General features: G+C 59.3%; 218 protein-coding genes, 4 tRNA genes and 1 riboswitch (2 of these 223 only partly in view). Of the genes, 114 read left to right on the top strand and 108 right to left on the bottom strand.

Going from position 1 to position 227,189, the window contains the following annotated elements; all coding sequences use genetic code 11:
* Positions 1-927: the 5' portion of an MFS transporter gene (locus tag J0G10_RS08300; protein ID WP_034153180.1), read on the bottom strand. 360 nt of this gene lie to the left of the window's left edge; only the first 927 of its 1,287 coding nucleotides appear in the window; its start codon is at positions 925-927; its stop codon lies beyond the left edge, outside the window.
* Between the two features lie 159 nt (positions 928-1,086).
* On the opposite strand from J0G10_RS08300, the gene J0G10_RS08295 reads away from it, so the two are divergent.
* Entirely contained in the window at positions 1,087-1,998 is a 912-nt protein-coding gene (locus J0G10_RS08295; RefSeq protein ID WP_220558279.1) for a LysR family transcriptional regulator, read from the top strand.
* 109 nt (positions 1,999-2,107) lie between these two features.
* On the opposite strand, the gene J0G10_RS08290 is transcribed toward J0G10_RS08295, so the two are convergent.
* From J0G10_RS08290 to J0G10_RS08280, 3 genes are read right to left on the bottom strand one after another with little or no spacing between them, the layout of a single operon-like run.
* Entirely contained in the window at positions 2,108-2,650 is a 543-nt protein-coding gene (locus J0G10_RS08290) for a DUF2937 family protein (protein WP_220558278.1), read from the bottom strand.
* A 12-nt stretch (positions 2,651-2,662) separates the two neighbouring features.
* On the bottom strand, positions 2,663-3,439 hold the full coding sequence (locus J0G10_RS08285) for a class II glutamine amidotransferase (RefSeq protein WP_220558277.1): 777 nt from the start codon (positions 3,437-3,439) through the stop codon (positions 2,663-2,665).
* A 15-nt stretch (positions 3,440-3,454) separates the two neighbouring features.
* On the bottom strand, positions 3,455-3,952 hold the full coding sequence (locus J0G10_RS08280) for a hypothetical protein (protein ID WP_038358408.1): 498 nt from the start codon (positions 3,950-3,952) through the stop codon (positions 3,455-3,457).
* A 226-nt stretch (positions 3,953-4,178) separates the two neighbouring features.
* Here J0G10_RS08280 and J0G10_RS08275 point away from each other — a divergent pair, with 226 nt between their 5' ends.
* Positions 4,179-6,233 carry a S9 family peptidase gene (locus J0G10_RS08275; protein ID WP_095049257.1) on the top strand — a complete coding sequence of 685 codons (2,055 nt, stop codon included), beginning with the start codon at positions 4,179-4,181 and terminating at the stop codon, positions 6,231-6,233.
* Between the two features lie 200 nt (positions 6,234-6,433).
* Positions 6,434-6,907, top strand: a complete 474-nt coding sequence (locus J0G10_RS08270; protein ID WP_034153174.1) for a cyclic nucleotide-binding domain-containing protein — start codon at positions 6,434-6,436, stop codon at positions 6,905-6,907.
* On the opposite strand, the gene J0G10_RS08265 is transcribed toward J0G10_RS08270, so the two are convergent.
* On the bottom strand, positions 6,904-7,188 hold the full coding sequence (locus tag J0G10_RS08265) for a hypothetical protein (RefSeq protein ID WP_095049256.1): 285 nt from the start codon (positions 7,186-7,188) through the stop codon (positions 6,904-6,906). The two genes, J0G10_RS08270 and J0G10_RS08265, sit on opposite strands and share 4 nt — an antisense overlap.
* A gap of 79 nt (positions 7,189-7,267) precedes the next feature.
* Here J0G10_RS08265 and J0G10_RS08260 point away from each other — a divergent pair, with 79 nt between their 5' ends.
* From J0G10_RS08260 to J0G10_RS08245, 4 genes are all read left to right on the top strand, one after another.
* Entirely contained in the window at positions 7,268-7,954 is a 687-nt protein-coding gene (locus J0G10_RS08260) for a spermidine synthase (RefSeq protein WP_095049255.1), read from the top strand.
* A gap of 48 nt (positions 7,955-8,002) precedes the next feature.
* Positions 8,003-8,374, top strand: a complete 372-nt coding sequence (locus tag J0G10_RS08255) for a YajD family HNH nuclease (protein WP_095049254.1) — start codon at positions 8,003-8,005, stop codon at positions 8,372-8,374.
* A 180-nt stretch (positions 8,375-8,554) separates the two neighbouring features.
* Complete coding sequence (locus J0G10_RS08250) at positions 8,555-9,025, top strand: RNA methyltransferase (RefSeq protein WP_007911337.1); 471 nt, start codon at positions 8,555-8,557, stop codon at positions 9,023-9,025.
* Between the two features lie 81 nt (positions 9,026-9,106).
* Positions 9,107-9,484 carry a YgaP family membrane protein gene (locus J0G10_RS08245; RefSeq protein WP_095049253.1) on the top strand — a complete coding sequence of 126 codons (378 nt, stop codon included), beginning with the start codon at positions 9,107-9,109 and terminating at the stop codon, positions 9,482-9,484.
* A 169-nt stretch (positions 9,485-9,653) separates the two neighbouring features.
* Here the strand turns inward: J0G10_RS08245 and J0G10_RS08240 are convergent, their stop codons facing one another.
* The gene (locus J0G10_RS08240) at positions 9,654-10,883 is read right to left on the bottom strand and encodes a hypothetical protein (protein WP_220558276.1); all 1,230 of its coding nucleotides are present in this window, start codon (positions 10,881-10,883) and stop codon (positions 9,654-9,656) included.
* Positions 10,884-10,917: 34 nt separating this feature from the next.
* Positions 10,918-11,367, bottom strand: coding sequence for a YcgN family cysteine cluster protein (locus J0G10_RS08235; protein ID WP_093438229.1), 450 nt, complete (start codon positions 11,365-11,367; stop codon positions 10,918-10,920).
* A 279-nt stretch (positions 11,368-11,646) separates the two neighbouring features.
* Here J0G10_RS08235 and J0G10_RS08230 point away from each other — a divergent pair, with 279 nt between their 5' ends.
* Positions 11,647-12,240 carry a nitroreductase family protein gene (locus J0G10_RS08230; RefSeq protein WP_116028869.1) on the top strand — a complete coding sequence of 198 codons (594 nt, stop codon included), beginning with the start codon at positions 11,647-11,649 and terminating at the stop codon, positions 12,238-12,240.
* A 132-nt stretch (positions 12,241-12,372) separates the two neighbouring features.
* On the opposite strand, the gene J0G10_RS08225 is transcribed toward J0G10_RS08230, so the two are convergent.
* From J0G10_RS08225 to J0G10_RS08210, 4 genes are all read right to left on the bottom strand, one after another.
* Positions 12,373-13,305, bottom strand: a complete 933-nt coding sequence (locus J0G10_RS08225; protein ID WP_095049250.1) for a D-2-hydroxyacid dehydrogenase — start codon at positions 13,303-13,305, stop codon at positions 12,373-12,375.
* Between the two features lie 104 nt (positions 13,306-13,409).
* The gene (locus J0G10_RS08220) at positions 13,410-13,703 is read right to left on the bottom strand and encodes a YcgL domain-containing protein (RefSeq protein WP_093438239.1); all 294 of its coding nucleotides are present in this window, start codon (positions 13,701-13,703) and stop codon (positions 13,410-13,412) included.
* Complete coding sequence (gene rnd, locus J0G10_RS08215; protein WP_093438244.1) at positions 13,700-14,833, bottom strand: ribonuclease D; 1,134 nt, start codon at positions 14,831-14,833, stop codon at positions 13,700-13,702. Before rnd ends, J0G10_RS08220 begins: the two co-directional genes overlap by 4 nt.
* Positions 14,834-14,996: 163 nt before the next feature.
* A complete protein-coding gene (locus J0G10_RS08210) occupies positions 14,997-16,646 on the bottom strand; it encodes a phosphoethanolamine transferase (protein WP_095125575.1) in 1,650 nt (549 codons plus the stop codon).
* Between the two features lie 323 nt (positions 16,647-16,969).
* Between J0G10_RS08210 and J0G10_RS08205 the strand changes: the two genes are divergently transcribed.
* Both J0G10_RS08205 and J0G10_RS08200 read left to right on the top strand, forming a co-directional pair.
* A complete protein-coding gene (locus tag J0G10_RS08205; protein WP_220558275.1) occupies positions 16,970-18,154 on the top strand; it encodes a cyanate transporter in 1,185 nt (394 codons plus the stop codon).
* Between the two features lie 184 nt (positions 18,155-18,338).
* Entirely contained in the window at positions 18,339-19,274 is a 936-nt protein-coding gene (locus J0G10_RS08200; RefSeq protein WP_095049246.1) for a LysR family transcriptional regulator, read from the top strand.
* 3 nt (positions 19,275-19,277) lie between these two features.
* Here the strand turns inward: J0G10_RS08200 and J0G10_RS08195 are convergent, their stop codons facing one another.
* The 6 genes from J0G10_RS08195 to J0G10_RS08170 all read right to left on the bottom strand — a co-directional run bounded on the left by J0G10_RS08195 (position 19,278) and on the right by J0G10_RS08170 (position 24,961).
* Complete coding sequence (locus J0G10_RS08195) at positions 19,278-19,643, bottom strand: 5-carboxymethyl-2-hydroxymuconate Delta-isomerase (protein ID WP_220558274.1); 366 nt, start codon at positions 19,641-19,643, stop codon at positions 19,278-19,280.
* A 168-nt stretch (positions 19,644-19,811) separates the two neighbouring features.
* Positions 19,812-20,732: a LysR substrate-binding domain-containing protein gene (locus tag J0G10_RS08190; protein ID WP_007911372.1), complete on the bottom strand. Its 921-nt coding sequence runs from the start codon at positions 20,730-20,732 to the stop codon at positions 19,812-19,814.
* Positions 20,733-20,805: 73 nt separating this feature from the next.
* On the bottom strand, positions 20,806-22,902 hold the full coding sequence (locus J0G10_RS08185; RefSeq protein WP_095049245.1) for a DUF6311 domain-containing protein: 2,097 nt from the start codon (positions 22,900-22,902) through the stop codon (positions 20,806-20,808).
* Positions 22,899-23,285 (bottom strand): GtrA family protein, encoded by a 387-nt coding sequence (locus J0G10_RS08180; RefSeq protein ID WP_220558273.1) that lies wholly within the window; start codon positions 23,283-23,285, stop codon positions 22,899-22,901. Before J0G10_RS08180 ends, J0G10_RS08185 begins: the two co-directional genes overlap by 4 nt.
* Positions 23,282-23,992: a class I SAM-dependent methyltransferase gene (locus tag J0G10_RS08175; RefSeq protein ID WP_095049243.1), complete on the bottom strand. Its 711-nt coding sequence runs from the start codon at positions 23,990-23,992 to the stop codon at positions 23,282-23,284. Before J0G10_RS08175 ends, J0G10_RS08180 begins: the two co-directional genes overlap by 4 nt.
* Positions 23,993-23,995: 3 nt before the next feature.
* The gene (locus tag J0G10_RS08170) at positions 23,996-24,961 is read right to left on the bottom strand and encodes a glycosyltransferase family 2 protein (RefSeq protein ID WP_095125579.1); all 966 of its coding nucleotides are present in this window, start codon (positions 24,959-24,961) and stop codon (positions 23,996-23,998) included.
* 276 nt (positions 24,962-25,237) lie between these two features.
* Between J0G10_RS08170 and J0G10_RS08165 the strand changes: the two genes are divergently transcribed.
* Entirely contained in the window at positions 25,238-25,429 is a 192-nt protein-coding gene (locus J0G10_RS08165) for a YegP family protein (protein ID WP_095125580.1), read from the top strand.
* A gap of 116 nt (positions 25,430-25,545) precedes the next feature.
* Here the strand turns inward: J0G10_RS08165 and J0G10_RS08160 are convergent, their stop codons facing one another.
* The 6 genes from J0G10_RS08160 to dapA form a co-directional block, all read right to left on the bottom strand.
* Entirely contained in the window at positions 25,546-29,046 is a 3,501-nt protein-coding gene (locus tag J0G10_RS08160) for a glycosyltransferase (RefSeq protein ID WP_220558272.1), read from the bottom strand.
* Between the two features lie 377 nt (positions 29,047-29,423).
* Positions 29,424-29,513: transfer RNA gene (locus tag J0G10_RS08155), tRNA-Ser, on the bottom strand.
* An 83-nt stretch (positions 29,514-29,596) separates the two neighbouring features.
* Positions 29,597-30,310, bottom strand: coding sequence for a phosphoribosylaminoimidazolesuccinocarboxamide synthase (gene purC / locus J0G10_RS08150; protein WP_007911389.1), 714 nt, complete (start codon positions 30,308-30,310; stop codon positions 29,597-29,599).
* A 28-nt stretch (positions 30,311-30,338) separates the two neighbouring features.
* Positions 30,339-31,100: an MBL fold metallo-hydrolase gene (locus J0G10_RS08145; RefSeq protein WP_095049221.1), complete on the bottom strand. Its 762-nt coding sequence runs from the start codon at positions 31,098-31,100 to the stop codon at positions 30,339-30,341.
* 6 nt (positions 31,101-31,106) lie between these two features.
* Positions 31,107-32,222 carry an outer membrane protein assembly factor BamC gene (gene bamC / locus J0G10_RS08140; protein ID WP_093438304.1) on the bottom strand — a complete coding sequence of 372 codons (1,116 nt, stop codon included), beginning with the start codon at positions 32,220-32,222 and terminating at the stop codon, positions 31,107-31,109.
* 17 nt (positions 32,223-32,239) lie between these two features.
* Complete coding sequence (dapA, locus tag J0G10_RS08135; RefSeq protein WP_220558271.1) at positions 32,240-33,118, bottom strand: 4-hydroxy-tetrahydrodipicolinate synthase; 879 nt, start codon at positions 33,116-33,118, stop codon at positions 32,240-32,242.
* Between the two features lie 330 nt (positions 33,119-33,448).
* On the opposite strand from dapA, the gene J0G10_RS08130 reads away from it, so the two are divergent.
* Both J0G10_RS08130 and J0G10_RS08125 read left to right on the top strand, forming a co-directional pair.
* A complete protein-coding gene (locus J0G10_RS08130; RefSeq protein WP_034153153.1) occupies positions 33,449-34,009 on the top strand; it encodes a glycine cleavage system transcriptional repressor in 561 nt (186 codons plus the stop codon).
* Between the two features lie 10 nt (positions 34,010-34,019).
* The gene (locus J0G10_RS08125) at positions 34,020-34,493 is read left to right on the top strand and encodes a peroxiredoxin (RefSeq protein WP_220558270.1); all 474 of its coding nucleotides are present in this window, start codon (positions 34,020-34,022) and stop codon (positions 34,491-34,493) included.
* A gap of 147 nt (positions 34,494-34,640) precedes the next feature.
* Here the strand turns inward: J0G10_RS08125 and J0G10_RS08120 are convergent, their stop codons facing one another.
* Positions 34,641-35,711 (bottom strand): AI-2E family transporter, encoded by a 1,071-nt coding sequence (locus tag J0G10_RS08120; RefSeq protein ID WP_095049219.1) that lies wholly within the window; start codon positions 35,709-35,711, stop codon positions 34,641-34,643.
* A gap of 31 nt (positions 35,712-35,742) precedes the next feature.
* Positions 35,743-35,982, bottom strand: coding sequence for a sulfurtransferase TusA family protein (locus J0G10_RS08115; RefSeq protein ID WP_007911399.1), 240 nt, complete (start codon positions 35,980-35,982; stop codon positions 35,743-35,745).
* Between the two features lie 98 nt (positions 35,983-36,080).
* On the opposite strand from J0G10_RS08115, the gene J0G10_RS08110 reads away from it, so the two are divergent.
* A complete protein-coding gene (locus J0G10_RS08110) occupies positions 36,081-37,514 on the top strand; it encodes a M48 family metalloprotease (protein WP_034153149.1) in 1,434 nt (477 codons plus the stop codon).
* Between the two features lie 82 nt (positions 37,515-37,596).
* Here the strand turns inward: J0G10_RS08110 and J0G10_RS08105 are convergent, their stop codons facing one another.
* The 4 genes from J0G10_RS08105 to rpoE all read right to left on the bottom strand — a co-directional run bounded on the left by J0G10_RS08105 (position 37,597) and on the right by rpoE (position 41,414).
* Entirely contained in the window at positions 37,597-39,030 is a 1,434-nt protein-coding gene (locus J0G10_RS08105) for a DegQ family serine endoprotease (protein ID WP_034153148.1), read from the bottom strand.
* Between the two features lie 210 nt (positions 39,031-39,240).
* Positions 39,241-40,206 (bottom strand): MucB/RseB C-terminal domain-containing protein, encoded by a 966-nt coding sequence (locus J0G10_RS08100; RefSeq protein ID WP_093438329.1) that lies wholly within the window; start codon positions 40,204-40,206, stop codon positions 39,241-39,243.
* An 8-nt stretch (positions 40,207-40,214) separates the two neighbouring features.
* Positions 40,215-40,802, bottom strand: coding sequence for a sigma-E factor negative regulatory protein (locus tag J0G10_RS08095; protein WP_034153146.1), 588 nt, complete (start codon positions 40,800-40,802; stop codon positions 40,215-40,217).
* A gap of 30 nt (positions 40,803-40,832) precedes the next feature.
* Positions 40,833-41,414 carry an RNA polymerase sigma factor RpoE gene (gene rpoE / locus J0G10_RS08090; RefSeq protein ID WP_003172477.1) on the bottom strand — a complete coding sequence of 194 codons (582 nt, stop codon included), beginning with the start codon at positions 41,412-41,414 and terminating at the stop codon, positions 40,833-40,835.
* Positions 41,415-41,972: 558 nt separating this feature from the next.
* On the opposite strand from rpoE, the gene nadB reads away from it, so the two are divergent.
* Positions 41,973-43,589 carry an L-aspartate oxidase gene (nadB, locus tag J0G10_RS08085; protein WP_099758256.1) on the top strand — a complete coding sequence of 539 codons (1,617 nt, stop codon included), beginning with the start codon at positions 41,973-41,975 and terminating at the stop codon, positions 43,587-43,589.
* On the opposite strand, the gene J0G10_RS08080 is transcribed toward nadB, so the two are convergent.
* Complete coding sequence (locus J0G10_RS08080) at positions 43,558-44,010, bottom strand: protein YgfX (RefSeq protein WP_095049217.1); 453 nt, start codon at positions 44,008-44,010, stop codon at positions 43,558-43,560. The genes nadB and J0G10_RS08080 overlap by 32 nt on opposite strands.
* Positions 43,994-44,248, bottom strand: a complete 255-nt coding sequence (locus J0G10_RS08075; protein WP_095049216.1) for an FAD assembly factor SdhE — start codon at positions 44,246-44,248, stop codon at positions 43,994-43,996. The genes J0G10_RS08080 and J0G10_RS08075 overlap by 17 nt, the downstream gene beginning before the upstream one ends.
* Positions 44,249-44,398: 150 nt before the next feature.
* On the opposite strand from J0G10_RS08075, the gene ygfZ reads away from it, so the two are divergent.
* Positions 44,399-45,340 carry a CAF17-like 4Fe-4S cluster assembly/insertion protein YgfZ gene (gene ygfZ, locus J0G10_RS08070; RefSeq protein WP_095049215.1) on the top strand — a complete coding sequence of 314 codons (942 nt, stop codon included), beginning with the start codon at positions 44,399-44,401 and terminating at the stop codon, positions 45,338-45,340.
* A gap of 35 nt (positions 45,341-45,375) precedes the next feature.
* On the top strand, positions 45,376-46,197 hold the full coding sequence (locus J0G10_RS08065; protein WP_093438380.1) for an HDOD domain-containing protein: 822 nt from the start codon (positions 45,376-45,378) through the stop codon (positions 46,195-46,197).
* A 106-nt stretch (positions 46,198-46,303) separates the two neighbouring features.
* Here the strand turns inward: J0G10_RS08065 and J0G10_RS08060 are convergent, their stop codons facing one another.
* Together J0G10_RS08060 and J0G10_RS08055 are read right to left on the bottom strand one after the other, a co-directional pair.
* The gene (locus J0G10_RS08060; RefSeq protein ID WP_095049214.1) at positions 46,304-47,689 is read right to left on the bottom strand and encodes a sensor histidine kinase; all 1,386 of its coding nucleotides are present in this window, start codon (positions 47,687-47,689) and stop codon (positions 46,304-46,306) included.
* Complete coding sequence (locus J0G10_RS08055) at positions 47,682-48,353, bottom strand: response regulator (protein ID WP_007911422.1); 672 nt, start codon at positions 48,351-48,353, stop codon at positions 47,682-47,684. Before J0G10_RS08055 ends, J0G10_RS08060 begins: the two co-directional genes overlap by 8 nt.
* 236 nt (positions 48,354-48,589) lie before the next feature.
* On the opposite strand from J0G10_RS08055, the gene J0G10_RS08050 reads away from it, so the two are divergent.
* Genes J0G10_RS08050 through J0G10_RS08030 form a run of 5 tightly spaced genes read left to right on the top strand, consistent with a single transcriptional unit; the run spans position 48,590 to position 53,971 of the window.
* A complete protein-coding gene (locus J0G10_RS08050; protein WP_220558269.1) occupies positions 48,590-49,882 on the top strand; it encodes an OprD family porin in 1,293 nt (430 codons plus the stop codon).
* Between the two features lie 53 nt (positions 49,883-49,935).
* A complete protein-coding gene (locus J0G10_RS08045) occupies positions 49,936-50,913 on the top strand; it encodes a Bug family tripartite tricarboxylate transporter substrate binding protein (protein ID WP_034153137.1) in 978 nt (325 codons plus the stop codon).
* 56 nt (positions 50,914-50,969) lie between these two features.
* Complete coding sequence (locus tag J0G10_RS08040) at positions 50,970-51,428, top strand: tripartite tricarboxylate transporter TctB family protein (protein WP_007911434.1); 459 nt, start codon at positions 50,970-50,972, stop codon at positions 51,426-51,428.
* 1 nt (position 51,429) lies between these two features.
* A complete protein-coding gene (locus J0G10_RS08035) occupies positions 51,430-52,944 on the top strand; it encodes a tripartite tricarboxylate transporter permease (RefSeq protein WP_007911435.1) in 1,515 nt (504 codons plus the stop codon).
* On the top strand, positions 52,937-53,971 hold the full coding sequence (locus J0G10_RS08030; protein WP_095119120.1) for an AbrB family transcriptional regulator: 1,035 nt from the start codon (positions 52,937-52,939) through the stop codon (positions 53,969-53,971). The genes J0G10_RS08035 and J0G10_RS08030 overlap by 8 nt, the downstream gene beginning before the upstream one ends.
* A 125-nt stretch (positions 53,972-54,096) precedes the next feature.
* On the opposite strand, the gene ung is transcribed toward J0G10_RS08030, so the two are convergent.
* Positions 54,097-54,789: a uracil-DNA glycosylase gene (gene ung, locus J0G10_RS08025; protein ID WP_108225992.1), complete on the bottom strand. Its 693-nt coding sequence runs from the start codon at positions 54,787-54,789 to the stop codon at positions 54,097-54,099.
* A 132-nt stretch (positions 54,790-54,921) separates the two neighbouring features.
* Between ung and J0G10_RS08020 the strand changes: the two genes are divergently transcribed.
* Complete coding sequence (locus tag J0G10_RS08020) at positions 54,922-56,034, top strand: enoyl-CoA hydratase/isomerase family protein (protein WP_220558268.1); 1,113 nt, start codon at positions 54,922-54,924, stop codon at positions 56,032-56,034.
* Positions 56,035-56,182: 148 nt separating this feature from the next.
* Here the strand turns inward: J0G10_RS08020 and J0G10_RS08015 are convergent, their stop codons facing one another.
* The 3 genes from J0G10_RS08015 to J0G10_RS08005 are packed head-to-tail and all read right to left on the bottom strand — an operon-like array spanning position 56,183 to position 59,011.
* The gene (locus tag J0G10_RS08015) at positions 56,183-56,908 is read right to left on the bottom strand and encodes a hypothetical protein (RefSeq protein WP_245398028.1); all 726 of its coding nucleotides are present in this window, start codon (positions 56,906-56,908) and stop codon (positions 56,183-56,185) included.
* A gap of 2 nt (positions 56,909-56,910) precedes the next feature.
* A complete protein-coding gene (locus J0G10_RS08010) occupies positions 56,911-57,765 on the bottom strand; it encodes a hypothetical protein (protein ID WP_220558267.1) in 855 nt (284 codons plus the stop codon).
* Between the two features lies 1 nt (position 57,766).
* Complete coding sequence (locus J0G10_RS08005; protein WP_220558266.1) at positions 57,767-59,011, bottom strand: glycosyltransferase family 4 protein; 1,245 nt, start codon at positions 59,009-59,011, stop codon at positions 57,767-57,769.
* 303 nt (positions 59,012-59,314) lie between these two features.
* Between J0G10_RS08005 and J0G10_RS08000 the strand changes: the two genes are divergently transcribed.
* A complete protein-coding gene (locus J0G10_RS08000) occupies positions 59,315-64,612 on the top strand; it encodes an SET domain-containing protein-lysine N-methyltransferase (RefSeq protein WP_220558265.1) in 5,298 nt (1,765 codons plus the stop codon).
* Positions 64,613-64,743: 131 nt separating this feature from the next.
* Here J0G10_RS08000 and J0G10_RS07995 read toward each other — a convergent pair whose 3' ends face one another.
* Together J0G10_RS07995 and J0G10_RS07990 are read right to left on the bottom strand one after the other, a co-directional pair.
* Positions 64,744-65,151 carry a hypothetical protein gene (locus J0G10_RS07995; RefSeq protein ID WP_095125587.1) on the bottom strand — a complete coding sequence of 136 codons (408 nt, stop codon included), beginning with the start codon at positions 65,149-65,151 and terminating at the stop codon, positions 64,744-64,746.
* 181 nt (positions 65,152-65,332) lie between these two features.
* Positions 65,333-65,596: a hypothetical protein gene (locus J0G10_RS07990; protein ID WP_095049206.1), complete on the bottom strand. Its 264-nt coding sequence runs from the start codon at positions 65,594-65,596 to the stop codon at positions 65,333-65,335.
* Positions 65,597-65,879: 283 nt separating this feature from the next.
* Positions 65,880-65,980: riboswitch (guanidine-I (ykkC/yxkD leader) on the top strand.
* Between the two features lie 63 nt (positions 65,981-66,043).
* On the opposite strand from J0G10_RS07990, the gene J0G10_RS07985 reads away from it, so the two are divergent.
* The 13 genes from J0G10_RS07985 (at position 66,044) to J0G10_RS07925 (ending at position 80,719) form a co-directional block, all read left to right on the top strand.
* Positions 66,044-67,111 (top strand): putative urea ABC transporter substrate-binding protein, encoded by a 1,068-nt coding sequence (locus J0G10_RS07985; RefSeq protein WP_095049205.1) that lies wholly within the window; start codon positions 66,044-66,046, stop codon positions 67,109-67,111.
* Positions 67,112-67,129: 18 nt separating this feature from the next.
* Positions 67,130-67,945 (top strand): ABC transporter permease, encoded by an 816-nt coding sequence (locus tag J0G10_RS07980; protein WP_095049204.1) that lies wholly within the window; start codon positions 67,130-67,132, stop codon positions 67,943-67,945.
* Positions 67,942-68,730 carry an ABC transporter ATP-binding protein gene (locus J0G10_RS07975; protein ID WP_095049203.1) on the top strand — a complete coding sequence of 263 codons (789 nt, stop codon included), beginning with the start codon at positions 67,942-67,944 and terminating at the stop codon, positions 68,728-68,730. The genes J0G10_RS07980 and J0G10_RS07975 overlap by 4 nt, the downstream gene beginning before the upstream one ends.
* A gap of 25 nt (positions 68,731-68,755) precedes the next feature.
* Positions 68,756-69,481 (top strand): urea amidolyase associated protein UAAP1, encoded by a 726-nt coding sequence (locus J0G10_RS07970; protein WP_095049202.1) that lies wholly within the window; start codon positions 68,756-68,758, stop codon positions 69,479-69,481.
* Between the two features lie 11 nt (positions 69,482-69,492).
* Positions 69,493-70,134 carry an urea amidolyase associated protein UAAP2 gene (locus tag J0G10_RS07965; protein WP_095049201.1) on the top strand — a complete coding sequence of 214 codons (642 nt, stop codon included), beginning with the start codon at positions 69,493-69,495 and terminating at the stop codon, positions 70,132-70,134.
* Between the two features lie 278 nt (positions 70,135-70,412).
* Positions 70,413-74,045, top strand: coding sequence for an urea carboxylase (gene uca / locus J0G10_RS07960; RefSeq protein ID WP_220558264.1), 3,633 nt, complete (start codon positions 70,413-70,415; stop codon positions 74,043-74,045).
* A 24-nt stretch (positions 74,046-74,069) separates the two neighbouring features.
* Positions 74,070-75,842, top strand: coding sequence for an allophanate hydrolase (gene atzF / locus J0G10_RS07955; protein WP_220558263.1), 1,773 nt, complete (start codon positions 74,070-74,072; stop codon positions 75,840-75,842).
* A 385-nt stretch (positions 75,843-76,227) separates the two neighbouring features.
* Positions 76,228-77,715 (top strand): sensor domain-containing diguanylate cyclase, encoded by a 1,488-nt coding sequence (locus J0G10_RS07950; RefSeq protein WP_220558262.1) that lies wholly within the window; start codon positions 76,228-76,230, stop codon positions 77,713-77,715.
* Entirely contained in the window at positions 77,708-77,938 is a 231-nt protein-coding gene (locus J0G10_RS07945; RefSeq protein ID WP_064119704.1) for a cysteine-rich CWC family protein, read from the top strand. The genes J0G10_RS07950 and J0G10_RS07945 overlap by 8 nt, the downstream gene beginning before the upstream one ends.
* A gap of 33 nt (positions 77,939-77,971) precedes the next feature.
* Complete coding sequence (locus J0G10_RS07940) at positions 77,972-78,664, top strand: pseudouridine synthase (RefSeq protein WP_095049197.1); 693 nt, start codon at positions 77,972-77,974, stop codon at positions 78,662-78,664.
* Positions 78,665-78,980: 316 nt separating this feature from the next.
* Positions 78,981-79,865, top strand: a complete 885-nt coding sequence (locus J0G10_RS07935; protein ID WP_095049196.1) for an alpha/beta fold hydrolase — start codon at positions 78,981-78,983, stop codon at positions 79,863-79,865.
* A gap of 158 nt (positions 79,866-80,023) precedes the next feature.
* Positions 80,024-80,097 (top strand) — tRNA-Gly (locus tag J0G10_RS07930).
* A 217-nt stretch (positions 80,098-80,314) separates the two neighbouring features.
* Positions 80,315-80,719, top strand: coding sequence for a type II toxin-antitoxin system HicB family antitoxin (locus J0G10_RS07925; RefSeq protein WP_220558261.1), 405 nt, complete (start codon positions 80,315-80,317; stop codon positions 80,717-80,719).
* 86 nt (positions 80,720-80,805) lie between these two features.
* Here the strand turns inward: J0G10_RS07925 and J0G10_RS07920 are convergent, their stop codons facing one another.
* The gene (locus tag J0G10_RS07920; protein ID WP_220558260.1) at positions 80,806-81,168 is read right to left on the bottom strand and encodes a DUF6124 family protein; all 363 of its coding nucleotides are present in this window, start codon (positions 81,166-81,168) and stop codon (positions 80,806-80,808) included.
* A gap of 571 nt (positions 81,169-81,739) precedes the next feature.
* Between J0G10_RS07920 and J0G10_RS07915 the strand changes: the two genes are divergently transcribed.
* Positions 81,740-82,477, top strand: coding sequence for a class I SAM-dependent methyltransferase (locus J0G10_RS07915; RefSeq protein ID WP_220558840.1), 738 nt, complete (start codon positions 81,740-81,742; stop codon positions 82,475-82,477).
* A 203-nt stretch (positions 82,478-82,680) separates the two neighbouring features.
* Here the strand turns inward: J0G10_RS07915 and tam are convergent, their stop codons facing one another.
* Both tam and J0G10_RS07905 read right to left on the bottom strand, forming a co-directional pair.
* The gene (gene tam, locus J0G10_RS07910) at positions 82,681-83,451 is read right to left on the bottom strand and encodes a trans-aconitate 2-methyltransferase (RefSeq protein ID WP_220558259.1); all 771 of its coding nucleotides are present in this window, start codon (positions 83,449-83,451) and stop codon (positions 82,681-82,683) included.
* A 134-nt stretch (positions 83,452-83,585) separates the two neighbouring features.
* Positions 83,586-84,671, bottom strand: a complete 1,086-nt coding sequence (locus J0G10_RS07905; protein ID WP_220558258.1) for a type I restriction endonuclease — start codon at positions 84,669-84,671, stop codon at positions 83,586-83,588.
* A gap of 213 nt (positions 84,672-84,884) precedes the next feature.
* On the opposite strand from J0G10_RS07905, the gene J0G10_RS07900 reads away from it, so the two are divergent.
* A complete protein-coding gene (locus J0G10_RS07900) occupies positions 84,885-85,295 on the top strand; it encodes a low affinity iron permease family protein (RefSeq protein WP_007911483.1) in 411 nt (136 codons plus the stop codon).
* Positions 85,296-85,376: 81 nt separating this feature from the next.
* Here the strand turns inward: J0G10_RS07900 and J0G10_RS07895 are convergent, their stop codons facing one another.
* From J0G10_RS07895 to J0G10_RS07860, 8 genes are all read right to left on the bottom strand, one after another.
* Entirely contained in the window at positions 85,377-85,880 is a 504-nt protein-coding gene (locus J0G10_RS07895) for a DUF4142 domain-containing protein (RefSeq protein ID WP_220558257.1), read from the bottom strand.
* Between the two features lie 76 nt (positions 85,881-85,956).
* Positions 85,957-86,112 (bottom strand): KGG domain-containing protein, encoded by a 156-nt coding sequence (locus J0G10_RS07890; protein ID WP_007911485.1) that lies wholly within the window; start codon positions 86,110-86,112, stop codon positions 85,957-85,959.
* Positions 86,113-86,228: 116 nt separating this feature from the next.
* Complete coding sequence (locus J0G10_RS07885) at positions 86,229-87,578, bottom strand: sensor domain-containing protein (RefSeq protein ID WP_220558256.1); 1,350 nt, start codon at positions 87,576-87,578, stop codon at positions 86,229-86,231.
* A 79-nt stretch (positions 87,579-87,657) separates the two neighbouring features.
* Positions 87,658-88,296, bottom strand: a complete 639-nt coding sequence (locus tag J0G10_RS07880; RefSeq protein WP_095049187.1) for a LysE family translocator — start codon at positions 88,294-88,296, stop codon at positions 87,658-87,660.
* Between the two features lie 60 nt (positions 88,297-88,356).
* The gene (fos, locus tag J0G10_RS07875) at positions 88,357-88,773 is read right to left on the bottom strand and encodes a fosfomycin resistance glutathione transferase (protein ID WP_095049186.1); all 417 of its coding nucleotides are present in this window, start codon (positions 88,771-88,773) and stop codon (positions 88,357-88,359) included.
* Between the two features lie 4 nt (positions 88,774-88,777).
* Positions 88,778-89,494: a PA3715 family protein gene (locus tag J0G10_RS07870; protein WP_095049185.1), complete on the bottom strand. Its 717-nt coding sequence runs from the start codon at positions 89,492-89,494 to the stop codon at positions 88,778-88,780.
* Positions 89,495-89,531: 37 nt separating this feature from the next.
* On the bottom strand, positions 89,532-90,260 hold the full coding sequence (locus tag J0G10_RS07865; RefSeq protein ID WP_342593400.1) for a PA3715 family protein: 729 nt from the start codon (positions 90,258-90,260) through the stop codon (positions 89,532-89,534).
* A gap of 374 nt (positions 90,261-90,634) precedes the next feature.
* Positions 90,635-91,912 (bottom strand): NHL repeat-containing protein, encoded by a 1,278-nt coding sequence (locus J0G10_RS07860; protein ID WP_220558255.1) that lies wholly within the window; start codon positions 91,910-91,912, stop codon positions 90,635-90,637.
* A gap of 221 nt (positions 91,913-92,133) precedes the next feature.
* Between J0G10_RS07860 and J0G10_RS07855 the strand changes: the two genes are divergently transcribed.
* Positions 92,134-92,751, top strand: coding sequence for a hypothetical protein (locus J0G10_RS07855; protein WP_095125604.1), 618 nt, complete (start codon positions 92,134-92,136; stop codon positions 92,749-92,751).
* A 31-nt stretch (positions 92,752-92,782) separates the two neighbouring features.
* On the opposite strand, the gene yiaY is transcribed toward J0G10_RS07855, so the two are convergent.
* Positions 92,783-93,931, bottom strand: coding sequence for an L-threonine dehydrogenase (gene yiaY, locus J0G10_RS07850; protein WP_095049182.1), 1,149 nt, complete (start codon positions 93,929-93,931; stop codon positions 92,783-92,785).
* A gap of 156 nt (positions 93,932-94,087) precedes the next feature.
* Here yiaY and J0G10_RS07845 point away from each other — a divergent pair, with 156 nt between their 5' ends.
* Entirely contained in the window at positions 94,088-95,107 is a 1,020-nt protein-coding gene (locus tag J0G10_RS07845) for a DUF4917 family protein (RefSeq protein WP_095049181.1), read from the top strand.
* Between the two features lie 99 nt (positions 95,108-95,206).
* Here the strand turns inward: J0G10_RS07845 and J0G10_RS07840 are convergent, their stop codons facing one another.
* Positions 95,207-95,749 (bottom strand): helix-turn-helix domain-containing protein, encoded by a 543-nt coding sequence (locus J0G10_RS07840; RefSeq protein ID WP_220558254.1) that lies wholly within the window; start codon positions 95,747-95,749, stop codon positions 95,207-95,209.
* Between the two features lie 106 nt (positions 95,750-95,855).
* Between J0G10_RS07840 and J0G10_RS07835 the strand changes: the two genes are divergently transcribed.
* Together J0G10_RS07835 and J0G10_RS07830 are read left to right on the top strand one after the other, a co-directional pair.
* Positions 95,856-96,638, top strand: coding sequence for an aldolase (locus J0G10_RS07835; protein ID WP_077571483.1), 783 nt, complete (start codon positions 95,856-95,858; stop codon positions 96,636-96,638).
* Between the two features lie 22 nt (positions 96,639-96,660).
* Complete coding sequence (locus J0G10_RS07830) at positions 96,661-97,542, top strand: dihydrodipicolinate synthase family protein (protein WP_095049179.1); 882 nt, start codon at positions 96,661-96,663, stop codon at positions 97,540-97,542.
* A gap of 138 nt (positions 97,543-97,680) precedes the next feature.
* On the opposite strand, the gene J0G10_RS07825 is transcribed toward J0G10_RS07830, so the two are convergent.
* The 3 genes from J0G10_RS07825 to J0G10_RS07815 form a co-directional block, all read right to left on the bottom strand.
* The gene (locus tag J0G10_RS07825; RefSeq protein WP_095049178.1) at positions 97,681-98,025 is read right to left on the bottom strand and encodes a YegP family protein; all 345 of its coding nucleotides are present in this window, start codon (positions 98,023-98,025) and stop codon (positions 97,681-97,683) included.
* A gap of 192 nt (positions 98,026-98,217) precedes the next feature.
* Entirely contained in the window at positions 98,218-98,523 is a 306-nt protein-coding gene (locus tag J0G10_RS07820; RefSeq protein WP_095049177.1) for a ribbon-helix-helix domain-containing protein, read from the bottom strand.
* A gap of 13 nt (positions 98,524-98,536) precedes the next feature.
* Positions 98,537-99,118 (bottom strand): DJ-1/PfpI family protein, encoded by a 582-nt coding sequence (locus J0G10_RS07815; protein ID WP_095049176.1) that lies wholly within the window; start codon positions 99,116-99,118, stop codon positions 98,537-98,539.
* 291 nt (positions 99,119-99,409) lie between these two features.
* On the opposite strand from J0G10_RS07815, the gene J0G10_RS07810 reads away from it, so the two are divergent.
* Positions 99,410-100,300, top strand: a complete 891-nt coding sequence (locus J0G10_RS07810; protein WP_220558253.1) for a DMT family transporter — start codon at positions 99,410-99,412, stop codon at positions 100,298-100,300.
* Between the two features lie 111 nt (positions 100,301-100,411).
* Here the strand turns inward: J0G10_RS07810 and J0G10_RS07805 are convergent, their stop codons facing one another.
* The 4 genes from J0G10_RS07805 to J0G10_RS07790 all read right to left on the bottom strand — a co-directional run bounded on the left by J0G10_RS07805 (position 100,412) and on the right by J0G10_RS07790 (position 103,939).
* Positions 100,412-101,629 (bottom strand): class I SAM-dependent methyltransferase, encoded by a 1,218-nt coding sequence (locus J0G10_RS07805; protein ID WP_220558252.1) that lies wholly within the window; start codon positions 101,627-101,629, stop codon positions 100,412-100,414.
* Between the two features lie 284 nt (positions 101,630-101,913).
* Complete coding sequence (locus tag J0G10_RS07800; RefSeq protein WP_038358258.1) at positions 101,914-102,531, bottom strand: TPM domain-containing protein; 618 nt, start codon at positions 102,529-102,531, stop codon at positions 101,914-101,916.
* 33 nt (positions 102,532-102,564) lie between these two features.
* Positions 102,565-103,317: a TPM domain-containing protein gene (locus J0G10_RS07795; protein ID WP_220558251.1), complete on the bottom strand. Its 753-nt coding sequence runs from the start codon at positions 103,315-103,317 to the stop codon at positions 102,565-102,567.
* A 13-nt stretch (positions 103,318-103,330) separates the two neighbouring features.
* A complete protein-coding gene (locus tag J0G10_RS07790; protein WP_093438567.1) occupies positions 103,331-103,939 on the bottom strand; it encodes a LemA family protein in 609 nt (202 codons plus the stop codon).
* Positions 103,940-104,201: 262 nt separating this feature from the next.
* Between J0G10_RS07790 and bglX the strand changes: the two genes are divergently transcribed.
* On the top strand, positions 104,202-106,493 hold the full coding sequence (gene bglX / locus J0G10_RS07785; protein WP_220558250.1) for a beta-glucosidase BglX: 2,292 nt from the start codon (positions 104,202-104,204) through the stop codon (positions 106,491-106,493).
* 61 nt (positions 106,494-106,554) lie between these two features.
* Here the strand turns inward: bglX and J0G10_RS07780 are convergent, their stop codons facing one another.
* The 5 genes from J0G10_RS07780 to J0G10_RS07760 form a co-directional block, all read right to left on the bottom strand.
* Entirely contained in the window at positions 106,555-107,712 is a 1,158-nt protein-coding gene (locus J0G10_RS07780) for a phospholipase D-like domain-containing protein (protein WP_220558249.1), read from the bottom strand.
* 1 nt (position 107,713) lies between these two features.
* On the bottom strand, positions 107,714-108,304 hold the full coding sequence (locus J0G10_RS07775) for a YceI family protein (RefSeq protein WP_220558248.1): 591 nt from the start codon (positions 108,302-108,304) through the stop codon (positions 107,714-107,716).
* A gap of 184 nt (positions 108,305-108,488) precedes the next feature.
* Complete coding sequence (locus J0G10_RS07770; protein WP_220558247.1) at positions 108,489-108,785, bottom strand: amidase; 297 nt, start codon at positions 108,783-108,785, stop codon at positions 108,489-108,491.
* Positions 108,782-109,855, bottom strand: a complete 1,074-nt coding sequence (locus tag J0G10_RS07765; RefSeq protein ID WP_095049166.1) for a serine hydrolase domain-containing protein — start codon at positions 109,853-109,855, stop codon at positions 108,782-108,784. Before J0G10_RS07765 ends, J0G10_RS07770 begins: the two co-directional genes overlap by 4 nt.
* A gap of 181 nt (positions 109,856-110,036) precedes the next feature.
* Positions 110,037-110,915, bottom strand: coding sequence for an acyl-CoA dehydrogenase middle domain-containing protein (locus tag J0G10_RS07760; RefSeq protein ID WP_220558246.1), 879 nt, complete (start codon positions 110,913-110,915; stop codon positions 110,037-110,039).
* 153 nt (positions 110,916-111,068) lie between these two features.
* Between J0G10_RS07760 and olsB the strand changes: the two genes are divergently transcribed.
* Positions 111,069-111,824: an L-ornithine N(alpha)-acyltransferase gene (gene olsB / locus J0G10_RS07755; RefSeq protein WP_093438600.1), complete on the top strand. Its 756-nt coding sequence runs from the start codon at positions 111,069-111,071 to the stop codon at positions 111,822-111,824.
* A complete protein-coding gene (locus J0G10_RS07750) occupies positions 111,824-112,618 on the top strand; it encodes a lysophospholipid acyltransferase family protein (protein ID WP_095049164.1) in 795 nt (264 codons plus the stop codon). The genes olsB and J0G10_RS07750 overlap by 1 nt, the downstream gene beginning before the upstream one ends.
* A 105-nt stretch (positions 112,619-112,723) precedes the next feature.
* Here J0G10_RS07750 and J0G10_RS07745 read toward each other — a convergent pair whose 3' ends face one another.
* Complete coding sequence (locus J0G10_RS07745) at positions 112,724-113,308, bottom strand: acyl carrier protein phosphodiesterase (RefSeq protein ID WP_220558245.1); 585 nt, start codon at positions 113,306-113,308, stop codon at positions 112,724-112,726.
* A gap of 170 nt (positions 113,309-113,478) precedes the next feature.
* Between J0G10_RS07745 and J0G10_RS07740 the strand changes: the two genes are divergently transcribed.
* From J0G10_RS07740 to J0G10_RS07730, 3 genes are read left to right on the top strand one after another with little or no spacing between them, the layout of a single operon-like run.
* Complete coding sequence (locus J0G10_RS07740; protein ID WP_007917068.1) at positions 113,479-113,781, top strand: ArsR/SmtB family transcription factor; 303 nt, start codon at positions 113,479-113,481, stop codon at positions 113,779-113,781.
* 34 nt (positions 113,782-113,815) lie between these two features.
* Positions 113,816-114,982 (top strand): MFS transporter, encoded by a 1,167-nt coding sequence (locus J0G10_RS07735; RefSeq protein WP_095049162.1) that lies wholly within the window; start codon positions 113,816-113,818, stop codon positions 114,980-114,982.
* A gap of 28 nt (positions 114,983-115,010) precedes the next feature.
* Entirely contained in the window at positions 115,011-116,060 is a 1,050-nt protein-coding gene (locus tag J0G10_RS07730; RefSeq protein WP_220558244.1) for an alkene reductase, read from the top strand.
* Positions 116,061-116,433: 373 nt separating this feature from the next.
* Here J0G10_RS07730 and emhR read toward each other — a convergent pair whose 3' ends face one another.
* Positions 116,434-117,066, bottom strand: coding sequence for an efflux system transcriptional repressor EmhR (emhR, locus tag J0G10_RS07725; protein ID WP_016982806.1), 633 nt, complete (start codon positions 117,064-117,066; stop codon positions 116,434-116,436).
* A 266-nt stretch (positions 117,067-117,332) separates the two neighbouring features.
* On the opposite strand from emhR, the gene emhA reads away from it, so the two are divergent.
* From emhA to J0G10_RS07700, 5 genes are all read left to right on the top strand, one after another.
* The gene (gene emhA, locus J0G10_RS07720) at positions 117,333-118,490 is read left to right on the top strand and encodes an efflux RND transporter periplasmic adaptor subunit EmhA (RefSeq protein WP_095049160.1); all 1,158 of its coding nucleotides are present in this window, start codon (positions 117,333-117,335) and stop codon (positions 118,488-118,490) included.
* 3 nt (positions 118,491-118,493) lie between these two features.
* The gene (gene emhB / locus J0G10_RS07715) at positions 118,494-121,658 is read left to right on the top strand and encodes an efflux RND transporter permease subunit EmhB (RefSeq protein WP_095125606.1); all 3,165 of its coding nucleotides are present in this window, start codon (positions 118,494-118,496) and stop codon (positions 121,656-121,658) included.
* Positions 121,655-123,115, top strand: a complete 1,461-nt coding sequence (gene emhC / locus J0G10_RS07710) for an efflux RND transporter outer membrane subunit EmhC (protein WP_093438633.1) — start codon at positions 121,655-121,657, stop codon at positions 123,113-123,115. Before emhB ends, emhC begins: the two co-directional genes overlap by 4 nt.
* A 439-nt stretch (positions 123,116-123,554) precedes the next feature.
* Positions 123,555-124,814 carry an OprD family porin gene (locus J0G10_RS07705; protein ID WP_099758209.1) on the top strand — a complete coding sequence of 420 codons (1,260 nt, stop codon included), beginning with the start codon at positions 123,555-123,557 and terminating at the stop codon, positions 124,812-124,814.
* Positions 124,815-125,082: 268 nt separating this feature from the next.
* Positions 125,083-125,886 (top strand): methyltransferase domain-containing protein, encoded by an 804-nt coding sequence (locus tag J0G10_RS07700; protein ID WP_095125608.1) that lies wholly within the window; start codon positions 125,083-125,085, stop codon positions 125,884-125,886.
* Between the two features lie 130 nt (positions 125,887-126,016).
* On the opposite strand, the gene pcaC is transcribed toward J0G10_RS07700, so the two are convergent.
* The 12 genes from pcaC to J0G10_RS07640 form a co-directional block, all read right to left on the bottom strand.
* Positions 126,017-126,409, bottom strand: coding sequence for a 4-carboxymuconolactone decarboxylase (gene pcaC, locus J0G10_RS07695; protein ID WP_025110738.1), 393 nt, complete (start codon positions 126,407-126,409; stop codon positions 126,017-126,019).
* A gap of 10 nt (positions 126,410-126,419) precedes the next feature.
* Entirely contained in the window at positions 126,420-127,211 is a 792-nt protein-coding gene (gene pcaD, locus J0G10_RS07690) for a 3-oxoadipate enol-lactonase (protein ID WP_095125609.1), read from the bottom strand.
* 12 nt (positions 127,212-127,223) lie between these two features.
* Complete coding sequence (locus J0G10_RS07685; protein WP_095049155.1) at positions 127,224-128,588, bottom strand: 3-carboxy-cis,cis-muconate cycloisomerase; 1,365 nt, start codon at positions 128,586-128,588, stop codon at positions 127,224-127,226.
* Positions 128,589-128,634: 46 nt separating this feature from the next.
* The gene (locus J0G10_RS07680; protein ID WP_095049154.1) at positions 128,635-129,930 is read right to left on the bottom strand and encodes an MFS family transporter; all 1,296 of its coding nucleotides are present in this window, start codon (positions 129,928-129,930) and stop codon (positions 128,635-128,637) included.
* A gap of 210 nt (positions 129,931-130,140) precedes the next feature.
* The gene (gene pcaG / locus J0G10_RS07675; RefSeq protein ID WP_150792567.1) at positions 130,141-130,707 is read right to left on the bottom strand and encodes a protocatechuate 3,4-dioxygenase subunit alpha; all 567 of its coding nucleotides are present in this window, start codon (positions 130,705-130,707) and stop codon (positions 130,141-130,143) included.
* A gap of 1 nt (position 130,708) precedes the next feature.
* The gene (gene pcaH / locus J0G10_RS07670; RefSeq protein ID WP_008080089.1) at positions 130,709-131,413 is read right to left on the bottom strand and encodes a protocatechuate 3,4-dioxygenase subunit beta; all 705 of its coding nucleotides are present in this window, start codon (positions 131,411-131,413) and stop codon (positions 130,709-130,711) included.
* Positions 131,414-131,449: 36 nt separating this feature from the next.
* Positions 131,450-132,655, bottom strand: coding sequence for a 3-oxoadipyl-CoA thiolase (gene pcaF, locus J0G10_RS07665; RefSeq protein ID WP_176471291.1), 1,206 nt, complete (start codon positions 132,653-132,655; stop codon positions 131,450-131,452).
* Positions 132,652-133,431, bottom strand: coding sequence for a CoA-transferase subunit beta (locus J0G10_RS07660; RefSeq protein ID WP_064393051.1), 780 nt, complete (start codon positions 133,429-133,431; stop codon positions 132,652-132,654). The genes pcaF and J0G10_RS07660 overlap by 4 nt, the downstream gene beginning before the upstream one ends.
* On the bottom strand, positions 133,431-134,288 hold the full coding sequence (locus J0G10_RS07655) for a CoA transferase subunit A (protein WP_077571457.1): 858 nt from the start codon (positions 134,286-134,288) through the stop codon (positions 133,431-133,433). Before J0G10_RS07655 ends, J0G10_RS07660 begins: the two co-directional genes overlap by 1 nt.
* 287 nt (positions 134,289-134,575) lie before the next feature.
* Positions 134,576-135,922, bottom strand: coding sequence for an MFS transporter (locus J0G10_RS07650; RefSeq protein WP_220558243.1), 1,347 nt, complete (start codon positions 135,920-135,922; stop codon positions 134,576-134,578).
* Positions 135,923-136,216: 294 nt separating this feature from the next.
* The gene (pcaR, locus tag J0G10_RS07645; RefSeq protein ID WP_007917109.1) at positions 136,217-137,059 is read right to left on the bottom strand and encodes a pca regulon transcriptional regulator PcaR; all 843 of its coding nucleotides are present in this window, start codon (positions 137,057-137,059) and stop codon (positions 136,217-136,219) included.
* Between the two features lie 283 nt (positions 137,060-137,342).
* Positions 137,343-137,504, bottom strand: a complete 162-nt coding sequence (locus J0G10_RS07640; RefSeq protein ID WP_156685510.1) for a hypothetical protein — start codon at positions 137,502-137,504, stop codon at positions 137,343-137,345.
* A 204-nt stretch (positions 137,505-137,708) separates the two neighbouring features.
* Here J0G10_RS07640 and J0G10_RS07635 point away from each other — a divergent pair, with 204 nt between their 5' ends.
* Positions 137,709-137,909: a hypothetical protein gene (locus tag J0G10_RS07635; RefSeq protein ID WP_008080067.1), complete on the top strand. Its 201-nt coding sequence runs from the start codon at positions 137,709-137,711 to the stop codon at positions 137,907-137,909.
* Between the two features lie 374 nt (positions 137,910-138,283).
* Positions 138,284-139,759: an inorganic phosphate transporter gene (locus J0G10_RS07630; protein ID WP_007917114.1), complete on the top strand. Its 1,476-nt coding sequence runs from the start codon at positions 138,284-138,286 to the stop codon at positions 139,757-139,759.
* A gap of 1,005 nt (positions 139,760-140,764) precedes the next feature.
* Here the strand turns inward: J0G10_RS07630 and ccoM are convergent.
* From ccoM to J0G10_RS07620, 3 genes are all read right to left on the bottom strand, one after another.
* Positions 140,765-140,878 (bottom strand): cytochrome c oxidase subunit CcoM, encoded by a 114-nt coding sequence (gene ccoM, locus J0G10_RS30115; RefSeq protein WP_003222396.1) that lies wholly within the window; start codon positions 140,876-140,878, stop codon positions 140,765-140,767.
* Between the two features lie 145 nt (positions 140,879-141,023).
* Entirely contained in the window at positions 141,024-141,185 is a 162-nt protein-coding gene (locus J0G10_RS07625) for a hypothetical protein (RefSeq protein ID WP_220558242.1), read from the bottom strand.
* Between the two features lie 116 nt (positions 141,186-141,301).
* Complete coding sequence (locus J0G10_RS07620) at positions 141,302-141,643, bottom strand: hypothetical protein (protein WP_003222394.1); 342 nt, start codon at positions 141,641-141,643, stop codon at positions 141,302-141,304.
* A 252-nt stretch (positions 141,644-141,895) separates the two neighbouring features.
* Here J0G10_RS07620 and rapA point away from each other — a divergent pair, with 252 nt between their 5' ends.
* Positions 141,896-144,742 (top strand): RNA polymerase-associated protein RapA, encoded by a 2,847-nt coding sequence (gene rapA, locus J0G10_RS07615; RefSeq protein ID WP_220558241.1) that lies wholly within the window; start codon positions 141,896-141,898, stop codon positions 144,740-144,742.
* Positions 144,743-144,928: 186 nt separating this feature from the next.
* On the opposite strand, the gene J0G10_RS07610 is transcribed toward rapA, so the two are convergent.
* Positions 144,929-146,278: a spinster family MFS transporter gene (locus J0G10_RS07610; protein ID WP_220558240.1), complete on the bottom strand. Its 1,350-nt coding sequence runs from the start codon at positions 146,276-146,278 to the stop codon at positions 144,929-144,931.
* Positions 146,279-146,579: 301 nt separating this feature from the next.
* Between J0G10_RS07610 and J0G10_RS07605 the strand changes: the two genes are divergently transcribed.
* Together J0G10_RS07605 and J0G10_RS07600 are read left to right on the top strand one after the other, a co-directional pair.
* Positions 146,580-146,948, top strand: a complete 369-nt coding sequence (locus J0G10_RS07605) for a YkgJ family cysteine cluster protein (RefSeq protein WP_034155003.1) — start codon at positions 146,580-146,582, stop codon at positions 146,946-146,948.
* A 149-nt stretch (positions 146,949-147,097) separates the two neighbouring features.
* Complete coding sequence (locus J0G10_RS07600; RefSeq protein ID WP_220558239.1) at positions 147,098-149,380, top strand: putative bifunctional diguanylate cyclase/phosphodiesterase; 2,283 nt, start codon at positions 147,098-147,100, stop codon at positions 149,378-149,380.
* Here J0G10_RS07600 and J0G10_RS07595 read toward each other — a convergent pair.
* On the bottom strand, positions 149,271-150,167 hold the full coding sequence (locus J0G10_RS07595; protein ID WP_176471292.1) for an NAD(P)-dependent oxidoreductase: 897 nt from the start codon (positions 150,165-150,167) through the stop codon (positions 149,271-149,273). The genes J0G10_RS07600 and J0G10_RS07595 overlap by 110 nt on opposite strands.
* Before the next feature lie 194 nt (positions 150,168-150,361).
* On the opposite strand from J0G10_RS07595, the gene J0G10_RS07590 reads away from it, so the two are divergent.
* The gene (locus J0G10_RS07590; protein WP_095049146.1) at positions 150,362-152,560 is read left to right on the top strand and encodes a hypothetical protein; all 2,199 of its coding nucleotides are present in this window, start codon (positions 150,362-150,364) and stop codon (positions 152,558-152,560) included.
* Between the two features lie 290 nt (positions 152,561-152,850).
* Here the strand turns inward: J0G10_RS07590 and J0G10_RS07585 are convergent, their stop codons facing one another.
* Entirely contained in the window at positions 152,851-153,171 is a 321-nt protein-coding gene (locus J0G10_RS07585) for a DUF2288 domain-containing protein (RefSeq protein ID WP_095125615.1), read from the bottom strand.
* Positions 153,172-153,523: 352 nt separating this feature from the next.
* Between J0G10_RS07585 and J0G10_RS07580 the strand changes: the two genes are divergently transcribed.
* The 9 genes from J0G10_RS07580 to J0G10_RS07540 all read left to right on the top strand — a co-directional run bounded on the left by J0G10_RS07580 (position 153,524) and on the right by J0G10_RS07540 (position 161,265).
* Positions 153,524-154,651, top strand: a complete 1,128-nt coding sequence (locus J0G10_RS07580) for a branched-chain amino acid ABC transporter substrate-binding protein (protein ID WP_016986598.1) — start codon at positions 153,524-153,526, stop codon at positions 154,649-154,651.
* 231 nt (positions 154,652-154,882) lie between these two features.
* On the top strand, positions 154,883-155,806 hold the full coding sequence (livH, locus tag J0G10_RS07575; RefSeq protein ID WP_007918526.1) for a high-affinity branched-chain amino acid ABC transporter permease LivH: 924 nt from the start codon (positions 154,883-154,885) through the stop codon (positions 155,804-155,806).
* Positions 155,803-157,059: a high-affinity branched-chain amino acid ABC transporter permease LivM gene (locus tag J0G10_RS07570; protein WP_093438700.1), complete on the top strand. Its 1,257-nt coding sequence runs from the start codon at positions 155,803-155,805 to the stop codon at positions 157,057-157,059. Before livH ends, J0G10_RS07570 begins: the two co-directional genes overlap by 4 nt.
* Positions 157,056-157,823 (top strand): high-affinity branched-chain amino acid ABC transporter ATP-binding protein LivG, encoded by a 768-nt coding sequence (livG, locus tag J0G10_RS07565; RefSeq protein WP_041478028.1) that lies wholly within the window; start codon positions 157,056-157,058, stop codon positions 157,821-157,823. Before J0G10_RS07570 ends, livG begins: the two co-directional genes overlap by 4 nt.
* The gene (locus J0G10_RS07560) at positions 157,824-158,525 is read left to right on the top strand and encodes an ABC transporter ATP-binding protein (RefSeq protein ID WP_008082262.1); all 702 of its coding nucleotides are present in this window, start codon (positions 157,824-157,826) and stop codon (positions 158,523-158,525) included.
* A 293-nt stretch (positions 158,526-158,818) separates the two neighbouring features.
* On the top strand, positions 158,819-159,124 hold the full coding sequence (locus J0G10_RS07555) for a BufA1 family periplasmic bufferin-type metallophore (RefSeq protein WP_095049143.1): 306 nt from the start codon (positions 158,819-158,821) through the stop codon (positions 159,122-159,124).
* Positions 159,125-159,149: 25 nt separating this feature from the next.
* Positions 159,150-160,037 carry an MNIO family bufferin maturase gene (bufB, locus tag J0G10_RS07550; protein WP_095125616.1) on the top strand — a complete coding sequence of 296 codons (888 nt, stop codon included), beginning with the start codon at positions 159,150-159,152 and terminating at the stop codon, positions 160,035-160,037.
* The gene (locus tag J0G10_RS07545; protein WP_220558238.1) at positions 160,034-160,792 is read left to right on the top strand and encodes an HvfC/BufC N-terminal domain-containing protein; all 759 of its coding nucleotides are present in this window, start codon (positions 160,034-160,036) and stop codon (positions 160,790-160,792) included. The genes bufB and J0G10_RS07545 overlap by 4 nt, the downstream gene beginning before the upstream one ends.
* Positions 160,789-161,265, top strand: coding sequence for a DoxX family protein (locus J0G10_RS07540; protein ID WP_095125618.1), 477 nt, complete (start codon positions 160,789-160,791; stop codon positions 161,263-161,265). Before J0G10_RS07545 ends, J0G10_RS07540 begins: the two co-directional genes overlap by 4 nt.
* Before the next feature lie 115 nt (positions 161,266-161,380).
* On the opposite strand, the gene J0G10_RS07535 is transcribed toward J0G10_RS07540, so the two are convergent.
* The gene (locus tag J0G10_RS07535) at positions 161,381-162,295 is read right to left on the bottom strand and encodes a LysR family transcriptional regulator (RefSeq protein ID WP_095049139.1); all 915 of its coding nucleotides are present in this window, start codon (positions 162,293-162,295) and stop codon (positions 161,381-161,383) included.
* A 104-nt stretch (positions 162,296-162,399) separates the two neighbouring features.
* On the opposite strand from J0G10_RS07535, the gene J0G10_RS07530 reads away from it, so the two are divergent.
* The 3 genes from J0G10_RS07530 (at position 162,400) to J0G10_RS07520 (ending at position 165,423) form a co-directional block, all read left to right on the top strand.
* Positions 162,400-162,999, top strand: coding sequence for a short chain dehydrogenase (locus J0G10_RS07530; protein WP_095049138.1), 600 nt, complete (start codon positions 162,400-162,402; stop codon positions 162,997-162,999).
* A gap of 59 nt (positions 163,000-163,058) precedes the next feature.
* Positions 163,059-163,712, top strand: a complete 654-nt coding sequence (locus J0G10_RS07525) for a COG3650 family protein (RefSeq protein WP_095125620.1) — start codon at positions 163,059-163,061, stop codon at positions 163,710-163,712.
* Positions 163,713-163,809: 97 nt separating this feature from the next.
* Positions 163,810-165,423 carry an NAD(P)/FAD-dependent oxidoreductase gene (locus tag J0G10_RS07520; RefSeq protein ID WP_150775290.1) on the top strand — a complete coding sequence of 538 codons (1,614 nt, stop codon included), beginning with the start codon at positions 163,810-163,812 and terminating at the stop codon, positions 165,421-165,423.
* A 115-nt stretch (positions 165,424-165,538) separates the two neighbouring features.
* On the opposite strand, the gene J0G10_RS07515 is transcribed toward J0G10_RS07520, so the two are convergent.
* A complete protein-coding gene (locus J0G10_RS07515) occupies positions 165,539-166,633 on the bottom strand; it encodes a PLP-dependent cysteine synthase family protein (protein WP_095049135.1) in 1,095 nt (364 codons plus the stop codon).
* A 250-nt stretch (positions 166,634-166,883) separates the two neighbouring features.
* Here J0G10_RS07515 and nhaA point away from each other — a divergent pair, with 250 nt between their 5' ends.
* From nhaA to J0G10_RS07490, 5 genes are all read left to right on the top strand, one after another.
* Positions 166,884-168,068 (top strand): Na+/H+ antiporter NhaA, encoded by a 1,185-nt coding sequence (nhaA, locus tag J0G10_RS07510; protein WP_095049134.1) that lies wholly within the window; start codon positions 166,884-166,886, stop codon positions 168,066-168,068.
* Positions 168,069-168,239: 171 nt separating this feature from the next.
* Positions 168,240-169,454 (top strand): colicin E3/pyocin S6 family cytotoxin, encoded by a 1,215-nt coding sequence (locus J0G10_RS07505; protein ID WP_220558237.1) that lies wholly within the window; start codon positions 168,240-168,242, stop codon positions 169,452-169,454.
* 7 nt (positions 169,455-169,461) lie between these two features.
* Positions 169,462-169,716 (top strand): colicin E3-like toxin immunity protein, encoded by a 255-nt coding sequence (locus tag J0G10_RS07500; protein WP_095049132.1) that lies wholly within the window; start codon positions 169,462-169,464, stop codon positions 169,714-169,716.
* Positions 169,717-169,771: 55 nt separating this feature from the next.
* Entirely contained in the window at positions 169,772-170,017 is a 246-nt protein-coding gene (locus tag J0G10_RS07495) for a colicin E3-like toxin immunity protein (RefSeq protein ID WP_034154981.1), read from the top strand.
* Positions 170,018-170,044: 27 nt separating this feature from the next.
* Positions 170,045-170,296: a pyocin S6 family toxin immunity protein gene (locus J0G10_RS07490; protein ID WP_095049131.1), complete on the top strand. Its 252-nt coding sequence runs from the start codon at positions 170,045-170,047 to the stop codon at positions 170,294-170,296.
* Positions 170,297-170,372: 76 nt separating this feature from the next.
* On the opposite strand, the gene J0G10_RS07485 is transcribed toward J0G10_RS07490, so the two are convergent.
* On the bottom strand, positions 170,373-170,837 hold the full coding sequence (locus J0G10_RS07485) for an outer membrane lipoprotein (RefSeq protein ID WP_007918566.1): 465 nt from the start codon (positions 170,835-170,837) through the stop codon (positions 170,373-170,375).
* Between the two features lie 179 nt (positions 170,838-171,016).
* Between J0G10_RS07485 and J0G10_RS07480 the strand changes: the two genes are divergently transcribed.
* Positions 171,017-171,253: a hypothetical protein gene (locus J0G10_RS07480; RefSeq protein ID WP_095049130.1), complete on the top strand. Its 237-nt coding sequence runs from the start codon at positions 171,017-171,019 to the stop codon at positions 171,251-171,253.
* A 5-nt stretch (positions 171,254-171,258) separates the two neighbouring features.
* Here J0G10_RS07480 and pdxH read toward each other — a convergent pair whose 3' ends face one another.
* From pdxH to dinG, 5 genes are all read right to left on the bottom strand, one after another.
* Complete coding sequence (gene pdxH / locus J0G10_RS07475; protein ID WP_220558236.1) at positions 171,259-171,906, bottom strand: pyridoxamine 5'-phosphate oxidase; 648 nt, start codon at positions 171,904-171,906, stop codon at positions 171,259-171,261.
* Positions 171,907-171,930: 24 nt separating this feature from the next.
* Positions 171,931-173,037 carry an OmpA family protein gene (locus J0G10_RS07470; RefSeq protein WP_095049129.1) on the bottom strand — a complete coding sequence of 369 codons (1,107 nt, stop codon included), beginning with the start codon at positions 173,035-173,037 and terminating at the stop codon, positions 171,931-171,933.
* A 113-nt stretch (positions 173,038-173,150) separates the two neighbouring features.
* A complete protein-coding gene (locus tag J0G10_RS07465; RefSeq protein WP_220558235.1) occupies positions 173,151-174,296 on the bottom strand; it encodes a serine hydrolase domain-containing protein in 1,146 nt (381 codons plus the stop codon).
* 190 nt (positions 174,297-174,486) lie between these two features.
* Positions 174,487-176,958: a beta-galactosidase gene (locus tag J0G10_RS07460; protein WP_220558234.1), complete on the bottom strand. Its 2,472-nt coding sequence runs from the start codon at positions 176,956-176,958 to the stop codon at positions 174,487-174,489.
* A 95-nt stretch (positions 176,959-177,053) separates the two neighbouring features.
* Positions 177,054-179,198, bottom strand: coding sequence for an ATP-dependent DNA helicase DinG (gene dinG / locus J0G10_RS07455; protein WP_038358136.1), 2,145 nt, complete (start codon positions 179,196-179,198; stop codon positions 177,054-177,056).
* A gap of 99 nt (positions 179,199-179,297) precedes the next feature.
* Between dinG and J0G10_RS07450 the strand changes: the two genes are divergently transcribed.
* Complete coding sequence (locus J0G10_RS07450; RefSeq protein ID WP_095049126.1) at positions 179,298-179,756, top strand: CopD family protein; 459 nt, start codon at positions 179,298-179,300, stop codon at positions 179,754-179,756.
* A 107-nt stretch (positions 179,757-179,863) separates the two neighbouring features.
* Here J0G10_RS07450 and J0G10_RS07445 read toward each other — a convergent pair whose 3' ends face one another.
* The 4 genes from J0G10_RS07445 to J0G10_RS07430 all read right to left on the bottom strand — a co-directional run bounded on the left by J0G10_RS07445 (position 179,864) and on the right by J0G10_RS07430 (position 182,569).
* Positions 179,864-180,622, bottom strand: a complete 759-nt coding sequence (locus J0G10_RS07445) for a hypothetical protein (protein ID WP_095049125.1) — start codon at positions 180,620-180,622, stop codon at positions 179,864-179,866.
* Positions 180,615-180,896: a DUF1145 domain-containing protein gene (locus J0G10_RS07440; RefSeq protein WP_016985580.1), complete on the bottom strand. Its 282-nt coding sequence runs from the start codon at positions 180,894-180,896 to the stop codon at positions 180,615-180,617. The genes J0G10_RS07445 and J0G10_RS07440 overlap by 8 nt, the downstream gene beginning before the upstream one ends.
* Positions 180,897-181,059: 163 nt before the next feature.
* Positions 181,060-181,782: an OmpA family protein gene (locus J0G10_RS07435; protein WP_095049123.1), complete on the bottom strand. Its 723-nt coding sequence runs from the start codon at positions 181,780-181,782 to the stop codon at positions 181,060-181,062.
* Positions 181,783-181,873: 91 nt separating this feature from the next.
* Complete coding sequence (locus tag J0G10_RS07430) at positions 181,874-182,569, bottom strand: OmpA family protein (protein ID WP_007918596.1); 696 nt, start codon at positions 182,567-182,569, stop codon at positions 181,874-181,876.
* A gap of 199 nt (positions 182,570-182,768) precedes the next feature.
* Between J0G10_RS07430 and J0G10_RS07425 the strand changes: the two genes are divergently transcribed.
* The 4 genes from J0G10_RS07425 (at position 182,769) to J0G10_RS07410 (ending at position 184,557) form a co-directional block, all read left to right on the top strand.
* A complete protein-coding gene (locus J0G10_RS07425) occupies positions 182,769-183,266 on the top strand; it encodes a DUF6231 family protein (RefSeq protein ID WP_095049122.1) in 498 nt (165 codons plus the stop codon).
* Between the two features lie 4 nt (positions 183,267-183,270).
* Entirely contained in the window at positions 183,271-183,747 is a 477-nt protein-coding gene (locus tag J0G10_RS07420; RefSeq protein ID WP_220558233.1) for a YchJ family protein, read from the top strand.
* A gap of 115 nt (positions 183,748-183,862) precedes the next feature.
* Complete coding sequence (locus tag J0G10_RS07415) at positions 183,863-184,357, top strand: LEA/WHy family protein (protein WP_095049120.1); 495 nt, start codon at positions 183,863-183,865, stop codon at positions 184,355-184,357.
* A complete protein-coding gene (locus J0G10_RS07410) occupies positions 184,354-184,557 on the top strand; it encodes an SEC-C metal-binding domain-containing protein (RefSeq protein ID WP_034154967.1) in 204 nt (67 codons plus the stop codon). The genes J0G10_RS07415 and J0G10_RS07410 overlap by 4 nt, the downstream gene beginning before the upstream one ends.
* A gap of 271 nt (positions 184,558-184,828) precedes the next feature.
* On the opposite strand, the gene J0G10_RS07405 is transcribed toward J0G10_RS07410, so the two are convergent.
* Positions 184,829-185,386, bottom strand: coding sequence for a cysteine hydrolase family protein (locus J0G10_RS07405; protein WP_095126546.1), 558 nt, complete (start codon positions 185,384-185,386; stop codon positions 184,829-184,831).
* A 146-nt stretch (positions 185,387-185,532) separates the two neighbouring features.
* Here J0G10_RS07405 and J0G10_RS07400 point away from each other — a divergent pair, with 146 nt between their 5' ends.
* The 11 genes from J0G10_RS07400 (at position 185,533) to pdeM (ending at position 199,821) form a co-directional block, all read left to right on the top strand.
* Positions 185,533-186,177 (top strand): glutathione binding-like protein, encoded by a 645-nt coding sequence (locus J0G10_RS07400; RefSeq protein ID WP_180699753.1) that lies wholly within the window; start codon positions 185,533-185,535, stop codon positions 186,175-186,177.
* Positions 186,178-186,368: 191 nt separating this feature from the next.
* Complete coding sequence (locus J0G10_RS07395; RefSeq protein ID WP_220558232.1) at positions 186,369-188,819, top strand: penicillin acylase family protein; 2,451 nt, start codon at positions 186,369-186,371, stop codon at positions 188,817-188,819.
* 410 nt (positions 188,820-189,229) lie between these two features.
* Positions 189,230-190,264 (top strand): ligase-associated DNA damage response exonuclease, encoded by a 1,035-nt coding sequence (locus tag J0G10_RS07390; protein WP_220558231.1) that lies wholly within the window; start codon positions 189,230-189,232, stop codon positions 190,262-190,264.
* Positions 190,261-191,949: an ATP-dependent DNA ligase gene (locus J0G10_RS07385; RefSeq protein ID WP_220558230.1), complete on the top strand. Its 1,689-nt coding sequence runs from the start codon at positions 190,261-190,263 to the stop codon at positions 191,947-191,949. Before J0G10_RS07390 ends, J0G10_RS07385 begins: the two co-directional genes overlap by 4 nt.
* Before the next feature lie 351 nt (positions 191,950-192,300).
* Complete coding sequence (locus J0G10_RS07380) at positions 192,301-193,083, top strand: transporter substrate-binding domain-containing protein (protein WP_007918608.1); 783 nt, start codon at positions 192,301-192,303, stop codon at positions 193,081-193,083.
* Between the two features lie 56 nt (positions 193,084-193,139).
* A complete protein-coding gene (locus J0G10_RS07375) occupies positions 193,140-193,868 on the top strand; it encodes an ABC transporter permease (RefSeq protein WP_095049115.1) in 729 nt (242 codons plus the stop codon).
* On the top strand, positions 193,865-194,575 hold the full coding sequence (locus J0G10_RS07370; protein WP_016986412.1) for an ABC transporter permease: 711 nt from the start codon (positions 193,865-193,867) through the stop codon (positions 194,573-194,575). Before J0G10_RS07375 ends, J0G10_RS07370 begins: the two co-directional genes overlap by 4 nt.
* Positions 194,576-194,603: 28 nt before the next feature.
* Positions 194,604-195,722, top strand: coding sequence for a succinylglutamate desuccinylase/aspartoacylase family protein (locus J0G10_RS07365; RefSeq protein WP_095126541.1), 1,119 nt, complete (start codon positions 194,604-194,606; stop codon positions 195,720-195,722).
* Between the two features lie 13 nt (positions 195,723-195,735).
* The gene (locus J0G10_RS07360; protein WP_095049113.1) at positions 195,736-196,500 is read left to right on the top strand and encodes an ABC transporter ATP-binding protein; all 765 of its coding nucleotides are present in this window, start codon (positions 195,736-195,738) and stop codon (positions 196,498-196,500) included.
* Between the two features lie 178 nt (positions 196,501-196,678).
* Positions 196,679-199,168 (top strand): ligase-associated DNA damage response DEXH box helicase, encoded by a 2,490-nt coding sequence (locus J0G10_RS07355; protein ID WP_220558229.1) that lies wholly within the window; start codon positions 196,679-196,681, stop codon positions 199,166-199,168.
* Positions 199,165-199,821 carry a ligase-associated DNA damage response endonuclease PdeM gene (gene pdeM / locus J0G10_RS07350; RefSeq protein ID WP_093436351.1) on the top strand — a complete coding sequence of 219 codons (657 nt, stop codon included), beginning with the start codon at positions 199,165-199,167 and terminating at the stop codon, positions 199,819-199,821. The genes J0G10_RS07355 and pdeM overlap by 4 nt, the downstream gene beginning before the upstream one ends.
* Positions 199,822-199,867: 46 nt before the next feature.
* On the opposite strand, the gene J0G10_RS07345 is transcribed toward pdeM, so the two are convergent.
* Together J0G10_RS07345 and dcd are read right to left on the bottom strand one after the other, a co-directional pair.
* Positions 199,868-200,077, bottom strand: coding sequence for a hypothetical protein (locus J0G10_RS07345; protein WP_007918615.1), 210 nt, complete (start codon positions 200,075-200,077; stop codon positions 199,868-199,870).
* Between the two features lie 107 nt (positions 200,078-200,184).
* The gene (gene dcd, locus J0G10_RS07340; protein ID WP_093436360.1) at positions 200,185-200,751 is read right to left on the bottom strand and encodes a dCTP deaminase; all 567 of its coding nucleotides are present in this window, start codon (positions 200,749-200,751) and stop codon (positions 200,185-200,187) included.
* Between the two features lie 354 nt (positions 200,752-201,105).
* Between dcd and J0G10_RS07335 the strand changes: the two genes are divergently transcribed.
* A complete protein-coding gene (locus tag J0G10_RS07335) occupies positions 201,106-201,315 on the top strand; it encodes a cold-shock protein (protein ID WP_002554837.1) in 210 nt (69 codons plus the stop codon).
* A gap of 163 nt (positions 201,316-201,478) precedes the next feature.
* Here the strand turns inward: J0G10_RS07335 and J0G10_RS07330 are convergent, their stop codons facing one another.
* Positions 201,479-202,486, bottom strand: coding sequence for a DUF481 domain-containing protein (locus tag J0G10_RS07330; protein WP_095049110.1), 1,008 nt, complete (start codon positions 202,484-202,486; stop codon positions 201,479-201,481).
* Positions 202,487-202,651: 165 nt separating this feature from the next.
* Here J0G10_RS07330 and J0G10_RS07325 point away from each other — a divergent pair, with 165 nt between their 5' ends.
* The 4 genes from J0G10_RS07325 to J0G10_RS07310 all read left to right on the top strand — a co-directional run bounded on the left by J0G10_RS07325 (position 202,652) and on the right by J0G10_RS07310 (position 207,424).
* Positions 202,652-203,005 carry an MGMT family protein gene (locus J0G10_RS07325; protein WP_016985281.1) on the top strand — a complete coding sequence of 118 codons (354 nt, stop codon included), beginning with the start codon at positions 202,652-202,654 and terminating at the stop codon, positions 203,003-203,005.
* A gap of 43 nt (positions 203,006-203,048) precedes the next feature.
* The gene (locus J0G10_RS07320; protein WP_095049109.1) at positions 203,049-204,608 is read left to right on the top strand and encodes an AmpG family muropeptide MFS transporter; all 1,560 of its coding nucleotides are present in this window, start codon (positions 203,049-203,051) and stop codon (positions 204,606-204,608) included.
* Between the two features lie 129 nt (positions 204,609-204,737).
* On the top strand, positions 204,738-206,453 hold the full coding sequence (locus J0G10_RS07315; RefSeq protein WP_093436373.1) for a proline--tRNA ligase: 1,716 nt from the start codon (positions 204,738-204,740) through the stop codon (positions 206,451-206,453).
* A gap of 17 nt (positions 206,454-206,470) precedes the next feature.
* Complete coding sequence (locus J0G10_RS07310) at positions 206,471-207,424, top strand: hypothetical protein (RefSeq protein ID WP_095049108.1); 954 nt, start codon at positions 206,471-206,473, stop codon at positions 207,422-207,424.
* An 88-nt stretch (positions 207,425-207,512) separates the two neighbouring features.
* Here J0G10_RS07310 and dinB read toward each other — a convergent pair whose 3' ends face one another.
* Positions 207,513-208,574: a DNA polymerase IV gene (dinB, locus tag J0G10_RS07305; protein WP_095049107.1), complete on the bottom strand. Its 1,062-nt coding sequence runs from the start codon at positions 208,572-208,574 to the stop codon at positions 207,513-207,515.
* Positions 208,571-208,819: a hypothetical protein gene (locus J0G10_RS07300; protein WP_220558228.1), complete on the bottom strand. Its 249-nt coding sequence runs from the start codon at positions 208,817-208,819 to the stop codon at positions 208,571-208,573. The genes dinB and J0G10_RS07300 overlap by 4 nt, the downstream gene beginning before the upstream one ends.
* A 34-nt stretch (positions 208,820-208,853) precedes the next feature.
* Here J0G10_RS07300 and J0G10_RS07295 point away from each other — a divergent pair.
* The 5 genes from J0G10_RS07295 to J0G10_RS07275 all read left to right on the top strand — a co-directional run bounded on the left by J0G10_RS07295 (position 208,854) and on the right by J0G10_RS07275 (position 214,486).
* Positions 208,854-208,930, top strand: a tRNA-Met gene (locus tag J0G10_RS07295).
* 222 nt (positions 208,931-209,152) lie between these two features.
* Positions 209,153-209,229: transfer RNA gene (locus J0G10_RS07290), tRNA-Met, on the top strand.
* Positions 209,230-209,508: 279 nt separating this feature from the next.
* Positions 209,509-212,148, top strand: a complete 2,640-nt coding sequence (mprF, locus tag J0G10_RS07285; RefSeq protein ID WP_220558227.1) for a bifunctional lysylphosphatidylglycerol flippase/synthetase MprF — start codon at positions 209,509-209,511, stop codon at positions 212,146-212,148.
* Complete coding sequence (locus J0G10_RS07280; RefSeq protein ID WP_220558226.1) at positions 212,148-213,443, top strand: virulence factor family protein; 1,296 nt, start codon at positions 212,148-212,150, stop codon at positions 213,441-213,443. The genes mprF and J0G10_RS07280 overlap by 1 nt, the downstream gene beginning before the upstream one ends.
* A gap of 731 nt (positions 213,444-214,174) precedes the next feature.
* Positions 214,175-214,486, top strand: a complete 312-nt coding sequence (locus tag J0G10_RS07275; protein WP_220558224.1) for a DUF3077 domain-containing protein — start codon at positions 214,175-214,177, stop codon at positions 214,484-214,486.
* Positions 214,487-214,648: 162 nt separating this feature from the next.
* Here J0G10_RS07275 and J0G10_RS07270 read toward each other — a convergent pair whose 3' ends face one another.
* Positions 214,649-216,550: a potassium transporter Kup gene (locus J0G10_RS07270; protein WP_220558222.1), complete on the bottom strand. Its 1,902-nt coding sequence runs from the start codon at positions 216,548-216,550 to the stop codon at positions 214,649-214,651.
* Between the two features lie 290 nt (positions 216,551-216,840).
* Here J0G10_RS07270 and rimO point away from each other — a divergent pair, with 290 nt between their 5' ends.
* From rimO to tsaA, 6 genes are all read left to right on the top strand, one after another.
* Positions 216,841-218,178 carry a 30S ribosomal protein S12 methylthiotransferase RimO gene (gene rimO / locus J0G10_RS07265; protein ID WP_220558221.1) on the top strand — a complete coding sequence of 446 codons (1,338 nt, stop codon included), beginning with the start codon at positions 216,841-216,843 and terminating at the stop codon, positions 218,176-218,178.
* A gap of 438 nt (positions 218,179-218,616) precedes the next feature.
* On the top strand, positions 218,617-219,090 hold the full coding sequence (locus tag J0G10_RS07260) for a GNAT family N-acetyltransferase (RefSeq protein WP_095050448.1): 474 nt from the start codon (positions 218,617-218,619) through the stop codon (positions 219,088-219,090).
* Positions 219,091-219,279: 189 nt separating this feature from the next.
* Positions 219,280-219,990 carry an rRNA pseudouridine synthase gene (locus J0G10_RS07255; RefSeq protein WP_095126535.1) on the top strand — a complete coding sequence of 237 codons (711 nt, stop codon included), beginning with the start codon at positions 219,280-219,282 and terminating at the stop codon, positions 219,988-219,990.
* A gap of 72 nt (positions 219,991-220,062) precedes the next feature.
* On the top strand, positions 220,063-220,533 hold the full coding sequence (locus J0G10_RS07250) for a YehS family protein (protein ID WP_220558219.1): 471 nt from the start codon (positions 220,063-220,065) through the stop codon (positions 220,531-220,533).
* Between the two features lie 129 nt (positions 220,534-220,662).
* Positions 220,663-221,433: an SDR family oxidoreductase gene (locus J0G10_RS07245; protein ID WP_093436415.1), complete on the top strand. Its 771-nt coding sequence runs from the start codon at positions 220,663-220,665 to the stop codon at positions 221,431-221,433.
* Positions 221,434-221,616: 183 nt separating this feature from the next.
* Positions 221,617-222,315, top strand: a complete 699-nt coding sequence (gene tsaA / locus J0G10_RS07240; protein WP_095050446.1) for a tRNA (N6-threonylcarbamoyladenosine(37)-N6)-methyltransferase TrmO — start codon at positions 221,617-221,619, stop codon at positions 222,313-222,315.
* 199 nt (positions 222,316-222,514) lie between these two features.
* Here tsaA and fpr read toward each other — a convergent pair whose 3' ends face one another.
* Positions 222,515-223,294 carry a ferredoxin-NADP reductase gene (gene fpr / locus J0G10_RS07235; protein WP_007908723.1) on the bottom strand — a complete coding sequence of 260 codons (780 nt, stop codon included), beginning with the start codon at positions 223,292-223,294 and terminating at the stop codon, positions 222,515-222,517.
* 133 nt (positions 223,295-223,427) lie between these two features.
* Between fpr and J0G10_RS07230 the strand changes: the two genes are divergently transcribed.
* Entirely contained in the window at positions 223,428-224,354 is a 927-nt protein-coding gene (locus J0G10_RS07230; protein WP_095050445.1) for a LysR family transcriptional regulator, read from the top strand.
* Here the strand turns inward: J0G10_RS07230 and J0G10_RS07225 are convergent.
* Both J0G10_RS07225 and erdR read right to left on the bottom strand, forming a co-directional pair.
* Complete coding sequence (locus tag J0G10_RS07225) at positions 224,351-224,713, bottom strand: diacylglycerol kinase (RefSeq protein ID WP_003222276.1); 363 nt, start codon at positions 224,711-224,713, stop codon at positions 224,351-224,353. The two genes, J0G10_RS07230 and J0G10_RS07225, sit on opposite strands and share 4 nt — an antisense overlap.
* Before the next feature lie 74 nt (positions 224,714-224,787).
* The gene (erdR, locus tag J0G10_RS07220) at positions 224,788-225,438 is read right to left on the bottom strand and encodes a response regulator transcription factor ErdR (protein WP_095050444.1); all 651 of its coding nucleotides are present in this window, start codon (positions 225,436-225,438) and stop codon (positions 224,788-224,790) included.
* Here erdR and J0G10_RS07215 point away from each other — a divergent pair.
* Complete coding sequence (locus J0G10_RS07215) at positions 225,431-225,589, top strand: hypothetical protein (protein ID WP_156685511.1); 159 nt, start codon at positions 225,431-225,433, stop codon at positions 225,587-225,589. The genes erdR and J0G10_RS07215 overlap by 8 nt on opposite strands.
* Positions 225,590-225,661: 72 nt before the next feature.
* Here J0G10_RS07215 and J0G10_RS07210 read toward each other — a convergent pair whose 3' ends face one another.
* Entirely contained in the window at positions 225,662-226,408 is a 747-nt protein-coding gene (locus J0G10_RS07210) for a tRNA-uridine aminocarboxypropyltransferase (protein WP_034154936.1), read from the bottom strand.
* A 189-nt stretch (positions 226,409-226,597) separates the two neighbouring features.
* On the opposite strand from J0G10_RS07210, the gene J0G10_RS07205 reads away from it, so the two are divergent.
* On the top strand, positions 226,598-227,023 hold the full coding sequence (locus tag J0G10_RS07205; protein WP_016985722.1) for a PA3611 family quorum-sensing-regulated virulence factor: 426 nt from the start codon (positions 226,598-226,600) through the stop codon (positions 227,021-227,023).
* On the opposite strand, the gene J0G10_RS07200 is transcribed toward J0G10_RS07205, so the two are convergent.
* Positions 227,024-227,189, bottom strand: partial view of a hypothetical protein gene (locus J0G10_RS07200; RefSeq protein WP_077571372.1) — the 3' portion only. It continues 29 nt past the right edge of the window; only the last 166 of its 195 coding nucleotides appear in the window; its start codon lies off the right edge, out of view; it ends in the stop codon at positions 227,024-227,026.

Here is a 227,189-nt window from a genome sequence, read left to right as displayed (position 1 = left end):
GAAGTTCTTTTTCCGCCCCAGCAGGTCAGTCAGATAGGCGCTGATCACATAGCCGACGTAGGAACCGACAATCACCATCGCCAGATAACCCCCCGTGCCCAGCACGCTCAAGCCGCGTTCGTTTTTCAGGAAGGTCGGCAGCCAGGAAGTGATCGCGTAATAGCCGCCCAGCGCGCCGGTGGTCAGCAGTGAAGCGCGAAACGTGGTGAAGAGCATGCCGGGGGCGAAGATCTCGTAGAACTTCGACTGAGTCTCCGGCGTTTGTTGGGCCTTGGCCTCGCGATAGATCTCCGGATCCTTGACCAGACGACGGACGAAAATCACGAAAATCGCCGGCACGATGCCGAGGATGAACAAGGCGCGCCAGGCGTCTTCCGGCGGCAACACCGAGAACAGCAGCGCATATAAAATCGCCGTCAGCCCCCAGCCCAGCGCCCAACCGGATTGCACCATGCCCACCGCTTTGCCACGGTCCTTGGCGCGGATCACCTCGCCGATCAGCACCGCGCCGGCGGTCCATTCGCCGCCGAAACCGAAGCCCATCAACGTGCGTGCGATCAACAGTTGTTCGTAGTTTTGCGCGAAGCCGCAGAGAAAGGTGAAGAAGGCGAACCACAGCACGGTGAGTTGCAAGGTGCGTACACGGCCGATGCGGTCAGAGAGAATCCCCGCAACCCAACCGCCGATGGCCGAAGCGATCAATGTGCTGGTGTGAATCAGTCCTGCTTCGCCGGTGGTGATGCCCCACATCGCGATCAGTGTCGGCACGACGAAGCTGAGCATCTGCGTGTCCATGCCGTCCAGACCGTAGCCAATCTTGCAGCTCCAGAACGTGCGACGCTCCTGCTGGTTGATGTTGCGATACCAGTCGAACGGCCCCGGACGCGCCGTTGCCTTGGGGACTTCTAGGGTGTCGGGAGCACGCATGGCTTATCTCCGCAGGTTTTTTATTGGTCTTGTTCGTAGCCCCGACGACGCCTATCGTGGGGACCGGATGCGTCGATTTTTCGTCGCGCGGCCCTGCTGCGTCCAACGAATAAAAACCCGCCTTAGCCATAAGAAAAATTTGTCACCCGAGCCTTGCCCATGAACCTGAAGTTTCTCGAGACCTTTGTCTGGGTCGCCCGACTGAAGAGTTTTCGCCTGACCGCCGACAAGCTGTTCACCACCCAGGCGTCGATTTCCAGCCGCATCGCGGTACTGGAAGGTGAGCTGGGGGTGAAGCTGTTTTTGCGCGATTCACGCGGTGTCAGCCTGACGCCCGAAGGGCTGAAAGTGCTGGAGTACGCCGAGCAGATGCTCGACACCATGTCGGCGCTGAAACAGTCGATTGAGACCCGCTCGAGCAAAGTCGGCCGCGTGCGCATCGGCGTGATGGACACGGTAATCCACACCTGGCTCAGCCCGTTGGTCGCGCAGATGACCGATCTGTATCCGCGGGTGGAAATCGAGCTGGTGGCGGATACTTCGCTGAACCTCTGCGATCAGCTGCAAAAAGGCTTTCTCGACATCGTTCTGCAAACCGATCTGATCCGCCATGAAAGCGTGCGCAGTCTGGAGCTGGCCAGCCATCCGCTAGGCTGGATTGTCGCCAGTAATTCGATCTACAACCGCGACTACGCCGACCTTGCCGAACTGGCGCTGGAACGGATCATCACCTACTCGAAAAACTCCCGGCCGCATCAGGATCTTCTGGCGCTGATGCAAGCCAATGGCGTACTGGCGCCGCGCTTGAATTGCGTGAACTCAGTCTCGGCGATCACGCGGTTGCTGCGCGATGGGTTTGGTATTGGCGTGTTGCCACCGGTGCTGGTGGCTGAGGAATTGGCGCGGGGGGAATTGATCTTGTTGGCGATTGATCAACGGCCACCGAATTTACAGGTGGTGGTGTCGTGGCGGGTGGGGGTTGAGTGGGTCGAGGAGATTGTGACGTTGTGTCAGCAGGTGCTGGAGGGATATGCGATCAAGGTGGGCAAGGACTACATCGCTTTAAGTTGATCGTTCCTACGCTCCGCGTGGGAATGCAGCCCGGGACGCTCCGCGTCCCTCGAAAGCCGAACGCAGAGCGTCCGTTGAGGCATTCCCACGCAGAGCGTGGGAACGATCATCAGAGGCCGCGCACGTCGCGGTCTTCGATCGGTCGGCTCTGGCGCAAGCGCCGGCCACCGAGCACCACCCAGTCAATCAGACGGAACACGCATTCAATCCCGAACGACAGCAACAGCGCGCCGCTCATGCCCCAGATCATTGCTTCCGGGGTCAGCAGGATCTGGTAGCTGTAGCCATTCCAGGTTTCCTTGCGAATGTCCGGGTCGGAGGCCAGCACCACTTGCAGGAAGCGGATGTACCACGGCCCTTGCATCGCCTGGAACTGCTTGTCCAGCGCAATCTGGCGGCTGAGCAAGGTGCTCAGGCTGTCGGCATCGCTACGAAACACCGGGTCTTCGCTGGCGCGGTAATGCGCCACCAGCGCCTGCATATCGCCCTTGAAAAACTGCTCGGCGGTGCCCTGAAAACCGCGCAGGCCGGTCTGCGCCTCGATCAGGTGCGCCTCCACGCGTTTCGCGTAATCGTTGATGAAGCCTGGCACCTGGACACCGATCAACAGGCCCGCCGCAAACAACACCAGCCGTACATAACTGAGCAACATGGGGTGCAATCCTTATTCGGTCTTGCCCTGACTGACGCATTCGCCGCGTCGCCACAGGCTCCATTGGCCCGGTTCGTAGCGGGTCCAGGTTTCGTTTTCGGTCAAAGGCTCGGTGGCGATCACCGTGACCACGTCGTTGGGCGTGGTTTCCGCCTGGAAATCGACGATCACGTCGACATCTTTCAGACGCGCCGGGCCGAACGGGGCGCGGCGAGTGATCTGTGCGAGTTTGGTCGAGCAATAGCAGAACAGCCAGTCGCCATCGCTGAGCAGGCAGTTGAACACGCCTTTGCTGCGGTATTCGGCGCACGCGGCGACCAGATCCGGCAGCAGCTCTTCTATATCGACCGGTTCCGGGAATGCTGCACGCACGCGGTTGAGCAAATAGCAGAAAGCCGCCTCGCTGTCGGTATCGCCGACCGGGCGGTAGAAGCTTTTGATCGGGGTGAAATCGGCGAGCTGGCCGTTGTGCGCGAAACACCAGTTACGCCCCCACAGTTCGCGGACGAACGGGTGAGTGTTGGACAGGCAGACCTTGCCGACGTTGGCCTGGCGGATGTGGCCGATGACCACTTCGCTTTTGATCGGATAACGTTGCACCAGATTGGCGACTTCCGACTCGCAACTCGCCGCCGGGTCCTGAAACAGACGCAAGCCACGACCTTCATAAAAGGCGATGCCCCAACCGTCGCGGTGCGGCCCGGTGCGACCGCCACGCTGCATCAGGCCGGTAAAGCTGAACACGATATCGGTCGGCACGTTGGCACTCATGCCCAGTAATTCACACATGTGCGGACTCTCGGGTTACAGACGCGGCTCGACCCGCATGCGCTGCGGATTGTTCGGCACCGGCGGGCGGCCATAGCGGTCATCGCCGGCGCCGCCAAACGGTTGATCGTCGTCGCGGTCATCGGCGCGTGCGGCGGCCTTCGCGGCTTCGGCCTGTTCCCGGCGCGCCTTCGAAGCACGTTCGAGCGGGAAGCGGATCAGCACGAAAATCAGGTAGATGCCGAAAGCGATCATGCCGTACATGAACAGATCGGAGACTGCACGCCAGGCGTTGTTGCCGACCTTGAAGGCCAGATCCAGCGCGGTGATGGCGATGGCCGGCGCGACCTTTTCCTTGACCGGGTCAATGATGGTCGGGCTGAACAGCAACACCGCCATCAGCACGCGCAGCGGCTCGCGCAACCAGCGCCACATCCAGGTAGTCAGCCGCATCCATACCAACAGGCAGCCCACAGCGGCAAAGGCGTAGAGGCCCCAGGCGATCAGATAGTCGTTCTCGGTCATGGTGTCCATGGCAAGGCAGGCAAAGAGGCGCTTATAGTAACGACTTTTCGCCCGTCAGGCTTGTCCCAATAGACATGCGACCTGTAGGAGTGAGCCTGCTCGCGATGACGGACAGCCTGACAACATTGATGTTGAATGTGCCGGCCTTATCGCGAGCAGGCTCACTCCTACAGGGTCTGCGGCGGTTTCAAACGCTGCGAAAACCCTTATTCCGTACATTGTCCGAGAGCCTTTCATGTCCGAATCCGCCAACGCCATCAGTGCCCCGATCGCCCACAAGGCGCCCGGTGCCGACCCGTATGCCTGGCTGCAGGAGCGCGACACCGACGCGGTGCTCGATTACCTCAAAGCCGAAAACGCCTTCCAGGAAGCGCAAACCGCCGATCAGGCCGAATTGCGTGAAAGCCTGTTCGAAGAGATCAAGGGCCGGATTCTGGAAACCGACCTGTCCCTACCCTCGCCTTGGGGTCCGTACCTGTATTACACGCGCACCACGGCGGGCGACGAGTACGCCCGGCACTACCGCTGCCCACGCCCGGCGGACGACAGTCTGACCCTCGATGAAAGTCGCGAACAACTGCTGCTCGACCCGAATGTACTGGCCAACGGTGGTTTTTTCTCGCTGGGCGCGTTCAGCATCAGCCCGGATCACCAGCGTCTGGCCTACAGCGTCGACGCTTCGGGCGATGAGATTTACACGTTGTTTGTCAAGGAACTGGCCAACGACAAAGTCAGCGAACTGGAATTCGAAGACTGCGACGGCAGCATGACCTGGGCTAATGACAGCCTGACCCTGTTTTTCGGCGTACTCGACGACACCCATCGTCCACACAAGCTGTTCCGTTACCGCCTCGACGGCACCGCTGCCGAAGAAGTTTTCCACGAGCCGGACGGGCGTTTCTTCCTGCACTGCTACCGTTCCAGTTCCGAGCAGCAACTGCTGTTGTCGCTGGGCAGCAAGACCACCAGCGAAGTCTGGGCGCTGGACGCCCACCAGCCGCACCTGCCGTTCACTTGCCTGGCGCCGCGGGTCGAGGATCATGAATATGATGTCGATCACGGCCTGCTCGATGGCGTGTGGACGTGGTTTATCCGCACCAACCGTGACGGCATCAACTATGCCTTGTATCAGGCACCGGACACCGGCACCGCGCCGACCGAAGCCGACTGGCAGAACCTGATCCCCCACAGCGATACGGTGATGCTCGATGGCGTCAGTCTGAACACCGAGGCGATGACCCTGAGCTTGCGCGAGGGCGGACTGCCGATTATCGAAGTTCACCCACACGGTCTGGCGCCGTATCGCGTGCAATTGCCGGACGCGGCCTACAGTCTCTATGTGCAAAACAGCCTGGAGTTCGAGAGCGACCGCATTCGCCTGCGCTACGAGGCGTTGAACCGTCCGGCGCAAGTTCGCCAACTGATCCTCGCCAGCGGCGAACAAGCGGTGTTGAAAGAAACCCCGGTGCTCGGCCCGTTCGACGCCGATGCCTACGTCAGCCAGCGCTTGTGGGCGACTGCGCCGGACGGTACGCAAGTGCCGATCAGCCTGGTGATGAAGCGCGAAATGGTTGGCAAAGCCGTGCCGCTGTATCTCTACGGTTACGGCGCTTACGGTTCGAGCCTTGATCCGTGGTTCTCCCACGCCCGCCTGAGCCTTCTGGATCGTGGCATGGCCTTCGCCATTGCGCATGTGCGTGGCGGCGGTGAGCTGGGCGAAGCCTGGTATCGCGCCGGCAAGCAGGAACACAAGCACAACACCTTCAGCGACTTCATTGCCTGCGCCGAATTTCTGGTCCTCAACGGCATTACCACGGCCGATAAACTGGCGATCAGCGGCGGCAGCGCCGGTGGTCTGCTGATTGGTGCGGTGTTGAACCAGCGGCCGGATCTGTTCGGCGTTGCGATTGCTGAAGTGCCGTTCGTCGACGTGCTCAACACCATGCTCGATCCCGATCTGCCGCTGACCGTCACCGAGTACGACGAGTGGGGCAATCCCGAAGAGCCGGAGGTTTACGAGCGGATCAAGGCTTATGCACCGTACGAAAACGTCAGCCCACAGAATTATCCAGCGATGCTGGTGATCGCCGGTTACAACGACAGCCGCGTGCAGTACTGGGAAGCGGCCAAGTGGGTGGCGAAACTGCGCGCATCCAAAACCGACGACAACGTGCTGCTGCTCAAGACTGAATTGGGCGCCGGACATGGCGGGATGAGCGGGCGTTATCAGGGATTACGTGACGTAGCGCTCGAATACGCATTTGTTTTCAAGGTTTTGGGTCTGGCCTGAGGAACTCCGTTGGTCACTTGGGTCTTAATTGCAGACCCAAGAGGCCGATACCCCACACATCCCTGTAGGAGCTGCCGAAGGCTGCGATCTTTTGATTTGGATTTTTTCAAAGGCAAGATCAAAAGATCGCAGTCTTCGGCAGCTCCTACATGGGGACCGTGTGAAGCCTGAAACAGTGAAAACAAAAAGACCGTGACGACATGTCAGAACCGACCTTCCTGAACAACGAAATCCGCGACTGGCTGATGGACTGCGGCCTGTTCGATCAATTGCAGTTGGCCGACTTTGCGGCCGCTTCCGGCTACTTCAGCATCAGTACCGTGGCTGAAGGCGAAGCGATTTTCCGCGAGGGCGATGCCGGTAGTTTCATGTGCATCCTCCACACCGGCCAGGTGGCCGTGCAGAAAACCGGGCCCGATGGCCAAGTCATCACCATGGCTACCCTGCGCAGTGGTCGGGCGTTCGGCGAGATGGCCGTGCTCGATGGCGAACGGCGCTCGGCAACGTGCGTGGCGGCGACGAACTGTCAGCTATTGAACCTCGGCAAAGACTCGCTGGAAAAAATGCTCAACGACGCGCCGAAGATCGCCGCGAAAATCATCCGCGCCCTCGCCGTCTCTCTGTCGAAACGCCTGCGCATGGCCGACGGCCAACTGGCGGCGCAACAGGTTTAACCGCCGGGGGATTTCGCCTTGGTGCCACTCGGCTCGATGCCCGGCACCGATTGATCCTTGCTCGGCGGACTGGGCATTTCAATCGGCACCAGCGGCGGGCTGCCACTGCCAGCGCCAGACTTGGGAATATTGATCGGCGTGATCTGCGGATACGGTGTCGGTGTAGCGGTGCCGGGCGAGCCGGGTTGCGGCGCCGGGCTGACTGGAACGACCTGCTGCGCCTGCACTGCAGTAATCGAGAGCGCGGCCAGGGCAATGACCGTTAGAATGGTGCGCTTCATCAAGGGCTCCGTTTGGCCTTAGTCTGCGCTCAGGCTACTCCCAACGGGCCTGCTTGCCTTCCCCCTTGTAGAGATTTCCATGAAACGTTTCGTTCTGCTCGACACCACCCCGATCCCTGAAAGCGGCGGTGCCCTGTGCCTGTTCGAGTATGGCGAGGATTTTGTCATCAAGATCCAGGGCGGCGACGGCGGACAATTGATGAACACGCGCATGCACGGTTCCGAAGATGCGCTGGCCGAAATTCCGTGCCGCAAGGTCGCTGGCCGGGCGAATTCGCGGGTGCTGATCGGCGGTCTGGGCATGGGGTTCACCCTCGCCTCCGCGCTCAAGCATCTGGGCAAGACTGCCGAAGTGGTGGTCGCTGAACTGGTGCCCGGCGTGGTCGAATGGAACCGTGGCCCGCTCGGCGAAAAGTCCGGACGTCCGTTGCTCGATCCGCGCACGGTGATCCGTCAGGACGACGTAGCCAAGGTGCTGCAAAGTGAGCCGAACGGTTTCGACGCGATTATGCTCGACGTCGACAACGGCCCCGAAGGCCTGACGCAGAAGGCCAACAGCTGGCTGTACTCCGCCGCTGGTCTGAATGCCTGCGCCAAAGCATTGCGACCGAAAGGTGTGCTGGCGGTGTGGTCGGCCAGCGCCGATCGGCTGTTTTCCGACAAATTGAAGAAGGCCGGTTTCAAGGCCGAAGAAGTCCAGGTCTTCGCCCACGGCAACAAGGGCACGCGCCACACGATCTGGATTGCCGAGAAGCTCAAGGGCTGAGCTAAACTCTGCGCATAACCGTCATTAGTCTTTTACAAAGGTGAACCCATGAGTTCGTCCACTCCAACCAATACGTCGAAGCTGGATCGCATCCTCGCCGACAACCAGCGCGACAAGGAAATGGGCTACCGCGACAAGGCCCTGAAGATGTACCCGCACGTCTGCGGCCGCTGCACCCGTGAGTTTTCCGGCAAGCGCCTGAGCGAACTGACCGTGCACCACCGCGACCACAACCACGACAACAACCCGCAGGACGGCTCGAACTGGGAATTGTTGTGCCTGTATTGCCACGACAACGAACACTCGCGCTATACCGATCAGCAGTATTTCAGCGAAGGCTCGCTGAGCACGCCGAAGATCGCCAAGGCAACGCATAACCCGTTTGCCGCGCTGGCCGGGCTGATGAAGAAAGAAGAATAAGCCAGTCATGATCGTTCCCACGCTCTGCGTGGGAATGCAGCCCGGGACGCTCCGCGTCCCTTGCAAAGCCGAACGCAGAGCGTCCGAAGAGACGTTCCCACGCAGAGCGTGGGAACGAGCGGTGCCACCCTCTCCCAATCCCCGTATAATCGCGCTCTTTTTCCCGAAGGCACCCCGCTCGTGGCAGACAAACGGTACAGCTGCATTGGTTTGTATAACCCCAAATCACCGGAAAACGTCGGTTCGGTGATGCGCGCCGCAGGCTGCTATGGCGTGGCCTCGGTGTTCTACACCGGCAAGCGTTATGAACGCGCCGCCGACTTCGTCACCGACACCAAACGCGTGCACTACGACATTCCGCTGATCGGCATCGATGACCTGAAAAAGATCCTCCCGCTCAACTGCGTGCCCGTCGCCGTGGAACTGGTCGAAGGCGCCCGCCCGCTGCCGGAATACACCCACCCGGATCGCGCCCTGTATATCTTCGGCCCCGAAGACGGTTCGCTGGACAAAGAGATCCGCGACTGGTGTGAAGACGTCGTGTACATCCCGACCACCGGCTGCATGAACCTCGCCGCCACGGTCAACGTCGTGCTCTACGACCGCATGGCCAAGGGCTTGAACACCCGCTCCGGACCAAAATTCCGCTAAAGCGTCGCACATCCGATGGAACGAGCTGACCGCTCCGGCAGTCAGCTTGTTTATCCATTACTCATTGCCTGGAGAAAGATCATGACCGAGCTCAAACGTGTCGAACGTATCGAATCCACCCCGTTCCAGAGCCGTTCCGAGCAGAACGTCGAAGGCTGGGAGCGCATCGGCTCACTCGCGGGCGGCGTGATCATGGTCGGTAAAGGCCTGCGCCGTGGCGGCGTGTTCGGGTTGATTCAGGTGGCGATTGGCGGCGTGGCCATGGCGCGCGGGATTACCGGGCACAGTTCGGTGAAAAGCCTGTTTGAGAAAAGTCGTCAGGACATGAACAACGTGCGGGCGAAGATCGAGCGCGCCGGAGAAGAACTGAGCAAGCTGAAAGCCAATGCCGAGGCGGCGACCAGCACCGCCACCGTGACCGGCAATGATTCGGTTAAATCGCCGAAAGCCGGGGTTTGATCCGAGAATTGCGGTGGGGCTGACGGCCTCATCGCTGGCAAGCCAGCTCCCACAGGTTCTGTGGAGACCACAGAATTTTTGCCCAGCCCAAAATCGGCTTATGGGTTGTGCACTGATTTTGTGCCCATCCCAAAGCACTGTGGGAGCTGGCTTGCCAGCGATAGCGGTATTACTGCAGTAATGCGGTATCGAGGACCTTGGAGGACTCGTCGAGCACGCTCTCGGCCAGTTGCACAAACTCTTTGGTACTCACCGTCCCCAGATGCATCGCCCCACGCAACACGTCATCCAGCGAACGCTTGTTGCGCGTCTTCAAGCGAATTTCGCGATCCAGTTCCTGCAACAGCAACACCGCTTTCGCCACCTGCGCCGGGCTGATCTGCTCGCCGCGCAACGTGGTGACTTTCTGGCCGTCCCTGGCCAGTTTCGTCTGTAGTGCCTGATAACGCTCATCGCTCATGCCGCCGGCACGGCGCACCAGTTCAATGGCGTAATACTCGGCAAAACCCTCGCTGACCCAGTCGCTGCGCTGCTCGTCGTTAATCCGCCCGAACACCTGCGCCAGCTCGCGCACCAGCGCACTGCTGCCGCTTTCGCTGACCAGCGGCAATCGCGTGTTCACGTAGATGGATTCATGTGCGCCGAGGCTGCCGCGCCACATCGGGTCATTGGCACCGACGATCAACAGTTTCGCCGGATGGCGTGGATAAACCGCCTGCACCTGCGGCCAGACGAACGTAAGCAGGGTCAGCACGTCCATCCGGCGCATGCCCTGCCCTTGCGGCGAGGCCACGGTGACTTCGGTTTCGCCCAGGCGCGTACGGCGGCTGCCGAGATGGCCGGCGAGCATCCAGCCAGTCGGACGATCAAACAGGCGTGACGGGTTGTCGATGCGGAATTTGTTCTTGCCGATGCGCGGCCAAGCGGTTTCGATACTTTTCCAGCCATCGGGCAATTCGAATTGCAGACGCGCGATCAGTTCGGTGCCGTCCTGCTGATCGAGTTTGGCTGGCGGCACCAGTTCATCGCCACGCATCAACGCCCAGTTCGGGGTCATGCGGGTGTCGAAACTGCCGTTCTTGCGCCCGTGGCTGATGCGCACGCGGTAAGTCAGGCTGGCCTTGTCACTGGTCGGGCGCCAGACGCCCCGGGCGTTTTTGCCCGGGGTCAGCAGCCAATGGCCGTCAGCCTTGAAATCGCTGTAATGGCTACCGTCGCCAAGGTCGAAATCGAGACTGCGCACCGCCTCGCCTTTGCCCAGGGTCAGGCGCACCTCGGCCTGATCGCTTTGGGGCAACAGGCGCACGTGATAATCCAGATCGACTTTCTTCGCCGCCCACACCGGGGCGCTCAGCGCCAGCAGCGCAATCATCAACGCTCGCTGCAATCCGACAGCCATACGCACTCCTTGGTAAAGCTTGAATCAGCAGGTATCAGCCCGCGCGGAAAATCAGGTGATCTTCCCAGTCATCCTCCGGCACGCTGCCTTCGGCGAGCATGCGCCCGGACTGGGAAATCCGCTCGTGGTGCACCGCATCGCGATCGCCGCAGACCAGGTGATGCCACAACGGCAGATCCTTGCCTTCGCTGACCAGCCGATAACCGCAGGTCGGCGGCAGCCACTTGAACTCTTCGGCCTGCCCCGGGGTGAGCTGGATGCAGTCCGGGACAAACTTGATGCGGTTCGGATAATCGCTGCACTGGCAGGTTTTCAGGTCCAGCAGTTTGCAGGCGATGCGCGTGTAATAAACGCTGTTGTCTTCCTCATCCTCAAGCTTTTGCAGGCAGCACAGACCACAGCCGTCGCACAGCGATTCCCATTCCTGGTGATCGAGTTGATCGAGGGTTTTGCGTTTCCAGAACGGTTCGACTTTGGCGGCCATGGCTCAAGCATCAACATCAGGTGGTGAAAAGGCCGCCAGTCTAGTGCCCAAGGCCTTGCGGGCCAAGCGTCGGCGACTGCCGGTTGCGCGGGGCTTGTCAGTTTTTGTGGCGGCGCGTAGCTTTGCCAGTCGCAAGGAGCCTTGCCCGCAAGCCATTAACGCGCGACCGCGTTGCATTGTGGTGAACCCTCAGGCTCGGAAAACCCCATCGTTCAGCGCAACTGATCCCGCCGGGTTTTCATTCAAATCCCTGACTCAAACGTAGCAAGGAATCTCTCGATGAGTGCCAACCCACGCGTTGCCGATTACGCCATTCACCCGCAATTCACCGACCGCTGGTCACCGCGCGCCTTCACCGGCGAAGCGATCCCGGAAGAAACCCTGCTGAGCTTCTTCGAAGCCGCACGCTGGGCGCCCTCGGCGTACAACTCGCAACCTTGGCGTTTCCTCTATGCGCGTCGCGATACGCCAAACTGGGAGCGTTATCTGGGTCTGCTCAACGAATTCAACCGTAGCTGGGCGCAGCATGCCTCGGCGCTGGTAATCGTGATTTCGAAAACCACCTTCACTGCACCAGGCGCCACTGAAGAAACCCCGGCGCTGTGGCATACCTTCGACACCGGCTCGGCGTGGGGCCATCTGGCGCTGCAAGCAAGCATCAGTGGCTGGCACACCCACGGCATGGCCGGGTTCGATCAGGAACTGACGCGCAAAGAGCTGAACATTCCTGAAGGTTATGCGCTGCATGCGGCCGTTGCCGTTGGCAAACTCGGTGACAAGGCAACGCTGGCTGAATACCTGCAAGCCCGTGAAGAGCCGAGCCCGCGCCGCCCGCTGAATGAACTGGCGGCTGAAGGCGACTTCACCCTCTAAGCCACACCGCAAATGATCGTTCCCACGCTCCGCGTGGGAATGACTCAAGGGACGCTCCGCGTTCCAATGGGACGCAGAGCGTCCCCGGCTGCATTCCCACGCGGAGCGTGGGAACGATCTGAAGCAAGGAGATCAATATCCGCGGTTGAAATCCACTTCCCCGCGCAACGCTTCACCCGCCTGATACGCCTTCAGGTTCTCGACAAACAGCTGCACCATCAACGCCGGTGACGTCGGCGCCGAACTGTGCCCGGTCAGCAGCAAGCCCCAAGCGGTCCAGAATGGATGGCGTTGCGGCAGTGGTTCCTGACGGCAAACGTCGATCACCGCCCCCGCCAGATGGCCTTCCTTCAACGCGTCCACCAGATCGGCATCGACCACCGCGACACCGCGCCCGGCGTTGATGAACAACCCGGTTGGCTTGAATTGCTTGAACAGCGCCGCGTCGTAGATATCGTGGGTGTGTTCGGTGTTCGGCAGCAGATTGACCACGTAATCCACTTCACCCACCAGTCGCGGCAGATCAGCCATCGAACCGACCTCGACAAACGGCGCCTGCTCACGGGCGCTGCTGGCAATCCCGTACAGCTCAATGCCGAACGGCAGCAGGAACTGCGCGACACTCTGGCCGATATCCCCGGTGCCGACGATCAGCACTTTGCGCCCGACCAGGCTCTGGCCGCTGCGGTTGTCCCATTTACGCTCGACCTGGCTGACCAGTCGCGCCAGCACTTCGCGCTCATGGCCAAGGATGTAGGTCAGCACATACTCGGCCATCACCTGACCGAAAATCCCCACTGCACGGGTCAAACGGTAATCGCGGCGCAAGCCGTCAGCGAGCAATGGTGTGATACCGGCCCAGGTCGATTGCAGCCATTGTGGCTGGTGCCCCTGGCGCAACAGAGTCGCGAGCAAATCCGGTTGGCCCAGCCACACCGGGCAATCGGCGGCCTGCCGGGCCAGCTCGGCGGAGTCGCCGCTGGTCAGTATTTCAAGCTCGGGCGCTGCCTGACGCAGCAGCCGGGCGTATATCGCGTGGTCGTGTTCAGCAATCAGAACGCGCATCTTCAAACCTTTCGCAAACCGTGCAGATGGCCGCCGGATTAAGCCGGCCATCGCGGTAAAAACAGTTCCAGGGTAAACCGAGACTCAGAACAGAGCCGCGCAGATCAGACCGGGTCGTTGCGTCGCAGCAACTCTTCGGGCAAGTGCTCGATGTACTCGTCCTCGGCCGGCGGCATTTGCAGGTGGTAGCCCTGCTTGTCGAGGTTTTCCAGGACCACGACGATGTCCTCGCTGGCCAGTTTGCGCTCAGGCGTCAACACCAGACTGAAGGCAAATATGGCTTTGCCGAAAGCCGCCATCAGGGCCTCGGGCACGCGTTCCAGCTCATCGCTCTTGAGCACATAGAGATACATGCCCTTGCGCTTCGAGCTTTGGTAAATAGAGCAAATACGTTTCAAGGCTGTTCTCCGGCGGTGGCCAGGCTGTCGAGCAGCTTCTGGCCCATGAGTTCGCGGCGCCAGCCACGCAACGACTCAGGCAATTGGTAAGGACCCTCGGGGTAGCCACTTTTGACCAGGGCTTCGAGGGTTTTCTTGCGCAGCATCAGTTCCGGGGCAATGCCCAGACGCTCGGCCTCAGCCTGGCCCAATGCGCGCAATTGTTTGATCAACGCGGCGGCTTCGATCGGCAAGGGCTCCGCTACGGCGGGCGGCCATTGATCAGGCCCCACACTGCCAGAGCGCTTGATCAGATCAAGCAGAAATTGGCCGTCCTGACGCACGGTACGCGGGTGCATGTCTTCGATTTTGCCCAGCGCCGCGAGGTTGTCCGGTTGCGTGCGGGCCAGTGGCCACAGCGAATGCTCGCGGACGATGCGGTTGCGCGGCAGATCGCGGGCGCGGGCTTCCTTTTCCCGCCAGGCGCACAGTTCACGCAGAACCGCCAGTTGCGCACGGGAGAGTTTCCACGCCAGTTTGGCCTCGCGATAGACCTCGTACGGGTCGGTTTCACGGCGCAGGTTGGCGACCAGTTCAGCGCCGTCCTCCAGCACCCAGGCGAATTTGTCGTCAGACAGTTTCGGCCGCAGCTGTACGAAAACCTCCGCCAGATGCACGGCATCTTCGGCGGCGTAGCTGATTTGCGTCTCGGACAGCGGACGCTGCAACCAGTCGGAACGGGTCTCGCCCTTTGGCAGTTCAATGCCGAGCACTTCTTGCACCAGTCGCGAATAGCCCATCGAGAAACCGAGGTTCAGGTAAGCGGCGGCCAGTTGCGTGTCGAACATCGGGGCCGGCAGGCTGCCGGTCAGGCGCAACAGCACTTCGAGGTCTTCGCTGCAGGCGTGCAGGACCTTGAGCACCGCCGGGTTTTCCAGCAACGCAGCCAGCGGTTGCCAGGCATTGATGGTCAGCGGATCGATCAGGTAGGCGCGTTTGCCGTCGCCCACCTGCAACAGGCCGGCAATCGGGTAGAAGGTGTCGACCCGCATGAATTCGGTGTCGAGGGCAACGAACGGCAGCTGCTGCCACTCGGCGCAAAACTGCGCGAGGCTTTCGTTGTCGCGAATCCAGTGAATATCGATGGCCACACGGCTCTCCCTTGAAGAATGGCGCGCAGTATATATCGCCACTGGCGATTTACGCGCCTGTGAAGGGCAAGAGCTGTAACGAAATGTCCTTCCAGAGAGCAAGAATAGTCTGACAAAAGAAGCAGAAAGCCCCGTCGTATCAGAACGACGGAGCCGATTGGCCTCAGTCCTTGGCGAGTACGCCGTCGATCACCGCACCTCGGCAACCGGCAAACATGTCCAGACCCGGCTGATAGACCTTGCTCCTGACCTCGAGCAGGCCAAGCATCGAGTGGAACAGGTTGTCCTGGCTCAGCGGTTTGTCACGGCTCATTTGCAAGCAATGCGTGTCGACCGAATAGGCCTTCTGATAGTTATCGGAGAACCACGCCAGCATCGCTACATGCTTTTGTTGCTCTGGCGCCAACATGTAAGGCGTACCGTGCAGGAACAAGTTGTACTCGCCCAGCGACTCACCGTGGTCCGACAGGTACAACATCGCGGTATCGACTTTGTCCTGATTGCTGCGCAATACATCGATCAGGCTCGACAACACATGGTCGGTATACACCAACGTGTTGTCGTAACCGTTGACGATACTTTCGCGGCTGCAATTGTTCAGCGCGTTACTTTCACACACCGGGGTGAAGTGCTCGTATTCCTTGGGATAACGCTTGAAGTATTCCGGGCCGTGACTGCCCATCTGGTGCAAAACCAGCACGGTGTCCTTGTCCAGATGGTCGATAAAACTTTGCAGACCTTGCAGGAGGATTTCGTCGCGGCACTCGCTGTTGGCACACAGCGCCGGGTCTTTCAGGTTGCTGACATCTTGCAGGGTGACCCGGTCGCAAGTGCCTTTGCAACCGGACTGGTTGTCACGCCAGATCACATCGATACCGGCACGTTTGAGCACATCGAGCAGGCCTTCCTCATTCTTCGCCTTGCTGGCGTCATAATCCTTGCGGCCCATGTTGGAGAACATGCACGGCACCGAAACAGCCGTTTCCGTTCCACAGGAATGCACGTCAGTGAAGGCGATCAGCCCGGCTTCCTTATCGAGTGTCGGCGTGGTGTCACGGTCATAGCCGAGGATGCCGAAGTTCTCCGCCCGGGCACTTTCACCCACCACCAGCACGGTCAGGGATTTACGCGGTTGAAGCTTCACATCCGGATTGCGCTCGGCGTCCTCGCCGATTTTGATGAATGGCTGCCGCGCCGAGACTACTTGCTCACGTAGATAACCCGCCGAAGCACCGATGTAATTACTGGGCACCAGCATCAGGCGAATTTCGTGGTGATTGCGAAACAGCGATGACAAGCCCTGATAGTTGGCCAGCGCCACCCCACCAATCACCGCCACAGAAGCAACACCGACAATAACTTTGCTGATTAACTCACGATGCCAACGACGATAGTTGACTGGAACTTTCCACAACAACCAGGACGGTAATACACCGAGCAGTAGAATATAAGCAAACAACTTCAACGAGAGCAGATCACGCACTTCCGTTGCATTGGTCTCGGCAAAGTTGCGCAACATGCCGGCATCGATCATGACGCCATATTGACTCATGAAGTAAGCCACGCCGGCGCTGATCAGAAATATCACGGTCAACAGCGGCTTGAGCAGCGGACGGAAGGCGAGGACCGTCAGCACGATATTGAATGCCGCGAGAATCATCACCCCGAACGCCACACACATGGCGATGCCCTTACCATCGGCGGCGGTGATCTCGAACAGGTGTTGCCAGAGGACAAAATTGCAGCCGATTAAAAGAAAGGCACTGGCAATTAACGTCACCCATTCCGGGCGCACGGCTTTTAACTTCAACATAGAAAGGGCGATTCCTGAAAAGAAGAGCCTCGGTCCATGAAAGAAATTTCAATTGTGAAAATTTCATTAACTAAGGCACGAGAAACTTTAAGCAGGCAACCATCAATTTTTTGTGAAAAAGACGCCAACGATTAGTTGGCTGTTGGCCATGCGATGAAAGTGTGAAGTATTTGAGAATGGTTCAGGTTTTATTCAGAAAAACAGCACGGTTGTCCATTGTGGGAGTGGGGATATCGACTTTTTAAATACTGCTGTGGATTTTCTGGTTTGCCCGAACCAGACCGCTCCGCGCTTAATCATCTGCCCCGCCCAAAGGTCTGATGATGGAAAACGTCCGCGCTACCGCTCGCCCCGCTGCCTGGTTGATGCTCGCCATCATTCTCGTAGCCCTCAATCTGCGTCCGTCGATGGCGGCAATCGGCCCATTACTGTCAGCCATTCGCGCTGACATCCCGCTGAACTTCAGCGTCGCGTCGCTGCTGACCATGCTGCCGGTGATGGCAATGGGGCTGGCGATGTTTTTCGGCATTGGCATCGGTCAGCGGCTGGGCGAGCAACGGACGGTTTTCCTGTCACTGCTGATCATTGGCCTGGCGACGCTGTCGCGGCTGTTCATCGAATCGGCCGCCGAAATGATCGTCAGCGCGGTGCTGGCCGGCCTCGGGATTGCACTGATTCAGGCATTGATGCCGACGCTGATCAAATCGCGCTTCGCCGACAATGTCGCGCTGTGCATGGGTCTGTATGTCACGTCGATCATGGGTGGAGCGGCCATTGCGGCCTCGTTCGCACCGCTGGTGATGCTGCAAACCGGGAGCTGGCGCGGCGGTTTGGCGATCTGGGCGATCCTGGCATTCATCGCGCTGCTGTTCTGGTGGCCGCAACGCAACCAGCTGTCCTCCACCGTAACGGCGACAGCCGGCAAGGATTCGTTCTTCAAGTATTCCCGTGCCTGGTTGCTGGCCCTCTTCTTTGGTCTGGGGACAGCGTCCTATACCTGCGTGCTGGCCTGGCTCGCGCCGTACTACGTGGAAAACGGCTGGAGCGAACAGAACGCCGGATTGCTGTTGGGTTTGCTGACGGCCATGGAGGTGATTTCCGGTCTAGTGGTTCCGGCTATCGCCAATCGCAGCCGGGATCGGCGTGTGATTCTGATGACACTACTGGCACTGATCATCGGCGGATTTTGCGGCCTGATCCTCAGCCCGCAACAATTCAGCCTGCTATGGCCATGCCTGTTGGGGCTGGGCATTGGCGGGTTGTTCCCGATGAGCCTGATTGTCTCGCTTGATCACCTCGACAACCCGCAACGTGCCGGTGGCCTGACTGCATTTGTGCAAGGCATTGGCTATCTGATTGCTGGTCTCTCGCCGCTGATGGCTGGAATGATCCGCGATCAACTGGGCAGCTTCGAGTGGGCGTGGTGGTCGTTGACAGCGGTAATGGTGGTGATGCTGTTGATGGTGTGGCGCTTCGATCCCCGGCATTACGCGAGGCACTTTTCCTGATCGGGCTAAGGCCTCTGGCCATCTTTCTGCGGTTTGCCCCGTGACGTCGTGTTACTAAAACTTTCTGTCCCACAACTGACTGTGAAACGTCCTACAGGGCTTTGTCCTGGCACCATCGTTCCGTTAGGATCATTCGCACACGTTTGCGCGGATTCAGCGCAAGGAGCACAGCGAGACGGAACGGATGCTGAACAGTAACTTGCTTAGAAAGCTCGACATGCAGGATCTCATGGTGTTCATCGCTGTTTATGAGCAGAGCAGCGTCACTGATGTGTCAGAAACCCTGTTCGTCAGCCAGTCCACGGTCAGTTATTGTTTGAAAAAACTGCGCACCAGTTTCGAAGACGAACTGTTTATCAACACCCGCACCGGCATGCGTCCGACCTACAAGGCCAGCACCATGTATGGCCATGTGCAGAAAATCCTCGAAAGCATCAACCTGTGCCACGCCGGTGCCCCCACGTTCGACCCGACCCGACAAGCCGTCACCTTCAATATCTGCGCCCCGGAATACTTCGAGCAACTGATCCTGCCGCGTCTGTTGAAGCGTTTCGACTTCGACGATTTGCCGGTGATGGTCAACATGCACAAGTTCGAGACCGATGTCCCGGCGGATGAGCTGCGCGACGGCAGCCTCGATCTTGTCATCAGCTTCGGCCCCAACTTCCACCGTCATCACGCTGACCTGAAATCACAAATGCTGCTGGAGGACGATCTGGTCTGCGTCTTCGACAAACGCGCCACGCCACTGGAGCCGCGCCTGAGCCTGCAGGCTTTTACCGAACGCCGGCACGTGTTCCCGACGCCATGGACGTCGACTACCAACATGGTCGATGGCTGGCTGGCGCGGCAGGCGCAGAAGCGTCAGATCGTCGCGCGCTCGAACAGCTACAGCGCGGCATTGAAAATGATCACGGGGACCGACTTCATCCTCACCCTGCCCCGCCGTATCCAGCGTTTACTGACCAACGAGGCGGTGTTCAATCACTGCGAGGCGCCAAATGGCTTGCCGGGCTTTACCCTGGACATGCAATGGAGCCAGAGCGTTGATCAGGACAGCGCCAATCTGTGGTTGCGCGAGCAGGTGGTCAAGGTGTGCAGCGAACTCGAAGCGGCCTGAGTCCTACACGCCAATAGCGGTTTTGCTGTAGGGCTCGCGATCCATGTCGACCAGTTCGACACACAACTGCACCTCGACACCGGCCGGCCATTCGCACAGGTCCTGCAAGACTGCCAACAGGCTTTCTGACAACTGCTTCTTGATCTGCGGCGAACGCCCGCTGAGCAGCGCCAGCTTCACATAGACGAAGGCGCGCTCGGCCATGGCGGTTCCGACCTTGAAGGTCTCGACTTTCACCGCACGGCTCTTGATATCGAACTCCGCCGCGAACTGACCAGAGCCCACCAGGGTGTTGTTGAGCCGCATCAACGCTACATCGGCGTTCAACTGCGGCAGGTTGGCGGTGTATTCCATGTGCAGGTGTGGCATTGCAGGTCCCCAGTCAGTTGGCAGAAAGGTCGTACATATAGCACATGCGGTTCACACTAACCCCTGTAGGAGCTGTCGAGTGAAACGAGGCTGCGATCTTTTGATCTTGAAATTTGAAGATCAAAAGATCGCAGCGTGCCGCAGCTCCTACAGGGGGAGTGTTATAGCTCAGGATGGCGTCAGTGGCCGTTCGCTCATGAACTGCTCCAGCCTTGAGCGCAACCAGCGCTCGGCCGGGTCGCTGTCGACGTGGCTGAGCCAGACCATCGACAAATCCAGCGTCGGTGTTTTAAACGGAAACGGCTCCTTAAACAGCAATCCGGAAGTGGCCATGGCTGCCGCCGTGTAATCCGGCAGACTGGCGATCAGGTCGGTGCCGGCCAGTAGCGCCGGCAACGCGCTGTATTGCGGTACCGACAGCACCACTTGGCGAGTACGACCGAGTTCGGCCAGCCACTCATCGGCAAAACCACTGACGTTGGCCGTGTGCGAAACCAGTACATGGGGGCGCGCGCAATATTCATCCAGCGTCAGCGGTGTATCGCTGGCGTCGGCGCGCAGGATGCTCGGCTGAATGTGCCGCAGCAGTTTGCGCTTGGCATTGGCCGGCAGGCCCCGGGTCTGGCTGATGCCGACCGTGATATCACCCGCTGCGAGCAGATCGGGGATGCGCCAGTAATCGACGTGTTGCACCACGAACACCACGTTCGGCGCTTCCTGGCGCAACGCACGCAACAGCGGCGGCAACAGGCCGAACTCGACGTCATCGGACAGACCGATGCGAAAGGTCATGGTGCTCACGGCCGGATCGAAATCGCGGGTCAGACTCAGCGCGACCGACAATGAGTCCAGCGCGGGCTTGAGATGGCGGAAAATATCTTCGGCACGCGCTGTCGGCTCCATGCGGTGGCCGACACGGATGAACAGCGGATCATTGAGCATGGTGCGCAAGCGATTGAGCGCCGAGCTGATGGTCGGCTGGCCGAGAAACAGCTTCTCGGCCGCCCGGGTCACGTTGCGTTCGAGCATCAAGGTCTCGAACACCACCATCAGGTTGATGTCAGCCTTGCGTAGTTCATTGCGGTTCATCCATTGCCCCCTGCCCCCCGGAATACCGGCAGTGTAGAAAGCGCAGGGCCCCGCCGTCCATCGCCACGCAGCGTCAGTTCACCGTCAGGCGTTTCAAGCCCAGCGCCATGATCCGTGAATCATCATTGATGCCCAATTGTTCCGGGCTGATGGCGTCGGGCAATTGCAGCTCGATCGTCAGGCGATCGTTGTCTGCCAGATGCTGACGGATCGCAGGACTGATCGGGATCTCCAGATGATTATCCTGATGTTGCACCAGCCGCGTGCTCAGTACCTGCTCGCCATTCAAACTGACAATCACTCGCTGCGCCGGGTGTTGCGGCAAAACGAATGCCATGACCTCCAGCGCAATCGAGCGCGCCTCGGGTGACACCCGCAAGTCGACCTGCGCCTGCTGTCCCGCCGACCATGTACCCCAGTTTTCCGGGGTCGACCAACCGCTGGTCAACTGCCGGGCGGAGTAGTTGAAGATCAGCGCCTGACCGGGACGCATCAGTGCCAGCAATGACATTCGGCGTCCTTCATCAGGCACGCTCAGGCACTGCGAGCAACGCTTCCAGCCCGGCGCCAGCACCACCAGACCATCCACTCGGGTCAGCAGATCCGTTTCACTGTTGACGCTTTTGGCGGCATCGGCCAGCACGGAGTCGTCGAGGATGTACAACGAGTCGGCATCGTATTGCCCTGATTCGAGCATGTGCTGCGTTTTCTGCCGAGCCTGATCCAGCGCTGTGGAACTCATGCGTCCCAGATAAACAGCGTCGGTTTTCAGACCATGGGTCGCAGCGAAATCGGCAATCACTTGCCAGCGTTCGGACTGATTCTGTGGCATCAGACTGCGCACCTTCGAGTAATGCGCCGCCGCACTCGCCCAGAATGGATCACGCATCAGCGTTGGCCATTGTGCGGAGGGCGTCATCATTTTGCTGTTGCGCAAGCCCATCCAGCCGTTGCGTGTGTCGACAATCTGTATCGTCAATGCCAGCGCCAACAACGCGACGACGATACGTGGCCGGTAACCGCGCACCAGCAGGAACATCACCATCAGGATGAGCGCGTACAACACGGGCCAGAACATCCGCCCCGACGCGCGAAAAATATTGGCCAGTTTGAGGGCGATTTTCGGCAGCGGATAGCTGAACGTGTGCGCGCCGACACCGATCTGGTTCGATAGCGCAAACAACGATAAACCGATCAACGCCAGCAACAGCCAAGGGCGAACGCGAAGCTCATCCTTCAGCGGCTGGCGATTTCTAAGCAAGGCAATCAGCGCCAACGGCACCAGCAACAGCACACCCAACCCCGGATAATTAAAGCCTTCGTAATCGCCGCTGGCTTTTGGCAGATCCGGCAAGATGAACGACCAGCCCGCTGGATCGAGTGGCGACAACAGGTTCATCCGGTACAACCCGAAACCGCCGGATTGCCCGCCGTCGGCAATGGCAAAGTAACCGGCCTGCCAGCAACACACACTCACCACGGCAAACAGCGAAACGCCTTCAAGCAGCCCCTGACGCCGAGTCAGTTGTTGGCTGAAAGTTTTGCCGAGCAGATCTGCTACCCAGATCAGCGCCACCATCGCCAGCAGGTACGCATGCACCATCGCCGTCACCGCCAGTAACGCGCCCCAGGCCAGGCGTCGTCGAGACAGGTTCGGCAACAACGCCAGGTACAGCGCCGCCAGAATCAGAAAATGCCCGGACAGGGAAAGGTGTCCGCCCATGCGCAGAAACATCGGCGGTGAAACCACCAGCAAACCGGTACCCAGCAAACGAATCAGCGGATTGCCGGTCATCAGCCCCAGCAGTTTCCAGGCGAACCAGGCTTGCAGCACGAAACACGCCAGCAGCCACAGACCGAAATACTGGAAGGTCGCCGGCAACCACGCATTGAACGGTTTGAACAGCAACGCCAGCAGCGGATTGGAGTCGGAAAAGATGATCGAACTGCCCAGCTCCAGACCATAGGAAGGGTTGAGTCCGAGCGGAAAGATCCAGGGTGAATGACGAAAATATTCCCAGCCCAGATAATGCGTCGCCGGATCGCCCTGCTCCAGCCAGGCAATGTTTTGCGGATCCAGCGCTTGCGGTCCGATCACGCAGAAAAATGCCAGAACGCCAAGCAGTAAAGGCAACACGCCCAGCGCCGGATGGTTTGGTGACGCCTTCATCGATAGGTCCAGAAATTGTGCAAGACAAAGGTGAACGCCGGAATCGTCAGCGCCACCGCAACAATGCCCAGCAGATAGTGCAGCCCGGCAACCTGCGCGGCCCAGGCAACGAACATCGCGAGGAAAAAGCCGCCCACGGACACCAGCAGAAAACGCAGCAGCGTTCGTCCGTGCAAGCGGGCAGAAAAACTCCAGGTGGTGTTAATCACGTAGGAAACCACCGTCGCCACGGCAAACGCCACGCCATTGGCCAGCGGCGGTTGCGCAGTAATGAAGTTGATGAACAGCACCGCCACCAGCGCATGCAGCGCAGTGACAAACAGCCCGGTCACGGCAAAGCGCAAACCTCGCTGAATCAATGCTGTTTTTTGCGCCGAGGTCACGGTTTGCGCGCCAGCACGAACACACTCAACCCGGCCAGACGGTTGATGCCCATCAACGGCAGTTCAAGACTGCATAGCGTCTTGAGAACACCGTTCACCAGCGGATGATGACGCTTGAGCTGTGAACGCGGCGTTTGGGCTTGTGCGCCTTGCGGCAGCAAGCGCAACGCCGCAGCGATCGGAAACACCGCACCGAAATAATAGGCACCGCGCTGCACCGTCAAACCGGCATCACGCGCCAAGGTTTCGAACTGCGCCAGGGTGTAGCGGCGCTTGTGCTCGAGAAAGTCATCGTGGCCACTCCACAAGAACTGGAATGCCGGTACCGTCATCAGAAACCTGCTGCCCGATGGCACTTTGTCGACGTACATCTTGAGCAGACCGAGGTCATCATCGACGTGCTCCAGCACGTCCATCAACAACACCAGATCGGCCTCGATGGTTTCGATCCCGCGACGGTAGTGCACCGGTTTACCGGCGGTGGTCGCGCTGGAGTCGGCGGGGTAGCTGATATCCACGCACCATGCTTCGCGTGCATCGGTGTGCGTCAGCAAATGGTGGGAGAAAAATCCCGAGCCGGCACCGACATCAAGGATTCGGCTGATGGGTGCATCTCCCAGCAAACGCCGGGTGGCGGCGGCTTTCGAGCAGTAATACCAGTGCTCGTTGATGGCGTCGCCGAGGATGTCGGTTTCCTTGAGATCCATGTGTCAGTCCTTGGGGTCATAGACGCGACGCACCAGAAAAACCGGCCGGCGTTTGGATTCGATATACGTGCGGCCCAGGTACTCACCGAGCACACCGATGCCGATCAATTGCAGTCCACCGAGAAAGGTCACGGCCACCATCAGCGAGGCATAACCGGGCAGGTCGACACCGTGAATCAGCGTGCGCACGACAATGAACATGGCGAAGGCAAAAGACACCAGCGACACCAATGCGCCGACATACGTCCAGATCCGCAACGGTTCAGTGCTGAAACTGGTGATGCCTTCAAGCGCAAAGTTCCACAGGCGCCAGCCATTGAACTTGCTCTGCCCCGCCACGCGCTCCGGGCGCTCGTAATCGACGTGGGTGGTGCGAAAGCCGACCCAGGCGAACAGGCCTTTCATGAAGCGCCGGGATTCCGGCAGGGTCAGCAAGGCATCGACCACGCAGCGATCCATCAGACGAAAATCGCCGACATTCTCGGGCAAAGGCTGTTCGGCGATCTTGTTGTGCAGGCGGTAGAACCAGTGCGCTGATGTCTGCTTGGCCCAGGTGTCGCTGCGACGGCTGATGCGATGACCGAGCACCACTTCAAAGCCTTCTCGCCAGCGCTCGATCATCTGCACAATGACCTCGGGCGGGTCTTGCAGATCAGCGTCGATCGGCACCACGATCTGCCCGGTCGCGATCTGCAAACCGGCGGACAACGCTGCTTCTTTGCCGAAGTTGCGGCTCAAATCGACGATACGCAGACGCGCATCGTCCCGCTGATGTTCAAGCAGGCGCTCAAGCGTGGCATCGGTACTGCCGTCGTTGACGAACACCAGTTCAAGGTCGATCAACGCCTGCGTCTGAAAGACTTGATTGATTCGCCGCAGAAACGTGTCGAGGCTGTCCTCTTCGTTAAAAACGGGGACCACCAGCGATAACGTCACCAGCCCGGCCTGTTGCTTTCCGTGCTCAATCAAAGGAGTGCTCTTCTTATAGTGTTTGTCGGTCACCGAACAATATTCGACGCCATGAGCCGTCCCGTATTAAGCAGCAGCGTCGACGGTGTTGCAAGGATCAGACGGCGTCATTTTGGCCAATCCACAGGCCTATTGCTGCGCTCTAGCCCGCGTCCTTCAGAAACATCCGCGAACGATTGGAAACAAATGTCCGATAGCCAAAAAAAGCGTCTGCGCTAGGCTTGCGAGCATGCGCCACACCGGCTGTCGCACAATGAATCGCATGGAGCGAACTGAATGTATTTCGAGATTTACAGGCAATCCAGAGGCACCCCGAGCACCGGCAAAGGACAATGGCGCTGGAGATTGCGGGCGGGTAACCACGAGACCATCGCCAGTGGCGAGTCGTATGTGAACAAGGCGGATTGCATGCACGTGATCGGGTTGATCAAGGCTGTGCAGGGGGAGACGCCGGTCAAGGAGATCTAGCCGCTCTGCACGGTCCAGCAGATATGAAAAAGCCCCACAGTTTTAAGGCTGTGAGGCTTTTTTCCGAGCCGGTAGCAAAAGACCTGAATGCAGTCAGCGCAACCCAGGCTTCATCTTCAGTCCGCCAGCCAGGCGTTTCGCCACGCCAACAGATGTTCGTCCTTGAGCATCCACTGATTGAGTACAACGCTGCGCAGGGCGTCTCCAGCCTTGGCGCTGGCATCGGGCTCAGCCAGATGTTCGCGAATAGCGGCAATCCAGTCTTGCGAACGGTTCCTGACCCTCGTCACCGGGAAATCACCACGATAACAAGGGATGTCCGAGCAGATCACGGGGAAACCACAGGCGCCATATTCCAACAAGCGCAAATTGCTTTTGCAGGCGTTGAAAAAGTTGTCTTTCAGAGGTGCCAAAGCCAGGTCGAGGTTCAGCTCAGCCAGTCTTTGCGGGTATTTTTCGATACTCACCCCCCTATGGAACTCATGGACATAGGGACGCAGTGCTGGTGGGCACATCCCCATGAACACCCATTCAACTTCTCCTTCCAGCGCACGAACCACTTCGGCAAGGACTTGCAGATCGGCGCTGTGACTCGAGCCGCCGGCCCAGCCAACCCGAGGCTTGCGGCCTTGTTGGCGCTGGCTGGTCAGGTCGCTCCACCAATGGCTCGGCAGACGGTTTTCCATCACCCGGATGTCGGCATTGAACCCCTTCAGCGCATTGGCCAGCGGCTCGGTAGACACCACCAACCGATCGCACAGCCCTACGGCTTTCTTCAAGCGTTTGGTGATGTCTTTGGGCAGCAATTCGTGGTTCAAGTTGCCAGCGGGCACGTCAAGAATATAGTCATCCAGCTCGTAAATCTTGAACGCCCTGGAGAATGCCTTGGTGTCCTGCATGTACTCCAGATGAGGCGTTGTGTGCTGTCCCTGGAAAATGATCGTGTCCGGCGCAATGCGCTCCAGTTCTGTCGGTTGCAGTCCCTCGTTGCTCACCGTTCCGCCGATCAGCTGCGCGGCTTTCAGGGCAGCGAAAGGCTGACGCACGCGGTAGTGTCCGCTGCCGAAAGAGTCGAGAGGGTGGCACAGCACGTGAGGCAATTCACGACTGGCAAACGGGTGCCAATCAGTGTCGGTGCGGTATTTGGAGGAGAAGCCACTACCCTCCAGGGTCAGGTTGCGGTTGTAGGCCGGATCGTTGGCGATTTGCGCAAGCCAACGCTGGTACATCACCGACTGTTCGCCCTTGAATCGTTTGCGCTTGGCTTCCTCCTTGGTCGTGTCGACGTTGTTCTGGCTCACACTGGCTTCGTGAACGAGCAGCGCATAAGGCGTCCAGACAATCAGCCGTCCAGCCTGGCCGACTTTCAGGCACAGATCCACATCGTTAAAGGAAACGGCCAGGCCGACCTCGTCCATACCCCCCACTTGCTGGTACAGCTCGGTGCTGATCATCAGGCAGGCGGCGGTGACCGCGCTGTAGTTCTGATCAAGATGCAAGCGGTGAAGGTAGCCGTTGGACTGCATTGAATCGCCGATAAACGGGTGGTCTGCAACACCACGCAACCCGAGTACCACACCTGCATGCTGAACAGTCCCGTCGAGGAATAACAGTTTAGCGCCCACTATCCCCACTTCTGGCCGCTGGGCGTGATGGAGCAGTGCACCAAGCCAGTCGCCATCAATGATCGCCGTGTCATTGTTGAGCAGCACCAGGTAATCGCCGCGGGCATGGCTGGCAGCAAAATTATTGATCGCCGAATAGTTGAACGGGTGCGGATAACGCAGGATGCGCACCTTGGGATTGTTCAACAGCTCCATACCGTTGAACCAGTCCCGGGCCTCGGCTGTTTCGCTGTTGTTGTCGACGATGATCAGTTCGTAATTCGTGTAGCTGGTTTTCTCCATGATGCTTTCGATGCAGCGCAGCAGCATCGGCAGGCAGTCCTTGGTGGGAATGAGGATCGACACCAGCGGCTGTTCCGCATGTTGGTAGACCACACGATTAGCCATTGGCAAAGGTCCGGCCAGCAGCTCATGCGCCACGCCCAGGCGCTGCAAGTGCGCCCCGACGATGGCTGCCGAGTTCACGATGACTTGCGGTTCACCGAGCCACTGAGGGAAATTGATGGCCTGATGCACCAGCACATCCGCGAGGTGCCCGACAGTGCCCAGACCGTGAGTTTCAATCAGCCGAAAAAGCAAATCATGGGGCGCCAGTTCGCTGAAGGCTGGATCAAAGCCGTCGGCAGACAGCGCGGCCTCGCGACTGAAAGCCAGTGCGCGGCCGACATAGGGATAACTGCGCAACATATCCAGATTCAAATCCGGCTTGAATACCGGACTCTGGCAGCCTTCAGCGGTCAGTGAGTCTTCATCGCTGTAGCATGCGCTGACACCGGGATTGAGCGCGATGCCTTCGGCGAGCAAAAGCAGCGCGTGGGGATCCAGTTCGTCTCCGCCACGCAAAAGGTACCACCAGTCAACGTCGATCTCCTGCAACAGTTCATTGAGCTGGCTCGGCCAGGATTCGGCCAACGGCAGCCAGACCAGATTATCGGCCGGCGTCACGCCTACAGGTTCGGCATTGGAGAGCACCACGATGGCCGCCGCCCGATAAAGCTGGCGGTCAATGCTTTCCAAGCTGGAACGCAACAGTCCGATATCACCCGTAGTGTCGGTCAACACCAACAACACGTCCGGTTGCCGCGGCCAGCTCGCCAGTCGCGCGGGCAAACCTTCGACCTCGACGGCGGCCAGTTGCCGACTCGCCAGCCAGCGCTGATAAAGGTCGATATTGCGCTGCTGCCGGCCAACATTCGCCAGAACGCCGAAAAACCGCTCTAACGTGTGTGCCAGGGTACCGTCGAGCTGGCCACTTTCAACTTCGAAATCGCTGCCCGTCAGTTGAATCCGCTCCAAAGGCGCAAACACTTCAATGCGCGCAAAGAACATGGTGCCGGCAAAATAATCCGCTTCGTTGATGCCCTGCGCCTCAATACCGCCACGCTCGGCCAGGGTGACAAGCAACGCGCGGTTGCTTTCGCTGAGGAATCGGGTGACTGGCACCAGGTATCGCTGAGGACCCAGCATCGGCACATGCACCGGGTCGGCAAGGTGTTCCAGCGCTCGACTGAATCGTACCGGGTCTAGCAGATCATCGAATAGTTCAACGCCCCAATCGATCGCCCCGCCCAAGTGCAGCGAACGCTTGGTGTGCAGCTTGACCAGCGTGCGGATATTGTCGGCACGCAAGAACGGCAGCACCCGCAGAAACGGCAAAACATCCCTGCCGTGATTCGGCACCCGGTATAGCGAAAAACTCAATGTGCTGGCCGTCAGCTGAGCACATATCTCATCTTCACGACCGGCTACGCAGGTTACGTAGAGGTGCAGGCGTTCAGTCAGTTTAATCAAACGGCGCAGGATATCTTTCAGCACCTCGGGGTAATACGCATGGATAACCACGCCGACTGGCGGCTCGCCATCCTCGAACGCTGGCGGCTGCGCAACCAGCACTTCGCAGTCTTCGACGTGGGGTGCGGCGCTGCTGCCTGACCTGACGGACTGACGTTCAGAAACGCGGTGAGCACCTTGGGCTGATGGTGGAATTTTCATATTCAAACCAATTCAAATAGGGAGCGAGGCTGGAACTCGCTGGATGCGCCTTTCACGGCCGAGGTGAGCAAGTATCCACTTTAGTGAGAGCGCTGGCCTCATGACTGGACAGAGGATAAACGACGACAGGTGTGATTTGGCGGCCGATCGCTGGCCAATAATGACAGCCCCTACTCTGCGAGCGCGGCTCTAAATGGGTCGGTGAGTCCTGTGAGCGTTGTGTCTCTAATGTCGGCAGAGGCTGTGTTTACTTAAATTGCCTCTCTGCCGAGGCCCTCACCATGCACGACGCGCTTCAGCGCTATCGCAACGAATGCTGAATTCGCAGAAACAAAAAAGCCCCGTAGATTTTCATCTACGGGGCTTTTTCTATGTAATGGCGGAGAGATAGGGATTCGAACCCTAGGTACCGGTGAAGGTACAACGGATTTCGAATCCGTCCCATTCGGCCACTCTGGCATCTCTCCAACGGCGCGCATCATAACAACACTTTTACCGAAAGCAAACCCTCTTTCGAAATTTTCTTCGTGCTATCAGATGCTTGCGTCGATTAAAGCGGTACACCCAGACGATTGGCGACTTCTTCGTAGGCTTCGATAACGTCACCGAGGCCCTGACGGAAGCGGTCTTTGTCCATCTTCTTCTTGGTGTCCTTGTCCCACAGACGGCAGCCGTCCGGGCTGAACTCGTCACCGAGGACGATGGAGCCGTCGCTGAACACGCCGAACTCAAGCTTGAAGTCGACCAGCAGCAGGCCAGCGTCGTCGAACAGCTTGGTCAGGACTTCGTTGACCTTGAGCGACAGTTCTTTCATGCGCACCAGTTGCTCGGCGGTGCCCCAACCGAATGCCACGACGTGGGATTCGTTGATGAACGGGTCGCCCTTGGCGTCGTCCTTCAGGAACAGTTCGAAGGTGTAAGGATTGAGCTTCAGGCCCTCTTCGACGCCCAGACGCTTGACCAGACTACCGGCAGCGTAGTTACGCACGACGCACTCGACCGGGATCATGTCGAGTTTCTTCACCAGGACTTCATTGTCGGCCAGCAGTTTGTCGAATTGGGTCGGTACGCCGGCCGCTTCGAGTTTCTGCATGATGAAGGCATTGAACTTGTTGTTGACCATGCCTTTGCGGTCGAGCTGCTCGATACGCTTGCCGTCGAACGCCGAGGTGTCGTTGCGAAACAGCAGGATCAAGCGGTCAGCGTCGTCGGTCTTGTAAACCGATTTGGCTTTGCCGCGGTAGAGTTCTTCACGTTTTTCCATGATGGGCTCCGCTTGCTAAGTAGGTGGGCTAGGCGATGTGGCGCCAGTCGAGCCCTGAATCTTGATCGGCCAGTTGCAGCCAGTCCGGGTCGCACCCGAGGGTGTCGACAAAACATTGCCGGGCCAACTGCGGCAGGTTGTTCTTGCTGCTCAGATGGGCCAGGACCAGGTGTTGCAAGCCCTGCCAGCCCAACTCGGACACCAGGAATGCCGCCTGATGGTTGTTCAAATGTCCCAGCTCGCCGCCCACCCGCTGCTTGAGAAAGTACGGGTAATGACCACGGGCCAGCATATCGCGACAGTGGTTGGACTCGATCATCAACGCATCGAGGTCCCGATAACCATCCAGCACCCGCTCGCAGTAGGAACCCAGGTCGGTCAGCAGGCCGAAGCGCCGCTGCTGGTGATCACTGAAGACGTACTGGGTCGGTTCCTGCGCATCATGGGCCACGGCAATGACCCCGATGCTCAGTGCACCGATCTGCAGTTGCTCGCCGCCGGCCAGAAAGCCTGCGGGTTCAATCGGTTTGCGCATCCCGCGCAGTGTGCCGCGACTGAGGTAGACCGGTAGATTGTAGCGCCGAGACAGTAAACCCACGCCATGCACGTGGTCGGCATGTTCGTGGGTTACGAGTATCGCGCTCAGTTGCGCCGGGGTCACACCCAGGCGCAACAGGCGTTTTTCGGTTTCCCGCAGGGAAAAACCACAATCCACCAGCACATACGTATCAGCACTGGCGATCAGCGTGCCGTTCCCTTGGCTACCGCTGCCGAGAACGGCAAAACGCATGGTTGATCAGCCCAGGTTGTCCTGAATCACGCTCAACACTTTGCGTGCCACTTCAGCCGGCGCGACGGTGTTGATGTTTTTCTCGACGGTCACCTGAATGTTCTCGCCAACCTTGCTCAGGCGAACCTGATAACGCTCGGCACGGGCTTCAACTTCTTCCTTGCTCGGCGCACTGCCGAACAGGCTGCTGAAGAAACCAGGCTTGTCGTCTTTCTTCTCGGCTTTTTCGGCCAGGTTGATGTAGTACAGGCCCAGGCTACGGTTGATGTCTTCAACGCGCCATTCGCCTTGTTCCAGTGCACGGCCAACGCTCGACCAGGCACGGTCCAGATCGTTACCGACGTTCAACACCGGGTTGCCGCTGCCATCTTCGCTGAGGCTGACACGGCTTGGCGTATCGAAATCACGCGAGGCCAGCATCGACACCGAACCGCCCTTCTCGGAGATCCGGCTCATGCTCGCGAGCATGTCGTCGACCAGCGCTGCGTCCAGGCCAGTGTTGACCGAACGGTTGGTGAAGGCCACATCGGCCGTGCTGCCGGCTGGACGCTCGGCGCTGACCACGTAGATTTCACTGGTGTTGCGCTGCACGCCCGGCTCGATCCGCACACGCACGCGGGTTTCGCTGTCGCTGGCGATGCCGGCTGCGCTCAGGCGCTTGGCCATGGCCGCGGACAGTTCGTCGGAATGCTGCCAGGTGGTGGTGAACTCGCCGGTCTGCGGGCGCTGTTCATCCAGACGGAAACCGTTGTCCTGGAAGAACTGCACCGCCACTGGCCAGACTTCGGCCGGTGGGTGCTGGGCCACGACCCAGCGGGAGTCACCGCTCTTCTGCAGCGAGTAATCGCTGGCATCGGCAACGGCCGACAGCGGCTGAGGACGCGGCACAATGTATTCGCCCTTCTCGGTGTCATCAGCAACGTTACGCGGGATCGGCAACAGCGGATCCAGACGCTTGGAAGTGCTGACTTCCGGTGGCAGTTGCATTGGTGCAGTCTGTTGCGCTTGCAGGTAATCGCTACCACGGTCGCGGAAATAACCTTCCGGCCCCCAGACCCATCCGCAGCCGCTGGTGCTGGAGATAATCAAGGCAAGTGCGGAAAGTCCGGCCATTCGCTTCATGCGTTGTATTTCCTCAATTAAACCAGGACGCTGCACTGGCGCAGGGCCGAGCGGAGCGTTTCGTGACAAGGTGTGCTCAGCCAGGTCAGTGGCAGGCGGATGCCTTGATGCATCAGGCCCATTTCCACCAAAGCCCACTTCACCGGAATCGGGTTGGCTTCGATGAACAGGTCTTTGTGCAGTGGCATCAGTTTTTCGTTGATCGCCCGTGCGGTGTCGGCGTCGCCCTTGAGCGCGGCCTCGCACAGATCGGCCATTTCGCGTGGCGCGACGTTGGCGGTTACAGAGATGTTGCCTTTGCCACCCAGCAGGATCAGCTCAACGGCGGTCGGATCATCGCCGGACAGCACGATGAAATCCTTGTTCACACCATCGATAATCGCTTTGGCGCGTTTCAGGTCGCCAGTGGCTTCCTTGATACCGATGATGTTCGGCACGGTGGACAGGCGAATCACGGTCTCGGCTTGCATGTCGCAAGACGTGCGGCCAGGAACGTTGTAGAGAATCTGCGGAATGTCGACCGCTTCAGCGATGTGCTTGAAGTGCTGGTACAGACCTTCCTGAGTCGGCTTGTTGTAGTACGGAACCACCAGCAGGCAGGCATCGGCCCCGGCTTCCTTGGCGTTGCGGGTCAGCTCGACAGCTTCGCGGGTCGAGTTGGCGCCAGTGCCGGCGATGACCGGAATGCGCCCGGCAACCTGTTTGACCACGGCTTTGATGACGGCGATGTGTTCTTCTACATCAAGGGTTGCCGACTCGCCGGTAGTACCGACCGCGACAATGGCATGGGTGCCGTTCTTGAGATGGAAGTCCACGAGTTTGCTGAGGCTGTCCCAGTCAAGACGCCCTTGTGCATCCATGGGAGTGACCAGTGCCACCATACTGCCCGCAATCATGAAACCGCTCCTGCCGGAAAAAGAGAGCGGTAATGGTACTGGCGCCAAGATGCTTGCACAAGCGAAGTACTGCGCTGCCGCCATTCCCCTTGGCGCCGCTTTTCGCTACCCTTCAGACTTTGATCGGTACTGATCAGCTTGTACGCCGGGTTCCAGCCTCCCTTTACGGCCTCCCAGACCCCGTTCCTGCGTCGCATCGACGCGCTCCCGCTATAGTGGAGCGAGCCGCGAGCGCTTGCCGGGCCTCTTTGTACGGACAGCCAGAACAGGCACTCCCCGGTGGCCAACGCCCGTAAACCTACCGACCGCTCATCGCTTTAGGAATGCTGCATGTCCACCCCCACAGTTCGCGAACAATTCCTTGTCATCAGTGCCCTCGGCGCCAACCCCATGGAGCTGACTAACGTCCTGTGCCGCGCCAGCCATGAAAATCGCTGCGCCGTGGTTACTTCACGCCTGACTCGCCACGGCGAGTGCAGCGCTTTGGTCCTCGAGGTCTCCGGCAGTTGGGATGCCCTCGCCCGCCTGGAAGGCAGCTTGCCGGGTCTGGCCAAGAAACACGCCTTTACCGCCAACGTGGTGCGCAGCGCGCCGCTGGAAAATCGTCCGCAGGCCCTGCCGTATGTGGCGTATGTCAGCTCGGCATATCGCCCGGACATCATCAATGAGCTGTGCCAGTTCTTCATGGATCACAACGTCGAACTGGAAAACCTGACCTGCGACACGTATCAGGCGCCGCAGACCGGCGGCACCATGCTCAACGCCACATTTACCGTGACCCTGCCCGCCGGCACCCAGATCAGTTGGCTGCGCGACCAGTTTCTCGACTTCTCCGACGCGATGAACCTGGACGCACTGATCGAGCCTTGGCGCCCACAGAACCCAATGTAAGGAAGCTTTCATGGCTGTTGTCATCGACCAACCGGTTGCCGATTTCGAAGCACCTGCCACCAGCGGGCAGACTGTCAGCCTGTCTGCCCTAAAGGGCAAACAAGTGGTGATCTATTTCTATCCGAAGGACAGCACCCCGGGTTGCACCACAGAAGGCCAGGGCTTTCGTGATCAGTACGCCGCCTTCAAGACCGCCAATACCGAGATTTTCGGTATCTCCCGTGACAGCCTGAAGTCCCACGAGAACTTCAAGTGCAAGCAGGAGTTTCCCTTTGAGCTGATCAGCGACAAGGACGAAGCCGTCTGCCAATTGTTCGACGTGATCAAGCTGAAGAAGCTGTACGGCAAGGAATACCTGGGCGTTGATCGCAGCACGTTCCTTATTGATAAGGACGGTGTGCTGCGTCAGGAATGGCGTGGTGTGAAAGTGCCGGGGCATGTGGATGCTGTTTTGGCTGCTGCGCAGAATTTGAACAAGGCCTGATGTTTCTCTGGCGTCTTCTCTGGCGTCTTCTCTGACGCCATCGCTGGCAAGCCAGCTCCCACAGGTTTTGTGTGCACCGAAAACCCTGTGGGAGCTGGCTTGCCGGCGATGAGGCCTTAAGCCGCACCGAACAATCTGGATCAACCGCTACAGCAGCGGCGCCACCACCGGCTCCTTGCGCGGCCACGCATCCAGCACTGCCTTGAATAGGGTCGCCAGCGGGATCGCAAAGAACACCCCCCAGAATCCCCACAACCCGCCAAACAACAGCACTGCACAGATGATTGCCACCGGGTGCAAATTGACCGCCTCCGAGAACAGCAGCGGCACCAGCACATTGCCATCCAGTGTCTGAATGATCCCGTAGACCGCCATCAGATAAATGAACTGATCGCTCCAGCCCCACTGGAACAGCGCAATCAGCAGCACCGGCACGGTCACCACCACGGCACCGACATACGGCACCACCACCGACACACCGACCAGCAACGCCAGCAGCGCCGCATAGTTGAGTCCGAGGGCGGCAAACGCGATGTAGGTCACGCCGCCACAAATCACGATTTCGATGACCTTGCCGCGAATGTAGTTGGCAATCTGCCGGTTCATCTCCTGCGCAACCCGAGTGATCAGCGCGCGCTCACGCGGCAAGTAGCCACGCACCCATTCGCCGATCATGGCCCGGTCCTTGAGGAAGAAGAACACCAGAATCGGCACTAGTACCAGATAGATCATGATGTTCACCAGCAGCGGCAAACTCGACAGCGAGAACGTCAGCGCCCACTGGCCGAACTTGCCGATCTCGCCACGTGCCGCCTCGATCGCCTGCAACACTTGCTCATCGGACACCAGGTGCGGATAGCGTTCCGGCAGCAGCAACAGCAGCGACTGCCATTTGGCGAGCATGCCCGGCAACTCATTGAACAGCGTGATCAACTGATGCCAGAGCAGCGGCAACACCACGAGGATAAACAGCATCAGCACGCCCATGAACAGCGCGAACACCAATCCTACCGCCACACCACCCGGCACGCGCAGACGCTCGAGCGTGACCACCAGGCCCTGCATGAGATACGCCAGCACCATCCCCGCCAATACCGGCGCGAGCATGCCGCCGAGGGTGAGCACGGCCGTGAAGGCGAGAAACAGCAGCACCGCCAGCACCACCGCTTCCTCATCGGAGAAATAGCGCTGAATCCAGTCGCGTAACACTTTGAACATCAATAATCCTTAGATTGTAACGCTGTCGATTTCAGGCCTTTTTCAACCAGTAACGGTAGACACCTGCTTCGTCTTCTTCGCGCAGCAGCGTATGACCGGCCAATTTGGCAAAGGTGCGAAAGTCGCGTTGCGAGCCCGCATCAGTGGCGATCACCTTGAGGACGGCGCCACTCTGAAGCTTGTTCAGCTCCATTTTCGCCTTGAGCAACGGCAACGGACAATTCAGGCCACTGGCGTCCAGTTCCACGTCATGGGCTACAGCGTCAGTCATTGCGTCACTCCGGTTCAGGTCTTCGAGCAGCCTAGAATATCTGGTCGCAGCATCGGTGTCCGGCTACAGTAAGGTCTTTGTCTTCTAAGGCTTTGTGCATGACTTTTCTGCGCCCTACCCTGCTGACGCTCGCTTGCCTGCTCGCCTCACCAGGCTTTGCCGACGATCTGCCGTCACTTGGCGACGCCAGTTCTGCCATTGTCTCGCCGCAACAGGAATACCAGCTTGGCCGCGCCTGGCTGGCGATGTTGCGCAGCCAGGTTTCACAGCTCAACGATCCGCAGCTCAAGGACTACGTCGAATCCAGCGTCTATAAGCTGGTGGAGACCAGTCAAGTCACTGACCGACGCCTTGAATTCATTCTGATCAACAGCCCGCAGCTCAACGCCTTCGCGGCGCCGGGTGGCGTGGTCGGGGTCAATGGTGGCTTGTTCCTCAATGCGCAGACCGAGGGTGAATACGCATCGGTACTGGCGCACGAACTGGCGCACTTGTCACAACGCCACTTCGCGCGCGGCGTCGAGGCATCGCAACGAATGCAGGTACCGATGATGGCCGCGCTGCTGGCCGGGATCGTCATTGCCGCAGCCGGTGGCGGTGACGCCGGTATTGCGACCATCGCCGGTACGCAGGCAGCGGCGATTCAGTCGCAACGCACCTTCTCCCGGCAGAACGAACAGGAAGCCGACCGCATCGGCATCCTCAATCTGGAAAAGGCCGGGTATGACCCGCGTTCGATGCCGACCATGTTCGAACGCCTGATGCGTCAATACCGTTTCGACGCCAAGCCACCGGAATTCCTGCTGACTCACCCGGTGACCGAATCGCGTATTGCCGACACCCGCAACCGCGCCGAACAAGCCAAACCGGGCGGCATTGAAGACTCCAAGCGCTATCAATTGATCCGCGCGCGCGTGCAGTTGATCTACGAAGAAACCCCGGGTCTGGGCGCCAAGCGTTTCCGTGCGCAGCTGGATGAAAACCCGAAGAACGATGTGGCGCGCTACGGTCTGGCGATTGCGCAGATCAAGGGTGGCCAGTTGAATGAAGCGCGCGAGAATCTCAAGCAATTGCTGGCGACGTCGCCGAACGAAATCATCTACAACCTTGCCCAAGTCGATCTGGACATCACCAATAATCGTTTGCCGGATGCACAGTCCCGTGTGGACCGGATGCTTACACAATATCCGGGCAACTATCCGCTGAATCAGGTTCGAGTGGATCTGCTGCTGAAACAGAATCGCGCGCCGGATGCCGAGAAGGCGCTGGAAGCATTACTCAAATCCCGCCCGGATGATCCGGATGTCTGGTATCAGGTCGCCGAAACCCGTGGCTTGTCGGGGAACATCATTGGCCTGCACCAGGCGCGGGCCGAGTATTTCGCGCTGGTTGGCGATTATCGCCAGGCGATCCAGCAACTCGATTTTGCCAAGCGCAAGGCTGGCAGCAACTTCCCGCTGTCTTCACGCATCGATGCCCGCCAGCGTGAGCTGATGGAACAAGAGCGGATGGTCAAGGACATGATGGGCTAAGCCTCCTGCCGTCCAGACAAAAGCTTCAGGCATAAAAAAACCGCCTCTTTCGAGGCGGTTTCTTTTTTACCTTAGCGCTGGATTATTCAGCCAGTTTGAAGGTGATGAAGCTTGCACGACCTTGACGCAGAACGCGCATCGACACCGAACGGTTCTTCGGCAGTGCCTTGGCGATCTCGCCGAACTCCTTGGTGGAGCCGATGGCCTGGTTGTTCAGGTGCGTAATCACGTCACCTGGCTGCAGACCAATCAGCGCCGCAGGACCGTCCTGCACTTCCTTGATCACCACACCACCTTTGAGGTCGTAGGTTTTCTTCTGCTCGGCGGTCAGCTCGCCCACCGACACACCGAGGCGGTTGCTGGTGCTTTCAGTACCGGACTTCGGTAGCGCATCCAGCTCTTTGTCTTCATCAGGGATCGCGCCAACCGTCAGCTCGACATTCTTGCGCTTGCCTTCACGAATCACTTCCAGATTGGCTTTGGCGCCAGCTTTCAGTGCGCCGACCAGATGCGGCAGATCAGCTGACATGACGATCGGCTGACCATTCATGCTCAGGATCACGTCGCCAACTTGCAGGCCACCTTTGGCTGCCGGGCCGTCATCCTGAATCTGGGCAACCAGCGCGCCGGCCGGTTTATCCAGGCCGAACGACTCGGCCAGATCCTTATTCACTTCCTGGATGACCACGCCCAGCCAGCCGCGGCTGACTTTGCCACCGCTCTTCAGCTGATTGGACACATCCATCGCCACGTCGATCGGGATCGCGAACGACACGCCCATGAAACCACCCGAACGGGTGTAGATCTGCGAGTTGATGCCGACCACTTCACCGTTCAGGTTGAACAGCGGACCACCGGAGTTGCCTGGGTTGATCGGCACGTCGGTCTGAATGAACGGCACATAGTTTTCGTTCGGCAGGCTACGACCCACGGCACTGACGATGCCTTGAGTCACGGTATGGTCGAAGCCAAACGGCGAACCGATTGCCACGACCCACTGACCGGCTTTCAAGTCCTGGGATTTGCCGAGTTTGAGCACCGGCAGGTCCTTGCCTTCGATTTTCAGCAAGGCCACGTCGGAGCGTGGATCGGTGCCGATCAGCTTGGCTTTCATTTCACTGCGGTCGGCGAGGCGGACGAGGATCTCGTCGGCATCGGCGATTACGTGGTTATTGGTCAGGATGTAGCCATCCGGGGAGATAATGAAGCCCGAACCCAGCGACTGCGCTTCACGCTGACGACCACCACCGCCCGGCGAACGCTGCTGAGGCGGCATGCCGCGCTCGAAGAATTCGCGCAGCATCGGCGGCAAGCCTTCCAGATCAGGCATCTGCTGGTTCACTTTGCGATCCGGCAGTTTCTGCGTGGTACTGATGTTCACCACGGCTGGCGAAGCTTGTTCGACCAATTGGGTGAAGTCAGGCAGATCGGCCGCTTGCGCCGCAGGCACCGCCTGACCGAGCAACAGCACAGTGGCGAAAATGGAGAGATAGGATTTCAAACTTGGTATCGACATACAGCTCCCGTTACGACGAGCAGGGTTAAGCGATATGGAGCAAGGAACGCCGGAAACCACCGACCGGCATTTTTGTTCCGGGAACAACAAACAAGGCCAGAGCCGTGAGGCTCTGACCTATAAAAAATTTTCGGGGTATTTGCAAATGAAAATGCTCAGCAAACATTTCATCTACGTCTCGATGAAGACGTGGTAATGACTGAAATCAGCTCACTGCTTACTGGTTGCAGTGCCATCGGTATTTCGCATCGACAGAGCAATTCGTTCGGCAGTGCCAATTGGAATCTCACCAACCACAGTGACCATCATCTCGCCTTCAGGCGTTGTCAGGCGACGGGAAACGGCAACGGTTGGACCCAGTTGCGTGCGAGTGTCAGTGACGGTTGCGCCGTTCAAAGGCTCAAGGAAAACCGAAAAACGTGCCAAGCCGTCGTCGTACAGCAAACTGTTGACCTGAGTCTTGGTTTCCGGGTCCTTGTGCGAGGTGCTGCTGGTCAGTTCAAAACCCGGCGGCAGCCAGTCCGAATGCCAGACCTGAGCGGTCTTGACCGCGGAAGCCTTGTCGCTGTCGAGCGTTATCGCTTTACAGTCAGCATCAGCCTGCAAATCTTTGTCCGACGGGACTTCGTCAGTATCGAGACTGGTGAACTGGAAGCGTTCGAGCAACTGCCCCTTGTCGTTCAGCAGCAACGACTTCAGCGGCAAACCCGTTTTCTTGTCCAGATGCAATTCAAAACCGTAACGATGCTGATCGCGAGGCGTCAGCGATACAATCACTGCGTCTCGCCCAGCCACGCGCGATTTGCCGATGACGGCAAGGTCATACCAGTTTTTCAGCTTTTGCGGATCGAGAGGACGAGCGGCTGAGTTGGGGGAATCCCCCAGACCGGCAATCAGGGTGCCGCTGACGCATTGAGTGTGTCCATCAATGCGCACGACTTCCTGCGCCGAACCGTCGAGCTGGAGTAAACGCTCGCGAACCTGGCCATTCTGGACGCGATGCCAGATGTTATGGGTAGAAAAGCTACCGTTACGCTCGTATACGAAAGTGCCGTGAAAGCTTTGCTGCTGCTCGGCCTGGCCCAGACGGGTCAACCAGTCCTGGGCCTCATCAGCGTGGGCTGGAACTATGAACCAGCCACTGAGCAGAAGCGAAAGTAGAGGTATGGCGCGCATGATCCTCCTTAACGGTTTTCCAGACTTGCTGCACGTGCGTATGGCAACGCGCTTTCAGTGCCTTTCAGTGCGGCCTGTTGTGCGTGCTGACGCAGGTAGCCTGGCAGACGCTGATCATGCCAGCCTGGCTGACCTTGCAGTACGCCGTTGGCCATAGGGCCAGTGGCTTCCGAACTTTCACTATAGCCTGCCAGAACAGCCGGACCTTTGACCTGTGGGGTAGCCAAGGTTGGCTGATTGGATTGCTGAGCCAGCTCAACACCAGCGATTTCGTCCTGGTTGTACAGGCGAACACCGGCCAGAACGGCAACAGTCACCGAGGCTGCAACAGCCAGACGGCCAAGATTGCGCCATGGGCTGCGAGATACTTTGGCCGGAGCCGTTTCGTCTTCCAGTGCAGCAGACACTGCCGCAGCGATATCCAGACGTGGCAGCAGCAGATCCTTGTGCATGGCTGCCCGAGCGATCTGGTAACGAGCCCAGGTCTCACGGGTATCAACATCATCCAGTGCATTGAGCACTCGACGCAATTCCAGTTCGTCCGCTTCGTTATCCATCACTGCGGACAGCGATTCCTGCAGGGCTTCACGACTCATGGCGTTCCTCTCTTGGCTGTCGCCGCTGTCTCAGTTTTCCTGCAACAACGGCTGCAGGGCTTTATCGATGGCCTCCCGGGCGCGGAAAATCCGGGAGCGCACGGTACCCACCGGACATTGCATGACGCTCGCAATGTCCTCGTAACTCAGACCATCGAATTCACGTAAAGTTAACGCCGTACGCAAATCCTCTGGCAGTTGCTGAATGGTTCGATGGACAGTGCCTTCGATCTCATCCCGCAGCAGTGCACGTTCTGGTGACTCGAGATCCTTGAGGCCATGATCGCCATCGTAGAACTCTGCATCTTCGGAACTTACATCGCTATCCGGCGGCCGGCGGCCGCGTGAAACCAGGTAATTCTTTGCCGTGTTAATGGCAATACGGTACAGCCACGTATAAAACGCACTGTCGCCGCGAAAGTTTCCAAGCGCTCGATATGCCTTGATAAAGGCTTCCTGAGCCACGTCCTGGGCTTCATGGGTGTCGTGCACGAAACGCACGATCAACCCGAGAATCTTGTGCTGATACTTCAGCACCAACAGATCGAAAGCTCGCTTGTCGCCGCGTTGAACGCGCTCGACCAGCTGCTGATCCTCTTCCTGGGTTAGCATGAACACTCCTCGATAAGCCCGAAGGAGACTTGCATAACTAAACGACCAGACTTGCAAACATAGACTCGGGCTTTTCGCAAAAGTTCTCCCCCTCCAGGCAAGTTTCCTGCGGGCTCTGATTTGGCACGCACGAAAAGCGCAGCTCGGGATAAACCGGCTGCGCGAATAATCTTGTCATCGGTTTCGCCGGCAGGAATCCAACCGCAGATTCCGCACTGAAGCCGACACTGTCCCTTATCTCTGGCACCGACTATTGATCTTGGGCCTTTGGCAAAAGTTCCAATTATTTATAGCCGTCACCACCTGACATTGGGCGACCCTGTGCAGAAAAAGTCTGTTTCAGCACCGATACAGTCGTCTTTTCCCCAAATGGGTGAGAAAAACTTCCGACGAAGCACACGGTTTTTTCGGTCACAGTAGTTTCACAATGCCATGTCGGCCCGGCTATTGTGCCGATCCCCCCCTCTATATACTAGTGGGCTGTGTGGCTGCCTTGACTCGCCGATCCGGCAGTCCTGCACCACCCCCGACCCGGGTCGCTTTGAGCGGAATCCTGTAATGAGCCAACAATTCCAACATGATGTTCTGGTCATTGGCAGCGGTGCTGCCGGTTTAAGTCTCGCGCTGACCCTGCCGGGTCATTTGCGCATTGCCGTATTGAGCAAAGGCGATCTCGCCAACGGATCCACCTATTGGGCCCAGGGCGGCGTCGCAGCTGTGCTGGATGACACCGACACTGTCGAATCCCACGTCGACGACACCCTGAACGCCGGCGGCGGTCTATGCCACGAAGACGCAGTGCGTTTCACCGTCGAGCACAGCCGCGAGGCCATCCAGTGGCTGATCGACCAAGGCGTGCCTTTCACCCGCGACGATCAGTCCGGCACTGAAGACGGCGGATTCGAATTCCACCTGACCCGCGAAGGTGGCCACAGTCACCGCCGCATCATCCATGCGGCCGATGCCACCGGCGCTGCCATCTTCAAAACCCTGCTGGCCCAGGCCAAAGAGCGTTCGAACATCGAGCTGCTGGAGCAGCGCGTTGCCGTCGACCTGATCACCGAACGTCGCTTGGGCATGGAAGGCGAGCGCTGCCTCGGCGCCTACGTACTCAACCGCAAGACTGGCGAAGTCGACACCTACGGCGCACGCTTCGTGATTCTGGCCTCGGGCGGTGCCGCCAAGGTCTATCTCTATACCAGTAACCCCGACGGCGCCTGCGGTGACGGCATCGCCATGGCCTGGCGTTCGGGTTGCCGGGTGGCGAACCTGGAGTTCAACCAGTTCCACCCGACCTGCCTGTATCACCCACAGGCCAAGAGTTTTTTGATCACCGAAGCCCTGCGCGGCGAAGGCGCCCATTTGAAGCTGCCCAATGGCGAACGCTTCATGTCCCGCTTCGACAAGCGCGCCGAGCTGGCACCGCGTGACATCGTCGCCCGGGCCATCGACCATGAAATGAAGCGCTTGGGCGTTGACTGCGTGTATCTCGACATCAGCCACAAACCCGAAGCGTTCATTAAAAGTCACTTCCCGACTGTTTATGAGCGCTGCCTGGGATTCGGCATCGACATCACCAAACAGCCGATCCCGGTCGTCCCGGCCGCGCATTACACCTGTGGCGGCGTGATGGTCGATCAGAACGGTCGCACCGATGTGCCGGGCCTGTATGCCATCGGCGAAACCAGCTTCACCGGCCTGCATGGCGCCAACCGCATGGCCAGTAATTCGCTGCTGGAATGTTTCGTCTATGCCCGTTCGGCGGCGGCGGACATCCTCGCGCAACTGGACGATGTCGCCGCGCCAAGCGCCCTGCCCGTCTGGGACGCCAGCCAGGTCACCGACTCCGACGAAGACGTGATCATCGCGCACAACTGGGATGAACTGCGACGGTTCATGTGGGACTACGTCGGCATCGTGCGCACCAATAAGCGCCTGCAACGGGCGCAACACCGCGTGCGCCTGCTGCTGGACGAGATCGACGAGTTCTACAGCAACTATAAGGTCAGTCGCGATCTGATCGAACTGCGCAACCTGGCACAAGTCGCCGAACTGATGATTTGCTCAGCCATGGAGCGCAAGGAAAGTCGCGGCCTGCATTACACCCTCGACTATCCCGACCTGTTGCCTGAGGCGCTCGACACTATTCTGGTGCCGCCCACCTACGCCGGCTGAACTTGAGCCGTACTCGCAGGCGCCGGTGCAGATCCGCCGCCTGCGAGTCCCGTGGTACACAGATTGATCTGACCCGCCATTCCCCGCGCAGACGAAAACGCAAAACCACGATCAACGGCAGCGCCAGGCTGTCCGGCCTCAACTGCACGGCTTGCCAGCCATCCGCCTGATTCCACAACTGCCAGCCATCGGCGTCCCGGCGCAATCCGCGAAACGCCTGAGGGTGATTTAGCAGAATCTGCCGAGGCAACACCCAATATCCGTGAAGCAGACAGCCAAAAGCCCCGAGCAAACTTGCCCAGAGTGGAATAGAAAGCAGGAACACCGAACCCAGTGCGAACGCCTGGGCCAGCAGATACGCCGCCAGCAACTGCCGTGAGGCATGCCAGCGGCATTCGAACGTGTTACTTGGGCTGGACACGGTCCAGGATCATGCGAACCATACGCTGCAGCTCCGGATCTTCAGACTCGCTGCGCTCCATGAACCAGCCGAACATGTCCTGATCCTCGCACTCCAACAGGCGAACATACAACGCACGATCCACCTCGTTCAGATCGGCATAAACCTCTTTCACGAACGGCACCAGCAACACGTCAAGCTCAAGCATGCCGCGACGGCTGTGCCAAAAGAGGCGATTCAGTTCAACTTGTTCGACCATGGAGCCCTCCTCAAATTTGGCGGCAAGTATACAGCGCCGAGGCGGGTCGCACAGTCGGCTTTGGTCGGGCACCACCGATCCTTTATCAACTACCCATTTCACCAACGCGCCCTTATGATGTGCCCCAGTCTATTTACCCTGCGAAGACCCATGGCCGATTCTGCTTTTTTCTGCACCCTGTCTCATGAAGGCGTTCTCGCGGTTCGCGGCGCGGATGCCGGAAAATTCCTGCAAGGCCAGTTGACCTGCAATCTCAATTACCTGAGCGACAGCCGCGCCAGCCTCGGTGCTCGTTGCACACAGAAAGGCCGGATGCAGTCGAGCTTCCGCATTCTGCTTGAAGGCGATGGCGTGGTCCTGGCGATGGCCAGCGAGCTGCTGGAGCCGCAACTGGCGGACCTGAAAAAGTACGCGGTGTTCTCCAAATCAAAACTGACCGACGAAAGCGCCGCTTGGGTACGCTTCGGCCTGGCCCATGGCGACAACGCCTTGACCAGCCTCGGTCTGGATCTGCCGGCAGAAACTGACAGCCTCGTGCGCAATGAAAGCCTGATCGCGATTCGCGTCTCGCCGGATCGCGCCGAACTCTGGGCACCGGTCGATCAGGCTGACGCGATCAAAGCCAAATTGTCCGAAGCCCTGCCTGAAGCCGAGCTGAATCAATGGCTGCTGGGCCAGATCCGCGCCGGTATCGGTCAGGTCATGCCAAGCACTCGCGAGCTGTTCATCCCGCAGATGCTCAACCTGCAAGCCGTCGGCGGCGTGAGTTTCAAGAAAGGTTGCTACACCGGCCAGGAAATCGTTGCGCGCATGCAGTACCTGGGCAAACTCAAGCGTCGTCTGTATCGATTGAGCCTGGACGCTGCTGACTTGCCGGAGCCTGGTACACAACTGTTCGCGCCAAGCCACAACAGCGCCATCGGCGAAGTGGTGCTGGCCGCCAAGGCCGGGCAAAACATTGAACTCCTGGCGGTGCTGCAGGCCGAAGCTGCCGAAGCCGGTGATTTGCGTCTGGGCACCCTCGAAGGTCCCGCGCTGCATCTGCTCGACCTGCCTTACGAACTGGATCGCGACCGCGAAATCCAGCGCTGATCGCAGCATTTGTTGCAACACCCTAGAGAGTTTAAATGAGCGAACTGGCGGAAAAAGTCCAACAGGATTTGGTTGCGGCCATCGATAACGATGACCTGGTTCTGCCCACGTTGCCGGAAGTGGCCCTGCAGATTCGCAAGGCTGCTGAAGACCCGGAAATCAGCGTCAGCGACCTGAGCAAAGTGATCGGCCGTGACACGGCACTGTCGGCGCGCCTGATCAAAGTGGTCAACAGCCCGCTGCTGCGCGCCGCGCAGGAAGTCACCGACCTGCACACAGCCATCACCCGGCTGGGCATCAACTACAGCAGCAACCTGGCCATCGGCCTGGTGATGGAGCAGATCTTCCACGCCCGCTCCGAAGTGGTCGAGCAGAAGATGCGCGAAGTCTGGCGCAAGAGCCTGGAAATTGCCGGGGTCAGTTACGCGTTGTGCCGCCGCTACACGCAACTCAAGCCCGATCAGGCAGCCCTTGGCGGGCTGGTGCATCAGATCGGCGTGTTGCCGATTCTGACTTACGCCGAAGATCACTATGAGCTGCTGTCGGATCCGGTCAGCCTCAACCATGTGATCGACCATATTCACCCGTTGCTCGGCGACAAGTTGCTGCGCGTGTGGGAGTTTCCGGAACGATTGGTGGAGTTGCCGGGGCGCTATCAGGACTTCAAGCGCGACTCGACGGCCATTGATTACGTCGATCTGGTGCAGGTGGCGAGCCTGTATTGCCACAAGGGCACTGACCACCCGTTTGCGCGGATTGATCCACTGAGCGTGCCGGCGTTCAGGAAGCTTGGGATTGATCCGGAGAACAAAGCGTTGTGTGAAGATCTGGAAGAGTCGCGGACGATGTTTTACTGATCCGAGACCGCGCCGCCACATTCGCGAGCAGGCTCGCTCCCACAGGAAAATGCATTCCAGAGTGGGAGCGAGCCTGCTCGCGAAGGGGCCAGCAAAACCACCACAATCAGCCGGCAATAAAACTGACCCGCACCTTCAACCCCGCCTGCTCACCGTCATGCAAACTAATCTGCGCCAGATGCGCCCGGCAGATCTCGCCAACAATCGCCAGCCCCAATCCTGAACCCGCCACCTGCTGATTACGCCGATAGAAACGCTCGAACACCCGATCGCGCTCTTCCAGCGGAATCCCCGGGCCGTCATCTTCCACTTCAAGCACCGCCGGCGCCGTCACCCGCAAAATCACGTTGCCGCCCGATGGCGTGTGCGCCAAGGCGTTGTCCACCAGATTGCTCAGCAACTCATTGAGCAACGTCGGTTCACCGCGCAGCCACACCGGTTCGTCCGCCTCTAGCGCCAGGGCCACCCCGCGCTTGTGCGCCAGTGGCGCCATGGCCATGCCCAGCTCTCGGGCCAACTGACTCAGATCGAGCAACTGCGCGCCGCCCTCGGCAATCGCCCGGGCGCCGTTTTCGACCCGCGCCAACGACAGCAACTGATTGGCCAGATGTGTCAGGCGATCAGTGCTTTGTGCCGAGGACTCCAGCGTCGAACGCCAGACCTCGGCATCATTGGAACGCAGGCCCAGCTCAAGCCGCGCCTTCAGCGCTGCCAAAGGCGTACGCAACTCATGGGCGGCATCGGCAATGAACTGCGCCTGCCGCTCAAACTGCCCGCGCAGACGCTCGGTGAAATGATTGAGCCCGCGCACCAGCGGCCACAGTTCATGCTGCACTTCAACCAATGGCAGCGGGCGCAAGTCGTCGGGCTGACGCTCTTCCACCGCCGTGCGCAAGCGCTCCAATGGGCGCAGTGCCGCACTGACCGCGAACCAGACCAGCAACAACGCGCCAATCGCCAACATACCCAAACGCAGCAAGGTATCGGCGGCCAGACTACGCGCCATGCTCACCCGCGCTTCGTCGGTTTCGGCCACGCGGATTTCCGCCATGCCGTTCATGTTCGGCTCGCTCACCGCTTTCAGCAGACTGACCACGCGCACGTTCTGACCGTTGTAAGTGGCGTTGTAGAAGCGCGCCAACGCGGGATAACTGTCCGTTCGCGGCGTCCCTGGTGGCGGGCCGGGGAGGTTTTCGTAGCCGGAAATCAGCTTCTGATGGATATCGTTGACCTGATAGTAAATCCGCCCGGCGCTGTCGTAAGCGAAGGTATCGAGTGCGACGTAGGGCACATCGGCGCTCAGTGTGCCGTCACGCTGCGACAGGCCCGCGGCGATGGTCCGCGCCGAGGCCAGCAACGTGCGGTCATACGCGGTGTCGGCGGCTTCGCGACCATTCCAGTATGCGCTCAAACCGCTGGCGAGCATCAGTACCACCAGCAGCAATGCAAGGTTCCACAGCAAGCGCCAGCGCAGGCTGCTGGGCTTATGCATCGCGGCTTTCCAGCAGATAACCCAGACCACGGAACGTCACGATCGCCACTGGTTGGCCGTCGAGTTTCTTGCGCAAGCGGTGCACGTAGATTTCGATGGCATCGGGGCTGGCCTCTTCGTCGAGACCGAACACCTGGGACGCCAGTTGCTCCTTGCTCATCACCCGTCCCGGCCGGGCGATCAGCGCTTCCAGCACCGCTTGTTCGCGGGACGTCAGCGTCAGCAACTCTTCGCCGAGGGTGAAGCGCCGGGTGTCGAGGTCGTAGGCCAGCACACCGCAGCGCTGCTGGCGTTCACCACCGAGCACACTGCGGCGCAGCAAGGCTTTGACCCGTGCTTCCAGCTCAGTCAGCTCGAAAGGCTTGGCGAGGTAATCGTCGGCGCCCAGATTGAGGCCATGGACGCGATCCTTCACATCGCTGCGCGCCGTTAGCATCAACACCGGCAGATTTTTGCCGCGTGCGCGCAAACGCGCGAGCACCTCGAAACCGTCCATGCGCGGCAGGCCGACATCGAGGATCGCCACGGCGTATTCCTCACTGCCCAGCGCCAGATCGGCGGCCACACCATCGTGCAACACATCCACGGTCAGACCGGTGCTCTTGAGCGCCTGCGCAACGCTTTCAGCCAATTGCAGATGGTCTTCGACGAGCAGAACACGCATGGATTTTTACCTCGTTCAGGAATGGCCAACGCCACGCTTTGCCGCGGAGTTTACAGCCGCAACCGCCGCTGTGAAGCCCGAAAACCTTGAAAGTCAGCTGAAAGGTTAGCGAAAGGTTAGCTCGTTACAGTCGGCCCACGGACAGTTCCGACTGCCGTCGCTGATGCCACACAGCGTAAAGAAAAACGCCTCGAAGCGTTTTCGACCAATAAGAACAATAAACGGAGTAAACCCGCATGCCGTCCATGCAGCCTCAGGCCTCCACGCCTTTCCGCCCTTCCCGTTTCAGCCACACCGCCCTCGCCAGTGCCGCCGCCCTTGCCGGTTTTTCGCCGTTGAGTTTTGCCGACTTCATCGAAGACAGCAGCGCCACCTTCGAAACCCGCAACATGTATTTCAACCGCGACTTTCGCGATGGCACCAGCGCCCAGCAATCCAAGCGTGACGAATGGGCTCAAGGGTTCATGCTTAATCTGCAATCGGGTTACACCGACGGCACCGTGGGGTTCGGTGTCGATGCGCTGGGCATGCTCGGGGTCAAACTTGATTCAAGCCCGGACCGCACCGGTACCGGCCTGCTGCCGACCCATGATGACGGGCGCGCGGCGGATGAATACTCCAAAGTCGGCCTGACCGGCAAAGTGAAAATTTCCGCCACCGAGCTGAAAATCGGCAGCCTGATTCCTGAACTGCCGATCCTCAAGCCCAACGACGGGCGCATCCTGCCGCAGACCTTTGAAGGCGGCTTGCTGACCTCCAAAGAGATCAAGAACCTGACCTTCACCGGCGGCCGTCTGGAGAAAGCCAAGGATCGCGACAGCACCGATTTCGAGGACATCGCCCTCAACAACAAGAACAGCCGTTTTGCCGGCACCGCCGCTGGCAAGCACTTCGATTTTGGCGGCGTGGACTACAAGTTCACCGACAAGATCACCGGCAGTTACCACTTCGCCCAACTCGACGAAGTCTACAACCAGCACTTCTTCGGCCTCGTTGCCTCGCGACCTATGGGACCCGGTACGTTTGCCACCGACCTGCGTTTCGCCGTCAGTGATGATCAGGGCGCAGCCCGTGGCGGCGAGATCGACAACCGCTCGCTCAACGGTCTGGTCAGCTACGCGCTGAGCGGCCACAAGTTCAGCGCCGGTTACCAGCACATGTCTGGCGACAGTGCCTTCCCTTATGTCGATGGCAGCGACCCGTACCTGGTCAACTTCGTGCAGATCAACGATTTCGCCGGCGCTGAAGAGCGCTCCTGGCAGGCGCGCTACGACTTCGACTTCGCCAAACTCGGCATCCCCGGTCTTAGCTTCATGAGTCGCTACTTGAGCGGTGACAACATCAAGCTCAAGAACGGCGAAGAAGGCAAAGAATGGGAACGCAACACCGAGATCAAATATGTAGTACAAAGCGGCGCCTTGAAGGATGTCGCCGTGCGTTTGCGTAATGCCACTTACCGCTCCAATTACTCGGCTCGCGATGCTGACGAAGTGCGTTTGCTGGTGAGCTACAGCGTTGCCCTTTGGTAAATGCCCGTAAGTGAAAAACACGTCGAATAACAACAATGCCCGTGGAGAATCGAATGAACCTGTCACTGCGTAAAGTTGCACTGGCCGCCAGTTGCATCCTGTTTGCCGGCCAACTGATGGCCGAACCGAAACGTCCGGAATGTATCGCCCCGGCCTCCCCCGGCGGTGGTTTCGACCTGACCTGCAAACTGGTGCAGAGCGCACTGGTCAACCAGAAACTGCTGAGCAAACCGATGCGTGTGACCTACATGCCCGGCGGTGTCGGCGCGGTGGCCTACAACGCCGTGGTCGCGCAACGTCCGGCCGATGCCGGCACGCTGGTCGCGTGGTCGAGCGGTTCGCTGTTGAACCTGGCCCAGGGCAAGTTCGGTCGCTTCGATGAGACCAACGTGCGTTGGCTGGCAGCGGTTGGCACCAGCTACGGCGCCATCGCGGTGAAGAGCGATTCGCCCTACAAGACCCTCGACGATCTCGTTCAGGCACTGAAGAAAGATCCAAGCTCCGTGGTGATCGGCTCCGGCGGCACCGTCGGCAGCCAGGACTGGATGCAAACTGCACTGATCGCCAAGGCTGCCGGGATCAACCCGCGCGACCTGCGTTACGTCGCGCTTGAAGGTGGCGGCGAAATCGCCACGGCCCTGCTCGGTGGTCACATCCAGGTCGGCAGTACCGACATCTCCGACTCCATGCCGCACATCCAGAGCGGTGACATGCGCCTGCTCGCGGTGTTCGCCGACAAGCGTCTCGACGAGCCGGAAATGAAAGACATTCCGACCGCTCGCGAACAAGGCTACGACATCGTCTGGCCAGTGGTGCGCGGCTTCTACCTGGGGCCAAAAGTCAGCGATGAAGACTACGCCTGGTGGAAAGACTCGTTCGACAAACTGCTGGCCTCCGACGAATTCGCCAAGCTGCGCGACCAGCGTGAACTGTTCCCGTTCGCCATGACCGGCCCGGAACTCGACACCTACGTGAAGAAGCAGGTTGCGGACTACAAAGTGCTGGCCAAAGAGTTCGGCCTGATTCAGTGATCGCCTCTGTCTAGCCGCTGCGTTCCCGGTTGCGGGGACGCGGCACAGGAGCTCCCATGCTTATTCAACGCATTTTCGCCTCCGTGCTGTTGCTGGTTTGCGCCGGCCTGGCACTGATGGCGTGGCCGTACCAAGCGGCTTTTTCCTACGAACCGGTGGGCCCGCGCGCCTTCCCGCTGCTGATGCTCGGCCTGATGGGCGCAGCGCTGCTGTACATGGTATTTCGCCCGGCGCCGATCAAACACAGTGAAGACGAGCCGCCACTGGATCGCGAAACCCTGACCAAGATCGCCATTTGCGTCGCACTGCTGCTGGTGTTCGCCGGTCTCTTCGAACCGCTGGGTTTCATCCTCAGCAGCATCCTTATCGGTATTCCAATGGCGCGCCTGTATGGCGGTCGCTGGATGCCGAGCATCGTGGTGACCACGCTGATGGCCATCGGTCTGTACCTGCTGTTCGACCGTGTGATGGACGTTCCGCTGCCCCTTGGCCTGCTCGACGTGCTGGAGAACTGATATGGATACCCTCGGTTATTTGGGTCAAGGCTTCGGCGTTGCGCTGAGCCCGTACAACCTGGTCACGGCCCTGACCGGCACGCTGATCGGCACTGTCGTAGGCTTGCTGCCAGGCCTCGGCCCGATCAATGGCGTGGCCTTGCTGATTCCGATTGCTTTTGCTCTCGGCCTGCCGCCGGAGTCGGCGTTGATTCTGTTGGCAGCGGTGTACCTGGGCTGTGAATACGGCGGACGGATCAGCTCGATCCTGCTGAACATTCCGGGCGAAGCATCGACCGTGATGACCACCCTCGACGGCTACCCGATGGCCCGCAAAGGCCTCGCTGGTGTCGCGCTGTCGCTGTCGGCGTGGAGTTCGTTTATCGGCGCGTTTATCGCCACCTGCGGCATGGTGCTGTTTGCGCCGTTGCTGGCGAAATGGGCGATAGCCTTCGGCCCGGCGGAATACTTCGTGTTGATGGTGTTTGCGATTGTCTGTCTCGGCGGTATGGCCGGTGATCGACCGTTGAAGACCTTCATCGCGGCGTTGATCGGCCTGTTCCTGTCGAGCGTCGGCATCGACGCCAACAGCGGCGTTTACCGCTTCACCGGTGACAACATCCACCTGACTGACGGCATTCAATTCGTTGTGCTGGTGCTCGGTCTGTTCTCGGTCAGTGAGATTCTGTTGCTGCTGGAGAAAACCCATCGCGGTCAGGAAGCGGTGAAAGCCACCGGGCGGATGATGTTCAACTTCAAGGAAGCGTCGTCGGTGTTCGTGGTGAACATCCGTTGCGGCCTGCTCGGTTTCATCATGGGCGTGCTGCCGGGTGCCGGCGCGACGCTGGCCAGCGCCGTGGCCTACATGACCGAAAAACGCATCGCCGGTGCCAGTGGCAAATTCGGTCAGGGTGATGCCCGTGGTCTCGCCGCGCCAGAAACTGCCATCGGTGCTTCGGCTTGTGGCGCACTGGTGCCAATGCTGACCCTCGGCGTTCCAGGTTCGGGCACGACCGCGGTGATGATCGGCGCTCTGTCGCTGTACAACATCACCCCGGGCCCACTGCTGTTCCAGCAACAACCGGACATCGTCTGGGGCCTGATCGCCTCGTTGTTCATCGCCAACATCATGCTGGTGATCCTCAACATCCCGATGATCCGCATCTTCACCCGCATCCTTGCCGTGCCGAACTGGGCACTGGTGCCGGTGATCGCGATCATCACCGGGATTGGCGTCTACGCGGTGCACGCCACCACGTTCGACCTGTTCCTGATGGTCGGCATCGGCATCTTCGGCTACATCCTGCGCAAGCTCGACTTCCCGTTGTCGCCAGTGCTGCTGGGCTTCATCCTCGGTGGTCTGATGGAGCAAAACCTGCGTCGGGCGCTGTCGATTTCCAACGGCGCGCTGGAAATTCTCTGGTCGAGCCCTATCACTTTCGGTGTCTGGGTGCTGACCGCGATCATGCTGCTGATGCCGCTGCTGCGCATCTGGCGCAAACGTTCGGTCGCGCGTCGCGCCATCGCCGATGTTTGATCGCGCCTCACTGAAATCCTGGTGGGGAACCCCGCTGGTCGGTCTGCTTGGCGGCTACCTCGCCAGCCAGATCGGCTGGCCACTGCCGTGGATGGTCGGCTCGTTGCTGGCGATCATCCTCGTGCGCTGCCTGACCCCGTGGCAACTCACGGAAATCCCTGGCGGCCGCAAGTGCGGCCAGTGGATTGTCGGCATCGGGATTGGCCTGCACTTCACCCCGGTGGTGATGGAGCAGGTGCTCAGTCATTTCGGTTTGATCTTCTTCGGTGCGCTGGTCACCAGTGTCTCGGCGGTGGTCGGCGTGTGGTTGATGCGCCGTACCGGTGAAGATCGCGCCACAGCGTTTTTCTCGAGCATGCCCGGCGGTTCCGGGGAGATGGTCAACCTCGGCGCCCGCAACGGCGCGATGCTCAGTCATGTTGCGGCAGGGCAGAGTTTGCGGGTGCTGGTGGTGGTGCTGTGTGTGCCGGCAGCGTTCAAGTACCTGCTCGGCGATGGCAACCCGATTTCTCACGCTGGCAGCGTCGATTGGCGCTGGCTGGCGATTCTGTTTCCGGCGGGCGGTTTGCTTGCGTGGCTCTGGCAGCGTTTGCGCCAACCCAATCCGTGGCTGTTCGGGCCGTTGCTGGTGAGTGCGGCGGTGAGCATTGGCTGGGATTTGCACATTGGTTTGCCCAATGGCGGCAGTCAGATTGGTCAGTGGCTGATTGGCAGCGGTCTGGGTTGTCACTTCAATCGGCAGTTCTTCCGCCGCGCGCCTTCGTTTATGGGGCGGACATTGATCGGCACGGCGCTGACCATGTTGATCGCGACGTTGGCGGCGTTGGGCTTGAGTGCGCTGACCCATCTGGATTTGCGTTCGCTGACACTGGGCATGATGCCCGGCGGGATTGCCGAGATGAGTCTGACGGCAGAGACGCTGCAATTGTCGGTGCCGTTGGTGACGGCGATGCAGGTGATGCGGTTGTTGTTTGTGCTGTTTCTGGCGGAGCCGTTGTTCAAGTACTGGAATCGTAATCCCGAGTAGCACCGAGTCGACTTCATCGCTGGCAAGCCAGCTCCCACAGGTTCTTGTGGCTGCCACAGACTATGGGCACCCCCCAAAAACCTGTGGGAGCTGGCTTGCCAGCGATGGGGCCCTTCAGACCGTCATCAGATCGGAGGAAGCCGCCACTCGATCGGTGTTTCGCCATTCTGCTCGAGAAACTTGTTGGTCCGGCTGAAATGCCCACACCCCAAAAACCCGCGATAAGCCGACAGCGGCGACGGATGCACCGACGTCAGCACCAGATGCTTGGTCGCGTCGATCAGCTTCTGCTTGCTCTGAGCGTGCGCGCCCCAGAGCATGAACACCAGATGCGGCTGGCGCTCGCTGACCACCTCAATGATCCGATCAGTGAAGAACTGCCAGCCCTTGTCTTTATGCGCATTGGCGTTGGCGCGCTCGACGGTCATGGTGGTGTTGATCATCAACACGCCCTGATCGGCCCAGCTCTGCAGGTAGCCGTGATTGGGAATATCGATGTTCAGGTCGCGCTTCAACTCTTTATAGATGTTGACCAGCGACGGCGGCGCCGGCACGCCTGGTTGCACCGAGAAGCACAAACCGTGGGCCTGGCCCGGGCCGTGATACGGGTCCTGGCCGAGGATCACCACCTTCACTTTATCCAGCGGCGTCGAGTTCAGCGCGTTGAAAATCATCGGTCCCGGCGGATAGATTTCCTTGCCGGCAGCCCGCTCCTGCTGCAGAAACTGGCGCAACTCTGCCATGTAAGGCTGGTCGAACTCAGCACGCAGTGCCTCCTTCCAGCTCGGTTCGAGTTTGATACGGTCGTCAGCAGTCATGGTCATACCCGGCAAAAACAATGGGGCGAACCCTAGGAAAGCCGACCACGCTTGTCAATTGATCTGATGCAGATCCGGCACTTTCCCACACAACGATCATACTGATCGTTCAAATTCCCGATCGAGGTCACGATGAATCTGCACTTCGAAGAACTCACCGGCACCGACGGCGCCCGCATCGGTATCGCCAGCCTGGATGCTGAAAAGTCGCTGAATGCGCTGTCCCTGCCGATGATCAATGCCCTCAGCGACAAGTTGAACGCCTGGGCCAAGGATCCACAAATCGTCTGTGTGCTGCTGCGCGGTAACGGCGCCAAGGCCTTCTGCGCCGGCGGCGAGGTGCGCAGCCTGGTCGAGGCCTGTCGCGCCCATCCCGGCGAAGTCCCGCCGCTGGCCGCGCAGTTTTTCGGCGCGGAATACCGCCTGGATTACAGCCTGCACACCTATCCAAAACCGCTGATCTGCTGGGGCCATGGCTACGTGCTCGGCGGCGGCATGGGCCTGTTGCAAGGCGCGAGTACACGGATCGTCACACCGAGCAGCCGTTTGGCCATGCCGGAAATTACCATTGGTCTGTACCCGGACGTCGGCGCCAGTTGGTTTCTCGCGCGGCTGCCGGGCAAACTCGGCTTGTTTCTTGGCCTGACCGGTGCGCACATGAACGGTCGTGATGCGATCGATCTGGACCTGGCCGACCGCTTCCTGCTCGACGAACAGCAGCCGCAACTGATCGAAGGCCTGTTGCAGCTCAATTGGCAGGAACAGACCGACGTGCAACTCAACAGCCTGCTCAAGGCGTTGCAGCAGGAAGCCGTGGCGCAGATGCCCGAGGCGCAGTGGCTGCCACGTCGTCAGCAGATCGACGAACTGCTCGACGTCAGCGACGTTACCTGTGCGTGGAAAGCCATCAGCCTGCAGCGCGACAGCAGAGATCCGTTGATCGCGCGGGCGGCGAAAACCATGAGCGAAGGCTCGCCACTGACCGCGCATCTGGTCTGGGAACAGATCATCCGTGCCCGCCATATGTCGCTGGCCGAGGTCTTTCAGATGGAATACACCCTGAGCCTCAATTGCTGCCGGCATCCGGAGTTCAGCGAAGGGGTTCGCGCGCGGTTGATCGACAAGGATCAGAAGCCGCACTGGCACTGGCCGGATATCAACAATGTGCCGGATGCGGTGGTTGAGGCGCACTTTCACAAGGTCTGGGAGGGCCGACATCCGTTGGCGGATTTGACGCAGTATTGAACTGACGCGATGACGACTGGATTCCGATCGCGAGCTGGCTCAATCGGTCGCCATACGACTCAGACATTCAGCTCGTAAAACTGAATGATCTCCGTCATCGCCCGCTGCGCTTCTTCGTCGCCCTTTATCAGAATGTCTTCGACATCCCTCAATGGCGGAAGAGGGTGCAGACGTTCAGCAATCTGCATCGCGCTGTAGTCTTGAGTCGCTGTTCCTTCGTTGTTTGAGCCGGCGGGCCGCCATCCTCCCCTTGCGAATCACCCGCGGAGATCAATCTCCAGGTTTCATAGGGCGGCGCTCCACCCAACAGGCTGAATCCGACTGTCCCTGACCAGCCGGCGTTATGGCTCACGGCTGTATCCTTCTCTCCGCAAGCCTCACTAAACAGTGCCTTGCCGATCGCACTGGCATCAATCTCTGCAATCTGGCTGATGGATGGAACCGTCCAGGGTGCCAGCCGACCCGCGAGGGATCCGTCGATCAAGGTATTGATGAAATTGGCGGCGACCTGATTCGATGACAGCTGCATCAGGTTTTCACTGAAGATTTTATTCAATCTCAGTTCACCTTGCCGAGAGGTGTAGCCGCGAATCAGGGCGGAGTAGGCACCGTTTCCACCGTTGGCATCAATGGCCACGGCAAGCCAGAGCCTGGCGCTTTTCAGAATTGTTCCCGCTTCATTATCGACAACGATAACCTCAGAAACTCTTCCGCCAATAATATCGAATAGTTTTTGATACAGGGGAGCGCAGCTAGCCCCTGTTAATTTCAGCGCAAGATATTCGATATCTTCAGAATCGAACATCAGCCCCTTACAAATATTTGCTGCATTTAAAATTTCTGACTTTTCCAGATCATTAAAAACATAACTCATCGTTACTTCCTTGTAATAACAGAGCGTGAAAGATAGCTACTGAGAAACTTAAGCATTTCAGGTGATTCGCGTAATGACGACAGACCGAGACTTACCCGACCGTGCCCTCCGGTAAAGTCAAAGCTGTGTAATTCCACGGTGCAAAAAAAATTCAAACTTCCAAAATCCAGGTTTTCCAATTCGGCCCTGCTGAGCTTTGCCAATTTCTCGTCAGTCAGTTCTTCCTCAGCAGCGGGGCGAATCAAGCCGTTACAGCTTATCAATCGAGGAGTGCCATCACGCCGCGGCCAGTCAGCAATGACAAACTTTCGAACGGAAGCCTCATTCTTGAAATGCGGCGGAGGTGCATTCAGCCAAAGTTCCAGTCCAGGATAATTTTTCAACTTCACAATCAACTCATCCGGCCAGTTGACGTGCCGATAGCCCCGTTCATGGGGTTCAGTGTTTTCTTTTTTTGTATAAAGCCCAGCGTTCAGTTTATAAAGACGCCAACTTTCAGGAGTCGGCGTTACACTCTGATCGTGGTACGACCGTATCTCCGTCCCGGTCCACCAGAAATGCCCCTTGAGCGTATTGGCCAGACACGCTTTCTTATTCGCCAGTTCAGGCATGCCCACATAAAACTCCGGCACCAGAGTCTTATCCACATAGCTACCACCCAGTATGGGCACCTGCTTCATGCTCGCCAGCTTCTTTTGACAGGCCTCCTGATCCGCGTAATAGATTGCCATCGCTTCGGCGATTTGTTCTTCACGGATATAAAAATCCACCACGCAATAACAGACATAAATAAGCAAGCCGTATTTCAACAACTTCTTAAACCATCTAATCAATTGCTTATACGACATCCGGAGCATTTCAAACCTCCCTGCCAAACTGAGGAGCAGGCTGTTTCTTGAGATACCCGGATGTCGCGTTCTCAAACACCTCAAAGTATTGTTTCGTGCCGTACTCCACATTAAATCTGCTCGCCGTCAACTTCGCAGTGCTGCGAAGGCGGTCGTACTCACCAGCGGATTCAAGAACCCTGGCAATACGTTTGGCAATAGCGTGATGATCGAAGAAGTCCACCAGCAACCCATTGTGACCATCAACGATCACCTCCCTTACCGGAGCCGTATCCGACGCTACTACCACACACTCAGACGCCATCGCCTCCAGTAACGACCAAGACAAAACAAACGGATACGTCAAATAAACATGGACTTTCGAACATTCCAGAACTGCCCGGTAAGTCTGGTAAGGAAGCTTCCCTGTGAAATGCACCCTGGAGTCATCGAAACTTACCTCTGCCTCCATCCTGCTGCGCCAATTTGCAAAGCCAACCGGCTTACACCCGTAACTGACGTCATCACCGCCTACTATGATTATCTGTGCATCGGGACACTCAGCCTGAATATGTGGGATCGCTCGCATAAAACTGTGAAACCCGCGATAAGGCTCAAGATTCCTCGCGACATAAGTAACGATCGGCTGCCCGGTTCTCAGTTCGACGCCATTGGGCAACCTGACGGCCCCCGCTTTCGCCAAGCAAGAACTTTGAATGACGCCCTCGTGAATAACCCGAATGGCCGGCTGATAAGCTGCAGGAAACAGACTGCGCTGCCACCGCGTGGGCGCAATGGCAATGTCACATTGCTCAAGATTCAAAAGATGCAGCGAATTGAGCACTCGCAGCCTTGATGACTCTCTTGTTGCTCGCGGGAATTCAGGGTCGAACCCGGAATCTGCGCCCTGCGCCCGATAGTAATATTCGCAATAGTGAATAAGCGGCGCGTCAGGATAGACATCCTTGACGAAGAGCGTTTCCCCCCATCCGGGATGAGCGAGAATCACGTCCGGCCGATAACCCGAATGTTTCAGCCGGCTCAGAATTTCAAAAACCTTCTGTCCATCAGTCACCGCTTGTTCGTAACGGGTCAGGTAGGGGTGAATACCGCCCGGTGCTCGGCTGGCAGCGCGGTATCGATATATTTTCACCCCTGCGATACCCGGCGCCGTATCCCGACCTATCGCTAAAACCTCATAACGCCTGTCAATCGCCGCCAGCACCACATGACGGAACTGGCCCGGAAAGTTTTGGTGAATCACAAGAAGCTTCATAGCGGCATCGTCCTTTTATTCGCCGCTGTTGAACTGAGTTTTGCTCACCTCGATCGGCACGAACAGACGCTAACAAATGCAAGGAAATGAAACTGTAGGAAGCGTCTGGGAATGCCCTAGGAGATGGCTAACGGGGCGACTTTTTCGACGGGCATAAAAAGCGGCGCAGGGCTCATCTGACCTGTACGCAAAGACTCATACTTGGTTTATGGCGTTTATTCACGGAGTGTTTTTACACTCGTGAACGCTGGAAGCGCCAACCTGCGCGCTTCCAAGGATGACTCTTTGACTATGGACAGTCTCATGATGGCCAACACCCTCGTACTCACACCTTCGCAGACTCGACGGCTCTCCCCTGACGATCAATCCACGCCAGGACCTGATGACATCGACTCCCCGGCTACTCCCCTGGCTAACTTGGGTGGGGCGTTGTCCTGGCCCATTCCCCTGAGTGCGGACGAACAACGCCGCTTGCGTCTGATCACCATGAGCCATGCACACCATTTGGGCGACCAGCCGCTGGTGATGCAGATCAAGGGCGGTGTGCTGGAGTTCTTGCGTTATGACCACCCTATTCCCGAGAACGTGACAGACGACCCTGCAAAGATGCTCGACGCGCTGCTCCGCTCCCCGCAAGGGCAACTGATGGGCAAAACGCTGCAACAGAGAATGCAAGGCATCGACAGCGATAGCAGCGTTATGGATTACCTGCTGGCGGGGATCGCACTGCAGATGGATCCTGAGTCGATCACCGCCCCCCTTCGCAACAAGACAGCTGGCTTCGATCTGGCCAGCAATCGACATTGCGGCCGGCATGCATCTGCAGTCATCGATGACCTCGCCGAACACTTAAGTCGTGAAGGCAGAACCAGCGCTGCCCTGGCGAAAACCGGCGCATACCTTTTGCTAGGCAGGTCGGCACCGCAGTTTCTGATTGCAGACATTCCCCGAAATGTGAAAGTTGGCAGTCTGGCCTGGGCCAACCTGACCATGGCGGCAATGGCCATCGAGGCACAAACACCTGGCAAAGTCCCCGGCCTGACGTTTGCCCAAGTCATGAGCAAGGCTGAAAGTGCTCGCCGGGCTGACCCGGCATCGACTCAACGCATTCAGACAGCCGTATTACGCGATTGGGCTGTCACCAACGAAATCATCCTGAAAAGAAACGATGACGCCTACACCGAAGGACAACTTGAAACGATAAGAGCGACATTTAACCAAGAGCTTGAAGAGCGGCTTGCTGCCGCCAGGATTCTGGACAAAGCATTACCGACACGAAAAGACATTGCCCTGGCCCTGCTGATAGAGCGGTTTAGCGATCTGGGCACGCTTTTCGAAGTCAAGGCTCTCCACACGGATACGTATCGTGGCGAGAGTGGACAGACGGGTTTCAGTGGCATCCATTCGCTTCTGGATTACGCAATGATGGACTTGCCGAATCCGCGTCCACTTGCATCAAGTGATACCCGCCTCCCACTCGAGGCATTGAATAACAACCCGACGTTCGGTGTGCAGGAAGCCTTCGACCGGCAGTTCGCCCGCTCAATTCTGGATAAAAAGGCCGCCGTCAATACAACGATCAGGCACATGATCTCCCTGCTCCCACTAGAAGACAAAAAGAATTTCGAGTTTGGAAAAGTCAGTTTTTTCCAACAAGGTTCATTTGTCTCGGATGGATTTTTCAATCATACCCCTTGCCCCAACGAGCCCGGGCTGCTCATCAGGACGGAGCTGAGCGGCACGTTCCAGGCGTACGAAATCAACATCAATAAAGACACGATTGAACGGACGGCCCTGCACAAGGCAAAGCAACAGGAATCAAGGGAGGCCAACAAATACTTCACGACCAAAGAGCTTGTCCCCCGTGAAGCGGCAAATGAACTGGGTCGCGAGCTCGCTTTAAGCGAATCACTGGTGAGCAGTTTCAGCAGCGCGCGGTCCCGTGCGATTGCCGACACCTTTGTGCAACATCTGGATCTGGATGACCCCGCAATCAAAGAGCTCGCACGCGGGCAAACCCCCATGGACGAATATTACCGGCCCAAACCGCTGGGTGAGTTTTTGTTGAACCTGATCCCCTTCAGATCCGCCATTGTCAATTTTCAGAAGGGCAACTACGGCGAGGCGGTGTTTGATCTCACTGTGGATGTATTCGGTTTTCTCACGGCGGGCGTCGCCACGGCAGGAAAACTGATCAGAATCGGCAGGACTGCTCTGTCCACCGGCGCCAAGGCATTGAAGACCGCCCATGTCATCGGTGTCGCCACCATTGATGTGCTCAACCCGGTGGGTGGCTTGAGTGATCTGGCCAGACTCGTGGGCACCGGTGGCCTTTATCTGCTGTCCAGAGGCGCCAAAGCCGTCAACCGGCTCAGGGGGACCGCCGACAGTTACGATGTCTTGAAAGCGCTCAGCAAACAGTACGACGCGGCGGCAACGGGCACCGTAAAAGTAACCGGCCAGACTGTGGAAGGTGCGGCCGTGCTGAAGAGCGGTCAATGGTATTCATTTGATGCCGACACGATGCGACCTTACGGCAGCCCGCTCGAGGAATTCGCTGTCGCCACCCAGGCGGTCGCCGGAGAAGTGCTCGCTGCACACATCGATGATTGGGACGAACTGAGCCATACCTTGTTCAGCCGCTACAGTGTGCCCGATTCCAGAATCGCCGGGCTCTCTCGCAACAGCCAAGGGGTGTATGTTGCCGCCGACGGACACCTCTCCCACATACGCCATACCGATGGCAGCGGTACCACGGCGGTGTACGAGGTCAGGCAAGTCACTCGCACGGAAGACGGCGTCGTGCGTGCGCGGGTGTATCACGACAACCGGCAAACCAGTCTGCTGGTCCAGCATCTCCAGGGTGATCAGTGGCAACGACTGGGATTGTTTGGTGGGGGGCAGATCACGGCGGATCACTTGCGGGCCTGGGAGGCGTTGCCGCAAGCGGAACAGAAGAGGCTGACCATTCGGGGCTTTGCGCTACAGAACGGAGTGTCGGCCAAAACCTTTGCGTACTACGTAGAACCCGAGGGTCAGTTGAGCGCTGCCGGCTTGCTCATGCGTAACCGACCTGCCAACACCCCTTTCAACAAGGTGACTCATGTACATGTCCGTGACTGGCAAACCATGACACAGCCGGCGCGTGACGCAATGACCATGGAAGGATTTGCCGGCCACCACCACCTTAATCCGATCTCGTTCAAAACTTATGTGCGAGCCGACGGGCTCGGGCCCGCGGGTGAAACGCTGCTGAACAGGGCGGCCGGCAGCTCTTACAACGCGCTTACCGATGACCATTTACGCACGTGGAAAGGATTGTTCGAGAAACCGGACAACTCGGTCACACCGCAAGAGTTCATACGTGAACACGGGCTCAGCCCGAACTCTTGGAGACTTCACGTTAAAGTTGATGGCACCCTGAAAGATGAGACTGTGCAGCGTCTTGATCAAGCTCGGCAGACGTCCGCCGTGCCGCTCGCTGCCACGCCAGCCCGTTTACCGGCGCGGGTTCCGGGGGTACCGGAGGAGAAGATCACTGCCGAGCATCTACTGAATTGGGAGGCGGTGTCGCGTAACGAACAGGGGAACACGAGTCGTGCAGACTTTGCCCGGCAACATAACCTGTCCCAGACAACTTTTGAATACTACGTGCAACCTGACGGCCAACTGAGTGCTACGGGCGCCATTGTGCGCAACCGCCCCGCCAATATCCCCTTCGACAAGGTGACCCAAACGCATATCGATCATTGGCAAAACATGACGCAACGAGCGCGTGACGCAATGACCATGGAGGGATTTGCCGGTCATCATCACCTTCATCCGGGGACGTTCAAAAGCTTTGTGCGGCGCAATGGAAGCTTGGGGCCCGCCGGTAAAGCGCTATTGAACAGAGCAACGGGCACCGCCTATAACGCGATTACCGATGATCATCTACGCGAGTGGAGCCGGCAATTCGGGCAACCGGATAATTTGGTCACGGCAGCGGAGTTCGTCAGTCAACACGGATTTAGTCCAACCTCTTGGCATGCGCAAGTAAGAGCTAATGGATCTTTACGAGATGCGACTGCGCAGCGTCTCTATCCAGCAGGGCGCGACGTCGCACTACTCCCCTCCGCGCCCCAAAAAACTGATGCAATTGCGAGCCTGCCGGCTCATGTGCCAGGCCGGCGTAGTGAGTTAATCACTGCTGAGCACTTATTGGCTTGGGAAGCATTACCGCGAGCAGAACAGCTGTCGCTTACCCGCGAGGGTTTTACCCGCCAGAAAGGGCTATCCGGCAAAACCTTTGCGTACTATGTGGAGCCTGACGGACAGTTGAGCGCCGCGGGCATGATCGTGCGTGAACGCCCCGCCGGCACACCCGTCAATCCGGTGACCGGTGCGCATATTCGTGATTGGCAAGCCATGACACAACCGTTGCGTGATGCAATGACCATGGAGGGATTTGCCGGTCTTCATCACCTTCATCCGGGTCTGTTTAAAAGTATTGTCCGGCAAAATGGAAGCCTGGCACCTGCCGGTGAAGCGATGTTGAACAGGGCGGCAGGCGTTGCTTACAACTCGATTAGAGATGAGCATCTAAGCCAGTGGAAAATGCTCTTCGAGAAGTCGGGCAACACAGTCACAGTAGAAGAATTCGTACGCCAGCACGGATTAAGCCCCAACTCTTGGCGACGACTTGTCAGAGCTAATGGACTCTTAAAAGATACCGCTGTGCGGCGTCTCGAACAGGCAGGGAGAAACACCACATTGTCTCCCGCGCCTCAACAAATCGAGACAAGTTCGGGACAAAAGCGGCCTGCACAGGAATCTGTCGACCCGACCCAGCCGAAGAAGTCTGCCGACACACCACAAAACTCAGAACAGGCTCCCGGCCCCTCCTCGGACATCCTGCCTGTCGCAATCAAGGTTGAAACCGGAACGTCCTCGTCATTGCCTCATCAGGTCGACAACACATTGCCAATCCTGCAGGACCCAAAGAACCCCAGGCTCAGTTTGACCCATGCATTAGAGGGGCCGATAGATGACATCCGTATCGCCCACTGGAATGGCTTGCTTGACGGTCTCGATAACGCAAGCAAAAAAAACGTTTCAAGCCAGATCAAGGAATCGATCAAAGACTGGTTGCGTACCGAAGGACAGCATCAATCGCGGTTTGATCAAACTCTGGAAGTGTTCACGGCACTGGATGACGGCCCCAATCGCGGCGCGTCAGTGTGGGCACGACGCGATATTGCCAAATTTGAAGTGCTAGGACCGTACGCAGGCAAGTTTCATGAATCAGATGCGTCGTTGTTTCAGGAGATACGCAAACAAGGTTCACGGGCTGTACTGACTTACTTGTTCGGCACACGCTCGGGCAATCGCTCGGTGAGTGGGCTGCACACGGGCAATACCCTGAGCCTGATCAATACCTCACAACTGGGCAATGAGCCGGCATGGAAGTCGAACAACGTCATTTCCATTGCCGCGGGAAAAAACCTGACGTTCTACGTGGCGCTAGAGGACATCAGCAAGGGTGATGAATTACTGATGGATTACGGCCTGCTCTATCAGCCCGTGCCTGATATAGCGGTCAAACAGGACCCTGGTCGCTGACTGCCCGTTGAGGCGTCAAAGCGACGACGGCCATTGATCCTTGGGTGCGCTGTACGGTGGCGCCTTAATCCTGACGATATTCCCGGGCACAAAAAAGCGGCGCTAATTGCGCCGCTTTCATTTGCGTGAATCTACCAGCGGTTGCCACGCCCGTTATGGTCGCCGCGTCCACTGTGTCGGTCGTAGTTACCGCGACCGCGGTGATCGTTATCCCAACCGCCGCGACGATGACCATCCCAACGCCCGCGATCGTTGCCGTGCCAGCGACGGCTTTCGTAATAACGTGGAGCCGGTTGGTAGTAACGCGGCGCCGATTGGTAATAGCGCGGTTGCTGGTAGTACCGCGGGGCTGGCTGGTAGTAGCGTGGCTGCGCGTAATACCTGCTGCCACCGTTGTAATACGTGCCACCCGTGTTGTAGTAGGCCGGTGCAGGTGATGTGTAGACCTCTGAGCTGTAATACGAGTCCGCGTAAGAGTACGGGACGCAACCGGCAACGGAAAACATCATCGCAGCAAGTAGAAGAATTCGTCTATACATGGCGGCCTCCTGGACCGCGGGTTGGCCACACCAGCGACGCTGGCAGGCGACAGTCATTTAATCGGTGACTGTCGAAAAATCAGACAGCGTTTTCGGCATCTGGTGCGTTGCTGCAACAAGTTGAAACAAGTGATCTATGAAACCTTGTTCATCCGCAAAAACGCTGTCATTCAGCCGCTGATTAATGGTGCCCACCGTGATATCCGCCGCCGTGATAACTCCGTCCGTAACCGCCTCGATACCCGTAGCCACCGTAGTAATAACGCGCGCCGCCGTAGTAGCGGGGGCCGTAATAATTGCCGTACGGATAAGGTGAGTAATAGCCGGGATAGTAATAAGTGGCTGGGTAACCGCCGTAGGGTCCGGCGTAGTAGTAACAACCGGACAGACCCAAACCGAGCACCGCTCCCAGCAGCACCCTTCGCAATGTTTTTTGAATAAGCATGGCGGCCTCCTGAAAGACCCGCGACAGCAGTCGGCACAGACCGGCTGACATCTGTTTTGACTGGCAAAGCCATGCCGAGTGCCGACACCCCGAAACCATCGGATCAGCGGCAAACACGCTGCATGACGGTGCAGTCGCGCACCAACTCAAAGCGCCTCAGCAGCCTCGCCACCAACCCTAGGCAACCCGCGCGCCCGTGCCAGAGCGCCTGACGCAACTTGGCACGCGTCTCGCTTTAGCAAACCCGTGCAGGAGTCATCACAGGTTCGCGGCACCACAATTTGCAATGGCTGACTAGGGTTCCGGCTCGCAATCGCGAGTGGCTGGTCCGAGAGTTGGCGACCTCCAGTTGAGGTTACACGGCGGGACAAAAGCCCGGGAGACAAGCCACCGTTCGCGGTGCCGCGTTGCCTTCCTGTCCGCCCTTGATCAACTGGAGAATCCACCATGACTCGACTAAGTTTTCCCGCCCTGCTCGCCGCTGCGTTCGCCGCGCTCATCAGCACGCAATCCCCCGCCGCCCAGAAAGACCACTTCAGCGTGTGCTGGACGATTTACGCTGGCTGGATGCCCTGGGAATACGCCGGCAGCCAAGGCATCGTCGACAAATGGGCGAAGAAGTACGGGATCAAGATCGACGTCGTGCAGCTCAACGACTACGTCGAATCGATCAACCAGTACACCGCCGGCCAGTTCGACGGCTGCACCATGACCAACATGGATGCACTGACCATTCCGGCCGCCGGCGGCGTCGACAGCACCGCGCTGATCGTCAGCGATTTCTCCAACGGCAACGACGGCATCGTCCTCAAGGGCGAGGGCAAGACAGTCGCCGACCTCAAGGGCATGGACGTCAATCTGGTCGAACTGTCGGTCTCGCACTACCTGCTGGCCCGCGCGCTGGACTCGGTCGACCTGACCGAAAAAGACCTGAAAGTGGTCAACACCTCCGACGCCGACATTTCCGCTGCATTCAACACCGATCAGGTCAACGCCGTGACCACCTGGAACCCGATGCTCTCGGACATCAAGGCCAAGCCGGGCGTGACCGAAGTATTCAACTCCAGCCAGATTCCCGGCGAGATCATGGACATGATGGTGGTCAACAGCGCCACCCTCAAAGACAACCCGGCGCTGGGCAAAGCGCTGACTGGCGCGTGGTTCGAAGTGGTCGAGCTGATGAACGCCAAGAACGCCGCGAGCAAAGCTGCGCTGGAGCACATGGCCAAGGCCTCGGGCACGGATCTGGCCGGATTCCAGGCGCAACTCGACACCACCAGACTGTTCGCCACGCCAAGCGAAGCGCTGAGTTTCGCCACCAGCAAGCAACTGCCGGAAACCATGCGCAAGGTCGCCGAATTCTCCTTCCTGCACGGCTTGCTCGGTGAAGGCGCGAAAGACACCAGCGCGGTCGGCATGGCCTTCGCCAACGGCGTGACCAGTGGCGATACCGGCAACCTCAAGCTGCGTTTCGATCCGACCTACGTGCAGATGGCCGCCGACGCCAAGCTGTAAGCCACGGAGGATTTGGCCATGCGCCTGATCAATCGCCACCCGGATCGCCCCAGTCGCCTGTTGTTGGTGATCCTGCCGTTCGCTTTGCTGCTGTTCGCCTATTTCATGGGCTCGGCCGAGCGCCTGGCGGAAAACCCCAACGACAAACTGCTGCCCAGCGCCGTGCAGATGAGCGACGCGGTAAAACGCCTGGCCTTCAATGCCGACAGCCGCACCGGTGACTACCTGTTGTGGCAGGACACCGCGTCGAGTCTGCGGCGCCTGGCCATCGGCCTCGGCATCGCTGCATTGGCCGGGCTGTGCCTGGGCATCGCCGCCGGCACGCTGCCGTTGTTCGGCGCGCCGTTGTCGCCGCTGCTGACAGTGCTATCGATGGTGCCGCCGCTGGCGATCCTGCCGATTCTGTTCATCGTGTTCGGTCTGGGCGAGTTGTCGAAGGTCATGCTGATCGTGATCGGCATCACCCCGGCGCTCGCTCGCGACCTTGAACAGCGTGCGCGGGAAATCCCCGTCGAACTGCTGATCAAAGCGCAGACCCTCGGTGCCTCGACCTGGACGTTGATGCTGCGCGTAGTGCTGCCGCAACTGTTGCCGCGTTTGTTGATCTCGTTGCGGCTGATGCTCGGTTCGGCATGGCTGTTCCTGATTGCCGCCGAAGCGATCGCCTCCACCGACGGCCTCGGCTACCGGATTTTTCTGGTCCGGCGTTATCTGGCGATGGACGTGATTCTGCCGTATGTGGTGTGGATCACCCTCCTCGCCTGGCTGATGGATTGGGGCCTGAAATACCTGACCCGTCGCGCATTCCCTTGGTATGAGGGGGCGGCCAAATGAGCTTCATCACCGTGAAAAACGTCTGGCAGCAATACGCCGATCAGGTGGTGCTGGAAGGCCTGAACCTAAGCGTCAACGAGGGCGAGTTCTGCACCTTGGTCGGCGCGTCCGGTTGCGGCAAATCGACCTTCCTGCGTCTGCTGCTCGGCCAGGAAACGGCGAGTCGCGGCGAGATCCTGCTCGACGGTCAGCCGCTGGCCAGCGAACCGGATGCCAGCCGTGGCGTGGTGTTCCAGCGCTACTCGGTGTTCCCGCATTTGAGCGTGCTCGACAACGTCGCCCTCGGCCTCGAACTGCCGCGTGCGCCATTGCTCGGTCGGCTGTTCGGCAGCGCCAAACGTGAAGCTCGCGAACAAGCGGCAGCATTGCTGAATAAAGTTGGCCTCGGCCATGCACTGGACAAGTACCCGGCGCAGCTGTCCGGCGGCATGCAGCAACGGCTGGCGATTGCCCAGGCACTGATCATGAAACCGCGCGTGTTGCTGCTCGACGAACCGTTCGGCGCGCTCGATCCGGGCATCCGCAAAGACATGCACGCCTTGCTGCTGGAGCTGTGGCGCGAAACCAAACTGACGGTGTTCATGGTCACCCATGACCTGTCCGAAGGCTTCAGCCTCGGCACGCGTCTGCTGGTGTTCGACAAGGTTCGCCTCGACCCGCACGCCCCCGGCGCCTATGGCGCGCGCATCACCTACGACATCCCTTTGAACAGCGACCGCCGCGCCCAACGCGCCGCCGTCGACGCCCTGCCGTTGCCACTGGCAGGCGCCCTTCGCACCGCTTGAGAGGACTTCTTCAATGAATAAGCCGATGACCGATTCGACTCAACTGTTTCCACCGTTTGCCGAAGAAATGCTCCCCGGCGGCGGCCACCGTTCCTTCGTGTTGAAGCGCGGCCAATTGCTGCGCCTGACCGATCTGCGCGGCGGCGCCAACGTCAGCCTGACCTTGCTCAACGCCAATGAAAAAACCGAGCGGCTGAACCTGCCCGACAGCCTCAAATGCCAACACACCGCCAAGCTCACCAGTGGCCATTGCCTGTACTCGGACATGGGCCGCGTGCTGGCTGCGATCACCGCCGACACCTGCGGCTGGAGCGACAGCCTCGGCGGCGTGCTCTGCGCCGAAGAAGTCGCGCAGAAGTACGGTCAGGGCCGCTATCAGGAACTGCGCAACGGCTTCTTCCGCAACGGTACCGACAACCTGCTGGTGGAACTCGGCAAGTGGGGCCTGGGCCTCTCCGACCTGTTGATGACGCTCAATCTGTTCAGTCGCGTCAACGTCGACGAGGCCGGGCGTTTCCACTTCGTCGAAGGCAATTCCAAGGCTGGCGATTACATCGAACTGTACGCCCCGATGGACACGCTGGTGGTGCTCACTGCGCTGCAGCACCCGATGGATCCGGCGCCGGAATACGCACCGAAACCGCTAAAGCTGAGCTGGATGAACGCCGACGCCAGCGTCGCCGAACACTGCCGCACCTCGCGCCCGGAAAATGAGCGCGGCTTTATCAACACCGACCGTTTGTTCGCCTGAGGATCGCTGCCATGTCAGTTGCTATCGCCACTTCGCAAAACCAACCCGACACAGCGGTGTACCGCGCCACGATCCCGGCCGGTGAACCCTGGCTGATGGAGGTCAAGGCCGGCCAGACCCTGCGCATCCTCGATCTAGAAGGTAATCAGGCCATCGATACGTTGTTCTACAGCCTCGCCAATCCCAAGGAACGCTACGACGTGCAGCGCACCTTGCGTCGGCAGAACAGCGTCTACCTGAGCACCGGCAGCGTGCTGTATTCCAACCTCGGCCACGCGATGCTGACCATCGTCGCCGACACTTGCGGACGCCACGACACCCTCGGCGGTGCCTGTGCACAAGAGAGCAACACCGTGCGCTACGCCCTGGAAAAACGCTACATGCACAGCTGCCGCGACAACTACCTGCGCGCTTGTGTCCATGATGGGCGACTGGGCAAAAGCGACATCGGGCCGAACATCAATTTCTTCATGAATGTGCCGGTGACGGCGGATGGCGGGCTGACCTTCGAGGACGGGATTTCGGCGCCGGGCAAGTACGTCGATTTGCGCGCGGAGATGGATGTGATCGTGCTGATTTCCAACTGCCCGCAGTTGAACAACCCGTGCAACGCCTATAACCCGACACCTGCGGAGCTGCTGGTATGGAACTGAAAATCAGCCGTTTGCGCCGTTGGCTATTCGCCCTGTGCCAGGCCCGTTCCGGCCAGTGCCTTAAAAAGTGAAACCACCACAAATCCCATTGTAGGAGTGAGCCTGCTCGCGATCGCGGTGTGTCAGGTACATGAGTTTTGACTGATCCGACGCTATCGCGAGCGGGCTCACTCCTACAGGGGCTCGGTGGTGATCTGAAGTGTTTTTTTCATCCGGGACGACCCGGATGTCTGTCGAAAAACGGCGGGACGGCCCGCTTCCCCTTCAGGGGTTATGCCATGTTCGAAAAAATCCTCATCGCCAACCGTGGCGCCATCGCCTGCCGCATCCTGCGCACCCTTGCTTCACTGCAGGTCAAAGGCGTGGCCGTGTATTCCGAAGCCGACGCCGCCAGCCTGCACATTCTGCACGCCGATGAAGCGCACAGCCTCGGTGAAGGCGCCGCTGCCGGTACCTATCTGGCAGTGGATAAAATCCTCGCCATCGCCCGACAAAGCGGCGCCACGGCGATCCATCCCGGTTACGGGTTTCTCTCGGAAAACGCCGCGTTCGCCGAAGCCTGCGCAGCGCACAACATCGCTTTCATCGGCCCGACGCCGGAACAACTGCGCGTATTCGGCCTCAAGCACACCGCCCGTGCGCTGGCCAAACAGCACGGCGTGCCCATGCTCGAAGGCACCGAACTGCTCGACAGCCTCGACGCCGCGCTGATTGCCGGCGAACAGGTCGGCTACCCGGTGATGCTGAAAAGCACCGCCGGCGGTGGCGGCATCGGCATGCGCGTGTGCCGCAGCGCCAGCGAATTGAGCGAATCCTTCGAAGCGGTAAAACGTCTCGGCCAGAACAACTTTAGCGACGCTGGCGTGTTCATCGAGAAGTACATTCAGCGCGCCCGCCATCTGGAAGTTCAGGTGTTCGGTGACGGTCGCGGTGAGGTCATCGCCCTCGGCGTGCGCGACTGCTCGGTGCAGCGGCGCAATCAGAAAGTCCTCGAAGAAACCCCGGCGCCGAACCTGCCGCACGGCATGGCCGAAGAGTTGTGCGCAGCGGCGATCAAGCTGGCGAAAGCGGTGAACTATCGCAGCGCCGGCACGGTGGAATTCGTCTTCGACAGCGAGGCGCAGCGCTTCTACTTTCTCGAAGTGAACACACGGTTGCAGGTGGAACACGGCGTCACTGAACAAGTCTGGGGCGTCGATCTGGTGCGCTGGATGGTTGAGCTGGCGGCGGGTGAGCTGCCGCCGCTGAGCGAGTTGTATCGCCAGTTGAAACCTGACGGCCATGCGATTCAGGCGCGGCTGTATGCGGAGGATCCGGGCCGCGATTTCCAGCCAAGCCCGGGCTTGCTGACGGCGGTGGAGTTTCCGCCGGCCAACGGCATTCAACTGCGCATCGATACCTGGGTCGAGGCTGGCTGCGAGATTCCGCCGTACTTCGATCCAATGATCGCCAAAGTCATCACCTGGGCGCCGAGCCGCGAACAGGCGCGTGCCGAGTTGCATCAAGCGCTGGCCGAGAGTCTGTTGTACGGCGTGGAAACCAACCGTGATTACCTGCGACAGATTCTCCTCGACACGCCGTTCGCCAGCGGTGAGCCGTGGACGCGTTGCCTGGAAGGTCTGGTCTATCGCGCCAACACCTTCGAAGTGCTCAGTGCCGGCACGCAAACCAGTGTGCAGGACTATCCCGGTCGCCTCGGTTATTGGGCGGTCGGCGTGCCGCCGTCGGGGCCGATGGATAGTCGCGCATTGCGTCTGGGCAATCGCTTGCTCGGCAATGCTGAAGGTGCGGCGGCACTGGAAATCACCATGAGCGGGCCGCTGTTGCGCTTCAATTGTGAAGCGGTTATCGCAGTGACCGGCGCGCCGATCGGCGTGACGCTCGAGGGCGAAAGCGTACCGATGAACACCGCCCTGCTGATCCCGGCGGGCGCAACGTTGCATCTGGGCAGCATCAGTGGCGCCGGGGCACGCAGTTATCTGTGCCTGCGCGGTGGCTTGCAGGTGCCGGATTATCTGGGCAGTAAAAGCACCTTCACCCTTGGCCAGTTTGGTGGGCATGGTGGTCGGGCGTTGCGTGCCGGGGACGTGTTGCATATCGCTGCGCTGAAGGATCGCAGTGCTGGTGAGCAACTGGCCGAGCAGCACATCACCGCGTTGCCGGCGGTGCGGCAGATTCGGGTGATTTACGGCCCGCACGGCGCACCGGAATACTTCACGGAAAACTATATCGGCACGTTCTTTGAAACCCAATGGGAAGTGCATTTCAACTCCAGCCGCACCGGTGTTCGTCTGATCGGGCCGAAACCGGAATGGGTGCGGGCCGACGGTGGCGAGGCCGGATTGCATCCGTCGAACATTCACGACAATCCGTATGCCATTGGCGCGGTGGATTTCACCGGGGATATGCCGGTGATCCTCGGCCCGGATGGCCCAAGCCTTGGCGGGTTTGTCTGCCCGGTGACGGTGATCGAAGCGGATCTGTGGCAACTTGGGCAGCTCAAGGCAGGCGATAAAATCCAGTTCATTCCCGTCAATCTAAAAACCGCTCGCGATCTCGCCTGTCAATGGGATAACTGTGGGAGCTGGCTTGCCAGCGATGGGGCCCGGCCAGACACCGCATTAACTTCATCGCTGGCAAGCCAGCTCCCACAGGATCTTGTGTCACCTGTGGTATTGGAGTTGGGTCAGGGGGATGTGCGGCTTGTTGCGCGGGTTTCCGGGGATACGCATTTGTTGTTGGAAATCGGCGAGCCTGAACTCAATCTTGTTCTGCGTTTCCGCGCCCACGCCCTCATGCAAGCGCTGGAACTCAAATCCCTGCACGGCGTGATCGATCTCACCCCCGGCATTCGCTCGCTGCAAATCCACTACCAGCCCGAGCAACTGCCGCTGGCCGATCTGCTCGGCATCGTCGCCGGTGAATGGGACGCGGTGTGCGCCGCCAACGACCTGCAAGTGCCGTCACGTATTGTGCATTTACCGCTGTCGTGGGACGACCCGGCTTGCCAGTTGGCCATCGAGAAATACATGACCACCGTGCGTAAGGACGCGCCGTGGTGCCCGAGCAATCTGGAGTTCATCCGCCGCATCAACGACCTGCCGAATCTCGACGAAGTGCAGCGCACGGTGTTCGATGCGAGCTATCTGGTGATGGGCCTTGGCGACGTTTACCTCGGAGCGCCAGTCGCCACGCCGCTGGATCCGCGCCATCGCCTGGTCACGACCAAATACAACCCGGCGCGCACCTGGACCGCCGAAAATTCGGTGGGCATCGGCGGCGCCTACATGTGCGTGTACGGCATGGAAGGCCCCGGCGGTTATCAGTTTGTCGGGCGCACCTTGCAGATGTGGAATCGCTACCGCGAAGTCGCCGCGTTCGATGGCAAACCATGGCTGCTGCGCTTCTTCGATCAGATTCGTTTCTACCCGGTCAGCGCCGAAGAACTGCTGCGCATCCGCCGCGATTTTCCGCTGGGGCGTTTCGATCTCAACATCGAACACAGCCAGCTCAACCTTGCCGATTATCAGGCTTTTCTCAATCGCGAAGCCGAAGGCATCAACGCCTTTCGTGCCCAGCAACAGGGCGCCTTCAACGCCGAACGCGAACGCTGGATCGCCAGCGGTCAGGCGCATTTCGACAGCGAAGAAGCCGTGCCGGAATCGACCGAGGATGCGCCACTGGCCGACGGTGAACAAAGCGTCGACAGCCACATCGCTGGCAATCTCTGGCAGGTGCAGGTCGAGGCCGGCAGCCGTGTCGCGGCGGGCGATGTGCTGGTGATTCTCGAGTCGATGAAGATGGAGATCCCGGTACTCGCGCCGCTGGCCGGGGTGGTGCGCGAGATTCGCGTGCAACCCGGTTCGGCGGTGCGCGCCGGACAACGGATCGTGGTGCTGGCACTCGACTGAAGCCAATTGGATAAGGATCTACTCATGAATTTGCAACTCGATGTTCTGCGCCAGTCCTATCGCAATGGCGACACCACACCGCGCCAACTGCTGCTGAAATTGCGCGAGAAAGCCGCCGCGCTGAACCCGGATTATCACTTGTTCATTCATCTGCTCAGCGCCGCCGAACTGGAGCCGTATCTCGCCGCCCTCGACGGTCGTGACCTCGACAACCTGCCGCTGTACGGCGTGCCGTTTGCAATCAAGGACAACATTGATCTGGCGGGGATTGCGACCACCGCCGCGTGTCCGGACTTCGCTTATGTGCCGGAACGCTCGGCGACCATCGTCGAGCAGTTGATCGCCTTGGGAGCGATTCCGCTGGGCAAGACCAATCTCGATCAATTTGCCACGGGCCTCAACGGCAGCCGCTCGCCTTATGGCGCATGCCCGAACAGTGTGCTGACGGAATATCCGTCCGGCGGTTCCAGCGCCGGTTCGTCGCTGGCGGTGGCATTGGGCGTGGCGAGTTTTGCCTTGGGCACCGATACCGCAGGCTCCGGTCGGGTGCCCGCGGCGCTGAACAATCTGGTCGGGTTGAAGGCGAGCAAAGGGCTGATCTCCACGGCCGGCGTGCTGCCGGCTTGTCGCACGCTGGATTGCGTGACCACGTTCACCGCCACAGCGCGTGAGGCCAGTCAGTTGCTGGCGCTGACCGCCAAACTAGATCCGCGTGATGAGTACAGCCGTCGCAATCCATCGTGGAATGACGGCTCGGCGTTTGGAGCACCACGCGCATTTCGTTTCGGTGTGCCGCGCGCGCAGGATCTTGAGTTTTTCGGTTGCGTCGAAGGGCCGCTGTTGTTCGGCGATGCCATCGACCGGCTCAAGGCTTTGGGTGGCGAAGCGGTCGAACTGGACCTGTCGCCCTTCCTTGAAGCCGCGCGCCTGCTTTACGAAGGGCCGTGGGTTGCCGAGCGCTATAGCGTGGCGGGTGAGTTGATGGAGCAGAATCCCGAAGCGGTGTTACCGGTGATTCGAGCCGTGCTGGCGAAAGCCCCGGCGGTGAGCGGCGTGCAGACCTTCCGTGCGCAGTATCGGCTGCAAGCCCTGAAAGCCCTGTGCGATCAGGCCCTCGAAGGCCTCGACTGCGTGCTGAGCCCGACCATCGGTCGTGCGGTGACGCTGGCCGAACTGCACGCCGAACCGGTGCTGCGCAACTCCGAACTGGGTTACTACACCAACTTCATGAACCTGCTCGACTACGCCGCCGTCGCCGTGCCGAGCGCGTTCATGGCCAACGGTTTGCCGTGGGGCGTGACGCTGTTTGGCCGGGCGTTCACCGATCAATACCTGTTGAGCGTGGCCGATGCGCTGCAGCGTCAGCTGGATTCCGACCTGCCGACACCGGCGAACGCAGCTCGCCATGATCGCGCACGCATTGTGGTGTGTGGCGCGCATCTGCAAGGGTTGGCGTTGAACTGGCAACTGACCCAGCGGGGTGGGCGCTTGCTGGAGACGACGTTGAGCTCACCTGATTATCAACTGTATGCGTTGGCCGGCGGCCCGCCATTGCGGCCGGGGATGGTGCGGGTAAAGGATGGCGGCGTGACGATTGCGGTGGAAGTGTGGGAGTTGCCGAGCAGTGAATTGGGCTCGTTCCTCACCGGGATTCCGGCACCGCTGGGACTGGGCAAGGTGCAACTGGCGGATGGACGTTGGGAGAGCGGGTTTATTTGTGAGCCGTATGGACTGGAGGGTGCGCTGGACATCAGCCATTTGGGGGGCTGGCGGGCGTATCTTGAGACTCGGAACTGATCCAGAAACCAACCCTCACCCTAGCCCTCTCCCGGAGGGAGAGGGGACTGACCGGGGTGTTTGTGAGGTGATTGCCATTCGGTGATACCGAGCCGAACACAATTTTTGAAATCACCACAATCTAGCCCCCTCTCCCTCCGGGAGAGGGGACTGACCGGGGTGTTTGTCAGGTGGTTGTCATTCAGTGATACCGAGCCGAACACAATTTTTGAAATCACCACAATCTAGCTCCCTCTCCCTCCGGGAGAGGGCTGGGGTGAGGGAGCTATCCTTCTGACACACCCTCTACGTCATATCCCCCGCCATTTCAGGCATAAATCCCGCAGTCTTTTCCCGGCCATCCCACTAGAATGCATGCCATCGGGCCACTGCCAACGGAACCGCCATGCCGCTTCGTTCTCCCCTGTACTCGCAACGCTCGCTGGTCCTGACGCTGATCGCCCTGCTCGGCGCCGGGTTCCTCGCCACGTCGTTGCTCAGCTACTACGCCTCCCGCGAGTCGATCCGCGACAACATCGTCAACACCGAGCTGCCGCTGACGTCCGACACGGTCTACTCGGAAATCCAGAAAGACCTGGTCCGGCCGATCCTGATTTCCTCGATGATGTCCCGCGACACCTTCATGCGCGACTGGGTGGTCAACGGCGAACAAAACCCCGAGCAGATGACCCGTTACCTCGACGAGGTCATGACCCATTACGGCGCCTACACGGCGTTCTTCGTCTCCAACAGCACCCACACCTACTACCACGCCAAAGGCGTGCTCAAGCAGGTCAAGGTCGATGAACCGCGCGACGCCTGGTACTTCCGCGTGCGTGACATGAAGGATCCGTACGAGATCAACGTCGACCCGGATCTGGCCAACAAGGACAACCTGACCTTCTTCATCAACTACAAGGTTTACGACTATCACAACCGCTTCATCGGCGCGGCCGGGGTCGGTCTGACCGTGGACGCGGTGATCAAGCTGATCGACAAGTATCAACAGCGCTATCAACGCAGCGTGTACTTCGTCGACACCTTTGGCCGGTTGGTCCTGACCGGCGCCGAAGGCGGACCTGAAGACGCACACATCGGCCAGAGCCTGAGTGAACTCGAGAGCATGAAAAGCCTGGTCAGCCAGTTGCCGAAACCGCACAGCGGCAGCTACGAATACTCCGCCCACGGTCAGGGGCACTTCCTCAACGTGCGGTTTATTCCTGAGCTGAACTGGTACCTGTTTGTCGATAAACGCGAAGACGGCGCCCTGAGTGAAATCCGTCAGTCGCTGTATCTGAATCTACTGATCTGCCTGCTGGTGACGCTGATTGTGCTGGCGCTGCTCAACCGCGTGATCAAGCGCTACCAAAGCAAAATCCAGGCGCAGGCCATACTCGACAGCCTCACCGAACTGCCCAATCGCCGTGGCTTCGACATTCTCGCCGCACAGGCCCTGCACGAAGCCCGACGCGAGACCAAACCGTTAACCGCGCTGCTGCTCGACCTCGATCACTTCAAAGTGTTGAACGACACCTACGGGCACATGGCCGGCGATCAGGTGCTGATCGGTTTTGCCCGCAACCTGCAAAGTTGCCTGCGCCAAGTCGACATTGTTTGCCGCTGGGGTGGTGAGGAATTTATCGTTTTACTGAAGGACACCGACGGCGATACCGGTCAGAAAATTGCCGAAAAGATCCGCCAACACGTCGAACAACACGAATATGCCTACGACGGCCACAGCCTCAATCTGACGGTGAGCATCGGCGCCACCACCCTGCAACGCGATGACACCTTGCACAGCCTGCTGTCGCGGGCCGATCATGCGATGTACCGAGCCAAACAAACCGGCCGCAACCGCACCTGCGTGGAAATGCCTCACTCGACTTATGCCTGATTCCGACGTTAAACCCGATCATTGCCCGGCCTGCGGCGCCCGCAACGATTGCAGCTTGGCCGACCCGCGCACCGCCGACCGCGAATGCTGGTGCTATGGCGTCAGCATCGACCCGGCCGTGCTTGAAGCGCTGCCGCCAGAACTGCGCAACCAATCCTGCCTGTGCCCGCGTTGCGCGCAGGTCGAGGCGCAACTGCAAGCGGCCAAGCGGCCGATCCCGTAAGATGCGCGGCCCTTCATTGATCGAACTCTGAACATGCGTGTCGACCGTTTCCTCAGCAACCTGCCCCGCTACAACCGTCAGCAGGTTCGTCTGTTGCTGGTGGAAAAGCGCGTGCGGGTTGACGGAAAAGTCGTCAGCGATCCGCACAGCGAAGTGCTGGAATTCAGCCGTGTCGAAGTCGATGACGAAGTCCTGCAAAGCGGCAAACCGGCACGCTATTTCATGCTGCACAAACCGCCGGGCTGCGTCAGCGCCACCCGCGATCCGCAACATCCCACCGTGCTCGACCTGATCGATGAGCCGGACAAGGACGACCTGCACATCGCCGGACGCCTGGACTTCAACACCACCGGCCTGATGCTGATCACCAACGACGGCGCGTGGTCGCGCCGCTTGACCCAGCCGCAGACCAAACTGCCAAAGGTCTACTACGTCGAGACCGAGCAGGAGATTGGCGCGCAATATGCGAGCACCTTTGCCGAGGGGATCTACTTCGCCTTCGAAGACCTGACCACGCAGCCGGCGCACCTAGAGCTGCTCGGCCCACGCTCGGCGCGGCTGAGCATCGTCGAGGGCCGCTATCATCAGGTGAAGCGCATGTTTGGTTTCTTCAACAACAAAGTCCTGCGCCTGCACCGCGAATCCATGGGGCTTCTGCACCTCGATAACGCGCTAAAACCGGGCGAGTACCGCGCTTTGCGCACCGAAGAGATCCATTTGTTCTAAGCTCGCGACCGCTCAGCAGAAGTTGTCGAACAATTTACCAACGGCACTTGCGCGATCCCTACTCCCCTGCTTGAATCAGGACGTCGGCCAGATTGTGACCGATGAGTCACAACATACATCCAAGAAACTTTTTGCCGGTAGAGAGCCTTCAAGGCTCCGCCTCAGCCGGCAGACTGCCCGCCAATAACAACACCCGTCGACCGCAGTCATGGATCGACATGGGCCAAGCAAATTCCAGGCGTATGCCTACCTGTCACAAAGCTCGTGCAATCTCTATTTGCGCGCATACCCGCTTGCTTGCCAGGAGTCTTATGACATGAGGCCAGAAATCGCTGTGCTGGATATACAGGGTCAGTATCGGGTTTACACGGAGTTCTATCGCGCAGACGCCGCAGAAAAGACCATCATCCTGGTCAACGGCTCGATGGCCACGACTGCGTCGTTTGCACAGACTGTGAAAAACCTGCACCCGCAATTCAACGTGGTTTGCTACGACCAGCCCTACGCGGGCCGGTCAAAAGCCCACAACCGCCACGAGAAACATCTGACCAAGGACGTCGAAGGGCAGATTCTGCTCGAGCTGATTGACCACTTCGCCGCCGAACACGTGCTGTCGTTCTCCTGGGGCGGCGCCGCGACCCTGGTCGCCCTCGCCCAGCAGCCACGGCGCATCGAACGGGCGGTGATCAGCTCGTTCTCGCCAGTGATCAACGCGCACATGCTCGATTACCTCGAACGCGGCGTCGACTACCTCGGCCAGCGCGACGGCGACCGCGTCGGCCATCTGGTCAACAGCACCATCGGTAAACACCTGCCGTCACTGTTCAAACGCTTCAACTATCGCCACGTCAGCAGCCTCGCCGAGCACGAATACGGGCAGATGCACTTCCACATCAGCGACGTGTTGCACAGCGATCGGCAGTGCTATCTGAACGCAGCGAAAAAGATCAACGTGCCGGTGCTGTTTCTAAACGGCGAATGGGACGAATACACCGCAGCCGAGGACGCACGCCTGTTCGGCAACCACGTGGCGCAGAGCACGTTTACCACGCTACAAGCCACCGGGCACTTCCTCGACATGGAACACAAGGCCGCGTGCCGCGACAGCCAGAACGCCCTGCTCGGCTTTCTGAAACCGGCACAGCAAGCCAGCCGAACGCGTTACTCGTTTGTTCAGGATCAACATGCATTGGCTATTTGAAAGAGTGTCATCGCGCGCGAGGCTGCGGGGCTGGGATTTTGCTTTACGCACCGCAGTGCTCGCCCGTGATTGACCGTTTGCAGTGATTTAAAGCGTTCATGAGTAAAAGAAAAACTTCAAATCCGTGGCCGAGTCTGGTACAAAGTCAGCCGCTCTGAGCGGGTATAGTTTAATGGTAGAACAGTAGCTTCCCAAGCTTCCGACGAGGGTTCGATTCCCTCTACCCGCTCCAATCGAATTTTGATCTCACGTTGTGTTTTTTGACGGGGGATGCAAGAACAGCAAAAACCGGCCTACAGGGCCGGTTTTTTTGTGTCTGGGATTTGAGGTTGGTCACTTGGGCGCAGAACCATTCAGAAACACACCGTTGATTGCAGATTCGCCATCCCCCTTTACCCTTTGATCTCTCTAACGATAAGAAGCGCTGCGTGCTCAAGGAGATGATCTAGATGCTCTATCCAATCGCAATCTCTGCCAGTGACAGTGAATGTGCCTGGGGTGTTGAGGTGCCGGATCTGCCGGGATGTTTTTCTGCAGGAGAGGATCAAGAGAATGCCATTGAGATGGCAAAAGCGGCCATAGAGGCCCACATCGAGATTCTGGCCGAAAGTGGTGCAGCCATTCCGGTCGCAGGCAAACTTGGAACTCACTTTTCCAATCCGAAATACGCAGGCTGCGTTTGGGCATTGGTGGACGCGGATGTCGGTCGGTGCCTCGGGAGTCCGCAGGAAGTGAGTATTACGCTGCCGGGCTACCTGCTGGAGCGCATTGATCTTCACGTTCACCATCATCCGGAGGAGAAGAATCGTTCGGCGTTTTTGACTTCGGCGGCGTTGCGGATGTTGGCGCCCTGAATCGTGAATATCCGTAGGCGCAACTACAAAAAACCGGCCTTTAAAGCCGGTTTTTTTGTGTCTGCTACACATCGACGATGTTGTGATTACGCCGCCGGCACGACCTTATCCAGTGCCTGATTCACCGCCAATTCCCCCAACATGACGACTTGCGCGATACCGAGCGCTGTTTTGCGGTGTGAGGTGTCGAGCAGCGCGGCGAAGTTGTTGAGCATGGTGGTGGCCGAGCCGAGGGTTTCGCTGGCGTTGGCCAGCAGAGACTCGGTGTCGTAGGCAGGGTTGGCGAGGTACATCGGTTCGGGTTCGTGGGTGGAACCCATGATTCTGGCCGTGGGGCTGAGGTAGTGGTCGAGCGCGCGCTCGGCGGCTTCGTGGAATTTTTTGGAATTGGGTGATTCGTAGGGGGATGCCGGATCGGTTTCCGGCGGATTGGGCGTAACTTTGAACATTGGATTGAGACCTTTTAGTAAGGCCGCAACCGATCTCGCTACTAAACGGATGGGTGGCAGCTGTGCGCAAGTTAGTAGACCGGACCCCAATCCAAATCCGGCGCACCCGAGGGCGCCATGCGCACAGCCACCATCAGGTGCAAGCATTCGCCTGACTGAGTGGTACTCATGCAGCTATTTAGATTGAGGATGCCAGGCTACTAAACCCGATCACTGGAAATCAGTGACGCGAACCAAGTTACCGACTGCCCCAAAGGCGCACAAGCCGGCGGATTCTGGCGTAGCGGTAGGCAACGGCGCAAGGATTTGTAGGCTTCAGGACGTAACACTGCACGCCTTTAAACACTTCGCTCGGAAGACGTTTACGCAGCGATAAAATATAGCGATTTCCCCGACATTACAGATCCATAACACTCCACCGGTTTCCACCTCCCACCCGACCAACTAGCATTTCCTCATCACCCACCACCCTCCTCCTGCGCGGCCATCGACGAATACGCGCCATCACTTTCGAGGGATTCCAATCGCGGCCACTTTGCCGCTGACGACCGAACTCAGAAGAGCCTTCACCATGACGCAAAATATTTACGACGATCCCGAATTTTTCCAGGGCTACAGCCAGATGAACCGCTCCATCAGTGGCCTCGACGCGGCGCCGGAGTGGCCGGCGCTCAAGGCGCTGTTGCCATCCATGCACGGCCTGAACGTGGTGGATCTGGGCTGCGGTTATGGCTGGTTCAGTCGCTGGGCGCTTGAGAATGGCGCCGCCAGTGTCTTGGGACTTGATGTCTCGGAGAAGATGCTGGAGCGGGCGCGGGAGACCACGGCGGCGGCGAATATTTGTTATGAGCGCGCTGATCTGGAACAGCTCGATCTGTCAGCCTGTAGTTTTGATTTGGCCTACAGCTCACTGGCGCTGCACTACATCAAGGATCTGCCGGGGCTGTTTGCGCACCTGTACGCGGCACTGAAGCCGGGTTCGCATTTTGTGTTTTCCATTGAGCATCCAATCTTTATGGCGCCGCGTAATCCGGGTTGGTTGGTAGATAGCGAAGGCAACAAGCGTTGGCCGCTGGACAGCTATCAGCTGGAGGGCGAGCGGGTTACAAACTGGTTGGCTGAGGGTGTGATCAAGCAGCATCGTACGGTGGGGACATTGCTCAATTCGCTGATCGACGCAGGGTTCACGATTCGACATGTCAATGAATGGGGGCCGAGCGATGCTGAAGTGGCGGCGCAACCGGCGCTGGCGGAAGAGCGGGAGCGGCCGATGATGATGTTGGTGGCGGTGCAGAAGCCCTCACCCTAGCCCTCTCCCAAATGGAGAGGGGACTGACCGAGTTGTTCTCTAGGGTTACGCCGACCTGAAATATCGAGCTGAACTCAGGTTTTTGAAGCAACGGCCATCGGCTCCCTCTCCCTCGGGAGAGGGCTGGGCGGGCGGCGTTCCGATGAGGGGCCCGTCCGAAAGCGCACCAAAAATCTCCAGCCGAAAAACAGGCCCAATTTATTTCAGCGAGTCGCAACGATAAACAAGCGTGGAAATGGCAACAGCACCGAGCCATCCGCCAACGCCGGATAAGCCTTCTCAACCTCCGCCAGATACTGCTCCAGGTACTGCGCCTTTTCCGCCTCGGTCAGCGGACTCAAAAACGGAATCAACCCGCTCCCCTTGAACCACTCCACAACCCCCGCTGCCCCGCCAGACAGCTGATGGTGATAGGTGGTGCGCCACACATCGACCCGCGCACAGTGTGGCCGCAGCATCGTGAAGTAATCGCTGGCACTCGCCATGTCGGTACGCTGCCCCGCAGCGCCTGAAAGCTTGCTCGCCCATGGGCCATTCGCGGCGACTTCACGCATCAAGCGGTGGGAGGGCTCATTGAGGTTATCCGGCATCTGGATCGCCAGACTGCCACCGGCCGACAACTTGCTGGCCAACGTCGGCAACAGCGTCGCGTGATCCGGCACCCACTGCAACACGGCATTAGCGAAGATCACATCAAACGGCCCGGCATCGGCCCACTGATCAATCTCGGCGACAGCGAAGCGCAGATCCGGCAAGCGCTTGCGTGCTGCATCGATCATGTCTGCCGAGCTGTCCAGCCCGCTGACCTTCGCCCCAGGAAAACGCTGCACCAACAACTCAGTCGAGTTACCGGGACCACAACCGATATCGACCACTGTTCGCGCTTCAGGCGTGGGAATCGCCGCCAGCAGATCGCGGGCCGGGCGGGTGCGTTCATCTTCGAAAGCGACGTATTGTTTGGCGAACCAACTCATTGCGTTCTCCTGTTCGGGACATTCCAGCGGTTCGTCACGATACAGGCAGCGTCGCGAGCAGTTCCAGTGCGAGACGTTGCAAAGAGTGTCTTCATGCTCATCAAAAAAACCGGCCTTGGGGGCCGGTTCTTTTATCAGTCGTAATAGCCGACCGTTTTCTTCAGATGATCCGAATACTCATAGATGTCATCGACTGAGCTGATCGCATGGCGGGTCTCATTTTTTTCTTCATCAAAGATTCCGATGTACTTCTGCGACCGGTTGAAATGCAGGCGGCAGATCGGTTTGCGATTGTTGTCATCCAGCAGAATCCCAAAATAGCTCTGAGTATCACGTTGAACAATTCGCTTGGCATCGACCACCGACCGAACCAAAGCACGAACGATGTGGTATCCCTCAAGCTCTTCCAGTGTTGTCAGGACTTTGTCGTCTGATTCATCTCGCGGATCCACTGGATCAGTTCCGGTGGACGCGGCCGGCAACGACGCCAGCGCTGGTTGAATTGCACCGCTCATTGCCGATTTGAGTCGGTCATTGATCTGGTCATTCAAAAATTGCACGACGGCTTTTCTGGTCAGTTCATGAAACTGCTCGCGTACTTTTTGTGTGATCACACCGTCGTAAACACGGGAGGCAAAAACCTTAACGAAGTCATCATCCGGTTTACTGACCTGCGCAGCGATCACCTTCTTGATTTGGCTGACATACTTCAGTTCGCCCGCCGCGTTGATGATCGAGTCAACGTCAAAAGCTGACTTCGTCAGTTTGATCAGCTCTGGAACCGAGTACTCATCTATATCGAGAAGATCCAGTTCCAGAAATGGCTTTTCATCCATCTTGTTTGGCGCATCCAGATCGGTAAAAAACTTGTAGATCTGACCGTTGGTGAGGATGGAAATACGAGCGCTGGTGACGTGAAAGTAACGAAATAGCTGGGAGGCGTGATTGATATGCAGAGGCTCACCGATCTTTTTGCACTCAATCAAAATCTGAACTTCGCCCTCCTTCATGATGGCGTAATCAATTTTCTCGCCCTTCTTCGTACCAATGTCACAGACAAACTCTGGCGTCACCTCAGTCGGGTCAAAGACGTCGTAGCCCAACACCGTGCTGATAAATGGCATGACGAACGCATTTTTCGTTGCCTCTTCCGTCTGGATTGCGGCGCTCTGCAACCGTACTTTGGCGGCTAGGCTGGCTAACTTTTCGAAGAATTCCATGAGTGGCCTCTTGCGTGATGTCTGTCCGTGTAATGGGCTACTGGCAATTTGATCGCCACTTGATACTAGCCACAAACCCACACAATGAAAGTTTCGCCATCAGGCGGACTTTGCGCGACCGTGTTTTTATCGATAGGGCATGGATGTAAGTAGAATTTTCATAACGCCCCCAATGTCTGAATTTCAAGACTCTTCCCAATAAGGAACACGGCTATGAAATTCGCCAAAATCTCCCAGAAGCTCGCGATGGTGGCCGGTAGTCCCAAGACCTTCATGGGCGCATTGATCCTGATCGGGTTGTGGGGACTGAGCGGGCCGATCTTTGATTACAACGACACCTGGCAACTGATCATCAACACCTCGACCACCATCATCACCTTCCTGATGGTGTTCCTGATCCAGAACACGCAGAACCGCGATACCGACATTCTCCATTTGAAGATCGATGAGTTGTTGTTGGTGACCAAAGAAGCGCAAAACGCGATGCTTGGGCTGGAGGCGCTGGATTTGAAGCAACTTGAGGCGTTGCGCAGGCACTACCGCTCGTTGGGCGAAGGGGAAGTGTTCAATCTAGAGGGGCTGGGCGAGAAGAGTAAGTCGAAGCAGGACTTGAATGAGTGCTAAAAAGCAAAAGATCGCAGCCTTCGGCAGCTCCTACGAAGTTTGGTGTAGGAGCTGCCGCAGGCTGCGATCTTTTAACCTTGATTAGCGGCTAGCCTGTAAGGCGCGAGCCTTCTCCAGATGGCTTTGCAATTTCGGCAGTGTCTCGTCGGCGAAGGCTTTGATCTCCGGCACGTCGGTGGTCTGCGCTTCCTGCTGAATCTGCTCGATGGCCTCTTCAGTGGCTTTGACCTGACTGGCGGCGTAGGCCTGATCGAAGGAGGCGCCGTCGGTCACTTGCGGCATCATTTCCTTGGCCTTGTCGGCCAGTTCTTCACGGGGCGCGACGGGCAGGTCGAGCTTCTTGGCGATTTTCGCCAAGTGCTGATTGGCCGTCGTACGGTCGTTGATGACGACGATGGTGTAGTCCTTGACCTCTTTCGATTCGGCCTTGCTATGGGCCAGACGACTGGCCTCGATGTCGGCCATGCCTTTGGCCGAGGCATCGTTGATGAAATCGGCGGGCGACTGGGCAAAAGCACTGCTGGCACACAGACCCAACAGCGATGCAAAACTCACGGTACGTATACGGGTGGCCATTCGGCTCATGGTCGCGCCCTCCTTACTTGCGAAATTCAAGCGGGAGCTTACGCCCCCGCCTCTCAATCAAAACTACCTTCACCGACTACTTCGATTTCTGAGCGGGCTTGCGGCCCATATCTGGTTTTGGCTCTTTGTCGACGGTCGTTGTGGTGGTTTTCCCACCTTTGCGACCTGCTTCAGAGGCCTTCGTTCGATCGTTGGCGAAGTTTCCCGAGTTCGAGTTTCTTGAATTAGGCATGATTCTCTACCTCTTGGTAATGATCGTGGCGAGCAGGTGCCCGCCTAGATTGAGAATTTTCTGGCCGGCAAAGGTTTAGAAAAATTGCAGTCGCTGCGACGAACGGCGGCCCCGGATCAACTATTCAACGCGTGATGGTTCAAGCGTTTGGCGGCGTACATCGCCTGATCGGCATGGCGAAAAAGTTGCTGTTCCTCACTGCCGTGCTCTGGATAGCGGGCGACGCCAATGCTCGGTTCGATGTGAAGGTTGTGGCCATCGAGGCGCATTGGTTGCACCAGGACCTGGCGGATTTTTTCCGCCACGCCGTCAGCATCTTCCGAAACCTGCACGCTGTGCAGCAGCACGACAAATTCATCGCCGCCAATTCTGGCCACGGTGTCGGTTTCCCGCACGCAGCCTTTTAGGCGGTTGGCCACGGTTTGCAGGAGCATGTCGCCGACGGCGTGACCAAAGGTGTCGTTGACCTGTTTGAAGCGATCCAGGTCGACATACAACAAGGCCATGTGCCCTGATTGCGCGCGAGCGCCGGCCAACGCAGCCTTCAAGCGATCGCGCAGCAATTCACGATTGGGCAGCTGCGTGAGTTGATCGTACTGCGCCATGCGCCGCAGGCGGGCGTGCAATTGCTGACGCTCGATGGCCGTGGCGACCTGGGCGCAAACGTATTGCAGCAATTCCTTGTCTTGCTCGGTGTAGCGCTCGCCGCCGGGCAGGCTTTTGACGATCAAGGCGCCGATGGTGCCGTTTTTCGAATTCAACGGCACGCCGAGCCAGCACGGCGCGTTCTGCCCCGCCACCAACTCGGCGAAATCGGCTGGGGAATCCGGGCTGTCCGGCGTCAGAAGAATCGGCTGGCCGCTACGGATAACTTCCGTGCACAGCCGCCCGGTGACGGTGCCCGGTTGCTCGGGCTGCAATTCGTGATCGTCGACGTGATAGGGGAAATTCAGTTGTGCGCAGTGCTCGTCGTACAGCGCCACGGAAAAATTCATCGCCGGCAGCCATTCGCCGATGATCAGATGAATACGCTTGAACAGCGCCAGCAGATCCTCAGCCGCATGGGCCGCTTCGGATATCGCATAGAGCGCAGCCTGGCGCGACTCGGCCTGCTTGCGCTCGGTGATGTCGCGCGCCACGGCGATGCGCAACTGATCGACTTCCGACCAGCGCGCCGACCAGAGGATATGCACGACGCTGCCGTCCTTGCGCAGGTAACGGTTTTCAAAGTTGAGTTTGGGTTCGCCACCCATGATTTCGTTGGCGGCAGCCAGAGTGCGCTGACGATCCGCCGGGTGCACCAGCTCGATCATTTGCCGGCCGATCAACTCTTCAGGCGAATAACCGAAAACACGCTCACAAGCGGCACTGACAAAAACGAAGCGACCCTGCTTGTCGACCGCGCAAACGGCGTCCAGCAACAGATCAATAAAACTCGCCAACGGCGCGGAATTTCGGCTTTCCATGGTTCAGCGTGGGTGTCCGGACAATGCAGCACTGATCAACCATCCCTGACCTTTTTATTGCGCCTCCCTGCACACATTTTCAAGCCTTGTTCGGCATCAGCCCCGGCAGTGCATGCACCAGCGCGTTGATGGCAAAACCGATAAACATCACGCCGCACAAGCGGGTGATAAGCAACTCATGACGCTGATACAGCGTGCGTACCCGTTGCGCGCCGACCACGCCAATCAGAATAGCGTAGGCCAGCAAGCCACCGAGGAAACTCAGGGCAATCAACGCCGGCAGCATCGACCAGTTGAGCAGTTCGGCGCGGCTCGACAACAGCGCGGTGAAGGTCGCGACCGCCACCGGATAAGCCTTGGGATTGGTCAAGCCGAACAGAATGCCGTGCCAGAACGGATTGCGCGCCGCGCCCTGGGGCTCGTCACCGTTGCGACGCTGGGCGCGCACCGCGCGCCAGCCGAGCCAGAACAGGTACACACCGCTGAGCACACCGAGCACATCAAACGCGGTGCTGCCGATTTCCCGGGCGCCGACAATCGCGATCAGCGCGGTGCTGCACCAGACCACATCGCCGAGCAGATGCCCGCAAAGAAACCCCGCCCCGGCCCGCCGCCCGTGGGCTGCACCGATGCCGAACACCGCCAGCACACCCGGCCCGGGCGTAATGCCGTAAATGAAACCCGAGGCCAGCACGGCCATTAGCAACGATGGAGTCATGGAAAACCTGCAAGCGCCAGAACACGTGGCCGCCAGTCTATAACAGACAAATGAGTCTGATCATGACTCGTCGTAAAAACGCATGCCGGCGTACGGTTTTTGCCGACACGCCGACAGCCGTGAAGCGAGATCGCCGACATGCGCTTCGAGCTTGTGGCCATCGGGATCGAGAAAGTAGAACGACGCACCTTCGCTGCGGTTATCCCGCCACTCTTGCACGTTTGCCGCTTGTAGCTTATGCACAAACGTTGAGAAATCGGCTGCATCGAGGCTGAAAGCGTAATGGGTGTAATCGGCGCACGGTTGACTCGAACGCAGCGGATCAAGCGACAGGCACAACCACAGCCCCGGCAGCGACAGGTAGGCGCCGGCATCCCACGTGGCTTCGACGCGCAACTGCAGCAGATCACGGTAGAAGGCGAGGCTGCGATTCAAATCGCTGACCGCGAGGGTCAGGTGGTTGAGGCCGGTGAGCATCGGGTCAGTAACCTCTGAGGTCTTCGGGGACGATGTATTGTTGGCCGTCGTAGGTCAGGGTGATCTGTTTTTGCTTCAGGCGAGTGGTATTGGAAACGCACTCTTTACCCGATTGAGTATTTTTCATTTTGCTGCCGCTGGTGGTGACGATCAAATCGGCTAGACCATGATGGCTGGAAGGGCCGATCTCGACGGTTCGGCGAATCGTCTTTGTGTAGCCTTCGCAATCATTCATGAACTCACCGTTGCTCTTGGCGACCACCAAACCCTCCAGCACCGGACGCAACTCATTGCCTTCGCGAACATACAGCGCCAGATCGGTTTTTTCGTAGGGAATGGCGTGGGAACTGTGCACGAACTTTGAACGCAAGCCGAAAGCCCGAACCTCCGGCGCCAGTCGATAACGGGCGGTGTCGATGCGCAGATCCTCAAAGCGCACGGCATCGGAGTTGTAAGCCCCCGGTTTACGGTAAGTGACGATGGGGTTGTAAGTGCTCGCATTGACGATCGACAGATCCAGATCGAACACCCCGGCCTCATCGTCGCCGGCGTCGGCAAGGTAAGTGGATTTAACCGAAATCGCCTGGTTCTGCACGGCCGGCCAGACTTTGCAGCGCGACAGGGATTTGCCGTCGAAGTCTTTGGTCTGGCAGGCGGCCTGGGCTTGAGTTGCGAGGGCCAGAATACTAAGGGCTATAAGGAGTCTGGTGGGCGTGAGCATTGTTCTTCCTTGATAAGAGTCGTGTTAGGCAGGCCGCTTAAAGGCCTTTGAAGCCTTGCGGCAAGACGTAAGACTTTCCGTCATAACGCAATGTTGTGAGAACGGGTGGGTAATGGGTGATTTTATCTTCACAAGTCTCTGCGTCGCCCACGCTGCTTGTGCCGGTTTGCTGAGTCTTGACGATCAGGTCCGCGTAACCATGGGAGCTTGTTTTGGCGACTTCCACCGTTCTGATAGTTTCGCTGCGTTCACCTTCGCAAACATCATTCCATTCGCCGCTGTATTGGGAGACCAGCAACTGGCTCAGGACTGGACGCAACGTTGCGCCCTCTCTCACGTAAAGCGAGAGTTGAACCTCTTCCAAAGGATTAAGACGGGATCCATTGGTGACACGGGCACGCACACCGAAGGCACGGAAATCGGCAGCAACTTTGTAGCGTGCAGTGTCGAGTGCCAGTTCCACCAAGGCTACGCCGTCAGTTTCAAAAGCAGCGGCTTGATGATAAGTGGCGACAGGAACTGATCGTCCATCCTGTAATACAGACAAATCAACATCGTAAAAGCCGTGCGAGTTTCCCTCGACATAATCGGAAGCTCGCTCGAACCTGGCGGTGGCGCTGAGGGTCTGCCCGGGATAGGCCGGCCAATCCTTACAAACCGAAAAATCCAGATCCCCCGACACTACCGGCGGCGTGCAATCGGCCAATGCCTGCCCCGCCAGCAACCACCCGCACAATGCCGCACATCCGATCCAGCCAGACTTCATTGTCAATTCCCGCTCCTTGATTACTTTTTCAGACGCGCACTATCCCTTGCTATATCGGCCCTTTCAACCGAATCATCAGTAGACCAAAGCGCATTTCCCGTTTGGTAGCGAGAAGCAGTTGACGGCGTCGCGGGTGGCGGGGCGATGTTGGTGATCGCGGGGGGGTGGTGTTGATTCGGATGCTTGAGAGGAGCGGACTGGCTGTTAGCTGATGTCATGAATCCATGATTTTTCTGCGCCTGGAAGTCAGTCTTCGCGAGCAAGCTCGCTCCCACAGGGGAATGCATTTCAACTGGGAAATGCGATCAACTGTGGGAGCGAGCTTGCTCGCGAAGAGGCCAGCCCCTTCAGCGAAGGCTTGTCAGCCCTCCCCGTCAGTCCGCTACCGTCAACAATCGCACCAGATGAGCGGCTTCATTTCTCTGCCCCAGTACCAACACTGACGACTCCTGCAGACAGGCATCCTGCGCAATCCACTCGATACCGGCGGCGCCTTCGACATCAAATGCAGGATCCACGGCGCCATCGACCAAAAAGCCTCCGGTGAGTAAGCGTCGTTCGCCGTCCGAGGTCTGTCCGACCGTGACGATTGGCGAGCCGGGGGAGTCATCCAGCGCGAATCCTGCGCTCCAGCTTTTAAGATCCAGTGGCCGCGTTGCGGCAGTAATGACTGGCGCACCGCCGTTGAATGCTGGATCAAACTCACCGTCGCGGGTGATCCCGCTGATGAAGCCATGCTGACGCTTTTCCCCGGCGGACGACTCGACGGCCGATCCGATCAACAACAGGCGCTGCGCCGATTGCCCAACGATGCGATTCACCGAGCTTTCGAGCGGTGCACCCGCATTTTGCAGTTCCAGCAGCAGCGTACCGTCCTTGCCGAACGACGTGGCAACCTGCCCGGAACGCTCGTAAGCCATGACTAAACCTTGGTTGGTCACTTCAGTCTTGCCATGGACCAGAATCTGCCCATCGTCCAACTGCGTAACCCCGTGCAACGTGATCGCCACACCGGAAAGCGTCAGGTGAATCCAGCCTTTGCCTGCAAACTCCGGGTCATCCTTGCCATCCAGAAAAAAACGCGTCAACAACCCGCTGCCCCCTTGAGAGGTGACGAAAAGCAATCTGTCCGGCAGCGCTTTCGCTGGAGTGGAGTGCGCCAGTATCAAGCGGCCGCCCGTGGCATTGTTCAGCACGGGAATACGCGTCGGCACGACTCGGTAGCCAGTCTGTCCATCACCAAATTCGGGATCGAGCGTACCGTCCGGTTTGAATCGAGCGATGATTTGCTCAAGCTTGCCTGCTGCATCTGCAAGCACTGCGCACAACCAGAATACGCCGCTCTCGACGACGGCCAGGTTCCCGCCTTGTGACAATCGCCCCCTGACAAACTGACCGTGAAGGTACCCGCCCTCGCCGAAGCTGGTATCGAGATGACCGTCCGCGAGCAGTCGCGTCAGGCCGTAATGCGAGGCTCCCGATGCATCGATGACGGTCGTACTGACCATGATGTGTCCCGAAGGCAGCACTGCGACACTTTTCCCGATGGTTTTGCGCGCGGCTGGAAACTGCAGTGTTTGCAGGCCCGAATGGGCAAAGGTCTGATCCAGCTCACCGGCTGATCGTGCTTTACGTGCATTGGCTTTCGGCATGTTCGTGTGCTCCTCAAGGCGATCGGAGTCGACCCCCGTTGTGAGAGCATTCGATCCGAAGCAGCCACAGCAGACAACTGACAGAAATGACAGTTTTTTAGAAGAAAACGAAATTACCGATCAAGTAAAAAAAGCTAAAAAACTGGTAGTTCTTACAGGTTCTAAACGGGACACACCGTGCCAGTGTTTCGTTTCAAATTCAGCCTGAAACGAGAAGCACAATGAGCACTCCCGACAAGCCCAATACGCAACCTGTCCCGCCCCCGACCATCACCTACCCCGAAGAGGACAAGAACACGGGGGTTGCAACACTGTTTCTCGGCAGCGGTATACCGGGGGCTCTGGTGCAGGTCTGGAACGTTGAAGAGACACATTCGCTGGGTGGAGGACAGGTCAGCGCAAAGGGACGATGGGCGTTTAGCTTCAGCGGTGCCCAGTTTCCGGGAGAGCATAGGATCAAGGCCCGCCAGGAGGTGGATGGCGTCATGTCAGGTTGGAGTGAAGTGCGCAAATACAAGGCGCTCTTGGTGCCCCCCGTCAACATTCCGATAGTGATGGGACCGGAGGAAGAAGCGGAGGTAGATGCCGTTCCGGTCTTTTATGGCAATGTCACCAAGCCCATTGGCATCGTTAGCATTATCGATTTGGACACCGACCTGGAGATTGCCAGAGCCAGCGTCGACAGCGAAATGCAATGGCATACTCAAGCTACACCCCCCCTAACGAAAGGCAGGTATCGAATATCCGCCATTCACAACATCAACGGAGAATTGTCAGACTGGGGCCGTGTTCGAACATTTACGGTGATCACTGAGGACAAAGACAAGGGCAAAACCTAGCAGTCAAGCCCGTTGCCCCCGTCATGACCGCTCAAAACGCGTTGCGAAAAATCTCCTCGATCTGGCGCTGATCCGCCGCCCGAGGATTGGTCAAACCGCAGGCGTCTTTCAGCGCATTGGTGGCGAGCAGCGGAATATCACTGAGCTTGGCGCCGAGTTCACGCAAGCCACCGGGAATTTCGACATCCCTGGCCAGGCAGCGGATCGCATTGATCGCCGCCTGCGCGCCCTCTTCCGCGCTGAAACCGCGAATATCTGCACCCATGGCGTGGGCAACATCGGTCAGCCGCTCGGCACACACCAGCGCGTTGAACGTCTGCACATGAGGCAGCAGCACGGCGTTACACACGCCATGAGGCAAGTCGTAGAAACCGCCCAACTGATGCGCCATCGCATGCACGTAACCGAGCGAGGCATTGTTGAAAGCCATGCCGGCGAGGAACTGCGCGTACGCCATGTTTTCCCGCGCGGCAAGGTCGCTGCCGTCACGCACAGCCAAGCGCAGATTGTTGCTGATCAGGGTCATGGCTTTCAGCGCACAGGCGTCGGTGATCGGATTCGCGGCAGTCGAAACATACGCCTCGATGGCGTGAGTCAGCGCATCCATGCCGGTGGCGGCGGTCAGGCTTTTCGGCATGGCGACCATCAGCGCCGGGTCGTTGACCGACAGCAGCGGCGTGACGTTGCGGTCGACGATGGCCATTTTCACGTGGCGCGATTCGTCGGTGATGATACAGAACCGGGTCATCTCACTGGCGGTGCCGGCGGTGGTGTTGATCGCGATCAGTGGCAGTTGCGGTTTGCTCGATTGATCGATGCCTTCGTAATCACGGATCTGTCCGCCATTGGTCGCGCACAGGGCAATGCCTTTGGCGCAGTCGTGCGGCGAACCGCCGCCCAGCGAGACGACGAAATCGCAGCGACTTTCCTTGAGCAGGCCCAGCCCCGACTCGACATTGGCAATGCTCGGGTTCGGTTTGGCGCCGTCGAAAATCACCGAATCGATGTCCTGCATCGCCAGTTTCTCGGCGACCATCGTGGCCACGCCAGCCTTGGCCAGCCCCACGTCAGTGACGATCAGCGCTTTGCGAAAACCGTAATTGCGAATGGCGACCATGGCTTCGTCGAGGCAGCCGTTGCCCATGATGTTTACCGCCGGAATGAAAAAGGTGCTGGTCATGCGCGCATCTCCTGACTGAGGCCGAATCGACTGCGCCGATCCGGCGGATGCACACAGGATCGACCGATCGGTCACGACCGATGTTGATCTGGCTCAATGCCCGCTCGTGATAAAGTCGCCGCCCATCAGCCCCTTTGTTTTGAGACCGCCTACGCAATGACCGATTTTCTCGATGTCGACGCCAGCCTCGAAGACTGGAACACCGTGCGCGCCGCGACCGATTTCAGCGGTTTGCTGGTGGGCAATGGCGCCAGCCGTGCGGTGTGGGACGACTTCGGCTACGACTCGCTGTTCGAAAACGCCCGCACCGTCGAAGAAAAACCGCTGAGCCCATCGGAACTGGCAGTGTTCGACGCGCTGCAAACACGCAGCTTCGAGCAGGTGCTCGGTGCGCTGAAAACCACCAGCCGGGTCAACAAGGCCCTGGCCGTCAGTTCGGCGGCGCCGCGCAACCGCTACTACGCGATCAAGGAAGCGCTGATCAACACCGTGCACGCGGTGCACATTCCGTGGCGACTGGTGAAGCCTTCGACGCTGGCGACGGTGAACGAAGAACTGGCGCGCTATCGCACCGTGTTCACCACCAATTACGACCTGCTCAACTACTGGGCGCTGCAACACAACAGCGCGGCCATTGACGATCTGTTCAACGGCGCCAGCGCGAGTTTTGATCTGAGCGAAACTGCCACCGACAAACCGCGCTTGTTGTACCTGCACGGCGGTCTGCATCTGGTGCGCAATCAGGACGGCACGGCGCGCAAGCTGACTTCAACCGAAGGCACGTTGCTTGGTAGTTTTGCGATCAACAACACGCTCAAGACGCTGGATGACGTGCCGCTGTTCGTCACCGAAGGGCCGAGCGCGGACAAGCTCAAGACCATTCGCAGTTCGGATTACCTGTCGTTCTGTTATGAGCAGTTGCTCGGGCATGGCGGCAGTTTGTGCATCTTTGGTCATGCCTTGGGTGAGCAGGATGCGCATATCGTTCGGGCGCTGCGGTTGGCGAAACCGAAGACTGTGGCGATCTCGATTTATCCGCGCAGTGCGGCGTTTGTGCAGCATCAGAAGCGGCATTACGCGCAGGTGTTTGAGGGGACCGGGGTTGAGTTGCGGTTTTTTGATGCCAAGAGCCATGCGCTCGGCAATCCGAAGTTGTCGGTGCCCGTCGAGGTTTGATGCAGGCCTGACTGACGCCTTCGCGAGCAGGCTCGCTCCCACATTTGGATCGCATTCCCCTGTGGGAGCGAGCCTGCTCGCGAAGCTTTTGGGGGCGCCTCAATCTTCGGCGCTGTGCACCACCACCAGCAACTGCGCCTGCACCTCCCCCACCGAGCGGATCCGGTGCGGCTTCTGCGCATTGAAGTGCAACGCATCGCCACGTTCCAGCAGCACCTTCTCGTTCATGAAATCCACTTCGACCTGCCCTTCGTGGACGAACAGAAACTCTTCGCCCAAATGCTCTTTGAACGTTTTGTCAGTGAACTCGCTCGGCGGATAGATGATGAACGGCAGCAGACTGCGCTCGCAGACCTGATGGGCCAACACGGCGTACCCGGGACTCTGGTCATTCGCCGCCAGTGACTGGCGCTCATGGCTGCGCACCAGGCTGTAGCTGTCGAGGCTGACGTTGTCTTCGGAGAACAATTCCTCGACTTTCACATTCAGCGCTTTCGCCAGTTTCAACGCAGCAGCAATCGACGGCGTGTTCAGCCCGCGCTCGACTTTGGACAGATAACTCTTGGTCATGCCGGATTTTTCGGCCAATGCCTCAAGGGTTACGCCAAGTTTTTTTCTCAATAATTTCAAACGGATAGACATGCGCAGCAGTTATTCCATGGAGGAAGCGACGATTTGTGCTTGCTAATGACACTTTGTGTCATATAGCATCTTTCGTGTCATTTGCTCTCACCCAAAGGACACAGACATGGCCAAGACATTAGCACTACCCAAAGACCAACTGGTCAAGCAAGCGCTGACCCAGATGCAAAAAAGCCTGGCGGATAATACGTGGACGGACCGGCAAAAGCTGGCCCTGACCTGCCGGATCCTCTTCGAGAACGGTCACGACTCCGGTCTGGCCGGACAAATTACCGCCCGTGGGCCGCAGCCCGGCACCTATTACACGCAGCAACTGGGGCTGGGTTTCGACGAAATCACCGCGAGCAATCTGCTGCTGGTCAACGAGGATCTGGAAGTCCTCGAAGGTCACGGCATGGCCAACCCGGCCAATCGTTTCCACAGCTGGGTGTACCGCGCCCGGCCGGATGTGAACTGCATCATCCACACCCACCCGACCCACGTCGCGGCGCTGTCGATGCTGGAGGTGCCGCTGCAGATTTCCCACATGGACCTGTGCCCACTGTACGACGACTGCGCGTTTCTCGAAGGCTGGCCGGGTGTGCCGGTGGGCAATGAAGAAGGTGAGCTGATTGCCGGCGCGCTGGGCGACAAACGCGCGATTGTGCTTTCGCACCACGGTCAACTGTCGACCGGTACGACGATTGAAGAAGCCTGTGTCATCGCCCAACTGATCGAGCGCGCGGCCAAGCTGCAACTGCTGGCGATGGCGGCCGGTACGATCAAGCCGATCATTCCCGAACTGGGTCGCGAAGCCCATGACTGGATCGCCAAGCCGAAACGCCACGCCGCTGCCTTCAACTATTACGCCCGGCAGAACCTGCGCCAACACGCCGATTGCCTGAACTGAAACCTGTTACGGAGAGATTCCTATGTCCACTATTCACGGCATCATCGGCTACACCATCACCCCGTTCGGCGCCAACGGCGAAGGGCTGGACATGCCAGCGCTCGGGCAATCGATCGATCGCCTGATCGACAGCGGCGTCCACGCCATCGCGCCGTTGGGCAGCACTGGCGAAGGCGCTTACCTGAGCGATGCGGAGTGGGATCAGGTTGCCGAGTTCAGCATCAAGCACGTCGCCAAACGGGTGCCAACCATCGTCAGCGTCTCTGACCTGACCACCGTCAAAGCCGTGCGCCGCGCACGTTTCGCCGAAGCCCACGGTGCCGATGTGGTGATGGTGCTGCCGGCTTCGTACTGGAAGCTCACCGAGGCGGAAATCTTCGCTCACTACCGCGCTATTGGCGAGCGCATCGGCGTGCCGATCATGCTCTACAACAACCCGGCCACCAGCGGCACTGACATGTCGGTGGAGCTGATTTTGCGCATCGTCAAAGGCGTGGAAAACGTGACCATGGTCAAGGAGAGCACCGGCGATATTCAGCGCATGCACAAGCTGCAATTGCTCGGCGAAGGTCAGGTGCCGTTCTACAACGGCTGCAATCCGCTGGCACTGGAAGCGTTTGCGGCCGGGGCGAAAGGCTGGTGCACAGCGGCGCCGAACCTGATCCCGCAGTTGAATCTGGACTTGTACGAGGCCGCCATGGCCGGTGATCTGGATCGCGCGCGGGATTTGTTTTACCGCCAGTTGCCGCTGCTGGATTTCATCTTGAAGGGTGGCTTGCCGGCGACGATCAAGGCAGGGTTGCGGCAGACCGGGCTTGAAGTGGGCGATCCGCGCTTGCCGGTCTTCCCGCTGAGTGAAGCGGGCCAGACCCAGCTGCAGACAATCCTGAAAACCCTGCGCTGATCCACTGACAACGCAAAAACCTGTGGGAGCTGGCTTGCCAGCGATGGCGGTGAATCATTCAACATCGATGCTGAATGAAATGGCCTCATCGCTGGCAAGCCAGCTCCCACAGGAATGGTGGTGGATTTGAAAATGGGTTCAGAGCACCGGCAAGGTCTTGTCCTTGATCACTTTGCTCGGCCCGTTCGTTTTAACGCTGGCAATGCCTTTATCGCACGCAGCATCCGATGAATACGCCTCGCTGTTACCGATGATCTGGTGATTGGCCGCTTTCAGATTGAAGTACGGATGGCCGTCCTTCGTTGACTTCTTCTCGTAGCGTTCATCCAGCGGGCTGTTGGTTTGCACCGCCGCGATGCCGCCGTCGGCCGCAGCGCGAGTGGTGTACAGCTCGCTGGTCAGAATCGTTTCGGCATTCGCCGCTTTCAACACGAACCTGAACTGACCGTTGCTGCTTTTACTGATTTCGTACCATCCGGACATGCTCGTTTCTCCTTGGCGATTGAGAGATTTCGCGCTTCAGAGTAAAGACCAGTCCTGATTATCTGTCGCCTGTACCGGCCCTATCGCTGGCAAGCCAGCACCCACAGAGGTCTGTTGTGTGCCCTATAACTGTGCCGCATCACAATACCTGTGGGAGCTGGCTTGCCAGCGATGGGGTCAACCCGGTCTGGCCTATTTCACCACCGCCCGCACCACCGACAACTCCGGCGCACCCACCCGCCGCTGACTCAGATAGCGCGTACAACTCACCCGCAGGAACGAGGCAAAATTCACCACTTCCCCGCGATAATCCATCACCTCTTCATACAGCTTGGTGATCAGCTGGTTGGTGGTCATGCCGTCGACCTCGGCGATTTCACTGAGGATGTCCCAGAACTGATTCTCCAGGCGCAACGTCGTCACCACGCCGCAGATGCGCAACGAGCGCGAGCGTGATTCGTAGAGAATAGGGTCAGCCTTGACGTAGAGCTCGCACATCGGCGGATCCTCGTTACAGGGTGATTTTGGTGCCGAGCAAACCAAGGAAACCGGCCAGCCAGTTCGGATGCGCCGGCCATGCCGGGGCTGTGGCCAGATTGCCTTGAACGTGGCCGTCCGTCACCGGGATATCGATGTACGTACCACCCGCCAGTCGCACTTCCGGCGCGCAGGCCGGATAGGCACTGCATTCGCGCCCTTCAAGCACGCCCGCCGCTGCCAGCAATTGCGCGCCGTGGCAGACCGCAGCAATCGGTTTGCCGGCCTTGTCGAAGGCGCGCACCAGGTCGAGGACTTTTTCGTTCAGACGCAGGTATTCCGGCGCCCGACCGCCGGGGATCAGCAGCGCGTCGTAATCGGCCTCGCTGACCTTGGCAAAGTCGAAGTTGAGGGCGAACAGGTGACCGGGCTTTTCGCTGTAAGTCTGATCGCCTTCGAAGTCATGGATCGCGGTGCGCACGGTTTTGCCGGCAGCCTTGTCCGGGCACACGGCGTGGACGGTGTGACCAACCATTTGCAGGGCCTGGAACGGCACCATCACTTCGTAATCTTCGACGTAATCGCCGACCAGCATCAGGATCTTTTTCGCGGCCATGGGGAGGACTCCTCTGGAGAATGCTTGGGAGTGTTCAAGGTAGACCTTATCCGCGAGGTCGGGTAACAACCGGCTACTACCGAGTTGACTCATCGCTGGCAAGCCAGCTCCCACAGGTTCTGAGGCGACCACCGATGTTGTGTTCAACTCGGACACTGTGGGAGCTGGCTTGCCAGCGATGCGATCTCAAACTGTACGGATAAGTCTGTGCCTAGCTGTAACAGCCCGAACTGCAAGGTTTATGGCTTTATGAAGGTCATTCCCTGCCACCTTCAATTCCGGTCCCCCATCATGTCCTCGCGCGAAAACACCGGCATGGCCCTCGGCCTGCTCGGCGTGGTGATTTTCAGCCTCACCCTGCCCTTCACCCGCATCGTGGTGCAGGAACTGCATCCGCTGCTCAACGGTTTGGGCCGCGCATTGTTCGCGGCGATTCCGGCGGCGCTGTTGCTTTTGTGGCGGCGCGAGAAATGGCCGACGTGGCAGCAAGTCAAAGGCCTGAGCCTGGTGATCGCCGGGGTGATTCTGGGTTTTCCGGTGTTGTCGGCGTGGGCCATGCAAACGTTGCCGGCGTCCCACGGTGCCTTGGTCAACGGACTGCAACCGCTGTGCGTGGCGCTGTATGCCGCGTGGTTGTCCCATGAGCGGCCGTCAAAAGCCTTCTGGGCCTGCGCAGCGTTGGGCAGTGCGTTGGTGCTCGGTTATGCGCTATACACCGGGGCCGGCAGCATTCAGGCGGGTGATCTGTTGATGCTCGGCGCGATTGCCGTCGGAGGACTGGGCTACGCCGAAGGTGGCCGGTTGGCCAAGGAGATGGGCGGCTGGCAGGTGATCTGCTGGGCGCTGGTGCTGTCGACGCCGTTGTTGATCGGGCCGGTGCTGTATCTGGCGCTGCAACATCAGGGCGCGGTGTCGGCCAAGGCCTGGTGGGCGTTCGGGTATGTGGCGCTGTTTTCGCAGTTTCTCGGATTTTTCGCGTGGTACGCAGGGCTGGCCATGGGCGGGATCGCCCGGGTCAGTCAGATCCAGTTGCTGCAGATCTTCTTCACCATCGCGTTTTCGGCGCTGTTCTTTGGCGAACATGTCGAGCCGATTACCTGGGTGTTTGCCTGTGGCGTGATTGCAACGGTCACGCTCGGGCGCAAAACCGCCGTGCGCCCTGCCCAACCTGCCACAGCCTGAACACATTCCCTTGTAGGAGCTGCCGCAGGCTGCGATCTTTTGATCTTGTTTTTTAAGATCAAAAGATCGCAGCCTGCGGCAGCTCCTATAGTGGTTTTATTTCAGATCTTGTCAGGTCAGGTAGCCGTCGGCGCGCAGGAGTGTTTCCAGGCAGTGCTCGCTGATGTGGTAGAAAGCCTTCAATTCTTCGATCTTCACCAACAACTGCGCCGGGTCCACCGGCTCGGCGCGCTTCACCGCCAGAATCATTTTGTTCTTGTTGGTGTGATCCAGCGAGATGAATTCGAAGACCTTGGTCTCGTAGCCGCAGGCTTCAAGGAACAGTGCGCGCAGACTGTCGGTGACCATTTCCGCTTGCTGACCGAGATGCAAACCGTATTGCAGCATCGGCTTGAGCAGCGCCGGGCTCTGGATCTGCAGGCGGATCTGTTTGTGGCAGCACGGCGAGCACAGGATGATCGACGCGCCGGAACGGATGCCGGTGTGGATCGCGTAATCGGTAGCGATGTCGCAGGCATGCAGGGCGATCATCACGTCCAGCTCGCTCGGCGCCACACTGCGCACGTCACCGCACTTGAACACCAGCCCCGGGTGATCGAGTTTCGCTGCAGCGGCGTTGCACAGGTTGACCATTTCCTCACGCAACTCGACGCCGGTGACCTCGCCTTCAGCCTTGAGCGTATTGCGCAGGTAATCGTGAATGGCGAACGTCAGATAGCCCTTGCCCGAACCGAAATCTGCCACCCGCACTGGTTTGTCCAGCGCCAGCGGCGACGAGGTCAGGGCATGGCTGAACACTTCGATGAACTTGTTGATCTGCTTCCACTTGCGTGACATCGCCGGGATCAGCTCATGCTGCGCGTTGGTCACGCCCAGGTCCTTGAGGAACGGTCGGCTCAGTTCGAGGAAGCGATTTTTCTCGCGGTTGTGCTCGGCAGACGGCGCTTCGCGCAATTGCTGAGGTTTGCTCTTGAACAGCGAACTCTTGCCCTTTTTGCTGTATTCGAGCTGGGCTTCATCAGTCACCGCGAGTAAATGGGCATTTTTGAACGAGGCCGGCAACAACTCGGCAATCGCCGTCACACCGTCAGCCAATGGCAGGTTTTTGGTGATGTCGCGGGTTTTGTAGCGATAGACGAACGACAGATTCGGCTGCGCCTTGACCGTCACCGGTTTGATGATGACTCGCTGCAGATCCACTTCTTCGCCGACGTATTTGGCCAGCACCAGTTTGATGAAGCCGTTCTGTTCGAGGCTGGTTTGCAGCAGCTCGATGAACTGGGCGTGGTGATCGGGCGCAGGCTTGATGGACGGGGCAGTAACGGACATGAAAAAGCGGCCTCGGACGGGCGAAATCGGGAATGGCGGGTATTTTAGGGGGGATGGGGGTTGGGGACACGCTCTTATTTACCGAACGGTTGGTTAAAGCGGCCCTCACCCTAGCCCTCTCCCAGAGGTAGAGGGGACTGATTGGGGGATATTGACGAGATACACCGACTTGAACGATTTGCCTTGAATCCATAATCGACACGGTTTTTCAGGTCGATGTCGAGCGCAAGACACCTCGGTCGGCCCCCTCTCCCTCCGGGAGAGGGCTGGGGTGAGGGTTTGTCTCACCCCAGCACAATCAACCGATTCGGCAACTCATTCCTCACCTGCGTCACCGGCACATGCACCTTCAGCAATTCCCCACACGCCTCGATACACGTCACAAATCCCTCCAGCGTGCGCCCCTGCCTGACCTGCTCGGTAAACGCCGCGACAATCGCATCCCAACTCTTGTTATCCAGCCGCTTGGAAATCCCCTCATCCACCAGAATCTCCACATACCGCTCCGCCTCGCAGACAAAAATCAGCATGCCGGTACTGCCCACGGTGTGGTGCAGGTTCTGCTCTAGAAACTGCCGCCGCGCCAGATTCGAGGCGCGCCAGTGGCGCACGCGACGCGGGATCAAATGAGTGGTGATTTTCGGCAAACGAAACAGCAGACACAGCACGATAAACGCGCCCCACTGCACCAACAGCAGACTGCGCAGGGTCAGCCAGCCGGTCAGATAGTGCACGACGCCCGGCACCACCAGTGCCAAGAGGCTCGCCCACAGCAGCGGGATGTACGCGTAGTCATCGGCGCGCGCGGCTAGCACCGTCACCAGTTCGGCGTCGGTGTCGCGCTCGACCCGGGCAATCGCCTCGGCGACTTTGCGTTGTTCGTGTTCGGTCAGTAGTGCCATGTTGAAAAGTGCCTGCTCATTATTCTTCTGATATCACCAGCCGCCGGACGAACCACCGCCGCCGAAACTGCCCCCGCCGCCGCTGAAGCCTCCACCTCCACCGCCGCCGCCAAAACCACCACCGCCAAAGCCGCCCCCTCCTCCTGAGCCGCCCCGGCCGGCAGGCAGGATACCGAGCATCTGGCAGACAAACACCGTCAGGATGAACAACATCACCAAAAACACAAACAATGCCGGATGCCGCGAGATGAAATCATCGGACGGATCACCGGTGGATTCATACACCGTCGACGGTTCATCGAGCGGATTGCCACCCAGCACCACCAGCATCGCCGCCACGCCGTCGCTGATGCCTTTGCTGAAATTGCCGCTCTTGAACGCGGGCGTGATGACTTGATGGATGATCACTGAAGTCTGCGCATCGGTCAGCCGATCCTCCAGGCCATAACCGACTTCGATGCGCAGTTTGCGCTCGTCACGGGCAACGATCAGCAGCGCGCCGTTGTTCTTGTCCTTTTGACCAATTGCCCAGTGACGCCCGAGTTGAACGCCAAAGTCCTCGATGGTCGTACCTTGCAGATCCGGCAGCGTGACCACGACCAACTGCTCGCCGGTCGCCTGTTCGTGGGCCTGCAACTGCTGGGTCAGTTGCGTGCGCACCGACGGCTCGAGCATCTGCGCTTCGTCCACCACCCGCCCGCTCAGCGCCGGGAACGTCAACTCGGCCTGGGCGCTGACGGCGAACAGCCACAGCATCAGCACCAGACCCATTTTCAACACGCGCATGGACAACCTCGAATCAGAATTTCACTTCCGGGGCCTTTTCCGCGCCGGGCGTGGTGGCTTCGAAGGTTTCGCGGATCGGCAGATCGCTGTACATCACGCTGTGCCAGAGGCGACCGGGGAAGGTGCGGATCTCGGTGTTGTATTTCTGCACCGCCAGAATGAAATCGCGGCGAGCCACCGCAATGCGGTTTTCCGTGCCTTCCAGCTGCGATTGCAGGGCGAGGAAGTTCTGGTTGGCTTTCAGATCCGGATAGCGCTCGGACACCACCATCAGGCGGCTCAATGCGCCGGTCAGTTGGTCCTGCGCCTGCTGGAATTGCTTGAGTTTCTCGGGATTGTCGAGGGTGCTGGCGTCGACCTGAATCGAGGTCGCTTTCGCCCGCGCCTCAATCACTGCCGTGAGGGTTTCCTCTTCATGCTTGGCATAACCCTTCACCGTTTCCACCAGGTTGGGGATCAGGTCGGCGCGGCGCTGGTACTGGTTCTGCACCTGGCCCCACGCAGCTTTGGCCTGTTCGTCGAGGGTCGGGATATTGTTGATTCCGCACGCGGTCAACAGCGTGGCCAGCACCAGCAGTGTGGCGACCTGCAAACGCGAGCGATTGGTTGGGCTTACATTCATCGCAGTGATGCTCCTTGGCACATATCATTATAAAAACCGAGCGCGAAACATTCTCAGCGGGCTGTTGGGGCATAATCGGCCGCGTCGCTGGATTACGACGGGGCAATGGGCTAAAAAGTGCCCTGCGTGATCATGCGGCCAAGTGTCGGCTGCCGTTTTTTGGCTCTGTTTCTTTGAGCCTGTACCCGAACAACAATAGTCGCTCCCTAAATTTTGGCTGGCCGGCGTTGCATTGCCGCATGGGCCCTTGAGAAAACTATTCATGAAGAAGCTGTGTTTGCTGGGTCTGTTCGTCAGCCTGGCCAGTCATCAAGTATTGGCCGCTACGACCCCGGTACCTCTGGAAAACAAGGACGCGTTCATCAGCAACCTGATGAAGCAAATGACCCTCGACGAGAAGATTGGCCAGTTGCGCCTGATCAGCATCGGCCCGGAAATGCCCCGTGAGCTGATCCGCAAGGAGATTGCCGGTGGCAACATCGGCGGCACGTTCAACTCGATCACCCGCGCGGAAAACCGTCCGATGCAGGACGCCGCCATGCGCAGCCGCCTGAAGATTCCGATGTTTTTCGCGTACGACGTGATCCACGGTCACCGTACGATTTTCCCGATTCCACTGGCCCTCGCTTCGAGCTGGGACATGGACGCCATCGGTCAGTCCGGGCGCGTTGCTGCTAAAGAAGCCGCTGCCGACAGCCTCGACATCACCTTCGCGCCGATGGTCGACATCTCCCGCGACCCGCGCTGGGGCCGCAGCTCCGAAGGCTTCGGTGAAGACACCTACCTGACTTCACGCATTGCCGGCGTCATGGTGCGCGCCTATCAGGGGGCCACCCCGAGCGCGGCCGACAGCATCATGGCCAGCGTCAAGCACTTCGCCCTGTACGGCGCGGTCGAGGGCGGTCGCGACTACAATACTGTCGACATGAGCCCGGTGAAGATGTACCAGGACTACCTGCCACCGTACCGCGCCGCGATCGATGCCGGCGCTGGCGGTGTGATGGTCGCGTTGAACTCGATCAACGGCATTCCGGCCACCGCCAACACCTGGCTGATGAATGATCTGCTGCGCAAAGACTGGGGCTTCAAGGGCCTGGCGGTCAGCGACCACGGCGCGATTTTCGAACTGATCAAGCACGGCGTGGCCCGCGACGGTCGTGAAGCGGCGAAGCTGGCGATCAAGGCCGGTATCGACATGAGCATGAACGACACCCTATACGGCAAAGAGCTGCCGGGACTGCTCAAGTCCGGCGAGATCGAACAGAAAGACATCGACAACGCCGTACGCGAAGTGCTCGCGGCCAAGTACGACATGGGCCTGTTCAAAGACCCGTACCTGCGCATCGGCAAGGCTGAAGATGATCCGGCCGACACCTACGCCGAAAGCCGCCTGCACCGCGCCGAGGCCCGTGAAGTGGCGCGTCGCAGTCTGGTGCTGCTGAAGAACCAGAACGAAACCCTGCCGCTGAAGAAAGACGCAAAAGTCATGCTGGTCGGCCCATTGGCCAAAGCACCGATCGACATGATGGGCAGCTGGGCCGCCGCCGGGCGCCCTGCGCAATCGGTCACGCTGTTCGATGGCATGAGTTCGGTGATCGACAACAAGTCAAACCTGATCTACGCCCGTGGCGCCAACATCACCAGCGACAAGAAGGTGCTCGACTACCTGAACTTCCTCAACTTCGATGCGCCGGAAGTGGTCGATGACCAGCGCCCGGCCAACGTGCTGATCGACGAAGCGGTAAAAGCCGCCAAGGACGCTGACGTGATCGTTGCGGCTGTGGGCGAATCCCGTGGCATGTCTCATGAATCCTCCAGCCGCACCGACCTGAACATCCCGGAAAACCAACGTGAGCTGATCCGCGCGCTGAAAGCCACCGGCAAACCGCTGGTGCTGGTGCTGATGAACGGCCGCCCACTGACCATTCTCGAAGAGAACCAGTCTGCTGACGCGATTCTGGAAACCTGGTTCAGCGGCACCGAGGGCGGCAACGCCATCGCCGACGTGCTGTTCGGCGACTACAACCCGTCGGGCAAACTGCCGGTGACCTTCCCGCGCTCCGTGGGCCAGATCCCGACTTACTACAACCACCTGAGCATTGGCCGGCCGTTCACGCCGGGCAAACCGGGCAACTACACCTCGCAGTATTTCGATGACACGACCGGGCCGCTGTTCCCGTTCGGTTATGGCCTGAGCTACACCCAATTCGCCCTCAGTGACATGGCGCTGTCGTCGACCACCCTGAACGCCACCGGCAAACTCGACGCCAGCGTCATGGTCAAGAACACCGGCAAGCGTGACGGCGAAACCGTGGTGCAGTTGTACATTCAGGACGTCACCGGCTCGATGATCCGCCCGGTGAAAGAACTGAAGAACTTCCAGAAAATCATGCTCAAGGCCGGCGAACAGAAAGTCGTGCACTTCACCATCAGCGAGGATGACCTGAAGTTCTACAACGCCCAGCTCAAGTACGCGGCGGAGCCTGGCAAGTTCAACGTGCAGATCGGCCTGGATTCCCAGGACGTGACGCAGCAGAGCTTTGAATTGCTGTAACCGGTTTTTGCTCGGCTGATCGTTCCCACGCTCCGCGTGGGAACGATCATCAGGTGAGCGGTTATCCGCGGCGGTCGAGGATGTTGACCACCACCCGATCCACCCAGCCCCACACCCGCTGCTTCACCCGTCGCCACAACGGCCGGCGCTGCCATTCCTCCAGACTCACCTGCTGACTCAGCCCGAAGTCCTTCACAAAACTCGCCTCTACCGCTGCCGTCAACGACGGATCCAGCGTCTCCAGATTCGCCTCCAGATTGAAGCGCAGGTTCCAGTGATCAAAGTTGCACGAACCGATGCTCACCCAATCGTCCACCAGCACCATTTTCAAGTGCAGGAAACACGGCTGGTATTCGAAGATCTGCACCCCGGCCTTGAGCAGGCGCGGGTAGTAACGATGCCCGGCGTAACGCACCGAAGGGTGATCGGTGCGCGGCCCGGTCAGCAGTAGGCGCACATCGACTCCGCGTGCAGCAGCCTTGCGCAGGGAGCGGCGGATTTTCCAGGTCGGCAGGAAGTACGGTGTGGCCATCCAGATGCGTTTTTGCCCGCTGTTCAAAGCGCGGAACAGCGATTGCAAAATGTCGCGATGCTGGCGGGCGTCGGCATACGCCACTCGGCCCATGCCCTCGCCCTTGTCCGGCACCCGTGGTAATCGCGGCAAGCCGAAATGCGCGGCCGGGCGCCAGGCGCGGCGATAGCGGTTGGCGATCCACTGACGATCAAAGAGCAATTGCCAGTCGATCACCAGCGGGCCGCGGATCTCGACCATCACTTCGTGCCACTCGCTGGTGTCGTGCCCCGGTGTCCAGAACTCATCAGTGACTCCGGTGCCGCCGACCACTGCCAGACGCTGATCGACCAACAGCAACTTGCGATGATCACGATAGAAATTGCCGACCCAGCGCCGCCAATTCAGCCGATTGTAGAAACGCAGTTCAACCCCGGCATGGGTCAGGCGCTGACGCAGATTGAGGGTGAACGCGAGGCTGCCGTAATCATCGAACAGGCAGCGCACGCGCACACCACGCTCGGCGGCCAGCACCAACGCTTGCACGATGGTTTCGGCACAGGCGCCGGCCTCGACCAGATACAACTCCAGTTCGATCTGCTCCTGCGCGCCAGCAATCTGCTCAAGCATGCGCGGAAAGAATTGCGGGCCATCGATCAACAGCTCGAAGCGGTTGCCATCGCGCCACGGGAACACCGCGCCGCGCATGTCAGCGCGCCGTGAAAATCAGCACCGCACCCACCGGCACCGACAGACTGATCGCCGACAGGTCGGCGAGTTTGCGCAGGCTTTCCAGCCCCGGCACCAGATCGAAATCCTCGGCGTTGATCACCAGCGGCTCCAGGGTGACCACTTGAAAACGCCGGTCATCGAGGCGCGTCGCCAGCAGCTCAGCGGGGTATTCGTGTTGCTTGCCGTGCAGGTTGACGGTCAGCGGCAGACGCAATTCCAGCTGCGCACCGGGGGCCAGATCGTTGATTGGGCGCAGGTCGATCTGGGTGGTGATGGTCGCTTCGGGGAATTGCTCGATCTGGAACAGCTCCTTGCGCATGCGCTCGTCACGCAGCGGGATGCCACTGTTGATCGAATCCAGCTCGACTTCGACTTCGGCGCGACCGTTGGGGTCGACCTTGCCGTGCAACACCAGAAAGCGCTGCACCTCGGAAATATGGGTGTTTTTCGTGTTGACAAAAGACAGCCGCGACGACTCGCCGTCCAGATACCAATTGGCCTGCGCCGGCAACGCGACGGTGGCGAGCAGCAGACTGGACAGGGTTGCACAGAGAGAGCGGTTGAACATTGAACACTCGTAGGGCCGATAAACCTGCACGAACCTTAACCGCCCACGCTGTTATTGCAAACTGAAGATCACACCCGGTGGGAGCGAGCCTGCTCGCGAAGACGTCATCTGCCTCAACAGAGAAGGTGCGCCTGCTATTGCATTCGCGAGCAGGCTCGCTCCCACAAAAAAACAATCGGGTGTTTCAGGGATTCAGGCGACAGCCTTGCCGTTCGCTTTGCCACTGGGCGCGGTTGCTGCGGCCCATGCCGCTGACCGTGATGGTTTTGTTCGCGCTGTCATCCGTGAATTGGCTGGTCGGCAGCCATTGTTTTACATAGCCACGGCAGTACTCGGCATCATTGTTCATCACATAACGACAGGAACAATATTCCTTGGCGGTGTAGGCGCTGATGATGTCGGGGAAGGCCCACAGATTTTCGCGCTCGTAGCCGACCCAGCCGAGCAGCAGAACAAGCATTAACAGGAATAAGCGCTTCATGGGCGCACCGCCTTCAGCACACGCTTAAGCAACTCGTTGTGACGGTAGCTGCCGTCGCGATCATCGCCATATCGCACGATCACCAGTTTCTCGCTGGGGATCACGTAAAGCGCCTGGCCCCAGTGGCCGAGGGCCGCGAAGGTGTCGAGCGGTGCATCGGGCCACGGTGACAAGGCGCCATCGGCCGGGCGATTGAGCCACCATTGACCGCCGGGCACCGCTTCGTCCTGATGAGCCTTGTAGCCGGCGAAGGGCTGCCGATTGAAGTCGACCCACTCCTTGGGCAGCAATTGCCGATCGTTCCAGCGCCCGTCACGGGCCATCAACAGACCGACGCGCGCCAGATCCCTCGCTGTCAGGTAAGCATAAGACGACGCGACAAACGTGCCGTTGGCATCAGTCTCCCAAACGGCGTGGCGGATGCCCAACGGTTCGAACAACGCCGTCCACGGATAATCAGGATAACGCTGCGGGCCGACGATATTTTTCAACGCCGCCGCGAGCAGGTTGCTGTCGCCGCTGGAATAACGGAAGGCCTGCCCCGGTTCGGCGTAAGCATCGTGATCGGCGGTGAACGCGGCCATGTCGCGATGGCCCCGGGTGTAGAGCATCGCCACCACCGAGGATTTCAGTGGCGCGTATTCGTAGTCTTCCTGCCAGTCGATACCGGAGGCCCAGTGCAACAGATCGGCGATTTTGATGGCCGGGTGTTGTTCCAGCGGCGGGTAAAACTGCACGACCGGGGCTTCGAGTTTGAACAGGCCTTCGCCATACGCCATACCGAGGACGGTGGCCATCAGACTTTTGCTGATTGACCAAGTCAGATGCGGGGTTTGTTCGGTGGTCGGGCCGGCGTAACGTTCGTAGAGGATCTGGCCGTCGTGGATGATCAGCAGGGCATCGGTGCGGATGCCTTTGCGGGTTGTGTCGTCGCGGGGTGGGAAGGCGTAATTATCCAGCGCTCCGGTATCGGTGATCGTCGTGCCGATTGGCCATTCTTCACCCGGCCATTGTTCGGCGTGAACGGTGAAGCTGATCAGTAGCAGAAACAGCGACAGGCCTTTGCGCATGGTGAGGGCTCTTGGGGAGAACCTGCTGAGATTAGTCGGGACTCATGACAAATTTGAGATTTTGCTTTTCCATGAAATCGCCATCGCTGGCAAGCCAGCTCCCACAGGGTTCTTGAGTGGATACAAATTTTGTGAACACCTGTGAAACCTGTGGGAGCTGGCTTGCCAGCGATGGGGCCAGTCAGGACACCACCAGTGCCTTGGCCAACCGCTTGGCCCGAGCGCCGGAGGCCAACTGCATCACCCCCCGATCCCGCTGCCACATCTGCGCCCATTCTGCCGGCCCGTAAGTCAACGCCTGACTCACCTCCCCCTCCAGCGCTTCAAACTGCGCAAACAACCCGCCCAACAACACATGCCCGGCCGGATTGTTCGGCGGTTGCCGACTCGCCTCCGCACACCCGGCCAACAGCGCCAGCAAGCGCAATTGCAGCGCCTGCGGCCAGTCACTGTCCTGGCCGACGCCATATAGCCACGCGGTCATCGCGCTCAGCACATAAACGTCCTCCAGGGTGCGGAACGGTTTGACGTAAGCGTCCCAACCATCGCCGGCCAACAACTCGCACAACGCGTTATCAAGCTGCAGCCGACCATGGCTGATGTCAGGCATCAACGGCAGCGCCGGCAGCTTCTCCACGGTCACGCCGGGTTCGCCGGGATACACCACCGCCAGACTCAGGCGCGGCGTTTCACCGGATTCTTCACTGCGCGCGGCGATCAGCAACCAGTCCGCCGCATCGCCGGCGGTGACAAAATCCTTGCGTCCGCTCAGACGTAAATCGGCAAGCCGCGTGTGCATGTCCGCCGGACGCAAACTGCGCTGTTCGGTCGCACACAATGCACCGAGGCTCAGCGGTGCACTCGGCCACAACATGCGCAATGCCGCCTGGTAACCGACCAGAAACGCCAGCCCCGGCGTCGCCATCCGCCGCCCGCCCGCGACCGCCAATTCGAACGGGGTGACGTTGCCCAGTTGCTGCAACAACGTCGCAAAACCCTCGGCCAGGTCAGCAACGGCGGGCAATCGTTCACGGCGGTGCAGCAAATCTGGCCAGGGCATAAGAGGCTCCTTGTGGGCTGTCATATAAGCATCACCGAACGTTCATGGCGATGACACCGGGGCTACATAGCCTGACTTTGCACAACACGGCTGCATAAAGAAAGTCGATCGGCTGCAACCCACGACGGGTTAAAGGCCCGTACGGAGATTCACATGACTCAGATCGCCCGCATCAGCGACACCGGCAATGAACGCCGCCTGCAAGCCGAACGCCTGATCGGCGCCGAGGCCTTGCAGCAAGCCCAGGCCTTGCGCTTCAACGTCTTCAGCGGCGAGTTCAACGCCAAACTGAAAGGCGCGGAACTGGGTCTGGACATGGATGATTATGATGTTCACTGCAGCCACATCGGTGTGCGTGACTTGAACACCGGCCGTTTGGTGGCGACCACGCGTCTGCTCGATCACACCGCCGCCAGCAGCCTCGGCAAGTTTTACAGCGAAGAAGAATTCAGCCTGCACGGCCTGACGCATCTGCAAGGCCCGATCCTCGAAATCGGCCGCACCTGCGTCGACCCGGCCTATCGCAACGGCGGCACCATTGCGGTGTTGTGGGGCGAATTGGCCGAAGTGTTGAATCAGGGCGGTTACAGCTACTTGATGGGTTGCGCGAGCATTCCTATGCAAGACGGCGGCATTCAGGCCCACGCGATCATGCAGCGTTTGCGTGAACGCTATCTGTGCACCGAACACCTGCGCGCCGAACCGAAAAATCCGCTGCCGACGCTGGATATTCCTTCCAACGTGATCGCCGAAATGCCGCCGCTGCTCAAGGCCTACATGCGCCTGGGCGCGAAGATCTGCGGCGAGCCGTGCTGGGACGAAGACTTCCAGGTCGCCGATGTGTTTATCCTGCTCAAGCGCGACGAACTCTGCCCGCGCTACGCCAAGCACTTCAAGGCGGCCGTGTGATGAGCCGGCTGCGGGTGTACGCGCGGATCGCGCGGGTGCTGCTGGTGGTGGCGCTGGGGTTGACCATGGCCACTGTCTTTGGCGTATTTGAACGAATTGGCCTGGCGCATTCGATGGAACGGCGTCAGCGCTGGTCGCGCTTCTTCATGGCGCGCCTGAGCAATGCCCTGCCCTTTCGCGTGACCGTGCACGGTGAGCTGCCGAAACAGCCGATGCTGTGGGTCAGCAATCATGTGTCGTGGACTGATATTCCGCTGCTCGGCATGCTCACGCCGTTGTCGTTTCTGTCCAAGGCCGAAGTGCGTACCTGGCCGGTGGCTGGTTGGCTGGCGGCGAAGGCTGGCAGCCTGTTCATCCGTCGCGGTTCGGGCGACAGCCAGTTGATCCGCAAGCAGATGACCCGTCACCTGCAAACCGACCACGCCCTGCTGATGTTCCCGGAAGGCACCACCACCGATGGCCGCTCGCTGCGTACCTTTCATGGTCGCTTGCTGGCGGCGGCGATTGATTCCGAGGTGATGCTGCAACCGGTGGCGATCCGTTATCTGCGTGATGGCGAGATCGATGCGCTGGCGCCGTTCATTGGTGATGATGATCTGCTCTCGCACCTGATGCGTCTGTTCAGCAATGATTGCGGCGATGTCGAAGTCCATCTGCTCAAGCCGCTTGCCTGTCAGGGTCGTGAGCGTGCGGCGTTGGCATTTGAAGCACAGCAGGCGGTGCAGAAGGCGTTGTTTGGTGAGGTGGCGAAACCGGCCGAACCGCGTCGTGCAGGCGAACTGATCGCCGCCTGAAAACACACATCCCCTGTAGGAGTGAGCCTGCTCGCGAAAGCGGTGTCTCAGCCAATGTAGATGCTGAATGACACGCCGCCTTCGCGAGCAGGCTCGCTCCCACATTTAGATCTTCAGTGATTCGGGGTTTTGGGCGAAGTCCTGGAGTTGCGGGTAGAACAAGCGGAAGTCTTCACTCAACGGCTCATACAACCGCCGCAATTCCTCCATCGCCCCCGCCAGCTCTTCCGGCCGGGTCAGTCGCCGTGAGATGCCGCGCAACACCTGCTCCAGCACTTCAAATTCCTGATACGAGCCCAACCAATCATTGGCGACCATGTGCGGGGCAATCTTCGCCAATCGCTCGGGCAGTTGCCGTTCGCGGGTCAGCACCCGATACACATCAGCGGTGAAAACCTCCAGCGGCTGATCGGCATACAACCGCCAGTCCCGGGCCAGGCAATGATCGAAAAACACGTCGAGGACGATCCCGGCATAACGCCGCCTCGTATCGGAAAACCGCCCCAACGCAACGTCCACCAACGGATGGCGATCGGTAAACACGTCAATCCGCCGATGCAGTTGAATGGCCGCCTCGACCTCCGGGGCAAACTGCCCTTGCAGCCGACCTTTGACGAAATCGCCATACAGACTGCCGAGCAGTTGCCCGGGGCGCTGGCCACCGAGGTGTAAATGTGCGAGATAGTTCATGGGCGCAGCTTAGCACTGCGACACACAAGCCATACACCCACGTATCGTTATAACGCGATATACCAATTTATGCTGATGTCAGATCAAAATCATATTGGTGTATCGCGATCTAACGATTTATATTTCGTCACATCGCGATATAGCGTTGTACACATTGTGAGCACCCTGCCATGAACCTCGACCTCGACGAAATAATAAAAGCCCTGGCGCACCCAGTACGGCGAGACATCCTCAACTGGCTGAAAGACCCGAAGAACGAATTTCCGGAACAGTTGCACAACCACGAGTACGGCATCTGCGCCGGGCAGATCGATCAACGCTGCGGCTTGTCGCAATCGACCGTTTCGGCACACCTCGCAACGTTGCAGCGCGCCGGCCTGATCAGCAGCCAGAAGGCCGGGCAATGGCACTTTTTCAAACGTAACGAGGACGTGATCCAGGCGTTCCTCAGCACCCTCAGTAAAGAGCTCTGACCCTTAACGTCAGCCAGCCGACAAGGAAACCTGCATGCCCCTCTCGCTACTCATTCTCGCCTTGAGCGCCTTCGCCATCGGCACCACCGAGTTCGTCATCATGGGCCTGCTGCCCAATGTGGCGGCCGACCTCGGTGTGTCGATACCCGGCGCCGGTTGGCTGGTGACCGGATACGCCCTCGGCGTGGCCATCGGTGCGCCGTTCATGGCCATGGCCACCGCCAGACTGCCGCGTAAAGCGGCGCTGGTGGCGTTGATGGGCATCTTTATTGTCGGCAACCTGCTCTGCGCCATTGCCAGTGATTACAACGTGCTGATGTTCGCCCGGGTGATCACCGCGCTGTGCCACGGTGCGTTCTTCGGCATCGGTTCGGTGGTGGCGGCCAATCTGGTGCCGGCCAACAAACGTGCTTCGGCGGTGGCGTTAATGTTCACCGGCCTGACCCTGGCCAACGTCCTCGGTGTGCCGCTGGGCACTGCGCTGGGTCAGCAATACGGCTGGCGCTCGACCTTCTGGGCGGTGACCGTTATCGGCGTGATCGCGCTGATCGGCCTGATCCGCTTCCTGCCGGCCAAGCGTGACGAAGAAAAACTCGACATGCGCGCCGAACTCGCCGCCCTCAAAGGTGCCGGGATCTGGCTGTCGCTGAGCATGACCGCGCTGTTCGCCGCCTCCGTCTTCACCCTGTTCACCTACGTCGCCCCGCTGCTCGGCGAAGTCACCGGCGTGTCACCGCGTGGCGTGACCTGGACGCTGATGCTGATCGGCCTGGGCCTGACCGTCGGCAACATCATCGGCGGCAAACTCGCCGACAAGGGCATGGCCGCGACGTTGATCGGCGTGTTCATCGCCATGGCCGTGGTCTCCACCGTACTGACCTGGACCAGCGTCGCGCTGATCCCGACTGAAATCACTCTGTTCCTCTGGGCCACCGCGTGTTTCGCCGCCGTGCCGGCGCTGCAAGTCAACGTGGTGACCTTCGGCAAAGCCGCACCGAACCTGGTTTCGACCCTGAACATCGGCGCCTTCAACGTCGGCAACGCCCTCGGCGCCTGGGTCGGCGGCAGCGTCATCGCCCACGGCTATGGCCTGACCAGCGTGCCACTCGCGGCGGCGGCTCTGGCCGTGCTCGCCCTGCTGGTGACCCTGATTACTTTCCGTCAGAACGGCAATGCCGATCTGGCCCCGGCAACCAACTGATTAACTTTTACTTACGAGGGTTGTAGACATGGCAACTATTTTTGATCCGATCAAACTCGGCGACGTCGAGCTGGCCAACCGCATCATCATGGCCCCGCTGACCCGCTGCCGCGCCGACGAAGGCCGCGTACCGAACGCGCTGATGGCTGAATACTACGTACAGCGCGCCTCCGCTGGCCTGATCCTCAGTGAGGCCACTTCGGTGACGCCAATGGGCGTTGGCTACCCGGACACCCCGGGAATCTGGTCCAACGATCAAGTGCGCGGCTGGGCCAACGTGACCAAAGCGATTCACGGCGCTGGCGGCAAGATCTTCCTGCAACTGTGGCACGTGGGCCGTATCTCCCACGAGTCGTACCTCAACGGTGAAACGCCGGTGGCACCAAGCGCGATCCAGCCTAAAGGTCACGTCAGCCTGGTGCGCCCACTGGCCGACTACCCAACCCCGCGCGCACTGGAAACCGCTGAAATCGCCGACATCGTCGACGCTTACCGCACCGGTGCCGAGAACGCCAAAGCCGCCGGTTTCGACGGCGTGGAAATCCACGGCGCCAACGGTTACCTGCTCGACCAGTTCCTGCAAAGCAGCACCAACCAGCGCACCGACAACTACGGTGGCTCGCTGGAAAACCGTGCGCGCCTGCTGCTGGAAGTGACTGACGCCGCGATCGAAGTCTGGGGCGCTGGTCGCGTTGGTGTGCACTTGGCACCGCGCGCTGACTCCCATGACATGGGCGATGACAACCTGGCGGAAACCTTCACCTACGTCGCACGTGAACTGGGCAAGCGCGGCATCGCGTTCATCTGCTCCCGTGAGAAAGAAGGCGCCGACAGCCTCGGTCCGCAACTGAAAGAAGCGTTCGGTGGCCCGTACATCGCCAACGAGCGCTTTACCAAGGACAGCGCTAATGAGTGGCTGGCCAGCGGCAAGGCTGATGCCGTGGCATTTGGTGTGCCGTTCATTGCCAACCCGGATCTGCCGGCTCGCTTGAAGGCGGATGCGCCGTTGAATGATGCGCGTCCGGAGTTGTTCTACGGCAAAGGCCCGGTCGGTTACATCGACTATCCAGCGCTATAAGCAGTAGGAACACAAAGCCCCCGACTTTTGAGAGTCGAGGGCTTTTTTGTGCTCGCCTGGAGAATGATTGCGCGTCTGAGTACGTAGCCCCTCACCCCAGCCCTCTCCCAGGGGAGAGGGAGCCGATCGGGGAACGTTCGAAATCGGAGCTCAACCGGATATTTCAGGTCGGCGTAACTCGCAAGAACACCTCGGTCAGTCCCCTCTACCTCTGGGAGAGGGTTAGGGTGAGGGCAAGCGGCTCACACTCATTCACACAGAAGACACAAATTCCCTACAAAATGCGTAGCTCGCTACGTTTAAACTCCCCCCGCTGCGAAGCTATATAAAGGCAGGCCAATTGACATAAGCGGTGTCAATTACGCATTTTGTTTCATTTGCGCAGGCTGGGGCTCAGGCGCAGCATATCCAACCCTGTATCGACCCAACGCTCGGCCTCGGCATGCAGCTCAAAGCTGTCCGGCGCCAGAAGCCATCCATACAGAAGGCCATCGATATAGCTGTGAATACTGATGGCCGCGCGGGCGGTGTCGAGATCTTCTGGCAACTGGCCGCGATTGACCGCATTACGCAACGTCAGAGCGATGCGCTCGTTGCAATCGAGACTGACGTCCCGGCGCTGCTGGCGCAAATCGCACATTTCATCGGTGAACTCGCACTTATGAAACAGAATTTCGTTGATACGCCGGGTTTTCGGGTCCAGCGCAACTTGATGAAACAAATGAATCAGCAGTTGGCGCATGCAGCCCAACGGATCGAGTTCATCTTCACTTTCGCTGGCCCTGGCCAATTCATCCAGCGGCTCACGCAGCGAATCCAGCATGGCCTGGACCAGATCGGCCTTGTTACTGAAATGCCAGTAAATAGCACCACGTGTGACGCCGGCCATTGTCGCGATATCGGCCAGCGTCGTACGAGCGACACCCCTTTCATAAAAGGCTTTCTCCGCCGCTTCCAGGATCTGGCTACGGGTTTCTTGAGCTTCCTCTTTGGTACGACGGACCATGACAGTAAAACCTCAAACAGGATGTTTCAGGGATGGCTGAATATCCGCTGAATAAAGAGGGGGCGATCTCTCACGGATCTGCTCCCCGGCCTACAATTTCAAACCTTGCGACGAGTTTTGTAACAGGGTGGATACGACGCCAAGGTATTTACAAACAACCATGAACGTAAGTATATTCCTTAGCAAGCTACTTATCCACCCGATACCCATTTTTTACCCTTCCACACTTCTTGTGCGCTTTTTGCGCGCCTGACCCGAGGATCTTCATGCAATTCAAGCCAGCTGTTACCGCTCTGGTCACTGCCGTCGCCCTGGCATCGCTGCTCAGCGGATGTAAAAAGGAAGAAGCGGCACCGGCCGCTCCACCGCCTCAGGTCGGCGTCGTCACCCTGCAACCACAAGCCTTTACCCTCACCTCCGAACTGCCGGGGCGCACCAGTGCGTACCGCATCGCGGAAGTTCGACCACAGGTCAACGGCATCATTCTCAAGCGCCTGTTCAAGGAAGGCGGCGATGTCAAAGCCGGTCAGCAGCTGTATCAGATCGATCCGGCGGTTTATGAAGCGACCCTGAAAAGCGCCGAAGCCAGCCTGCGTTCGACCAAGTCGATCTCCGACCGCTACAAGCAACTGGTCGATGAACAGGCCGTGAGCCGCCAGGAATACGACACCGCCGTGGCCAACCGCATGGAATCGGAAGCGTCGCTGCAGAGCGCGCAGATCAACGTGCGTTACACCAAGGTGTACGCGCCGATCTCCGGGCGTATCGGCCGCTCTTCGGTCACCGAAGGTGCCTTGGTGAGCAATGGTCAAACCGACGCCATGGCCGTGATCCAGCAACTGGACCCGATCTACGTTGATGTCACCCAGTCCTCGGTGGAACTGCTGGAGCTGCGCCGCGAACTGGAAAGCGGTCGTCTGCAGAAAGCGGGTGACAACGCCGCCGCAGTCAAGCTGACTCTGGAAGACGGCAGCCAATACAAGCTCGACGGTAAGCTGGAATTCTCCGAAGTGTCGGTCGACCAGACCACCGGTTCGGTAACTCTGCGCGCCGTGTTCCCGAACCCGGATCACACCCTGTTGCCAGGCATGTTCGTCCACGCGCAGCTGCAGGCCGGTGTCAACAGCGCCGCGATCCTCGCCCCGCAGCAAGGCGTGACCCGTGACCTCAAAGGCACGCCGACCGCACTGGTCGTCGGCCCGGACAACAAAGTCGAGTTGCGTCAGTTGAAGGCCAGCCGCACCGTCGGCAGCCAATGGCTGATCGAAGACGGCTTGAAGGCCGGCGATCGCCTGATCACCGAAGGGCTGCAATTCGTCAAACCGGGCGTCGAGGTCAAACCGACTGAAGCGACCAACGTCGGCACCAAGAACCCGGCCCCCGCTCAGGCAGCTGACAAAGCCGCCGGCGGCAAAGGGGAGTAATCCATGTCAAAATTCTTCATCGACCGTCCGATTTTCGCCTGGGTAATTGCCCTGGTGATCATGCTGGTCGGGGCACTTTCGATCCTGAAATTGCCGATCAACCAGTACCCAAGCATTGCGCCACCGGCCATTGCGATCTCCGTGACCTACCCGGGCGCTTCGGCGCAAACCGTGCAGGATACCGTGGTCCAGGTGATCGAGCAGCAGCTCAACGGTATCGACAACTTGCGTTATGTGTCCTCGGAAAGTAACTCCGACGGCAGCATGACCATCACCGCGACCTTCGAGCAAGGCACCAACTCCGACACCGCGCAGGTGCAGGTTCAGAACAAGCTGAACCTCGCCACTCCGCTGTTGCCGCAGGAAGTGCAGCAACAAGGTATCCGCGTGACCAAGGCAGTGAAAAACTTCCTGCTGGTCATCGGCGTGGTCTCGCGTGACGGCAGCATGACCAAGGACGACTTGTCCAACTACATCGTGTCGAACATGCAGGATCCGATTTCGCGGACTGCTGGCGTCGGTGACTTCCAGGTCTTCGGTGCCCAGTATGCGATGCGCATCTGGCTCGACCCGGCCAAGCTGAACAATTTCAACCTGACCCCGATCGACGTGAAGACTGCCATCGCGGCGCAAAACGTCCAGGTCTCGTCCGGCCAGCTCGGCGGCTTGCCGGCCGTACAGGGCCAGCAACTGAACGCGACGATCATCGGCAAGACCCGTCTGCAGACGGCCGAGCAGTTCAAGGAAATCCTGCTCAAGGTCAACAAGGACGGTTCGCAGGTTCGCCTCAAAGACGTGGCTGATGTTGGCCTGGGTGGCGAAAACTACGCCATCAGTGCCCAGTTCAACGGCAGCCCGGCATCCGGTCTGGCAGTGAAACTGGCCAACGGCGCCAACGCCCTCGATACGGCCAAAGCCTTGCGCACCACTATCGACAGCCTCAAGCCGTTCTTCCCGCCAGGCATGGAAGTGGTGTTCCCGTACGACACGACCCCCGTAGTGACCGAGTCGATCAAAGGTGTGGTTCACACGCTGGTCGAAGCGATCGCGCTGGTGTTCCTGGTGATGTTCCTGTTCCTGCAGAACTTCCGCGCCACCGTCATCACCACGATGACCGTGCCGGTGGTATTGCTCGGTACGTTCGGCATCCTCGCCGCCGCCGGTTTCAGCATCAACACCCTGACCATGTTCGGCATGGTACTGGCCATCGGTTTGCTGGTGGACGATGCCATCGTCGTGGTGGAAAACGTCGAGCGAGTCATGGCTGAGGAGGGCCTGTCTCCGAAGGAAGCGACCAAGAAATCCATGGGCCAGATCCAGGGCGCACTGGTTGGTATCGCCTTGGTACTGTCGGCGGTTCTGCTGCCAATGGCGTTCTTCGGTGGCTCGACCGGTGTGATCTACAAGCAGTTCTCGATCACGATTGTCTCGGCCATGGCCCTGTCGGTGCTGGTCGCGCTGATCTTCACCCCGGCACTCTGCGCGACCATGCTCAAGCCTATTCCCCATGGTGAGCACGGCGTTCCGAAAAAAGGCTTCTTCGGCTGGTTCAACCGCAACTTCGATCGCAGCGTCAAAAGCTACGAGCGTGGCGTCGGCAATATCCTGCGCCAGAAGGTGCCTTACCTGCTGGCCTACGCGCTGATTCTGATCGGCATGATCTGGTTGTTCATGCGCATCCCCTCCTCCTTCCTGCCGGAAGAAGACCAGGGCGTACTGTTCGCTCAAGTGCAGACCCCGGCCGGTTCCAGCGCCCAGCGCACCCAGGTAGTCGTGGATGAAATGCGTGAATACCTGCTGCGTCCGACCAAGGATGGCGGTGAAGGTGACACCGTCGCCTCGGTGTTCACCGTGACCGGTTTCAACTTCGCCGGCCGTGGTCAGAGCTCGGGTATGGCATTCATCATGCTCAAGCCTTGGGATGAGCGTAACGCCGACAACAGCGTGTTCAAGCTGGCGGCTCGCGCCCAGCAGCACTTCTTTACCTTCCGCGACGCGATGGTGTTCGCCTTCGCCCCGCCGGCAGTGCTGGAGTTGGGTAACGCCACCGGTTTCGACGTGTTCCTGCAGGACCGCGCCGGTATCGGTCATGAAAAACTGATGGAGGCACGCAACCAGTTCCTCGGCATGGCGGCGCAAAGCAAAGTGTTGTCGCAGGTACGTCCGAACGGTCTGAATGACGAGCCGCAATTCCAGCTCGAAATCGATGACGAGAAGGCCAGCGCCCTGGGCGTTACCATCAGCGACATCAACAACACCTTGTCGATTGCTTTGGGTAGTAGCTACGTCAACGACTTCATCGACCGTGGTCGGGTGAAGAAGGTGTACGTGCAAGGCCAGCCGGATTCGCGCATGAAACCGGAAGACTTGAAGAAGTGGTACGTACGCAACGCCAGCGGCACCATGGTTCCGTTCTCGGCATTCGCCAAGGGCGAGTGGATCTACGGTTCGCCGAAGCTCTCGCGCTACAACGGTGTGGAAGCGGTGGAAATCCTCGGTGCCCCGGCTCCAGGTTACTCCACGGGTGAAGCCATGGCCGAGGTCGAAGCCATTGCCGCGAAACTGCCGAAAGGCGTAGGCATCTCCTGGACGGGGCTGTCCTATGAAGAACGTCTGGCGGGTTCGCAGGCGCCGGCACTGTTTGCGCTGTCGCTGCTGATGGTATTCCTGTGTCTGGCGGCTCTCTATGAGAGCTGGTCGATTCCGATTGCGGTGGTGCTCGTGGTTCCGCTGGGGATCATCGGTGCCTTGCTGGCGACCAGTCTGCGCGGGCTGTCCAACGACGTGTACTTCCTGGTGGGGCTGTTGACGACCATCGGTCTGGCAGCGAAAAACGCCATTCTGATCGTCGAGTTCGCCAAGGAATTGCATGAACAGGGCGCCAGTCTGCGCGACGCAGCCATCGAAGCTTGCCGCATGCGTCTGCGTCCGATCATCATGACGTCCCTGGCGTTCATCCTCGGCGTAGTGCCTCTGGCAATTTCCACAGGCGCCGGCTCAGGCAGCCAGCACGCCATTGGCACCGTGGTAATTGGCGGTATGATCACCGCCACCGTACTCGCGATTTTCTGGGTACCCCTGTTCTTCGTTACGGTTTCGTCCATGGGCCAGCGTAAAATCACCGACCCGGATGACACTAAAGAAACTCCTAAAGAGGCTGGCCAATGAGCAAGTCGCTACTCTCCATCGCAGTCGCCGCCTTCGTGCTGAGCGGTTGCTCGCTGATACCTGATTATCAGCAGCCTGAGGCTCCGGTCGCAGGTCAGTACCCGCAGGGGCCGGCCTATTCGCCGGCCCAGGCACCGGCGCAAGCCGCTGCCGAGCAAGGCTGGAAGCAGTTTTTCCATGACCCGGCGCTGCAACAGCTGATCCAGGTGTCCCTGGAAAATAACCGCGACCTGCGTGTCGCGGCGCTGAACATCGACGCCTATGCGGCTCAATACCGCATCCAGCGCGCCGACCTGTTCCCGGCGGTATCGGCCAATGCCAGCGGCAGCCGTCAGCGGGTTCCGGCCCGTGCATCGCAGACCGGCGAGTCGAGCATCACCAGCTCCTACTCCGCCACTGTCGGCATCAGCGCCTACGAACTCGACCTGTTCGGTCGCGTTCGCAGCCTGAGCGAACAAGCGCTGCAACAATACTTCGCCACCGAAGAAGCACGCCGCAGCACGCAGATCAGTCTGGTCGCCAGCGTCGCCAATGCTTACCTGACCTGGCAAGCGGACAAGGAACTGCTCAAGCTGACCCAGGACACCCTCGGTGCCTTCGAAGAAAGCTACAAGCTGACCAGCCGCAGCAACGAAGTCGGTGTGGCTTCGGCACTGGACCTGGCGCAGTCGCGCACCTCGGTCGAGAACGCTCGCGCACAACTGGCGCGTTACACCCGCCAGGTGGCGCAGGACGAAAACAGCCTGACCCTGCTGCTCGGCACTGGTATCCCGGCTAATCTGCAAACGGCCAAACCGCTGTCCGATGACCTGCTCAGCGACGTCCCGGCCGGTCTGCCTTCGGATCTGCTGCAACGTCGTCCGGACATTCTGCAAGCCGAGTACAACCTGAAAGCGGCCAACGCCAACATTGGCGCAGCCCGTGCCGCGTTCTTCCCGAGCATCAGCCTGACCGCCAACGCGGGCAGCCTGAGCCCGGACCTGTCCGGCCTGTTCAAGGGTGGTTCGGGGACGTGGTTGTTCCAGCCGCAGATCAACCTGCCGATCTTCAACGCCGGCAGCCTGCGCGCCAGCCTCGACTACGCCAAGATCCAGAAGGACATTGGCGTGGCGAACTACGAAAAGTCCATTCAAACGGCCTTCCAGGAAGTCGCCGACGGCCTCGCCGCCCGCCAGACCTACACCGAGCAGTTGCAAGCGCAGCGTGACTTCGTCGCGGCCAACCAGGATTACTACCGCCTGGCCGAACGTCGCTACCGCATCGGCGTCGACAGCAACCTGACCTTCCTCGATGCCCAGCGTCAGCTGTTCAGCGCGCAACAAGCGCTGATCACCGACCGCCTCGCGCAGCTGACCAGTGCGGTCAACCTGTACAAGGCCTTGGGCGGTGGCTGGAATGCGCAGACCGCGCAGAACGAACCGCTGAAAGAAGAAGCGCCGAAGATGAAGTTGTTCTGATCATCGGCTGAATACAAGGAGCCCACCGATTGGTGGGCTTTTTGTTGCCTGTCAGAAAGTTGTGGTGTCTGGGCTGGCCCCATCGCTGGCAAGCCAGCTCCCACAATGTTCTGTGGTGTACCCAACATTGTGAACGACACAAAAACCTGTGGGAGCTGGCTTGCCAGCGATGAGGCCCTCCCATTCACCCAAAACCCCGAGCAAATCTTGCGTTCGATAATCGCCCAAAAACCGCTTCCGCCGATTGAATCCCCACCACCGCCCCCCGCACCATTCGCTCCACAAAACCAATAACAACAGGTTCGACACCATGCTCCCGCGCCCTGCCCCGTCCGGCTGATTGCCGTCGTTTCACCTCTGAACACTTTTCATGTTTGCACTCCGAAAACCGGTGTCAGCGCACCTGTTCGCCTTAAAAAAACAAGAGAGACCCGAGCCCATGACAACATCCCCTGCGCCTTACGCAATTCCCGGCCTGATCGCCCTGGCCCTGGCCGGCGCGGCGCTGCCCGCAGCGGCTGAAGAAGCCGGCTTCATCGAGGGCGCCAAGGTCAATCTCAACCTGCGCAACTTCTATATCAACCGTAACTTCACCAACCCGACCAAGGCTCAGGGCAAGGCTGAAGAGTGGACGCAGAGCTTCATCCTCGACGCCAAATCCGGCTTCACCCAAGGCACCGTCGGCTTCGGCATGGACGTGCTGGGCCTGTATTCGGTAAAGCTTGATGGCGGCAAAGGCACGGGCGGCACCCAATTGTTGCCGCTGGACCATGACGGTCGTCCGGCGGACAACTTCGGTCGCACCAACGTCGCTTTCAAAGCCAAGCTTTCGCAGACCGAAGTGAAGGTCGGCGAGTGGATGCCGGTGCTGCCGATCCTGCGTTCGGACGATGGCCGCTCATTGCCACAGACCTTCCGTGGCGGGCAGATCACGTCCAAAGAAATCGACGGCCTGACCCTCTACGGCGGCCAGTTCCGCGCCAACAGCCCGCGCGATGACAGCAGCATGAGCGACATGTCGATGACCGGCAAAGCGGCGTTCACCTCTGATCGCTTCAACTTTCAGGGCGGCGAATACGTTTTCAACGAAAAACGCACACAGATCGGCCTGTGGAACGCCGAACTCAAGGACATCTACAGCCAGCAATACGTCAACCTGATCCACAGCCAGCCGCTGGGCGACTGGACGCTGGGCGCCAACCTCGGCTTCTTCTACGGCAAGGACGATGGCAGCGCCCGCGCCGGCGACCTCGACAACAAAACCTGGTCAGGGATGTTCTCGGCGAAGTACGGCGGCAACACCTTCTACGTCGGCCTGCAGAAACTCACCGGCGACAGCGCCTGGATGCGCGTCAACGGCACCAGCGGCGGCACGCTGGCCAACGACAGCTACAACGCCAGCTACGACAATGCGCAGGAACGTTCCTGGCAAGTACGCCATGACTACAACTTCGTCGCGCTGGGCATCCCCGGCCTGACCCTGATGAACCGCTACATCAGCGGCGACAACGTGCACACCGGGACCATCACCGACGGCAAGGAGTGGGGCCGCGAATCGGAACTGGGCTACACCGTGCAGAGCGGCGCGCTTAAGGATCTGAACGTCAGATGGCGCAACTCGACCATGCGCCGGGACTTCAGCAACAACGAGTTCGATGAGAACCGCTTGATCGTCAGCTACCCGATCAGCCTCCTCTAAACACCGACCCACCCCTGTAGGAGCTGCCGCAGGCTGCGATCTTTTGATCTTAAAAACAAGATCAAAAGATCGCAGCCTTCGGCAGCTCCTACATTGGAATTCTCGCCATTGGTCAGGAGAAGTGGCACTTTGCCGGCCGGCAGGTAAAGTGACAAAACCTGAAGGAGTCAGGTGCTTCACCTTTCCGCTTCCGTCGTCGTAGTCGGTCCTCAAGCTGGGAGCCAGGTTGTCATCGGAAGACACCATCGATCACTGGAGGACCACCTCAATGATCTCTCGTCTTGCAACACCCGACTGGGACGCCAAGGCGTACCAGCAGTTTTCCCGTCTCAGGCAACGCCCGGTCAATGAATTGCTCGACCGTGTTGACCTGCCAAATCCTCAACGCATTTACGACCTTGGCTGCGGCACCGGCATTGCCACGCAGTTGTTGGCCAAACGCTGGCCGCGCGCGCAGTTGCAGGGGATCGACAGCTCGGCACAGATGCTCGCAGAAGCGCGCTGTCTGCCGCTCAGGGCATCGTGGAAACACTGCGATCTGCTCGATTGGCAACCGGAGCAGCCGGCGGACCTGCTGCTCGCAGCCGCCGTGCTGCACTTTATCGAGGGCCATGAAACGCTGCTGCCGCATCTGCTCGGTTATCTGAATCCCGGCGGTTGTCTGGCGGCGCACATGCCGGACTGGCGCGATGCGCTGTGGTATCGGCTGATGCTCGACACTCTCGAAAATGGCGGCCCCGGTGGCACGCCAATGGGCACACCTGAACTGCGCCAGCGCATGGCCGCGCGGCCGTTGTTGGCACTGGAGGATTACTACCGCTTGCTCGCGCCGCTGACCTCATCCCTGGATATCTGGGAGACCGAGCAGTTGCAGGTGGTTGACGGCAAATCGCCAATTTATGACTGGGTGAAGGTCTCGGCGCTGCGGCCGGTGATGCAGGCGCTGGATTCAGCGGAACAGGCGCGGTTTATCTATCACTACCTGATGCGGGTGCATAAGCATTATCCGCAGGAGGGGGATGGGCATACGTTGTTTGCGTTCAAGCGGATATTCATCGTTGCCACGGTTTGATTGGTCGCGGCACTATTGCTATCGCTGGCAAGCCAGCTCCCACAGGGATTTTCAGCGAACACAGATTTTGTGCACACCTGAAAAACCTGTGGGAGCTGGCTTGCCAGCGATGGCGTCAGCTCAGGCAACATCACTCCCGGGATTCGACTCCTAGCTCATCCCAAACCGATTCAGCCAGATGAAACGTCGCATTCGCTGCCGGAATCCCGCAGTAGATCGCGCTCTGCATGATCACTTCCTTGATCTCACCCCGGCTCACGCCGTTATTGGCCGCCGCGCGCAAGTGCAGTTTCAGTTCGCCTTCGCGGTTCATGCCGATCAGCATGGCGATGGTGATCAGACTGCGCGTATGACGTGGCAAGCCCGGTCGCGTCCAGATATCGCCCCACGCATGCCGGGTGATCATTTCCTGAAACTCCGAGTTGAACTCGGTCAGCGTGGTCAGGCTGCGATCGACATGGGCATCGCCCAGCACCGCGCGACGCACTTGCATGCCGTCGTCGTAACGTTGTTTCTCGTCCACAAAAACTTCCTCACTTAGCCCGCAAAAACGCCAACACACGATCACTGAAGTCCACGCCAGCCTGCACGTTGGACAGGTGCGCCGCATAGAACTCGGCGTATTCGGCGCCGCGTACATGTTCCTGAATAAAGTGCCCACCGGACGGCGGCGTCACCGCATCTTCAGTGCCGGCAATCACTAGCAACGGCACGTTGATCGAAACCAGTTGCTCGCGGAAATCCGCATCACGCACCGCTGCGCAGTTAGCCGCATAACCTTGCGGCGAGGTGGCCGCGAGCATGTCGGTAATCTGCTTGGCCGCTGCCGGATGAGCAGCCGAAAAGTCCGGGGTGAACCAGCGGGCAATCGATGCATCACGCAGGGCCACCATCGCTGCCGCACCGTCACGCAGCACGGTTTCGATGCGTGGATTCCACACCGACGGATCACCGATTTTTGCCGCGGTATTGCAGACGATCAGCTTATGCAGCCGATGCCCGGCATTGATCCCCAGCCACTGGCCGATCAGGCCTCCCATCGACAGCCCACAAAAATGCGCACGCTCAATGTGCAGTGCATCCAGCAAACCGAGCACGTCATGACCGAGTTGCTCGATGCTGTAAGGACCCGGCGTCACCAGCGATTCGCCGTGGCCACGGGTATCGAAACGCAGCACGCGAAAGTGCTCGGTAAACGCCGGCATCTGCGCGTCCCACATGTGCAGATCAGTGCCTAGCGAGTTGGAGAGCACCAGCACCGGCGCATCGACCGGGCCCTCGATTTGATAATGCAGTTCGCCATCGGCGAGTTGAACGAAAGCCACAGCCCTCTCCTTTCAGACAGACAATGCGTTGTGTTCGGCCACCGCGCGCTCGACCCAGGTTTTTGCCTGGCCGAGGTAATGAGCGGGGTTCAAAAGTTGATCAAGTTCAGCGCTGCTCAACTCGGCGGTGACTTGCGGTTCGTCACCGAGCACGGCGCGCAAATGGCGCTGCTCGGCCACCGCGCGTTTGCAGCATTGTTCGAGCAGGTGATGCGCGGCGTCGCGGCCGACACGCTGGGCAAGGACGATGCTGACGGCTTCGGCCAACACCAGCCCCTGAGTCAATTCGAGGTTGCGGGCCATGCGTGCGGCGTCGACTTCCAGACCGTCGGCGAGCAAGCGTGCCTGTTGCAGCGAACCGGAAACGAGGCAGCAAATCTCCGGCAGGGTTTCCCATTCGGCATGCCACAGACCGAGGCTGCGCTCGTGCTCCTGGGGCATCGCGCTGAACAGCGTCGAGACCAGACCCGGCACCCGCGTCGCTGCGCCGATCAACACCGCCGCGCCCACCGGGTTGCGTTTGTGCGGCATGGTCGACGAACCACCCTTGCCCGGTGCCGATGGCTCGAACACCTCAGCCGCTTCAGTCTGCATCAACAGGCTGATGTCGCGGCCGAATTTGCCCAGGCTGCCGGCGATCAAACCCAGCACCGCGCCGAACTCGACCACGCGATCACGCTGGGTGTGCCACGGCTGTTCCGGCAAGGTCAGTTGCAGTTCTTCAGCCAGCGCTTCGGCAATCGGCAAGGCCTGTTCGCCCAACGCGGCGAGGGTCCCGGAAGCGCCACCGAATTGCAGCACCAGCAAACGCGGCTTGAGTTCACGCAAGCGCTGACGGCTGCGATTCACCGCGCCCAGCCATCCGGCGATTTTCATGCCGAGGGTTACCGGCGTCGCGTGTTGCAGCCACGTGCGCCCGGCCAACGGCGTCGCCGCATGACGTTGCGCCTGGATCGCGAGGGAATCAGCGAGTTGCGAGAGATCGTTCTCGATCAACGCCAGCGCCTGACGCAATTGCAACACCAGCCCGGAATCCATCACGTCCTGACTGGTCGCGCCCAAATGCACATAACGTTCGGCTTCAGCGTCGCTGGCAGCAATCTGCTTGCCCAATGCCTTGACCAGCGGAATCGCCGAATTGCCGGCCGTGGCAATCGCCTCGCCCAGCACCGCGAAGTCATACAGACCAGCGCTGCATGCCGCCGCAATCGGTGCCACAGCGGAAGCTGGAATCAACCCGACCCGCGCCTCGGCCCGGGCCAGCGCCGCTTCGAAGTCGAGCATGGCCTGCACGCGGCCCTGATCGCAGAACACCTCACGCATATCGCGGGCAGTGAAATAGGCATCGAACAATTGATTGCCCGGTCGCTGAGTCATAAACAGTCCTTGCCGGCGCGGGCCCTGACGACCCGCGCACTTCGGGTTAGAGATCGTGGTGCAAATACGCCGCCTGTTTCGGCAAGCGCAGACTGAACAGGAAGGCGATCGCCATCATGGCCGTAACGTACCAGTAGAAGGAATTTTCCATGCCGATGTTCTTCAGGCTCAGGGCGACGAATTCCGCCGAACCGCCGAAGATCGCGTTCGCCACCGCATAGGCCAGACCAACGCCAAGGGCGCGGACTTCCGGCGGGAACATTTCGGCTTTTACCAGGCCGCTGATCGAGGTGTAGAAACTGACAATCGCCAGCGCCACGGTGATCAATACAAACGCGAGGAACGGGCTGCTGACGCTTTTCAGGCTCAACAGAATCGGCACGGTGAACAGCGTGCCGAGCGCGCCGAACCAGAGCATCGAATTACGGCGGCCAATCTTGTCAGCAAGCATGCCGAACAGCGGCTGCATGCACATATACAGGAACAGCGCGCCGGTCATGATGTAGCTGGCGGTCTTGGCGTGCATGCCAGCGGTGTTGACCAGGTACTTCTGCATGTAGGTAGTGAAGGTGTAGAAAATCAGCGAACCACCGGCGGTGTAACCGAGCACGGTGATGAACGCGGCTTTGTGATCGCGGAACAGTGCGCTGATGCTGCCGGCGTCTTTATGCGCGCGGGTTTCCTTGTTGGTGGTTTCTTTCAGCGAACGACGCAGGAACAGCGAAATCAGCGCCGCCACCGCACCGACCACAAACGGAATCCGCCAGCCGTAGGCACGCAGGTCTTCTTCGGTGAGGAATTGCTGCAGGACCACCACCAGCGACACCGCCAGCAGTTGTCCGCCGATCAGGGTCACGTACTGGAACGAGGCGAAAAATCCACGCTGGCCCTTGAGGGCAACTTCGCTCATATAGGTCGCGGTGGTGCCGTACTCGCCGCCGACCGACAAGCCTTGCAGCAAGCGTGCGAACAACAGCAGGACCGGTGCCCAGACGCCGATGTCCTTATAGGTCGGCAGGCAGGCAATCAGCAACGAGCCGAAGCACATCATCAGAATCGAGATGAGCATCGAATTCTTGCGCCCGTGCTTGTCGGCGACCCGGCCGAAAATCCAGCCACCAATCGGGCGCATCAGGAAGCCGGCGGCGAACACGCCAGCGGTATTGACCAGTTGCACCGTCGGGTTGTCGGAGGGGAAGAACGCCGGGGCGAAATAGATCGCGCAGAAAGCGTAGACGTAGAAGTCGAACCATTCGACGAGGTTGCCAGACGAGGCGCCGACAATGGCAAAGATGCGCTTGCTGCGCTCTTCACCGGTGTAATGGGAGGTGGTCGTTGTCATTGTTTTTCACTCGATAGGGACAGTGAGAGTCTAGACATACTTTGCAACAGTCCCGTTCCACATCCTACATCGATCGTTCCCACGCTCCGCGTGGTAACGCATCCGGTGACGCTCCGCGTCACAGTGGACGCGGAGCGTCCATGGCGGCATTCCCACGCAGAGCGTGGGAACGATCATGTAGAAGCTGCCGCAGGCGGTGATCTTTTGATTTTAATAATCGAAGAACACCGTCTCGGCATCAGTGCCCTGCAGAATCACATTCCACTGGTAAACACCCGAGGCGTCCTGCTTGGCCAGCAACGTGCTGCGACGCTCGGCCGGCACACATTCGAGTAACGGATCATCAACGTTGGCCGGCTCGCCTTCAAAGTAGATCCGCGTCAGCAAGTGTTTGACCAAGCCACGGGCAAACACCAGCACCACCAGATGCGGCGCCTGGGTCGAGCCCTTCAGCCCCTCAACCGTGCCCGGTTTGATGGTGGTGAAACGGAAGCGCCCTTCAGCATCCACCGGCACCCGGCCAAAACCTTCAAAGTGCGGATCAAGCGGTTTGTCCTGCTCGTCTTCCGGGTGGTCGTATTTGCCGGCAGCGTTGGCCTGCCAGACTTCGAGCATGGCGTCGTTAACGACATCGCCGTTGCCATCCACCACTTGCCCGGTGATTGCCACGCGCTCACCGAGGGTTTGCTCAACGGTGAGGTCTTCACGGTTCAGCCAGGTCAGGCCGATGTGGTAGTACGGCCCGACGGTGTGGGACGTGGTCGCAGTCAGCGTCATCTTATTTCTCCATCGGCGTGGCTTCACGCCCGCGCAGCACGATGTCCCAGCGATAACCGAGGGCGTAGGACGGAATGGTTTTTTCCAGATCGAAACTGGCGATCAGGCGTTCCTTGGCCGAGGTGTCCGGCACGCAGTTGTAGATCGGGTCATAGGCCAGCAGCGGATCGCCCGGGAAATACATTTGCGTGACCAGACGCGTGAGGATGCTCGGCCCGAACAGCGAGAAGTGGATATGCGCCGGGCGCCAGGCGTTGTGATGGTTACCCCAAGGGTAGGCGCCGGGCTTGATGGTCTGGAACTGATACCAGCCATCGGCGTCGGTGACGGTGCGGCCAGTACCGGTGAAGTTCGGGTCCAGCGGCGCGTCGTGCAGGTCGCGCTTGTGGTTATAGCGGCCGGCGGCGTTGGCCTGCCAGATCTCCACCAGAATCCCCGGCACCGGCAGACCGTTTTCGTCGAGCACGCGGCCGTGAATGATGATGCGTTCGCCCTGCGGCTCGCCTTCATGCTGGGCGGTCAGGTCGTTATCGGTGTCGCCCACGCGCTCGGCGCCGATGGTCGGCCCGGTGATTTCCGACAGCGAGTGCGGCAGAAACACCAATGGTTTGGACGGCGAGCGCAGGTTGGTGGATTGATACGTCGGGTGCAGGTACTCAGGCTGAGTGCCTTCCTGCGGACGACGGTAACCAGGCTTGTCAGACATGTCGCTTTCCTCTGTTCTATTTCGTCACGGCTTGCGTCAGACGCGTTCGATGGCCAGGGCCAGACCTTGGCCGACACCGACGCACATGGTCGCCAGACCTTTCTTGCCACCGGTCTTTTCCAGCTGATGCAGCGCGGTCAGCACCAGACGCGCACCGCTCATGCCCAACGGGTGACCAAGGGCAATCGCCCCGCCGTTCGGGTTGACCTGCGCGGCGTCATCCGCCAGACCCAGTTCACGCAGCACCGCCAAGCCTTGGCTGGCAAATGCTTCGTTGAGTTCGATCACGTCGAAATCGCTGACCGCGACGCCGAGACGCTCGATCAATTTGCGCACCGCCGGTACCGGGCCGATGCCCATCACCCGAGGTGCGACACCGGCGCTGGCCATGCCGAGCACTTTGGCGCGGGCGGTCAGGCCATGTTTTTTTACCGCGTCGGCGGAAGCCAGAATCAGTGCGGCAGCACCGTCGTTGACGCCAGAAGCATTGCCGGCGGTGACGGTTTTGTCTGGGCCGTTGACCGGTTTCAATTTGGTCAACGCTTCAATCGTGGTGTCAGCGCGCGGATGTTCGTCCTGGCTGACCACGGTTTCGCCCTTCTTGTGGGCGATCCGCACTTCGACGATTTCTTCGGCGAAGTAGCCCGCAGCCTGCGCGGCAGCAGTGCGTTGCTGACTGCGTAGAGCAAACGCGTCCTGATCGGCGCGCGACACTTTATAGTCGTCGGCGACGTTGTCAGCGGTCTGCGGCATCGCGTCGACGCCGTACAGCGCCTTCATCAACGGGTTGATGAAACGCCAGCCGATGGTGGTGTCTTCCAGCTTCATGTTGCGCGAAAACGCTGCGTCAGCCTTGCCCATCACGAACGGCGCGCGGGACATCGACTCGACGCCGCCGGCAATTGCCAACTCCATCTCGCCGCTGGCGATGGCGCGGAATGCGGTGCCGATCGCGTCCATGCCCGAAGCGCAAAGACGATTGAGCGTCACGCCCGGTACGCTTTCCGGCAGGCCCGCCAGCAGCAGGGCCATACGCGCAACGTTGCGGTTGTCTTCACCGGCCTGGTTGGCGCAACCGAGGAAGACTTCGTCGATGGCATTCCAGTCCACCGATGGATTGCGTTCCATCAGGGCCTTGATCGGCACAGCGGCCAGGTCATCGGCGCGGACGGCGGACAAACCGCCGCCGAAACGGCCGATCGGGGTGCGAATCGCGTCGCAGATATAAACGTCACGCATCATGCTTCTCCCGGTGCCTGGCCGTGGGCGGCGGCAGTACGCGCTTCGAGATCGCGCAGCGCAGTCAGTTCGACTTCAGTCGGTTCAGCGGTGTTTTCAACATGCTCGGCAAAACGAATCGCCCAACCGGTGGCCGCGACCACTTGCTCGCGGGTCACGCCCGGGTGCAGCGCGGTGACCACGAATTCGTGGGTGCCTTCTTCCGGTTCCATGATGCACAGGTCGGTGATGATCCCGACCGGCCCGGCGCCCGGCAGGCCCAGACGTTTACGCGAGTCGCCGCCTTCGCCGTGACCGACTGAGGTGATGAAGTCGAGCTTGTCGACAAACGAACGCGCCGACTGTTTAAGGATGATCAACACGCTTTTTGCCGAACCGGCAATCTCCGGCGCGCCACCGGCCCCCGGTAGACGCACTTTCGGCGAGAAGTAATCGCCAACCACGGTGGTGTTGATGTTGCCGAAACGGTCGACTTGCGCAGCACCGAGGAAACCAACGTCAATGCGTCCGCCCTGCAACCAATAGCGAAAAATCTCACCGGTCGGTACGACGGTGTCAGCGGTTTCAGCGAGCTCGCCGTCACCAATGGACAGCGGCAACACGCTTGGCTTGGCGCCAATCGGGCCCGACTCGTAGATCAGCACCACGTCCGGCGACGAGGTCAGGCGCGCCAGGTTGGCGGCTTTCGACGGCAGGCCGATACCGACGAAGCACACCGAGCCGTTCTTCAGGCGACGGGCCGCCGCGACGGTCATCATTTCATTGGTGGTGTAAGTCATTACTTGGCCTCCGAAGCAGCGGCCAACTTGGCCTGGAACGCGCTGAAGTCAGCGCAGCCATGGATGTATTCGTTGATCCACGCAGTAAACGTTTCACGGTCACGGGCAATCGGGTCCCACGCCTGATAGAAACGATTGTCGCGCTCGGTGTAACCGTGGGCGTAGGACGGGTGCGCGCCGCCGGGTACGTGGCAGACTGCGCTCAAGGCCCAGGTCGGCAGCACGCAGGCATTCATCGGCGCGTTGAGGTTGTCGACAATCTCTTCCACGGTGACGATGCAGCGTTTGGCCGCCAGTGCCGCTTCTTTCTGCACACCGAGAATGCCCCACAGCAGCACGTTGCCCTGACGGTCGGCTTTCTGTGCGTGGATCACGGTCACGTCCGGGCGCACCGACGGCACCGCCGCCAGCACTTCACCGGTGAACGGGCAGGTCACGGTTTTGATCAGTGGATTGACCTTCGGCAGGTCGGAGCCGGCGTAGGCGCGCAGCACCGCGAACGGCAGGCCGGATGCGCCAGCGACGTAGGCATTGGCCAGGTCGGCATGGCTGTGCTCTTCGATTTCGAGAGCATGCGGCCATTGTTTCTCGACCGCGTCACGCAGGCGGTGCAGCGAACCGACGCCCGGGTTGCCGCCCCAGGAGAAAATCAGTTTGCGTGCGCAACCGGCGCCGATCAGTTGGTCGTAGATCAGGTCAGGTGTCATCCGCACCAGCGTCAGATCTTTCTTGCCCTGACGAATGATTTCATGACCCGCTGCTGTAGGGATCAGGTGAGTGAAGCCTTCGAGTGCGACGGTGTCACCGTCGTTGACGAATTGCTTCACCGCGTCGTGCAGCGAAAGGATCTCAGCCATGGAGCGGGCTCCTGTTTTTGTAATGAATCGCCAGTGATAAAAAGGCGCGAGGTTCAGCGCCGGAGTCACTGCAGATTAAGCCTGGGAAAATCGCCAAACAATCCGATAATCGACTGAGTGTTCGTTTATCGAACAGATTGTTGTCAGCCTATCGGTTCGTGTTTTGATTGATCGTTCCCACGCTCCGCGTGGGAATGCAGCCCGGGACGCTCCGCCTCCCAAAGCAGACGCAGAGCGTCTATTGAGGCGTTCCCACGCAGAGCGTGGGAACGATCATGCGCTGATACTCAGGTCGCATCCGCATGACTGACCATGCCTTTGATCACCACCGCAGTAGTCGCCAATGCCGCCGGAATCACCAACGCCGTCAACACCTGCTCGAAATTCCAGCCCAGGCCCAACAATGTCGCGCCCATCCATGCCCCGAGAATCGCGCCAAAGCGGCCAATCCCCAGCATCCATGAGACCCCGGTCGCCCGCCCTTGGGTGGGATAAAACCGCGCCGCCAGTGACGGCATCGCCGATTGCGCACCGTTCACGCACATCCCCGCCACCAGCACCAAAGTCGCCAGCAACGTGATGTTGCCCAGGCTCTGCCCCACCGCGTAGGCAAACACCCCGGCCAGCAGGTAGAAAATGCCGATGACCTTGTGCGGATTGAAGCGGTCCATCGCCCATCCCACAGCGACCGCGCTCAACACCCCGCCGAACTGGAACAACGCGCCAATAAATGCGGCTTGCTCCATGCTCGCGCCGCTGTCACGCATCAGTGTCGGCAACCAACTGGTCAGCAGATAAACAATCACCAGGCCCATGAAGTAGGTTAGCCACAGCAGCAAGGTGCCAGTGCTGTAAGTGCCGGAGAAGATCACCGCGAACACGTTGCGCGCCTTGACGGTTTTCTGTTCCGGTACGCTGAAGCTCGAGGCCTGAGCGACGGTGACCCGGTCGATCGGCGCCAGGGTCTTGCGCACTTTGTCCGTGCCACGATTGCGCACCACCAGATAACGCGCCGATTCCGGCAGCCAGAACAGCAGCACCACGGCGAGGATCAGCGGCAGGATCCCGCCGATCAGCAGCAGGCTGTGCCAGCCGAACGCCGGAATCAGCTTGGCGGAAATGAACCCGCCACCGGCCATGCCCAGGTTGAAACCGCAGAACATGCTGGTCACCAGCAGCGATTTCTTGCGCTCCGGGGTGTATTCCGAGAGCAGAGTTGTGGCATTCGGCATCCCCGCGCCCAAGCCAAGGCCAGTGAGGAAGCGCAGCACCAGCAGCTGTTCAACGTTGCTGCTGTACGCCGACGCCAGGCTGAAGGCACCGAACAGAACCACCGCGCCAACGAGTACCACTTTGCGCCCGAAGCGGTCAGCCAAAGGCCCGGAACCCAGTGCGCCGAAGACCATGCCAATCAGCGCGGCACTCATCACCGGGCCAAGGCTGGCCCGGTCGATGCCCCAATCCTGCGACAGCGCCGGGGCAATAAACCCCATCGCGGCGGTGTCGAGGCCATCGAGAAAGACAATCAGGAAACACAGGATCACTACGCGCCACTGATAGCGCGAGATCGGTTGGGCATTGATGAAGGTCTGCACGTCGAGGCAGTTACCCACAGCGGACTGAGGCTGGTTCATTATTTTTATTCCACGCAAAAAACGCAGTCGAACGGCGGCCGGCCAGAGAGCGGCACGGTCACAAGAATAGAAGGTCTGGATCAGGCGTTGCGGTGAACCCGGCAACAGCGGATGGGGCGGAGACAGTCGGAGAGCATGCGCATGGTGAGTTGCCTCTTGTCATTATTATGGGAGTCGGCAGTCCGGCGGGCTCATTCACATCAGCGCCGGATGACGCTGCCGCGACATTAATGATCCGAGGGTTTTAGCGTCAATTCGATAAACGCAACACTGTGCGTTTATCGAACAGCTTCATCAGGCGAACAGCTGCGCACTGAGGTCACGACTGGCACTGAGCAGTCCCGGCAGGAAGCGCTGCTCCAGCTCGGTACGACTGACGCGACCGGCGTGGGTGCTGACGTTGAGCGCTGCCACCACCTGGCCGGAAGCGTCGTAGACCGGCACGGCAATCGAACGCAGACCTTGTTCCAGTTCCTGATCGACGATGCACCAGCCTTGCTGCCGCACTTCCTGCAGGCATTCGAGCAAAGCATCGGGCGTGTGAATCGTGCGGCTGGTCTTGGCGACCAGTTCGGCGTGATCGAGGTATTCACGCAGCGAGGTGTCATCAAGGGCTGCCAGCAGAATCCGGCCCATTGATGTGCAATACGCCGGCAGACGGCCGCCCACCGACAGGTCCACCGAAATCAGTCGCTGGGTGGTCGCCGAGCGGGCGATGTAGAGAATGTCGTCGCCCTCGAGCGTTGCCATGTTGCAGGCTTCGTGCAGTTGTTCGCTCATGCGGTCGAGGTACGGCTGAGCGGACACTGCCAACGGCGTCGACGACAGATAGGCGTGGCCGAGGGTCAGCACTTTGGGCAGCAATGAATATGTGCGACCGTCCGTGGTGGCGTAGCCGAGTTTGATCAGCGTATGCAGGCAACGGCGCACGGCGGCGCGGGGAATCTCGGTGCGGTGGCTGATCTGGGCGATAGTCAGATGGCGCTTGCGCTCCTGAAACGCCTGCACCACCGCCAGACCACGAGCCAGCGAAGTCATGAAGTCCGGATCACCGGTCAGCGCCTGGATGCGTTTGGCCGGCGAGGCGACGATCGGCGGCGCCACGGAGGTGAAGGAGTTGCGCATTTGATCGTTCATTTCTTGTCCTTTTATCCGGCACGGATCAATGGGCTATACAAGCGGCTCGCCGACAAATGCACAAGCGTCGGGCTGCAAGATTGGGCGATTATCGAACCGTCGACCGATAATCGCAATCAGCTGATGGGCTAGCCTCTAGCCATTTATGGGGCAAGCCAAACTTTGCGATTATCAGAATCACAGCCTTAGTTGTCCGACTAAATGGCGCCAAAAACAGATCACCCACGCAATAAGCGCCAACACGCACTTCAACTAGTAACAAAAGTTGCGAGTCACAAAACAATCACACATCCGGAACCGTTTTTAACTTGGCAAAGATAGTCATTCCTGAATCGACCGCTATAATGCAGCTCAGTGGCACCTCGTTTTCAATCGCGAGGTCGTCACCCGCTGCGGCGATGCCCATCGCCAACAGCCCGGCCAGCGCCTGACGCGCATTACTCATGCAACGCCTGCGCTCGCTGAAACAGGAAACTGATGCTGCGTCAGTTTTTATCTGGTGCCGTAGCCGCCTGTAACACGGAAGTCTTGATCGCCCCACCGTTCACACCAATGCCTGTCCGGGCGTTGAACTCGCGGTGGCTCCGTTCAATCGATTCGTTGCAGTGCGTTTCACCAGACACTTAACTCAACTCATACAGGTAGCACTGTGACGAAAGACGAACTGCGCGCGGAACTTGAGCGCCAGGAACAACGTTACAAGGAAGTTTACGGCGGGGAAGTCACCACCTACGCCGCTCAGCCCGAACCGGAACGCAAAGCATGGCGTAAACGCCCTACCGTTCAGGATCAGGTCTTCAAGCAGGAAATCGAAAAAATCGAAAAGGAACTCAAAGCCGAAGAGCCTTGAGCCACGGTTTTCGGATCTTTTGAAGGTTTGCGTCCACACCGGTTACAAGCGCGGTGGAACGACGATGCCTTGCGCGCCCGCTACCCGCGGGCAGCGGCCATCATCCGGTCTGACTGACTGAGAACGGGCGTCCTACAGGTTTCACAGATATTTCAGACAAGCGTTTGAGACGTCTGCGCATCGGTAAATTCGCTTGCAAAACAAGCTTTTTATTAAGCAAATCAAACACTTGAAAAACCCTGCAGAACGCTTGGTTTTCATGCGTTGCAACAAATTAAATCGAAGAAGTGTGTAACCGATGAGCAGGGAGGGGATCGATTTCCAGTCTTTTCTGGCATAATCGCGCCCCCTTACGACCGGGTCAGAAAACCTTCATGATCGATTTATTCAGCGGACTGGATGCTTGGGTGCTTGTGAGCCTCTTGCTCGCCCTGACGTTTGTCCTCGCCTTCGAGTTCATCAATGGATTTCATGACACCGCTAACGCGGTAGCCACTGTTATCTACACCAAAGCCATGCCGCCCCACCTGGCGGTGTTCTTCTCCGGTGTGTTCAATTTCCTCGGCGTGCTGCTGGGCGGCGTTGGCGTGGCGTATGCCATTGTCCATTTGCTGCCGGTTGAGCTGCTGATCAATGTGAACACCGGCCATGGCCTGGCGATGGTGTTCTCGTTGCTCGCCGCGGCAATCGCCTGGAACCTGGGCACCTGGTACTTCGGTATCCCGGCTTCCAGCTCGCACACCCTGATCGGCTCGATCCTCGGTGTCGGCCTGGCCAACGCCCTGATCAACGACATTCCGTTGGCCGACGGCGTGAACTGGCAGAAAGCGATCGACATCGGCGCCTCGCTGGTGTTCTCGCCAATGGCCGGCTTCCTGATCGCCGCGCTGATCCTGATCGGCCTGAAGTGGTGGCGTCCGCTGTCGAAGATGCACAAGACACCGGAACAACGCCGCAAGATCGACGACAAGAAGCACCCACCGTTCTGGAACCGTCTCGTTCTGGTGATCTCGGCCATGGCCGTGAGCTTCGTGCACGGCTCCAACGATGGCCAGAAAGGCATCGGCCTGATCATGTTGGTGTTGATCGGTATCGTCCCGGCGCAGTTCGTCCTTGATCTGAACAGCACCACGTACCAGATCGAACGCACTCGCGATGCGACCCTGCACCTGAGCCAGTTCTACCAGCGCAACGCCGACTCGCTGGGTGAATTCCTGGCCCTGGGCAAAAGCGTGGAAGGCGACCTGCCGGAGAAATTCCGCTGCAACCCGCAGCAGACCGAACCGACCATCAGCGCCCTGCTGCACACGCTTAAAGGCGTAGCGGACTATCACTCGCTATCGTCGGAAAGCCGCATTGAAGTGCGCCGTTACCTGCTCTGCCTGGACGACACCGCGAAGAAGGTTGGCAAGCTGCCTGGCCTGGAAGCCCGTGAAAAGGCTGACCTCGACAAGCTGCGCAAAGACCTGACCACCACCACCGAATACGCCCCGTTCTGGGTGATTCTGGCGGTTGCACTGGCCCTGGGCCTGGGCACCATGGTTGGCTGGAAACGCGTGGTACTGACCATCGGTGAGAAGATCGGCAAGCAGGGCATGACCTATTCCCAGGGCATGTCGGCGCAGATCACTACTGCCAGTTTGATCGGTATGGCCAATATCTTCAGCCTGCCGGTGTCGACCACTCACGTGCTGTCTTCGGGCGTGGCGGGCACCATGGTTGCTAACAAGAGCGGCCTGCAGGGTGGCACGGTGCGTACCATTCTGTTGGCGTGGGTGTTGACCCTGCCGGCGACTGTGGCGCTGTCGGCCGGGTTGTTCTGGCTGGCGTCGAAGGCGCTGGGTAGTTGATAGATAGCGGTACTTGAGAAAGGCGCGATTCGAGAGGATCGCGCCTTTTTTTGTGTTTGGGGTTTTGGGATTGGGATTGGGATTGGGGGCATATCCGTTGCTGCGGGTGCTGCCGCTGGCGGTTTCGCTCTTACAGCGAGTCCCTTTTTCAAACGCCAAAAAGGAACCAAAAGGCTTTGCCCCTGGCGTACGGCACTTCGCTGAGGCTCAGTGTTCCCTCGCTACGGTGTCCATCCGGGGGCATCGCCTACGGTTTGCTTCGCTGCACCTCCTCTCGATGTATGCGGCTACGCCGCACGGCGCTACGCGCCTACCCCCGGATGAACACCTTCGCTCGGCCTGCCGATGGGGCAAAAGATCAAAAACCAAAGCAAGATCAAAAGCCAGATCAAAAGCCCCTCACCCTAGCCCTCTCCCGGAGGGAGAGGGGACTGACCGAGGTGTTTGGTAGAGTTACGCCGACGTGAAAGTCCGAGTTGAACGCAAATTTTCACAGGCCCACCATCGGCTCTCTCTCCCTCGGGAGAGGGCTGGGGTGAGTGGCAAGAGCACCAAAAACCCAAAGCCGAACACCCGCTTTTCACCACTCAATAGGCCGAGTGTCAGCTCGCCTGCTTTTGATCTTGATCTGTAAGGCGACGTCGGAAGGCTGAGTGGAGGGATTGATCCGGGCGTGGGAGCGCAGCGACCGTTTGGCGAAGCCAAACACAGCGGAAGGAGGTGCAGCGAAGCAAACCGGAGCCGCTGCGCCCGGATCGATCCCGGAGCGAAGGAACCCGAGCCTGCGAGGGCCGAACGCAGGAGCAAGCCTTTTGGGTTACCTTTTTGGCGTTTGAAAAAGGTGACCCGCCGTAAGGGCGGAACCGTAATCAGCAACACCCGCAAAAACGGATATTCACCCAGAACCCCAGGAGCATGGTCGGCCCAAAGGCCGCCAAGACACAAAAAAAAAGGGGCAACCGAAGTCGCCCCAAAATGCCTTGCGTGCTCATCAATCCAGAAGAATCACTTCTTGCGCTTATTCGCATCCTTCCAGATAAAAAATCCAAACCCTGCAAAAAACAGAACCATCAGCCCTACAGTCAGGACCCCGGCAAACACCACGTTATCGAAAAACATGACTGGCCTCCTGGCCCCTGCTCTGCTGCGATGGGACTAAGTTACCAAACACACAGGCGCACAAATTGACCGGGATCAATACCAGCAACGAAGGGGGATAAAGGAGGGAAAATAACTGACCTGCATCAACGGATGCAGGGGGAGATCAACGCTTTTTCGGCTTGTTTTTCGACTTTTTCTTGGCTTTTCCCAGCGGCATAGCCTGCTCGAACGCTTGGCGCACCTCGTTCAGGCGCTTCTCTTTAATGTCATGCACACGCTTGGCGCGCTCAGTGCTGAGGTCAGTCAATTTGTCGTCTTGGCTCATGGCGTCAGTACATCACTTGAAAGAATCACAACTGCCACATCACCGGCAGGACTGCGCCAATAATGCAGCCTCAGACGCGCGCTGACCAGCCGGCGCGCCCCACGCGGTACAGCGACTCAAATCTCGATATCGACCCACAAGCCCTGACGCGGCTGATCTTCCATCAGCGGCACCACCGGCACGGTGTTGTCGGCATTCAGTTCGGTACCGGGCACCGCCAGGTGTTCTTCCGGGTCTTCGTCGGCTTCGCGACGACGGCGATCACGTTCTTGCTGACGGCGCTGCTCTTCACGCGCCAGCAGTCGATCCTCTTCCGGGTCGCGCTTTTGCAGATCGATCGTGCTTTCGTTGGAGCTTTCCTGCACCGGCACCACCGGAGGAATGTCCGGCCGCTGGCGGATCGGATCCTGCTGGGAAGTGATCGGCACAGCGCTCAGGGGGAGCATCGGTGGCAACATATATGGGGTCTCCTGTCAGCAGGCTATCGGCTGCGGCAAAGGCGCCTTGAGCCACTGGTCGAAAATCTGTGACGCACTTGGCACGTGTAGGAGCTGCCGAAGGCTGCGATCTTCATCAGACAGCTCAAACCTCAAGGGTTCTCAAAGATCAAAAGATCGCAGCCTACGGCAGCTCCTACGCCAGTAATCTTTGGCCCTGAAGCCTGCATTCCGTTAAGATAGCCCGCTTTTTCAAGGTGGGAGTCAGGCAGCATGGCGCAGCAGTATCAACCGGGGCAACGCTGGATCAGTGACAGCGAAGCAGAGCTTGGTTTAGGCACCGTTCTGGCACAGGACGGCCGCTTGTTGACCGTGCTTTACCCGGCCACTGGCGAAACCCGCCAGTACGCGCTACGGAATGCGCCCCTGACCCGCGTGCGATTCTCGCCGGGCGACAGCATCACCCACTTCGAAGGCTGGAAGATGACCGTGCAGCAAGTCGACGACGTCGACGGGCTGATGGTCTATCACGGTCTCAACGGGCAGAACGAAGCCGTCACCCTGCCGGAAACCCAGCTGTCGAACTTCATTCAGTTCCGTCTGGCCAGCGACCGTCTGTTCGCCGGGCAGATCGACCCGCTGGCGTGGTTCTCGCTGCGTTACAACACCCTCGAACACACCAGCCGCCAATTGCAATCGTCGCTCTGGGGCCTGGGTGGCGTACGCGCTCAGCCAATCGCGCACCAATTGCACATTGCTCGCGAAGTCGCCGACCGCATCGCGCCGCGCGTTCTGCTGGCGGACGAAGTGGGTCTGGGTAAAACCATCGAAGCCGGTCTGGTGATCCATCGCCAACTGCTCTCGGGCCGCGCCAACCGCGTGCTGATCCTCGTCCCGGAAAACCTCCAGCACCAGTGGCTGGTCGAAATGCGCCGCCGCTTCAACCTGCAAGTTGCGCTGTTCGACGAAGAACGTTTCATCGAAAGCGATGCCACCAACCCGTTCGAAGACACCCAACTGGCGCTGGTCGCGCTGGAATGGCTGGTCGACGACGAAAAGGCGCAAGACGCACTGTTTGCTGCCGGTTGGGATTTGCTGGTGGTCGACGAAGCCCACCACCTGGTCTGGCACGAAGAGAAAGCCAGCGCGGAATATTCGCTGGTCGAGCAACTCGCCGAAGTCATTCCGGGCGTGCTGCTGCTCACCGCCACCCCGGAACAACTCGGCCAGGACAGCCACTTCGCCCGTCTGCGCCTGCTCGACCCGAACCGTTTCCATGACCTGGCTGCCTTCCGCGCCGAGAGCGAGAACTATCGCCCGGTGGCCGAAGCCGTTCAGGAACTGCTCGACAAGGGCCGTCTCTCGGCCAAAGCGCACAAAACCATTCAGGGTTTCCTCGGCAACGAAGGCGAAGCCTTGCTGACCGCTGTCAACGATGGCGACACCGAAGCCAGCGCGCGCCTCGTGCGTGAACTGCTCGATCGTCACGGCACCGGCCGCGTGCTGTTCCGTAATACCCGCGCCGCCGTGCAGGGTTTCCCGGAGCGCAAACTGCACCCGTACCCGCTGCCATGCCCGGACGAATACCTCGAACTGCCGCTGGGCGAACACGCCGAGCTGTACCCGGAGGTCAGCTTCCAGGCCCAGCCGGACGCCAGCGAAGAAGAGCGCTGGTGGAAATTCGACCCGCGTGTCGAGTGGCTGATCGATCAGCTAAAAATGCTCAAGCGCACCAAGGTGCTGGTGATCTGCGCCCACGCCGAAACCGCGATGGACCTGGAAGACGCCCTGCGCGTGCGTTCCGGCATCCCGGCCACGGTGTTCCACGAAGGCATGAACATCCTTGAGCGTGACCGCGCCGCCGCCTACTTCGCCGACGAAGAGTTTGGCGCGCAAGTGCTGATCTGCTCGGAAATCGGCAGTGAAGGTCGCAACTTCCAGTTCGCGCACCACCTGGTGCTGTTCGATCTGCCGTCGCACCCGGACCTGCTCGAGCAGCGTATCGGTCGTCTCGACCGGATCGGCCAGAAACACATCATCGAACTGCACGTACCGTACCTGGAAACCAGCCCGCAAGAGCGCCTGTTCCAGTGGTACCACGAAGCGCTCAACGCGTTCCTCAACACCTGCCCGACTGGCAACGCCTTGCAGCACCAGTTCGGCCCGCGCCTGCTGCCGCTGCTCGAAGAAGCCGACGACAGCGAGTGGCAAGCGCTGATCGACGAAGCACGCACCGAGCGTGAGCGTCTGGAAGCCGAGCTGCACACCGGTCGCGACCGTCTGCTGGAGCTGAACTCCGGCGGCGCTGGCGAAGGTGAAGCGCTGGTCGAGGCCATCCTTGAGCAAGACGATCAGTTTGCCCTGCCGATCTACATGGAAACCCTGTTCGACGCGTTCGGCATCGACAGCGAAGACCATTCGGAAAACGCCCTGATCCTCAAGCCGAGCGAAAAAATGCTCGACGCCAGTTTCCCGCTGGGCGACGACGAAGGCGTGACCATCACCTACGACCGCAACCAGGCGCTGTCGCGCGAAGACATGCAGTTCATCACCTGGGAACACCCGATGGTGCAGGGCGGCATGGACCTGGTGCTGTCAGGTTCGATGGGCAACACCGCTGTCGCACTGATCAAGAACAAAGCCCTGAAGCCGGGCACCGTGTTGCTGGAATTGCTGTATGTCAGCGAAGTGGTCGCGCCGCGTTCGCTGCAACTGGGCCGTTACCTGCCGCCGGCCGCCCTGCGCTGCCTGCTCGACGCCAACGGCAACGACCTGTCGCCACGGGTATCGTTTGAAACGCTGAACGATCAGCTGGAAAGCGTGCCGCGTGCCAGCGCCAACAAGTTCATCCAGGCCCAGCGCGATCAGTTGACGCCACGGATCAACGCCGGTGAAGACAAGATCGCCCCGCGTCACGCCGAGCGCGTGGCCGAGGCCCGCCGCCGTCTGGCAGCCGACACCGACGAAGAACTGGCGCGCCTGACCGCGTTGCAAGCGGTCAACACGACTGTGCGTGACAGCGAACTGGATGCGCTTCGCCAGCAGCGTGAACAGGGTCTGGCGATGCTGGATAAAGCGGCGTTGCGCCTGGAAGCGATTCGGGTGTTGGTGGCGGGTTAATCGCCCTGCTCCAGCGCTGAAAACAACAAGGCCCGCAGCGATGCGGGCCTTTTTTGTTTGCCTGTGATTTTTCAGCTGATGCTGATGGCCTCATCGCTGGCAAGCCAGCTCCCACAGGTTTCGGGTCGTTTACAGATTATGTGTACGACTCGGTCACTGTGGGAGCTGGCTTGCCAGCGATGACGGCTATGCGGTCGCTATTGCAACCTCTGGCTCAACCACAGCCACCAACCCTTCCTTCATCCGCTGCGCATCGCGCACAAAACACCGCGCCGCCAGAAACAGAAAGACCATGGTCAAAAACAGCGCCACCGGAATCAGGTACATCGCATCATGCAGCCCGACTGCCTTGAACGCTTCGGTCATCTGCTCCGCCCCCGCCGCCAGCATCGCCGTGTGCGCAAAATGATCCGACAAGCCCCCCACCACCACCGGCCCCAGACCACCGCCCAGCAGATACAACCCGGCAAAGAACAACGCCATCGCCGTCGCTCGCAGGCGCGGTTCGACCACGTCCTGAATCGCCGTATAAACGCAGGTGTAGAAGTTGTAGGCGAACAGCCAGCCGACGCTAAACACCGCCACGAATACACCGATCTCGATACGCCCGGCGTGCAGCGCCCACGCCGTGCACAGCGTTGAAATGATCAGGCTGAACGCGGCAAACAACAGTCTCCCGTTGGCCACACGCTGGTGAATTTTGTCGGCAATCCAGCCGCCCAGGGTCAAGCCGACCAGCCCGGTCACGCCAACGATAACTCCGGTGGCCACCGCCGCTTCCTGCAACGGCATGAGGAAATAGCGTTGCAGCATCGGCACCAAAAACGAGTTACAGGCATACGTCGCAAAGTTGAAGCACAACCCGGCCATCACCAGCCAGAGAAAAGTCGGCACCGCCAGAATCCGCCGGATCGGCTTGTCGACCTTTTCTTGCGAAACCTGCACGGTTTCCGCCGCCCCGCGCTTCGGCTCTTTAATGAAGAACATGAAAATCGCCAGGATCAGCCCTGGTACTGCGGCAATAAAGAACGGCGCACGCCAGCTGTCGAACGCCTTGACCATCGCCCCGATGGTGAAAAACGCCAACAACAGCCCTAACGGCAAACCGAGCATGAATATGCCCATCGCCCGCGCCCGACGATGGGCAGGAAACAAATCACCGATCAGCGAGTTGGCCGCCGGCGCATAACTGGCTTCACCGATGCCGATGCCCATGCGCACGATCAGGAAGCTCCAGAAACTGCCGACCAGGCCATTGACTGCCGTCAGCGCACTCCACGTCGCCAGGCCCCAGCCCATCAGCTTGCTGCGCGAACCGGTATCGGCCATCCGCCCCAGCGGCAGTCCGGCAATCGCGTACACAATGGTGAATGCGGTACCGACGATGCCCAGTTGAAAGTCACTGAGGTGCCATTCCATGCGGATCGGCTCGATGATGATCGCCGGAATGGTGCGGTCGAAAAAGTTGAACAGGTTGGCGAGGAACAGCAGGAACAGAATGCGCCAGGCATTCGCCGCTTGGGTCGAGTTCTGCATGGGTCCGTCTCTTTATTGTTATAGGGCTTCACTGCCACCGCATCCGAGCCCGGAACCTGCAATCTAGTCAGCCGCGCAAAGGCTGTCTGTGATCATTCGTCTGCCTGATATCGACCCATGGCACTGTAACGAAACGTAAGCCCTTGATAAGCCTGAAATCCCCCGAAAACCGGGGCTTTTGCGGCAAAACCTTGCCACAAAAAAATAGTTTCCTGCCCCCCTTCCCAAGTCTGCGGCAAAGCCTAGAATGGCCGCCGGATCCGTCCGGATCTCCCGATCAATCCCTTTGATACCCTCGCCCATGTCTGAAGTCAGTCCGTGTCTGAATTGCGGTGCCTGCTGTTCCCATTTTCGCGTGTCTTTCTTTTGGGGTGAGTGCGCATCTTCCGGCGGCACGGTGCCTGATGAACTGGTCACACAGATCAGCCCCAGCCGGGTGGCGATGAACGGCACCGACTGCAAATCGCCGCGCTGCACGGCGTTGGTCGGCGAAGTCGGCAGCGAGGTGAAGTGTTCGATTTATGAACTGCGCTCCAGCCCCTGCCGCGAATTCGAGTCGTCGTGGGAAAACGGCGAGCAGAATGTCGATTGCGATAAGGCCCGCGCGCGTTTCGGCTTGCCGCCCCTGCAACCCGATTGGGCGCAAATCCCTTTCGAACAGATCGCTTAAGCTATTAGCGCCAATCGCTATGACGCTAATGCCAAAATCATTAGCGCCAATGTGCCACTACCGCTTGCACGCCGAAATCGGCCTCTATACTCCTGACATTCAACTGCGTTCAACGCGCACTCGGGACGACTTCAGAGACGGGGCATGCTATGGAGTGGCTTGGTTTGCAGTTTGTTGCCGAGCTGCCGGAGAGCGGGCAGGTCATCCTCGATTGCAGTCACAACCCTCTCCTGGTGATGGTTGCGTATCTGGTCGCCTGCGCAGCCAGTTTCGCCACCCTGGATATGGCTGAGCGCGTTGTAAATGCCGAAGATCCGGGATCGCGGCGGATCTGGCGCTGGATCGGCGCGACCTGCCTGGCCGGCGGCATCTGGGCCATGCATTTTATCGGCATGCTGGCTTTCCAGACACCGATCGACATTCAGTACGACCTTGGTATCACCCTTTTCTCGTTGCTGATCGCCCTGCTCGCCTCTTGGCTGGCCATGCAAACTTTGAGCGAAGCGCAGCCGAGTGCGTTGCATTGCTTGAAAACCGCGTTTGTCATCGGCCTGGGCATCGCCGGCATGCATTACGTTGGCATGGCGGCGATGAAGTCGAGCGCCACCGCCTACTATCAGCCAGGACTGTTCGCGCTGTCTGTGGCGATCGCCATCGGCGCCAGTTTCGCCGCGCTGTGTGTGGCCCGCTATCTGAGCGAAGGCAGCGGCGTGGCGCATCAGTTGCTCAAGTACGGCGCTGCGCTGATTCTCGGCGCTGGCATCATCAGCATGCATTTCACCGGCATGGCTGCGCTGGATCTGGTTCTTCCCGAGGGAGGCCTGACAGCGAGCGGCGGCGATAACGGGCATCTGCAACTGGGCCTGACCGTGGCGCTGATCATCCTGCTGATCCTTGGCAGTGCGATCAGTGCGGCGCTGGCCGACAAGAAACTGCAGAACAAAGAAGAGGACCTGCGCCGCGTCAACGCCCTGCTCAGCCAGCTCGATCAGGCGCGCATGTCGCTGCAACAAGCGGCCAACTACGACGCCCTGACCAACCTGATCAACCGCCGCGGGTTCAACCAGATCTTCGCCGAGAAACTCTGCCAGAAAGCCACCGAGGGCGGCATGCTCGCGGTGATGTTTCTCGACATCGACCACTTCAAGCGGATCAACGACAGCCTCGGCCATGACGCCGGTGACGAACTGCTCAAAGTCATCGCCCAGCACATCAAAGGCTCGGTGCGCAGCCATGAAGACGTGGTCGCGCGTTTCGGCGGCGACGAGTTCTGCATCCTCATCAATCTGCGTGACCGCGAAGAAGCCCGCAACATGGCCCAGCGCATCATGCTCAAGATGAAGGAGCCGATCGAACTGGCCGGACGCCGCATGGTGATGACCACCAGCATCGGCATCAGTCTGTTTCCGGAGGATGGCAGCACCTGCGAAGAATTGCTCAAACACGCGGATCTGGCGCTGTATCAATCCAAAGGCGCGGGGCGCAACGGCCTGCATTTTTTCAGTTCCAACCTCAAGACCCGCGCCAGCTTCGAGCTGCAACTGGAGGAAGAATTGCGCCACGCTTTGCGCGAAGAAAACGGCCTGACGCTGTATTACCAACCAATCTTCGAACTGAAGACCGGCCGCGTCACCAAGCTTGAAGCACTGATCCGCTGGCAGCATCCACTGCACGGGTTGCTGACCCCGGATCGCTTTATCTCTATCGCCGAAAATAATGGCCTGATTGCCGAACTGGATAATTGGGTGCTGCGCCGGGCCTGCAAGGATCTGGGCGAACTCTCGCGGCATGGCTGCGAAGAACTGAAAATTGCCTGGAACTGCTCTCCGCTCAACCTCACCCGGGAAGAACTGGCCACGGAAATCGAAAGCGCATTACGCACCGCCGGGGTGGCGCCGGGACGGCTGGAACTGGAAGTCACCGAAAACGCGTTGATGGGCAACATTGCCAACACCCTGGTGCTGCTGCGTCAGATTCGTGCGCTCGGTGTGTCGTTGTCGATCGACGACTTCGGCACCGGTTATTCCTCGCTGGCCTACCTCAAACGCCTGCCGCTCAACACCCTGAAAATCGACCGCTCGTTTATCCTCGACATTCCCACGGCGACCGCCGACATGGAGATCGTCCAGGCGATCATCGTTATGGCGCACACCCTGCATTTACAGGTGGTGACCGAAGGCGTGGAAAGTCTGGAGCAGTACGAATTCCTTGAACGCTCGGGCTGCGATTTCATCCAGGGTTACCTGCTCAGTCGCCCCGTGCCGCTGGACGAGTTGCGCCCGGTGCTGGAAGAAATCAATCAGCGCAAGCATTCACACACGGTCAATCCGCTGATTCTGGCGCGCGGTACATTTGCACCAGTGTCGCTGGATCCTGCGCCAAATAGCCTTGCGCCCCATGCAGGCGCATCAGTTGTGCGGCCAATCCGCTGATCGGCGTCGCCGAACCCTGTTCGCGGGAGAATTTGACGGCGGTGTCGAGATCCTTGAGCAATGTGCGCACGTGCCATTTGATCGGTTCGAAACGGCTGTCAGCCATTTGCGGGGCGAGGATCTGCAACGGTTTGGAGTCGGCAAAACCACCGGCCAGCGCTTCGGCGATCAGGCTCGCATCGACCCCCGCTTGCTCGGCGAGCGCCACCACCTCGGCAATCACCAGCGCGTTGCAGGCGACGATCATCTGATTGCAGGCCTTGGTCACCTGCCCCGCACCGATGCCGCCCATGTGCGTGACGCGCTGACCGAGATTGAGCAACACCGGGCGCACCCGCTCAAGATCCGCAGCGTCACCACCGACCATGATTGCCAGACTGCCCGCCTCGGCACCCACCACGCCACCGGACACCGGTGAGTCCAACCAGGCCATGCCGGTTTTCTCCGCCAGTTCTGTGGCCATCTCGCGCGTGGCGGTCGGCTCAAGACTGGAAAAATCCACCAGCAACTGGCCTCTCTTCGCGCCTTCGGCAACACCAACAGGGCCAAACACCACCTCGCGAACCACCGCCGTATCGGCCAGACACAGCATCACCACGTCAGCGTGTTCGCACAGTTCAGCGGGGCTCGCTACCTGTCGCGCGCCGGCCTCGACCAATGGCGCGCACTTGGCCGGGTTGCGGTTCCACACGGTCAGCGGATAACCCGCCGCCAACAAACGCCGGCACATGGGCAGGCCCATCAGACCGATTCCGGCGAACCCCAACGAAGGTAGCGTTGACATCATTTTGCCTCTTTTCGATTAAAGATCGCCGAATAATGGCCGATTCATCAACGATCAGGAAAGGATTCCCCCCAGCGACAGTCAGGCCAAAAACCTGATGCTCGGGCTCAATTCGCGCACAAAGACGCGAGATCTTATTCCGTGAGGTTCGCAGGCAAAAGCCCACGAGCCAACCCAGTCCAGGTATATGGCGCACAATGACTTCTAAAAACAATCCCGCCACTGCGGTATCCGATCTGACTTTGAGCCCCGCCGCCAACAGCCCGTCACCGTCGAAGCCATTGCTGCCGTCGCGCCCGCTGTCGACTCAGCAATACCTGTACTTCACCGAAACCAATACCGACCGCATCCTCGACAACCTCGACGGTTTGCGTGATCTGGTGTTCCCGCGCCCGCCGCACCTGGAAGGCGATAACGAACAGCACAACGACCAGGAATTCCCGTCTGTGTGCCTGATCGGCCTCGGTCGCTGCGGCTCCAACATCGCGCTCGATGTCGCGGAGCTGGTGTACAACGCGCGCAAGTTTTACCTCAACGAATTCAACAACGAAGACCGCGCGGCAGATCGGCGTCTGGCCGACAAGGGCTACAGCCCGGCCCAGTGGATCAAGAACAACCTGCGGATCGGCCCGAACAAATCGACCAAACCGGTGTTCCTGGTCGAACCGCTGGTGATGCTCGGCGACCTCGACAAGGACATCGCCGGGCGCATCCGTTTCTCGCGTAAGGGCGAGAAAAGCGGCTTCCTGCGCGACTACAGCAAAATGAAGATCATGGACTTGTCCGAAGTCCACGCCGGTGGCGCCGGTAACGCGCCGATCCTCGGCCAGTACCTGGCGAAGATCATCCTCAACAAGGACACCCAGCGCTTCTCTAGCCCTGACTGGAAAATGATCCATTCGTACCTGATCGACAGCTGCGGCATCAAGGCCAACCAGTCGCGCCTGTATTTCTCGATCTTCAGTGCCGGCGGCGGTACCGGTTCCGGCATGGCTTCGGAGTTCGGTCTGGCCCAACAGCACTCGTACATGAACAAGACGTTCGACACCAAGCCGATGGATGAGCATGACGGCAAGAGCGGGCATTCGTTCGTGTTCGAACCGATCTTCACCAGCGGCATCTGCGTGCTGCCGAACATCTCCGATCACCGCAGCGAAATGTCCGAGGCGCTGCACATCAACGCCGGTCGCCTGCTGTGCAAATATCTTTCGGAAGAGTGGGATTTCTCCTACAACTTCGCCAATGAAGACAGCAGCGAAGCCAGCGTCATGGGCCGTATCCGCCCTTGGAACGCGATGATGCTGATCTCCAACGACATCATGCGTTACGCCGAAGAAAGCGATGACGGCAACATCCAGAACATTGATGTCAATGCGATGGAGAAGCACGCCAATCAATACATCTCGCAGCAGATCTTCAACATTCTGACAGCGCAGGCCGTCACCACCGACTACGACCAGAACTACTTCCGCCGCGCCGGCATCGACATCGGCGAAACCATTCGCCTCGACGCCAACGACCTGTTCATGAGTCTGGCCGGCCCGGTGGCAATTGCCTACGCCGAATCGGTGGTGCCGGAAACCCCGCCACCGAGCAGCGACAAGTTCAAGGTGTTCGACAAAGAGCCGCAGCGCCTGAACATCGACGACCTGTTCTTCCGCTCGATCGACCTGCCGCACTTCAACAAAGTCACCCAGGCGATTGAAGGCATCAGTCTGTTGCCGATTGAGTCCAAGCGTTATCGCGCTTCGCTGGAGCAGTACAAGAATTCCGGCTACGACGCTGCCGCGCTGCACGACCTGCACTTCTTCAAGAACTGCTCGTCGGTGGTCTCGATTGTCTCGTTGCCGAAAGACTACAAGCTGTCGTACATGGACCTGAACCGGTTGAAGACTCACCTCAACAGCCTGTTCCCCAACACCACGCTCAAGCGTTACGCGCTGGTGATCGGCGCCTCGGCCAACCTCTCGCTGACCACCCTGATCGCGAAGAGCCCGTGCCTGTCGGATGACTTCCTGACCTTGATCGTGGCGTTTATCAAGCGCTGCTTCGCGAAGAACCCGTACCGTTTCGACGAGACCCTGGACAACTCGATCCTCGATTTCATCATCAACGAAGAGTTCGACGAAGACCGCATCGACGACCTGCTCAACGAATTCGAGAACCCGGCGAAGATCCTCGACACTAACTGGTATGCAATAAAACCGATGTACGAGAAGAAGTATCGCGAGTTGATCAACGACAAAGAGAAGTTTGTCTCGATCAACGACATTCGTTTGTCGCGTGATTGCGTGAAGAAGTCGATCAAGTACCTGCGCGAGATTTACCGTCACCGGATTGGCAAGACCAAGGTTATTTCCCTCAATAACCATACCGGCAAGTCGTTCTCGGTCTGATCTGATCTGATCTGAGAACGAGTCGCCCCATTCGCGAGCAGGCTCGCTCCCACAGGGGAATACATTCCAAATGTGGGAGCGAGCCTGCTCGCGAAGAGGCCTTCAAATTCACTGAAGATTTCGGCCTTTCCAATATCCAGAAACAATTAAGCAGCCGTTAGGCTGCTTACTAAACTGTTCCCGTTACGTTTACGTCACCGTGAGCCCGCCTGCGCTTGTGGTGTTTCTCTACGGCAACGTGCCATCACGCTACTCCGCTACACACTTTTCGCTGATGGCTGGTCGCACTATCACGGTGCGACGTCAGCAGCGACTGCCCTTTCCTGGATCATAATCCACGGCGAAACCACCACCGCCCACAACGACGGATCGCGCTCGAAAAGATCCAGCGCCCGCGTTTCAGACAGCTTGGCGAGTCTGTCTTCGGCCAGCCAGGCAGCCACTTTCTCGCCATCATCCGACGCCACGGCCTCGGCAGCGGCGATCAAATCCAGCGCAGGGTCGACCCACAATAGGGCACCCTTGGCGAAGAACGGCTCCAACTCTTTCCAGGTAATAGATGCGGTTTCACCAAGCAGCTTGGCATAGAGGGTGCTAGGTTCTTGATTCATGGGTGCTGTCCGGAAAAGAAATCGACGCGAATAATAACGTCGGTGGTCCGCCAGCAAAACCCGGTTGCAAATGGCTGCACCGAACGAAAAGAGCAGGAACGCCAGGGAATGCTGCTGATTGGGATATATGCCCACGAACGCCCCGCCGCAATTCTGTCTTTTTCATTCAAAAATGCGACACCCCGAAGTTTTGCCCCTCGGCGCCCGCTTCCCAGGCTGACAACCGGCGCTCTACACTGTACCGGTACAGTTGCCGGGGGCATTTCCGGAGGGTATCGCAAAGATATCTGACCCGGTTCTGCTGCTACGGCGCCAGAACTCAAAAAAATTACAACAGTAAGAGTGGAGCACTATGACTAAGGCTACTAAGCAGATTTCCAAACTGTTTGCCGCTATGGTTCTGGCCGGGGTTGCCAGCCATTCGTTCGCAGCTGACACCATCAAAATCGGTATCGCCGGTCCTAAAACCGGTCCTGTAGCCCAGTACGGCGACATGCAGTTCAGTGGCGCGAAAATGGCCATCGAGCAAATCAACGCCAAGGGCGGTGTCGACGGCAAGAAGCTCGAAGCCGTTGAATACGACGATGCCTGCGATCCGAAACAAGCGGTAGCGGTCGCGAACAAGGTCGTCAACGACGGCGTCAAGTTCGTGGTTGGTCACCTGTGCTCCAGCTCCACTCAACCGGCTTCGGACATCTACGAAGACGAAGGCGTGATCATGATCACCCCGGCTGCCACCAGCCCGGACATCACCGCCCGTGGTTACAAAATGATCTTCCGCACCATCGGTCTGGACAGCGCCCAGGGCCCTGCCGCCGGTAACTACATTGCCGATCACGTCAAACCGAAAATCGTTGGCGTGCTGCACGACAAACAGCAGTACGGTGAAGGCATCGCCACCGCTGTGAAATCGACCCTCGAGAAGAAAGGCACCAAGGTTGCCGTGTTCGAAGGCGTCAACGCCGGCGACAAAGACTTCTCGGCGATCATCGCCAAACTCAAACAAGCCAACGTCGACTTCGTTTACTACGGCGGCTACCACCCGGAGCTGGGTCTGATCCTGCGTCAAGCCCAGGAAAAAGGCCTGAAAGCCAAGTTCATGGGTCCGGAAGGCGTGGGTAACGACTCGATCACCCAGATCGCCAAAGACGCGGCCGAAGGCCTGCTGGTGACCCTGCCGAAATCCTTCGACCAGGATCCAGCCAACATTGCCCTGGCTGATGCTTTCAAGGCGAAGAAAGAAGATCCGAGCGGCCCGTTCGTGTTCCCTTCCTACTCGGCGGTTGAAGTGATTGCCGAAGGCATCAAGGCAGCCAAGTCCGAAGACGCGACCAAAGTGGCTGAAGCCATTCATGCCGGTACCTTCAAGACGCCTACTGGCGATCTGAGCTTCGACGCCAAGGGCGACTTGAAAGACTTCAAATTCGTAGTCTACGAGTGGCACAACGGCAAGCCGAAAACCGAAGTGTCACCTCAGTAAGGCGCTGCCTGACTGACTGCCAATAAAGCCCACGGCGTGCCGTGGGCTTTGTTTTACGAATGTATTGGGCCGCGCTGGCGTGATCCGCCAGTCTCCCCACCTGAAAATCTCAAAACCGTCATCAGCGGTTCGCTGGCAAAACCCGGATTCGAAGTGGATAAAGATCCACGGGGCCGGGCGGGAAAATGACTCCACCAGTGAAATGCGTATCAGGTTTTTAGGAGCGCTGTAATGCCTGACATCTATCACTTCTTCCAACAGCTGGTTAACGGCCTGAACGTTGGCAGCATGTATGCCCTGATCGCCATCGGCTACACGATGGTCTACGGCATCATTGGAATGATCAACTTCGCCCACGGCGAGGTGTACATGATCGGTTCCTACGTGGCGTTCATCGCCATCGCCGGGCTGACCATGATGGGACTCGACAGTGTCCCGCTGTTGATGACCGCAGCGTTTATCGCCAGCATCGTCGTCACCAGTTCCTACGGTTACAGCATCGAACGCATTGCCTACCGCCCGTTGCGCGGCAGCAACCGTCTGATCCCGCTGATTTCCGCAATCGGTATGTCGATCTTCCTGCAGAACACCGTTCTGCTGGCGCAAGACTCCAAGGACAAAGCTATCCCCAACCTGATTCCGGGCAACATTGCCTTCGGCCCAGGTGGCGCACAAGAAGTGCTGATTTCCTACATGCAGATCGTGGTGTTCGTGGTGACCCTGATCGCCATGCTCGGCCTGACCCTGTTCATCTCCCGCTCTCGCCTGGGTCGCGCCTGCCGCGCCTGCGCCGAAGACATCAAGATGGCCAACCTGCTCGGCATCAACACCAACAACATCATTGCCCTGACCTTCGTCATCGGTGCCGCGCTGGCGGCCGTTGCGGCTGTGCTGCTGAGCATGCAGTACGGCGTAATCAACCCGAACGCCGGTTTCCTCGTCGGCCTCAAAGCCTTCACCGCAGCGGTACTGGGCGGTATCGGCAGCATCCCCGGCGCCATGCTCGGCGGGCTGGTGCTTGGGGTGGCGGAAGCCTTTGGTGCCGATATCTTCGGCGACCAGTACAAGGACGTCGTGGCTTTCGGCCTGTTGGTTCTGGTGCTGTTGTTCCGTCCGACCGGCATTCTGGGCCGTCCGGAGGTTGAGAAAGTATGACTAGGAATCTTAAACAGGCGCTGTTCAGCGCTTTGCTGGTGTGGGCCGTGGCCTACCCGGTACTCGGTCTGAAACTGACCATCGTCGGCATCAACCTGGAAGTGCACAACACCAGCCCGGCCGTGCTGGCGACCATCGCCATCTGCTCGGTACTGATGTTCCTGCGCGTGCTGTTCAATCAGCAGATCAGCAAGGCCTGGCGATCCTCGCCGGGCTTGCCGCTGATTCCGGCCAAGGCCAGCAACTTCCTGACCCTGCCGACCACCCAGCGCTATTTCATCATTGCGCTGATCCTGGTGGCGCTGGTGTGGCCGTTCTTCGGCTCGCGTGGCGCGGTGGACATCGCGACGCTGATCCTGATCTACGTGATGCTCGGCCTCGGCCTGAACATCGTCGTAGGTCTGGCCGGTCTGCTTGACCTCGGTTACGTCGGCTTCTACGCCGTCGGCGCCTACAGCTACGCGCTGCTGTCGCACTACTACGGCCTGAGCTTCTGGATCTGCCTGCCGATTGCCGGCCTGATGGCGGCGACGTTCGGTTTCCTGCTGGGCTTCCCGGTGCTGCGTTTGCGCGGTGACTATCTAGCGATCGTAACCCTCGGCTTCGGCGAGATCATCCGTCTGTTCCTGCGTAACCTGACCGACATCACCGGTGGCCCGAACGGCATCAGCAACATCGAGAAACCGACGTTCTTCGGCCTGACCTTCGAACGTAAGGCCGCGGAAGGCATGCAAACCTTCCACGAGTATTTCGGTCTGCAATACAACTCGATCAACAAGGTGATCTTCCTCTACCTCGTTGCCCTGTTGCTGGCACTGGCCGCACTGTTCGTCATCAACCGCCTGCTGCGCATGCCGATCGGCCGTGCCTGGGAAGCGCTGCGTGAAGACGAAATCGCCTGCCGTGCGCTGGGGCTGAATCCGACGATCATCAAGCTGTCCGCCTTCACCCTCGGCGCTGCGTTCGCCGGTTTCGCCGGTAGCTTCTTCGCTGCACGTCAGGGTCTGGTGACGCCGGAGTCGTTCACCTTCATCGAGTCGGCGATCATCCTCGCCATCGTCGTGCTGGGTGGCATGGGCTCGCAACTGGGCGTGATTCTCGCGGCCGTGGTGATGATCCTGTTGCCGGAAATGATGCGTGAGTTCAGTGAGTACCGCATGTTGATGTTCGGTGCCCTGATGGTGTTGATGATGATCTGGCGTCCACAAGGTCTGCTGCCGATGCAACGCCCACACATGGAGTTGCGAAAATGAGCCGCGAGATCCTTAAAGTCGAAAACCTGAGCATGCGCTTCGGCGGCTTGCTGGCGGTCAACGGTGTGGCCCTGACCGTCAAAGAAAAACAAGTGGTTGCATTGATCGGGCCGAACGGCGCGGGCAAGACCACTGTGTTCAACTGCCTGACCGGTTTCTATCAGCCCACCGGCGGCAGCATCCTGCTGGACGGCGAGCCGATCCAAGGCCTGCCGGGCCACAAGATCGCCCTCAAAGGCGTGGTGCGCACCTTCCAGAACGTGCGCTTGTTCAAGGACATGACCGCGGTCGAAAACTTGTTGATCGCCCAGCACCGTCACCTGAACACCAACTTCCTGGCCGGTCTGTTCAAGACCCCGGCGTTCCGCAAAAGCGAGCGCGAGGCCATGGAATTTGCCGAGTACTGGCTGGAAAAGGTCAACCTCAAAGAGTTCGCCAACCGTACCGCCGGCACCCTGGCCTACGGTCAGCAACGGCGTCTGGAAATCGCTCGCTGCATGATGACCCGTCCACGGATCCTCATGCTCGACGAACCGGCGGCCGGTCTGAACCCGAAGGAAACCGAAGACCTCAAGGCGCTGATCGGCGTGCTGCGTGAAGAGCACAACGTCACCGTGCTGCTGATCGAACACGACATGAAACTGGTCATGAGCATTTCCGACCACATCGTCGTGATCAACCAGGGCACGCCTCTGGCCGACGGCACACCGGAACAGATCCGCGACAATCCTGAAGTGATCAAAGCCTACCTGGGGGAAGCGTAAATGCTGCAGTTCGAAAACGTTTCCACCTTCTACGGCAAGATCCAGGCCCTGCACAGCGTCAACGTCGAAGTCCGTCAGGGCGAGATCGTGACCCTGATCGGCGCCAACGGTGCCGGCAAGTCCACGCTGCTGATGACGCTCTGCGGTTCACCGCAAGCGCACAGCGGCAGCATCCGCTACATGGGTGAGGAACTGGTCGGCCAGGACTCGTCGCAGATCATGCGCAAGAGCATCGCCGTGGTGCCGGAAGGTCGTCGGGTATTCGCCCGTCTGACCGTTGAAGAAAACCTCTCCATGGGCGGCTTCTTCACCGACAAGGGCGACTATCAGGAACAAATGGACAAGGTGCTCGGCCTGTTCCCGCGCCTGAAAGAACGCTTCAACCAGCGCGGCGGCACCATGTCCGGCGGCGAACAGCAAATGCTCGCCATCGGCCGTGCGCTGATGAGCAAGCCGAAACTGCTGCTGCTCGACGAGCCGTCGCTGGGCCTGGCACCGATCATCATCCAGCAGATTTTCGACATCATCGAAATGCTGCGCAAGGATGGTGTGACGGTGTTCCTGGTCGAGCAGAACGCCAACCAGGCGCTGAAAATCGCTGACCGCGCCTACGTTCTGGAGAACGGCCGTGTGGTCATGCAAGGCACCGGTGAAGCGCTGCTGACCGACCCGAAAGTACGCGAGGCGTACCTCGGCGGTTGATGTGTTTCGCCCAACAAAAAAACGGCCTTCGGGCCGTTTTTTTTGTGCCTGTACGATTTTCAGATTCTCCAAAAATCCCTTGTAGGAGTGAGCCTGCTCGCGATGGCGTAGTGTCATTCAACATCATCGGCGTCTGACACGACGCCATCGCGAGCAGGCTCACTCCTACAGGTATTTGCATTTTTTCAAAAAGATTTTGAGGGGGCTGTAACGTAACCCTACCGCGTTTCTCTAGAGGGGTAAGCAAGCGCAACCGCGCTTGTAAAAACCCTGAACAAGACTGGAGAAACATCATGACTGCTACCACTCGCACCCTGTCCGCCACTGCCCTGGTTCTGGCCCTCGGTTCTGCCCTGAGCATGGCTGCTGTATCGACCGTCCACGCCGCTGACGCCGACATGGAAAAATGCTTCGGCGTGGCCATGAAAGGTCACAACGATTGCGCCGCAGGCGCAGGCACCACTTGTGCCGGCACGTCGAAAACGGACTACCAAGCCAACGCCTGGAAACTCGTTCCGAAAGGCACCTGCGCCACCACCGAGAGCAAGACCTCGCCGACCGGTTTCGGTCAGATGGAAGCGTTCAAAGCCAAGTCCTGATCCGCGAACTGCCTGAGTGACGATCATGCTCACCCTCAATGACCATGCCCAACCCCGCACTCAGGCAGCCCTCTCCGGGCTCCCGCCCCGTGCCGGGCTGGGACTCAAGACCGGGCACTTTCGTGAAGTGCTCGGCTCACAACCGGACATCGGCTTCTTCGAAGTCCACGCCGAAAACTACATGGTGGCCGGCGGTCCGTTTCATCATTTTCTCGGTTTGATCCGCGAGCAGTATCCGCTGTCGCTGCACGGTGTCGGCTTGTCCATCGGTGCTGAAGAGCCGCTGGATGAACAGCACCTCAAGCGCCTCGCCGAACTGATTCGGCGCTATCAACCGCAATCCTTTTCCGAGCATCTGGCCTGGTCGAGCCACGGCCCGGTGTTTCTCAATGACCTGCTGCCACTGGCCTATGACACGCCGACGCTGAACCGCGTCTGCGAACATATCGATCAGGTGCAGAACACCCTCCAACGACCCATGCTGCTGGAGAATCCGGCAACCTATCTGGCGTTCGAGCGCTCGACGATCGATGAGGCAGACTTCATCGCAGAGGTCATTCGCCGCTGCGGCTGTGGCCTGTTGCTCGACGTCAACAATGTCTACGTTTCCTGCGTGAACCATCAGCGTGATCCGTTGGCGTATCTCGATGCCCTGCCCCTGCACAGGGTCGGCGAGATTCACCTGGCCGGTTTTGCCGAAGATAGCGACAGCCTCGGCGACCGTTTGCTGATCGATGATCACGGCGCGCCGATCGATCAAGCCGTCTGGGGTTTGTACCGGCAAGTGCTGCAGCGCACCGGCCCGGTGGCGACATTGATCGAACGCGACAATCAAGTGCCGGCGTTCACGGTGCTGCTGTCCGAGGCGCAACAGGCTGATGCGCTTTTGCGCGATGCCGGAGGCCGCACATGAGCACTCAACGCGCTTTCGCGGCTGCGCTCATCGACACGCGGCTGCCCTGCCCCGAAGGTCTGTGCAGTGCCAACGGCGCTGATCCGGCGAGCCGTTTCGCGGTGTATCGCAACAACGTGCAGGGCTCGCTGAGCAATGCGTTGGGCGACAGCTATCCGGTGGTTGCGCAATTGGTGGGCGAAGAATTCTTCCGCGCCATGGCGGCCGTTTTCGTACAACAGCAACCGCCGCAAAGTCGGTTGATGAGCCGCTACGGCGAACAATTGGCGGACTTCATTGCAGCGTTTGAACCGGCCGGCAGCGTGCCTTATCTGGCCGACGTGGCGCGCCTTGAGCACCTGCGCACCCTCGCCTATCACGCCGCCGACGCCCTGCCCGTCCGGCCAGAAGAAATCACGGCAGCACTGACTGATGCGCAAACGCTGAGTGAGCTGCGCCTCGACCTTCATCCCTCCCTGCACCTGCTCGACTCAACCTATGCCGTGGTGGCGATCTGGGGCGCACATCAACACGACGCGACACTGGAGGACATCGACATCAACCAAAGGCAACACGCGCTGGTATTGCGCAATGGCCTGGACGTCGAAGTGTTTGCCGTTGACCCCGGCGCCAGTACGTTTATCCGCAACCTGATCGATGGCCAGCCACTGCTGAAAGCGGCGGAAAACAGCCCTGAGTTCGACCTCGCGCAAACCCTTGGCTTGCTGATCGCGCACAACGCCATTACCCACTTGAATAACAAGGAACTGCCATGAAAACGCTCATCACCCGCGCCATTGCGCTGCTGGAAAAAATCCCCCACAGCCTGATCGCGTTCATTGCGCGTTTCTCGATTGCCGCGGTGTTCTGGAAGTCAGGACAGACCAAGGTTGAAGGTTTGGCCATTGATTTGATTGACGGCACTTTTCAACTCGGCTGGCCACGTCTGGCCGACTCGACGATTCCGTTGTTCAAGAGCGAATACCACGTGCCGTTATTGTCGCCAGAGATTGCCGCGCACATGGCCGCGTTCGCCGAGCACTTTTTTCCGCTGCTGATTCTGATCGGCTTCGCTACGCGTTTTTCGGCGTTGGCGCTGTTGGGGATGACCCTGACCATTCAACTGTTTGTGTATCCCGATGCCTATCCGACCCACGGCACCTGGGCGGCGGTGTTGCTGTACCTGATGGCGACGGGGCCGGGCAAGTTGTCGATTGATCATCTGATCGCCCGCCATTTCGCCAACTGAACGCCGACCTGTAGGAGCTGCCGAAGGCTGCGATCCTTTGATCTTGCTTTGAAAAAAAAAAAATCAAAAGATCGCAGCCTTCGGCAGCTCCTACATGGGGTTTATGTTCATATGATCAGCGCTGGAGGCGATCCAGCGCCTCACCGCTGCGTCTGAACCAGCCGATCAGATAGTCAGCGAGTACTTGCGTGCGCTTCGGCAGTCCGCCCTGATACGGATGCACCAGGTACATCGGCATGCGCCGGGTCTGAAAATCGCGCAGGAGCCAGCGCAATCGACCGTCAGCCAATTCCGCTTGCAGCAAGTAGGAAGGCAGTCGCGCGATACCGGCACCGCTAAGCGCGGCTTTCTTCAGCAAGTTGTAATGGTTGCTGGCAAACGGTCCCGACACCCGCACCCGCAGCAATTCGTGTTGCTGGTGATAAAGCCATTCCTCACGCCCGCTGTAGTGGCTGTTGAGTAAGCACCGATGCTCGGCCAGTGCCTGCGGGGTCAACGGTTCACCGAAGCGTTCGAGGTAAGCCGGGCTCGCGCAGGTCATTTCCTGCCATGCCAGTAACGGTTTGGCGACCAGTCGCTCGTCGTTGGCCACTTCGCTACGGATCGCCAGATCAAACCCGTCCCGAGACAAATCGCGGTAACTGTTATTCAACTCAAGCTCGATCTGCACCTCGGGGTATTTGTGCGAGAACTCCAACAACAGACCATCAAAGAAGGTTTCGCCCAGCGACACCGGCACGGTCATACGCACCGGTCCGGCCATATCGTCCTTCAATCGCGCCAATGCCTGACGCGCTTTTTCGACCTGGACTACAAGCGCCTGCGCCTGCGGCAGTAACGCAGCGCCCGCCGCAGTCAGGCTCAAGCGCCGGGTGGTGCGTTGCAGCAACACAACGGAAAACTGCGCTTCGAGCTGGCTGATGCGTTTGGACAACTGGCCCTTGCTGCAACCCAACTGCTGCGCCGCCAAAGTGAAACTGCCCGCTTCGATCAACACCGCGAACGCCGCCAGATCATCCATTTCGCTCATGGATTGTTTCCATTTGAAAACCAAAGGTTGCCTATTAGCGCGCTTATCCACAGAAAAAACCACTCTAGACTGAAACCTCGTTCAATCACTTGAGGTACGGCACGATGAAGATTCTGTTGATAGGCGCTAGCGGCACCATTGGTTCAGCGGTGGACAAAGAACTGTCGCAACGCCATGAAGTCATCCGCATTGGCCGCACCAGCGGTGACTTGCAGGTGGATATCAGCGACAGCGCATCGATCCGCAAATTGTTCGAAAAGACCGGCAAGTTCGATGCACTGGTCTGCGCTGCCGGAAACGTGACCTTCGCACCGCTGGGTGAGATGACTGAAGACAGCTTCGCCCTCGGGCTTAAAGACAAACTGATGGGCCAAGTCAATCTGCTGCTGATCGGTCGCGAATTCGCCAATGACGGCGCGTCATTCACCTTCACCACCGGAGTGCTCAGCCACGATCCGATTCGCAGCGGTGCCTCGGCAGCGCTGGTCAACGGCGCCCTCGACAGCTTCGTCCGCGCCGCCGCGATCGAATTGCCACGCGGCCTGCGAGTGAACTCGATCAGCCCGACCGTACTGCTGGAAGCCATGGGTAGCTACGCCCCGTATTTCCGTGGTTACAAGCCGGTTCCTGCGGCGGATGTGGCGCTGGCCTACGCGAAAAGTGTCGAAGGCTTGCAGACAGGTCAGACATTTCACGTGGGCTAAACCCTTGTGATGAACGGTCAGGCTGCGTAACGTGGCGGCACTTGTCTGGAGAGCCGAAGATGCGTGTTGCCCGTTCGTTAGTCGTTATTGCCCTGCTGCCGTTGTTTGCCGCTTGCCAGTTGTTCGATGGCCAGCGAGAAAGTGCCTCGCACGTCGGGCAGACGCGGATGCAGGGGCAACTGACCGCCGCTGACGGCAAACTGGTGTTCCAGCCATGCCAGGATCAGCGCCAACTCGTCGTCAATGACATGGGTGGCACCAGCATTCTGCAGGAAGCCGCGACCCTCGCGGACGAGCAAGGCAAACTGTTTGCCGACGTTCGCGGCAAAGTCGCCGGTGATCGACTCGATCTGACGCAGCTGTATCGCGTCGAACGCTCCGGCACTGCCTGCGATGACCCCAACTTCAAACTGCTGATCCTGCGCGCCACCGGCCATGGCCCGGAGTGGAATGTCAAAGTCAGCGGCAAAGGCATGGTCATCGACCGCGAAGGTCAGCCGCCACTTGCTGTGCCGTATATTGAAGATCAATTGGGCGATGGCCGCTTCAATCTGAGCAGCGAAGCCAACAACCAGCGCATCGAATTGTGGGTCGCACCGCAACGCTGCGTCGACAGCAGCACCGGCAGCGTGCAGCACATGAGCGCCGAGTTGCGCATCGACGGCCAGGTGCAGCGTGGTTGCGGGTATTTCGGCGGATCGCGCAACGACTGAGCGTTTTAGCCTCACCGGATCCGGCCTTTGCGGCTTATAATCGCGGCCTTCAAACGCCCTGGCGCAGTTGTGCGCCCCGCGAACCCGGATCCTCGCCATGTTACGAATCACTGAACTCAAGCTGCCAATCGACCATCCCGAAGAAGACCTGCGCGTTGCCATCGTGCAACGCCTGGGCATCGCCAGCGATGATTTGCTCGATTTCACCTTGTTCAAGCGCAGCTACGATGCGCGCAAAAAGTCCTCCGAACTGTGCTTCATCTACACCATCGACCTCAACGTACGCGACGAGGCCAACGTGTTGGGCAAGTTCGCCGATGACCGTAACGTCAACGTGGCGCCGGATGTCAGCTACAAATTCGTCGGTCAGGCGCCGAGCGACCTGAGCCAGCGTCCGATCGTTGTCGGTTTCGGCCCGTGCGGGATCTTCGCCGGCCTGCTGCTGGCGCAAATGGGCTTCAAGCCGATCGTCCTCGAACGCGGCACCGAAGTCCGCCAGCGCACCAAAGACACCTGGGGCCTGTGGCGTAAAAGCGTGCTCAACCCGGAATCCAACGTGCAGTTTGGCGAAGGCGGTGCGGGCACGTTCTCCGACGGCAAGCTGTACAGCCAGATCAAGGACCCGAAGTTTCTCGGCCGCAAAGTCCTGCACGAGTTCGTCAAGGCCGGTGCACCGGAAGAAATCCTCTACGTCAGCAAGCCGCACATCGGTACGTTCCGTCTGACCGGCATGGTTGAAAACATGCGCGAGCAGATCCGCGAACTGGGCGGCGAAGTGCGTTTCCAGGAGCGCGTCAGCGACGTGCTGATCGAAGACGGCCAACTGGTCGGCGTGCAACTGGCCAGCGGCGAAACCCTGCATTCGAAACACGTGGTTCTGGCCCTCGGCCACAGCGCCCGCGACACTTTCCGCATGCTCCACAGTCGTGGCGTGTTCATGGAAGCCAAGCCGTTCTCGGTGGGTTTCCGTATCGAACACCCGCAATCGCTGATCGACCGTGCGCGCCTGGGCAAGTACGCCGGCCACCCGAAACTCGGGGCTGCCGACTACAAACTGGTGCACCACGCCAAGAACGGCCGCTCGGTCTACAGCTTCTGCATGTGCCCGGGCGGCACCGTGGTCGCGGCGACTTCCGAGCCGAATCGCGTGGTCACCAACGGCATGAGCCAGTACTCGCGTAACGAGCGCAATGCCAACTCAGGCATCGTTGTCGGGATTACGCCGGAAGTCGATTACCCGGGCGGCCCGCTGGCCGGGATCGAGTTGCAGGAACGCCTGGAATCCCACGCCTTTATCCTCGGCGGCAGCGATTACAAGGCGCCGGCGCAACTGGTTGGCGACTTCATCAACGACATCCCATCGACCGAACTGGGCGAAGTCGAGCCGTCGTACAAACCGGGGGTGGCGCTGGGTGATCTGGCCTTGGCCTTGCCGGATTTTGCGATTGAAGCGATTCGCGAAGCCTTGCCAGCGTTCGAGAAGCAGATTCGCGGTTATTCGTTACACGATGCAGTGTTGACTGGCATCGAGACGCGCACCTCTTCGCCATTGCGGATTACCCGTAACGAAACGCTGCAGAGCATGAACGTGAAGGGCTTGTTCCCGGCCGGTGAAGGCGCGGGTTATGCGGGCGGGATTCTGTCGGCAGGTGTTGACGGGATTCGCATTGCCGAAGCCGTGGCGCGGGACATCCTCGGCCTGACTGACTGACACAAAACCCTGTAGGAGTGAGCCTGCTCGCGATAGCGGTACTCCATTCAACATTGATGTTGAATGGAGTACCGCTATCGCGAGCAGGCTCACTCCTACAGTTGATTTCGCTGCATCAGATATTGGCGCGCTGTACTGAAGTCGGCAGCGCCTCACCCCGCTCGGCACTCGCCGCCACTGCGTCGATCAATCCAGCCAGCTCATACCCCTGCGCCTTCAGCCAATCCTGATCGTAATAGGTGTCGGCATACCGCTCGCCGCCATCGCACAGAATCGCCACGATCGACCCCGACTCCCCCGCCGCTTTCATCTGCTGCGCCGCCATCAACGCACCGATCAGATTGGTCCCGCTCGACCCGCCAACATGCCGTCCCAGGCGCTGCGCCAGATAATGCATGGCGGCCAGCGACAAGGCATCCGGCACTTTGACCATTGCATCAATCACCTTCGGCAGGAACGACGCCTCAACGCGCGGCCGGCCAATGCCTTCAATGCGCGAACCGCAGTCCAGGCGCAAACTCGCATCGCCCGTTTGGTAGTAATCGAAGAACACCGAACGCTCGGCATCGGCGCACAACACGCGGGTGCAATGCTGGCGATAGCGCACGTAACGACCCAGGGTCGCGGTGGTGCCGCCGGTGCCGGGGCTGGAAATCAGCCAGCTCGGTTCCGGGTGTTTCTCGTAGCGCATCTGCTGGAAGATCGATTCGGCAATGTTGTTGTTCGCGCGCCAGTCAGTGGCACGTTCGGCGTAGGTGAACTGGTCGATGAAGTGGCCGCCATGTTCGCGGGCCAGGCGCTCGGATTCGGCATAGATCTGCGTCGGATCTTTCACCAGATGGCTCTGGCCACCGTAGAAAGCGATCTGCGCAATCTTCTCTTTGGAGGTGGTCGCCGGCATCACTGCAATGAATGGCAATCCGAGCATCCGCGCGAAATACGCTTCGGAAATCGCCGTCGAACCGCTGGACGCCTCGATCACCGGCGCGCCGGGTTTCAGCCAGCCGTTACACAATGCATAGAGAAACAGCGAACGAGCCAGCCGATGCTTGAGGCTGCCGGTTGGATGACTGGACTCATCCTTGAAATACAACTCGATACCCGCAAAACCTGGCAGCGGCAAAGGGATCAGGTGGGTGTCGGCGCTGCGCTGAAAATCCGCCTCGATGATGCGGATGGCTTCGCGGGCCCACTGTCGGTTGTCGCTCATGGTGATGGTTCTCGTTGGATCGGCAGGAGATGAAGCTGTTAGAAAGGCTCACTTATCAGCTTAGGAAAAATCCTATAGCGCGCACAGATACAGCTGAGTCTCAATATGTCAGGCAACTGCTAGGCTCAGCGTGGCTTGAGCCAGACACCTTGTAACGACATATAACAAAAAAGAATATAACTTTTGTTTTAACAACTAACAGTACGGGTTAGGGTGTCCCACCTTTTGACTTTATCGATGGAGAGCGACCTTGCCTCTGCGTAGCACTTTCACGCGTTTCTTTCAGTTGGAAGCTGCCAGCGGTCTGTTATTGATCGCCGCGGCCATCCTGGCTCTGATTATCAACAACTCGCCGCTGTCGTGGCTGTACACCGGCCTGCTCGACACCCCGGTGGTGGCGCAGATCGGTGCGTTGAAAATCGCTAAACCCCTACTGCTGTGGATCAACGACGGTCTGATGGCGATGTTCTTCCTGCTCATCGGCCTGGAAGTGAAGCGCGAAGTCCTTGACGGTCAGCTGTCTAAACCGTCGCAGATCGTCCTGCCCGGTGCAGCCGCGATCGGCGGCATGCTGGTGCCGGCGCTGATCTACTGGTTCCTCAACCGCGACAATCCGGCAGCCCTCGACGGCTGGGCAATCCCGACCGCGACCGACATCGCCTTCGCCCTCGGCGTGCTTGCACTGCTCGGCAAGCGCGTACCGGTGTCGCTGAAACTGTTCCTGATGACCCTGGCGATCATCGATGACCTCGGCGCCATCGTGATCATCGCCATCTTCTACTCCGGCGAACTCTCGACTCTTTCCCTGGGCCTTGCAGCAGCGTGCATCGCGGCGCTGGTGGCGATGAACCGGCTCGGGGTGGTCAAGCTTGGGCCGTACATGATCATCGGTTTGATCCTCTGGGTCTGCGTACTGAAGAGTGGTGTCCACGCAACGCTGGCTGGCGTAACCCTGGCCTTCTGCATCCCGCTGCGCACGAAAAACGCCGAACCGTCGCCGTTGCTGACCCTCGAACATGCGCTGCACCCATGGGTGGCCTACGGCATCCTGCCGCTGTTCGCCTTCGCCAACGCCGGCCTGTCGCTGAGCGGTGTCACCGTGGAAAGCTTCACTCACCATGTGCCGATGGGCATCGCGGTGGGCCTGCTGCTGGGCAAGACCGTCGGCGTGTTCGGCCTGACTTGGCTCGCGGTCAAAACCGGCATCGCCGCCCTGCCCCAAGGTGCCAACTGGGGTCAGGTGCTGGGCGTGGCGATCCTGTGCGGCATTGGCTTCACTATGAGCCTGTTTGTCGGCTCGCTGGCGTTTGAACCGGGTGTGAGTGATTACGCTGGCATGGACCGGATGGGGATTTTGACCGGGTCGATTCTGGCGGCGTTGATTGGTTATGCGGTGACGGCGGCGGCGAGTCGCAAGAACTCCCAACCGATATAACCTCTGTGGCGAGGGTCAAGCACCCTCGCCACAAACTTCCTGCGTTCCCGTTACACAGCGAACAATCCTCACGTCTTTAGCGACGCGTCCTACAGCCACCATTTTCCTGCTTCGTTAACGTTGCGCAGCCCTTTGCGAAGGGCTGTCGATGGATGAACGAAAGGACGATCAGTGGCTGGCAACAAGGACATTCCTCGGGTTCAAAACCCACCGCAAGGCGACGGGCATCACGTCACCTACCGCTACATGACGGCCACTGAACTGGCCGAGCGCGATGCCAGACAAAACGCTTACGACGCCATGCTGGCGCGGCAGGAGGCTTTCGAGCGCAGTCGTGAGGTGGCGGTCAAAAAAGCCGATCCCGTTCGCGCCGGCTGCGTATTCGCCAAGTCCTGCAAATTGCCGGATGCGATTATCGATTACTCGAGTCCTTCGGGGATGGTGCCGACTGACAGCCTGAAGGATTACGGCGACCTGATCCTGCTGGGCGCGCGTGAGGCCGATGAAAGCGGCGCAGTTCCTCTCAAGAAAATCGGCGCAACGGCTATTCCAATAGGATTTGGCAATCTGGCTCTGGCGGGGTCGATGTTTGAAGCACTGCCCGCTGCTGTATCAAGCGCGGCTGTTGCGCCTTTGGTTGGTTTGGTTGCGCTGTTCATGCCCTCGAGTCTTGGTGACAGCGCGCTCTATACCGACGATCAACTGCGTGGACTTGAACAGGCGCGAACGCGTGTTCGGTTGAGGGTCGAACAGCAGGCCGACGGCAGCCTGAAGGGTTACGGCTTCTACACCGGCAAGAATCGCGATTGGGAAATCGTTGATGTCGTGCAGTTCAAGTTGCGTGGCAGCCAGTTCATTGCTGACTTGGGCGAAGGTGTAGAACTGATCTGGACGCCTGCTGTAGATGGCTCGGACATCCTTGGTATTCCCGCGCTGGAGGCTGCACCGCAGGCACCGCACATCTGGGTTTATCCGCCGACGAAAGCGGCGGACGGGATTCTGGTTAATCCGGTTTATCCGCCGGAGTATCGGGATTTCATTCTGGTTTTTCCGGTGGGGTCGGGAGTAAAACCGATTTACATTGTTGTCAGCGCTGCGAAAGGTACCGCCGAAGAGGGTCATACCTATCACCCAGCTCCTGAAACGGTGGATATAACAGCCTTTCCTGATTTGAGAAGAGCAAAAAAGAAAACACCATACAACGGAGGGCTTCGGGATCGCTGGATCAACGCGAAAGGCCGGATAATATACGAATGGGACTATCTGCACGGTGAACTTGAAGCATACCGCGCAAGCGATGGCAGCCATTTAGGCTCTTTCGATCATAGGACTGGCGAACAGATAGATCCGCCCAAAAAGAAACGAAATATCAAAAAATATTTATGAGGATTACATGGGACTGAAGGCCAGGCTTGAATGGTATGACAAGCAAACCGAACTGGGTGAAGGAGAGGAGCTGTCGAAAGATTTTGGTGAGGACTGCTCACTAATTGAAGCGTTAGGCCTGTCGCCTGCCAGAAACATAAATAATGGCGGATTTGATGTTAAATCCGATTGGTTAAAGATTCTTCAACCGTACTTCCAGCACTTCATCCAATATTCGTCTTACGACTATCAGATATCATTCGTATACCGCGACAACTGGTAGATACCCATTCAATACCCGAAAAAATATCAAAAAAAGATATCTGTGAGGAAGAGATATGGGACTAGAACTGAGACTGGAGTGGTACGACACAGCAACCCTGCAATTGCAGGGCGAGGAGTCGTCAAAAGATCTGGGGGATGATGAATCAGTACTGAATGCCTTAGGCATTCCGGTGGAGGGCAACATCAATAATGGCAGCTTCAACGTCGTCGAGAAGTGGGTTGCGACCATTCAGCCATACTTTCAACATCAAATCATTCTGAGTGCCAACGACTATCAAATTTCGTTTGACTACAGTTAATACCGACAAACAGGCTATTGAAATTTAATGCGCTACCTTTCGATAACCGGCTTTTACCCTGATGACGCTCAAGATGACTCTTTGCAATTCGAGTTACATATAAAAGATAGCGAGATGAACGAAAAAGTTGCACAGCTCATTGAATCCAAGCCCCTGAATGAATTGGAACCCGGGGAGCTGTTATTGACTACAGATCAAGTCACTGCGCTGAAAACTCTTCTCAAAGTTAGCCTCCCGAAGGGTTTGGAGTTCTTCATGGGCACCGGTGCTGATTACTGACTACCGAATTGGGAAGCAAAAAACAAAAAACCCCGACCAGTCACCTGATCGGGGTTTTCTTTACCCTGAATTCCGCTTAGTGCGAAACGCGGCTGGTCCCGCCAACGGTGGAGATGCGCACGCGCTCGCCAACGCGGAACACTTCATTCTCCTGCACCTGCTGCACATAAGCACGCATGCTGCCGTCGTCTTCACGCACGGTGATTTCCACACCTTGCGTACGAGTCAGGCCTTCTTCCGTGGCCGAACCGATCAGACCACCCGCCACCGCACCGATAACCGCGGCAACGATGCTGCCCTTGCCGCCGCCGATGGCGCTGCCGCCAACGCCGCCGACCGCTGCACCAGCGAGGCCGCCGATCGGGGTTTTGGTGCCTTCGATTTTCACCGGGCGCAGGGATTCGATGGTGCCCATGCGAATCGTCTGCACACGACGCGCTTCGTCACGGGAGTAGGAGTCACCGGTCAGGCTCGATTGGCAGCCGGTAAGCAACATCGCCATCGTGGAAAAGGAAGCAACCAGCAGAACAGACTTACGCATAGCATCAACTCCAAAGAAACATATAGTCATTAAACTCCGTGGCTTGACGCCTGTCACGACACCGCCCGGATAAATTGGCTTTCATTCAGGCGCGGTACAGACACCTGCACGCTCCCCCTGATGTAGGCCTACAGTAGCGCCAAATTACCGATTCTGCGCCACCGACACCAAGGATTTTCATGGATTACTTCATCATCGTCGTCACCACTGCCGCCGGTTTGTACTTCCATTGGTGGTTGTACGTGCGGATCAAACGCTGGATGGATCGCGACCTAGCGCTGTCACTGGCGGGCAAGGATGAAGGCAAACGCGCCTTCATGCTCAAACAGTTAGCGAATGCTCAGATGCAGAAGATCAAGCGCCGGGATCTGCCGAAGTGGCTGGAGGCCGCTGCGGCAGGCTATCCCGCTCGGTAGACTGCTTAAGGTGCCAGACGTTCAAGAATCCAGTCGGCGCCCTGCAAACGGTAGTTGAGGCGATCGTGCAGACGGCTTGGACGGCCCTGCCAGAATTCGATGCGCTCTGGCAGCAAGCGGTAACCACCCCAATGTTCCGGGCAGTCGGGTTGCGTGTCGGAGAAACGCTGCTCGGTGGCCTTGAGCAAATCTTCCAGCTCACCGCGCCCGTTGATCACCCGGCTCTGCGGTGAAGCCCAGGCACCGAGGCGGCTGCCCAAGGGGCGAACTTGGTAATACGCATCGGATTCTTCAGGCGTGACCTTCACCACCCGTCCTTCGATGCGCACCTGACGCTCCAGGGTTGGCCAGAAAAAGGTCATGGCGGCAAACGGATTAGCCGCCAGATGCTGGCCCTTGGCGCTGTCGTAATTGGTGAAAAAGGTGAAACCCTGCTCGTCCAGGCCCTTGAGCAGCAGAATGCGGCAATGCGGTCGCCCATCCTGGTCGACCGTGGCCAGGGTCATGGCGTTGGCTTCCACCGGCGCCTGTTCGGTTTTCACCGCGTCGGCAAACCACTGGTGAAACAACGCAAATGGCTCGGCCGGGGCTTGCGCCTCGGTCAGACCATCCCGGGTGTAATCACGACGCATATCTGCCAGAGCCTGGGTCATGGCGCATTCCTTTTCGTTAGCGGATCACTTCTTGGTGGTATCGGTCGCGGCGACTTTCTTGTCGGTCGCGGCGGCTTTGGCTGGAGCAGTCTTTTTCGCTGGGGCCTTGGCCGGTGCTTTTTTAGCCGGCGCCTTGGCAGCCGCTTTTTTCGCTGGAGCCTTCTTGGTCGCCGGAACAGCAGCTTTTTTCGCAGCAGGCGCTGGAGTTACCGGTTTGGCGGCTGGCTTGACGTCTTGCGCGGCGACCATGGTCACTGGCTTCGGCGCTGGCATGTTGTACTTGCTCAGCAGCGCAACCATGGTGTTCTGCGGGGTCACCAGCAGTTCGACACGACGGTTCAGGGCACGACCTTCAACGCTGTCGTTGGCCGCACGCGGCGCTTCCGAACCCATGCCGCGCAGCATCAGGCGATCACGCTGCAAGCCGCTGAGACGGAAGATCGCCGCAATGGACTGGGCACGTTCCTGGCTGAGTTTGATGTTGGCAGGCGCGGCACCACTGGAATCGCTGTGGCCAAGGACCAGCACGGCAGTTTTCGGGTCGGCTTCGAGGATTTTCGCCACTCGGGTGAACGGACCGAGGGTGACCGGCAGCAGCATGGCGGGACGATCCGGATTGAACGAGCCTTCGACCGGTGCAGTCACGACCAGCACGTTTTCACGGCGTTCGAGTTGCAGATTGCTGTCCTTGACCGCTTCACGCAGGCGCGGTTCGTAGTCGTCGAGCCAGGCCTGGGTCACTTTCGGATCAGGCATCGGCACGGCTTTGGTGGTGGGTTGATCCTTACCGCCGAACGGCCACCACCATTTGCCACCCGCGTCGGCTTCAGCTTTGGCCACGGTGACCGTTTTTTTCGCTTCCGGGGCGACTTCAGCCTTCATATCGGCCTTGGCCGCTTCATCATCGGAACCGAACGGCCAGTACCACGGGCTGCTGCTTTGAGTCTTGGCCACGGGTGCGGAGGCCGCAGGTTTCAGCGGGGCGGGGGCCGGAGCTGGCTCCTTGGCCGCGACCTTGTCGGAAGAACCGAACGGCCACCAACTACCGCCGTCCGCATCGTTTTTCGGGGTCTGTGCACAACCGGTGATCGCTACACACAGGGCCAGGGCGAGGGTCTTTTTAGATGACATTGAAAATCCACAAAATGAAGTAATGAAAAATCAGAGCACTTTCGCCCGGATAAACAGCCGTTTTGAAACGAAAAACCGCTTGAGGTTCCGACCCTGGGACCTCGGATGAAACTTTACAGACAAGTGGCAAGCACCCGCGCGAGCTTCTGCGCGCGGGGATCCATCAAGACGTACGGCCCAAGGGTATTTGTCACAAAACCAAACGCGACATCATGCTCGGGGTCAGCAAAACCGATGGAACCGCCCGCGCCCGGATGGCCGAACGCACGTGGGCCGAGGCCGTAAGTGGCGTTGGGCACATCCGGTTGATCAAGCATGCAGCCCAGACCGAAACGGGTCTGGGTCAACAAAGTCTTGTCTTCGCCGAGGCTGTGTTCGCGGGTCAGCTCTTCGAGCATGTCGCTTTCGAGCAGGCTGCCGTCGAGCAAACCAGCGTAGAAACCGGCCAGACTGCGCGCATTCCCGTGGCCATTGGCCGCCGGTTGCTGCATGCGTCGCCACTCCGGTTTGTTGGTGCTGGTGAGCACCGAGGGCGGATTGGTAAAAGCGCGAGTGGTCATGGCGGCCGGTTCGCGCATGGTCACTTGCAGCAGGCGTTGCGCGGCGGCATCACCAGTATTGCCCTTGCCGCGAGCGATATGCGCCACCCGGTGGAATTCTTCGTCAGCCAGACCGATGTGGAAATCCAGTCCCAACGGCTTGGCGACACGGGCGACGATGGATTCGCCAGGCCCGCGACCGTCAGCGCGGCGCAGCAATTCGCCGATCAGCCAGCCGTACGTGATCGCGGCATAGCCGTGACCAGTGCCCGGCGTCCACCACGGTGTTTCAGCCGCGAGGGCGTCGACCATGGTTTGCCAATCGTAGAGGGCTTCCGGCGCCAGCAGCTCATGCAGCGCCGGCAGACCGGCCTGATGGCAAAGCAATTGGCGCAGGGTGATGGATTCTTTGCCGGCAGCGGCGAATTCCGGCCAGTAGCGGGCGACCGGAACATCCAGTTGCAGCTTGCCTTCACCGACCAGTTGCAGGGCGGTGACGGCGGTGAAGGTTTTGGTGCAGGAGAACAGGTTGGCGATGGTGTCGCTGTGCCAGGCCTCGGCGCCATCCTTGTCGGAGGTACCGGACCAGAGGTCGAGGACGGTTTCTCCACCGACCTTGATGCACAGGGCTGCGCCGCGTTCCTGGGGATCGTCGAACAGTGCAGCAAAGGCTTCGCGCACCGCTTCGAATTGAAGCTCGTAATGTCCCTGAATCTGCACCCGCAACTCCCCCGCGAAAACGCTCTACAAAGTGGCCCGCATTGTTCCAGCCCTAGAGGGATTTGGGAACAGCTGCGGGCCAGACGGTTAAAAGCCAAGTCAAAAGATCGCAGCCTGCGGCAGCTCCTACATGAGATCGCGTTCCTCTGCAGGAGCTGCCGCAAGCTGCGATCTTTTAGCGCATCACAGATTAATGACCATTCCCCGAGTGCCCACCCGTGTGCCCTGCTCCCGCACCTTTGCCTGCCTCACCTTTCCTGCCGCCTTCGGCTTCTTGCTTAGGGGCTTTCTCGGCCTCTTTGCCAAGCTGATCAATGGCCTGCAAATTGCTCTTGCGCACTGACTCGACGAAGCCCTGATACGGCAGATCCGTCACTCCCACCAGACCGAAGTGGCCATTCTCACCATCAAGCAGACGGCCGGTTACCGGTTGGTCCAGATACTGGAACCAATGCACGCCTACAATCGACGGTTCATTCAGCGCTTGTTTGAGGAAGTTGGCGTAGGCCGGGCCGCGATCTTCTTCCTTGGCCAGTTGCGTGACGCCGCCCCAGAACGGGCCACGATCCGCTGAGCCAAAGTTGAATTCGGTGATCATTACCGGTTTGTCCAAAGCGCCCAGTGCGGCAAAGTCATAACCGTCCTGCGGTTTCAGCGTGTACATGTTGAAACTCAACACGTCGCAATACTGCGCGCAGGAGGCTACAGCTTCAGGGGTGCTGATGGCGAAGCGACCGCCAAGCAGCAACTGGTTCGGCGCGTGCCATTTCAGCGAGTCGGAGATAGTTTTGAAGTAAGTGTCGGCGAAGACTTTCTGGAAATATTTGAAGTCAGCCTCGATTTCCGGATGTTCCGGGTTCGGCAGTGGTGGCACGAAACCCGGGTCTTCCATCAATTCCCACGCCGGCAGATCAATGCCCCACGCCTTCGACAGCCCCGCCTGATTGCGATACTTGTCGCGCAATTGCTTGAGGAACGCTCGCTTTGCTGGCACGTCGGTGGTCATTTTCAGGGTGCCATAGGCCAGCGCGTAGCGGGATTTCGGATCATCGCCGGGACCGGCCCACGCCAGTTCGTTGTCGGCGTAGTAACCGATCAGCCACGGATCGTCGCGGTGATCGCGGGCGGCGATGGCGACAGCGCGCTCGGTGGCCATGGCGAAACGCGGATCAAACGGATCCGGCATACCGCCCCACCAGTCGCTGCCAGTGCTGATGCTGGTGTAGTCACCGACGATCGACAGCGGCAAGGTGTAAGGCACACGCTCGGCATCACTTAGCGAATCGGCACTCCAGTTACCAACCGTGTTGAAGCCCCAGGCTTGCAGGCGATCGAGCGTGTGGCTGGCCCACTGTTGCTCATCAATGGTGGCCTTGCACGGCTCAGCAGCCTTTTCCGCCGTCGCTTGTACGGTTTCAGTTTTGGCTGCCTCAGCGACACCGGACTTCGGCTCCGCAGGCACCGAGACAGGTTCAGCCGAGTTCACTGCGGCCGTTTCAGCGGCGGCAGACTTGGCCGCTTCGGCGACTCCGGACTTGCTCTCACTGTCGGCTTTGCACGGTTCACCGTACACGCGCTGCAGGTTGGCGCCATAGAAGTCGTACCAGCGCCCGTTGCCGTATCCCCGGCCCTGATCAACACCGTTGCCGCCACGGTTGTCACCCTCGCCAAAATGCTTGGCCAACGGTTCTTCAGGTTTAGGCAGGGATTCAAACATGTACTCACGGCCAGCCACGTAGGTTTGGTTGACCTGGGGGCTGACGGTGTTCACGCCCAGCGAGTAAAACGGATGACCTTCAGGCGTGACCAGATACCAGCGGCCATCACGCTTTTCAGTACGGAAGAAACCGCTGGCCTTGAACGCCGGGCCTTTATTCCAGCCGCCAAATTTGTCCAGCGAAGACTTTTCACGCTCGGCCAGCCAGGTTTTCAGCTGTTGCTGTTCCTTGGCGGCGGCGGATTTCAGTTGTTCGTCGTTGCTGATCTTTTCCGGCCACTTGCTGCGGGTCGATTGCCCGTAGGCGTCGACCAGATTGCCGTAAACAGCCTGGGTGACCGAGTCGCCGTCCTGCACACCGAAGCGTTCGAGCAGCAAGCTCTGCGCGACTTTCGGCTGATCCAAAGACAAGCTCACCGAAACCACTTGGCTGCGATCGATCTCCCCGCTGCTGCTGGCCAGCAGGATCCGCTGACCATCGACCGTCATTGGCATGGGTGGCCCGGCTTTCATGCCAAGACTCAGCGGTGACGATGCCACCAGCGGCACCAACAGGGTCTGCGCAGGCCCGGCCGGCAGGTCGACGCGGCTGACCAGGGTGCGACCGTCGTTGCTCTGGATTTGCACATAGACCGTCACCGCCCAGTCCATTGCGCTCTGCAAACGCAAAGTCATCATGCCTGACTGCGACCAGTCCCAAGCGCCGGTCTGCGGCGTCAGACGCAAGGTTGGGCGGGCCACCGGGTTGAACGTCACCCGGCGCAGCACTTCGCCCTCAGGCGTTTGCTCGGCGTTGGCTTGCGGCAGATCAGCGTTTTCGGTGGCGATTTTCACCACGTCGGCAGGACGGACAAAGTTGAACAGGGTCTGCTGACCGGCGGGCGCTGCCAGCAACGGGGCAGCGAAGATCAAGGCAAATACGGCAGGCAACGAACGGCGGATCATAAGAACGGAGTTCTCCCTAACGACCAACAATGGCCAATGGAAAAGCGATGGCAGAGAGATAGACAACACGGCGGGCAAAACTGCCCACCGTTGTCTCAGGATATTTCACGACGGAAAGGTGGCAACGCATTGAGGATCGCCTTGCCGTAGCGCTGGGTGACCAGACGCCGATCGAGCAAAGTGATGGTGCCGCGGTCTTCTTCGGTGCGCAGCAGCCGCCCGCAGGCCTGAACCAGTTTCAGCGAAGCGTCGGGCACGGAGATTTCCATGAACGGATTGCCGCCACGGGCCTCGATCCATTCCGACAACGCCGCTTCGACCGGATCGTCCGGGACCGAGAACGGGATCTTGGCGATTACCACGTGTTCACAGTACGCACCCGGCAAGTCCACCCCTTCGGCGAAACTGGCTAGACCGAACAGCACGCTGGAATCACCGCCGTCGACCCGCGCCTTGTGCTTGTTCAGGGTTTCCTGTTTCGACAGGTTGCCTTGAATGAACACTTGCTTGCGCCAGTCGCGGTCGAGACCGTCGAACACGTCCTGCATCTGTTTGCGCGAGGAGAACAACACCAGGGTGCCGCGCGAGCCTTCGACCAGATCGGGCAACTCACGGATGATCGCTGCCGTGTGTGCGGCGGCATCGCGTGGATCGGCTTTCAGGTCCGGCACCCGCAACACACCGGCGTCGGCGTGATGGAACGGGCTCGGCACCACAGCCGTGACGGCCTTTTTCGGCAGGCCGGCGCGCATGCGGAAGCGGTCGAAAGTGCCCAGCGCCGTGAGGGTCGCCGAGGTCACCAGACAGCCGTAAGCCACGTTCCACAAGCTGCGGCGCAAGGTTTCTGCCGCCAGGATCGGGCTGGCATTGACCTCGATATCGAACAGCGAACCGCTTTCGGCCAGAGTCAGCCAGCGCGCCATCGGCGGGCTGTCTTCCGGGTCTTCGGCGGTGAACGCAGTCCACAGCTCCCAGTTGCCGGAGGCACGCGACAACAGGCTGCCGAACAGCGGATACCATTCCTCAGCCTGATTGCTGGCGATGCCGATGTTGACCTCGCCGTCCATGCCTTCCTTGAGCAGGTCGGTCAGACGGGTGAACAGATCGTTGAGACGGGAAAAACCTTTTTTTAGCTCGATGCCCATTTCGCGCATGTGCTCGGGAATCACCCCGGCGACGAAGCGATGCCGTGGCCGCTCGCGACCCTCGACGTCTTCGCCGGGTTTGAAATCGGCGACCTGCTCGCAGGCGCTGAACATGAACTGTTGCTGAGCCTTGATCTCACGCGCCAGTTCCGGAACTTGTTCGATCAATTTGCCAAGATCGCCCGGCAGCGGATGCTGGGCCAGCAGTTTGGTCAGGTTCTTCGCGGTGGTTTCCAGCCAGTCGGCGGTGGAACGCAGGCGCGTGTAATGGGCGAAGTGGCCGATGGCCTTGTCCGGCAGGTGATGGCCTTCGTCGAACACGTAAATGGTGTCGCGCGGATCCGGCAACACCGCGCCGCCGCCCAGTGCAAGGTCAGCCAGGACCATGTCGTGGTTGGTGACGATCACGTCGACCTTGCCCATACCTTCGCGGGCCTTGTAGAAGGCGCACTGGCCGAAGTTCGGGCAATGGCGGTTGGTACACTGGCTGTGATCGGTGGTCAGGCGCGCCCAATCGGCATCTTCCAGTGCATTCGGCCAGCTATCACGGTCGCCGTCCCACTTATTGCCGGCGAGCTTTTCGATCATGCTGGTGAACAGCTTTTGACTGGCCTCATCGACCTCGATCTTGAAGCCTTCTTCTTCGAACAGCTGGGCAGTGGCGGTTTGCGCGTGGCCTTCCTGCAAGAGCATGTCGAGCTTGGACAGGCACATGTAGCGGCCACGGCCCTTGGCCAGGGCGAAGCTGAAATTCAGCCCGCTGTTGCGCATCAGGTCGGGCAAATCCTTGTAGACGATCTGCTCCTGCAGAGCGACGGTCGCGGTGGCAATGACCAGGCGTTTGCCGGCCAGTTTGGCGGTGGGGATCGCGGCCAGGCTGTAGGCCACTGTCTTGCCGGTACCGGTACCGGCTTCCACCGCGACAATCGCGGGGTCGCCACTGCGCCGGCCTTCGTCGTCGGTGTCGATATCCCCGAGGACTTTGGCGATTTCAGCGATCATCAGGCGCTGGCCGTAACGCGGTTTGAGGCTCTTGGCCTCTAGAAAACGCGAATAGGCGCCCTGGATCGTGGTTTTGAGTTCAGTACTGATCATGGATTGTCGGGCGCAAAAAACGCTGGATAAATTTTCAGTGGTTTCGGATGGCGGCTATCATACCCCGCTAATTAATCCCGCGCAGAACGGAGTGCCCCAATGACACCTTTTAGCCTCGTTTACCCCCTGCATGTGCTGTCCGCCCTAGTGTGGGTCGGCGGCATGTTTTTCGCCTGGATGGTCTTGCGCCCGGCGGCTGTGAAGGCCCTCGACGGCCCTGCCCGCCTGACCTTGTGGGTGGAAGTGTTTCAAGGTTTTTTTCGGTGGGTCTGGGTCGCGGTGATTCTGTTGCCGATCAGCGGCGTGGGCATGTTGCATTTGCAGCAGGTCGGGTTTGAGACCGCGCCGAAGTATGTGCAGGTGATGATGGGCTTGTACGTGGTGATGACTGCGCTGTTTATCCGCATTCAGGGGTTGATGCTGCCGGAATTGCGCACGGCGGTTGATGCAAAGGACTGGCCGGCGGGTGCGGCGGTGCTGGGGCGAATTCGCCGGGTGGTGGGGCTTAATCTGATTGTGGGGGTGGTGTTGGTGGCGATTGCGGCGGCGAGGCCGTGATCGTTCCCACGCTCTGCGTGGGAATGCCGCAAGGGACGCTCTGCGTCCAGTGACGCGGAGCGTCACGGGCTGTGTTCCCACGCGGAGCGTGGGAACAATCAGTGATCTTACAAGCGCTGCACAGTCACCGCCCCCGCCGCCCCCACTGGCCCAGGCTGGCCATCCGCCCCGGCCTTGCCGTTCTTGCCACCATCGGCGCGATACACCAAGCACCCCTTGGACTTGCCGCCCTTCCCTGCTTTGCCGCCAACACCCGCCGGGCCACCGTTGCCACCTGCCACATTGACCTTGATCAACTCCGCCGGAAACTCGCGAGGCACTTCCAGCCGCACCAACGCACCCGGTGCGCCCGGTTGGCCATCGCTGCCGTTACTGCCATCAAAACCGTGCCCGGCCGAGCCATAAGTGCAGCCCGGGTCTTCACCATTACCGCCATCGAGGCCGACAAACCCCGGCGCGCCGGTGCCGCCACGGGCATCGACCAACAGCTGCGGTGCGTTCAACGCCTTGAATTGCAGATTCAGATTGCGCCCGGCACGGGCGGCTTTTTCATAAGTACCCGGTGCACCCCGTGCAGTAATCCGGCTGCCGTCGCTCAGTTCTGCATGAGCGACCTTCATCTCCAAAGCGTTCTCGCTCGGAACGATCGCGATACGGGCTTCATGGCCAAGACGCAACTCGCCCACAGTCAGTTCGGTCACGTTGGCAGGAATCAGCAACGTACCGTAATCGGCCACTTCCAGTTTTTCCAGCTGCAACGTGCTGGCCGTGTTGGGCAAACGCATCAGCGAATTGGTTTCGACACTGACCACCTGGGCACAGGCCAATGGGCTGATGAATGCAGCGAGCAAGCAGAGTTTACGCATGGGAAGAAGCCTCCGGAGCGGCCGGGGCCGGGATGGATTGCAAGTGGAATACGCCGAACAGCAGGATGCGGCCACGGTCGCGCCAAGGGTGCGGACGGCCTTTGAGGCTGCGATTGCACAGCAGCACTTCAAGTAGATGAATCAGCAACAGCAGGCCGCCAGCCAGATTGACCAGCAGATGCAGCGGATGTACGAAAGGCACCAGTTGATTGGCCAGCACCACGCAGCAGAACAGCAGGGTCAACAACCGCCCCAGCCACCAGAACACTTTCATACGCTCCCCCGTGTTGCGAATTATTCTTTGGGCGCACAGTAACGGCTTCTGCGGGGGATAAGCCAGAGGGGAAAATGAAAAAACTTCGATCGTCTGCCAAATGGCTGCCGAAACGACGCTAATCGTCGCCCGGCAGCTCTAGCCTGCGCCCTACAGACGCTTCCTAACGGTTGATGTGCAACTCCACACGCCGGTTCTGCGCACGACCTTCATCGGTGGCGTTATCGGCAACCGGCTCGCTTTCACCGCGACCTTCACTGGTGAGTTTGTTCGGCGCCAAGCCCTGGCTCAGCAAATACGCGGCGACACTGCTCGCCCGCCGTTCCGACAAAGCCTGGTTATACGCATCCGAACCTTTGCTGTCGGTGTGACCTATGACCTTGATGCTCACCACATCGGCACTGCGCAGTTTGTCCATCAGCGTATCGAGCTGGGCTTTCGCCGCCGGGGTCAGGTCGGATTTGTCGAAATCGAACAGCACGTTGCCGGCATCGCTCAAGGTGATGACCTCAGTTTGCGGTGCAGGCTCCGGCACTTTTTCCGTGACCGGGTACTGTGGCAGCGGGCAACCACGGTGATCGACCGGGGTGTTTTCCGGAGTGTCCGGGCAACGGTCGCGGCGGTCGAACACACCGTCGCCGTCTTCATCGCCGTCCTGGGCGTAACAGATCAGTCCGCCGGTAAGAATCCCCAGCGCTGCGCCGCCACCGGCCCAGCCAGCGCTTTCGATAGCGCCGAGGCCGCCACCGACCAGTCCGCCGATAACGCTGCAGATCGGCCACGTACGTTGATTGAGGGGTGCAGTGCCATCGCTGTGGGTGGCGCAACCGGTGAGCAAACTGCCTAGCAGCAGCACCGGCAAGACGGACCTTGAGAAAACAGTCATTGTGAAAGCTCCTGTGTCACCGGCCCATACCGGTTACACAGGAGTAAAGACCCGCATCCGCGACTGCACAAGCCGCGGATGCGAGAGGGGCTTAACGCTGGATTTTGATTTCGGTACGACGGTTTTGCGCGCGACCGTCAGCGGTTTTGTTGTCGGCAACAGGCTGGCTTTCACCCAGACCGGACACCGAAACGAAGCTGGCGCGTGGCACACCTTGCTGGATCAGGTAATCCACCACCGAGTGCGCACGACGATCCGACAGTTTTTTGTTGTAGGCATCGCTGCCCACGCTGTCGGTATGCCCGGTCACGGTCAGTTGCGCCGTCGAGGATTCCTGTTTCAGGCGGGTGGCGACCTTGTCGAGCACTTGCTTGTCAGGGCCGGTCAGCGTGGCTTTGTCGAACTGGAAGTGCACATCACGGATAACAATGGTTTCTTCCTTGACCACTACAGCTTCTTCGACCACGGGTGCAGGCGCTGGTGGAGGGCAACCGTCAGCATCGACCTGTACGCCTTTAGGCGTGCCCGGGCACTTGTCGCGACTGTCCGGCACGCCATCGCCGTCTTCGTCGCCATCGCCGTGAACCCAGCAATAGGCCGCTGCCGTGCCACCGACCAGCAACGCACCGTAGCCGGCCCATGCCGAACTTTCGGTTGCGCCGAGACCGGCACCGACGACACCACCGACCGCCGCACAGGTCGGCCAGTCGGTTTTCTGCAAACCTGCGCAACCAGTCAACACACTGGTTAGCAGAATCAAAGGTAACGCTGTCCGAACTATGCTCATCTGGTTTTCTCCTGAGGGATCGGCTTAGAACCGATTCAGGGAGTAAAGACCGGAGTTTTAATCTCCGCCAGCAATAGGCCACCGCTGTTTGCGAGCCTGTTCACAGGACTTCGGCACATTTACCCGAAACGGGCGGAACAGGGCGCTTTGCCGCCACCGTCAGGCAGGCTAGTCTTGGCGGTCTGATTGAGGAGCTTCGATGAACGTCGCCATTTCTTCCCGTACGCCGCAACAGGCATTGGCCGTTTTGCTGGATCGCTACGCCCCGGCGCGGCTGTTGCTGATCGGCGCCAGCGAATTTCCAGCCCTGAGCGTCTTTAAAGAGGCACATCCAGACACCGTCGTGGCCCACGCCGCGCCGGGGGCGTTGCCTGCTGAACTGGCGGCACAGCGTTTCGATCTGGCGCTGGTGGTCGATTGCCTGGAACATTTGCCCAAACGCGATGGCCTCAACTTGTTGGGCGGGATTCGCAATCTCAACGCTAGCCGCATCGCCGTGCTGGCGGATCTGGCGGCCAGCGGCTGGCAGGAAACCGACTTCTATTCACTGGCGCTGCAAGCCAGTGAATGTTTTCAACGCGACGATCAAGTGCTGACCCTGTTCACCTATGATCTGCTTGAATACAAACAAGTCCCCGACTGGCTCAACTCACGGTTCTGGGCCAATCCGGAAAACTTCGGGAAATACTGGTGGTAATGCAATGAGTACAGCCATTTGCCCGTGCGGCAGCGGCAATCTGCTGGAGGCCTGCTGCGGCCATTATCACGACGGCCATCCGGCACCGTGCGCCGAAGCGCTGATGCGTTCGCGCTACAGCGCCTATGTGCAGGGGCTGATCGACTATCTGGTGGCGACCACCCTGCCCGCCCAGCAAGCGGGCCTCAATCGCCAATCGATCACCGACTGGAGTGCGCAGAGCACCTGGCTCGGCCTTGAAGTCGAGAGCTCGGAAGTCTTCGGCGGCCAGCCGGAACACGCTTTCGTCACCTTCACCGCGCGCTGGCATGACGGTCAGGGCGAGCATAGCCATCGCGAGCGTTCGTCGTTCGTGCAGAACGCCGGGCACTGGTACTTCATTGATCCGACGGTGCAGTTGAAGCTGGGGCGCAATGACAGTTGCCCGTGCGCCAGTGGGCAGAAGTTCAAGAAGTGCTGTGCGGGATATTTCGGCGCTTAAGATCAAAAGATCGCAGCCTGCGGCAGCTCCTACACAGGATTTTCGTTTCCCCTGTAGGCGCTGCCGAAGGCTGCGATCTTTTAGCGGCTAGACTGCCAGCAAAGGGAGTAAAACCATGCTCGGTCGCTGGCGCACACTACATTTTCTGTTTTTGATGCTGATCCTGAACCTCGGCGGTTGCGCATCGTGGTTCAACGATGACAGCGTCGACCCCGCCGTGCATCTGGTGAAAGTTGAAGTGGTGCGCGCCAAACTGCTCGAACAGAAATTCATCCTGCACTTTCGCGTCGATAACCCCAACGATAGCGACCTGACCGTGCGCGGCCTCGAATACCGTATTCATCTGGCCGACATCCTGCTGGCCGAGGGTGAGCATGAACACTGGTTTACGGTCGGACCAAAACGCAGTGCTTACTTCAAAGTGCCGATCCGCACCAACCTGTGGCCCCGGGTAAAAGATGTGGTGAAAATGCTGAAAAGCTCGAATCAACAGATTCCCTATCGCTTGCAGGGTGAGATGGAAACCGGTTTATTCATCGCCCACTACGTGCACCTTGAGCGCAATGGCGTGATAATCCCCGCCGATTTAATTCCGGAGCAACACCGATGACCCAGCAACCTCATGTCCATGGCCCTGACTGCAACCACGATCATGACCATCATCACGAACATGACCACGGCCACGTTCACGGCCCGAACTGCGGCCACGCCCACCAGGAACCGGTGCGCAACGCCCTGAAAGACGTCGGCCGCAACGACCCGTGCCCATGCGGCAACGGCAAGAAATTCAAGAAGTGCCACGGCGCGTGATGCCCGGGGCGAAGACCCTCTTCGCCTGACCTGCCGCCTTCGCGAGCAAGCTCGCTCCCACAGTCATTCGAGTTCCTCCAGTTGGAATGCAATCCCTGTAGGAGCGAGCCTGCTCGCGATGAGGCCGGCACATGCAACATCGTTGGCGTCTGACAGACCGTTATCGCGAGCAGGCTCACTCCTACAGGTGAGCGGGTTTCTTCAGTTGCAATGCAATCCCCTGTAGGAGCGTGCCTGCTCGCGAAGGGGCCGGCACATACGGTGAAGTTTTTCAGCCGGCCACCAGAATCTTTGCAGAACTGACTACCGTCGCATACTCCCCCTGCAAATTCCCCAGCGACATCCCGTGCACCTCTTCAGCCGTACGCAATGTGCCGAAATAATCAGCCTTGTCGAAGGTGAAACAGGCATCCTCCGCTACCCACGCAGCAAAGCCAAGATTGCCCGCCGTACGCGCCGTTGACTCCACTGAGTTGTTCGTCGCCACGCCGACGATAACCAATTGCCCGATCCCCGCCTCGCGCAACCGCGCCTCTAATCCCGTGGCACAAAACGCATCCGGCACCTGTTTCTGAATCAGCCATTCGCCGTCCTGCGGCAAAAACCTCTCCTGAAACTCCACCCCTTCCTGCTCCGGCCAAAACACCGAATCCGGTTCACGCGACAGATGTTGCACATGAATCACCGGCCTTGTGCTACGCCGCCACAGCCCCAGCAGATCAAGGATTCGCTCTTCCGCCTGAAGATTATTCCTTCGACCCAAACGCGGCTGCAGGATGCCTTTTTGCTGGTCGATGATGATCAGTGCAGCGTTGGCCTGAAGCTCCATGGCGATTTTTCTCATGCAGAGTCATTGAATTCTGCGCAGTTCAGCATCACCTCTTCCTGCTAAGCAAGCTATCGAACGCACACGGGACGACCTGACGCCGGCGTTTGCTGTCCGCACGCAAGTCCATTTCTGCTTTGGAGCTCTCCATGATCGACCTGTATTACTGGACCACCCCCAACGGCCACAAGATCTCCCTGTTTCTCGAAGAAGCCGGCCTGCCGTACAACGTGCACCCGATCAACATCAGCCAGGGTGAGCAGTTTCAGCCGCACTTTCTGAAAATCGCCCCGAACAACCGCATCCCGGCCATCGTCGATCATGAACCGGCCGATGGCGGCGAACCGTTGTCGCTGTTCGAATCCGGGGCGATTCTTTTGTATCTGGCGGAGAAGACCGGGAAGTTTCTGCCCCAAGACCTGCGCGGTCGGCAAACGGCGCTGCAATGGCTGTTCTGGCAAATGGGCGGACTGGGGCCGATGGCCGGGCAGAATCACCACTTCAGCCAGTTCGCCCCGGAGAAAATCCCCTACGCGATCAAGCGCTACATCGACGAGACCGCGCGGTTGTATGGCGTATTGAACAAGCAACTGGCTGATAACGAATTCGTCGCCGGCAGCGAATACAGCATTGCCGACATGGCGATCTACCCGTGGATCGTCTCGCACAAATGGCAGAGCCAGAACCTCGAAGACTTCCCGCATGTGCAGCGCTGGTTCAACCACATCAAGGATCGCCCGGCGACCGTGAAGGCCTACGCGCTGGTGCAGAAAATCAATCCACCGAAGGCTTGATTGAACGGCAAGAGATCGCAGCCTTCGGCAGCTCCTACAGGGGAATGCATGCTTATGTGGGAGCTGCCGCAGGCTGAGATCTTTTCCATTCGACAGAAATACGCAAATAACCCCCGCCCCCGCTTGCGCGGCCACCTCCTGCTCACTAACGTAGCGCCTTTACTGACGCTACCCCCCGCAGGAGCTTTGCCATGGCCTCGCCAGCCCTCACACATTTTCTTCCCCGGTTCGGCGTTGCCGCAGCAGTGGCCGGTGTTTTGGGCCTGTCCGGTTGCCAGACCTGGAATGCTCAGGACACCCTCCCCCCGACTTCCGGCGTGCAACCGCTCAAGGGGCTGGCGCAGAACGTGTCGGTACGTCGCAATGCCATGGGCATGCCGCTGATCGAGAGCAACACGTTCCATGACGCACTGTTCAGCCTCGGTTACGTCCACGCCAGCGATCGCATCAATCAAATGGTCACCTTGCGCCTGTTGGCGCAGGGCCGCCTGGCGGAAATGTCCGGCGCGTCGATGCTCGATGCCGACCGCTACATGCGCGCGGTCAATCTGAAGAAAAGCGCTGGCGAGCTGTACAAGGCTTCGTCGCCACGCCTCAAGCGTTTCTTCGAAGTCTATGCACGAGGCGTCAACGCCTACCTGTTCCGCTACGCCGACAAGCTGCCGGGCGACCTCGCCTCCAGTGGTTACAAGCCGGAATACTGGAAGCCGGAAGACTCGGCGCTGATTTTCGCCCTGCTGAATTTCAGCCAGTCGGCCAACCTGCCGGAAGAAATTTCCTCGCTGGTGCTGGCACAAACCGTCACCACCGACAAACTCGCCTGGCTGACGCCGTCCGCGCCTGACGAAAACCTGCCGCTGGCCGAGGCCGACAAGCTACAAGGGCTCAAGCTCAACGGGCAGATCCCCGGCCTGACCGAACTGAGCAACGCCAGCCAGCAACTGTCCGCGCTGAACCTGCTCGGCACCCCGTCTTCGAACAACTGGGCGATCGCCCCGCAACGCAGCCGCAGCGGCAAGAGCCTGCTGGCCAGCGACGCCCATGGGCCGCTGGCCGCGCCGTCGCTGTGGAGCTTTGTGCAGATCCGCGCACCGAAATATCAGGCCGCCGGTGTCACCGTTGCCGGTCTGCCGATGGTCCTCGGCGGTTTCAACGGCAAAGTCGCGTGGAGCATGACCAGCGTGCTCGGCGACAACCAGGATCTGTTTCTGGAAAAAATTCGCCGCCAGGGCAGCAGCCTGACCTACGAGGTCAATGGCAAATGGCAGCCGCTGGGCGTGCGCAACGAAACCTACTTCGTCAAAGGCCAACGGCCGATTCGCGAAGCGGTGTACGAAACCCGCCACGGCGCATTGCTCAACAGTGCTCAGGCGGCCGCGCAAGGCAGCGGTTTCGGCCTGGCCTTGCAGACGCCGAGCTTCACTGATGACAAGTCGCTGGATGCGTTTTTTGATCTGACCCGTGCACAAACCGTTGAACGCGCTTCCGACGCGAGCCGCGAGATCCGCGCCATCGCCCTGAACCTGGTGTTCGCCGATGCGAGCAACATCGGTTGGCAGGTCACCGGGCGTTTCCCCAACCGCCGAGAAGGCGAAGGCTTGCTGCCGTCGCCGGGCTGGGAAGGTCGCTACGATTGGGACGGTTACGCCGACCCGATGCTGCATCCGTACGATCAGGATCCGGCGCAAGGCTGGCTCGGCACCGCCAACCAGCGTGTGATTCCTCACGGTTATGGCATGCAACTGTCGAACTCTTGGGCGGCGCCGGAACGTGGCGAGCGTCTGGCGGAACTGGCCGGCAGCAGCAAGCACGACAGCCGCAGCGTGATCGCCATGCAGTACGACCAGACCACCACCTTCGCCGCCAAGTTGAAGAAAGTCTTCGAAGCACCGGGCATGAAGCAGCCGCTGAAACAGGCGATCGATGCCCTGCCAGAAACGGACCGCAGCAAGGCGCGCGAAGCGTTCACGCGGTTGATGGCGTTCGACGGCAAGCTCAGCCCGACCTCGGCGGATGCGGCGATCTATGAGCTGTTCCTGCAGGAAAGCATGAAACAGATCTTCCTCGATGAGCTCGGTCCGGAATCGAGTCCTGCGTGGAAGGCGTTTATCGCCAATGGTGATCTGTCTTACGCGGCGCAGGCTGACCATCTGTTGAGGCGCGAAGACAGTCCGTTCTGGGACGACATTCGTACACCGCAGAAAGAAGACAAAGCGGTGATTCTTGCCCGTAGCTTCGCGGCGGCGATCAGCGCTGGCGAGAGTCAGTTGGGCGGCGATCACCGGGCCTGGCAGTGGGGCAAGCTGCACAGTTATGCCTGGAAGAACAGCAATGGCCAGACCGTGCGCGGACCACTGGCGGCCGGTGGCGATCACACGACGTTGAACACGTCGGCGTTCGCCTGGGGCCAGGATTTCACCACGACGCGCGCACCGTCGATGCGTTTCATCGTCGACTTCGGCCAAGCCGAACCGCTGATGGGCCAGAACGGTACGGGGCAGTCGGGTAATCCGGTGAGTCCGAACTACCTCAATGGCATCGATGCGTGGTTGAAGGGGCAGTACATCGGCTTGCCGATGCAGCCGCAGAACTTTGATCGGGTGTATGGCAAGGCCCGCCTGACGCTTACTCCCGGCAAATAAGCTGTACATCAAAAGCCCCTCACCCTAACCCTCTCCCGGAGGGAGAGGGGACTGATTGGGGGATGCTTGAGTCATACGCCGACCTGAACGTGCACTGCCGAATCCAGAATCAACTCGGTTCGTGCCTTGCCGAATCCGTAATCGACTCGGTCTTTCAGGTCGATGTAGCTAGCCAGACACCTCAGTCGGCCCCCTCTCCCTCTGGGAGAGGGCTGGGGTGAGGGGCTTTTGATCTGGTCCAGAATCTGTGTTCGGCGCGGTTTTTCAGGTCGATGTCACTCGCCAGACATATCGGTCGGCCCCCTCTCCCTCAGGGAGAGGGCTGGGGTGAGGGTTGCTCTTCAAAGTCGATAGAACTTCCAGCCCAGCGCCAACCTCATAGCTAACAAGCCCCCCATTCTGGTAAGGACATGGACCTTGTTATCGCCCGCCCCGAGGGTTTGTATTGCCCTGCCGGAGATTTCTACATAGACCCGTGGCGCCCCGTCGAGCGCTCGGTCATTACCCATGCCCACGGCGATCATGCCCGTACCGGTAACCAACATTATCTGGCCAGCAGCGCCAGCGAAGGGATTCTGCGCGCGCGTCTGGGGCAGGACATCAACCTGCAAACCCTCGCCTACGGCCAGCGTCTGACACACCACGGTGTCACCCTGAGCTTTCACCCCGCCGGCCACGTGCTCGGTTCTGCACAAGTGCGTCTGGAATACGGTGGCGAAGTCTGGGTCGCGTCCGGCGACTACAAGATCGAACCGGACGGCACCTGCGCCCCGTTCGAACCGGTGCGCTGCCACACCTTCATCACCGAATCGACCTTCGGCCTGCCTATCTATCGCTGGCAGCCACAGGCGCAGGTTTTCAGCGAGATCAACCAGTGGTGGACTGCGAACATCGCGGCCGGCAAGGCCAGCGTGTTGTTCTGTTACTCGTTCGGCAAGGCTCAACGGATACTCCACGGCATCGACGAAAGCCTCGGCCCGATCCTCAGCCACGGTGCGGTCGAACCGCTGAATCGGGTCTACCGCGAGGCCGGCGTGTATTTGCCGCCGACGATCTACGCCGGGGACGTAAAAAAAAGCGACCCGATCATGCGCCAGGCTCTGGTCATCGCCCCGCCTTCGGCCGGTGGCAGCAGTTGGATGCGCCGTTTTGGCGAGTACAGCGACGCATTTGCCAGCGGCTGGATGCGTTTGCGTGGCACCCGACGGCGGCGCGGCGTCGATCGCGGTTTCGTGCTCTCCGATCACGCCGACTGGCCCGGCCTGCTCTGGGCCATTGAGCAAACCGGCGCAGAGCGGGTGATGGTCACCCACGGTTCAATCGGCGTGCTGGTGCGGCATCTGCGCGAACAGGGTCTGGATGCCCAGGGTTTCAACACCGAATACGGCGATGACGAAGAAGAACACATCGCCACCGAACCGACCATCGCCGAGATGCCAGCATGAAAGCATTCGCCGAGTTGTACACCGAGCTCGACGCGACCACCTCGAGCAACGCCAAACTGGCGGCGATGCAAGCCTACTTCGCCCAGGCCGAACCGCACGACGCCGCGTGGGCGGTGTACTTTCTCTCCGGTGGCCGGCCCCGGCAACTGGTGCCGGTGAGAATTCTGCGTGAACTCGCCGTCGAGATCTCCGGCCTGGAACCGTGGTTGTTCGAGGAAAGCTATCAAGCCGTCGGTGACCTGGCGGAAACCATTTCGCTGGTACTCGCAGAAAACCCGCACACCTCCGACGCCGGCCTCGCCGAGTGGATCGAGGACAAACTGCTGCCACTGCGCGGTGAAGCACCGGAATATCTGAACCGGCAACTGCCGGCCCTGTGGGCGCAACTGGATCGATCAAGCCTGATGCTGTGCATCAAATTGATCACCGGCAGTTTTCGCGTTGGCGTGTCGAAATTGCTGGTTACCCGGGCCTTGGCCTCGATGGCCGGGCTGGACAGCAAGCGCGTGGCGCAGCGTCTGGTCGGTTACACCGATCTGTCCAACCGGCCGAGCGCCGCCAGTTACCTGAAGCTGATTGCCCCTGAATCCAGCGATGAACATGCCCAGCGGGGTGGTCAGCCGTATCCGTTCTTCCTGGCCCACGCTTTGTCGCAACCGGTGGAAGAATTTGAAGCGCTGATAGGCCCGGCCAGCGATTGGCAGATTGAATGGAAATGGGATGGCATCCGCGCACAAGTGGTCAAGCGAGAGGGCCGACTATGGATCTGGTCGCGGGGCGAGGAACTGGTGACCGAGCGTTTTCCCGAACTGGAGGTCCTGGTACACGGCTTGCCCGATGGCACGGTGATCGACGGCGAAATCGTCGTGTGGAAAAGCACGCATCCGCGCACCGAAGACGCCTTTGATCCGCAATCGACCGAACCGCCGGCAGTGCAGCCCTTCGCCCTGTTGCAACAACGCATCGGCCGCAAGACCCTCGACAAGAAAATCCTCGAAGACGTGCCGGTGGTGGTGCTCGCCTACGACCTGCTCGAATGGCAAGGCGAAGACTGGCGCAATCAACCGCAGGCCAAACGCCGCGCGCAATTGGAAGACGTCATCGCCCGCTGTAACAGTCCGGTACTTTTACCCTCGCCGGTGCTGACCGGCAGCGACTGGCTCGACCTCGCCCGCCAGCGCGAAGCCTCGCGGCGACTGGGTGTCGAGGGCATGATGCTCAAGGCGCGCGACGCGTTATATGGCGTCGGGCGCACCAAAGACATGGGCGTGTGGTGGAAGTGGAAAGTTGACCCGTTCAGCGTCGATGCGGTGCTGATTTACGCGCAGCGCGGTCACGGTCGCCGGGCCAGTCTGTACAGCGATTACACCTTTGCCGTGTGGGACGGCCCGCCCGAGTCGAGCCAGCGTGCGCTGGTGCCGTTTGCCAAGGCCTATTCGGGGCTGACCGATGAGGAAATGCGCAAAGTCGATAGCATCGTGCGCAAAACCACCGTGGAAAAGTTCGGCCCGGTCAGCAGCGTGAAACCGAGCCTGGTGTTTGAACTGGGTTTCGAAGGCATTGCCCTTTCGCGGCGGCACAAGAGCGGGATCGCGGTACGTTTTCCGCGGATGCTGCGCTGGCGCCAGGATAAAACCGTGGATGAGGCCGATAGCCTGGCCACCCTCCAGGATCTGCTGGCCTGACCCCTTTTCCCGGGACATTGATCGTTCCCACGCTCCGCGTGGGAATGCCTCAACGGACGCTCCGCGTTCGGCCTTGGAGGGGACGCGGAGCGTCCCGGGCTGCATTACCACGCAGAGCGTGGGAACGATCAGCGATCTGCTTGACTGTCCCCGACAAGCCACAAATCAGTGCACGCTTTCTGCCGCGCCCGTTTTCGTGCATTCATCCATTGATCTTGTAGCTCTCCTCACCTTTTAAAACACTTGTTCGGGACTCTGGTTCGGAAATTGCTACTTTCTATAGGTCGTACGCGTTCCAGTAACAATAATTCTGCGCCACAAGCGCTCATATTGGTTCTTAGGGATTGAATAATGAAAAAAGCATTGCTGACCCTTTCTGCACTGGCGTTGTGCATGGCCGCTGGCTCCGCGCTGGCCAAGGAATACAAAGAGCTGCGCTTTGGCGTTGACCCTTCGTACGCACCGTTCGAGTCGAAAGCGGCCGACGGCAGCCTGGTGGGCTTCGACATCGACCTGGGCAACGCGATCTGCGCCGAACTCAAGGTCAAGTGCAAGTGGGTTGAAAGTGACTTCGACGGCATGATTCCGGGCCTCAAGGCCAACAAATTCGACGGTGTGATCTCGTCGATGACCGTGACCCCGGCCCGGGAAAAAGTCATCGACTTCTCCAGCGAGCTGTTCTCCGGCCCGACCGCCTATGTGTTCAAGAAAGGCTCCGGCATCACCGCCGACGTTGCGTCGCTGAAAGGTAAAACCGTCGGTTACGAGCAAGGCACTATTCAGGAAGCCTACGCCAAAGCCGTGCTGGACAAGGCCGGCGTGAAAACCCAGGCCTATCAGAACCAGGATCAGGTGTACTCCGACCTGACCTCCGGTCGTCTCGATGCGGGCATTCAGGACATGCTGCAAGCCGAACTGGGCTTTTTGAAGTCGCCACAGGGCGCCGACTATGACGTCAGCAAGCCAGTCGACAGCGAATTGCTGCCAGCCAAAACCGCTGTCGGTATTAAGAAAGGTAACACTGAGCTGAAAGCGCTTTTAGATAAAGGTATCAAAGCGTTACACGATGACGGCAAATATGCCGAGATTCAAAAGAAACACTTTGGCGATCTGAATCTGTACAGCGGCAAATAATGCCACGGCGCCCATCCTCGATGGGCGCCTTTTCCATCCGCTCAGGTTGCTGATTTATGTTCGAAAACCTATTACAAAATCTGGGGCTCGCAGCCTTCAGCCTCAAGGGTTTTGGCCCGTTGCTGTTGGAAGGCACCTGGATGACCATCAAATTATCGGCGTTGTCGCTGCTGGTGGCCGTTTTGCTCGGCCTGCTCGGCGCCAGTGCCAAGCTGTCAAAAGTCAAACTGGTGCGCCTGCCCGCCCAGCTCTACACCACGCTGATTCGCGGGGTGCCGGATCTGGTGCTGATGCTGCTGATTTTCTACAGCCTGCAAACCTGGCTGACGTCCCTGACCGATTACCTGGAATGGGAATACATCGAAATCGACCCGTTCAGCGCCGGGGTGCTGACCCTGGGTTTTATCTATGGCGCGTATTTCACCGAAACCTTCCGTGGCGCGATCCTCGCCGTGCCGCGCGGTCAGGTTGAAGCCGCCACCGCATACGGTCTCAAACGCGGTCAGCGCTTTCGCTTTGTGGTGTTCCCGCAAATGATGCGTTTCGCCCTGCCGGGCATCGGCAACAACTGGATGGTGATGCTCAAGGCCACTGCGCTGGTGTCGATCATCGGTTTGGCCGATCTGGTCAAAGCCGCGCAGGACGCCGGTAAAAGCACTTATCAACTGTTCTACTTCCTGGTTCTCGCCGCGTTGATCTATCTGCTGATCACCAGTGCCTCGAACTTCATCCTGCGTTGGCTCGAACGCCGCTACGCCGCCGGTGCCCGGGAGGCCGTACGATGATCGAACTTCTGCAGGAATACTGGCGCGCCTTCCTTTATACCGACGGCCAGAACATCACCGGTCTGGCGATGACGCTGTGGCTGCTCAGCGCCTCGATCTTCATTGGTTTCCTGGTGTCGATTCCGCTGTCGATCGCGCGGGTTTCGCCGCACTTCTACATTCGCTGGCCGGTGCAGTTCTACACCTACCTGTTCCGTGGCACGCCGCTGTATATCCAGTTGCTGATTTGCTACACCGGCATTTACAGCTTGGCCGCCGTGCGTGCGCAGCCGCTGCTCGACAGTTTCTTTCGCGATGCGATGAACTGCACAATCCTCGCCTTTGCCCTGAACACTTGCGCCTACACCACGGAAATTTTCGCCGGGGCGATCCGCAGCATGAACCACGGTGAAGTCGAGGCGGCCAAGGCTTACGGGCTGACTGGCTGGAAACTGTATGCCTACGTGATCATGCCGTCGGCGCTGCGCCGTTCGTTGCCGTATTACAGCAACGAAGTGATCCTGATGCTGCACTCCACCACCGTGGCCTTCACCGCGACCATCCCCGACATCCTGAAAGTTGCGCGGGACGCCAACTCGGCGACCTTCCTGACCTTTCAGTCGTTCGGCATCGCCGCGTTGATCTACCTGACCATCACCTTTGCGCTGGTCGGCCTGTTCCGCCTTGCCGAACGCCGATGGCTGGCCTTCCTCGGGCCGACTCACTAGGCCCATCTCAGGAATAAAGAGATAAAAAATGCGCCACCTGATTCATGACTTGCTGGCCCCGCTGCCGGGGACCGCACGACAGATCCACAGCTTCCACTTCGGCCCGGAGCAGGCCAAAGGCAAGGTCTACATTCAGTCCTCGCTGCACGCCGATGAATTACCCGGCATGCTCGTGGCCTGGCACCTCAAGCAGCGTCTGGCGGAGCTGGAAGCCGCCGGGCGCCTGCGCAGCCAAATCGTGTTGGTGCCGGTGGCCAACCCAGTCGGCCTCGAACAAGTGCTGATGGACGTGCCGCTGGGCCGCTACGAACTGGAGAGCGGGCAGAACTTCAACCGCTGGTTCGTCGATCTCAGTGAAGAGATCGGCAACGCCATCGAAGGCAAGCTGAACGACGATCCGCAACACAACCTCGAACTGATCCGCACACATCTGCGCGACGCCCTCGCCCGCCAGACCGCCAGCACGCAACTGCAATCCCAGCGTCTGACCCTGCAACGGCTGGCCTGCGACGCGGACATGGTGCTCGACTTGCACTGTGATTTCGAATCGGTGGTGCACCTTTACACCACGCCCGAAGCATGGCCGCAGGTTGAACCGCTGGCGCGCTACATCGAAGCCCAGGCGAGTCTGTTGGCCACCGACTCCGGCGGTCAGTCGTTCGACGAATGCTTCACCCTGCTGTGGTGGCAACTGAAGGAGCGCTTCGGCGAACACTTCGAGATTCCGCTGGGCAGTTTTTCAGTCACCGTCGAGTTGCGCGGCCAGGGTGACGTCACCCATCCGCTGGCCAGCCGCGACTGCCAGGCGCTGATCGACTATCTGATCCAGTCCGATGCGATCGTTGGCGAGACCAAATCGCAACCACCGTTGCCGTTCCCCGCCACGCCGCTGGCCGGTGTGGAACCGGTGACCACCCCGGTCGGTGGGCTGCTGGTGTACACCGCCACGGCGGGTCAATACCTCGAAGCCGGGCAACAGATCGCCGAAATCATCGACCCGATCCACGACCGGGTCACCCCCATTCATTGCACCAGCGCCGGCGTGATGTACGCCCGCTCGCTGCGACGCATGGCCACTGCCGGCATGGTCATCGCCCACGTCGCGGGCGCTGAAGCCTATCGCAGCGGCTACCTACTTTCGCCTTGAGGATGTCTGTCCCATGTACAAACTGACCGTTGAAGGCCTGCACAAAAGCTATGGCGACCATCAGGTGCTCAAAGGCGTTTCGCTCAAGGCCAAGACCGGCGACGTGATCAGCCTGATCGGCGCCAGCGGCTCGGGCAAAAGCACCTTTTTGCGCTGCATCAACTTTCTCGAACAACCTAACGATGGCGCCATGAGCCTCGATGGCCAGGCGATCCGCATGGTCACCGACCGCCACGGCATGCACGTCGCCGACGCCGATGAACTGCAACGCCTGCGCACGCGGTTGGCGATGGTGTTCCAGCACTTCAACCTGTGGAGCCACATGACCGTGCTGGAAAACATCACCATGGCCCCGCGCCGGGTGCTGGGTTGCAGCAAACAGGAGGCCGACGAACGTGCGCGGCGTTATCTGGACAAGGTTGGCCTGCCGGCACGAGTGGCCGATCAATATCCGGCGTTTCTCTCAGGCGGTCAGCAGCAGCGCGTGGCGATTGCCCGGGCGCTGGCGATGGAACCGGAGGTAATGCTGTTTGATGAACCGACCTCGGCGCTCGATCCGGAGTTGGTGGGGGAAGTGTTGAAGGTGATTCAGGGGCTGGCTGAAGAAGGTCGGACCATGATCATGGTGACCCACGAAATGAGCTTCGCTCGTAAGGTTTCCAGCCAGGTGTTGTTCCTGCACCAAGGCTTGGTGGAAGAAGAAGGCGCCCCCGAAGAAGTGCTCGGCAACCCGAAAAGCGAACGCCTCAAGCAATTCCTCAGCGGTAACCTCAAGTAGCCCACGTTCCCCTGTAGGAGCTGCCGAAGGCTGCGATCTTTTGATCTTGTTTTGTAGAGATCAAGATCAAGATCAAAAGATCGCAGCCTTCGGCAGCTCCTACACGGTCACCCTGATTAAACCTTTCGCCAACTGATGTGGTCACTGGAAGAACCCCTCCAGAGCGCGCGCAGCACGCATGGCGAAATCTTCCGACCTGGCAAAAATCTGGTTCAGCGCCCGCAACTGGAAGCCGTTCGCCTTTCAGAAACAGGTCTGGGCGGCGGTGAAAAACGGCCAATCCGGTCTGCTCCACGCCAGCACCGGCGCCGGTAAAACTTATGCGGTGTGGTTTGCCGCGCTCAATCGCTTCGCGCGCTCGCAGCCTCCTGTCGAAGCCCCGCGCAAACGCAAATCGCCAGCCGAACCACTGACCGTGCTGTGGATCACCCCCATGCGCGCCCTCGCCGCCGATACCGCACGCGCCTTGCAAGCACCTGTCGATGATCTGCAGATCCCATGGAGCATCGGCCTGCGCACCGGCGATACCAGCAGCAGCGAACGCGCCCGGCAGAGCCGGCGCCTGCCGACCACGCTGATCACCACCCCGGAAAGCCTGACCCTGCTGCTCGCCCGCGCCGATGCCCAAGTGGCGCTGGCGAGCCTACGCATGATCGTCGTCGATGAATGGCACGAACTGCTGGGCAACAAGCGCGGCGTGCAACTGCAACTGGCCCTCGCCCGCCTCCGGCATTGGCAACCCGAACTGATCGTCTGGGGAGTGTCTGCCACCCTCGGTAATCAATCCCACGCCGAACAAGTGCTGATCCCACAGGGCGGCGGCGTCAGCATTCAGGGACAAAGCGAAAAAGCGCTGAAGGTCGACACTCTCCTCCCACCGGCCATCGAGCGTTTTCCATGGGCCGGACACATCGGCCTGAAGATGCTGCCGCAAGTGGTCGCCGAACTGGAGGCCTGCGCCAGCAGCTTGGTTTTCACCAATACCCGAGCGCAATCGGAAATCTGGTATCAGGCGCTGCTGGAGGCACGGCCGGACTGGGCCGGGTTGATCGCTTTGCATCACAGTTCGCTGTCTCGCGAGACTCGCGACTGGGTCGAGCAGGCCTTGAAAGACGGACAACTCAAAGCCGTGGTCTGCACCTCAAGCCTGGATTTGGGCGTGGATTTCCTGCCAGTCGAGCGCGTGCTGCAAATCGGTTCGGCCAAAGGTGTCGCGCGCCTGATGCAACGCGCCGGTCGTTCAGGCCACGCGCCGGGACGCACCTCGCGAGTAACGCTGGTGCCGACTCACAGCCTTGAGCTGATCGAAGCCGCTGCCGCCCGTGATGCCGTCGAACAACGGCGTATCGAACCACGCCAGTCACCGCACAAACCGCTGGATGTGCTGGTCCAGCATTTGGTCAGCATGGCCCTCGGCGGTGGATTTTTACCCGATGAGCTGTACGAAGAAGTCCGTGGCGCCTGGGCTTATCGTGACCTGACAGCTGCTGACTGGGCCTGGGCGCTGGCTTTCGTACGCCATGGCGGGATGTCTCTGACAGCCTATCCGGATTACCGCCGGGTCGAGCCAGACGAGCACGGCGTCTGGCGAGTGCCGGATGCGCGATTGGCGCGGCGCCATCGCATGAGCATCGGCACCATCGTCAGTGACGCGAGCATCCATCTGAAATTCTGGAGCAAGGGCGGCGGTGGCAAACAGTTGGGCAGTGTTGAGGAAGGTTTCATCGCGCGGCTTAAACCGGGTGACGGTTTTCTCTTCGCCGGGCGTTTGCTGGAGTTGGTGCGAGTGGAAAACATGACCGCTTACGTCAAACGCAGCACCGCGAAAAAAGCCGCCGTGCCGCGCTGGAATGGCGGGCGCATGCCGCTTTCCAATGAGCTCGCCGCCGCCGTCGTCAGTCGTTTCAGCGCGGCCGCGCAGGGTGAGTTTGTCGGGCCGGAAATGCACGCATTGCGGCCGTTACTGGAAACGCAGATGCGCTGGTCTGGACTGCCCACCACCGAAAACCTGTTGGCCGAGGTGCTGAAGTCCCGCGAAGGCTGGCACCTTTTCCTCTATCCCTTTGCCGGGCGCCAGGTGCATCTGGGACTGGCGAGCCTGTTGGCATGGCGCGTCAGTCAACAGCAGCTTGTGACGTTTTCCATCGCGGTGAACGATTACGGCCTGGAATTGCTCAGCGCCACGCCGATCGACTGGGCCGAGTATTTGAATGCCGATCTCTTCAATGCCGATGATTTATTAGCGGACGTTCTGGCCAGTCTGAACGCTGGCGAACTGGCTTTGCGCCGTTTTCGCGAAATCGCGCGGATTGCCGGGCTGGTCTTCGCCGGCTACCCCGGCGCACCGAAAAGCACCCGACAGGTGCAGGCGTCCAGCGGACTGTTTTTTGAAGTGTTCAAACAATACGACGCAGATAATCTGTTGCTGGCCCAGGCCGGGGAAGAAGTCCTGCGAGAAGAACTGGATATTCAGCGTCTGGAGCAGACATTGGACCGGATCAATCAGATGAAACTGGACGTGCATCAGGTTAAACGTCCTACACCACTGGGCTTCCCGCTGCTGGTGGAGCGCATGCGCGAAAGCATGAGTTCGGAAAAACTCGCTGATCGCATCAGGCGAATGGTTGGTGATCTGGAGAACAGCGCAGACAAGGATAAATCCTCATGAGTTCAGGCTACCCAGTACGCCTGGCCGGCGAAGAACTATGGCTTTTGCCGGAAAAAGCCCTGTACTGGCCCGCGCAACAGGTCCTGCTAATTGCCGATGTGCATTTCGGCAAAGCGGCGGCTTACCGTAGTCTGGGTCAACCGGTTCCGCACGGCACCACGGCGAGCAATATCGCAGTGATTGATCGGCTGCTGGCGAAGCTGCCCTGCCGGTTATTGATCTTTCTCGGTGACTTCCTCCACGGGCCCGGCTCTCATGCGCCAGGTACGCTGGACGCGCTGGCACAATGGCGCGCGCGCCACGCTGATCTGCCGATGACACTGATTCGCGGCAATCATGACAAACGCGCCGGTGATCCACCTGAATCGCTGAATATCCGGGTGGTGCCGGAACCGCTGCTGCTCGGGCCGTTCGCCTTGCAGCATGAGCCTGATCCGCACCCTGAAAGGCACGTGCTGGCGGGTCACGTACACCCGGTCTATCGGCTGCGCGGCAAGGGTCGGCAAAGCTTGCGACTGGCGTGTTTCAGGCTCGGCGAACGCCTCAGCCTGCTACCGGCATTCGGCGCCTTCACCGGCGGCTATGCGGTCGAGCGCGAAGAGAGTTGCAGGATTTTCGTCATCGGCGATAACGAAATATGGCCAGTCAGTTGAAGTCCTTGCAGACCTCATCTGACTGGCCATTGGTTTTCAATGCAGATCAGGCAACCGGTGCCGGTGGCGGCTCGTCCGGAAGCGTCGGTTCGCCAGGCTCGGTGGGTTGTTCGTTGGGGGTATCGGGATCGGGCTGTCCGGGAATTCCGCCGGCCATGCTCAGTGGCGGATGCGCCAACAAGGACCAGGCCAATACGCCAATCTGATTGGGCTCGAGCCTTGCCAGTTCGGCAGTGATTTGCGGATCGATCTTCATAGGGCACTCCTCGGCGAAGGCCCGTTTTGCCGAAAGCAAAAACGGGCAGTACACCCCATAGAGTGTCTGCCCGCCAAAGAATTCCCGCGATCTGTCGGATGGACCGATCAGGTGCGCGGCAAGGTCACGCCACGCTGGCCCTGGTACTTGCCACCGCGATCCTTGTAGGACACTTCACATTCCTCGTCGGATTCGAGGAACAGCATCTGCGCCACGCCTTCGTTGGCGTAGATTTTCGCCGGCAGGTTGGTGGTGTTGGAGAACTCCAGGGTCACGTGGCCTTCCCACTCAGGCTCAAGCGGCGTGACGTTAACGATGATGCCGCAACGCGCGTAGGTGCTTTTACCCAGACAGATGGTCAGCACATTGCGCGGAATGCGGAAATATTCGACGGTGCTGGCCAGGGCGAAGGAGTTCGGCGGAATGATGCAAACGTCGCTGTGGACGTCGACGAAGCTGCCCGGATCGAAGTTTTTCGGGTCGACGATGGACGAGTTGATGTTGGTGAACACCTTGAAGTGATTGGTGCAGCGCACGTCGTAGCCGTAGCTCGACACACCGTAGGAGATCACTCGGCTGTCATCGCTGCCGCGCATCTGGCGCTCGACGAACGGCTCGATCATGCCCTGTTCCTGCGCCATGCGGCGAATCCACTTGTCCGATTTGATGCTCATGGCGGGGTGTCCTGAATAGCGAGGTGGAAAAATTCTGTCCGGCATCTTACCGGGCGCGCCGCCCGGTTCAAAGTGCGCGGTGCAATTCTCGCCGAACACCCATGAAATACGGGCTTTGGCGACGAACCGTCACACCGCCGATCCCGAAAACAGAGAAACCTTCGCAAGAAGCATTGGCACTTCTCGGAAACTGGGTTAAGGTGGCGTCACTGTGTTGCTTGTGTCACTGAGAATCTCTACACGATATGTTGAATTTCGATCCAACCATCTACAAGAATTTTTCCTGCTCTTTGCACTCAGTCTCGGCCAGGGTTCTTCCTGAGTCGCAGTTATCTTTGTTCAAGGAGTTACACCATGTCTAATCGCCAAACCGGTACCGTTAAGTGGTTCAACGATGAAAAAGGCTTCGGCTTCATCACTCCACAATCCGGTGACGACCTGTTCGTTCACTTCAAAGCTATCCAATCCGACGGCTTCAAAAGCCTGAAAGAAGGCCAACAGGTTTCTTTCATCGCTACCCGCGGTCAGAAAGGCATGCAAGCTGAAGAAGTACAAGTTATCTAACTTGTAGCTTCTTTAGAAAAGAGCCCCGCCCTTAAAAGCGGGGCTTTTTTGTGGGCGCCTCTTTTCCGGGCGAAAAAAAAGATCGCAGCCTTCGGCAGCTCCTACAGAATGTACATCAATTCTCTGTAGGAGCTGCCGAAGGCTGCGATTTTTTGTGGGTGCCTTACCAGGCCACGCCAAACCCGGCGGTATAACGGGTCTTGTTCAGATCGGCATCGTTGGTGCCGCTGATGATGTCGCGTTCAGCCTTGAGGTTGAGCGATGCCCAGTCGGTGACCTTGTAGCGCAGCCCCAATTCAGCATCCAGCGCGTAATCGGCGACACCGGACAGCGGCTTGCCCACTTCACCGTTGGTGAAGAACTCGACTTTCTTGCCGATCAGGTAACGGTTGTAATCCCACTTCATCGCGACAGAATAGAAGTTGTCCTTGCTGCCATCGCGATACTCGTAGTCGGTGCGGTTAAGCAGCGAGCCCAGCGAGAACGCGCCCAACTCGTCATCCCAGAACTGATAGCCGGGACCGGTACCGACCACACGCTGGCGTGCCAGCTCTTCGATGTGATCACGCTTGTAGTTCAGACGGCCCTGCCAAAACCATTTATCGGTCAGGAAGCGGTCGAGTGCGTACTCGGCGCGCCAGTTATTGGTAGTGGTCTCGTCGTCTTGCACTTCGCGGTTGTACTCACCTTCGGCGGTATGACGCCAGCGACCATGACGCGCCGTAGTCTTGAAGCCGACATCGTAGTCATCGGTGTCTTTCTCGGCGCGTTGATAATCCAGCGCCAGGTCGACATTGCCCTTCCACACCAGATCTTCGACCACCGGTTTCGGCTTGAGAATCTGCTGAATGCTCGCCAGCTCAACGGTTTTCGGCGCCTCACCATTGGCCAGGGTGACCTTGCCATCTTCGGCAGCCGTCAGCGACTTGGACACTTCACCGCTGTAGGCATCCTGTTTGACCAGCAAGTGCTGATCACTGTCCAGCGTCTTGACCTCTTTCCAGTCAATGGTGACCGCACCGGCGTATTTGGTCTGGATCAACAGCTTGCCGCCATCGAACACGGTGATGGTGCCGCTCAACTTGTCACCGTTCTTCAACCAGACGGTGTCGGCAAGCAGGGGCGTGGACGCACTGAAAACAGCAAGGCACAGCAGAGATCTGGACAACATAAGCAAATCGAAGGCTCAAGTTTGCGAAAAAAGGTCGGCATTATCCGTAGGAATAAGACCCTGACAAGGACTGACCGGACTATTTCCGATGAGTTCATTTCTCAATTGCGCGATCACCGATTACTCTGAAAGCCATCAAACTGTTCATGCTCAGGAACCGCGCACGTGAAAGACCCGCTCGACAGCGTTGAAAACGATGCGCAAATCCGACGCACGGCGCTCTACTCGACGCTCGCCCAAGTGCCCGAAGGCAAAGTCGTCAGCTATGGTCAGTTAGCTGAACTGGCCGGATTGGGGCGCGCCGCCCGCTGGGTCGGCCGCACCTTGAGTCAGTTACCCGGCGATACAAAGCTGCCCTGGCACCGCGTGCTGGGCGCCGGCGGTCGGATCAGCCTGCCGGTGGGCAGCCCGTCCGGCGATGAACAGCGGGCCCGATTGCGCATGGAAGGCATCACCGTCCTGAACAATCGTGTGGATATTCAGCGCCATGGCTGGCGTCCGGTAGAGCACAGCGGTTAGAGTGCGCGCTTTGTTTCCGCAATCTTGAGGCAGACTTCAGCCCATGCCCCGTAAAACCTGGCGCGCCGCGCTAGCCGCTTATGCCAGTCCTTCGACGCTCGTGCTGTTGTTGCTCGGTTTCGCCGCCGGCCTGCCGTACATGCTGGTGTTCTCTACGCTATCCGTCTGGCTGCGTGAAGCCGGTGTCGCCCGTGAAACCATCGGCTACGCCAGCCTGATCGGCCTGGCCTATGCGTTCAAATGGGTCTGGTCACCTTTACTCGACCAATGGCGCCTGCCGTTGCTGGGCAAACTTGGCCGTCGCCGTTCGTGGCTGGTGCTCTCACAAGCCCTGGTCATCCTCGGCTTGATCGGCATGGGTTTCTGCGACCCGCAAAAGCACCTGTCCTGGTTGATCGCCATTGCTGTTGTTGTCGCCTTCGCCTCCGCCACCCAAGACATCGCGGTCGACGCCTATCGCCTGGAAATCGCCGAAGACAACCGCCAGGCCGCCCTCGCTGCCAGCTATATGTCCGGGTATCGCGTGGCTGCACTGCTGGCCACTGCTGGCGCGCTGTTCTTCGCTGAGGGCTTCGGCTCCACTGGCTTCAACTATCAGCATTCGGCCTGGGCCGGCACCTACGCGCTGTTCGGTGCACTGATGATTCCCGCGCTGCTGACCACGCTGTTCATGCGCGAGCCGCCGGTGCCGCTACGCACTCAGTTGCAGGCCGGGCGTTACACCTTCATGCACCAACTGATGTCGGTGTTTGTGCTGATCGTGTTGCTGGTCTCGGTACCGGCGATGTTCACCCAGCTCTACAACACTGATTTCGCCAGCGTACTGTTCGGCGGCATGAGCCCGCTCGACCTGCTGCTCGAAGACCGCGCGTTCCTGCGTGCCATTCTGTATACGCTGCTGACCGGTCTGTGCCTGTCGACCATGGGCCGTCGCGGCCTCGCCCCGGTGCTGACGCCGGTCAACGACTTCATTCTGCGCTATCGCTGGCAGGCACTGCTGTTGCTCGGCCTGATCGCCACCTATCGAATGTCGGACACGGTGATGGGCGTCATGGCCAACGTGTTCTACATCGATCAGGGTTTTACCAAGGATCAGATTGCCAGTGTCAGCAAGATCTTCGGCCTGATCATGACGCTGGTCGGCGCCGGTATGGGCGGCCTGCTGATCGTGCGCTTCGGCATTCTGCCGATCCTGTTCATCGGCGGCGCGGCCTCGGCAGCCACCAACCTGCTGTTCGTCATGCTCGCTGACATGGGTCCGAACCTGCAGATGCTGATGGTGACCATTTCCCTCGATAACTTCAGCTCCGGCCTGGCGACGTCGGCGTTCGTTGCCTACCTGTCGAGCCTGACCAACCTGAAGTTCTCGGCCACGCAATACGCGCTGCTCAGCTCGATCATGCTGCTGTTGCCGCGCCTGATGGGCGGGTATTCCGGTGTCTTGGTGGAAAAGTTCGGCTATCACAGCTTCTTCCTGATCACCGCTCTGCTCGGCGTGCCGACGCTGATTCTGATCGCGTTGCACTGGTTCCAGGAAAGCCGCCGCGAAGGCCCGACGCCAACGCCCGAGCCTGTGCCGACGCCGATCGCAGAAGAATCGTAAGACGTTTCGGCAACGGCGGGAGGAATCTCGCCGTCGTGCCTCCCCACTGACCTCACGCCTGTACGTCGGCAAATCTCGCCGGTACACTGCGGAGTCATTTCCAGTCATAGCAACCGACAACGGCCAACCATGCGCACCAGTCAATTTTTGCTCGCCACACAGAAAGAAACGCCTTCCGACGCGGTCGTGATCAGCCACCAGCTGATGCTGCGCGCCGGCATGATCCGCAAACTCGCCTCGGGCCTGTACACCTGGCTGCCCATGGGCCTGCGAGTCATGCGCAAGGTTGAAGCCATCGTTCGCGAAGAGATGAACGCTGCCGGTTCTCTGGAAGTGTTGATGCCGAGCACCCAACCGGCCGAGCTGTGGCAGGAATCGGGGCGCTGGGAAGAGTACGGCCCTGAGCTGCTGCGCATCAAAGACCGCCACGGTCGCGACTTCTGCGCGGGCCCGACCCACGAAGAAGTGATCACCGATCTGATGCGCAACGAGTTGAGCAGCTACAAACAGTTGCCGATCAACCTGTACCAGATCCAGACCAAATTCCGTGACGAAATCCGCCCACGCTTCGGTTTGATGCGTGGCCGTGAATTCATCATGAAAGATGCTTACTCGTTCCACGCTGATCAGGCATCGCTGCAGGTCACCTATGACCGCATGCACCAAGCGTACTGCAACGTGTTTACCCGCTTGGGCCTGAAATTCCGTCCGGTTGAAGCCGACAACGGTTCGATCGGTGGTGCCGGTTCGCACGAATTCCACGTACTGGCCGAATCCGGCGAAGACGACATCGTCTTCAGCAACGGCTCCGACTACGCGGCGAACATCGAAAAAGCCGAAGCCGTGCCACGCGAAACTTCGCGCCCTGCTCCGACCGAAGAGCTGCGCCTGGTCGATACGCCAGACACCAAAACCATCGCGGCGCTGGTGGAAAAATTCAATCTGCCGATTGAAAAGACCATCAAGACCCTGATCGTGCGCGCCGAAGAAGAAGGCAAGCTGATCGCACTGGTCATCCGTGGCGACCACGAGCTCAACGAAATCAAGGCTGCCCAGCAACCTGGCGTAGCCAGCCCGCTGGTCATGGCCACCGATGCCGAACTGCGTGACGCCATTGGCGCCGGCGCCGGTTCGCTGGGCCCGCTGAACCTGCCGCTGCCAATCATCATCGACCGTTCGGTCGAGCTGATGAGCGACTTCGGTATCGGCGCGAACATCGACGACAAACACTACTTCGGCGTGAACTGGGAGCGTGACCTGCCAGTTCCGACCGTGGCTGACCTGCGCAACGTGGTCGCCGGCGATCCAAGCCCGGACGGCAAAGGCACCCTGGAAATCAAGCGCGGCATCGAAGTCGGGCACATCTTCCAGCTGGGCAACAAGTACAGCAAGGCGATGAAGTGCGAAGTGCTGGGCGAGAACGGCAAGCCAGTCACCCTGGAAATGGGTTGCTACGGCATCGGCGTGTCTCGCGTGGTGGCTGCGGCCATTGAGCAAAACAACGACGCCAACGGCATCATCTGGAGCGACACCCTGGCGCCGTTCCAGATCGCTCTGGTACCGCTGCGCTATGAAACCGAGCAGGTGCGCGAAGCCACCGACAAGCTGTACGCCGAACTGACAGCCGCCGGTTTCGAAGTGCTGCTGGACGATCGCGACAAGAAAACCAGCCCGGGCATCAAGTTCGCGGACATGGAGCTGATCGGCATTCCACACCGGATCGTGGTCAGCGACCGCGGTCTTGCCGAAGGCAACCTGGAATACAAGAGCCGTACCGAGCCGGAAGCGCAAGCGCTGCCGGTCGCCGATGTGGTGTCCTTCCTTCAGGCCCGTATCCGCCGCTGAAACCAGATAGAGACGTCATGTTCAAGCGAAACACCTTAGGCCTAGGTGGCACCGCCCTGTGCGGTGCCCTGCTGGTCAGCGGCTGTGCCAATCACATGTCACAACGCAGCGAGCACGAAGAGCGGGTCGAGCGAAAGTTGCTCGACCACAGCCTGCAGATCGATGTCGGTGAGCCTAAGGAGCTTGAGCTGCCGCAGCGACGCGTAAAGATCAACGAGCAGAAGACCTTCGAAGTCACCGAGTTCGAAGTGACGCGTCGCTACGATCGCTACACGCCTTACCAGCCTTGGCGGGAGATCTATGAGATTCCGCTGGGCGCGGTAGCCGTGGTGGGCGGCATCGGCGCCAACGTGGTCAATGTGTTCGCCCTCGGCAACTTGCCGGACAGCGTCACCAGGGACTGGCTGAGCTATGGTTTTGCCGGGCTCAACCCATTCATGAACGCGCAGTCCAACGGTCGTGCGCAACAGAACCTGGCCGGCATCGATGAAGTCCAGCGCGACAAGCGTACGGAGTATTCGAGCCTGCCGTGGAGCGAACGTCCGGTGCAGGTCAAGGCTGGCAAACAGACCTTCGACATGACCACTGATCGTAACGGTGTACTGCGCCTGAACCTGCTCGACAGTCCGTTTGCCGAAAATGACCTTAATCATGTCGGCAAACTGCAGATCAGCGTCGAAGACGCCAAGGATGACGTGCACTCTGACTCATCGCTGGTGATCAGCAGTCATCTGCGTGGCAAGTTGCTGGAAGCGCACGGGCTGATTTATGACGACCTGGAAGACGACGAAGTGAGCCAGTGGGTACACCGGGTCAAACGTCTGTCGGAACTGGGTCTGGAAGAAGAGGCCAGCGAGCTGGAACAAAGCCTCATCGAACTGACGCGTAACGATCCTGAGTTGCAGGCTGAGTTTCTCAAGTCGCTGACCAAGGATGCCGGACGTCTGGTGGCGGATCCGGGACCGAATTAAGGCCCCATAAAAGATCGCAGCCTTCGGCAGCTCCTACATTGGAACGCGTTTTCCTGTAGGAGCTGCCGAAGGCTGCGATCTTTTGACTTTAACGTTCAAACAACTCCATCTGCTCAAACCCACCCCGCAAATCCTCCAGCCTTACCCCAACCCCCAACAACCGCACCGGTTTCCCGCCGCGATTGAACGCCTGCGTCAGCATCAACTGATAACTGCCCAGATCCCGCCCTGCCCCGGCCTGCTCGAGTGTCGTCTGGGTAAAGTCATGAAACTTCACTTTGACGAACGGCTTGCCCGGCCGATAACTGCTGTCGATCCGCGCCATACGGGTTTTCAGGGTTTCGAGCAGTTCGGGCAATTTATCCAGGCAACTGCGCAGATCCGGCAGATCAACGTCGTAGGTATTTTCCACACTGATCGACTGACGCCGACTGTCGTTGTGCACCAGCCGGTCATCGATCCCACGGGCCAGACTCCACAGTCGCTCGCCAAAACTGCCGAACTCGCGCACCAGCGCCAGCTTGTCCCACTCGCGCAAGTGCTGGCAGTCGACGATCCCCAGCTTGCCGAGCTTGTCGGCGGTGACCTTGCCGACGCCGTGCAACTTGCTCACCGGCAAACCGCTGACAAACTCCTCCACCTGATCCGGCGTAATAACGAACAAGCCGTTGGGCTTTTTCCAGTCACTGGCGATTTTTGCCAGAAACTTGTTCGGCGCCACGCCCGCAGACACGGTGATGTGCAATTGATTGGAGACCCGCCGGCGAATGTCTTGGGCAATGCGTGTGGCACTGCCGCCGAAATGCGCGCTATCGGAAACATCCAGATAAGCCTCATCCAGCGACAGCGGTTCAATCAGGTCGGTGTAGTCGCTGAAGATCGTGTGTATTTCTTTCGACGCTTCGCGATAGGCGTCCATGCGCGGCTTGACGATGGTCAGGTCCGGGCACAGCTTCAAAGCATGTCCCGAAGCCATCGCCGAACGCACGCCATAGGCCCGCGCTTCGTAATTGCAGGTGGCGATCACCCCGCGCCGGTCCGCCGAACCACCCACCGCCAACGGCTTGCCGGCCAGACGCGGGTCATCGCGCATCTCGATGGCGGCGTAGAAACAGTCGCAGTCAATGTGGATGATTTTTCGCTGAGTCATGTCAGAAAAGGAAACGTGGCGAACCGGATCGGCAGTATCTCACTGACACCTGTATATAGCACCAGTGGTATGAATGTTCTTTCCAGGCGGTAGGAAATGTCCTTTGAATTTATTTTCTCAATCGACGAGCGGCCGCCAATAGAGCTGAAAGCCTTGCCCCGCCTGACCTGTAGCGTGACAAACACCCGTAAAAATGCGCTAACCGATTGAACCTCAACAGATTTATCCAGATTGCGGGTTGACACCCCTGCGTTCCTCTGTAGAATGCCGACACACAGACGCGGGATGGAGCAGTCTGGTAGCTCGTCGGGCTCATAACCCGAAGGTCGTCGGTTCAAATCCGGCTCCCGCAACCAAACATCAAAAAAGGCTACTCGAAAGAGTGGCCTTTTTTGTGCGCGTCTGTTTTGTCGATTTCCTCTTCTTATAAAGAAGCGATCGCCAAACAGGAATTCTTTGCATTTCCGAAACTTAACGCATCAGCTGCGACCGTTTGACGCGAATGCACACTTATTTGACCCTTTATGGGATTAGCGGTTGACACCTCGCCGTTCGCCTGTAGAATGCCGCCACACAGACGCGGGATGGAGCAGTCTGGTAGCTCGTCGGGCTCATAACCCGAAGGTCGTCGGTTCAAATCCGGCTCCCGCAACCAAACATCAAAAAAGGCTACTCGAAAGAGTGGCCTTTTTTGTATCTGTTGAAAAAGTCCTTTCGCAACAATGATCTGTCACTGTGCAGTGAACCGCTTGGGATCTTCAGAAGTACTCACTTGCGACTATGCTTGAGTCGCAGGCAAGGCCTCTGCAATCCAGGAACTGCCCTCGCCGATGCCCGGTGAGAGGCGTAGTATTTTGTGATTATTTTTTTCTACAGGGATTGGTAACTTGGCTGGATACCTCCATCCTGTCGCGCACAATCCAAGAGGTGATTGATGCGCGCCAACTCGTCTGATCCACAAGACACCGTCACAGCGGAACACCCGATCAAACCCGAGCGCCTGCGCTTGCTGGATCGGTTGAGCAAATACCGTCAGCCCATCGGGCTGGGGGTCACCTTGCTGTTGTTCGCCATTGCGCTGATTGCCTGTCGTCATCTGCTCGCCGAACTCGATCTCGATGCGTTGCACGACTCGATTCTTGACGTGCCGAAACCCGCCCTGCTCGGCGCCTTCGGTGCGACCGTGGTCGGCTTCATTATTCTGCTTGGCTACGAATGGTCGGCCAGTCGCTATGCCGGCGTGACCTTGCCGCCGCGCACATTGGCGCTGGGCGGCTTCACCGCGTTTGCGATTGGCAATGCGATCGGTCTGTCGCTGCTGTCCGGCGGTTCGGTACGCTACCGTTTATATGCACGATTGGGTCTGGGGGCGTCGGAAGTCGCGCACATGACCTTGTTCGCCAGCCTGTCGCTGGGTTGCGCCCTGCCTCCACTGGCTGCATTGGCAACGCTGAGCGACCTGCCTGCTGCCTCTCAAGCCCTGGGTTTGTCCGAAGGTCTGCTCGGCACAGTCGCCACTGTCGTGCTGGCGCTTGGCGCAGCACTGGCTGTTGGCATCTACCGTCGGCGCCTGCCGGAACAACCGTTGCGCGACAACCTGCTGGTCAGGGTTGGCCGCCGCACGTTGCGCTTGCCGGGGCGTCGCCTGACGTTCCTGCAACTGATCATTACCGCCCTCGACGTTGCCGCTGCCGCGACCGTTCTCTATCTATTGCTGCCGGAGGCGCCGCCGTTCGGCGCATTCCTGCTGGTGTACCTGTTGGCATTGGCTGCCGGTGTACTCAGTCATGTACCCGGCGGCGTCGGTGTGTTCGAAGCGATTCTGCTGGCCGCTTTCGCCGACACGCTAGGTGCCGCACCACTGGCCGCGGCGCTGCTGCTGTATCGCCTGATCTACGTGGTGTTGCCGCTGCTGGTGGCCTGCGTATTCCTGCTGATCAACGAAGGTCAGCGCCTGTTTCAAACCCAGACCATGCGCGCCGCGTCTGGTCTGGCGGCACCGATTCTGGCGGTGTTGGTGTTCCTGTCCGGCGTGGTGCTGCTGTTTTCTGGTGCGACGCCCGAGATCGATACACGTCTGGAACACATCGGCTTTCTGATCCCGCATCGTCTGGTCGACGCCTCGCACTTCGGCGCCAGCCTGATCGGCGTGCTCTGCCTGATGCTGGCCCAGGGCCTGCGCCGGCGCCTGTCGGCCGCGTGGATGCTGACCACCATTCTGCTGCTGGTCGGTGCCCTGCTCTCGCTGCTTAAAGGCTTCGACTGGGAAGAAGCGACGCTGATGACCCTCACCGCAGCCTTGCTCGGTGTGTTCCGTCGCTCGTTCTATCGCCCGAGCCGCCTGACCGAACTGCCCTTCTCCCCCCTGTATCTGGTGGCCAGCCTCTGCGTGCTGGGCGCTTCGACGTGGCTGCTGCTGTTCGCCTATCAGGACGTGCCGTACAGCCATCAACTGTGGTGGCAGTTCACCCTCGACGCTGACGCCCCGCGTGGCCTGCGTTCGCTGCTTGGCGCTGCCGTGCTGTTGCTGGTGATCGCGCTGACCTGGCTGCTGCGCACCGCGCGCCCGGTCATTCACCTGCCAACGCCAGACGAACTCGATCGTGCGGCAAAGATACTGATGGCATCGTCGCAACCCGACGGTGGCCTCGCGCTGACCGGTGACAAGGCGTTGCTGTTTCACCAGAACGACGAAGCCTTCCTGATGTACGCACGCCGTGGCCGCAGCCTGGTGGCGCTGTACGACCCGATCGGCCCCGGCCAGCAACGCGCCGAGATGATCTGGCAGTTCCGCGACCTTTGTGACATTCACCACGCTCGCCCGGTGTTCTACCAGGTGCGCGCGGAGAACCTGCCGTACTACATGGACATCGGCCTGACCGCGATCAAACTCGGCGAAGAAGCCCGGGTCGATCTGCTTCGCTTTGACCTGGAAGCCAAGGGCAAAGAGATGAAGGACCTGCGTTACACCTGGAACCGTGGCACCCGCGACGGCTTGTCGCTGGAAATCCACGAACCGGGCCAAGCGCCGATGGATGAGCTGAAAGTGATTTCCGATGCATGGCTGACCGGCAAGAACGTGCGTGAGAAAGGCTTCTCCCTCGGCCGATTCAGCGACGATTACCTGAAGCATTTCCGCATCGCGGTGATTCGCTTCGAAGGCCGCCCGGTGGCATTCGCCAACCTGCTCGAGACTTACAGCCATGACCTGGCCAGTCTCGACCTGATGCGCGCGCACCCGGACGCCCCCAAGCTGACCATGGAATTCATGATGGTCGGCCTGATTCAACACTATAAGAGTCACGGATACGCGCGCTTCAGCCTGGGCATGGTGCCGTTGTCGGGGTTGCAACCCCGGCGTGGTGCACCGCTGACCCAGCGTCTGGGCTCGATGGTTTTCCGCCGTGGTGAGCAGCTGTACAACTTCCAAGGTTTGCGCCGCTTCAAAGACAAGTTCCAGCCTGACTGGGAACCCCGTTATATGGCCGTGCCCGCCGGACTTGATCCGCTGGTGGCGCTGGCCGACACTGCTGCCCTGATCGCGGGCGGCTTGACTGGATTGGTGAAACGCTGATGATTCAACGCTCCCTGAAGTACATCCTGGCCGCACTGATCGTGCTGGCCGTGATTGCCGGCGGCGGTTTCTGGTACCTCAAACGTCCGGCACCAGAACCGACGCTCGAACCTGTTACGACGGCAGACGGCACCGTTTTGACCCGCGTCATCCCCGGCACCAAACCCAAGGCGCAGGTGCTGGTCGCGGTCAACGACGACCAGAAACTCTCTGAAAAACAACTGACCACCCTGAGCCGCAGCGCCTCGGCGCAAATCGTTCAGGTGATTCTGCCCAAGGACTGCCTGCTGCAAAGCCGCGCCCTGCAAACCGGTCTGCGCGAACTGAACGGCCCGGCTACGCTGGTCAGCGGTATCGGCCCCGGCGCGGTACTGGCCTGGCGTTGGTTGTCTGAGCAAAAGGACGACAAGGCCCAAGCGATTTCCGTGGACCTGGCGCTGGAAAAACCCGGCTGCACTCACCTGTTGCCGAAATCCGCCGCCCACGGCCACTGGCTGGTGGCGTGGAACGACAACCCGGACGACGCCAGCGCAGGTTTCGTGCGCGATCAACCGAACGCCGAAACCAGCATCAGCGACTACGACATCAACCTGCCGCAAGTGCTGAACAACGAACTGCGCAAGATCCTCGTCGGCGGCGACAAGGCCAACGGCGGTCTGGCGATCCCGGTGGTTGAAGTGCCGGCCGGCCAGGCCAAAGACACCGTGACCCTGTTCCTCTCCGGTGACGGCGGCTGGCGCGACCTCGACCGCGACGTGGCCGGTGAAATGGCCAAGATCGGCTACCCGGTGGTAGGCATCGACACCCTGCGCTACTACTGGCAGCACAAGAGCCCGGAGCAAAGCGCACTGGACCTGACCGAACTGATGCAGCACTACCGGCAGAAATGGGGCACCAAGCGCTTCATCCTCACCGGTTACTCGTTCGGTGCCGACGTGTTGCCGGCAATCTACAACCGCCTGCCAGAAACCGAGCAGCAGCGCGTCGACGCAATCATCCTGCTGGCCTTCGCCCGTACCGGCAGCTTCGAAATCGAAGTCGAAGGCTGGCTGGGTAACGCCGGCAAAGAAGCCGCCACCGGCCCGGAAATGGCCAAGCTGCCAGCGGCCAAGGTCGTGTGCATCTATGGTGAAGAAGAGACGGATGAAAGTGGCTGCACCGACAAGACGGCAGTCGGAGAGGCGGTGAAACTGCCTGGCGGCCACCACTTCGACGAGAACTACCCGGCGCTGGCCAAGCGTTTGGTGGACTTGATCGAGAAGCGCCAGAGCAAGGACTCGGTCGCCGAAGAGTGATCTGAGCCACGCCCACAAAAGGCCCCCGCAACTTCGCAGTTACGGGGGCTTTTTACATTCCATCAGCCACGAAAATCCCCTGTGGGAAATCCCCTGTGGGAGCGAGCCTGCTCGCGAAGCGGTGGGTCAGTTTACAGATTCGTCGACTGACACTACGCCTTCGCGAGCAGGCTCGCTCCCACAGGGGAATTGCGCTGGATCAGCGGTTTTGTGCCAAGGCTCGTAAATCTCTTGACTCTTCAGGAAGCTAAAAACGCCAAGTGTCCACATTCCATAAAACGTGGACACCTGCTTGATTGGCATTATCGAATCGTCAACTCCACACTCATTCATCTGCTGAACAAATACCCGCAAAACCGCCAGCAACGTTTAGTTTCGTTTACTTCTGGTCTCGCAATATCAGATGACGCCCACAGACCTTGTAGGCAAACTCCGAAACTCGTGTTTGGACGCTCTGCCGCTCTATTGCGCTGTTTTTTGACGGGATACCCTCCGGAAGTCGCTGACCCATTCAGCGATCGGGCTTGGTAACCCGGTGGAATAAGGCGCAACAGCGCACCCGACACGACTCAGGCGAAATTCCGTCCGAGCCCCTGTGTTATGGCAGCTGTGTGTGGGACGCTTTCGAGCGTGCCGGTTTCCTTGGTTCCCCGGTTTACCAACCTGCGCACAGCTGCCACCCATTCGCTTGGTATCGGATGCGGCAGCTCTCAAAATCAAGGGAACTGACAATGAACAATCCATCTGATCTTAAAACCATCGGCTTCACCCCTTTCCTCTACAACTCGGATCAAGCGTTCTTCAACGTCCGCGCCGGCATCCCGATCATCGATGCCTTGTCCCAATCCTCCGACCTGCTATCCCTCGCAAAATCCTTCGCCGAGGACGCTGCCTTCATCAGAGACACCGACCGCCACGCTTGGGCTGCGCATTACCTGACGGTGATGGGCAAGGCTTTGCTTGATGATGTGATACAGACACTGATCCCACGACCTGCGCGGACGAAGACCGAGTCTGAAGCAGAGATAACTGAAGGCCTGTAGAGGTTTGAAGATCAAAAGATCGCAGCCTTCGGCAGCTCCTACATGGAATGCGAAACCTGTAGGAGCTGCCGAAGGCTGCGATCTTTTGATCTGAAGTTGCCGCCCACAAAAAAGCCCCCGCCAACCACAAGGCTGACGGGGGCTTTTCGGTTGAGGCCAGGCTTACATCTCCACCTGCGTCCCCAACTCAATCACCCGGTTCAACGGCAAATTAAAGAACCGCAAATTCCCATTGGCATTCTTCAACATGAATGCAAACAGCGCTTCACGCCAACGCGCCATCCCCTCAAGTTTCGAGGCAATCACCGTTTCGCGGCTGAGGAAGTAGGTCGTACGCATCGGGCTGAAGTCCAGATCATCCAGATGACACAGCTTCAGCGCCTGCGGCACGTCCGGCTCGTCGGTGAAGCCGAAGTGCAGGATTACCCGGAAGAAACCCTCCCCGTGCGCTTCCACTTCGAAGCGCCGCGATGGCGGCACACGCGGGATGTCTTCGTAGACAACCGTCAGCAACACCACTTGCTCATGCAGCACCTGGTTATGCAGCAGGTTGTGCAACAGCGCATGCGGTACTGCGTCGGAGCGTGCGGTGAGGAACACGGCGGTGCCCTGCACACGATGCGGCGGTTGCACGCGAATGCTGCTGATGAAGATCGGCAGCGGCAGCGCGCCTTCGTCGAGACGATCGACCAGCAGTTCCTTACCGCGCTTCCAAGTGGTCATCAGGACAAACAGCACAATACCCGCCAACACCGGGAAGGCACCGCCCTGGATGATCTTCGGTACGTTGGCAGCAAAGAACAAACCATCGACCAACAGGAAACCGAGCAGAATCGGCACCGCCAACAGCGGCGGCCATTTCCATAGCAGCAGGATCACCGCCGACACCAGGATGCTGGTGATCAGCATCGTGCCGGTCACGGCCACACCGTAAGCAGACGCCAACGCGCCCGAGGATTCGAAGCCAATGACCAGCAGGATCACGCCCACCATCAGCGCCCAGTTCACCGCGCCGATGTAAATCTGGCCCTGTTCGGCACTGGACGTGTGCTGAATGTGCATGCGCGGAATGTAGCCGAGCTGGATGGCCTGACGAGTCAACGAGAACGCGCCGGAAATCACCGCCTGCGAAGCAATGACCGTGGCCAGGGTCGACAACACCACCAACGGCACCAGTGCCCAGTTCGGTGCCAGCAGGTAGAACGGGTTACGCGCCGCTTCCGGGTTTTCCAGCAGCAACGCGCCCTGACCGAAGTAGTTCAGCACCAGGGCCGGCAGCACCAGAATCAGCCAGGCGCGGGCGATAGGCTTGCGGCCGAAGTGCCCCATGTCGGCGTAAAGGGCTTCGGCACCGGTCAGCGCCAGCACAACCGCACCGAGGATCGCTACGCCCATGCCAGGATGTACGATGAAGAAACGCACGCCCCACACCGGGTTCAATGCGCTCAGCACTTCAGGGTGTTTGACGATACCGTTGACACCCAGAGTGCCCAGCACCAGAAACCACGCCACCATTACCGGGCCGAACATCTTGCCGATGCGATCGGTGCCGTGCTTCTGAATCAGGAACAAGGCAACCAGAACTATCAACGACAGTGGCACCACCCAACGCTCAAGCCCATCGAAAGCCAGCTCCAGACCTTCAACCGCCGACAATACGGAGATGGCCGGCGTGATCATGCTGTCGCCGTAAAACAGCGCGGCACCGATCAGGCCCAGAATCACCAGCACCGTTTGCAGTTTCGGGTAGCGGCTGGATGCACGTCGCGCCAGAGCGGTCAGCGCCATGATCCCACCTTCCCCCTGGTTGTCAGCGCGCAGTACGAACAACACGTATTTGATGGTGACGACCCAGATCAGCGACCAGAAAATCAACGACAGAATCCCGAAGACTCCATCGTGGTTGACCGGCACACCATAATGACCTGCGAAGACTTCTTTGAGGGTGTACAGCGGGCTAGTGCCAATGTCGCCGTAAACCACCCCGACCGCGGCGACCAGCATGCCGATCGGCTTTGCCGTCGAATTCTCGGCGCCCGCCGCATGACTACTTGCCTGACCCATCCAACACTCCTACTTCTCAGAACCGGCTTCTTTGAATGAAGCACTATGCTTTGTGGTGCAGCATGCGCTGTTTTACCTGTTGTTACAGACGTTTTGTTGACTGTAAAAAATTGGTAAAGCTCAACGGCGCGAAGCATAGCGCAGCACTCGTCGTATTTCCCTGCATAAAGCTGGTCAAGTGCGTTGCCCGCCGCTAGAATTGCGCACTTTTTGATCAGAGGCGCGCCCTAAGCGCCCGTCCGTCGGCTTTCGCACCAAGAAAGCGATGTCACAAAATACCGAGGTTAGACATGTCCACCACTCCTGCGCCGGCCAATCCAAAGGTTGGCTTTGTATCTCTGGGTTGCCCGAAAGCACTGGTCGACTCCGAGCGCATCCTGACCCAGCTGCGCATGGAAGGCTATGACGTGGTGTCCACCTATCAGGACGCCGACGTTGTAGTCGTCAACACCTGCGGTTTCATCGATTCGGCCAAGGCTGAGTCGCTGGAAGTGATCGGCGAAGCGATCAAGGAAAACGGCAAGGTGATCGTCACCGGTTGCATGGGCGTGGAAGAAGGCACCATCCGCAACGTGCACCCGAGCGTGCTGGCCGTGACCGGCCCGCAGCAGTACGAGCAAGTGGTCAACGCTGTGCACGAAGTCGTGCCGCCGCGTAAGGATCACAATCCGCTGATCGACCTGGTGCCGCCGCAAGGCATCAAGCTGACCCCGCGCCACTACGCGTACCTGAAGATTTCCGAAGGCTGCAACCACAGCTGCTCGTTCTGCATCATCCCGTCGATGCGCGGCAAACTGGTCAGCCGTCCGGTCGGTGATGTGCTCGACGAAGCTCAGCGTCTGGTCAAATCCGGCGTCAAAGAGCTGTTGGTGATTTCCCAAGACACCAGCGCCTACGGCGTTGACGTGAAATACCGCACCGGTTTCTGGAACGGCGCGCCGGTGAAAACCCGCATGACCGAACTCTGCGAAGCGCTGAGCACCCTCGGCGTCTGGGTGCGTCTGCACTACGTTTACCCGTACCCGCACGTTGACGAGCTGATCCCGCTGATGGCCGCCGGCAAGATCCTGCCGTACCTGGACATCCCGTTCCAGCACGCCAGCCCGAAAGTGTTGAAGTCGATGAAACGCCCGGCGTTCGAAGACAAGACCCTGGCACGCATCAAGAACTGGCGCGAAATCTGCCCGGACCTGATCATCCGTTCGACCTTCATCGTCGGCTTCCCGGGCGAAACCGAAGAAGACTTCCAGTACCTGCTGAACTGGCTGACCGAAGCCCAGCTCGACCGCGTCGGCTGCTTCCAGTACTCGCCGGTGGATGGCGCTCCGGCCAATGATCTGGATCTGGAGATCGTACCGGACGACGTCAAGCAGGATCGTTGGGATCGCTTCATGGCGCACCAGCAGGCGATCAGCTCGGCGCGCCTGCAAATGCGCATCGGCCGTGAAATCGAAGTGCTGGTGGACGAAGTCGACGAGCAAGGCGCGGTTGGCCGCTGCTTCTTCGATGCCCCGGAAATCGATGGCAACGTGTTTATTGATAACGGCAGCAATTTGAAGCCGGGCGATAAGGTCTGGTGCAAAGTGACTGACGCTGACGAATACGACCTGTGGGCTGAGCAGATCTGATCTGAAGATCAAAAGCCCCTCACCCTAACCCTCTCCCGGAGGGAGAGGGGACTGATCTATGTGTTCTTGCGAGCTGCACCGACCTGAACGTTCGAGTCGAACTCAGGTTTTGAACAGCACGAAGATCAGCTCCCTTCCCCCTCGCCCCCTCCCAGAGGGAGCGGGGACTGATCGAGGTGTTCTTTCGAATTGCGGCGACCTGAAATATCGAGTCGGACTCAGGCTTTGAACAGCACGGAGATCAGCTCCCTTCCCCCTCGCCCCCTTGGGGGAGAGGGTTGGGGTGAGGGGGTGAGCTCTTGCTGGCGACAGAAGTATCCAGCAAGACACCGCAAAAAATACAAAAAGCCCCGCTCTTTTTACGAGATGCGGGGCTTTTTTACGGCTATCGTTTAGCGGGGGACGGACTCCCTTGAAACGGACAAGAGGCAGACGGGCATGCGTCACCATTCGGTCATCCACACGCCGAAACTCAGCGATTATCAGGAACTGACCCGGGTCTGGGAGGCCTCGGTTCGCGCGACCCATGATTTTCTGCCAGACAGCTATATCGAGCTGCTGCGCAATCTGGTGCTCACCCGCTATCTCGATGCAGTAATGCTGATCTGCACCAAGGACGCTAACCAGCGCATCACCGGGTTTGCCGGAGTTGCAGCGGGCAAGATCGAGATGCTGTTCATCGACCCCGCCCATCGCGGTCAGGGCCTGGGTAAAAAGTTGCTGACTTACGCCCTGCAGCATCTGAACGCCGATGAACTGGATGTGAACGAGCAGAACCCGCAGGCGCTGGGCTTTTACTTCAAGCAGGGTTTCGAGGTAATCGGCCGTTCGGAGGTGGATGGCATGGGGCAGCCGTATCCGTTGCTGCATATGCGCTTGCGGCAGAACCAGCAGCGCACCAGCAATGGCTGACACACCATAAAACCCTGTGGGAGCTGGCTTGCCAGCGATGCGGGCGCTGCGGTCTGCAAGAAATACCGAGGTGATGCCATCGCTGGCAAGCCAGCTCCCACAGGTAAAGCGAACAGCCTGTAAATGGAACCGGGCTTAACCGGCGCCACACAGGTACAATGCCCACCCCTTTTTTGTTACGGCCCTGTCATGACTGACCCGATTCGCCTCTCCAAACGCCTCATCGAACTGGTCGGTTGCTCCCGCCGGGAGGCCGAGCTGTTCATTGAGGGCGGCTGGGTCACCGTGGACGGCGAAGTGATTGACGAGCCGCAATTCAAGGTCGGCGACCAGAAGGTCGAGCTCGACAAGGACGCCAAGGCCACCGCGCCGGAGCCGGTGACCATCCTGCTCAACGCGCCGGCTGGCATGGATGTCGAGACCGCCATGCAATCGCTGAGCGCCGAAACCCTCAGCGAAGAACACCGCTTCAGCAAGCGCCCGTTGCGCGGGCACTTCCTGCGCCTGACCGCCAGCGCCGACCTGCAAGCCAAGGCTAGCGGCCTGCTGGTGTTCACCCAGGACTGGAAAATCCTCCGCAAACTCACCGCCGACGCCGCGAAGATCGAGCAGGAATACGTGGTTGAAGTCGAAGGAGACATGGTCGCCCACGGCCTCAACCGTTTGCAGCACGGCCTGACCCACAAGGGCAAGGAGCTGCCGCCAGTCAAGGCCAGCTGGCAGAACGAAAACCGCCTGCGCTTCGCCTTGAAAAACCCGCAGCCCGGCATCATCGCCCAGTTCTGCGAAGCGGTCGGCCTCAAGGTCATCGGCATCCGTCGCATCCGTATCGGCGGCGTCTCGATCGGCAAGGTTCCGGTCGGCCAATGGCGCTACCTGTCCGGCAAAGAGAAGTTCTAAGACTTCCACTGCCGCCACACATTCCGGCAGTGCGCCCGCGCGCTGCCCACAACGCTTATCAGGATTACTCACATGATTCATAACGACGTATTGCGCAGCGTGCGCTACATGCTCGACATCAGCGACAAGAAGGTTGTCGAGATCATCCAACTCGGTGGCATGGACGTGGCCCTCGCCGACGTGATCACCTGGCTCGACAAGAAAGAAGAAGACGAAGAAGGTTTCGTGCGCTGCCCGGACGAAGTGATCGCACACTTCCTCGATGGCCTGGTGATCTTCAAGCGTGGCAAGGACGAAAGCCGTCCGCCGCAGCCGATCGAAGTGCCGGTGACCAACAACATCATCCTTAAAAAGCTGCGCGTGGCCTTCGAACTGAAAGAAGACGACATGCACGCGATCCTCAAGGCCGCCGAGTTCCCGGTGTCCAAACCTGAGCTGAGCGCGCTGTTCCGCAAGGTCGGCCACACCAACTACCGCCCGTGTGGCGACCAGTTGCTGCGCAACTTCCTCAAGGGTCTGACCCTGCGCGTTCGCCCGGCCTGATTCCCTTCTGCGGTGGCGACTGATGGTCGCCGCCGCAACGCATGACCGCTCATTCCCTCTGAAAATAGTGGCTCCGCTTTTCGCGGCTGACGACTAGGGTGTATTGATCCCTAGCACTCAGGACTCGCCATGCACCCGTATTTCTCCCTGCAAGGCCGCACCGCTCTAGTGACCGGCGGCACCCGTGGTATCGGCAAAATGATCGCCAAAGCCTTTGTCGAGGCTGGCGCGCGTGTCTACGTGTGCTCGCGCGACGCCGAAGCCTGCCATCAAACCGCGGAAGAACTCAGCGCCTTGGGCAAGTGTCACGGCGTGGCGGCGAATCTGGCGACGGAAGAAGGCGTGCAGGAACTGGCCGCGCGCCTGGGCGAGCAGATCACGCATCTGGATATTCTGGTGAACAACGCCGGCACTACTTGGGGCGCGCCGCTGGAGAGCTACCCGGTCAAGGGTTGGGAAAAAGTCATGCAGCTCAACGTGACGTCGGTGTTCAGTTGCATCCAGCAGTTTCTACCGTTGTTGCGCAAAGCGGGTTCGGCGGCGAACCCGGCGCGGATCATCAACATCGGTTCGGTGGCGGGGATTTCTTCGTTTGGCGAGCAGGCGTATGCCTATGGGCCAAGTAAAGCTGCCCTACATCAATTGTCGCGGATTCTCGCGCGGGAACTGGTGAGCCAGCACATCAACGTCAACGTGATTGCGCCGGGGCGCTTTCCGAGCAAGATGACCCAGCATATTGGCAATGATCAGCAGGCGTTGGCCGAGGATACGGCGCTGATTCCGATGAAGCGTTGGGGGCGTGAAGAGGAGATGGCGGCGTTGGCGATCAGTCTGGCGAGTACGGCTGGGGCCTATATGACCGGGAATATTATTCCGCTGGATGGTGGGTTCAGCCTCTAGGTCGGCGGTGAAGCTATCGCGAGCAGGCTCACTCCTACAGGGATTTTCAGCGAACACAGATTTTGTGTACACCCATGCCCCTGTAGGAGTGAGCCTGCTCGCGATGGCGTCAGCCCAGTCACCACCTGCCATAAGGGCTACCGGGTTATCATGCCCACCCCTGCCCCGCTTCGAATACACACCATGACTTACAGCGTCTCCCCCATCGGCTTCGTGCGCTCCTGCTTCAAGGAGAAATTCGCCATCCCCCGCCAACCGCAACTGGCCCCCGCCGCCCGTGGCGTGCTGGAACTGGTGGCGCCGTTCGATCAGGGTGACGCCGTGCAGGGTCTGGAACAGGTCAGCCATGTCTGGCTGCTATTCCTGTTTCATCAGGCACTGGAAGACAAACCACGGCTGAAAGTGCGCCCGCCACGTTTGGGCGGCAACAAGTCCATGGGCGTGTTCGCCACCCGCGCCACCCACCGACCAAACGGCATCGGCCAATCGGTGGTGAAACTGGACAAGGTCGAAGCCAATCGGTTGTTCATTTCCGGGATCGATTTGCTCGACGGCACGCCGATTCTCGACATCAAACCCTACGTGCCTTACGCCGATATCATTCCCGACGCCGCCAATAGCATCGCCAGCGCCGCGCCGCAGTTGATTGACGTGCAGTGGACGGACGCTGCACTGAAACAAGCGCACACACACGCTCAGCGCCTCCAAGAGCCGTTGGTCGAGCTGATCGAGCAGTGCCTGGCGCAGGATCCTCGCCCGGCGTATCAAACCCCGGCGCCTGAACGCGAGTACGGCGCGCAATTCTGGGATCTGGATGTGCGCTGGCATTACCCGACGCCTGAGCAGATCCGCGTACTCGAAGTCATTCCTGCCACAGCCTGAGGCCGCACCCAATGTAGGAGCTGCCGAAGGCTCGGGCCGCGATCGGACGATCTTTTGATCTTGATCTTAAAAAGTAAGATCAAAAGATCGCAGCCTTCGGCAGCTCCTACATGGATTGTGGCAGGCATGAAGGAAATGTTTCGGGCATAAAAAAGCCCCCAATGCCTGCATAGGCAATGGGGGCTTTTTAAGGGGGGGCTTACTTCTCGACGAACGCACGCTCGATCAGGTAGTCACCCGGCTCGCGCATCCGCGCCGAGATCTTCAGGCCGAAGCTGTCGAGCACTTCGCTGGTCTCGTCGAGCATGCTCGGGCTGCCGCAGATCATCGCGCGGTCGTCCTGCGGGTTTATCGGTGGCAGACCGATGTCGCTGAACAGCTTGCCGCTGCGCATCAGGTCGGTCAGGCGGCCCTGATTCTCGAAAGGCTCGCGGGTCACGGTCGGGTAGTAGATCAGCTTGTCACGCAGCGCCTCGCCGAAGAACTCGTTCTGCGGCAAGTGCTCGGTGATGAATTCGCGATACGCGACTTCGTTGACGTAACGCACACCGTGAACCAGGATCACTTTTTCAAAGCGCTCGTAGGTTTCCGGGTCCTGGATCACGCTCATGAACGGCGCCAGACCGGTGCCGGTGCTCAGCAGGTACAAGTGCTTGCCCGGGTTCAGGTCGTCGAGAACCAGGGTGCCGGTAGGCTTCTTCGAGATGATGATCTCGTCGCCTTCCTTCAAGTGCTGCAGTTGCGAGGTCAGCGGGCCGTCCTGCACCTTGATACTGAAGAACTCCAGATGCTCTTCCCAGTTCGGGCTGGCGATCGAGTAAGCGCGCATGAGCGGCCGGCCGTTGGGCTGTTGCAGGCCGATCATCACGAACTGACCGTTCTCGAAGCGCAGGCCCGGATCGCGGGTGCACTTGAAGCTGAACAGAGTGTCGTTCCAGTGATGAACACTGAGGACACGCTCGTGGTTCATGTTGCTCATGTACGTTTGACTCCTGGATATTGGGTCTGCGCTGGCTTTTAAAGGCGACGGTGCGCAATTGCATCGCATTCTAATAGCGACGACAATATCTGTTAACTGGATTATTAAGATAAGGGTTATCGGTTATATCGATATGCGATTTACTCTCCGTCAACTGCAAGTCTTCGTCGCCGTCGCCCAGCAGGAAAGCGTATCCCGTGCTGCGGGTCTGCTCAACCTCTCGCAGTCGGCCGCCAGCACCTCGATCACCGAACTCGAGCGCCAATCCAGCTGCCAGCTGTTCGACCGTGCCGGTAAACGGCTGAGCCTCAACGCCCTCGGCAAACAGCTATTGCCGCAGGCGGTGGCCCTGCTCGATCAGGCCAAGGAAATCGAAGACCTGCTCAACGGCAAATCCGGGTTCGGCTCGCTGTCAGTGGGCGCGACGCTGACCATCGGCAATTACCTGGCGACCCTGCTGATCGGCAGTTTCATGCAGCGCCACCCGGAAAGCCAGGTGAAGCTGCACGTACAGAACACGGCCAATATCGTGCAACAAGTCGCCCACTACGAAATTGATCTGGGTCTAATCGAAGGTGATTGCAGCCACCCGGACATCGAAGTGCAGAGCTGGGTTGAGGATGAGTTGGTGGTGTTCTGCGCTCCGCAGCATCCGCTGGCCAAGCGCGGCAGCGCGACCATGGAAGAACTGACTCGCGAGGCATGGATTCTGCGTGAACAGGGTTCCGGCACGCGGCTGACCTTCGATCAAGCCATGCGTCACCATCGCAGCGCATTGAATATCCGTCTTGAGCTGGAACACACCGAAGCGATCAAACGTGCGGTGGAATCAGGACTAGGGATTGGCTGCATCTCGCGGCTGGCGCTGCGTGATGCGTTCCGCCGCGGCAGTCTGGTGCCCGTGGAAACGCCGGATCTGGATCTGGCGCGACAGTTCTACTTCATCTGGCACAAACAGAAGTATCAGACTTCTGCCATGCGCGAATTTCTCGATCTGTGCCGCGCTTTCACCGCCGGGGTGCAGCGCAGCGACGAGATCGTTTTGCCGACAATCGCTTAAAGCAGAATCACTGCCCACACCAGCGCGATCATGCTCAATGCCACGAATTGTGCGGCGCTGCCCATGTCCTTGGCATTCTTCGACAGTGGATGCAGTTCCAGCGAGATGCGGTCGATGGCCGCTTCCACCGCCGAATTCAGCAACTCGACGATCAGCGCCAACAGGCACACGGCAATCAACAACGCTTGTTCGACACGGCTGACATTAAGGAAGAACGTCAGCGGAATCAGCACCACATTGAGCAGTACCAATTGGCGGAAGGCCGCTTCACCGGTAAAAGCTGCGCGCAGGCCATCCAGCGAGTAACCGGAGGCATTGAGGATACGTTTCAGGCCGGTCTGGCCCTTGAAAGGTGACATAAAGTAGAAACCAACCAAAAAGGAGTGGGAAAGCTAGATCAACAAAAGTCAAAAAAGCGTGAAGACGCCAGCCATTATTGGCTCGGAATTGACTCAAGTTGTTGCAGCAGTAAAGCCGCCTGCGTACGAGTGCGCACATTCAGCTTGCGAAAGATCGCCGTGACGTGGGCCTTGATGGTCGCTTCCGACACGCTCAGTTCATAGGCAATCTGCTTGTTCAACAGGCCTTCGCAGACCATGGTCAACACGCGGAACTGCTGGGGCGTCAGGCTGGCGAGGCCATCGCTGGCGGCTTTGGCTTCGTCGGAAACACTGACCGCCTCGAACGCTTGTGGCGGCCAGAACACATCGCCATCGAGCACTTTGCGCACGGCTTCCTGAATCACGCTGAGGTCGCTGGACTTGGGAATAAAACCACTGGCGCCGAACTCACGGGACTTGACCATCACCGAAGCTTCTTCCTGCGCCGAGACCATCACCACCGGAATCTGCGGGTACTGTCCCCGTAGCATGACCAAACCGGAAAACCCGAAAGCGCCTGGCATGTTCAGGTCCAGCAGGACCAGATCCCAGTCAGCCTTTTCGGTCAGACGCGTTTCCAGCTCGGCGATGCTCGCCACCTCCACGAGCCGAACATCCGGGCCAAGGCCCAGCGTCACCGCTTGATGCAGGGCGCTACGAAACAGAGGGTGATCATCGGCAATCAGGATGTCGTATGTGGCCATTTTTCAAATGATCCTGTTTTTGATGGCAGACCCGGAGCATTCCGGTCTGGCCAAAGCAACTCAAGATGCCGCTTTCAAGCGATATCCACAGGGGCACGTTCAACGCCAATCATCAGCAAACACGGCGTTTCAAACCTTGGCCGCACCCTAATCGGCGCCAAGCATGCCCAGCGAAGACGGGGTGGTCAAGCAGCACGGCCGCTGGCTTGTACAGTATGGGCCACTATTGGGCCAACTCCGGCTGCGGCTTTCGTATATAGGGCAGCAACTCGGCGTGAGCCGGCGTCGATTCATTCATGTCCAGTTGCTGTTTGGCGCCGAGGTAATGCTGGCTGAACACGTCGAAATAGGCGTCCAACGCCGAGGCGGCGTCGCTGTCACCGGCCAGCTCCAGGCACAACGCCGCGACTTCGGCGGTGCACAGGTGCTCACTGCGGGTCGAACGGCGCAAGCGGTAGCGCGAGAGTTTGTCGGGCAGCAAGCTGAGGATTGGCAAACGGTCGAAATACGGACTCTTGCGGAAAATCTTCCGCGCTTCGGTCCAGGTGGCGTCGAGCAGAATGAACAATGGGCGCTTGCTGCTATCGATGGCGACGGTGTTGGTTACTCGCGAGGGCTCCACGTATTCGCCGGGAAACACCAGATACGGTTGCCATTGCGGGTCATTGAGCAGCGCCAGCATCTGCGGATCGGGCTCGGTACGCGACCAGATAAACGCATGGTTATCGCGCACCACGTCGGCAATCAGCCAACCGGTGTTGCTCGGTTTGAACACTTCCTTGCCGGTCATGATCAGGCACACGCCCGACCGCGTCTCGACACTAGGTCGCCAGGCGCACAGGCAATGGCTGATGATCACCCGGCAGTCGCGGCAACGCTCGGAGCGAAAGCCACGGGCCTGAATCGGCTTGATACCTTCGTCTTCGCGCTGGTCGCGCAGACGAGCGACGGCGTTGGGGGCATGGTTCATCGCGGATAACGCCGAAAAGCTGGAAAACTCGACACGAACAACACTCGGCAGGGCAATAAAGGCCGGCAGTTTACCAGAGCGACGGGCACAAGCCTGTACCCTCCCGACCGGCTCCCCTATAATTCGCCGCCACTGAACGCACAGTCACGTGGCTGGTCGAACCACCAGTCACTGAACCAGGAGAGTTTCATGCTGCGCCTTATCGTTCCCACCGCTGCCATTCTGCTGGCGTCGTCCTTCACCGCTCAGGCTGCATCGCTGAGTGAGCAGAATCTGAACCGCGAGCTGCGCAACGTCGCCGCACAAAGCAGCGTCGGCACGCCACGCGCCATCAGTGAAGACATTCTTGATCAGGGTTTCACCGTGGAAGGCACGCAGTTGATCAACCACCTGAGCGTGCAGAAGAGCCACGCCGACAAAATGCGCGCTGACCCTAAAGCCGTGTATTTCCAGTTGGGCGCCTCGGTGTGCAACAACCCGTCGTTCCGCAAGCTGATGGCCAAGGGTGCGATCATGCGTTACGACTTCACTGAAGTGAAAACCAACAAAGCGATCGGCTCCGCCAGCTACCAGGAATCGGATTGCCCGAAAGCCGCCCCGGCGAAGAAGAAGTAATCATCGCGAATTGGCGCGCCGCTGTTCATCCTCGGCGCGCAGTTCGGCCAGCAAGGCCTGTAGATAGTGTGAACGGCGCTCGCCGCCCGCCAACCGCCGGCAGCACTCCTCTTCGAGACTGAGTTGATTGGTCTCGGCTGCCGCTTTCAACATCCGATACAGCTGC

Origin of the sequence: Pseudomonas germanica, assembly GCF_019614655.1 — a bacterium.
Taxonomy (GTDB): Bacteria; Pseudomonadota; Gammaproteobacteria; order Pseudomonadales; family Pseudomonadaceae; genus Aquipseudomonas; species Aquipseudomonas neuropathica.
Note: the sequence above shows the minus strand (reverse complement) of the source record. Positions and strands in the feature narration are given on the sequence as shown.

Coding starts and splice junctions, on each gene's coding strand:
- J0G10_RS07630 (WP_007917114.1), top strand. CDS start 138,284: ATGATCGATTTATTCAGCGGACTGGATGCTTGGGTGCTTGTGAGCCTC.
- J0G10_RS07855 (WP_095125604.1), top strand. CDS start 92,134: ATGAGCACTCCCGACAAGCCCAATACGCAACCTGTCCCGCCCCCGACC.
- mprF (WP_220558227.1), top strand. CDS start 209,509: ATGCGCGCCAACTCGTCTGATCCACAAGACACCGTCACAGCGGAACAC.
- J0G10_RS07885 (WP_220558256.1), bottom strand. CDS start 87,578: ATGGAAAGCCGAAATTCCGCGCCGTTGGCGAGTTTTATTGATCTGTTG.
- J0G10_RS07555 (WP_095049143.1), top strand. CDS start 158,819: ATGACTGCTACCACTCGCACCCTGTCCGCCACTGCCCTGGTTCTGGCC.
- J0G10_RS07980 (WP_095049204.1), top strand. CDS start 67,130: ATGCGCCTGATCAATCGCCACCCGGATCGCCCCAGTCGCCTGTTGTTG.
- J0G10_RS07825 (WP_095049178.1), bottom strand. CDS start 98,025: ATGTCCGGATGGTACGAAATCAGTAAAAGCAGCAACGGTCAGTTCAGG.
- J0G10_RS07535 (WP_095049139.1), bottom strand. CDS start 162,295: ATGAGCGAAATGGATGATCTGGCGGCGTTCGCGGTGTTGATCGAAGCG.
- J0G10_RS08270 (WP_034153174.1), top strand. CDS start 6,434: ATGTCAGAACCGACCTTCCTGAACAACGAAATCCGCGACTGGCTGATG.
- J0G10_RS07760 (WP_220558246.1), bottom strand. CDS start 110,915: ATGCCCTGGCCAGATTTGCTGCACCGCCGTGAACGATTGCCCGCCGTT.
- J0G10_RS07260 (WP_095050448.1), top strand. CDS start 218,617: ATGCGTCACCATTCGGTCATCCACACGCCGAAACTCAGCGATTATCAG.
- J0G10_RS07490 (WP_095049131.1), top strand. CDS start 170,045: ATGCGCTACCTTTCGATAACCGGCTTTTACCCTGATGACGCTCAAGAT.
- J0G10_RS07950 (WP_220558262.1), top strand. CDS start 76,228: ATGCCGCTTCGTTCTCCCCTGTACTCGCAACGCTCGCTGGTCCTGACG.
- bglX (WP_220558250.1), top strand. CDS start 104,202: ATGAAGAAGCTGTGTTTGCTGGGTCTGTTCGTCAGCCTGGCCAGTCAT.
- J0G10_RS07740 (WP_007917068.1), top strand. CDS start 113,479: ATGAACCTCGACCTCGACGAAATAATAAAAGCCCTGGCGCACCCAGTA.
- tsaA (WP_095050446.1), top strand. CDS start 221,617: ATGACTTACAGCGTCTCCCCCATCGGCTTCGTGCGCTCCTGCTTCAAG.
- J0G10_RS07415 (WP_095049120.1), top strand. CDS start 183,863: ATGCTCGGTCGCTGGCGCACACTACATTTTCTGTTTTTGATGCTGATC.
- J0G10_RS07685 (WP_095049155.1), bottom strand. CDS start 128,588: ATGACTCAGCGACCGGGCAATCAATTGTTCGATGCCTATTTCACTGCC.
- J0G10_RS08065 (WP_093438380.1), top strand. CDS start 45,376: ATGAGCGAACTGGCGGAAAAAGTCCAACAGGATTTGGTTGCGGCCATC.
- J0G10_RS08010 (WP_220558267.1), bottom strand. CDS start 57,765: ATGCTCCGGATGTCGTATAAGCAATTGATTAGATGGTTTAAGAAGTTG.
- bamC (WP_093438304.1), bottom strand. CDS start 32,222: ATGAAGCGAATGGCCGGACTTTCCGCACTTGCCTTGATTATCTCCAGC.
- J0G10_RS07485 (WP_007918566.1), bottom strand. CDS start 170,837: ATGCGTAAGTCTGTTCTGCTGGTTGCTTCCTTTTCCACGATGGCGATG.
- J0G10_RS07335 (WP_002554837.1), top strand. CDS start 201,106: ATGTCTAATCGCCAAACCGGTACCGTTAAGTGGTTCAACGATGAAAAA.
- rapA (WP_220558241.1), top strand. CDS start 141,896: ATGGCGCAGCAGTATCAACCGGGGCAACGCTGGATCAGTGACAGCGAA.
- J0G10_RS08295 (WP_220558279.1), top strand. CDS start 1,087: ATGAACCTGAAGTTTCTCGAGACCTTTGTCTGGGTCGCCCGACTGAAG.
- ung (WP_108225992.1), bottom strand. CDS start 54,789: ATGACTGCTGACGACCGTATCAAACTCGAACCGAGCTGGAAGGAGGCA.
- J0G10_RS08280 (WP_038358408.1), bottom strand. CDS start 3,952: ATGGACACCATGACCGAGAACGACTATCTGATCGCCTGGGGCCTCTAC.
- dcd (WP_093436360.1), bottom strand. CDS start 200,751: ATGAGCATCAAATCGGACAAGTGGATTCGCCGCATGGCGCAGGAACAG.
- J0G10_RS07795 (WP_220558251.1), bottom strand. CDS start 103,317: ATGCGCGTGTTGAAAATGGGTCTGGTGCTGATGCTGTGGCTGTTCGCC.
- J0G10_RS07870 (WP_095049185.1), bottom strand. CDS start 89,494: ATGCTCACGCCCACCAGACTCCTTATAGCCCTTAGTATTCTGGCCCTC.
- J0G10_RS07480 (WP_095049130.1), top strand. CDS start 171,017: ATGGATTACTTCATCATCGTCGTCACCACTGCCGCCGGTTTGTACTTC.
- J0G10_RS07460 (WP_220558234.1), bottom strand. CDS start 176,958: ATGATCCGCCGTTCGTTGCCTGCCGTATTTGCCTTGATCTTCGCTGCC.
- J0G10_RS07820 (WP_095049177.1), bottom strand. CDS start 98,523: ATGTGCGAGCTCTACGTCAAGGCTGACCCTATTCTCTACGAATCACGC.
- J0G10_RS07780 (WP_220558249.1), bottom strand. CDS start 107,712: ATGCGCGGCGCGGTGTTCCCGTGGCGCGATGGCAACCGCTTCGAGCTG.
- J0G10_RS07805 (WP_220558252.1), bottom strand. CDS start 101,629: ATGTCCGTTACTGCCCCGTCCATCAAGCCTGCGCCCGATCACCACGCC.
- J0G10_RS07770 (WP_220558247.1), bottom strand. CDS start 108,785: ATGAAGCGCTTATTCCTGTTAATGCTTGTTCTGCTGCTCGGCTGGGTC.
- J0G10_RS07830 (WP_095049179.1), top strand. CDS start 96,661: ATGTCCACTATTCACGGCATCATCGGCTACACCATCACCCCGTTCGGC.
- J0G10_RS07330 (WP_095049110.1), bottom strand. CDS start 202,486: ATGTTGTCCAGATCTCTGCTGTGCCTTGCTGTTTTCAGTGCGTCCACG.
- J0G10_RS08035 (WP_007911435.1), top strand. CDS start 51,430: ATGGATACCCTCGGTTATTTGGGTCAAGGCTTCGGCGTTGCGCTGAGC.
- J0G10_RS07965 (WP_095049201.1), top strand. CDS start 69,493: ATGTCAGTTGCTATCGCCACTTCGCAAAACCAACCCGACACAGCGGTG.
- J0G10_RS07655 (WP_077571457.1), bottom strand. CDS start 134,288: ATGGCTGAGATCCTTTCGCTGCACGACGCGGTGAAGCAATTCGTCAAC.
- J0G10_RS07650 (WP_220558243.1), bottom strand. CDS start 135,922: ATGAACCAGCCTCAGTCCGCTGTGGGTAACTGCCTCGACGTGCAGACC.
- J0G10_RS08225 (WP_095049250.1), bottom strand. CDS start 13,305: ATGCGCGTTCTGATTGCTGAACACGACCACGCGATATACGCCCGGCTG.
- J0G10_RS07660 (WP_064393051.1), bottom strand. CDS start 133,431: ATGACTTACACCACCAATGAAATGATGACCGTCGCGGCGGCCCGTCGC.
- J0G10_RS07370 (WP_016986412.1), top strand. CDS start 193,865: ATGATCGAACTTCTGCAGGAATACTGGCGCGCCTTCCTTTATACCGAC.
- J0G10_RS07905 (WP_220558258.1), bottom strand. CDS start 84,671: ATGGAATTCTTCGAAAAGTTAGCCAGCCTAGCCGCCAAAGTACGGTTG.
- J0G10_RS07425 (WP_095049122.1), top strand. CDS start 182,769: ATGAACGTCGCCATTTCTTCCCGTACGCCGCAACAGGCATTGGCCGTT.
- olsB (WP_093438600.1), top strand. CDS start 111,069: ATGACTCAGATCGCCCGCATCAGCGACACCGGCAATGAACGCCGCCTG.
- J0G10_RS08105 (WP_034153148.1), bottom strand. CDS start 39,030: ATGTCGATACCAAGTTTGAAATCCTATCTCTCCATTTTCGCCACTGTG.
- emhC (WP_093438633.1), top strand. CDS start 121,655: ATGAGCAAGTCGCTACTCTCCATCGCAGTCGCCGCCTTCGTGCTGAGC.
- J0G10_RS07890 (WP_007911485.1), bottom strand. CDS start 86,112: ATGCCTAATTCAAGAAACTCGAACTCGGGAAACTTCGCCAACGATCGA.
- J0G10_RS07560 (WP_008082262.1), top strand. CDS start 157,824: ATGCTGCAGTTCGAAAACGTTTCCACCTTCTACGGCAAGATCCAGGCC.
- J0G10_RS07845 (WP_095049181.1), top strand. CDS start 94,088: ATGACCGATTTTCTCGATGTCGACGCCAGCCTCGAAGACTGGAACACC.
- J0G10_RS08265 (WP_095049256.1), bottom strand. CDS start 7,188: ATGAAGCGCACCATTCTAACGGTCATTGCCCTGGCCGCGCTCTCGATT.
- J0G10_RS07900 (WP_007911483.1), top strand. CDS start 84,885: ATGAAATTCGCCAAAATCTCCCAGAAGCTCGCGATGGTGGCCGGTAGT.
- J0G10_RS07275 (WP_220558224.1), top strand. CDS start 214,175: ATGAACAATCCATCTGATCTTAAAACCATCGGCTTCACCCCTTTCCTC.
- emhB (WP_095125606.1), top strand. CDS start 118,494: ATGTCAAAATTCTTCATCGACCGTCCGATTTTCGCCTGGGTAATTGCC.
- J0G10_RS08245 (WP_095049253.1), top strand. CDS start 9,107: ATGACCGAGCTCAAACGTGTCGAACGTATCGAATCCACCCCGTTCCAG.
- J0G10_RS07705 (WP_099758209.1), top strand. CDS start 123,555: ATGACAACATCCCCTGCGCCTTACGCAATTCCCGGCCTGATCGCCCTG.
- J0G10_RS08160 (WP_220558272.1), bottom strand. CDS start 29,046: ATGAAAATTCCACCATCAGCCCAAGGTGCTCACCGCGTTTCTGAACGT.
- J0G10_RS07935 (WP_095049196.1), top strand. CDS start 78,981: ATGAGGCCAGAAATCGCTGTGCTGGATATACAGGGTCAGTATCGGGTT.
- J0G10_RS07405 (WP_095126546.1), bottom strand. CDS start 185,386: ATGGAGCTTCAGGCCAACGCTGCACTGATCATCATCGACCAGCAAAAA.
- J0G10_RS08210 (WP_095125575.1), bottom strand. CDS start 16,646: ATGTTGAAGTTAAAAGCCGTGCGCCCGGAATGGGTGACGTTAATTGCC.
- J0G10_RS07255 (WP_095126535.1), top strand. CDS start 219,280: ATGACTGACCCGATTCGCCTCTCCAAACGCCTCATCGAACTGGTCGGT.
- J0G10_RS08130 (WP_034153153.1), top strand. CDS start 33,449: ATGTCCACCCCCACAGTTCGCGAACAATTCCTTGTCATCAGTGCCCTC.
- J0G10_RS07545 (WP_220558238.1), top strand. CDS start 160,034: ATGAGCACTCAACGCGCTTTCGCGGCTGCGCTCATCGACACGCGGCTG.
- rpoE (WP_003172477.1), bottom strand. CDS start 41,414: ATGCTAACCCAGGAAGAGGATCAGCAGCTGGTCGAGCGCGTTCAACGC.
- J0G10_RS08120 (WP_095049219.1), bottom strand. CDS start 35,711: ATGTTCAAAGTGTTACGCGACTGGATTCAGCGCTATTTCTCCGATGAG.
- J0G10_RS07625 (WP_220558242.1), bottom strand. CDS start 141,185: ATGAGCCAAGACGACAAATTGACTGACCTCAGCACTGAGCGCGCCAAG.
- fpr (WP_007908723.1), bottom strand. CDS start 223,294: ATGAGCAACATGAACCACGAGCGTGTCCTCAGTGTTCATCACTGGAAC.
- J0G10_RS08110 (WP_034153149.1), top strand. CDS start 36,081: ATGACTTTTCTGCGCCCTACCCTGCTGACGCTCGCTTGCCTGCTCGCC.
- J0G10_RS08290 (WP_220558278.1), bottom strand. CDS start 2,650: ATGTTGCTCAGTTATGTACGGCTGGTGTTGTTTGCGGCGGGCCTGTTG.
- J0G10_RS07865 (WP_342593400.1), bottom strand. CDS start 90,260: ATGAAGTCTGGCTGGATCGGATGTGCGGCATTGTGCGGGTGGTTGCTG.
- J0G10_RS07530 (WP_095049138.1), top strand. CDS start 162,400: ATGAAGATTCTGTTGATAGGCGCTAGCGGCACCATTGGTTCAGCGGTG.
- J0G10_RS07320 (WP_095049109.1), top strand. CDS start 203,049: ATGCCCCGTAAAACCTGGCGCGCCGCGCTAGCCGCTTATGCCAGTCCT.
- J0G10_RS07250 (WP_220558219.1), top strand. CDS start 220,063: ATGATTCATAACGACGTATTGCGCAGCGTGCGCTACATGCTCGACATC.
- J0G10_RS08230 (WP_116028869.1), top strand. CDS start 11,647: ATGAGTGCCAACCCACGCGTTGCCGATTACGCCATTCACCCGCAATTC.
- J0G10_RS07840 (WP_220558254.1), bottom strand. CDS start 95,749: ATGTCTATCCGTTTGAAATTATTGAGAAAAAAACTTGGCGTAACCCTT.
- J0G10_RS07385 (WP_220558230.1), top strand. CDS start 190,261: ATGAAAGCATTCGCCGAGTTGTACACCGAGCTCGACGCGACCACCTCG.
- tam (WP_220558259.1), bottom strand. CDS start 83,451: ATGAGTTGGTTCGCCAAACAATACGTCGCTTTCGAAGATGAACGCACC.
- J0G10_RS07925 (WP_220558261.1), top strand. CDS start 80,315: ATGCTCTATCCAATCGCAATCTCTGCCAGTGACAGTGAATGTGCCTGG.
- J0G10_RS07730 (WP_220558244.1), top strand. CDS start 115,011: ATGGCAACTATTTTTGATCCGATCAAACTCGGCGACGTCGAGCTGGCC.
- J0G10_RS07600 (WP_220558239.1), top strand. CDS start 147,098: ATGGAGTGGCTTGGTTTGCAGTTTGTTGCCGAGCTGCCGGAGAGCGGG.
- J0G10_RS07495 (WP_034154981.1), top strand. CDS start 169,772: ATGGGACTAGAACTGAGACTGGAGTGGTACGACACAGCAACCCTGCAA.
- J0G10_RS07765 (WP_095049166.1), bottom strand. CDS start 109,855: ATGCGCAAAGGCCTGTCGCTGTTTCTGCTACTGATCAGCTTCACCGTT.
- J0G10_RS07390 (WP_220558231.1), top strand. CDS start 189,230: ATGGACCTTGTTATCGCCCGCCCCGAGGGTTTGTATTGCCCTGCCGGA.
- J0G10_RS08195 (WP_220558274.1), bottom strand. CDS start 19,643: ATGCCACACCTGCACATGGAATACACCGCCAACCTGCCGCAGTTGAAC.
- J0G10_RS07420 (WP_220558233.1), top strand. CDS start 183,271: ATGAGTACAGCCATTTGCCCGTGCGGCAGCGGCAATCTGCTGGAGGCC.
- J0G10_RS07835 (WP_077571483.1), top strand. CDS start 95,856: ATGGCCAAGACATTAGCACTACCCAAAGACCAACTGGTCAAGCAAGCG.
- J0G10_RS07315 (WP_093436373.1), top strand. CDS start 204,738: ATGCGCACCAGTCAATTTTTGCTCGCCACACAGAAAGAAACGCCTTCC.
- J0G10_RS08055 (WP_007911422.1), bottom strand. CDS start 48,353: ATGCGTGTTCTGCTCGTCGAAGACCATCTGCAATTGGCTGAAAGCGTT.
- J0G10_RS07610 (WP_220558240.1), bottom strand. CDS start 146,278: ATGCAGAACTCGACCCAAGCGGCGAATGCCTGGCGCATTCTGTTCCTG.
- J0G10_RS08235 (WP_093438229.1), bottom strand. CDS start 11,367: ATGGCCGCCAAAGTCGAACCGTTCTGGAAACGCAAAACCCTCGATCAA.
- J0G10_RS07985 (WP_095049205.1), top strand. CDS start 66,044: ATGACTCGACTAAGTTTTCCCGCCCTGCTCGCCGCTGCGTTCGCCGCG.
- J0G10_RS08190 (WP_007911372.1), bottom strand. CDS start 20,732: ATGAACCGCAATGAACTACGCAAGGCTGACATCAACCTGATGGTGGTG.
- J0G10_RS07620 (WP_003222394.1), bottom strand. CDS start 141,643: ATGTTGCCACCGATGCTCCCCCTGAGCGCTGTGCCGATCACTTCCCAG.
- J0G10_RS08255 (WP_095049254.1), top strand. CDS start 8,003: ATGAGTTCGTCCACTCCAACCAATACGTCGAAGCTGGATCGCATCCTC.
- J0G10_RS07860 (WP_220558255.1), bottom strand. CDS start 91,912: ATGCCGAAAGCCAATGCACGTAAAGCACGATCAGCCGGTGAGCTGGAT.
- J0G10_RS07440 (WP_016985580.1), bottom strand. CDS start 180,896: ATGAAAGTGTTCTGGTGGCTGGGGCGGTTGTTGACCCTGCTGTTCTGC.
- uca (WP_220558264.1), top strand. CDS start 70,413: ATGTTCGAAAAAATCCTCATCGCCAACCGTGGCGCCATCGCCTGCCGC.
- livG (WP_041478028.1), top strand. CDS start 157,056: ATGAGCCGCGAGATCCTTAAAGTCGAAAACCTGAGCATGCGCTTCGGC.
- J0G10_RS07540 (WP_095125618.1), top strand. CDS start 160,789: ATGAAAACGCTCATCACCCGCGCCATTGCGCTGCTGGAAAAAATCCCC.
- J0G10_RS07400 (WP_180699753.1), top strand. CDS start 185,533: ATGATCGACCTGTATTACTGGACCACCCCCAACGGCCACAAGATCTCC.
- J0G10_RS07605 (WP_034155003.1), top strand. CDS start 146,580: ATGTCTGAAGTCAGTCCGTGTCTGAATTGCGGTGCCTGCTGTTCCCAT.
- J0G10_RS07450 (WP_095049126.1), top strand. CDS start 179,298: ATGACACCTTTTAGCCTCGTTTACCCCCTGCATGTGCTGTCCGCCCTA.
- pdeM (WP_093436351.1), top strand. CDS start 199,165: ATGAGTTCAGGCTACCCAGTACGCCTGGCCGGCGAAGAACTATGGCTT.
- J0G10_RS07520 (WP_150775290.1), top strand. CDS start 163,810: ATGTTACGAATCACTGAACTCAAGCTGCCAATCGACCATCCCGAAGAA.
- J0G10_RS07445 (WP_095049125.1), bottom strand. CDS start 180,622: ATGCGTAAACTCTGCTTGCTCGCTGCATTCATCAGCCCATTGGCCTGT.
- emhR (WP_016982806.1), bottom strand. CDS start 117,066: ATGGTCCGTCGTACCAAAGAGGAAGCTCAAGAAACCCGTAGCCAGATC.
- J0G10_RS07970 (WP_095049202.1), top strand. CDS start 68,756: ATGACCGATTCGACTCAACTGTTTCCACCGTTTGCCGAAGAAATGCTC.
- J0G10_RS07895 (WP_220558257.1), bottom strand. CDS start 85,880: ATGAGCCGAATGGCCACCCGTATACGTACCGTGAGTTTTGCATCGCTG.
- J0G10_RS07915 (WP_220558840.1), top strand. CDS start 81,740: ATGACGCAAAATATTTACGACGATCCCGAATTTTTCCAGGGCTACAGC.
- ygfZ (WP_095049215.1), top strand. CDS start 44,399: ATGGCCGATTCTGCTTTTTTCTGCACCCTGTCTCATGAAGGCGTTCTC.
- J0G10_RS07375 (WP_095049115.1), top strand. CDS start 193,140: ATGTTCGAAAACCTATTACAAAATCTGGGGCTCGCAGCCTTCAGCCTC.
- nadB (WP_099758256.1), top strand. CDS start 41,973: ATGAGCCAACAATTCCAACATGATGTTCTGGTCATTGGCAGCGGTGCT.
- dinG (WP_038358136.1), bottom strand. CDS start 179,198: ATGATCAGTACTGAACTCAAAACCACGATCCAGGGCGCCTATTCGCGT.
- J0G10_RS08185 (WP_095049245.1), bottom strand. CDS start 22,902: ATGAAGGCGTCACCAAACCATCCGGCGCTGGGCGTGTTGCCTTTACTG.
- J0G10_RS08045 (WP_034153137.1), top strand. CDS start 49,936: ATGAACCTGTCACTGCGTAAAGTTGCACTGGCCGCCAGTTGCATCCTG.
- J0G10_RS08260 (WP_095049255.1), top strand. CDS start 7,268: ATGAAACGTTTCGTTCTGCTCGACACCACCCCGATCCCTGAAAGCGGC.
- J0G10_RS07365 (WP_095126541.1), top strand. CDS start 194,604: ATGCGCCACCTGATTCATGACTTGCTGGCCCCGCTGCCGGGGACCGCA.
- J0G10_RS07995 (WP_095125587.1), bottom strand. CDS start 65,151: ATGTATAGACGAATTCTTCTACTTGCTGCGATGATGTTTTCCGTTGCC.
- J0G10_RS07940 (WP_095049197.1), top strand. CDS start 77,972: ATGCGTGTCGACCGTTTCCTCAGCAACCTGCCCCGCTACAACCGTCAG.
- J0G10_RS08020 (WP_220558268.1), top strand. CDS start 54,922: ATGAATCTGCACTTCGAAGAACTCACCGGCACCGACGGCGCCCGCATC.
- J0G10_RS07815 (WP_095049176.1), bottom strand. CDS start 99,118: ATGGCCGCGAAAAAGATCCTGATGCTGGTCGGCGATTACGTCGAAGAT.
- J0G10_RS08200 (WP_095049246.1), top strand. CDS start 18,339: ATGCTGAACAGTAACTTGCTTAGAAAGCTCGACATGCAGGATCTCATG.
- J0G10_RS07745 (WP_220558245.1), bottom strand. CDS start 113,308: ATGAACTATCTCGCACATTTACACCTCGGTGGCCAGCGCCCCGGGCAA.
- pcaG (WP_150792567.1), bottom strand. CDS start 130,707: ATGACGCTGACTGCGACCACGTCCCACACCGTCGGGCCGTACTACCAC.
- J0G10_RS07525 (WP_095125620.1), top strand. CDS start 163,059: ATGCGTGTTGCCCGTTCGTTAGTCGTTATTGCCCTGCTGCCGTTGTTT.
- J0G10_RS07790 (WP_093438567.1), bottom strand. CDS start 103,939: ATGAATGTAAGCCCAACCAATCGCTCGCGTTTGCAGGTCGCCACACTG.
- J0G10_RS08100 (WP_093438329.1), bottom strand. CDS start 40,206: ATGCGCGCCATACCTCTACTTTCGCTTCTGCTCAGTGGCTGGTTCATA.
- J0G10_RS07975 (WP_095049203.1), top strand. CDS start 67,942: ATGAGCTTCATCACCGTGAAAAACGTCTGGCAGCAATACGCCGATCAG.
- J0G10_RS07920 (WP_220558260.1), bottom strand. CDS start 81,168: ATGTTCAAAGTTACGCCCAATCCGCCGGAAACCGATCCGGCATCCCCC.
- J0G10_RS07880 (WP_095049187.1), bottom strand. CDS start 88,296: ATGACTCCATCGTTGCTAATGGCCGTGCTGGCCTCGGGTTTCATTTAC.
- J0G10_RS08050 (WP_220558269.1), top strand. CDS start 48,590: ATGCCGTCCATGCAGCCTCAGGCCTCCACGCCTTTCCGCCCTTCCCGT.
- J0G10_RS07345 (WP_007918615.1), bottom strand. CDS start 200,077: ATGAAGATCGATCCGCAAATCACTGCCGAACTGGCAAGGCTCGAGCCC.
- J0G10_RS07435 (WP_095049123.1), bottom strand. CDS start 181,782: ATGACTGTTTTCTCAAGGTCCGTCTTGCCGGTGCTGCTGCTAGGCAGT.
- pcaF (WP_176471291.1), bottom strand. CDS start 132,655: ATGATGCGTGACGTTTATATCTGCGACGCGATTCGCACCCCGATCGGC.
- pdxH (WP_220558236.1), bottom strand. CDS start 171,906: ATGACCCAGGCTCTGGCAGATATGCGTCGTGATTACACCCGGGATGGT.
- J0G10_RS07280 (WP_220558226.1), top strand. CDS start 212,148: ATGATTCAACGCTCCCTGAAGTACATCCTGGCCGCACTGATCGTGCTG.
- J0G10_RS08005 (WP_220558266.1), bottom strand. CDS start 59,011: ATGAAGCTTCTTGTGATTCACCAAAACTTTCCGGGCCAGTTCCGTCAT.
- J0G10_RS08275 (WP_095049257.1), top strand. CDS start 4,179: ATGTCCGAATCCGCCAACGCCATCAGTGCCCCGATCGCCCACAAGGCG.
- J0G10_RS07640 (WP_156685510.1), bottom strand. CDS start 137,504: ATGAGTAATGCGCGTCAGGCGCTGGCCGGGCTGTTGGCGATGGGCATC.
- J0G10_RS07380 (WP_007918608.1), top strand. CDS start 192,301: ATGAAAAAAGCATTGCTGACCCTTTCTGCACTGGCGTTGTGCATGGCC.
- J0G10_RS07395 (WP_220558232.1), top strand. CDS start 186,369: ATGGCCTCGCCAGCCCTCACACATTTTCTTCCCCGGTTCGGCGTTGCC.
- J0G10_RS07430 (WP_007918596.1), bottom strand. CDS start 182,569: ATGAGCATAGTTCGGACAGCGTTACCTTTGATTCTGCTAACCAGTGTG.
- emhA (WP_095049160.1), top strand. CDS start 117,333: ATGCAATTCAAGCCAGCTGTTACCGCTCTGGTCACTGCCGTCGCCCTG.
- dinB (WP_095049107.1), bottom strand. CDS start 208,574: ATGACTCAGCGAAAAATCATCCACATTGACTGCGACTGTTTCTACGCC.
- purC (WP_007911389.1), bottom strand. CDS start 30,310: ATGGAAAAACGTGAAGAACTCTACCGCGGCAAAGCCAAATCGGTTTAC.
- J0G10_RS07775 (WP_220558248.1), bottom strand. CDS start 108,304: ATGTTCAACCGCTCTCTCTGTGCAACCCTGTCCAGTCTGCTGCTCGCC.
- J0G10_RS07810 (WP_220558253.1), top strand. CDS start 99,410: ATGTCCTCGCGCGAAAACACCGGCATGGCCCTCGGCCTGCTCGGCGTG.
- J0G10_RS07500 (WP_095049132.1), top strand. CDS start 169,462: ATGGGACTGAAGGCCAGGCTTGAATGGTATGACAAGCAAACCGAACTG.
- J0G10_RS08095 (WP_034153146.1), bottom strand. CDS start 40,802: ATGAGTCGTGAAGCCCTGCAGGAATCGCTGTCCGCAGTGATGGATAAC.
- erdR (WP_095050444.1), bottom strand. CDS start 225,438: ATGGCCACATACGACATCCTGATTGCCGATGATCACCCTCTGTTTCGT.
- J0G10_RS07470 (WP_095049129.1), bottom strand. CDS start 173,037: ATGTCATCTAAAAAGACCCTCGCCCTGGCCCTGTGTGTAGCGATCACC.
- fos (WP_095049186.1), bottom strand. CDS start 88,773: ATGCTCACCGGCCTCAACCACCTGACCCTCGCGGTCAGCGATTTGAAT.
- J0G10_RS07580 (WP_016986598.1), top strand. CDS start 153,524: ATGACTAAGGCTACTAAGCAGATTTCCAAACTGTTTGCCGCTATGGTT.
- J0G10_RS07595 (WP_176471292.1), bottom strand. CDS start 150,167: ATGATGTCAACGCTACCTTCGTTGGGGTTCGCCGGAATCGGTCTGATG.
- J0G10_RS08115 (WP_007911399.1), bottom strand. CDS start 35,982: ATGACTGACGCTGTAGCCCATGACGTGGAACTGGACGCCAGTGGCCTG.
- J0G10_RS07750 (WP_095049164.1), top strand. CDS start 111,824: ATGAGCCGGCTGCGGGTGTACGCGCGGATCGCGCGGGTGCTGCTGGTG.
- J0G10_RS08125 (WP_220558270.1), top strand. CDS start 34,020: ATGGCTGTTGTCATCGACCAACCGGTTGCCGATTTCGAAGCACCTGCC.
- J0G10_RS08075 (WP_095049216.1), bottom strand. CDS start 44,248: ATGGTCGAACAAGTTGAACTGAATCGCCTCTTTTGGCACAGCCGTCGC.
- J0G10_RS07360 (WP_095049113.1), top strand. CDS start 195,736: ATGTACAAACTGACCGTTGAAGGCCTGCACAAAAGCTATGGCGACCAT.
- J0G10_RS08015 (WP_245398028.1), bottom strand. CDS start 56,908: ATGAGTTATGTTTTTAATGATCTGGAAAAGTCAGAAATTTTAAATGCA.
- dapA (WP_220558271.1), bottom strand. CDS start 33,118: ATGATTGCGGGCAGTATGGTGGCACTGGTCACTCCCATGGATGCACAA.
- J0G10_RS07570 (WP_093438700.1), top strand. CDS start 155,803: ATGACTAGGAATCTTAAACAGGCGCTGTTCAGCGCTTTGCTGGTGTGG.
- J0G10_RS08165 (WP_095125580.1), top strand. CDS start 25,238: ATGTATTTCGAGATTTACAGGCAATCCAGAGGCACCCCGAGCACCGGC.
- J0G10_RS07800 (WP_038358258.1), bottom strand. CDS start 102,531: ATGGCACTACTGACCGAACACGAACAACGCAAAGTCGCCGAGGCGATT.
- J0G10_RS08205 (WP_220558275.1), top strand. CDS start 16,970: ATGGAAAACGTCCGCGCTACCGCTCGCCCCGCTGCCTGGTTGATGCTC.
- J0G10_RS07310 (WP_095049108.1), top strand. CDS start 206,471: ATGTTCAAGCGAAACACCTTAGGCCTAGGTGGCACCGCCCTGTGCGGT.
- J0G10_RS07230 (WP_095050445.1), top strand. CDS start 223,428: ATGCGATTTACTCTCCGTCAACTGCAAGTCTTCGTCGCCGTCGCCCAG.
- J0G10_RS08240 (WP_220558276.1), bottom strand. CDS start 10,883: ATGGCTGTCGGATTGCAGCGAGCGTTGATGATTGCGCTGCTGGCGCTG.
- J0G10_RS07680 (WP_095049154.1), bottom strand. CDS start 129,930: ATGACAACGACCACCTCCCATTACACCGGTGAAGAGCGCAGCAAGCGC.
- J0G10_RS08060 (WP_095049214.1), bottom strand. CDS start 47,689: ATGCATAAGCCCAGCAGCCTGCGCTGGCGCTTGCTGTGGAACCTTGCA.
- J0G10_RS07355 (WP_220558229.1), top strand. CDS start 196,679: ATGGCGAAATCTTCCGACCTGGCAAAAATCTGGTTCAGCGCCCGCAAC.
- J0G10_RS07210 (WP_034154936.1), bottom strand. CDS start 226,408: ATGAACCATGCCCCCAACGCCGTCGCTCGTCTGCGCGACCAGCGCGAA.
- J0G10_RS07245 (WP_093436415.1), top strand. CDS start 220,663: ATGCACCCGTATTTCTCCCTGCAAGGCCGCACCGCTCTAGTGACCGGC.
- J0G10_RS07585 (WP_095125615.1), bottom strand. CDS start 153,171: ATGAATCAAGAACCTAGCACCCTCTATGCCAAGCTGCTTGGTGAAACC.
- ccoM (WP_003222396.1), bottom strand. CDS start 140,878: ATGTTTTTCGATAACGTGGTGTTTGCCGGGGTCCTGACTGTAGGGCTG.
- yiaY (WP_095049182.1), bottom strand. CDS start 93,931: ATGACCAGCACCTTTTTCATTCCGGCGGTAAACATCATGGGCAACGGC.
- J0G10_RS07735 (WP_095049162.1), top strand. CDS start 113,816: ATGCCCCTCTCGCTACTCATTCTCGCCTTGAGCGCCTTCGCCATCGGC.
- atzF (WP_220558263.1), top strand. CDS start 74,070: ATGAATTTGCAACTCGATGTTCTGCGCCAGTCCTATCGCAATGGCGAC.
- J0G10_RS08285 (WP_220558277.1), bottom strand. CDS start 3,439: ATGTGTGAATTACTGGGCATGAGTGCCAACGTGCCGACCGATATCGTG.
- J0G10_RS08145 (WP_095049221.1), bottom strand. CDS start 31,100: ATGCGTTTTGCCGTTCTCGGCAGCGGTAGCCAAGGGAACGGCACGCTG.
- J0G10_RS08040 (WP_007911434.1), top strand. CDS start 50,970: ATGCTTATTCAACGCATTTTCGCCTCCGTGCTGTTGCTGGTTTGCGCC.
- J0G10_RS07270 (WP_220558222.1), bottom strand. CDS start 216,550: ATGGGTCAGGCAAGTAGTCATGCGGCGGGCGCCGAGAATTCGACGGCA.
- J0G10_RS07205 (WP_016985722.1), top strand. CDS start 226,598: ATGCTGCGCCTTATCGTTCCCACCGCTGCCATTCTGCTGGCGTCGTCC.
- J0G10_RS07990 (WP_095049206.1), bottom strand. CDS start 65,596: ATGCTTATTCAAAAAACATTGCGAAGGGTGCTGCTGGGAGCGGTGCTC.
- J0G10_RS08030 (WP_095119120.1), top strand. CDS start 52,937: ATGTTTGATCGCGCCTCACTGAAATCCTGGTGGGGAACCCCGCTGGTC.
- pcaR (WP_007917109.1), bottom strand. CDS start 137,059: ATGAACGATCAAATGCGCAACTCCTTCACCTCCGTGGCGCCGCCGATC.
- J0G10_RS07700 (WP_095125608.1), top strand. CDS start 125,083: ATGATCTCTCGTCTTGCAACACCCGACTGGGACGCCAAGGCGTACCAG.
- J0G10_RS08000 (WP_220558265.1), top strand. CDS start 59,315: ATGATGGCCAACACCCTCGTACTCACACCTTCGCAGACTCGACGGCTC.
- rimO (WP_220558221.1), top strand. CDS start 216,841: ATGTCCACCACTCCTGCGCCGGCCAATCCAAAGGTTGGCTTTGTATCT.
- bufB (WP_095125616.1), top strand. CDS start 159,150: ATGCTCACCCTCAATGACCATGCCCAACCCCGCACTCAGGCAGCCCTC.
- J0G10_RS07225 (WP_003222276.1), bottom strand. CDS start 224,713: ATGTCACCTTTCAAGGGCCAGACCGGCCTGAAACGTATCCTCAATGCC.
- J0G10_RS08175 (WP_095049243.1), bottom strand. CDS start 23,992: ATGGATCTCAAGGAAACCGACATCCTCGGCGACGCCATCAACGAGCAC.
- livH (WP_007918526.1), top strand. CDS start 154,883: ATGCCTGACATCTATCACTTCTTCCAACAGCTGGTTAACGGCCTGAAC.
- J0G10_RS07590 (WP_095049146.1), top strand. CDS start 150,362: ATGACTTCTAAAAACAATCCCGCCACTGCGGTATCCGATCTGACTTTG.
- J0G10_RS07945 (WP_064119704.1), top strand. CDS start 77,708: ATGCCTGATTCCGACGTTAAACCCGATCATTGCCCGGCCTGCGGCGCC.
- J0G10_RS07410 (WP_034154967.1), top strand. CDS start 184,354: ATGACCCAGCAACCTCATGTCCATGGCCCTGACTGCAACCACGATCAT.
- pcaH (WP_008080089.1), bottom strand. CDS start 131,413: ATGTCTGACAAGCCTGGTTACCGTCGTCCGCAGGAAGGCACTCAGCCT.
- J0G10_RS07515 (WP_095049135.1), bottom strand. CDS start 166,633: ATGAGCGACAACCGACAGTGGGCCCGCGAAGCCATCCGCATCATCGAG.